This is a genomic window from Vibrio sp. 05-20-BW147 (genome assembly GCF_013369385.1).
In the GTDB taxonomy this organism is placed as follows: domain Bacteria; phylum Pseudomonadota; class Gammaproteobacteria; order Enterobacterales; family Vibrionaceae; genus Vibrio; species Vibrio floridensis.
In genome coordinates this window covers 57,672-234,086 of record NZ_SZTO01000005.1, presented here as the reverse complement: position 1 = coordinate 234,086, position 176,415 = coordinate 57,672, and the positions used below count along the sequence as shown (strand labels likewise).

At 48.5% G+C, this 176,415-nt stretch carries 134 protein-coding genes and 1 pseudogene (1 of these 135 cut by a window edge); 64 read left to right on the top strand and 71 right to left on the bottom strand.

Annotation, left to right across the window (positions count from 1 at the left end; genetic code table 11):
- Positions 1–202: 202 nt before the first annotated feature.
- Entirely contained in the window at positions 203–820 is a 618-nt protein-coding gene (locus tag FC652_RS06275; protein WP_255199138.1) for an outer membrane beta-barrel protein, read from the top strand.
- Positions 821–928: 108 nt separating this feature from the next.
- On the opposite strand, the gene FC652_RS06270 is transcribed toward FC652_RS06275, so the two are convergent.
- Complete coding sequence (locus FC652_RS06270) at positions 929–2,110, bottom strand: lytic polysaccharide monooxygenase (protein ID WP_015727385.1); 1,182 nt, start codon at positions 2,108–2,110, stop codon at positions 929–931.
- A 407-nt stretch (positions 2,111–2,517) separates the two neighbouring features.
- Between FC652_RS06270 and pcp the strand changes: the two genes are divergently transcribed.
- Positions 2,518–3,156 carry a pyroglutamyl-peptidase I gene (pcp, locus tag FC652_RS06265; RefSeq protein ID WP_130193164.1) on the top strand — a complete coding sequence of 213 codons (639 nt, stop codon included), beginning with the start codon at positions 2,518–2,520 and terminating at the stop codon, positions 3,154–3,156.
- On the opposite strand, the gene FC652_RS06260 is transcribed toward pcp, so the two are convergent.
- Positions 3,153–3,593 (bottom strand): Lrp/AsnC family transcriptional regulator, encoded by a 441-nt coding sequence (locus FC652_RS06260; RefSeq protein ID WP_176297919.1) that lies wholly within the window; start codon positions 3,591–3,593, stop codon positions 3,153–3,155. The genes pcp and FC652_RS06260 overlap by 4 nt on opposite strands.
- A 122-nt stretch (positions 3,594–3,715) precedes the next feature.
- Between FC652_RS06260 and FC652_RS06255 the strand changes: the two genes are divergently transcribed.
- Positions 3,716–4,303, top strand: a complete 588-nt coding sequence (locus FC652_RS06255; RefSeq protein WP_045623403.1) for a LysE family translocator — start codon at positions 3,716–3,718, stop codon at positions 4,301–4,303.
- A 76-nt stretch (positions 4,304–4,379) separates the two neighbouring features.
- Here FC652_RS06255 and rimO read toward each other — a convergent pair whose 3' ends face one another.
- From rimO to FC652_RS06235, 4 genes are all read right to left on the bottom strand, one after another.
- Positions 4,380–5,789 carry a 30S ribosomal protein S12 methylthiotransferase RimO gene (gene rimO / locus FC652_RS06250; protein WP_045623400.1) on the bottom strand — a complete coding sequence of 470 codons (1,410 nt, stop codon included), beginning with the start codon at positions 5,787–5,789 and terminating at the stop codon, positions 4,380–4,382.
- Between the two features lie 241 nt (positions 5,790–6,030).
- Positions 6,031–8,178 carry a 1,4-alpha-glucan branching protein GlgB gene (gene glgB, locus FC652_RS06245; RefSeq protein ID WP_255199141.1) on the bottom strand — a complete coding sequence of 716 codons (2,148 nt, stop codon included), beginning with the start codon at positions 8,176–8,178 and terminating at the stop codon, positions 6,031–6,033.
- A gap of 267 nt (positions 8,179–8,445) precedes the next feature.
- Complete coding sequence (gene malQ, locus FC652_RS06240) at positions 8,446–10,626, bottom strand: 4-alpha-glucanotransferase (RefSeq protein ID WP_176297917.1); 2,181 nt, start codon at positions 10,624–10,626, stop codon at positions 8,446–8,448.
- Positions 10,627–10,738: 112 nt separating this feature from the next.
- A complete protein-coding gene (locus tag FC652_RS06235; RefSeq protein WP_176297916.1) occupies positions 10,739–13,192 on the bottom strand; it encodes a glycogen/starch/alpha-glucan phosphorylase in 2,454 nt (817 codons plus the stop codon).
- Between the two features lie 555 nt (positions 13,193–13,747).
- Here FC652_RS06235 and malT point away from each other — a divergent pair.
- The 7 genes from malT (at position 13,748) to sstT (ending at position 22,343) form a co-directional block, all read left to right on the top strand.
- Positions 13,748–16,456, top strand: a complete 2,709-nt coding sequence (malT, locus tag FC652_RS06230) for an HTH-type transcriptional regulator MalT (RefSeq protein ID WP_176297915.1) — start codon at positions 13,748–13,750, stop codon at positions 16,454–16,456.
- A gap of 470 nt (positions 16,457–16,926) precedes the next feature.
- Complete coding sequence (locus FC652_RS06225; RefSeq protein ID WP_086016894.1) at positions 16,927–17,847, top strand: DUF368 domain-containing protein; 921 nt, start codon at positions 16,927–16,929, stop codon at positions 17,845–17,847.
- Positions 17,848–17,982: 135 nt separating this feature from the next.
- A complete protein-coding gene (locus tag FC652_RS06220; RefSeq protein ID WP_044024003.1) occupies positions 17,983–18,426 on the top strand; it encodes a hypothetical protein in 444 nt (147 codons plus the stop codon).
- On the top strand, positions 18,423–19,022 hold the full coding sequence (locus FC652_RS06215; protein ID WP_011082133.1) for an SCO family protein: 600 nt from the start codon (positions 18,423–18,425) through the stop codon (positions 19,020–19,022). Before FC652_RS06220 ends, FC652_RS06215 begins: the two co-directional genes overlap by 4 nt.
- Position 19,023: 1 nt before the next feature.
- Complete coding sequence (locus FC652_RS06210; RefSeq protein ID WP_176297914.1) at positions 19,024–19,473, top strand: copper chaperone PCu(A)C; 450 nt, start codon at positions 19,024–19,026, stop codon at positions 19,471–19,473.
- 305 nt (positions 19,474–19,778) lie between these two features.
- The gene (gene rsgA, locus FC652_RS06205) at positions 19,779–20,840 is read left to right on the top strand and encodes a ribosome small subunit-dependent GTPase A (protein ID WP_176297913.1); all 1,062 of its coding nucleotides are present in this window, start codon (positions 19,779–19,781) and stop codon (positions 20,838–20,840) included.
- A 282-nt stretch (positions 20,841–21,122) separates the two neighbouring features.
- On the top strand, positions 21,123–22,343 hold the full coding sequence (gene sstT, locus FC652_RS06200) for a serine/threonine transporter SstT (protein ID WP_133295537.1): 1,221 nt from the start codon (positions 21,123–21,125) through the stop codon (positions 22,341–22,343).
- 63 nt (positions 22,344–22,406) lie between these two features.
- On the opposite strand, the gene FC652_RS06195 is transcribed toward sstT, so the two are convergent.
- Positions 22,407–23,189 (bottom strand): Crp/Fnr family transcriptional regulator, encoded by a 783-nt coding sequence (locus FC652_RS06195; RefSeq protein ID WP_050988929.1) that lies wholly within the window; start codon positions 23,187–23,189, stop codon positions 22,407–22,409.
- An 87-nt stretch (positions 23,190–23,276) separates the two neighbouring features.
- Here FC652_RS06195 and FC652_RS06190 point away from each other — a divergent pair, with 87 nt between their 5' ends.
- The 6 genes from FC652_RS06190 (at position 23,277) to pulA (ending at position 33,201) form a co-directional block, all read left to right on the top strand.
- Positions 23,277–23,717: a CopD family copper resistance protein gene (locus tag FC652_RS06190; protein ID WP_038963193.1), complete on the top strand. Its 441-nt coding sequence runs from the start codon at positions 23,277–23,279 to the stop codon at positions 23,715–23,717.
- Between the two features lie 72 nt (positions 23,718–23,789).
- Positions 23,790–24,281, top strand: a complete 492-nt coding sequence (locus tag FC652_RS06185; RefSeq protein WP_038968303.1) for a hypothetical protein — start codon at positions 23,790–23,792, stop codon at positions 24,279–24,281.
- A gap of 54 nt (positions 24,282–24,335) precedes the next feature.
- Positions 24,336–25,781: a hypothetical protein gene (locus FC652_RS06180; protein ID WP_176297912.1), complete on the top strand. Its 1,446-nt coding sequence runs from the start codon at positions 24,336–24,338 to the stop codon at positions 25,779–25,781.
- A complete protein-coding gene (locus FC652_RS06175) occupies positions 25,718–27,862 on the top strand; it encodes a TonB-dependent receptor (protein ID WP_176297911.1) in 2,145 nt (714 codons plus the stop codon). Before FC652_RS06180 ends, FC652_RS06175 begins: the two co-directional genes overlap by 64 nt.
- Positions 27,856–29,139 carry a hypothetical protein gene (locus FC652_RS06170; RefSeq protein WP_176297910.1) on the top strand — a complete coding sequence of 428 codons (1,284 nt, stop codon included), beginning with the start codon at positions 27,856–27,858 and terminating at the stop codon, positions 29,137–29,139. The genes FC652_RS06175 and FC652_RS06170 overlap by 7 nt, the downstream gene beginning before the upstream one ends.
- 447 nt (positions 29,140–29,586) lie before the next feature.
- Complete coding sequence (gene pulA, locus FC652_RS06165) at positions 29,587–33,201, top strand: pullulanase-type alpha-1,6-glucosidase (RefSeq protein WP_176297909.1); 3,615 nt, start codon at positions 29,587–29,589, stop codon at positions 33,199–33,201.
- Positions 33,202–33,281: 80 nt separating this feature from the next.
- Here the strand turns inward: pulA and FC652_RS06160 are convergent, their stop codons facing one another.
- A complete protein-coding gene (locus tag FC652_RS06160) occupies positions 33,282–34,481 on the bottom strand; it encodes a type III PLP-dependent enzyme (protein ID WP_176297908.1) in 1,200 nt (399 codons plus the stop codon).
- 447 nt (positions 34,482–34,928) lie between these two features.
- Between FC652_RS06160 and FC652_RS06155 the strand changes: the two genes are divergently transcribed.
- The 5 genes from FC652_RS06155 (at position 34,929) to FC652_RS06135 (ending at position 42,741) form a co-directional block, all read left to right on the top strand.
- Positions 34,929–35,600 (top strand): tRNA (adenine(22)-N(1))-methyltransferase TrmK, encoded by a 672-nt coding sequence (locus tag FC652_RS06155; protein ID WP_176297907.1) that lies wholly within the window; start codon positions 34,929–34,931, stop codon positions 35,598–35,600.
- A gap of 343 nt (positions 35,601–35,943) precedes the next feature.
- Complete coding sequence (locus FC652_RS06150) at positions 35,944–39,597, top strand: transporter substrate-binding domain-containing protein (RefSeq protein ID WP_176297906.1); 3,654 nt, start codon at positions 35,944–35,946, stop codon at positions 39,595–39,597.
- Positions 39,590–40,750, top strand: a complete 1,161-nt coding sequence (locus FC652_RS06145; protein ID WP_176297905.1) for an EAL domain-containing protein — start codon at positions 39,590–39,592, stop codon at positions 40,748–40,750. Before FC652_RS06150 ends, FC652_RS06145 begins: the two co-directional genes overlap by 8 nt.
- A 1-nt stretch (position 40,751) precedes the next feature.
- Positions 40,752–41,351 (top strand): response regulator transcription factor, encoded by a 600-nt coding sequence (locus FC652_RS06140; RefSeq protein WP_176297904.1) that lies wholly within the window; start codon positions 40,752–40,754, stop codon positions 41,349–41,351.
- A 34-nt stretch (positions 41,352–41,385) separates the two neighbouring features.
- A complete protein-coding gene (locus FC652_RS06135) occupies positions 41,386–42,741 on the top strand; it encodes a GGDEF domain-containing protein (RefSeq protein ID WP_176297903.1) in 1,356 nt (451 codons plus the stop codon).
- 97 nt (positions 42,742–42,838) lie between these two features.
- Here the strand turns inward: FC652_RS06135 and FC652_RS06130 are convergent, their stop codons facing one another.
- Positions 42,839–43,426, bottom strand: coding sequence for a response regulator transcription factor (locus FC652_RS06130; protein ID WP_176297902.1), 588 nt, complete (start codon positions 43,424–43,426; stop codon positions 42,839–42,841).
- 449 nt (positions 43,427–43,875) lie between these two features.
- Here FC652_RS06130 and FC652_RS06125 point away from each other — a divergent pair, with 449 nt between their 5' ends.
- From FC652_RS06125 to FC652_RS06100, 6 genes are all read left to right on the top strand, one after another.
- A complete protein-coding gene (locus tag FC652_RS06125; RefSeq protein ID WP_176297901.1) occupies positions 43,876–44,604 on the top strand; it encodes a MipA/OmpV family protein in 729 nt (242 codons plus the stop codon).
- A 129-nt stretch (positions 44,605–44,733) separates the two neighbouring features.
- Positions 44,734–45,249 carry a lipocalin family protein gene (locus FC652_RS06120; protein ID WP_176297900.1) on the top strand — a complete coding sequence of 172 codons (516 nt, stop codon included), beginning with the start codon at positions 44,734–44,736 and terminating at the stop codon, positions 45,247–45,249.
- 378 nt (positions 45,250–45,627) lie between these two features.
- Positions 45,628–46,227 (top strand): pentapeptide repeat-containing protein, encoded by a 600-nt coding sequence (locus tag FC652_RS06115; protein WP_176297899.1) that lies wholly within the window; start codon positions 45,628–45,630, stop codon positions 46,225–46,227.
- A 497-nt stretch (positions 46,228–46,724) separates the two neighbouring features.
- Positions 46,725–47,951, top strand: a complete 1,227-nt coding sequence (locus tag FC652_RS06110; protein ID WP_176297898.1) for a Shedu anti-phage system protein SduA domain-containing protein — start codon at positions 46,725–46,727, stop codon at positions 47,949–47,951.
- A 188-nt stretch (positions 47,952–48,139) separates the two neighbouring features.
- Positions 48,140–48,403: a hypothetical protein gene (locus FC652_RS06105; protein WP_011082346.1), complete on the top strand. Its 264-nt coding sequence runs from the start codon at positions 48,140–48,142 to the stop codon at positions 48,401–48,403.
- A gap of 76 nt (positions 48,404–48,479) precedes the next feature.
- Positions 48,480–48,980 (top strand): opioid growth factor receptor-related protein, encoded by a 501-nt coding sequence (locus tag FC652_RS06100; protein WP_038939944.1) that lies wholly within the window; start codon positions 48,480–48,482, stop codon positions 48,978–48,980.
- 79 nt (positions 48,981–49,059) lie between these two features.
- On the opposite strand, the gene tdh is transcribed toward FC652_RS06100, so the two are convergent.
- The 4 genes from tdh to FC652_RS06080 all read right to left on the bottom strand — a co-directional run bounded on the left by tdh (position 49,060) and on the right by FC652_RS06080 (position 54,730).
- Positions 49,060–50,091 carry an L-threonine 3-dehydrogenase gene (gene tdh / locus FC652_RS06095; RefSeq protein ID WP_011082342.1) on the bottom strand — a complete coding sequence of 344 codons (1,032 nt, stop codon included), beginning with the start codon at positions 50,089–50,091 and terminating at the stop codon, positions 49,060–49,062.
- A 114-nt stretch (positions 50,092–50,205) separates the two neighbouring features.
- On the bottom strand, positions 50,206–51,399 hold the full coding sequence (locus FC652_RS06090; protein WP_176297897.1) for a glycine C-acetyltransferase: 1,194 nt from the start codon (positions 51,397–51,399) through the stop codon (positions 50,206–50,208).
- 275 nt (positions 51,400–51,674) lie between these two features.
- Positions 51,675–52,928, bottom strand: a complete 1,254-nt coding sequence (locus tag FC652_RS06085) for an SGNH/GDSL hydrolase family protein (RefSeq protein WP_015727532.1) — start codon at positions 52,926–52,928, stop codon at positions 51,675–51,677.
- 560 nt (positions 52,929–53,488) lie between these two features.
- Entirely contained in the window at positions 53,489–54,730 is a 1,242-nt protein-coding gene (locus FC652_RS06080) for an MFS transporter (protein WP_011082337.1), read from the bottom strand.
- Positions 54,731–55,046: 316 nt separating this feature from the next.
- On the opposite strand from FC652_RS06080, the gene FC652_RS06075 reads away from it, so the two are divergent.
- Both FC652_RS06075 and FC652_RS06070 read left to right on the top strand, forming a co-directional pair.
- Positions 55,047–55,958 carry a LysR family transcriptional regulator gene (locus FC652_RS06075; protein WP_011082336.1) on the top strand — a complete coding sequence of 304 codons (912 nt, stop codon included), beginning with the start codon at positions 55,047–55,049 and terminating at the stop codon, positions 55,956–55,958.
- The gene (locus FC652_RS06070) at positions 55,958–56,341 is read left to right on the top strand and encodes a VOC family protein (protein ID WP_130190929.1); all 384 of its coding nucleotides are present in this window, start codon (positions 55,958–55,960) and stop codon (positions 56,339–56,341) included. The genes FC652_RS06075 and FC652_RS06070 overlap by 1 nt, the downstream gene beginning before the upstream one ends.
- Positions 56,342–56,505: 164 nt before the next feature.
- Here the strand turns inward: FC652_RS06070 and FC652_RS06065 are convergent, their stop codons facing one another.
- The 5 genes from FC652_RS06065 to FC652_RS06045 all read right to left on the bottom strand — a co-directional run bounded on the left by FC652_RS06065 (position 56,506) and on the right by FC652_RS06045 (position 60,356).
- Positions 56,506–57,921, bottom strand: coding sequence for a PepSY domain-containing protein (locus tag FC652_RS06065; RefSeq protein WP_176297896.1), 1,416 nt, complete (start codon positions 57,919–57,921; stop codon positions 56,506–56,508).
- A gap of 107 nt (positions 57,922–58,028) precedes the next feature.
- Positions 58,029–58,385: a hypothetical protein gene (locus tag FC652_RS06060; RefSeq protein ID WP_176297925.1), complete on the bottom strand. Its 357-nt coding sequence runs from the start codon at positions 58,383–58,385 to the stop codon at positions 58,029–58,031.
- 212 nt (positions 58,386–58,597) lie between these two features.
- The gene (locus tag FC652_RS06055; protein WP_176297895.1) at positions 58,598–58,999 is read right to left on the bottom strand and encodes a cytochrome b562; all 402 of its coding nucleotides are present in this window, start codon (positions 58,997–58,999) and stop codon (positions 58,598–58,600) included.
- 84 nt (positions 59,000–59,083) lie between these two features.
- Positions 59,084–59,833 (bottom strand): phosphatase, encoded by a 750-nt coding sequence (locus FC652_RS06050; protein WP_176297894.1) that lies wholly within the window; start codon positions 59,831–59,833, stop codon positions 59,084–59,086.
- A gap of 82 nt (positions 59,834–59,915) precedes the next feature.
- Positions 59,916–60,356 (bottom strand): SRPBCC domain-containing protein, encoded by a 441-nt coding sequence (locus FC652_RS06045; protein ID WP_176297893.1) that lies wholly within the window; start codon positions 60,354–60,356, stop codon positions 59,916–59,918.
- Between the two features lie 195 nt (positions 60,357–60,551).
- Here FC652_RS06045 and FC652_RS06040 point away from each other — a divergent pair, with 195 nt between their 5' ends.
- Both FC652_RS06040 and FC652_RS06035 read left to right on the top strand, forming a co-directional pair.
- On the top strand, positions 60,552–63,431 hold the full coding sequence (locus FC652_RS06040) for an HD domain-containing phosphohydrolase (RefSeq protein WP_176297892.1): 2,880 nt from the start codon (positions 60,552–60,554) through the stop codon (positions 63,429–63,431).
- 168 nt (positions 63,432–63,599) lie between these two features.
- Entirely contained in the window at positions 63,600–63,920 is a 321-nt protein-coding gene (locus FC652_RS06035) for a heavy metal-binding domain-containing protein (RefSeq protein WP_176297891.1), read from the top strand.
- 201 nt (positions 63,921–64,121) lie between these two features.
- Here FC652_RS06035 and def read toward each other — a convergent pair whose 3' ends face one another.
- Entirely contained in the window at positions 64,122–64,628 is a 507-nt protein-coding gene (gene def / locus FC652_RS06030; protein ID WP_011081780.1) for a peptide deformylase, read from the bottom strand.
- Positions 64,629–64,844: 216 nt separating this feature from the next.
- On the bottom strand, positions 64,845–68,582 hold the full coding sequence (locus FC652_RS06025) for a M66 family metalloprotease (protein WP_176297890.1): 3,738 nt from the start codon (positions 68,580–68,582) through the stop codon (positions 64,845–64,847).
- Between the two features lie 498 nt (positions 68,583–69,080).
- On the opposite strand from FC652_RS06025, the gene FC652_RS06020 reads away from it, so the two are divergent.
- Complete coding sequence (locus FC652_RS06020) at positions 69,081–70,394, top strand: hemolysin family protein (RefSeq protein ID WP_176297889.1); 1,314 nt, start codon at positions 69,081–69,083, stop codon at positions 70,392–70,394.
- Between the two features lie 134 nt (positions 70,395–70,528).
- On the opposite strand, the gene FC652_RS06015 is transcribed toward FC652_RS06020, so the two are convergent.
- Positions 70,529–72,049 carry an aldehyde dehydrogenase family protein gene (locus FC652_RS06015; RefSeq protein WP_176297888.1) on the bottom strand — a complete coding sequence of 507 codons (1,521 nt, stop codon included), beginning with the start codon at positions 72,047–72,049 and terminating at the stop codon, positions 70,529–70,531.
- Between the two features lie 238 nt (positions 72,050–72,287).
- On the opposite strand from FC652_RS06015, the gene FC652_RS06010 reads away from it, so the two are divergent.
- Positions 72,288–74,051 carry a sigma-54-dependent Fis family transcriptional regulator gene (locus FC652_RS06010; RefSeq protein ID WP_176297887.1) on the top strand — a complete coding sequence of 588 codons (1,764 nt, stop codon included), beginning with the start codon at positions 72,288–72,290 and terminating at the stop codon, positions 74,049–74,051.
- Between the two features lie 50 nt (positions 74,052–74,101).
- Here the strand turns inward: FC652_RS06010 and FC652_RS06005 are convergent, their stop codons facing one another.
- From FC652_RS06005 to FC652_RS05995, 3 genes are all read right to left on the bottom strand, one after another.
- Complete coding sequence (locus FC652_RS06005; protein WP_176297886.1) at positions 74,102–76,168, bottom strand: diguanylate cyclase; 2,067 nt, start codon at positions 76,166–76,168, stop codon at positions 74,102–74,104.
- Entirely contained in the window at positions 76,168–77,118 is a 951-nt protein-coding gene (locus FC652_RS06000) for a substrate-binding domain-containing protein (protein WP_217904535.1), read from the bottom strand. The genes FC652_RS06005 and FC652_RS06000 overlap by 1 nt, the downstream gene beginning before the upstream one ends.
- A 384-nt stretch (positions 77,119–77,502) precedes the next feature.
- Positions 77,503–78,150 (bottom strand): glutathione S-transferase family protein, encoded by a 648-nt coding sequence (locus tag FC652_RS05995; RefSeq protein WP_176297885.1) that lies wholly within the window; start codon positions 78,148–78,150, stop codon positions 77,503–77,505.
- Between the two features lie 115 nt (positions 78,151–78,265).
- On the opposite strand from FC652_RS05995, the gene FC652_RS05990 reads away from it, so the two are divergent.
- From FC652_RS05990 to FC652_RS05980, 3 genes are all read left to right on the top strand, one after another.
- Positions 78,266–79,117: a LysR family transcriptional regulator gene (locus FC652_RS05990; protein ID WP_176297884.1), complete on the top strand. Its 852-nt coding sequence runs from the start codon at positions 78,266–78,268 to the stop codon at positions 79,115–79,117.
- 144 nt (positions 79,118–79,261) lie between these two features.
- Positions 79,262–80,161, top strand: a complete 900-nt coding sequence (locus FC652_RS05985) for a LysR family transcriptional regulator (protein ID WP_176297883.1) — start codon at positions 79,262–79,264, stop codon at positions 80,159–80,161.
- 143 nt (positions 80,162–80,304) lie between these two features.
- A complete protein-coding gene (locus tag FC652_RS05980) occupies positions 80,305–82,272 on the top strand; it encodes an alkyl/aryl-sulfatase (RefSeq protein ID WP_176297882.1) in 1,968 nt (655 codons plus the stop codon).
- A 107-nt stretch (positions 82,273–82,379) separates the two neighbouring features.
- On the opposite strand, the gene FC652_RS05975 is transcribed toward FC652_RS05980, so the two are convergent.
- Together FC652_RS05975 and FC652_RS05970 are read right to left on the bottom strand one after the other, a co-directional pair.
- Entirely contained in the window at positions 82,380–83,054 is a 675-nt protein-coding gene (locus FC652_RS05975) for a hypothetical protein (protein ID WP_038940518.1), read from the bottom strand.
- 27 nt (positions 83,055–83,081) lie between these two features.
- Positions 83,082–83,549: a cytochrome c gene (locus FC652_RS05970; protein ID WP_017421407.1), complete on the bottom strand. Its 468-nt coding sequence runs from the start codon at positions 83,547–83,549 to the stop codon at positions 83,082–83,084.
- A 121-nt stretch (positions 83,550–83,670) separates the two neighbouring features.
- On the opposite strand from FC652_RS05970, the gene FC652_RS05965 reads away from it, so the two are divergent.
- A complete protein-coding gene (locus FC652_RS05965; protein WP_176297881.1) occupies positions 83,671–84,312 on the top strand; it encodes a cytochrome b/b6 domain-containing protein in 642 nt (213 codons plus the stop codon).
- On the top strand, positions 84,309–84,737 hold the full coding sequence (locus tag FC652_RS05960; protein ID WP_176297880.1) for a MarR family winged helix-turn-helix transcriptional regulator: 429 nt from the start codon (positions 84,309–84,311) through the stop codon (positions 84,735–84,737). The genes FC652_RS05965 and FC652_RS05960 overlap by 4 nt, the downstream gene beginning before the upstream one ends.
- 84 nt (positions 84,738–84,821) lie before the next feature.
- Here FC652_RS05960 and FC652_RS05955 read toward each other — a convergent pair whose 3' ends face one another.
- On the bottom strand, positions 84,822–85,448 hold the full coding sequence (locus FC652_RS05955; RefSeq protein WP_176297879.1) for a hypothetical protein: 627 nt from the start codon (positions 85,446–85,448) through the stop codon (positions 84,822–84,824).
- A gap of 39 nt (positions 85,449–85,487) precedes the next feature.
- Positions 85,488–86,024: a GNAT family N-acetyltransferase gene (locus FC652_RS05950; RefSeq protein WP_176297923.1), complete on the bottom strand. Its 537-nt coding sequence runs from the start codon at positions 86,022–86,024 to the stop codon at positions 85,488–85,490.
- 141 nt (positions 86,025–86,165) lie between these two features.
- Here FC652_RS05950 and FC652_RS05945 point away from each other — a divergent pair, with 141 nt between their 5' ends.
- Positions 86,166–86,699, top strand: a complete 534-nt coding sequence (locus FC652_RS05945) for a dihydrofolate reductase family protein (RefSeq protein WP_176297878.1) — start codon at positions 86,166–86,168, stop codon at positions 86,697–86,699.
- Positions 86,700–86,792: 93 nt separating this feature from the next.
- Positions 86,793–87,401: an exopolysaccharide biosynthesis protein gene (locus FC652_RS05940; RefSeq protein ID WP_176297877.1), complete on the top strand. Its 609-nt coding sequence runs from the start codon at positions 86,793–86,795 to the stop codon at positions 87,399–87,401.
- A gap of 63 nt (positions 87,402–87,464) precedes the next feature.
- Here the strand turns inward: FC652_RS05940 and FC652_RS05935 are convergent, their stop codons facing one another.
- Positions 87,465–88,469, bottom strand: coding sequence for a tetratricopeptide repeat protein (locus FC652_RS05935; protein ID WP_176297876.1), 1,005 nt, complete (start codon positions 88,467–88,469; stop codon positions 87,465–87,467).
- A gap of 289 nt (positions 88,470–88,758) precedes the next feature.
- On the opposite strand from FC652_RS05935, the gene FC652_RS05930 reads away from it, so the two are divergent.
- Together FC652_RS05930 and FC652_RS05925 are read left to right on the top strand one after the other, a co-directional pair.
- Positions 88,759–89,007, top strand: a complete 249-nt coding sequence (locus tag FC652_RS05930) for a DUF3297 family protein (protein WP_011081943.1) — start codon at positions 88,759–88,761, stop codon at positions 89,005–89,007.
- A 185-nt stretch (positions 89,008–89,192) separates the two neighbouring features.
- Positions 89,193–89,450, top strand: coding sequence for a DUF2999 family protein (locus FC652_RS05925; protein WP_176297875.1), 258 nt, complete (start codon positions 89,193–89,195; stop codon positions 89,448–89,450).
- Positions 89,451–89,616: 166 nt separating this feature from the next.
- On the opposite strand, the pseudogene FC652_RS05920 reads toward FC652_RS05925, so the two are convergent.
- Positions 89,617–90,879, bottom strand: a pseudogene (locus FC652_RS05920) (ABC transporter substrate-binding protein); the annotation flags it as partial.
- An 8-nt stretch (positions 90,880–90,887) separates the two neighbouring features.
- Complete coding sequence (locus FC652_RS05915) at positions 90,888–92,867, bottom strand: methyl-accepting chemotaxis protein (protein ID WP_176297873.1); 1,980 nt, start codon at positions 92,865–92,867, stop codon at positions 90,888–90,890.
- A gap of 396 nt (positions 92,868–93,263) precedes the next feature.
- Between FC652_RS05915 and FC652_RS05910 the strand changes: the two genes are divergently transcribed.
- Positions 93,264–95,138 (top strand): hypothetical protein, encoded by a 1,875-nt coding sequence (locus FC652_RS05910; RefSeq protein ID WP_255199136.1) that lies wholly within the window; start codon positions 93,264–93,266, stop codon positions 95,136–95,138.
- Between the two features lie 144 nt (positions 95,139–95,282).
- Here FC652_RS05910 and FC652_RS05905 read toward each other — a convergent pair whose 3' ends face one another.
- On the bottom strand, positions 95,283–96,524 hold the full coding sequence (locus FC652_RS05905) for a DEAD/DEAH box helicase (RefSeq protein WP_176297872.1): 1,242 nt from the start codon (positions 96,522–96,524) through the stop codon (positions 95,283–95,285).
- Positions 96,525–96,723: 199 nt separating this feature from the next.
- Positions 96,724–97,701 (bottom strand): arginine deiminase-related protein, encoded by a 978-nt coding sequence (locus tag FC652_RS05900; RefSeq protein ID WP_015728428.1) that lies wholly within the window; start codon positions 97,699–97,701, stop codon positions 96,724–96,726.
- 335 nt (positions 97,702–98,036) lie between these two features.
- On the opposite strand from FC652_RS05900, the gene FC652_RS05895 reads away from it, so the two are divergent.
- Complete coding sequence (locus FC652_RS05895) at positions 98,037–99,896, top strand: ABC transporter ATP-binding protein (RefSeq protein ID WP_011081988.1); 1,860 nt, start codon at positions 98,037–98,039, stop codon at positions 99,894–99,896.
- Between the two features lie 67 nt (positions 99,897–99,963).
- Here FC652_RS05895 and FC652_RS05890 read toward each other — a convergent pair whose 3' ends face one another.
- The 7 genes from FC652_RS05890 to FC652_RS05860 form a co-directional block, all read right to left on the bottom strand.
- Positions 99,964–102,003 carry a polysaccharide lyase 8 family protein gene (locus tag FC652_RS05890; RefSeq protein WP_255199135.1) on the bottom strand — a complete coding sequence of 680 codons (2,040 nt, stop codon included), beginning with the start codon at positions 102,001–102,003 and terminating at the stop codon, positions 99,964–99,966.
- A gap of 80 nt (positions 102,004–102,083) precedes the next feature.
- On the bottom strand, positions 102,084–104,270 hold the full coding sequence (gnpA, locus tag FC652_RS05885; protein WP_176297870.1) for a 1,3-beta-galactosyl-N-acetylhexosamine phosphorylase: 2,187 nt from the start codon (positions 104,268–104,270) through the stop codon (positions 102,084–102,086).
- Positions 104,271–104,336: 66 nt separating this feature from the next.
- Positions 104,337–105,506, bottom strand: a complete 1,170-nt coding sequence (locus FC652_RS05880; RefSeq protein WP_015728432.1) for a glycoside hydrolase family 88 protein — start codon at positions 105,504–105,506, stop codon at positions 104,337–104,339.
- 178 nt (positions 105,507–105,684) lie between these two features.
- Positions 105,685–106,446 carry a 2-dehydro-3-deoxy-D-gluconate 5-dehydrogenase KduD gene (gene kduD, locus FC652_RS05875; protein WP_015728433.1) on the bottom strand — a complete coding sequence of 254 codons (762 nt, stop codon included), beginning with the start codon at positions 106,444–106,446 and terminating at the stop codon, positions 105,685–105,687.
- 133 nt (positions 106,447–106,579) lie between these two features.
- Positions 106,580–107,641 carry a UDP-glucose--hexose-1-phosphate uridylyltransferase gene (locus FC652_RS05870; protein ID WP_108678595.1) on the bottom strand — a complete coding sequence of 354 codons (1,062 nt, stop codon included), beginning with the start codon at positions 107,639–107,641 and terminating at the stop codon, positions 106,580–106,582.
- A 16-nt stretch (positions 107,642–107,657) separates the two neighbouring features.
- Complete coding sequence (galE, locus tag FC652_RS05865; protein WP_108678594.1) at positions 107,658–108,674, bottom strand: UDP-glucose 4-epimerase GalE; 1,017 nt, start codon at positions 108,672–108,674, stop codon at positions 107,658–107,660.
- Complete coding sequence (locus FC652_RS05860) at positions 108,671–110,302, bottom strand: SulP family inorganic anion transporter (RefSeq protein ID WP_176297869.1); 1,632 nt, start codon at positions 110,300–110,302, stop codon at positions 108,671–108,673. Before FC652_RS05860 ends, galE begins: the two co-directional genes overlap by 4 nt.
- A 1,105-nt stretch (positions 110,303–111,407) precedes the next feature.
- Here FC652_RS05860 and FC652_RS05855 point away from each other — a divergent pair.
- Both FC652_RS05855 and FC652_RS05850 read left to right on the top strand, forming a co-directional pair.
- A complete protein-coding gene (locus tag FC652_RS05855; protein WP_176297868.1) occupies positions 111,408–112,847 on the top strand; it encodes an OprD family outer membrane porin in 1,440 nt (479 codons plus the stop codon).
- A 168-nt stretch (positions 112,848–113,015) separates the two neighbouring features.
- Positions 113,016–113,213, top strand: coding sequence for an HPP family protein (locus FC652_RS05850; protein ID WP_176297867.1), 198 nt, complete (start codon positions 113,016–113,018; stop codon positions 113,211–113,213).
- Positions 113,214–113,321: 108 nt separating this feature from the next.
- Here the strand turns inward: FC652_RS05850 and FC652_RS05845 are convergent, their stop codons facing one another.
- From FC652_RS05845 to FC652_RS05820, 6 genes are all read right to left on the bottom strand, one after another.
- A complete protein-coding gene (locus FC652_RS05845) occupies positions 113,322–115,271 on the bottom strand; it encodes a methyl-accepting chemotaxis protein (protein ID WP_176297866.1) in 1,950 nt (649 codons plus the stop codon).
- Positions 115,272–115,362: 91 nt separating this feature from the next.
- Positions 115,363–117,066, bottom strand: a complete 1,704-nt coding sequence (locus FC652_RS05840) for an ABC transporter ATP-binding protein (protein WP_176297865.1) — start codon at positions 117,064–117,066, stop codon at positions 115,363–115,365.
- 2 nt (positions 117,067–117,068) lie between these two features.
- On the bottom strand, positions 117,069–118,229 hold the full coding sequence (locus tag FC652_RS05835) for an ABC transporter permease (protein WP_176297864.1): 1,161 nt from the start codon (positions 118,227–118,229) through the stop codon (positions 117,069–117,071).
- Positions 118,230–118,231: 2 nt separating this feature from the next.
- The gene (locus FC652_RS05830; RefSeq protein ID WP_176297863.1) at positions 118,232–119,239 is read right to left on the bottom strand and encodes an ABC transporter permease; all 1,008 of its coding nucleotides are present in this window, start codon (positions 119,237–119,239) and stop codon (positions 118,232–118,234) included.
- 940 nt (positions 119,240–120,179) lie between these two features.
- Positions 120,180–122,099, bottom strand: a complete 1,920-nt coding sequence (locus tag FC652_RS05825; protein ID WP_176297862.1) for an ABC transporter substrate-binding protein — start codon at positions 122,097–122,099, stop codon at positions 120,180–120,182.
- Between the two features lie 67 nt (positions 122,100–122,166).
- A complete protein-coding gene (locus FC652_RS05820) occupies positions 122,167–123,888 on the bottom strand; it encodes a DUF2264 domain-containing protein (RefSeq protein ID WP_176297861.1) in 1,722 nt (573 codons plus the stop codon).
- Positions 123,889–124,088: 200 nt separating this feature from the next.
- Here FC652_RS05820 and FC652_RS05815 point away from each other — a divergent pair, with 200 nt between their 5' ends.
- Positions 124,089–125,549 carry a sulfatase-like hydrolase/transferase gene (locus tag FC652_RS05815; protein WP_176297860.1) on the top strand — a complete coding sequence of 487 codons (1,461 nt, stop codon included), beginning with the start codon at positions 124,089–124,091 and terminating at the stop codon, positions 125,547–125,549.
- A gap of 22 nt (positions 125,550–125,571) precedes the next feature.
- Here FC652_RS05815 and FC652_RS05810 read toward each other — a convergent pair whose 3' ends face one another.
- A complete protein-coding gene (locus FC652_RS05810) occupies positions 125,572–126,783 on the bottom strand; it encodes an anaerobic sulfatase maturase (RefSeq protein WP_072610372.1) in 1,212 nt (403 codons plus the stop codon).
- Between the two features lie 161 nt (positions 126,784–126,944).
- On the opposite strand from FC652_RS05810, the gene FC652_RS05805 reads away from it, so the two are divergent.
- From FC652_RS05805 to FC652_RS05795, 3 genes are all read left to right on the top strand, one after another.
- The gene (locus FC652_RS05805) at positions 126,945–128,438 is read left to right on the top strand and encodes a sulfatase (protein WP_176297859.1); all 1,494 of its coding nucleotides are present in this window, start codon (positions 126,945–126,947) and stop codon (positions 128,436–128,438) included.
- Positions 128,435–129,901 carry an arylsulfatase gene (locus FC652_RS05800; protein WP_176297858.1) on the top strand — a complete coding sequence of 489 codons (1,467 nt, stop codon included), beginning with the start codon at positions 128,435–128,437 and terminating at the stop codon, positions 129,899–129,901. The genes FC652_RS05805 and FC652_RS05800 overlap by 4 nt, the downstream gene beginning before the upstream one ends.
- Before the next feature lie 165 nt (positions 129,902–130,066).
- Complete coding sequence (locus tag FC652_RS05795) at positions 130,067–130,771, top strand: DUF445 family protein (protein ID WP_040111173.1); 705 nt, start codon at positions 130,067–130,069, stop codon at positions 130,769–130,771.
- A 109-nt stretch (positions 130,772–130,880) separates the two neighbouring features.
- Here FC652_RS05795 and FC652_RS05790 read toward each other — a convergent pair whose 3' ends face one another.
- Positions 130,881–131,375: an Lrp/AsnC family transcriptional regulator gene (locus FC652_RS05790; protein ID WP_176297857.1), complete on the bottom strand. Its 495-nt coding sequence runs from the start codon at positions 131,373–131,375 to the stop codon at positions 130,881–130,883.
- Between the two features lie 365 nt (positions 131,376–131,740).
- Between FC652_RS05790 and FC652_RS05785 the strand changes: the two genes are divergently transcribed.
- Positions 131,741–131,905 (top strand): hypothetical protein, encoded by a 165-nt coding sequence (locus tag FC652_RS05785; protein WP_176297856.1) that lies wholly within the window; start codon positions 131,741–131,743, stop codon positions 131,903–131,905.
- Positions 131,906–131,914: 9 nt separating this feature from the next.
- Here FC652_RS05785 and FC652_RS05780 read toward each other — a convergent pair whose 3' ends face one another.
- The 5 genes from FC652_RS05780 to FC652_RS05760 all read right to left on the bottom strand — a co-directional run bounded on the left by FC652_RS05780 (position 131,915) and on the right by FC652_RS05760 (position 138,906).
- Positions 131,915–132,163, bottom strand: a complete 249-nt coding sequence (locus tag FC652_RS05780) for a hypothetical protein (RefSeq protein ID WP_176297855.1) — start codon at positions 132,161–132,163, stop codon at positions 131,915–131,917.
- Between the two features lie 327 nt (positions 132,164–132,490).
- Entirely contained in the window at positions 132,491–133,984 is a 1,494-nt protein-coding gene (gene putP / locus FC652_RS05775; protein WP_176297854.1) for a sodium/proline symporter PutP, read from the bottom strand.
- A 69-nt stretch (positions 133,985–134,053) separates the two neighbouring features.
- Positions 134,054–134,761: a 1-pyrroline-5-carboxylate dehydrogenase gene (locus FC652_RS05770; RefSeq protein ID WP_176297853.1), complete on the bottom strand. Its 708-nt coding sequence runs from the start codon at positions 134,759–134,761 to the stop codon at positions 134,054–134,056.
- Positions 134,762–134,772: 11 nt separating this feature from the next.
- Positions 134,773–137,904, bottom strand: a complete 3,132-nt coding sequence (gene putA, locus FC652_RS05765) for a bifunctional proline dehydrogenase/L-glutamate gamma-semialdehyde dehydrogenase PutA (RefSeq protein WP_176297852.1) — start codon at positions 137,902–137,904, stop codon at positions 134,773–134,775.
- Positions 137,905–138,087: 183 nt separating this feature from the next.
- Positions 138,088–138,906, bottom strand: a complete 819-nt coding sequence (locus FC652_RS05760; RefSeq protein ID WP_176297922.1) for an AraC family transcriptional regulator — start codon at positions 138,904–138,906, stop codon at positions 138,088–138,090.
- A 540-nt stretch (positions 138,907–139,446) separates the two neighbouring features.
- Here FC652_RS05760 and FC652_RS05755 point away from each other — a divergent pair.
- Positions 139,447–140,187: a helix-turn-helix transcriptional regulator gene (locus FC652_RS05755; RefSeq protein ID WP_176297851.1), complete on the top strand. Its 741-nt coding sequence runs from the start codon at positions 139,447–139,449 to the stop codon at positions 140,185–140,187.
- Positions 140,188–140,236: 49 nt separating this feature from the next.
- Here FC652_RS05755 and pdxH read toward each other — a convergent pair whose 3' ends face one another.
- Positions 140,237–140,872, bottom strand: coding sequence for a pyridoxamine 5'-phosphate oxidase (pdxH, locus tag FC652_RS05750; RefSeq protein WP_176297850.1), 636 nt, complete (start codon positions 140,870–140,872; stop codon positions 140,237–140,239).
- 211 nt (positions 140,873–141,083) lie between these two features.
- Between pdxH and FC652_RS05745 the strand changes: the two genes are divergently transcribed.
- The 7 genes from FC652_RS05745 to FC652_RS05715 all read left to right on the top strand — a co-directional run bounded on the left by FC652_RS05745 (position 141,084) and on the right by FC652_RS05715 (position 151,104).
- Positions 141,084–142,898 (top strand): ATP-binding protein, encoded by a 1,815-nt coding sequence (locus FC652_RS05745; RefSeq protein ID WP_176297849.1) that lies wholly within the window; start codon positions 141,084–141,086, stop codon positions 142,896–142,898.
- Positions 142,895–144,124 carry a sigma-54 dependent transcriptional regulator gene (locus tag FC652_RS05740; RefSeq protein ID WP_176297848.1) on the top strand — a complete coding sequence of 410 codons (1,230 nt, stop codon included), beginning with the start codon at positions 142,895–142,897 and terminating at the stop codon, positions 144,122–144,124. The genes FC652_RS05745 and FC652_RS05740 overlap by 4 nt, the downstream gene beginning before the upstream one ends.
- Before the next feature lie 101 nt (positions 144,125–144,225).
- Positions 144,226–145,617 (top strand): HlyD family type I secretion periplasmic adaptor subunit, encoded by a 1,392-nt coding sequence (locus FC652_RS05735; RefSeq protein WP_176297847.1) that lies wholly within the window; start codon positions 144,226–144,228, stop codon positions 145,615–145,617.
- An 85-nt stretch (positions 145,618–145,702) separates the two neighbouring features.
- A complete protein-coding gene (locus tag FC652_RS05730; protein ID WP_237286093.1) occupies positions 145,703–146,338 on the top strand; it encodes a transglutaminase-like cysteine peptidase in 636 nt (211 codons plus the stop codon).
- A gap of 5 nt (positions 146,339–146,343) precedes the next feature.
- Complete coding sequence (locus tag FC652_RS05725; RefSeq protein WP_176297845.1) at positions 146,344–148,257, top strand: EAL domain-containing protein; 1,914 nt, start codon at positions 146,344–146,346, stop codon at positions 148,255–148,257.
- A 12-nt stretch (positions 148,258–148,269) separates the two neighbouring features.
- Positions 148,270–150,384: a type I secretion system permease/ATPase gene (locus FC652_RS05720; RefSeq protein ID WP_176297844.1), complete on the top strand. Its 2,115-nt coding sequence runs from the start codon at positions 148,270–148,272 to the stop codon at positions 150,382–150,384.
- Between the two features lie 165 nt (positions 150,385–150,549).
- Positions 150,550–151,104: a flavodoxin family protein gene (locus tag FC652_RS05715; protein ID WP_176297843.1), complete on the top strand. Its 555-nt coding sequence runs from the start codon at positions 150,550–150,552 to the stop codon at positions 151,102–151,104.
- A gap of 67 nt (positions 151,105–151,171) precedes the next feature.
- On the opposite strand, the gene FC652_RS05710 is transcribed toward FC652_RS05715, so the two are convergent.
- From FC652_RS05710 to FC652_RS05690, 5 genes are all read right to left on the bottom strand, one after another.
- Positions 151,172–151,384 carry a hypothetical protein gene (locus tag FC652_RS05710; RefSeq protein ID WP_176297842.1) on the bottom strand — a complete coding sequence of 71 codons (213 nt, stop codon included), beginning with the start codon at positions 151,382–151,384 and terminating at the stop codon, positions 151,172–151,174.
- Positions 151,385–151,432: 48 nt separating this feature from the next.
- The gene (gene groL, locus FC652_RS05705; RefSeq protein WP_176297841.1) at positions 151,433–153,031 is read right to left on the bottom strand and encodes a chaperonin GroEL; all 1,599 of its coding nucleotides are present in this window, start codon (positions 153,029–153,031) and stop codon (positions 151,433–151,435) included.
- Between the two features lie 34 nt (positions 153,032–153,065).
- Entirely contained in the window at positions 153,066–153,356 is a 291-nt protein-coding gene (locus FC652_RS05700; RefSeq protein WP_011082031.1) for a co-chaperone GroES, read from the bottom strand.
- Positions 153,357–153,522: 166 nt separating this feature from the next.
- The gene (locus FC652_RS05695) at positions 153,523–154,089 is read right to left on the bottom strand and encodes a sugar O-acetyltransferase (RefSeq protein WP_176297840.1); all 567 of its coding nucleotides are present in this window, start codon (positions 154,087–154,089) and stop codon (positions 153,523–153,525) included.
- A gap of 250 nt (positions 154,090–154,339) precedes the next feature.
- Positions 154,340–155,554, bottom strand: a complete 1,215-nt coding sequence (locus FC652_RS05690; RefSeq protein ID WP_176297839.1) for an RsmB/NOP family class I SAM-dependent RNA methyltransferase — start codon at positions 155,552–155,554, stop codon at positions 154,340–154,342.
- Positions 155,555–155,830: 276 nt separating this feature from the next.
- Here FC652_RS05690 and FC652_RS05685 point away from each other — a divergent pair, with 276 nt between their 5' ends.
- Entirely contained in the window at positions 155,831–157,507 is a 1,677-nt protein-coding gene (locus FC652_RS05685) for an amidohydrolase (RefSeq protein WP_176297838.1), read from the top strand.
- A 38-nt stretch (positions 157,508–157,545) separates the two neighbouring features.
- Here the strand turns inward: FC652_RS05685 and FC652_RS05680 are convergent, their stop codons facing one another.
- Entirely contained in the window at positions 157,546–158,394 is an 849-nt protein-coding gene (locus FC652_RS05680) for an SIS domain-containing protein (RefSeq protein WP_172572632.1), read from the bottom strand.
- A gap of 246 nt (positions 158,395–158,640) precedes the next feature.
- On the opposite strand from FC652_RS05680, the gene murQ reads away from it, so the two are divergent.
- The 3 genes from murQ (at position 158,641) to FC652_RS05665 (ending at position 162,253) form a co-directional block, all read left to right on the top strand.
- Positions 158,641–159,543 (top strand): N-acetylmuramic acid 6-phosphate etherase, encoded by a 903-nt coding sequence (murQ, locus tag FC652_RS05675; RefSeq protein WP_026130983.1) that lies wholly within the window; start codon positions 158,641–158,643, stop codon positions 159,541–159,543.
- 25 nt (positions 159,544–159,568) lie between these two features.
- Positions 159,569–161,029 (top strand): PTS N-acetylmuramic acid transporter subunit IIBC, encoded by a 1,461-nt coding sequence (murP, locus tag FC652_RS05670; protein WP_176297837.1) that lies wholly within the window; start codon positions 159,569–159,571, stop codon positions 161,027–161,029.
- Positions 161,030–161,194: 165 nt separating this feature from the next.
- The gene (locus FC652_RS05665; protein WP_176297836.1) at positions 161,195–162,253 is read left to right on the top strand and encodes a porin; all 1,059 of its coding nucleotides are present in this window, start codon (positions 161,195–161,197) and stop codon (positions 162,251–162,253) included.
- A 100-nt stretch (positions 162,254–162,353) separates the two neighbouring features.
- Here the strand turns inward: FC652_RS05665 and FC652_RS05660 are convergent, their stop codons facing one another.
- Positions 162,354–162,968, bottom strand: a complete 615-nt coding sequence (locus FC652_RS05660) for a histidine phosphatase family protein (protein ID WP_176297835.1) — start codon at positions 162,966–162,968, stop codon at positions 162,354–162,356.
- A 240-nt stretch (positions 162,969–163,208) separates the two neighbouring features.
- On the opposite strand from FC652_RS05660, the gene nagE reads away from it, so the two are divergent.
- Positions 163,209–164,690, top strand: coding sequence for an N-acetylglucosamine-specific PTS transporter subunit IIBC (gene nagE, locus FC652_RS05655; protein ID WP_176297834.1), 1,482 nt, complete (start codon positions 163,209–163,211; stop codon positions 164,688–164,690).
- A gap of 44 nt (positions 164,691–164,734) precedes the next feature.
- Here the strand turns inward: nagE and FC652_RS05650 are convergent, their stop codons facing one another.
- From FC652_RS05650 to aer2, 10 genes are all read right to left on the bottom strand, one after another.
- Complete coding sequence (locus tag FC652_RS05650) at positions 164,735–166,024, bottom strand: HAMP domain-containing sensor histidine kinase (RefSeq protein ID WP_176297833.1); 1,290 nt, start codon at positions 166,022–166,024, stop codon at positions 164,735–164,737.
- Positions 166,008–166,682, bottom strand: a complete 675-nt coding sequence (locus tag FC652_RS05645) for a response regulator transcription factor (RefSeq protein ID WP_176297832.1) — start codon at positions 166,680–166,682, stop codon at positions 166,008–166,010. The genes FC652_RS05650 and FC652_RS05645 overlap by 17 nt, the downstream gene beginning before the upstream one ends.
- A 368-nt stretch (positions 166,683–167,050) precedes the next feature.
- The gene (locus FC652_RS05640; protein ID WP_176297831.1) at positions 167,051–168,724 is read right to left on the bottom strand and encodes a DUF342 domain-containing protein; all 1,674 of its coding nucleotides are present in this window, start codon (positions 168,722–168,724) and stop codon (positions 167,051–167,053) included.
- A gap of 220 nt (positions 168,725–168,944) precedes the next feature.
- Complete coding sequence (locus tag FC652_RS05635; RefSeq protein ID WP_176297830.1) at positions 168,945–170,621, bottom strand: fused response regulator/phosphatase; 1,677 nt, start codon at positions 170,619–170,621, stop codon at positions 168,945–168,947.
- A 14-nt stretch (positions 170,622–170,635) separates the two neighbouring features.
- Complete coding sequence (locus FC652_RS05630) at positions 170,636–170,935, bottom strand: STAS domain-containing protein (RefSeq protein WP_176297829.1); 300 nt, start codon at positions 170,933–170,935, stop codon at positions 170,636–170,638.
- A gap of 38 nt (positions 170,936–170,973) precedes the next feature.
- Positions 170,974–172,143: a methyl-accepting chemotaxis protein gene (locus FC652_RS20775; protein ID WP_176297828.1), complete on the bottom strand. Its 1,170-nt coding sequence runs from the start codon at positions 172,141–172,143 to the stop codon at positions 170,974–170,976.
- A 51-nt stretch (positions 172,144–172,194) separates the two neighbouring features.
- Positions 172,195–173,232 (bottom strand): chemotaxis response regulator protein-glutamate methylesterase, encoded by a 1,038-nt coding sequence (locus FC652_RS05620; RefSeq protein ID WP_176297827.1) that lies wholly within the window; start codon positions 173,230–173,232, stop codon positions 172,195–172,197.
- Positions 173,232–173,873 (bottom strand): chemoreceptor glutamine deamidase CheD, encoded by a 642-nt coding sequence (cheD, locus tag FC652_RS05615; protein WP_176297826.1) that lies wholly within the window; start codon positions 173,871–173,873, stop codon positions 173,232–173,234. Before cheD ends, FC652_RS05620 begins: the two co-directional genes overlap by 1 nt.
- An 18-nt stretch (positions 173,874–173,891) precedes the next feature.
- Positions 173,892–174,746 (bottom strand): protein-glutamate O-methyltransferase CheR, encoded by an 855-nt coding sequence (locus FC652_RS05610; protein WP_176297825.1) that lies wholly within the window; start codon positions 174,744–174,746, stop codon positions 173,892–173,894.
- Positions 174,731–176,415: the 3' portion of an aerotaxis transducer Aer2 gene (aer2, locus tag FC652_RS05605; protein ID WP_176297824.1), read on the bottom strand. 745 nt of this gene lie beyond the right edge of the window; the window shows 1,685 of its 2,430 coding nt (coding positions 746–2,430); its start codon lies off the right edge, out of view — the gene reads right to left on this strand; it ends in the stop codon at positions 174,731–174,733. Before aer2 ends, FC652_RS05610 begins: the two co-directional genes overlap by 16 nt.

The window sequence follows — 176,415 nt, the reverse complement described above, 5'->3', positions numbered from 1 at the left end:
CTTCATCAATCCAGAAAGTGAGTGAACCACGGTTGATTAAGGCTTTGTTGTACTGATTCCAGTTCGTTGTTTTGTAGCGAGGTTTCGGCATGAGACTAGGGGAATGAACTTACTTAACCGATCAGATCGTAACCTTCTGATTTAGTTCCCTCGAATTACGCAACAAAGCCCCGCTTGCCTAATACTGGTGTCGCCTATCACTTTGGCTAAGCAAGGTTTTTACCTCGGTACCGACCAAAGCGTTTCGTTTTATTCCTATCAGAGCGACGATCTCGAACAAGATCACCTCTACGATGTGAGTCCTAAAAAAGTAGGCGTTGGTATTGGCGCGACATTGGGTTATCAATTTATCGATTGGTTCGCATTGGAAGCGGGCGTATCGTATTGGTTGGCTAACCCTATCAGCCAAACAGTGAGCTATTCCTACGCTGAAGGTCATCTGGATAAAGCGATCATTTCTTTAGAAACCCAAAGCCTTAATCTCAACATTGGTCCTAAATTTTCTTGGCGCGTGGCCAATAAGCTCAGCCTCTACGGAAAGCCAACACTGCACTACACCACCACAAGCACCGATTGGGATCAATACACAGCGTCTTATATTGACGACTCACTGATCATGACGACGAATGAGCGTAAAAAAACGCGCAATAGCTCGGTACACAGTGGCATTGAAGTAGGCAGTGAATGGCATTTCACACCACGCTTCTCGATGACGCTCTCCTACCAATATTTGACCGATGCACTCTACGTCGATAGTCCTGAAATTAAAAAAGAGTTTGATCAGCAAGCCATCAAAATTGGCGTGTTGTTCGACATCTAACGATGTGGCCACAAGGAGGTGGCGTATTTGATACTTGATACTAAGCAATAAAAAATAAGAAGCAAAAAGGAGGCCGCAGCCTCCTCAGTGTTGAAGCAGAACAATCGCTTAACGCCAAACGCCCCACTCACCCGTGGTTCCCGGCTCTTCACCCGTTGTCCACCATTGCGCAGTCCACTCACGACCATTGTGGCTCACCACATCGCCCGCGACATACACTTTCTCTTTGCTCCAACCGTTGGTAGGTAACGTTGGAGGCGTGGTATCCGCCTTGATCAACGAAAGCGCGTAGCTAAAGTTAGCACTTGGTGCATGCACTTGGTTAGCAAACACATTGCTGCTGTCGTACATGTAGTGATTCATCTCTTGATGCCAAATGCCGATGTACCAATCTTTATGCTGTTGACCATTAAATTGCCCCGCCAGCTCCGCAGCCCAAGTGCCAGTGTTGTTGGCAGAAATAGCCAATGAGATGTCCACCAGCTCAGCGCCCGTCGCGTCAAAGGTACGCAAGCGAACCGTATCACCAGATTCAACAGGGCCAAAACCTTGTGGAACAAAATAGCCAAGTACGCTGAGGTTGTTGCCTGGTTCCGTTGGTGGCTCGGTTGGGTCTGTTGGTGGTGTTGTGCCTCCGCTTCTCAAGGTAATGTCACTGCAGTTATAGAAACCTTCGCCAACCACATCAATGCGCTGCCAGCGCGTGTAGAGAATGGCATCACCACTGCGATCCGCCGGGAAGGTCACTTTCATACGGTAGCGTTTTTGCTCATCGACAAAAATGTCACCTGCGGTGTCAATTAGATCCAGATCATCCCAAGTCAACGGCAATGACGCATCGTAGCTCGGCTTGGTTAAGTAAAATTCCCAGTAAGAAGGGTTGTGCGGCGCTTTACCAAAGAACACCAGTTCAATTTGATTGTTCGCATCTGGCGTGATTGACGTGCGCTGCCAATAAGGTGAAGGGATGTTTAATCCCGCTTTGGCAGAATCGCCCGCAGAACAAAGCTCGCCATTCGGTACGATCGCTTTGACATGCGCCATATCGCGGTAATTCGGTACGTTTGCGGCAATTTCGCTGCGTTGCACAAATGGGTAAGCGCCAGAGGCATCAAACGCCGCCTGACATGCTTGGTTTGGGATCTCATTGGTCCAAAAACCGCCATCTTCATAACAGGTATTTTGTCTGGCACTTGGGTATTCAACCCAACCATGGGCCTGAACCTGAAAGGTGCTTAACGCGGCAAGAACACTGGCACCAGCCAGCGATAAAGAAAGTGCTTTTTTCATCCTATTTCCTTTTGTGATTGTCACTCCCTCTACGGCATACGGGAGAGTATACCCGTACTACTTGATGTCGCAGTGGCGTTGGCTACGCTCATTCACTGGCCGCCTACCTGCAACTCCCCGTAGTTTGGGTAACAGAACCTCTAACCCCGATCTTATTCGGGTGTAATAAAGCTAGCAGGATGTCTGTTTCATAGTGTGGATAGGGCAAATTGTCGGGTGTTTTTGTCGCGAGTTTGCTACCTGCTTTCCAGACGTTTTGTAGCACGGAGATTGGTGTAACAAACATTTTCGAGTCACTTCAAATTGACTCGGCAAGGTTTATGGCGGATTCGTTGGCAAGCCGACGGATTTGATGCATAGTGCAGAGCGGTTTTCTATGCGAAGCAGTTGTCTAAAGGATATTTTCTATGCGCAAGGTACTACTCACCGGATTTGAGCCATTTGGTGGCGAATCAATCAACCCCTCACTGGAGTTGGTCAAGCAAATGGCTTCGCGCGCTTTGCCGCAGGTGGAGATCATTGGCTGTGAAGTGCCTGTGGTTCGCTACCAAGCGATCGAGACAGTGCTGCAAGCCGTTGAAACACATCAACCAGATTTAGTACTCATGATTGGCCAAGCGTCAGGGCGTTGCGCCATCACTCCTGAGCGTGTTGCGATTAATCTGGATGACTATCGCATCGAAGACAATGCCGGCCATCAACCGGTGGACGAGCCGATCATAGCAACGGGCCCTGCTGCCTATTTTTCGACCTTACCCGTGAAGGCGATCACCCACGCGCTGCAACAAGCAGGCATCCCGTGCCAACTCTCTCACAGCGCAGGCACGTTTGTGTGCAATCACCTTTTCTACGGTGTTCAGCATCATTTGCACACACGCGCAATTCGCAGTGGATTTATCCACATCCCTCTGCTGCCAGAGCAAGCCAGTGCTTCCAACCAACCGAGTATGAGCTTAGAGACATTGGTACATGGCTTGGAAATTATGATGATGACCTGTCTTGAAACAGAACAAGACACCAAACACACGGGCGGAACGATTTGTTAACGCTCATCTTTCGGCGAATCCATCACGACCATGGTGGTGATGGATTTTACCTGCTCGCATTCACCCAGCACATCGGCGTGAAACTTCTTATACGTGACGAGATCTTTGGTTTCTACCCGTAACAAATACTCGTTGGCACCAGTAATGTTGTGGCATTCCACCACTTCATCAACGAAGCGGACGTGATCTTCAAACTCTTGCTGCGCTTTTTTGCTGTGCGATGCCAAACCAATCGACACGTAAGCGACAAAACCGATCCCCAATTGGTTGCTATCCAATACCGCACGATACCCCTTGATAACCCCTTTTCGCTCCAGCTCCTGCACGCGGCGCAGAGAAGCGGAAGGCGACAATCCCACTCTTTCTGAGAGCTCTACATTTGAAATTCGGCCATCACGCTTGAGGGCGTGCAATATTTTTTCGTCAAATCTATCCATAGTGAAATTTTCTTGCGCAGTGTCGGTTTGGTGATCAAATAAAAGCACAAAATTGCGACGATAACTACCTATGATTGTGTTGACCGGTCAGAAAACAATTATCAACGTGTAGGAGAGAAAAAATGGAGCTGTCTCAGCTCAGCGCCTTGGCGCTGTTTGCCTTTGTATCGACGTTTACCCCCGGTCCCAACAACATTATGTTGATGACCTCCGGCGCCAATGTCGGGTTTGTTCGTACCATTCCGCACATGCTCGGCATTACGCTTGGCTTTGCGGTGATGGTGATGCTCATTGGTGTAGGTTTGATGGGGCTTTTTCACAGCTACCCACTCTCGCACCAAATCCTTAAGTACCTCAGTTTGAGCTATTTGGTTTATCTGGCGGCGAAGATTGCTTTAAGCGGCAAAGCCAGTGAGCGAAAAGATTTTAAACCGATGAGTTTTTTGCAAGCGGCAAGTTTTCAGTGGGTGAACCCAAAAGGCTGGACCATGGCCCTGACGGCAGTCAGCGTTTACAGCACCGGGAGTCAATGGTGGGAGCTGGTTTTGATCGCTGGGGTATTCATTTTGGCCAATCTACCTTCGGTCAGCTTTTGGACTGCTGCTGGAACTCAGTTACAGCGCTGGCTCACCACGCATACGCGAGTAAAGAGCTTTAATATCAGCATGGCATTGCTGCTGTTGCTGTCGACTGTGCCGATGCTCAACTAACCGCAGAGAGAGAGTGACAGAAAAAACAAAGAGCCGAATCATCGGCTCTTTGTCGGTGTGACTTTACACGGTGAGATTAGGCGCGAACCAACGAGCCCCACAGGTCGTATTCGTCAGCGTGCTCGATAAGCACGTCCACCAACTCACCCGCTTTAAGGCTGGTTTCACCGTTGAGGTAAACCAAACCATCGATTTCTGGTGCATCTGCGTAGGTGCGGCCAATCGCGCCTTCTTCGTCCACTTCATCGATGATCACTTTCATGGTGCTGCCAATGCGTTTTTGCAGCTTCGCCGCGCTGATTTCTTGTTGAACCAGCATGAAACGCTCAAAACGCTCTTGCTTCACTTCTTCCGAGATCTGATCATCAATGTCGTTTGCAGCCGCCCCTTCTACTGGTGAGTATTTGAAACAGCCCACGCGATCCAATTGCGCTTCTTTTAACCACTCTAGCAGCATCTCGAAATCTTCGTCCGTTTCGCCTGGGAAACCAACGATAAAGGTTGAGCGAATCACCAATTCTGGACAGATCTCGCGCCATTTTTTGATTTGATCGAGCGTGCGTTCCGCACGGCCAGGGCGCTTCATCGCTTTAAGTACATTCGGGCTGGCGTGCTGGAATGGAATATCCAAGTAAGGCAGGATTTTTCCTTCCGCCATCAGCGGGATCAAATCATCCACATGTGGGTACGGGTAAACGTAGTGCAGGCGCACCCAAATGCCCATTTTGCCCAACTCTTCACTCAGCGCTTTGATGTTTTGACGCACAGGTGAACCGTTAGCAAAACCCAGGCTGTGTTTGCTGTCTACACCGTAGGCACTAGTGTCTTGGCTGATCACCAATAGCTCTTTCACCCCTGCGTTTTTCAGGCGTTCTGCTTCACTGAGGATTTCTCCCACTGGGCGGCTGACCAAGTCACCACGCATGGACGGGATGATGCAGAAGGTACAACGGTGGTTACAGCCTTCCGATATTTTTAGGTAAGCGTAGTGTTTAGGCGTCAGCTTCACGCCGTGGTCAGGCACTAGGCTGGTAAACGGGTTGTGCTCTGGCTTTGGCGCAAACTGATGCACGTGCTCTAACACGTTTTCATACGCATGTGGGCCCGTAATGCCTAAAACGCCTGGGTGCACTTCACGAATTTCATCTTCACGGGCGCCCAAGCAACCGGTCACGATCACTTTGCCGTTCTCTTTTAGCGCTTCACCGATGGTGTCGAGCGATTCTTGAACCGCGCTATCAATAAAGCCACAAGTATTGACGATCACCACGTCCGAATCGTGGTAGCTGTTGACGATTTCATAGCCTTCGGTGCGAAGTTGCGTCAGGATTCGTTCAGAATCAACGAGGTTTTTAGGACAACCCAAGGAGACAAAGCCCACTTTATTGCCGCCGCTTGGCGTCAATTCTTGGCTCTGTTGCTCGATGGTTTTTTTGGCCGTATCCAACGTTGTGGTTTGGTTTGGCGTAAACGTTTGAACTGTCATTACTTGCTTTGCTTCCAGTGTTGATTGGTGCCAGTCATCAGTGATCGAATCGCCACTGTTTACTGGTAAAAAATCGATAGCGAAAAGGCTTCTGTTGTTTGTTAAAAGCCGCTTAGGTATCGCGAGCGCGAATTATAACTGAGGATAAAAAATTGCATAGATCTAGAGATAGAATTTTGTGCAAAAAACAAACAAAAAGGGAGGCATTTTGCCTCCCTCTTGACGCTGCGATAAGGAACGATTAGCAAAGCTTATAGAACAGGGTCGACAGTGGCGGTAGGCGTAACACAATCGACTGAGGCAAATCTTCACTGACCACCGCTTCGCTCTTGACGTCTACTACAACCTCGTAGCCGCTGCCTGCGTATTTGCTGTCGTCGGTGTTGAGCAGCAATTGGTAGTGGCCTTTGTTTGGCACGCCTAAGCGGAATTCATCACGTGGCACTGGAGTAAAGTTACTCACCACCAAGATACGCTCGCCTGCTTCACTGATACGCTCATGAGCAATAATGCTCTGCTCGGCAGCATCTTGTAAACGCCACTCAAAACCGGCTGGGATGCAATCTTGATCGTGCAGCGCCGCTTGGTTGCGATACAAGTGGTTGAGATCACGCGTCAAGGCTTGCACGCCTTGGTGACGTGGGAAATCGAGCAAGAACCATTGCAGTTGGTCATCGTGATTCCACTCTGCTGTTTGGCCAATTTCCGCGCCCATAAAGTTGAGTTTTTTGCCCGGTTGACCATACATGTAACCCAAATACGCACGTAAATTGGCGGTTTGCTGCCATTCATCACCTGGCATTTTGTTGTGAATAGAACCTTTGCCGTACACCACTTCATCGTGAGAAAGCGACAAGACGTAGTTCTCACTGTGAGCGTAAACGAGTGGGAACGTGAGGGTATTGTGGTGGTATTTGCGATGAACAGGCTCTTCTTTGATGTAAGAAAGACTATCGTGCATCCAACCCATATTCCACTTAAAGCCAAAGCCCAAACCGCCCATAAAGGTCGGTGCGGACACGCCCGGGAAAGCGGTCGACTCTTCCGCAATCGTCATCGCATTCGGGAAGTATTTGTACACTTCCTCATTCATCCATTTTAGGGTGGCAATCGCATCGTAGTTTTCGTTGCCGCCATCCATGTTCGGGATCCACTGGCCATGGCTGCGTGAATAATCGAGATACAGCATCGATGCCACCGCATCCACCCGAATACCATCGATGTGGAACTGCTCAAACCAATACAGTGCGTTAGAAACCAAGAAACGGCGTACTTGCTCGCGGCCAAGATCGTAGATAAACGAGTTCCAGTCTTGGTGCCAGCCGCGGCGTGGATCTGGGTCGTGGAACAATGGCGTACCATCAAAATTGGCCAAGCCGTGATCGTCCGATGGGAAGTGCGCAGGCACCCAATCCAGTACCACACCAATGCCAGCTTGGTGACAGGCATCGACGAAGAATTTGAAATCATCGGGTGAACCATAGCGGCTGGTTGGCGCAAAGAGACCCACAGGCTGGTAACCCCAAGAGCCGTAGAACGGGTGCTCAGAGACAGGCATCAGTTCAACATGGGTGTAGCCCATATCCACCAAATAGGGCACCAACTCGGCGGCCAGTTCGCGATAATTCAGGAACTCACCTTGCTCGTTGCGCTTCCAAGAACCAGCATGCAACTCGTAGAAAGAGAGCGCTTCTTTGCGTTTCTCGGTCACTGGGCGAGTTTGCCACTGGGCATCTTGCCACTGGTAGCGGGCGTGATCGTACGTGACGGAAGCAAAAGACGGGTATTGCTCGGCGTAGAAACCCCAAGGGTCAGCTTTGTGTGGTAAGCCTTCCCCCTTCGGCCCTTTCATTTCAAATTTGTAGCTCACCCCTTCGGTTAACCCCGGAATGAATAAACCCCAAATGCCGTAATCAAGGCGCTGCATTGGATGACGTCGGCCATCCCAATCATTGAAACAGCCCACGAGACTCACTGCGGTCGCATGCGGCGCATACACCAAGAAACGGATACCTGAGATTGATTTGCCGTCGCGCTCAAGCGTTACAAACTGTGAGCCCATGTGTTGATACATGGTTTTCGGCGTGTGGAGATCGTCATACTCCGCGTAGATACCGTGGTATTGGTACGGGTCATCGACAAGTTGCTCGACGCCATTCCAATCGATCGCCAATTGATAATGGGTAAGATGCAGATTGAGATCGGCTTTGAGAATGAAGGCGCTCTCTTTTTCTCGCTCTAGCGCAATACGTGGTTGGCCTTCTAATACCAACGCCACCCCCGTTGCACCCGGCATCCAGACGCGCAATGCCCCTTGTGTTGGGTCAATAAATGGACCTAAAAATGCAAACGGCTCTGAACAAGCGGCTTGAGATAATTTCTCAAACATCTGATTCACTTTACTTTTTACTAATTTTTTCAAACCTTTTTTCCCTCGCCAAACAGCCAACGTTGTGAACAAAATCCTCGTTCACGACCGCGTACTTATTCTTGTTCATCCACAAGGTACGCAAATAATAAAAATGCCCGCTATTGGTGCGGGCATAATAACGGTACCTCATTCTACCATTTTACTGGTAAACAGAGAGTGACCCAGGCTGTAGTTTCTATCTGCAAATCAAGTCATTACATATGGGTCATCTCATTGAGTTCACTCTTATTTGCTCGCTTGCGCGCGCACTTCCGTTAAACGACGAGCGATTCGATTCACATCCTCACGGCTGAAAATCTCTTCAAGGTTCATCGACAATTTACGACGCCAGTTCGGGTACTCATCGACTGTGCCTGGGATGTTGACTGGGTTGTCCATTTGCAACCAGTCTTCAAGCTGAACACTGAGCAGCGCGGACGCGCCTGCTGCAACATGCAACTGTAATGCTTCACTTAAGTGCGCATCCATTGGCACATATTGCGCATCGTGACCAATGCCTTCTGGCAAGTAACCATGCCAACGCACGCTGTCCAGAATGCCTTGCTTGCATTTTAGGCGATCGTCGAATAAGCCATTGAGCTGCTCTTCGTTTGGATAAAGGCCAATTTCGCGACCCATTTTGAGGTCATCACAATGCCAGAAGCCGCGAAGCGTTGGCATATCGTGGGTACACAAGGCCGCCATCGACTGATCGGCATAGTGTTTTGGCGAAATGAAACCACCATCTTCTTTTGACGTTTCGAAGAAGAACACTTTGTATGAGTGCACGCCCGCATCACGTAGGATATCAACGATTTCATCTGGCACCGTACCCAAGTCTTCACCGATCACGCTGCACTGATGACGGTGAGATTCCAACGCCAAAATCGCTAGCATGTCTTCGACTGGGTAGTAGAGGTACGCCCCTTCTGTCGCTTTTTCGCCTTTTGGAATCCACCATAGGCGAAGAAGGCCAAGTACGTGGTCAATACGCAGTGCGCCACAATGTTTCATGTTGGCACGTAGCAGTTTGATGTACGCGTCATAACCGGTGGCTTGCAGCACTTCAGGGTTGAGTGGTGGCAGACCCCAGTTTTGGCCCAGTGGACCAAGGATATCCGGTGGCGCACCGATGCTGGCATCCAGTACTAGGTTGCCGTTATCAGCCCATGTTTCGCTGCCAGAATCGGCCACACCGACCGCAAGGTCACGGTAGAGACCAACAGACATGCCTTTCTCTTCAGCCAGCGCTTGCGCTTCTTTGATCTGGCCGTCGGCAATCCACTGCAAGTACATGTAAAGGTGCACTTTTTCTTGGTTGTCTTTGATGAATTTCTGCGTTGCAGCCGAATCAAAGCGGCGGTATTGCTCAGGGAAAACCGGCCAGCCCCACACGTTTGAATCTTGCGCGTGCAGATCTGCGTGCAATGCATCGAACGCCGCTTGGTGCACCAGGCTGTCACCGCCTTCTTCCACAAACTCTAGGAACGCGCGAGCACGATCGCTGTTTTTGTCGAGATGGCGAGTTTTAAACTCCGCAAACAGCAGTGGCAATACGCTCATTTTCAGCTCTGCCACTTCGGTGTAGTTCACCCAATGTGATTCGCGCGCTTTTTGCAGGCGCTGCTGGAACTCGGCGCTGCCAACTTTCTGTTGTGCTTCCGCACTGAGCGCAAACTCAGGAACAGAGCTCACATCGATATAAAGAATGTTCAACCAACGGCGAGACGATGGGCTGTATGGGCTAGCGCCTTCTGGGTTGGCAGGGAATAGCGAGTGGATCGGGTTCAGACCGATGAAATCACCACCGCGAGATGCGATGTCACTCACCAGCAATTTAAGATCGCCGAAATCACCGATGCCCCAGTTGTGTTGGGTGCGTAGGGTGTAAAGCTGAATACTTGGGCCCCAGAGCTTTTTGTTCAACTCTAGAGAATCTTGTTTGAAACAAGCGCGTGGCGTGATGATCAACGCCATTTCATACGGTGCTTTACGACGCTTACGGCTCACGTATAGTTTGTGATAACCCCAAGCCAAATCTTTTGGCAGGGCAAACACTAGAGGGCCACCCTCGGCACGTTCATCGCGAACAATCTGTGACTGAAGATAGCCTTCCAGTACCTCTCCTTGTTCTGTTTCTAAACGCCAGTTGAACTCGCTTTCACGCGCACTGGTGCCAAGATTCAGCTCCACTTCCACCGGATCGCCATCACGCAATACCAATACTGGCGCCAATACGTCTTTTTTGAGTTTTTTCTCAGCTGAAGCCAGTAGTTTTTCATCGCTGCTAGTGTCATAGCCAAGAGAGTTGAGCAGGCGGCGTAGCGTTTCTTCGGAGACCAATGCTTCGTCTCCCCAAGCGCTGACATAGCTGTCAGCTAATCGTGCCATTTCTGCGACTTTCTTTAATGCTGTTTGTTCTTTCATCGCTCTCTCCGAAGGTACTTCTGAAAACCTTCAATGTAGGGTTTATTTGCTGCTAGTCATTATCTGTAGATAAAGGACCAAGGCAGCCATTGGGCTACCTTGGTTTTGTTGATTAACGGTGAACAGCTTCGAGTTTCCAAATGTTGTTCACGTAATCGCGAATGGAGCGGTCTGAACTGAACTTGCCAACCAAAGCGGTGTTCAGAATCGCTTTTTTCGCCCAACCGGCTTGATCGCGGTACTGTTTGTCCATCGCTTCGTGCGCTTTCACATAAGAAGCGAAGTCTGCAAGACATAGGTACGGGTCACCGCCATCTAGTAGGCTATCGAAGGTCGCTCGTAGTAGGCCAGGTTGACCCGGAGTGAACTCTTCACCAAGAAGAAGATCCATCGACGCTTTCAGTAGTGGGTCTGCGTTGTAGTAGTCGAATGGGTTGTACCCTTTCGCTTTCAGCGCTTCTACGCCATCCACTTCTAGACCGAAGATGTAGATGTTGTCATCGCCCACTTCTTCACGAATCTCAACGTTCGCGCCGTCCATAGTACCGATAGTCAACGCACCGTTCAGTGCCATCTTCATGTTACCAGTACCGGATGCTTCTTTACCTGCGGTTGAGATTTGCTCAGACACATCCGCCGCTGGAATGATGATTTCAGCCATGCTCACGCGGTAATCAGGAATGAAGACCACTTTTAGCTTGTTACCGATACGTGGATCGTTGTTGATCTTCTCTGCAATCTTGTTCAGCGCAAAAATGATCTCTTTTGCTAGGTGGTAACCCGGTGCCGCTTTCGCTGCGAAGAACACCACGCGTGGCGCCATGTCGAAGTTCGCATCGTTCAATAGGCGGTGGTACAGAGACAAAATGTGCAGCATGTTTAGGTGCTGACGCTTGTACTCGTGTAGACGCTTGATTTGCACATCGAAGATCGCATTAGTATCGAGATCGATGTTCATGTTCTCTTTCACCCAGTTCGCTAAGCGCTCTTTGTTCGCCTTCTTAACCGCCATGTATTCCTTCTGGAATTTCGCGTCATCAGCAAACTTGGCAACACCTTCTAGCTGCTCTAGGTGCGCAGGCCAATCCGTACCAATCTTCTCAGAGATCAGAGCAGACAAACCTGGGTTACAGAATTTCAACCAACGACGTGGAGTTACACCGTTTGTCACGTTTTGTAGACGTGTTGGGTAAAGCTCATCAAACTCTGGGAATAGGTCACGTTTAACCAACTCAGAGTGGAGTGCCGCTACCCCGTTTACTGCGTAAGAGCCAATCACACACAGGTTTGCCATGCGAACCATGCGGTGGAAACCTTCTTGGATGATAGAAAGCTTCTGCTGCTTCGCAACATCACCAGGCCACTTCGCACGCACTTCTTGTAGGAAGCGGTGGTTGATTTCGTAAATGATTTCCATGTGACGAGGAAGTAGGTGCTGAATCAGAGATTCGCTCCACGTTTCTAATGCTTCTGGCAATAGCGTGTGGTTGGTGTAAGCAAATGTCTTCGAGCTGATCGCCCACGCTTCATCCCAATTTAGGCCTTTTTCATCAATCAGAATACGCATCAACTCAGGAATCGCGATGGTTGGGTGCGTGTCGTTCAACTGAATGGTTTCAAAGTTTGGTAGCGAAGCCAATGTGTGGCCAGCCGCTTCATGACGACGAAGGATATCGCGTACTGATGCTGCACTGTGGAAGTACTGCTGCATCAAACGTAGCGTTTTGCCTTTTTCGTGGTTGTCGTTCGGGTAAAGTACTTTGGTGATGTTGCCCGCGTCGATCAGTGCGTGCTGCGCTTCAAAGTAGTTACCGTTATTGAAGCTCTCTAGTGAGAATGGCGCAATCGCCTGACATTCCCACAAACGTAGCGGATAAACAGTATCGCTTTCGTAACCTACGATCGGTAGATCCCATGGCATGGCTTTAACGTGCATGCCCGGTACCCACTGACGACGCTCTTTGCTACCTTCGTTGATGACTTCCACGCGACCGTAGAAACCAATCTCTTGAGCCAATTCAGGACGAGCCACTTCCCACGGGTAGCCTTCTACACCGCGCCATGCGTCTGGCGCTTCTTTTTGACGGCCTGCTTCAAAGGATTGTTTGAATAGACCGTATTCGTAGTGCAAGCCGTAACCCACGGTTGGGAACTCTTGCGCCGCCAAAGAATCCATAAAACACGCTGCTAGACGGCCTAGACCACCATTACCCAATGATGGGTCGCGTTCTTCTTCAAGAAGATCCGTTAGGTTTTGGCCAAGCTCTGCCATCGCTTCGGTGATCTGCTCGTACAGACCCATGCTGATCAAGTTGTTACCGGTTAAACGGCCAATCAAGAATTCAAGCGATAGGTAGTTGACGCTTTTCGCTTCAACGATTTTTTTGTCTGTCTCTGTTGCCAGCAAATCAAAAGTCGTCAGCTCTGCTAACGCACGGCCCATCGCTAGATACCAAGCGCGGCTATCTGCGTTTTCAAGCGTGTGTGCATAAGTTGCTGACAGGTGTTTTTTAACACTTTCTTGGAACGACACTTTGTCGAACTGTTTCTGTTGAGTAGGTTTCATTACCGAAATCTCACTTTTGGTTCTAATCCATCTGCGATACATCGTGCATGGATGGCAATGAATAAACATCCTCCTAGTTTTCAGCCTCTACAGGAGGAGGGGCAAGGGCGTAGAGGGGGGATTGGGGGACGGTTAGTGATCCGCCTCTCACCTTTCCCACTCGGGCACCAGATTGCAGTGATTGAGATCACAGCCATCAACTAATAACTCTAGATGGCAAATATGACGCTCAGGTTGAAGTTAGATTTTAGAAAATTCATTTCTGCAAATTCGGTCACAATAAAACTTTCATTTATGAAAAATGTTGCAAGATATTGCGCAATGCCATTCTTGCTTAACGATTAAGATGGATAATTTATAGATCTAATTCACAAAATTGGGGCGTAGTTGACGTCAAAACAATCAACTCTTGAGAATTAGGAAGTTGATCAAAGTCTGAGGTGATTTCTTTAACGTAACATGCCCAGCAATTCGAGCACTTTGCCTAATTTTTGTTCGCTGGCTACATCCGGTTTTTCTGCCATGAGAAACCCAATATAAAAAGGAAGTATTAGAATGTGGATTCCTTCAAAACTCACACGCCCAGGCCGACTGCATAATGCGATTGTCCGCCCGAGAGTGTTAGAGCTGCTGCAACAAGCCCCTTACTATAAGTTGGTGCTGTTCCGCTCTCCTGCAGGCTATGGAAAAACCACCATGGCTGCGCAATGGTTGGCCGACAAAACCAATCTGGGTTGGTACAGCATTGATGACAGTGATAACGACGGTTTCCGCTTCATTAACTACCTGCTGCAAGCCCTCAATAAAGCGACCAATGGTAACTGCAACAATGCACAAAAATTGGCAGAAAAGCGCCAATTTTCCTCGCTGCGCTCGCTGTTTAGCGATGTGTTCGCCGAAATGGTCGACTTTCATCAAGAGTGCTATGTGGTACTGGATGACTACCACCTGATCAACAATGAAGAAGTGCACGAAGCGATGCGTTTCTTCCTAAAACACATGCCAGACAACCTCACCCTTGTGGTGACCAGCCGTGCCAACCCACCTTTGGGCACGGCCAACTTGCGTGTGCGCGATCTGATGATTGAGATTGGCAATGAGATGTTAGCCTTCGATACCGAAGAGACCACACGATTTTTCAACCAGCGTGTCGCCGATGGTATCGATGAAGACACGGCCAACAGCCTCTGTAATTATGTCGAAGGTTGGCCATCGGCATTGCAGCTGATCGCGCTACAAGCACAGCATCAAAAACGCACCTTAGCGCAATCGGCCGAATCGGTTTCCCAGTTTAACCATGCGCATCTCTGGGATTATTTGGTGGAAGAGGTGTTTGACCTGCTCGATGCCGATACACGCAAATTCTTGATGCAGGTGTCGGTGCTCGATCACTTTAACGATGAGTTAGTCTACGCTCTCACCCAGCGTGAAGATGCCTTGGGGATGATTGAATCTCTCAACCGCTACGGCTTATTCATCTACCCGCTTGAAGGGGAGCAGAATTGGTACCGCTTCCACAACTTGTTTGGCGAGTTTTTGTCGCATGAGCGTCAAGCACGAATTCCACAACAGGAGCAGGAGCTGAACCGCAATGCCGCCATTGCGTGGTTGAAACAAAAATCCCCGCATCAAGCGATTCGTCACGCCCAAAAAGCGTATGACGGAGAACTGGTGGCGGAGATCCTCAACGAGTTTGGTTGGAAAATGTTCAACCAAGGCGAGCTGTCTACTCTAGAATCCGCCATCAACCTGCTGGAAAAAGATCTGCTGTTCAGTAACCCAAAACTGACGATGCTCCGCGCTTGGCTTGCACAAAGTCAGCACCGCTACAACCAAGTGGGCACCTTACTGGCCGAAGCAGAAAATGAGCACAAAAAGCGCAATATTGACCTTGATATCCAATACCAAGGCCAAGCGAATGCATTACTGGCTCAGGTAGCGATCAACAGCAACGATCCAGAAAAAGCTCTCGAGCTGGCTGAACTGGCACTAAGCCAGCTGGATAGCACGGTTTATCGCAGCCGCATCGTCGCGACTTCAGTCGTAGGGGAAGTGAACCACGTGATTGGCCGCCTTGATCGCGCTCTACCCATGATGCAGCAAACCGAAAAGCTGGCGCGCCAATACCAGGTTTACCACCAAGCACTGTGGGCGATTTTGCAGCAAAGTGAAATTCTTATCGCGCAGGGCTATGTGCAAGCCGCGTTCGAGCTGCAAGATTCCGCCTTCCGTCTGATTGAAGAGCAGCAGCTGCAACATGTGCCTTTGCATGAGTTCTTGCTGCGCGTGCGAGCGCAAGTGTTGTGGTGTTGGAACCGTTTGGACGAAGCCGAAGAATACGCTTACAAAGGGCTGCAAATTCTGGAAAATCATGCGCCAAGTAAACACTTGCACAGTTACTCGATGCTGGCTCGCATTGCGATTGGCCGTGGCGAGCTCGATCGCGCAGGCAAGTTCATCGAACACATTCAACATTTGATGAAGCAGTCCACCTACCACGTGGATTGGACCGCCAATGCGTCACTTTCACTGATCCTATACTGGCAAGCAAAAGGCAAACTCAACGCAATTCAAGAGTGGCTAGACACGGCTGTGCGTCCTGAAAATGCCTGCAACCACTTCTGTCAGTTGCAGTGGCGTAATATCGCTCGTGCTCACATCAACCTTGGTCAATACGACCAAGCGCGCCAAGCCTTGGATTTCTTGCAAAGTGAGGCTGAGAAAGCGAACTTAGTCACCGATCGCAACCGTAACCTGATCATTGAAGCAATTTTTGCTGTTCATCAGAAAGATGAAAATCAAGCCAAAGTGCTGCTTAAGGAAGCACTGCAGCTCACCAACCAAACCGGTATGGTCGGTAATTTCTTAATTGATGGCGCGACCATTGGCACCTTGTTGGAAAAACTCACCAACCGGCATGAGCTGGGCGACTTAGAACGCCACCGCGCGCTGCAATTGATGAAAGATATCTCTTCCAATCAGCGCAGCCGCTCGGTTCACTTTGACGAAGAATTTGTCGAGAAACTGGTCACCCACCCGAATGTGCCTGAGTTAGTGCGCACCAGCCCACTGACACAAAGAGAGTGGCAAGTGCTGGGCTTGATCTATTCTGGCTTTAGTAACGAGCAGATCGCCCAAGAGCTCGATGTTGCGGGCACCACCATCAAAACCCACATCCGCAACTTGTACCAAAAACTCAATATCGCCAACCGTAAAGAAGCGGTCACCACCGCAGAGAATCTCTTGCAGTTGATGGGGTATTAAACGTTTCTTAAGGCAGTCTCAGACTGCCTTTTTTATCCACACTTCAAAATGCTTCCTAAATCACAAGCAAAAAAAAACCAACCGCAAAATAAGTGCGATTGGCTTATGTATGATGTGAACAATGTGTATTCACTAACAACGTCAGTTGGCTAGGTGACCCTCGGCTTAATAAGGGTCGAGAAGTATTATGCATTAATCATGCCAACTTTAAAAGCCCTATTTTTGGGCTGAATATCTCATATATTAACTATTGCTAAAATAATTTTTGCATTATGCAAAAGCATTTTGCAAATGGTTATGCAAATAGCCATTGTGAATACAGTTGCGCTTACTTTTTATACGATGAATCTAAAAGATAAGAATCGTGACCATTGTTCGAAGGCAAGGAGCGCTATGTCCACGTAATTTCATACTTTTTTGACATGAATCTGGGTATACTCGCTGCACTGCTTTTTTACGATTTCAACGACATGAATTATTTGTTTACTTTCTTAAAAGGTTTAGCGATGGGCGCCGCCGACGTGGTGCCAGGTGTCTCTGGTGGCACAATCGCGTTTATTACGGGTATCTATGACACCTTGCTCGAAAGCATTCGTCGCATTAACCCTAGCGTGATAAAAATCTGGCGTGCAGAAGGCTTTAAGGCGGCGTTTAACCACATTAACGGCTTTTTCTTAATCGCTTTGTTTGGTGGCGTACTGACTAGTATCGCAACGCTTGCCAAACTGATCACTTGGCTTTTGGCCAATCACCCTATTCCAATTTGGTCGTTTTTCTTTGGTCTCATCTTGGTATCGGTTTATCACATCCTCAAACAGGTTGAGAAAAAAGACCTCACTCGTTTCGCTCTGTTGTTTCTCGGCATCGCGTTTGCCTACAGCATTACTGTGCTTAAACCACTTCATTTAGAACCCACGTCCATCAATGTCTTGATTGCGGGGGCAATTGCGATTTGCGCGATGATTCTACCGGGTATTTCAGGCAGCTTTATTCTGCTGCTCATTGGCATGTACGCGCCGGTTCTTGGCGCTGTTAAAAGCTTCCAAGTTGACATTCTGGCGCTGTTCTTAGTGGGCTGTGTAACAGGCCTGCTGACTTTCTCTCACGTGTTGTCCTGGTTGCTGCGCAAGTTCCGCGATTTCACTCTAATGTTCTTAACGGGATTGATGATCGGCACACTGCCGAAAATCTGGCCGTGGAAAGAGACCATTAGCTGGCGTTTGAATTCTAAAGGTGAGCAAGTGCCATTAGTGCAACACAACCTGTCACCTTTTGAGTTCGAAGCGCTGACCTCGCAACCTTCGCAATGGGTGATGGCGATTATCATGGCGCTGGTCGCCATTGCTTTGGTGCTGGGCTTAGAGAAGTTTGCCGAAGCCAACGCCAAATAACCCCGACCTAAATCAGTTCAAAGCGGAGAATCCTCTCCGCTTTTTTATTGCTAACGCACAATTTTCAACGGCTGTCGCAGTGTTTCAAATGGAATGTGGTAGGATCGCCTCACGCTTCTTCCAGCTTCAAAAATAATGAACAACATACTGAAAATTATCGCGTTTATCGTCGCTCTCTCAGGCGGATTCTTTGCCAAAGACATCGTACAGCTGTTTTCATCCGACACAACCGCTGTGGCTCAATCTGCGCCTCGGTTAGAGGATTATTGCATGCTCTCAACCCAAGCTTGCACGCAGCAAGCGGTAAGCATGACGTTAAGCAACGATACCGCGCAACCGCTGATTGCCAGTGAAATCACGGTGGAATGGCCTTCGACAAGCGGTGAGCAACTTATGCTGAGTCTGCGCGGGCTAGAAATGGAAATGGGCACGCCAAAGTTTATCTTAAAGCAAACCTCACCCGGTCTTTTTCGCGGTGAAGTGATTCTGCCCGTTTGCACCACCGATGCGATGACGTGGTTAGGCGAGCTTACCGACGGTACTACCACGGTTTACCCTGCAATAAGGATGCAACGATGAGTAAAAATTGGTCTCTCTTTCTGGTGGTCGCTTTTGTGCTTGGATTTGCACTCAAAAGCTATTTGGATCTGCAAGGTAAAGTGGAAAACGAAGCCACACCACCAACGCACTCAGCAGCCATGCTCTATGGGCAAGATGAGCAAGCGGTGAACATTTTTGACACGGAAGATACGCGCATCCGTGTGGTCTATTTTGGTTTTACGCGCTGCCCAGATGTGTGCCCGACGTCTTTGGCGATGCTCTCTGGCGCTTTGAACGAGTTGGACGATGCCACCAAGGCGAAGCTGCGCCCTCTGTTTATTTCGCTCGATCCAGAGCGTGATGACGCGAAGCTTTCTGCGCAGTACGCCCACTATTTCCACCCAATGATTGAAGGGCTCTCTTCTTCACTGGACGTCACCACGGAACTGGCCAAACGCTACGGGGTCATTTTCCGCAAAACAGAATTAAAAGACTCAGAGTTGAAGTACACGCTCGATCACAGCTCTTACTTCTACTTTTTGCAGCCCGATGGCACCTTGATCACCAAAGTGCCACACACCTTAACTCCCGCTCCGATTGTGGAAGCAATAAAAACGATAACCCAAGGAAATTAGGATGAAACTTAAAGCTCTCGCGCTTGCCGCACTATTTGTCAGCCCGTTGGTTAGCGCGCAAATGGATCTCATGGCTCACCACCCTTATGCCCGAGCGATGGCCCCAGGTGCCGTGAACAGTGCGGTCTTTGTTGAACTGATGAACCGCAGTGACAACGTGCGCACGATTGTTGCCGCAGAAACACCAGCAGCAGGCAAAGTGGAACTGCATGACGTCATCAAAGAAGGCGATGTGATGAAGATGCGTCAAGTTGATTCGATTGAGATCCCAGCGAAAGGCAAGACTGTGCTCAAACCGGGCAGCCTTCACATCATGCTGTTTGCTCTCAAAGCACCACTGAATGAAGGTGAGCAGATCGATGTCACGGTGACTTTCGCCAACGGTGAAAAGATGACCTTCCAAGCGCCGGTAAAAAAAGTAATGAAAGGCATGCAGCACTCAGGCCACTAAGTCCTTGGCAGCTGACAGCAAAATGCAAAAAAGGAGCAACTCAGTTTGCTCCTTTTCTTTATGCAACGTATACTCATGCGGTTTCTATGACTGACTGGAGGAATTCTGATGATTGTAACAAACCAAACTCAAAGGGCATGGTTGGGTTAACGGAAAGTCCGTTTTCAATTCTATTATCGCATTACGCGACTTCTCCCTTCCCTTCTCAATTTGCCCGGTCAAACCGGGGTGATTCTATTTGATTTACGAATGAAACCCTGAAGCTATTACTTAGTGGGTGCTTTTGCGCACCGGGAAAATTCGCAATGAACAACACAATGACGTCTTCTCAGCCTTACACTTTGACTCAACTAGGCTGGAAACCATTTTTTCAACAACAACTGACGCTTGAAGATTACGAAAATACGCAGATCTGCCGTATCGTTGCTCATCATCGCAGTGGTTATCAGCTTTGCAGTGAACAAGGGCGCTTTCACCTTGCCATTCACCATGCTCAACCGAAAATGACGGTTGGCGATTGGGTTTTGCTCGATGAGCAGCAACAGTTTAAACGTCTACTTGAACGCCAAAGCGAACTGAGTCGCAAAGCGGCTGGCAGCAAAATTGCGGAGCAGTTGATCGCCACCAATGTCGATACACTGTTTATCGTCTGCTCGCTCAATGATGACTTTAACCTCAGCCGTATTGAGCGCTATCTGAGCATTGCAAAAGAAGCGCACATCGAGCCTGTGGTGGTGCTCACCAAAGCCGATTTATCTCCACAGGCTGAGCAAAACATTACGCAGGTTCAGCAGCTCAGTGCAACATTATGGGTAGAGGCGGTAAATGCGCTCGATCCTGCCAGCGTCGCGGCATTACAACCTTGGTGTGTCAAAGGTAGAACGGTGGCATTTATTGGTTCATCTGGTGTGGGTAAATCGACACTCACCAATACCTTACTAGGGGAGGAGACCCAACAAACGGGTGGAATTCGTGAAGATGACAGCAAAGGCCGCCACACCACCACGGCACGCTCTGTTCATATGATCCCTGATGGTGCATTGATCATCGATACACCGGGAATGCGTGAACTGCAACTTGCCGATTGTAGTGAAGGCGTCAGCGAGACTTTTGCTGAGATCGAAACGCTCGCGCAACACTGTCGCTTTAAAGATTGTCAGCATCAGCAAGAGCCAGGATGCGCCGTTCAACAAGCGATTAACAATGGCACCTTGGAAGCCAGACGTTTACAAAACTACTTTAAGCTGCAACGAGAACAAGCCTACAACGCTTCAACGTTTGCAGAGCAAAGGAACAGAATGAAACAAATTGGCAAAATGTACCGTCACGTGCAAAGTGACAAGCAAAAACTCAAAACCACCTATTAACCTCAACAGAGCGTAACTTTTTCATAACCAAAGTGGGCATTCATTCACTTTGGTTATGCTTTCTCCTTACCAATCACCATGTCAAATTCACCATTATTCAACACTTTTAACCATGCATCACAACATTGAACAAACAATAACCCCAAAAACAAACTAAAACTAGACACAAAATATTACCAAGCTACTATAGGTTCCATTCAGCATAAAAATGGCTGAATTTTTATTAGTTCTATAAAACGATTATTCAAATAACCATAATTCTGATAAATGCAGGAATGATGTATGCAACATAACAGTCTTATCGCCCGATTTGCCCAAGGCAATCTGGTGCTCCAAATCTTAGTCGGTATCATCCTCGGTATCTCGCTCGCGTTGGTTTCACCAAGCTCAGCGGAAAGTGTCGGTATGCTAGGCAGCTTGTTTGTCGGCGCACTGAAAGCGATCGCCCCTATTCTTGTGTTCATTTTGGTCGCCGCTTCGATTGCTAATCAAAAGAAAAACCAACACACCCATATGCGCCCTATCATTGTAATGTACTTAGCCGGGACTTTCTTTGCCGCTCTAACAGCCGTTGTTTTGAGCTTCATGTTCCCGACGACATTAACTCTAGTCACTGGCGCAGAAGGGGCAAACCCTCCTCAAGGCATTCTGGAAGTGATCAAAACCTTGCTGTTCAAGTTGGTTGATAACCCAGTTAATGCACTTATGAGCGCAAACTACATTGGTATTTTGGCATGGGGTGTCGGCCTTGGTTTGGCACTTCACCACGCATCAGACACCACCAAAGCGGTATTTGAAGACCTGAGCCACAGTGTTTCTCACATCGTGCGCTTCATCATTCGTCTTGCGCCATTTGGTATCTTTGGCTTAGTGGCTTCTACATTCGCGACGACGGGTTTCGATGCCTTAGCTGGCTATGCGCACCTATTGGTGGTGTTGCTGAGCGCCATGGCGATCATTGCGTTGATAGTGAACCCTGCCATGGTTTACGTGAAAACCAAGCAAAACCCATATCCATTGGTATTCCAATGCCTACGTGAAAGTGGTGTAACGGCCTTCTTCACTCGTTCAAGTGCCGCCAACATTCCGGTAAACATGGCGTTGTGTGAAAAACTAAAATTAGACGAAGATACGTACTCTGTCTCTATCCCACTGGGTGCAACCATCAACATGGCGGGTGCGGCCATCACCATCACCACACTGACGCTGGCTGCCGTTCATACCATGGGTATCGAAGTAGACTTGATGACAGCGATTCTACTGAGCGTGGTTGCTGCCGTTTCTGCTTGTGGTGCATCAGGTGTTGCTGGCGGTTCTTTGCTCCTGATCCCACTTGCGTGTGGCCTGTTTGGTATTTCAAACGACATCGCGATGCAAGTGGTCGCGGTTGGCTTCATCATCGGTGTGATTCAAGATTCTGCTGAAACGGCGCTAAACAGCTCAACGGACGTGGTATTTACTGCCGCTGTCTGTGAGTCAGAAGCGCAGAAAGCAAAAGGTTAATCTTGCCTCACTGCTCAATACTGCAACGCCCTGCTTTATGCAGGGCGTTTTCATTTTTGGGGGTTAAATCCACTGACCTGAAAGATTACAGCAACCGCCCCAAGCTTGGCTTGAACAAGCCAAAGACGCCTCCATGGGATTGGGCAAGTTAACCAACTGGCACATGGCTTCAATGTCTAAAAGCACCACCACGTTACCTTTACCACTGATCACCTCTTGCTGTTTTAGCTTCTTAAACAACCGAGACAAAGTTTCTGGCGCAATATTAAGTTGCCCCGCCAAGACACTGTGTGCCACAGGTAACTTCAACCAATCACTGCCTTGCTGCTGATACAGCTCCAACAGATAAGAAACCAAACGTTGATTGGCATTTTTCAATGTCAGTTGATCAACGCGATTGACCGCTTGATTGAGCTTGGTCGCCATCGCCCCCAGCAAGTGAAACGCAAACTCAGAGTTTTTCTCACAAAACGCCAGTAGCACTTCTCTGGAGAAAGAGAGCACCACAGAATCCACTTTGGCTTTGGCACTGACTGGATAATGGCTTGGCCGCATGAACATCACCGCTTCCGCGATGCTGTCGCCACTACTGAGTAACTGAAAAACTTTTTCTTCTCCCTCTGGAGAAAAGCGATAAAGGCAAATTTCACCCGATTGAATCAAATAAAACCGTTGGGCATTTTCACCCGTTTCAAACAGGTGCCGACCCTGCTTGACATGCACCACTTGCATTCCTTTGCAAATGGAGACTTTCGCTTCCAGTGGAATACCTGAAAAGATGAAGGAATCTTGAATCAATTGGCGAGTAAAGTCGTCCATCTTTTTTGCCGAATTGACAAATGTCATTTGAGTACCGATTACAAATGTTAATCTAATTGATAAGTATTATCACACACATCAATAACAAGATTAACTGGAATTGGGACTAACAACATGCATTACGGCGTATTAGTGGGTTTACACCTTTTATGTGCGGCCATCTTTATCGGCATCGTCGCGTTTGAAGTATTGATACTCGAAGGGATTCGCCCGCACCTCCCTGCTAAAACCATGTCGCTGGTAGAGCAAGGCATCCATCTTCGTGGCCGGAAAATCATGCCCTTTGTGGTGGCAACACTCTTCATTACGGGTGGCTTAATGGGCTATCAGCATCTTAGCCCGCTGCCTTCATTGTTCGCATCGTCCTTTTCGACCCTGTTGACCATCAAGATCTTACTGGCGCTGAGTGTTTTGACTCATTTCTTGATCGCCATGAAGTACTCGATCTGCGGCAACATGACCTCTAAACGCTTTAAGTACACCCATCTCAGCGTATTCATTCACATGCTGGCGATCATCTTCCTCGCCAAAGGCATGTATTACATCCACTGGTAGCCAATTGCCGCTAGAGCAATGCACACACCATTGATTCAACCAAAGCATATTTTAATTTTGGAGAAAGACACCATGCTCAAACTATCCACAATGGCCCTTGCCTTTGTCTCCCTTTCTGCATTTTCTGCGGGCACGCCACACTTAAGCGGCAGCTACAGCGGTAACTACCAGTTGGAAGTGAGGACCACCAGCAACCAATTGATGGCGAAAAGCGCCCAACGTTACGACTGGAAGTGGGACTTCGACGCCAAAACGGTGACCATCAATGCCGGTTTTATTCGCAGTGCTTTTGCCTCGATTCCTATTGGCTATAACGCGCACCAGCCAATTACGCTGGCTGACAATGGGGACGGTACGTACACCATTGACTACGTCTTCCAAGCGTATAACCCGCTTTATGGTTTCCCGAAAGCCAACACTAGTACCACGTTTGAAATCACGGATACCGGTTTTGGTCTTGAAATCAAAACCTTGGATTCAGACCAAGATGGCGTGATTGGCGAAGCCATTTACGGCTTGTTCCCTTGGGATATCGAACTGAACTGGACTGGCACCGCCCAATAAACCTCACACGGATGCTCGGTGGCCGTTTGGCCACCGATATTAAAAGGATACCCCATGAAAAAGTGCGCACTTGCATCGACTCTCGCAGCCAGCCTAGTCATTTCGACTTCGGCATTTTCCGCTGCTCTTTCTGGCACCTATGCTGGCCATTATTCTCTGACCATGAATGCCCACCGAGACAATGGCATCAACAATATGCCATGGCCTGAACGCTCGCTCGATGGCGAGTATCAAGGCAATAAATACAAAATTTTAGGCAACAGCATTACAGATGGCATCTGGGTGTGGGATTTCGACCAACAGACGGTCACCATCTCCGGCAGCACTCTCTTGGCCATGGGCATGCTGTATGTGCCTTTCCAAGCCTTCAATGCCGCAGAAATTGAAAACCGCAGAGCGGATCAAACCGTTGTGATTGATGATCTCACTGAAATTACATTCCCCTTTGAGTACGACAGTGTCACTGGCTTATATAAAATAGAGTACGCACAGAAGAAATACGTGCAGCCTCCGTTTCCCGTTGAAGGCGTCGCCAACTACCCTATTGGCCTTACGCAATCTTACCTGCGCATCCAACAACAAGAGAATGGCACTTTGACCATCAGCACCGCCGATGTTGAAGAGGGTATCGAACCTGATCAGGTTCCGGGAACGCGCATTGAAGGGGTCTTCCCTGCGATTGTTCAGGTTGAATATAACGCCAAAGGCATGCGTTTCGACCCTAAAACCGACAGCAACAATGACGGTATCACTGATACGGTGGCCAAATTACTCGGTTTAGATCCTATTTCTGGAGACACCGATGGTGACCACTTAGATGACATTGTGGAAATCCCCGTGTTCCTACGAGCCAAAGACTCTGATTTTGACGGATTGTCCGATGCCCATGAAGCGGGCGATGCGGCAAATAACTCGATGTTAGTCAGTGGAGTGAAATTGGAAAATGGTTTACGCCTTGACTTATCCAATCCCACACCAATCCCGATCACCCACACTCGTGTAGGCAAGCTTGATACTTCGCTGCCACCTATGCACACCTTAGTTGGCGAGTTGCCACCGAGTAAAAATGCCGAACTACAAACCCTCGATTATGGTTATGGCATGTTAGCCTTTAACATCGGCACCCCAGAAAAAATGCTCGAATCGGATCACGTTGAGCTCAACCTTACATTGACTCAACTCCCCGCAGGGTTAGAAATCTATCAAGTGGTGAGAAAAACCGATTTTGACATCGGTGGATGGACTCAAGAGTTTGTCAAACTGAGCTGGGCGAGCCCGGACAATGGTCAGATTTCACTGAAATTGCAAAATCCCGACTTTAATCCGATTTTTCAGGCAAACCTCATTTTCACCGCACCACAAGTGAAGAGTGAAGGCGACAAACCAGACACCGCTGCAAGCAGCAGCTCAGGTGGCAGCATGGGCATGTGGTCACTATGGCTATTGGGCTTGGCATCATTACGTCGTCCACTCACAAGCTGGAAGCGACAGTCACGATGAAACAATCGGGTATGATTTATGGGCTCGCTTTAGTGAGCCCCTTTTGCTTTGCGGTGAATGACACGGTCATCATTCAAGGTCACGGTGATGAATCCATCGACAAGGTCGTGTTGCAAGAGCAACTGAGCCAAATTCCAGGTGGCACCAATTTGATTGACACCAACGCGCTCGCGGGCAGTCAATCGTCCTTAGCCAAGGTGCTCAATCAGCAGGCAGGCATCATCGTTCAAGAGTTTTTTGGTGGTAATGATCAGCCACGCATTAATATCCGTGGCTCTGGCTTACAAGACAATCCGGTCAACCGTGGCATTCAGTTGCTCTATGATGGATTGGCACTCAACCAAGCGGATGGATCCTTTGTCATCGGCCTGATCGACCCTGAACAAGCCAGTTTGATCTCCGTTTATCGCGGCGCCAATGCCTTACGCTATGGCGCAACCACTCTCGGTGGCGCGATCAACTTCCACAGCAAAAATGGCCAAAACCAACCGAATCAATTGCAACTGGAAGGCGGCTCTTTCGGCGCGTTCAAAGCAGGGGCCACATTGGCCAATCAAAGCCAACAGTGGGACAGCCTATTGAGCATTGCTCACAGCCAACGTGAAGGCTATCGTCCCAACAGCGCGGCCAAACGTGATTCTGTCAACGTCAATGTGGGTTACCAAGGGGAAACATGGCACAACCGCACCTATTTTACTTGGGTAGAGAACCATTTTGAGATCCCTTTTCTGCTGCCGAAAGATCGCGCCCTTGCGGATCCTCAGCAAGTGATGGGGCAAGGCAATCAGCCAATGGACACCCTGCTGAACATTCCGCGCCGCAAGCCATTTCGGACCACAGAGCAGCAACGCCTCGCCAACCAAACCGTGTGGCAAGGAGAACAACATGAAACGCAGCTCGGCTTATACTATGAACATCTCGATGATCAATTTCGCAACCCGTTAACCCAAGCCAACAGCGAGCATAAAAATGTCGGGATCGATCTATCCAGTGGATGGGATTGGTCGTCCAATGATTACCTCAATCGTCAGTTGCTCGTCTTTGCTCAGTTCAACCACGGTGAAATGCCGCGAGAGTTTGCCTCGGTGCATCCTGTCAGCGGCGATTTGCTCAGCCCTTTTGCTCGCCTAGATCTGCAAGCACAAAACCTCACCATTGGTGGGCAACTGCGCTACGAGCTGTGGTCCGGATTCTCGACCATCGCTGCGGTTCAGTGGGTGCACAATCAACGCACCATCACCGACTTGATGAGTGAAGGCATTTTAGACAGCGACTTTGACTATCAAGTGTTCAACCCCAAGCTGGGTGTGGTGTATCAATGGGACAGCAATAAACGCGTATTTGCCAATCTCAGTGGCAGCTCCGAAGCGCCCAACTTTTGGCAATTGGCCACCGTTTCCGCCAACCCAACCGATCCCCTCAACAACCACGTTTATATCAATGATCTGCAATTACAAACCGCCACCACCCTAGAAATCGGCGGTTCTTGGCAACAGCAAACCCTGCAGTGGGATCTCGCTTGGTATTACTCTTGGGTGCAAGATGAACTGATCTCAGTGGTAGGCGATTTTGCGGTGAATGGCAAAACCATCAATTACCAAGGCGAAACCATTCATCACGGTATCGAAGCGGCGTTGGTCCACCACAGCGATTCGCTGCTATTTGAAGGCGATGCGTTGGCAAGCCGGCTCATTTACAACTGGAGCCATTTCTATTTTGCAGACGGGCTCTATCAGGGCAATCAAATTGCTGGCATTCCTGTCCATTTGATTCAAGGAGAATGGGATTATCGCCCATCCCAGCAATGGCGCGTCACCCCCAATTTCACTTGGCAGCCAAGCAAAACCTACACCGACCACGCCAATAGCCAAGCCAACCGCCAAGACCCTTATTTCCTGCTGGGCTTCAAACTGGGTTACGAGCCAAACCACGACTTGTCACTGTTTTTGGAGATCAATAACTTGACCAACACCGACTATCAAACCGCTTATGCCATTCGTGGATTGGGGGCGTCAGATTTGCCCACATTCATTCCGGGCCCAGGAATCAACGCCATGATAGGAGCGAGCTACACATGGTAAAACGTTGCGCATTACTCATTGGTTTGGGCATATTCACCGCTCTTTCAGTGCAAGCAGAGATCCCACACACCGGCCTTTACCAAGGCCAATATCAAATCACCATGCGTGCCGCGCCACTGGGGAACATTCTCGGCTATGGCGTCACTCACGCCAATTGGCAATGGGATTTTGACAACGATACCGCCGTGGTGTCTGGCACCACTTTATCGGTTGGCTTTAACTACGCACTGCACGATCTCAATAACCAAGATGCAAAGAGTGATGTTCTCCACTTCACTCGGAATACCGATGGCACCTTAACGCTGCATTACGCACTGCAGATCTACCACCCAGGTTTGGGTAACCCCATGGCCAACACCTCGACGCGTTTTGCGGTGACCCAAGAGGGCGCAAAGCTCATGGTAAAAGCGATCGATTGGGAAGAAAATGGGCCCGACGGCATTGTGGGCACGCAAATTCCCAATGTATTTCCTTTGGTGATTGAACCGGATTTGGCCGGTTTTATTGTGGCTTCAGGACAAGACAGCAACCACGATGGCATTGAGGATCATATCGCGCTCCAACTTGGGCTCGACCCCAACGCCCTCGACAGCGATAACGATGGCATCAGCGATTGGCAAGAACTCGCGGGCAACCTTTCCACACCGCTCGATAGCGATGGTGACTCCGTTATCGATGCCTTAGAACCCGGCAGCGATGCTCACAATCCACACCTAGCCTCCGGGCTGACAACGCTCAACCAACAACGCTTATCCGTTGATGGTTATCCGCACTTTACCCTCCACAACGCTCAAATTGGCTCGATGCTAAAACCCGTGTCGAACCCAGACAACAGTGATGATTTTATTGAGCTCGACTCCACCTTGGGCCAACCCGGTTTGGACTACCCATGGGGAAATCTCGCGCTGACGTTCTCGCCTGCCACCAGCGAATTTCAGCAGCAATCCCTTCGTTTGCGTTTTTCTGCCCATTTGCCACAAAAGCTATTGCTGTACGCCTATCAGCCAAATGCCAACCATCAGTATCAACGTATTCCCGCAAGTCGAATTCGTCGCGATGATGACCGCACCATCACGCTGTTACTCAACAGTGACGATGCTTGGCTGCAACCAAATGCCAGTGGCCAACCGCAACTCACGCTTGCCCTTGCGGAAAATACCTTGGGTGATGTCGCTCGCGAACAACACGCGGGCTCATCGGCGGGTAGCCTAGCAATGCACTGGTTATGGTTCTTAGGCATCATAGCGGTTTGGCGACGCCGCCCATCACGTGGATAACCAGCACCCTCGTTGACACCAAAAACTGCCAGTCGTTCATCGGCTGGCATGCAGCCTCCTTTTGCACTCGTAAAGCCAATGTATTTCCACTGTTTTTATACGTTTGCTGCTAGCTCGCTTATCCATCATCCACTGTTCGTTAATTTCCGATAAAAATTAACTATCGTTGAAAACGTGAACGTCAGCACATTGAGTGACAACGGCTTTTTCTCTTGCGACGGTTTTTCCAGCGTGGCTCGATCACAAAACAGACTTTTCATCCCCCCTCCTACGCCCTAAATGTGTGCGTCATTTCACACGGCTTCCTTCTACCATTCGTGATCGCCATACCTACATTGCTTTATTTATCAATAACAAAAATCTTTGCTGCGCTCTCTCACATTTTGCAGGCAAACGAAATTCATAGCATATCCGAGCTTATTATCATTACGCATATGGATATAAAACGTGAACAAACAACCTTTCAATTTATCTCTGCTGGCGAAAGCCATCATGCCCATCATGGCAACCTCGTTACTCATTGGTTGCAATGCCTCGAACGACGGTGAAAACACCCCACCCCGCTCAGAGCCTAAAAAAATGGCACGTGTCTATTTCAAAGCCAGCGAAACGGTCACTCCTGCTGCGGAGAGCAGCGGTTATGACAACGCAACGTTATACGTTTGGAACAATGAAACCTGTGGTGGCTACGCCGAAACCGACGAAGGCCATGATGATTGGAACACGGGTATTAAACCCACTGGTGTGGACGATAAGTTTGGTGCCTACTGGGATCTGCAAGTGCGCAGCGAAGCGACCCAGTGCATCAACTTTATTCCTCGCGTTGGCAACGATAAACCCCTTGGTAACTTCGATGCCAAACTCGATCTGACCCAAACAGGCAAAAATAACGCCGTCTACACCCAGCAAGGTGTCGCTGCGGTTTACCCAGAGCTGATCTCCACCTCTGACATCCCGGCCAACACGGCACGCGTTTACATGAACACGCCAGATGGCGATGAAGGGCACTTCACCTTACACGTTTGGAACAACGACACCTGTGGCGCGTTTAATGGTAACAACAGAGATTGGCCTGGTATGGAGCCCACCGGCTTTAGTGATGTGTACGGACCGTATTGGGATCTGCCAGTGAAAGGCGCAGAGGGTTGCATCAACATCATTCCAAACAACAAACCCGATGGCTACCAAACTTCAGACCTTAAGTTCGAGTTTGATAAAACCACCGCGATTGGCAATGTCGCATTTGTATTTAAAGGCACCAACAAGGTGTACTACACCGCCTTAGCACAAAAGCCTGTGGCACAAGTTGAACTGTCAGGCGCGAGCGCGATTTTTGCCGATGACAGCGTAATTCTGGTCAACGCCAAAGACGCTACCAGCGTTACACTCTACTACTCAGAAAGCGGTGAACTGGCCTTCGATAGCGCTAGCAAAAAAGTCACTGGCGCAACCAAACAAATCAGTTCCAGCAAAGCGGCGAGCAGCGATTGGAACAAAACCAAGCCACATCTGAGCAACGATTTTATCGGTTTTGAAATGGACTTTAGTGGCGAAGGTAACGCGCTGAAAGATCTGCTGAAAGGTCAATTGATCTTGGTGGCAAGCGATGCGACAGGCGTTATTAAAGCGACCGAAGTACAACCCGCCAGCGCATTAGATGCACTCTACGCCGCGGCTGCGACCAAGCTCAGTTATGGCGCGGTGATCAACCCAGACAACACCACCACATTCCGCCTTTGGGCACCAACAGCGCAGAGCGTCAAGCTGGTCCCGTACAATGCTGAAAAGCAAGCGCAAACCGCCCTCGCAATGACATTTGATGCCACCAGCGGTGCCTGGATAGCAGAAAACACCACACTCAAACACGGTGATTTCTACCGCTACGAAGTGACGGTTTACCACCCGGCCACAGACAAGGTCGAAACGTACCAAGTGACCGACCCATACTCCTTGAGCCTCTCGATGAACTCGGAATACAGCCAAGTGGTGAATTTGGCCAACGCGGAGCTCAAGCCGTCTGGATGGGACGCACTTGCCGCACCGCACAACCAAGCGAACCCTGCCGAGTTTGTCTTGTATGAAGCGCACATTCGTGACTTCTCGGCACTGGATGGCTCAACGGCCGAAGCCAATCGTGGTAAGTACAAAGCGTTTACTCAATCAGGCACATATCCTGTCGAGCATCTGAAAAAACTGGCTCAATCGGGCGTCACGCACTTACACCTGCTGCCAACCTTTGATATTGCAACCATCAATGAAGACCCAACCAAAGTGGCGAACATCAATCAGCCCTTTGCGAAGTTGTGTGAACTGGATGCGAGCGTGAAAGACGATGCCGATTTCGGCAGCTACTGCGACAGCAATGAAACGCTCAGTACAGTGTTTGAAACACTGGCTAAAATCGATGATAAAGATAACCCATTGGTGCAACGTCTAAACAGCCATGTGCGCAATCTAGACTCGTTTAACTGGGGTTACGATCCGTTCCACTACACGGTGCCTGAAGGTTCTTACGCATCGGATGCTGAAGGTATGGTGAGAATCAAAGAGTTCCGTGAGATGGTGATGTCGGTGAAAAATGAGATCGGCATGAACGTGGTGATGGATGTGGTCTACAACCACACTAACGAATCAGGGGTATCGTCCAAATCGGTGTTGGATCGCATTGTACCTTGGTACTACCAACGCCTGAACGAGTTTTCAGGTGCAGTGGAGCAATCGACCTGTTGTTCTAACACGGCTCCGGAAAACCAAATGTTTGCCAAGCTGATTGATGACTCCATTACCACTTGGGTGAAAGAGTACAAGATCGATGCGTTCCGCTGGGATTTGATGGGCCACCACCCACTGGCGCAAATACAGCAAACCTTGACTGCCGCCCAAGCCGTGGATCCAAATGTCTACTTCTACGGTGAAGGTTGGAACTTCGGTGAAGTGGGTAACGATCGCATGTTCCAACAAGCGACCCAGCTGAACCTTGCGGGCACGGGCATTGGTTCGTTCTCGGATCGTCTTCGTGACGCGGTGCGCGGCGGTGGCCCATTCGACAGCCAAGATTCGCTTCGCTCAAACCAAGGTTTTGGTAACGGCATCTACGTTCAAGTGAATGATAAGAACCAGCAAAACGCCGAGCTGATGGCAACCGCGCTGCACCTTGCTGATCTCACTCGCTTGGGCATGGCGGGCAACTTAAAAGCCTTCCCATTCATCGATAGCAAAGGCAATGCGATCACCGGTGCCGAGTTGGATTACAACGGCCAACCCGCGGGTTACGCAGACCATGCCTGGGAAATCCAGAACTACGTCTCCAAACATGACAACCAAACCCTGTGGGACAACAACCAGTACAAGATTGCTTACACCGCGACATCCGCAGAGCGCACACGTATGCAAGCGGTCGGTTTGTCTACCGCAATGCTAGGTCAAGGCGTGCCATTTATCCATATGGGTAGTGAGCTACTGCGTTCTAAATCGATGCAGCGCGACTCGTATGACTCTGGTGATTGGTACAACCGCGTTGACTTCACTAAGCAAGACAACAACTGGAATGTTGGCCTGCCACGCGAAGACAAAGACGGCAGCAACTGGGCAATCATCGATAGCGTCTTAGAAATGGCAGACGATCATGCAAGGCCAAATACGACTGATATCGATAACATGGACACGTTCTTCAACGAGTTGGCAGCCCTACGCGCTTCTTCTGGCCTGTTTACCCTAGGTAAAGGGGAGCAGATCGTCAAACGCGTGAAGTTCCACAACACAGGCGCAGAGCAAAGACCTGGCCTCATCGTGATGAGCATCGATAACAGTGGTGATAACCACGATGCCACCATTGATGCAACGCGTGATGGCGTGGTGATTGTGGTGAACGCAGCGCCAACCATGGTTAGTGACTTTGCCAAGTTTGATGCAGCGGGTTACACGCTCCATGCCCTGCAAACCAGTGCGATCAATGCAGGCAATGCATCTCTAGCGGAGAACCAAACCAGTGTGGCAACCGTGACAAACGGAGCCCTCTCCGTCCCTGCGTGGTCTGTTGCCGTGTTTGAAAAACTGCGTTAATCCTTGTTCATCAATAACAGGATATAAACAAAGGGGGAAGCCAAATGGCTTCCCCCTTTTTTGTTCAAGTTAGCGAGTGCTTAACCAATCAAACGTTCGCTCACCGCGACATGTTCGTTCAATGCGATGGTTTGAGCGCGTTTAAAGAAGTTAAAATCGGTCGCGGTTGCACTGGTGTACGCGCCCATAGTGCGGCCAATCACCAAGTCACCGTTGTTCAACTTCGGCAGCAAAATGTTCTCTGCAATCACATCCACACTGTCGCACGTTGGGCCAGAAAGCACGCTTGGGATCAGCTCGCCACCTTGTTTGATGGTGGTGAGCGGATAACGCGCATCGTCAAACATCAAACCACTGAACGAGCCATAAATACCGTCATCCAAGTAGTACCAGATTTGCCCTTCACGCTCGGCTTGCCCCATCACTGAAGCCACACTGGTCACCGCTGGGGCACAAATAAAGCGACCCGGTTCTGCCAAAACGTGAACGGTTTCAGGTAGTAAGCTTAGCGCTTCATTAATTGGCGCGCAGAACTGATCAATCGGCATCACTTGTTGGGTGTAGTTCACCGGGAAGCCACCACCAATATCAAGCGTGCTCAACGCTGGCAAACCGCGTTCAACCACTTGTTCCATCACATGTCGGCAAGTGTGGATCGCTTCAACATACTTGTTTGGGTTAGTGGTTTGTGAGCCCACATGGAACGACAAACCTTTGATGCGAATATTCCACTCTTTCGCGGTTTCGATGATCACCAATGCCTGCTCTGCTGAACAACCAAACTTCTTCGACAAATCGGCAAACGCTTCAGAGTTACGGAAGCTCAAACGCACCAATAACTCGACGTCATCACGATACGCTTTGAATTTCTCTAGCTCATTCAAGTTATCCACCACAAACACGTTGCAGCCGTATGCCAGTGCATCACGAATGTCGGCATCGCGCTTGATTGGGTGAGTATGAATCGTGAGTTCTGCTGGCACGCCTTCAGAGGCAACCAACTCCACTTCACCAGTGGTAGCAAGGTCGAAACTCGCTCCTTCTGCTAACAAAGTACGCACCACCACTGGGTGTGGCAGCGGTTTTAATGCGTAGTGCAGCGTCACGTTTGGCAACGCGTTTTTCAAAGCGCGGTACTGCTGACGAATCACATCGCAGTCCAATAGCAAGAGTGGTGCACCAAATTGCTCAACCGATGCTTCGATCAAATGGATTTCTTCTGCGTTTAACACAGGTGACGCTAATGAATGAATATCAAAAATAGAATGTGAATGTGCCATCGCAAACCTCCAAAGTAATGGGCACTTTTCATACATAAGAGATGAGTGGGTATGAAAAGTGGAGCGTCAATAAAAGCGCAGGTGCGCCGTCAAAGTCACTCTTGGATAGTTGCTCTATCGCCTTGCCACATAAACAGCTGTGATGTACTCGGATTGGCTATCATCAAGAAGCGATGCGATAGTAAGGTCATCTTTTTCTCAGTGCAATAAAAAATGTCCCGAGAACGGCAACGATTTTTTGTTGTAATGACCATGATTTGTTATGCAAGCCAATATGAATAAAAAAGCAATATTTTGCAGGAAAACACCGTTATCCGAATAGTCATTCAAAATTCATCACTCTCTATTGAGTCTTCGTCGATAGACATAACTCAGAGAACCTCGCCACCCGTTAAAAATCATTCTACAATCCGCCCCCGCATTCCTCTCATTGGTTCGGAGACTTCCGTGAAACTCAGCCGACGCATCCAAGCATTGTTAGACATGGTAAAAGACGATTACCACCATATTTGGGATTGTTGCTGTGACCACGGCTATCTTGGCTTAGCCTTGATGGAAAAATACCCGCAGCGAACCGTTCATTTCGTCGACATCGTGCCGGAGTTGATCGATAACGTCTCGCTGTCTGTCCAACAAATGGCTCGTACCAATCACTCAAATGGGGTGACTCACTGTATCGATGTTGCCTCGCTGCCCCTTGAGCAATACCCTGGTAAGCATTTGATCATTATTGCCGGTGTGGGGGGCGATCTCACCCTTGAACTGGTTACGCAATTGCGAGCCAAACATCCAGACCAGCCACTGGATTTCTTACTCTGCCCGGTTCATCACCTCTATATGTTGCGCCAAGCACTAAGAGAGATGGATTTTCGCTTATTGTCTGAGACCCTTATCGAAGAGAACCGCAGGTTCTATGAGCTACTACACATCAGCAATTCTGAACATCTCCCGCAGCGCGTGAGCCCCGTCGGTCAGCAACTTTGGCAAAATGCCGACAAAGCGACCGCAATACGCTATCAAAAGAAAACCGTGGCGCACTATCAACGTATAAAAATTGGGCAGGGTGAAGCCATTGAAAAGATCATTGAGCACTACCAACAAATCCAGTTCGCCGACTAAGCGGTTTGGCATACCAAACGACGTTGAAACGCCATTACTCAACTCGTTTGGTATTCTTCAAATTCGCAAACGTGTATTTTGAACAACATTGACATATACACGCACTTTCATTATTTTCTTTCGCCGACTTTCCCATGTTCATTAAACGTAAATAAAATTCAAATTAATATAATCCTCACCTATCTCCATTTGTAATCCTATACCGATTCCTCTGTAGGAACATTCTTACAAAATCAAAATTTATTTTTAAAATTCAACAATTTATGTAGATTTATTAAAATCCCAAAATTTGACAAATTCTCACATAATTTTAATCTTATATTCCATATTTGAGGAATATAAGATGTTGAACGCCCACATTAGATTCGTTTCATTTCTAATTTTACTATCCGGACTGTTATTTTCGGGTAATGCACTGCCACAAGAAGAAAACTCTGAACAAGAAACGAATCCTCCATCAACAATAGTGATCGGCATCACCTCAAAATCGATCAACCCATCACTGGATAGTGAATCGTTGGGCGTTTATTGGGGCGTCAATGTTGAATACCTAAGAAATATCGCCAAAATTCTCAACATCAATATTCAACTGAAACATTATTCAAACGTCGTTGAGCTGCTGCATGACGTTGAAACCGGTGTAATTGATGGCACAGTAGGTTTTGCAAAAACACCAGAAAGGATGAACCGTTTTCTCTTTTCTAAGCCTCTATTTAAAAGCAGTGTTTCCATTTGGTTCAAAGAAAGTTTTTATCAAACAAGGCCATTTAGCACGCTCAATTGGACATGTGTGAAAGGCACTTCTTACTGCGAATATTTAAGAATCAAAGGCATCAAAAACATTCATTATGCTCTGAATTTTACTGACGCCATTGCGATCATGAATAAAGGGCAAGCGAATGCGTTTATCTCGTCATTTGTCACGATTAACGAATATCTCGACAAGCATGATGTTGTACGTGGCGCAGTTGAAATACCCGATTGGATAGAACCAGAAGAGATCAGTTTTATTACCGCGAAAAACAACGTCGCATTAATGGAGAGTATTGATAAAGTTTTAGAATGGGAAGTGAAAGGCAAGAATATTCGCTCGGTTGCATCGAATAATCTTTACCATCTTAATGACAGGCTTCTCTCTGAATATCGCAGGGAGCATCATGACGATGATGTCATCACATTCAGCACCAGCAATAACGCCTACCCATTTTTTGAAATATCAGACAATGGTGAACAAAGAGGGTTATTAGCCGATTTTCTCGATTTGATCCAGTCACGTTCTGGTTTAGATTTTGAATATAAGAGCCCTATATTTGAATACAATCAAGAACTAGCTACGTTCAATGCCAATATTATTCCTGTTGCCTACATTGATCGTGTGGAGTCACCTAATTGGCTCCTCACTAAGCCCTTTATGCAGATAAAGTTTCACAAAGTGGAGTTGGCTTCAGCTAAAGCCAGCGATAATAGCAAACCGATCTCTGGCATTTTGCTCAGTTTACAAAAGCAAGGGCTGATCCATATCAACGCTTGGAGCAATGAAAACGTCAAAGAATATTCTGACATTAAAAAACTGATGAAGGACTTGGAAGACGGAAAAATTCAATCGGCATATATGTCTGATGATGTGCTTTACAGCCTTCTATCTCAGTTTAATAAAGGGCATCTGAAGGTCGATAAATCTCAAGAAAAACATTTTTCTATCGCATTTTCGGTGTCTAACCATGACGTTAAGTTAAAGAAACTGCTCGATAGCATAATCGACACCATCGATAGTAAAGAAATCGAGAAAATAAACAAAAGCTATCGAGACTTTAATCTCACGTATGGCTACGACTCAGAAAAAGTTATTTTTTCCGCCATTATCATATCGGTTTTATTAATCATTGTTGCGATCATTATTTATTTCGTGATTAGCAATATGAAGCTCAAAGTGAGCTTAGCGGAAATTAACGCCGACAATGAAGAGAAAGAGAAACAGTGGTTAACCCAAATCATTCAAGAACTGAATAACAAAGTTTTTATTCATGATGATAAGGGACAACTGGTTCTTAGCAACTGCTCTGAGTATCTCAAAGGCAACTGCACGAATTGCCAAATTAAGAACGCCGCAACGCAAATCTCACTCGTTGGTGATTTCGAGGAAGTGCAGCAAGTCCTGAGCGGTAAACGAATCAAAGAGTACAGCCAGACCGTTAACTGTGATTTGCAAATCGAGCACATTTATCGTGAGCGCAAAGCCATTCGCTCTTTAGATCATAGCAAGCAGTTCGTTTTAACCGTATTGCAAGATGTGACGGCGCAAAAAGAGCGCGAGGCCGCACTGATCGCCGCTCAGCATGAAGCACAAAGTGCCGTTAAAGCACGCGAGCGATTCTTGGCAACCATGAGCCATGAATTGAGAACGCCACTCGCCGCGACTTATGGCTTGCTCGATTTAGTGGCAATCCACTCCACCAGTGAGCGAGACAAAGAGCTGGTGTTACGAGCCAAGCAGTCGCTAAACCACCTCAATCTGTTGGTGGATGAGGTACTTGATTACTCAAAACTGGAAGCGGGCGAGTTGCAAATTCATCCAGCTAAAAATGAACTGTTGCGTCTGTTGAGCCAAACCTTGCGCGGGTTTGAAGCCAAAGCCAACAGCAAAGGGCTGGACTACACGGTGAACATCATTCCGTTCTCATTGAGGTGGGCGATGATTGATGATCTCAGATTTAACCAGATCGTCAGTAATTTGATTTCCAATGCCATCAAGTTTACTGAACAAGGAGACATTACGCTGACAGCGCAAGTGGTCAAAGAGCGATTACTTCTGACCATCAAAGACACTGGTATTGGTATGACGCAAGAGCAACTGGCCAATATCTTCAAGCCCTTTGTTCAAGCTGATGACTCCATCACCAGACAATTTGGCGGGACAGGATTGGGATTGGCCATTGTTGAACAACTGTTGAAGCAAATGGGTGGTCACATCGCGTTGCATAGTGCGTTGAATGTCGGGACTCAAGTTGACATTGAACTGCCATTGACCCCGTGTGAAGGCGCTTATCCTGAGCTGAACGCCTTAAGCTATTCGTCACAATTACCTACGGTCATTCAGGATTGGTGTCAATGCTGGGGGCTGGTCAAAAACGACGCTAACCCAAGCGTAAACAAGGGGCTAAGCGGTGAATGCAACACGCTCAGTTGCCAGCCAAGTGGCTGTCAGAGAAACAGCGCACTGGAATGCACGCAATACCCAGATGCGTTATTGGATTGCTTATTAAAGATGACCAGTACAGAGCAAGAGCGCCACATCGAGGAAATCCCGATGGACGCACTGGCAGGCAAGGTGCTCGTGGCGGAGGACAACAAGATCAACCAGCACATTGTCAAAATGCAATTTGCCGAGTTGGGGCTCACACCCATTGTGGTCAACAACGGTGTCGAAGCGCTGGACTACATCAAGCAGCACAACGATGTTGCCCTGTTACTGACCGACTTCCATATGCCAGAAATGGATGGCTATGAGTTAGTGAAAACATTACGTGCGAACGAGCGCTTTGCCACGCTGCCGGTTGTCGGCGTGACCGCTGAAGACTCGAGAATCGCCAATGAGAAATCGATGCAAAGTGGCATCAATGAAATTTTGTATAAACCCTATGACCTGAAACAACTCGGCGCATTATTGGCGCGCTACCTCGCCAAACCAAAGGCTCGAGAAAACTGGCTCGATAAGTTCTCCGAAAACGACGCCCAAGAAGTGGCGAAAGTCTTCATTGTCGAAATGGCCAAAGACTTAACGCAACTGAAACAAGCGGAGAGTGGCCACCAAATGAGAGCGGCAGTGCACAAGGTAAAAGGCGCGTGTGGCGCGCTGGGCATTCAGCACATTGTCGCCCTCTGTGAAGACGCTGAATCGGTGGACATGGCGCACAAACCCGCGTTGGTAGAGAAAGTGATCTCTGAGCTGGATGCGGAAATTAACCGAACAATCATGTGGATGGAAAGCTATGCGTAATGATTTGAAAATATTGGTTGTTGATGATCATCCGATCCATCTGACTTTGATGAAACAACAACTGGCGAAAATACCCAATACCCGTGTTGCCACCGAGCAAACCGTGGCGAGTGCCTTGAGCACCTTGTCTGATGATCACTACGATTTCGTCTTCTGTGATTTAGACATGCCACACAGCGATGGCATTGACTTGTTGATCTCACTGAATGAACAGAAATACACAGGCAATGTCGCGTTGATCAGTGCGCTGGACCGCCCGATTATTTCTGCCGTTTCTGCCATGTGTGAAAACTTTTCGTTTCAAGTGTTAGGCAAGATTAGCAAGCCTTACTCCAATAGCGACATTCAGCAATTACTGGACAACGCCGCCAAGGCCCTAAAGCCTGCGCGAAAATTGCGTCGAAGAATCGATGTGAGCGATCAAGAGTTCTTGTTCGATTTGGCCAATGGCCGCGTAAAAAACTACTACCAACCGTTAGTGGATTGCCGCACTGGTGACGTGGTTGGTTATGAAGCCCTGGCAAGATGGTTGCACCCTATCTACGGCATGCTCTCTCCGGCGCACTTTTTGCCCATCGTTGAGCGATGCAATCTCTCACATGAGCTGTTTGATATTGTCACGGATAACGCCATTCGCGACGCAAGGCACATCAACCAAGGCCAGCGTATCTCAATCAATGCGGATCAAATCAACATCGAAGATGGCAACTTCAGCGAGCGTTTTATCGCTAAGTGCCTAGAAAATCGGGTAGAACCAAGCGTTTTTACCATTGAAATTACGGAAAACACGTCGTTTAGCAACAGCGTGGCACTGTATAAAAACTTAGCAAAACTGCGCCTCAACGGCGTCAATGTCTCTATTGACGATTTTGGAACAGGGCACTCGTCTCTCGAGAAACTTTCCCTGCTGCCTTTTAACGAACTGAAAATCGATCGCTCGTTTGTCTCCGAAATGGAAATAGACAGCAAAAAGCAGAAAATTGTCAATTCCATTTGCGGACTGGCGAAAAGTTTAAATTTAAAAATCGTCGCCGAAGGCGTTGAAAAACAATCCACTTGGAACATGTTGAAAAAATACAATATCGACGTTTGCCAAGGTTATCTCTTTAACAAACCGATGCCGATTGAGGCAATCAATATATTGAGCGCATAGCATGATAAATAAAGTCAACTGCCTGATCTTTGATGATCACCCAATGGTCTGTTTCGCTATCAAGACGTTAATTGAGCGGTTTTGCCATGTGGAGAGTGTCAGCACTGCGGGCTCGATGAAGTCTGCGATGGCCTTAATCAAACAAGAGCAAATAAACCTCATCTTATTGGACGTTAATCTCTCTGACTGTGATGGATTTGACTTCTTAAGACGCATCAAATCCCACGGTTATAAAGGCAAAGTGATCTTCTTTTCCGCAGAAACCAGCCAGCTGTTTAGCGAGATAGCCTTTCGCTTAGGCGCGGATGGTTATGTGTGCAAATCCGAAGATCAAAGCATTTTGAAAGACGCTATCGACGCGGTGATCAACGGCTACACCTTTTTCAAATTCAAGCCAAGTTCTACGGTCAATCAAGCTCAACCAGAACTTTCAGACCGAGAAGCGGCCGTAATGAATTACCTTTTAAAAGGCAAAACCAACCGTGAAATAGCCAATATTTTGTCGATCAGCGATAAAACCATTAGCACCTACAAACGACGACTGCTGAATAAATTCAACGTCGAAAACATCGTTGATTTAGCAAAACTCGTTTCACTATAAAAATAACAATGACCACCTTCAGCTGAGAAAGAAAATGAAAAAAAGTTTAAGCCTGGCCTTTTTGTTTGCCACACTTTCTTTTTTATCGTGTTTAATTGCACTGGCTATCTATGCCGTTTCCATTGAAGTGGAGCGATTTGATAGGCACGCAGACCGCTTAGAAAGTATTAAAAACTACGTGGTAACCATGGGCTTATTAACCCAATCTAACATCGATACCTCTGAGAAAAAGGATAGAAAGAACATCATTCAATCCACTCAACGTTCGTTTGAAGAGTATATTTACGCCATTGACAGTTCAGAGTTGGATTATTATGAGTCGGTTGCCTATAAAACCATGCATGAAACAAGAAACTACTTTTTGAGTTTATTTAGTTATCAAAATTCCATTTTTTATTACCGCTCTTATTCCGGTAAGAAATACCTGCTTGATCGCAAAGTCAACGGCTTCAAAGTCGATGCGCGCAAGTTCAGCGAAAACTGGTGTAAAACACAATTTGTCTGTACTCAGTACGCATGGCCAGATCAACTGTTGGATCGCGCGGTGGTGTCTACCATCTACCACGACAGCGATCTAGGAGAAAACTTAATTTCTGTCGCTAGCCCTGTCTATTCAAGCGAAGAAGAAGATGAAATTGTCGGCGAATATGTCTTTAGTATCTTCTATGATCTGAACGGGAGAAGTGTCGAAACCATCTACAACCAAGGGTTTAAAACCACGCTGTTAACCTACAATGGCTATCCTTTGGCTAAGTTTGCCTACACTAAAACCTACATTGCGGATAACAAAACCATTTTCTTATTTTCCTACCCTCTTTCAAAACTGGTGATGGATTATTCGTATCTGTTTTTCGTTTTTCTGCTGTTGTTTTTTGTCTACTTGAGTCTGTACGATCAATCCAAAACCAGAAAACAGCAGTTAGAAGAAGTTTCTTCCGAGGTGATCAAAGACGAACTCACCGGGCTGCACAATCGAAAGGTCTTCAATGACACTCTGTTTAAAGACACGCTGGAAGATTCTCAATACACGGTGATCGCCATTGATGGCGACGGTTTTAAAAACATCAACGACACCTTTGGCCATCACGTCGGTGATGAAGTGATTTGCCAAGTCGGCAAATCCATGAAGGCCACATTTCGCCGTGGTGATTTCCTCATTCGAACCGGAGGAGATGAATTTTTGGCAATATTGCCAGATTGTGATCACAGGAAAGCCAGTGAACTGGTTGGAAAGCTCAAGCAGCATTTAAAAAACAGCACTCTACCTTATAAAGATCTTACGATTGCAGTAAGCGCAGGGGTTGCCACGCGAGCACAAGGCGAAACGTTGCAAGAAATGATGATGCAAGCGGATGAAGCGCTCTATAAAGCCAAGGAGAGCCGCCGATAGTGGTTTGCTTCACCATCCCCATTGCATTTCGACCTTGCATAGCATGGGCTATCTGCACAAATGGGGATTGGCAATTCGCAAACCTCTAAACCAGAACTTAGGAGCGATGGACTTCCGCAATTTCGACAATCGACTTCGCGTTGTACTTCTTCAAAATTCGAGCTTTGTAGGTGCTGATGGTTTTGTTGCTCAGCATCAAAAGCTCGGAGATCTTCTGATTACTGTAGCCTTGCATTAGGTAACTCAGCACCGTGACCTCTCGCTCAGACAACGCTTGTTGGTCAGACTGGGCAGGCTGCCCTTTAAACATCGTATACCCTTTCAACACATTAACAATGGCATTGCTAAGTGTTGATTGACTCGCGTACTTGGTCAAATACCCATGTGCGCCGATGGTATACGCTACGTTGGACAGGCTGTCATAATCATTGGAAGAGACAAAAAGCAGTTTTCCAACATAACCGTTGGCAAAAATTGACTTCGCTAAACTGATGCCATCTCGGCCTTCAATTAAAACGTCCATGATGATCAGTTCGACATTTTCCTCGCGCACGCCGTCGAGGATCTGCTTAGTGTTTGTCGTAATGGTCACTTCAAGGGGATTAATCACCTCTTTGACCAATGAGGAGAGCGCTCTTGCGTAAAGGGGTTGTGAGTCGATAATCAATACTTTTTCTACTGTCATGTTTACTTTCTCTTTTTATCAACAACACTCCTTGTCTGTTTTGTAAGACACACAGCTTAATTGCTTGTAGGAAAATTCTGTTATTGCCACGTCATAAATTATTTTCTGCTCTGACACTTCCATAACACACCACTAAATTAGCCAACTCTAATTTAAACTAAACTTAGCATAACATACTGTTTTAAAAACATTTCTCTGTTTTCTTTCGGTCTGTTTTTCAAAAATGGAAAATGATATTTTGCAAAATAGAGCACCCACTAACATTACTCTCCTGTAGAGGCATGCTGCAACAACTGTGGAACCATCGAAAAATGCGCCAGCAACGATGCCAATCCACACTGTGATTCAATCTTTTTAACGCGTGGTTAAATACGGAGTTTCCCCGCTGATGTAAGAAAACCGCCACTTAGCCGTTCTTTTATAAAACGAAAAGAAAAAGGAAGTTAGCGATGAAAAATCTTATGCGCGGCATGCGTATGTACATTCCCCTGCTGGTACTGTCTGCTCCTGTGTTGGCACAAGAGCAATACCAAGATTACGCGTTTGTTGGCGCGGGTGTCACCTACGGCGAATCGGCATTTTCAACGGATGGAGCCAAAGCTGGCATTGAGCCCTCTTTGTTTTACAACGGAAAATACGGCTTTATTGATGGCAGCTTAGCCAATTATTCACTCACCCCTTGGTTGGGTTTGTCGGGCAACTTACGTTTTGCTGAAGTGTCGGACGATTTCGATGACATCCCCCGCGGCATCAAAAACCGCGATGGTAATGCCGATCTTGGTATCACCGTGGGAACAGTTGGTGCACGCCTCACCTACCTTAAAGATGTCACCAATGTTCACGACGGTTATGAGATTCAACTTCATCTTGGTCGCGCTTTTGATACCCCGTTTGATCAGTGGGTGCTCTCCCCTTATGTTGAAGTGGATTACCGTTCCAAAAAACTTTCTCAGCATCTTTACAACGTCTCAGCGCAAGAATCTGCCGCTTCCGGTTTAGCGCAATTTGATGCTGATGAGACTTGGGTTTACAAGGCAGGTTTGATTTCACTCTACGACGTCACCGAGCAGTGGCTAGCCATTGCCAAAGTGGCGTTTGAACACCACGATTCAAATAGCTCGCTGATTCAAAACGACCTTGCTTGGCAAATCAGTTTAGGCGGGGCGTATAAGTTTTAATAACTCGAATTCCCACAAAACTCCCCCTCTAGGGAATAAGCAAAGCACTCGATAAACGAGCGCTTCTGTTTTTTAGTTCAAACGCTTAGACTTGGAAGCTATGTGAAACTCATTTTTCAGGAGCGAATTGTGAGAAAAATTCTACTATTGGCACTTTCCATCACACTGAGTGGCTGCCTTGGTATGCCAGAAACCGTCAAACCCGTTGACGAGTTCAACCTACAAAATTACTTGGGGAAATGGTACGAAATTGCGCGCCTCGACCACTCTTTTGAAGAAGGATTAACTCAAGTTACCGCCGAATACACCTTAAAAGACGATGGCGGTGTCGCGGTACTCAACAAAGGCTTTTTGGCCGATGAAAACCAATGGAAAGAAGCCGAAGGAAAAGCCTACTTCGTCAATGGCGACTCTGAAGGTTACTTGAAAGTCTCGTTCTTTGGCCCGTTTTACGGATCTTACGTGGTGTTTGCGCTCGACAAAACCGACTACCAATACGCCTTTGTCTCTGGTCCTAATACCGACTATTTATGGCTTTTAGCACGCACCCCGACCGTCGACCAATCGCTCATCGATACTTTCGTATCCATGGCCAAAGAGCGTGGATTTGATACAGATCGCCTTATTTTTGTTGAGCAAAAATAACGCCGGACATAAGAACGCTTAACGCAAGCGCTTCCTCTAGGAGGCGCTCTTTAAGCTCCTCATTCGGGGCAGCAAGAAACGAGCGAGACTTAACATCCATTCCACAAAATGTGCTTGAAGCTCGGTGAGAAAGCCACAGTATCAACGCGCATTACAAGGCTCTCAAAACCTTCCACTTTTGATCAACTTTCCATTCATATCAACTAATTAGATGAAAACCAAAGAGTGGCATATCCCTTTTATAGTAATGACTTTATTGATGAGTATGCTAGTATTTGCGCATTGATTTAACGTTCGTTGTGACATCTAAAAACACGACCCATAGGGTTAAATAGGCACAGCGATTACTCGTAGTAGTTAAGCTATTCAGAGGACGCGATGAAAGATTTAATAAACAATGAGCAGTATTTCGATGTTTCTTTTGAGAAGCTTTCCGTACCGGATGAGCATTACCGTGAGATCGAGTTTGAAGAGTGCCAATTTTCCGATTGCGATTTTTCAGCAGTCCGGTTTCAAAAATGTAAGTTCACAAACTGCACATTTGAGCGTTGTAACTTAAGCTTGGTCGATTTTTCTGGTTCTAAGCTCTTTGAGCTCGAGTTCAACGATTGCAAGTTAGTTGGCGTGGATTGGACTAAAGCGACATGGCCAGTTTATCACTCAGACTTTGAGCTCAGTTTTAAACGTTGCATTTTAAATGACTCGTCTTTCTTTGGTCTTACCCTTAATGAATTGGTTTTAGATGAATGTAAGTTGCATGATGTCGACTTTCGCGACGGTAACTTTGCAGATTCAACCATGACTTATAGCGATTTTCATCATAGTTTGTTCATGCGGACAAATTTGCAAGGTGTCGATTTCAGCGAATCCACAGCCTACTCGATTGATGTGTTAGGAAACAACGTTAAAAAGGCAAAGTTCTCACGCTATGAAGCATTAAGCCTGCTCGAGAGCTTAGGTATTGAGTTGGTTGACTAATAACAGAACAAACTTTTTAAAGCAGCCCTATGGGTTGGGCTTAGAGCGCAAGTTGCTCAGTCATCACATCACTACGTCCCCGCCCTGCGGCCTGTTTTCTGTCGTTTTTAGCTCTCTTCACAGACAACTTGCCGCTTAAAGCCCTTTCCCAAACACCGCTCTCTGCGCTCGTCATTCTGGACAGCGAGGTACGAGCGTGATGCAGAATCCATTGCGCAAAGTGTGCTGGAAGTTCGGTTAGGAAACCATAGTTTCAGCGCTCATTACAAGATGCTCCAAACACACGCCATTTTATAAACTTTTCCTATATATATCAGATCATTAGTTAGTAGCCAAAGTGTGAATGTAACCACTTAAAGAGCAATGACTTTATTGATAAATATGCTAGCATTTGCGCATTACGTTAGCATTCGGTGCGACACCTAAATCACAATTACAAAGGTTAGATAAGCACAGTGATTACTAGCAGTGGTTAAGCCTATAAGAGGAAAAGAATAATGACATCAAAAGACTGCGTAGATATAAAGCAGTTAGTAATGACATTTTTAGAGATGCATATGAAAGTGTACATTAGTCCTATGTATCATTATGTAAAAGAAAATCCAGAATTAATTAAGACGGTACCTGGGTTCCTTATTAATCCAAGATCGATATCCGTATATCTTGGGCGCACTCATATAGGTGTTGAGTTTGATGGTCCAGAGTTTATTACGAAATTAGAGTCAGGTTCGAACATTGAGGTTAAATACTTCGATTACTCTGTAGACGAATGTAATTTAGTAGAGAAAATCATTGGCTTTGAGTTTGATTCGACAAGACCAATTTCACTACCGTTACCTCCTTACTCTGAAGATATTATATTCCCGACAAATCGTGGTTTTGATAAGTTGAGAGAGTTGAAATGGAACTTTTCAGCGCAAAACTCAATCATGGGGCTAAATGTACCGACCCCGTCGGTAATGAACGATCGCTTCACTCGAGTAATAAATGCGTTCTTTTTTGATGCTGATGAATCTGGTTTGATAACTAGGCAAATTAAGTGGCTAGACTTAATCCCTATCGAGTTTGACAGTAGCGATCCTGAAGTGGATCGTTTTGGCTTTAATCTAAGTATCTATAAGGATCTAGTGAAGCCTGACGCTCATTATGTCTATCCTGCTCCAGATGAATTTAAGTATATACAACTGCCTAAGATCAATAGATTTATTGAACTTTGGGGTAACAAGGATTCAAGTGAAGTAGATATAACAAACTTTATCAGTGAAGAAGAAAATCAGTTTATTCTATCTATGAAATTTGGCGCTACAGCAATTCATTCTGAATTGACATGTGATTGGCAAAGTGAAGATCGTAAATCGATCAGACCTGACTTTTTCGTGGTTCAACCTAATGGGTATGCGGATATTGTCGAGTTCAAGTTACCTCATATACCTAAATCATTTGTGGTCGGTTCAGAAAATCGAGAAACATTTTCCGCATGGCTTAACTCGTACATATCTCAAACTAGGGCTTATGTCTCATTTTTTGACGACCCTAATAATCGCAGGTGGTTTGAAAACAAGTATGGTTTCAAGGTTCATAAGCCAAAGCGTTATCTAGTAGTCGGTCGTCGTCATGATTTCAAATCGGATGTGTGGCGTGAGATTCAATCAGACTTTAGGGACCTAGAAATAATTACCTTTGATGATCTTATCGACGGTGTAAAAGCACAATTTTACCAATAGGCATAACAAACTGTTTAAGAATAATTCGCGACGCGTGGCATTTTTGCTAGACGTTGCTCCCCCCCTTAGCAGGGGATTAGATTCTGAGGGCATGCTTCAGCATCATTTGTCATTCCTTTGAAACAGCAATCACTATGCGCAACTGAGAACTTATAAAATGGCTAAAATTCCAAATAATAGAGTGCGTTATGGTTTTTACTAGCAAAGTTAAAGTCGTGATTTCTGCCATTGCTATCGTCTTGTCTTCCATTTTGATTTCGATTGATATGTTTGGTGTGATCCCGTTTTTGGTGCTCGTTGTGTCGCTTTTTACCCTGATCATTCAAGGCGGTTTATGCTTATTGGGCTACAAAAATGGCGATGCTTTTGACGCATACCAAGATCTTGAACGGACAGAAGCAACGGCACTTACAAACTTATTCAAAGATAAAAAAGAGTGTGAAAAACGTTAACCACCGCTTCACTGTGGCGTTGTGAAGGCTTCACTCAAAACACATTCCCCACTACAGAGTTTTTACAGGATTTTCTATGAGTGAGATTGCTCGTTTCATCTCTGGCGAAGCGCCAGACAAGTTTGGTCGCAACATAGAACAGTTGCTGGCTTACAATCACTTTTGGTTGGAGCACGACCACAAATACATACAAGTGCTGTTTCCGATTGACGAGGGAACCAAGTTCAATCAACACGCTCCTCTTGTAACAGTGCAAGACAGAGAGCAATTTGCCAACTCTTTAGCCCTTCGCACCGCGCATTTGAAAGCTCTCGACCTTATGCTCGAATTTTGGGGCATGGTGAGAAATGGCGATGAAATCTCATCGTTACTGCCGCTCAGCCCTACTAATCATGTTTGGCTTAAACACCACGACCACAACCAACTGCGATTAACGCGGGTAATTCGCAGCTTGTATCTATTGGGTAATGAGCGCATTGCACGCAACCTGTGTGATTTCCTCCTCTCTGCCGCCAAGCAAGTGGGCAGTGTCTCAGAGAAAACGCAGCAGTATTGGTGCCATGCTCTAGAAGAGTGAGAAAGGCGAAGCATACCGATGGATGACAACGAAAAAGCGCCCCTTTCGGAGCGCTTTCGTTATTTTTGGCTAGGGCCGATTATTCCCAATCAAGGATCACTTTGCCTGACATGCCGCTGCGCATGATGTCGAAGCCTTGCTGGAAATCATCCACTTTGAAGTGGTGAGTGATGATTGGTGTTAGATCAAGGCCAGATTGAATCAAGCTTGCCATCTTATACCAAGTTTCAAACATTTCACGGCCATAGATGCCTTTGATCACCAAGCCTTTGAAGATCACTTGGTTCCAATCGATACCCATGTCTGATGGTGGAATGCCAAGCAGTGCAATGCGGCCACCGTGGTTCATGGTTTTCAGCATTGAGTTGAATGCTGATGGGTTGCCCGACATTTCCAGGCCCACGTCGAAGCCTTCTGTCATGCCTAGCTCTGCCATCACATCGTCAAGCTTCTGCTCGGCAACGTTCACCGCGCGAGTCACACCCATTTTGCGTGCGAGGTCTAGACGGTATTCGTTCACATCGGTGATCACGACGTGGCGCGCACCAACGTGCTTCGCTACCGCAGCCGCCATGATGCCGATTGGGCCAGCGCCGGTGATCAGTACGTCTTCACCAACCAGATCGAACGACAGTGCTGTGTGTACTGCGTTGCCAAACGGGTCGAAGATAGACGCAAGATCATCAGAGATGTTTGCAGGGATTTTAAAGGCGTTGAACGCTGGGATCACAAGGTATTCAGAGAAACAACCTGTGCGGTTTACGCCCACACCAATGGTGTTGCGGCACAAGTGCGTGCGGCCACCACGGCAGTTACGACAGTGGCCACAAGTGATGTGACCTTCGCCAGAGACGCGGTCGCCGATTTCAAAACCACGGACTTCTTGGCCAATGCCAACCACTTCACCCACGTATTCATGACCAACCACCATAGGTACTGGGATGGTTTTTTGTGACCATTCGTCCCAGTTGTAGATGTGTACGTCGGTACCACAAATCGCGGTTTTCTTAATTTTGATCAGCAGATCGTTGTGGCCAAGAACAGGCTTGTCCACTTCGGTCATCCAAATGCCTTCTTCTGGCTTTAGCTTTGATAGTGCTTTGATTTTCATAATTTAGCCTTAAATAAAGGTACTAGGTACTAGGTACTAGGTACTAGGTACTAGGTACTAGGTACTAGGTACTAGGTACTAGGTACTAGGTACTAGGTACTAGGTACTAGAATCCTAGATGATACCCATGTCTTTGCCCACTTCGATGAAGGCATCGATCGCGCGGTCTAGTTGCTCGCGTGAGTGCGCCGCAGACATTTGCGTACGAATACGTGCTTGGCCTTTTGGTACCACAGGGAAAGAGAAACCAATAACGTAGATGCCTTTTGCAAGGGCACGCTCAGCAAACTCTGCGGCCACTTTGGCATCGCCTAGCATGATTGGAATGATGGCGTGATCGGCACCACCCATGGTGAAGCCAGCCGCTTCCATACGCATGCGGAAGTGCGCTGCGTTTTCCCATAGGCGCTCACGTAGATCGCCGCTTTCTTGTAGCAAATCCAATACGCGAATAGAGGCGGCAACAATGGCTGGTGCCACTGAGTTTGAGAATAGGTATGGACGAGAACGCTGACGTAGCCAGTCGATCACTTCTGCTTTTGCGGATGTGTAACCGCCTGATGCGCCACCCATCGCTTTGCCAAGCGTACCAGTGATGATGTCGATGCGATCCATCACGTTGTGGTACTCGTGCGTGCCTGCGCCGTTTTTGCCCATAAAGCCGACGGCGTGAGAGTCATCCACCATCACAAGCGCGTTGTATTTGTCCGCAAGGTCACAAATTGCTGGTAGGTTCGCAACCACGCCATCCATTGAGAACACGCCGTCGGTAACGATCAATTTGTGGCGAGCGCCAGCGGCATCCGCTGCAATCAATTGCTCTTCTAGCTCAGCCATGTTGTTGTTTGAATAGCGGAAACGCATTGCTTTACATAGGCGCACACCGTCAATGATAGAAGCGTGGTTCAGTGCGTCAGAGATGATTGCGTCTTCTTTATCCAGCAAGGTTTCAAATAGGCCCGCGTTGGCATCGAAACAAGAGGTGTAAAGGATGGTGTCTTCTTTACCTAGGAATTGAGAAAGCTTTTGCTCTAGCTCTTTGTGGATGTCTTGTGTACCACAGATAAAGCGCACAGACGCCATACCAAAACCGTGGCCGTCCATGCCCTCTTTTGCCGCTTCAATCAGCGCAGGGTGGTTCGCCAAACCTAGGTAGTTGTTGGCACAGAAGTTCAACACTTCTTCGCCACTGGCAATCTTAACGGCTGCTTGCTGGTGAGAAGTAATAATACGTTCAGATTTGTAGAGACCTTCCGCTTTCACATCTTCAAGTTGATCGCGAATTTGCTGGTAAAATGCAGACGACATGGAGAATTTCCTTCCAGTTTGATTGGCCAACCTTGAGGTCGGCTGATTGTAGGGCAGCCTTTATGTGACAAGGGTCACAGGCGAATGCGCGTTATTACTTTCAAGTGTAATCCATGGCAGAGAAAACGATTATCCCAGTATTTGGAAAAGCATTAGTGAATTTCAGGCACAAATGAAATTTATTCCCCTCCCCCCCTTCCCTACCGAAAAAGAAAACGGAAGCACTTGGCTTCCGTTTTCATTGTTAACGCTAAGAGGTATTAGGTTCTGTTGACCTAAAAATTAAAGCGTTGCATGCCTGCCCCTGGTGCGAGCATTTTCTCGGCGATGTATTTGTGCACTGCCGTGGTGGGATGCGTCACGCCCCAGAATACGTATTTGTCTGAGCTGTGAGTGGCACAATCGTTGGTCAAGCTGTGGCTGTATAGGTAGTCCGCAGAAGAGGCACGATTGATGTTCAAACAGGCGTCGCTGGCGTTAACAAAACCATGTTGCTGTGGGTTTTGCGTCAGTTGTTCAAACAGGCCATGTGTATCGTAGAGGGTAATGTTGTAACCCTGAATGATGTAGAAGGCCGCTTGTGCTTTGATGAACTCGTTGAACTCGACGATCTTCGCGCGCACTTTCTCTATTTCCGCTTGAGTGGAGTATTTGAACTGTGGCGCTTTGGTTGCATCAGGCAAGGTCATCAGCATGATGTTCTTCGCCCCTGCGTCAGTGAGTTTGATCAGCGCGGTGCTGAAATCGGTTTTCACATCCACCACTTCGCGGTTGTAGTTCATGAAGTCGTTCAAGCCAAACTCCAGTGTGAACAAGGTGTTTTCTGGCTTGTAGTTTTTCGCCATTTTGGCGTACGTGAGGTAAGAAAGTACCTGATCTTTCACGCCAGTTAGCGCCACGTATTGGTTGGAACCGGCCGCGCCACCCACTGCCCAGTTATAAAGAGGCAGTTTCTTCGCCTGCGCGATGTATTCCGTCCAAACAAAACCGTTAGAGAAATGGCCAAGGAACCAGGTATCCGGGTTCGGGAAACGCCACTGCGCCGCGTTGAAGATGTTGCCGGTATCAGAGAGGCTGTCACCGAATGCGACAATCTTGTTGATTTGATCGGCTTGCATCACCGGATCATTGGTCCAAATGGTGTGGTTGTATGACCAACGGTTGTCCGCAGCAAAATAAGTAATGTCTGCGGCGTCGTGCGTGACGCCTAGCGTCTCTTCACAACGTTGCTTAATCACGTTTTGTGATGTGTTGGTGTAGAACATGTTTTTCAGGCGAACCGAGCTCCACCAGTAACCGTCGATGGTAAAGTAGCTGCCGTCCGGATTTTCCGCCCATTCCCAATCGGTCGCCGATTCGTCATGAGAGTTGCCCGTTCGATACCAACAACGTACATAAGTATACGTTTCTTTACTTTGCGTACTGAACACCTGTGCTGAAGTGATCGCTTCAGGAGAGAGAGCTGGCTCATCCGCCACTGCAGATGTGAAGGGCAACAGAGCACCCAACAGAATAGTTATCTTCTTCATAGAACTATCTTCTTATTATTTCATTACAATGATTTGTTAGACGTTGCCTCGTAAGAGTGCAATTGAGTTTTGAGCAATTACTCTACCGTGTCAAACAACTAAATATTCACATTCAGAAAATGGCAGCAACATCAAATAACATTCATAAGATTTATTTGTTCTTCATACTATTTGACTCAAAACAACCCATCCTCACCATCATTTATCATGAACAAAATCTAATTAAGCACATGCTTTATAAGTATTTTTAAATTCAACTCCATGCATTTCTCCAATTATCTTGGTTCGGCAGAGTCCTACTCGTACCGGTTCGACACAACGAAAAATGAGTGCTTTTTACTTGTGCCCCCTCTAATTCAGCGACGGTATTACAGAAATAAAAAGTGAATTAAATAATGGAAAAATGAATAGAAATGCAATCAAGACAAGAGAGGGAACAAAAACGCCCCAGCATGTTGGGGCGTTTCGTCTATTGTTGGCCACTGTTTACGGTTCTTGGCCGCTGCTTATAGTTCGCGGCCATTTATTGCGCCTGTCATATTTGTGCCCACCATGGAGGGTCACTGCGCGATGGCTTGTTCTCTTTCCACATTATCTTGGCTGTTTTCGGCAAGCCAGTAGAGCCAAATCATCATGAGGCATAGAGCGAAACAAAGCCCAAATAACCAGTTTGAGTTCAGCGAATCGATCACCATACCGCCAACCAATGGGGACACCGCAAAGCCCAACGAATAAAGCGCTGATGCGCCAAAATAGGAGCCGCGCAAATGCGCCGGTGCCAAGCGGTCAATCTGCACATTCAAGGTTGGGAAGGCAATCACTTCGCCTAAGCTCATCACAAAACAAGCCAGAGCCCAGCCCCAAGGTAAATCCGCGGGTGTGAGCATAAATCCGATTTGTGCCAGCGCCATCAACATCATGCCAATACGCGTACGCAAAAAGAGCGGCACGTGCTCTAGCCATTTCAACATCGGGAACTGGAAAATGATGATGGTCAAGGTGTTCACCAGCACCAATCCGGCCACCAGCGTTGCCGCATCGGTAATGTCCGAACGCACGATGACCTGCGGGATAGACGATTCCAACTGGGCATAGACAAACATCATCAAGAAGTTGGCAATCATCAACTTCACAAAGATAGCATCGCGGCTGATGACCTTCATCGTGGCACGGAAGTTAGGCAACAAAGAGGGATCGGGCTTGGTAAAGGTCTGTTTGCGTTCAATGCCAAAAAACAGCCACACGGTGTAAACCAAATACGTCACACCTGTGATGTAGAAAAGATGTTGTGGTGAGCTCAAACCAATCGTCACCCCCAACAGCGGGCCAATCGCACCACCTAGGTTGAGTAAAAAGTAACGAATGTTCAGCGCCAGTTCGCGGTCTTTCACGTTGGCAAGATTATCGCCAATCACCGCTTTGGCGGGTGCTTCGATCATCGGCCGCATTAGGCCCGTCACCAGCATCAGAAAGTAGAAGTGCCACAATTGATCCGCTAAGGCAATGCCAGTGTACGCCGCAGACGCCACCAAACTGCCGATCACCATTACCCACTTGCGGCCAAACTTATCGGACAAATAGCCCGAATAGAGCCCTGTCACCGCACCAACAATCGCCGAGCCAGCCAGCATGCCGCCGATTTGCGCCGCACTGGCGTTGTAATCTTGGTATAGGAAAACAATTAAAAATGGCCACGCCATAAAGTAACTGGTGCGCGCCAACAAAGTCCCACTGAGCACCGTCCAGATGGAAAAATTAAAACGCCTTATTCTCTCTCTTTGAAATAAACTTTCTCTCTCCATACGCCTAGCCTCTCTCGTCCGTTTTCTGTTTTTTTCTTTTTTAAGTTTGTGCCAACCTGCCCGTCACAGTACCCACCGCAAGCGTTGAAAGCGCACCCTTTCGCAATCGGTTGCTGATCACAATTTGGCCAGTATAGAGAGCTAAGTCACAATATGTAACCCCATTGTTAAAATTATTTTTCCCTCTTATATCGCAAGCTAACGCACTGCCCGAAATGGGTTTTTACCAAAGCAAACGTGAACTGTAGTGCGCGAAAACAGGCGGATTTCTGTTACACTGCCAAGCTAAATGGTGTTGTAAAAGAAGCGCATTCTCATGGTTAACCCGAAACTCATCGCCCTCCTGCCCGATCTTGCCAGTTTTATCTTGGTGGTGAATGAGGGCAGTTTTACCGCCGCAGCAAAAAAGCTCGATGTGACCCCTTCCGCGTTAAGCAAGTTGATCACCCGCTTAGAACAGGCATTGCAGGTGAAATTGTTTGAACGCACCACGCGCAAATTGCTCATCACTCAGGCGGGACAAAAGGTGTATGACCAAAGCATTGCGATGGTGAATGCCGCTCAGCAAGCGATTGAGATTTCAGCCTCTGACCACAGTGAGCCGGCTGGCGCCTTAACCGTGGCGGCACCAGAAGCGTTTTTGAATTCCGTGTTGCAACCCTTTGTGGTGCCCTTTTTGCAGCAGTACCCGAATATCCAACTCAAACTGCGCGCCGCAGACGGCGAGATTGATCTGTTTCGCGACAATATTGACGTGGCGTTTAAACTGACCGACAAACCGGATGAAAATTTGGTGCTCAAAGAGCTCAGTAAAACCCATCTGGTTTTGTGCGCCTCTCCGGATTACCTAGCGCAGCGCGGCATGCCCACCCACCCGACCGAACTCACTGAGCATGACTGCTTGTATTTGGCGGAAAACGACAAAGACAACCTGTGGTCATTCTTTAAAGATGAAGCGTTTTATTCGGTGGCCGTTTCTGGTCGCTATGCCGTTAACCATTCGCAAATGCGCCTCAACGGCGTCAAACAAGGACTCGGCATCGGCATCTTCCATGATTTTGTGATTCGCGATGCGCTTGAACGCGGTGAAGTGGTTAAGGTGTTGGACGATTGGATGATCAAAAGTAATTATCACGGCGCGATTGCCATGCAATATCCGCAAACCAAATACATGCCCGCTCGTTTGCGCGTGTTTATCGATTTTATTAACCAGAAATTGGTGTTGTGATGCTGAAAACCGTTCATCATGTCGCGATTATTTGTTCCGACTACCCTCGCTCAAAGCAGTTCTACAGTGAACTGTTGGGGCTGACGATCATTGCAGAAAATTACCGCGAAGCACGAGACTCTTATAAGCTTGATCTGGCGCTGCCTTGTGGTACGCAGATCGAACTGTTTAGTTTTCCTAATGCGCCAGAGCGGCCCAGTTTCCCCGAAGCGCAAGGGTTAAGGCATTTGGCGTTTGTGGTGGATGACATTGTGCAAATGAAAGACTATTTAGAAAGCCACAATGTGTTCGTCGAGCCTATCCGAATCGATGAATTTACCGGTAAGCAGTACACCTTTTTCGCCGACCCTGATGGCCTGCCGTTGGAGTTGTACCAACAGTAGCTTTACCAACGATAGCGTTATCACGCTAACCAAGGTGATTTGGGCGCGAGTACCCAAATCACCTAAGAACGCGTTCTGCGATCTATTTAAAACGCGCTATTCAAACCTCTCTATTTCAAATAGATCGATTCAAATCGCTCGATTCAAATCACTGAGCTTAACGGCTAGCTAAACACCGTTTTCAGACGTTCAACACGATTAAACAGCAGCCAATCAAGCAGCAGTGCCACCGCAATGCTTGCGCCCGCCAGCGGGAAGAGCACGCCGATCACCACGAGCGTCACCAACGCCGTTTTCCACACGCCATCGCTGGCAAATTTTGCGGGCACGCCCAGCTTACCCTGACCAACAGGGCGACGAAGCCACCACATGATTCCCCCTGTCACGGCAATCACCACAAAGCCCAAACACAATAGCGCGTTGGCCACTTTATTGAACACACTGATGTCTCCTTGGTGCAGCGCAATCCCTGCCGCCATGGCCTTGGCGATGAGGTTGTAATCTTCCCATGTTACATCGGCCAATAACGCGCCACTGTATTGATCAAAATGGCTGGTGCGATCCTGCGTTGGGTCGATAATGTCGCCGCTCATGGTGTTGGCAGAAAGGGTAAAGACGCCTGTCTCTGAGCGAGGAAAATTGAGTTTGTAGTGGGTAAATCCTAACTCACGCGCCTTGCTCACCATGGCATCAATGCCAATGTTTTCCATCATGGTGTGATGCTCTGAATCCATCATTTTGCTGTGATCGTGAGAGGCTGGCAGTGGCGTTTGTTCCAGATTCCACGGCATTTCTTCTTCGCTGCCGTGGTTCAGATCTTGGTGTGTGAGGGTAGAAAGCGGCACATCGTCCCATTTCTGCGCAGGAAAGCTACTCCAAGGTTGCACAAACTTGCCTCCCCAAATGCCTGCCCACGCCAAGCCGGAAAGCAAGAAAAAGAGCAGAACAATGCTGGTTAGCCCACCGAGATTGGCGTGCAGATCTCGCATCATCACGCGCTTGCCTGAGTTCAAACGCAGGCGCAAAAAGCCCGCACGGCTGGCATTATCTCGTGGCCACCACAAGTAAATCCCCGTCACCAGTAACAAAATAGACAAACTGGCTGCCACTTCGATGAGGTAATCGCCATACTCCCCCATCAGCAGCTCTCCGTGGATATCATTCGCCAATTGGTACCAACTGTCACTGCGATCAATCGTGCCAAGTACCGCACCAGTGTAGGGATCCACCGTAACAAAGCGGGAGGTGCCGTCGGCAAACTTGACGTTAAAACGGTTGGCCAAATCGACCTGTTTCGCAGGCACAAATTGGGTAACGGTACCCTCTGGATAACGCGCTTGCAAGTTGGCCAGCTGAACAGATGGCAATACCTCATGATGTTGAGGCGTGACTTGAAGAATGGATTGATAGCGAGCAAATTCGATTTCATCATCAAACAGCATCACAAGCCCGGTGACACTGAGCATCAGCATAAAGGGGATAACAAACAGCCCGGCATAAAAATGCCAACGCCAGGTGAGAAAGTAGCGAGATTTTGCACGCGAGCTGGGTTTGGCGGTCTTAGAGTGATCGCTCAACATTTTATAAATTCCTTTTGCGAACGCTAAAAAACACCGTGACCGAAAAGGAAACAGTGCGCTTTGAGCGTGTTGACTTTACTTAAATGAGTGTTGTTTTAGGTTTTGTATTAAGTCAGCGTCATGAAAGGAGGCGCGCGCGGAACTTGTCTTTCAAATCGTACACTTAGAGCCAAAAAAGTGTAGCTGTCTGAAATAACCAAGCTCTGTCGTGTAAGAACAAGTGCAGTTGGAAGCGAATCTTGGTGGAAGGTAGAAAAATGGCTAAATGGACAAGGCTTACCACTGTGGGTAGGCACCTCTTCGCCTTCTTCTATTTGAACCAGTTCAAAGCCATTAACGGTACACAGCGTCGCCCATACGCCTGCGCTGCTACCATGAGCATTGATAACAGGCATTAGCGTGACTAGTACCCAGCTTAACGCGGTCGCCACGAGCATTGAACGATGGAAAGAAGAGAAACGCATCATAACCGTTGTTTAACAATTTGCTCGAAATGTTATAGCAAAGCGTCAATACTTGCAAAATGGAGGTGAATAAGTGATTCGTTTATCACAACAAATAGAGGCCAAAAACGAGATTGTCTGCTGCAAAAGGTGAACCCTTTTCTGAGTCCCACAAAAAAGAGCTCATCCGTTATGAGCTCTTTCGGGTTAATCAGGACATTCAAGAGTGGAGGTTAGCTAAACAACTTACCCCAGATGCTGGTTTTCTTCTTCTCGTGGTACTCTTTACGCAGCTCATCCACTTCAACCAGTGCTTGCTTGGCGGCCTCAAGATTTCCCTGAGCCAGCTCACCGTTGACTTTGTCCAGCGCAATGGTCAGCTTGTTGAAGCCTTCTTGGTACAAGTCATTTTTTTCTGGTGCGTATTCACCGGTTTTTGAGTTTTCCACCAAAGTGATCAGCTGCTTAACCGCCGCTTGCATTGACTCAATATCCTGCGCTTCTGCTGCTTGACGAAACTCCAGCTTCATCTCTTTCATGTTGGCTTTCAAATCGACTTTGGTTTCTTCGCTTGCCAATCCTGAAAAAGAGGCCAATACCAAAACTGAACCTAGCAGCACTTTACTTAACTTCATTACTTCTCCGAGTTTTGTTGTGGTTATTTTGCGCTGCAAGTGTACTCTATGAGCCTCGATAATAGGGTAAAGAAATTGTAAATATCACTTACGGAGAGAGGCAAATTCTTCAATCACTCCACGTCCCCTCAACTCAAGAAAGTTCAGGAACTGCTCTGGGCTGTGCGTGATCACTTGACGGGAATCGATATCGAGTGAAGTCAGTAGCTCTCTAGCGAGATCCAACTTGCCAACATCGTGACAAAAATGTGCATCACTGCCCGTTGTAAAATAGACGCCAAGCGCTTTACCCACTCGCGCAATCTCATAACAGCGCTCAACACTGCCGACTCGGCTATGCCCTTTCAAAGTGGAATTATTGATCTCGATGGCCACGTTATGTTCTTTAGCGCAGAGCAATACCGCATGGAAATCAAAATCAAAGTGTGGATTACCCAAATGCCCCAACGCATCAACACGACCAGATTGAATCACATTGAGCAATGCTTGGGTGTGCGCTTCTTTATTGGAAGGAGCAAAAACAGGCTCATGGAAACTGGCTATCGCCCAATCCAAATTGGGGTCCACGCTGAGAGGGAGGTCAATCTCTCCTTCGGTATTGAGAATATTGGCTTCCACACCGCGTAAAATCGCCACGCCTTCGAGGAAACGAGGCAAGACACGTTGGTTGGCGAAAAACCAATAGTGAGGCGCTCCGGGCATGGATTCTGCATGGTCGGTGGTACAAAACATCGCCAAGCCGTTTTCTTTCGCGCTACGCGCATTTTCAATCAGCGTGCTATAGGCGTGGCCACTCGCATAAGTATGGCTATGTGTGTCGATCTTCAGTTCCATTTCACTTCTCTAGTTCACTTAATCGGATTGACATCGACATTGTACGACACTTCGTAGCGCAACGATCTGATGTGAAATAAGTTTACTCTTCACTCAGCGCTTTTATCAGGGGAAGCGCCTTTTCCCAACCATGATTGAACATGGAAACAAAATCGCTGTGTGTCGTGATGGTCACCATCAACAGTAACCTGCCGTCTTTCGGGCGAAGTTGGTAACGTTCCGTAGAACCAATCCATTTCATCGCCACATCGCTGTCGATATCTTGAATATGGTCAGGATTAAAGATGGCAACATGATGAAATTCGATGCGTTGTTGAGGCTCTATTGCGTCAATGACCGCTCGCGTGCCGCCCATGTCTGGGTCAAAAAATTTGATATCTTCCCCCTCGCGCCAAACACCGTCGAACTGCGATTGTGGAGAAAACGCTTTAGCCCATTGCTTATAAAGCTCAAAATCGGTGAGCACTTGCCACACTTTTTCTGCGTTGGCCTCGATTTCGATATGATAATTCAGTGTCAACATCCTTTTGCCTCCTTGCTTGCCTAGTAAACACGCTAGCGTATATAGGCTAAAAATCAACCAGTTATTTTTTGGCAAGCCGGATAATTTCGACAATACTTATTCAAAGTAACTACCATGTCTCGATTTGACTGAACACCCCCTAATGGTTTGAACGGGTGACAGTAACGAGTTTGTTGATGCGAACCCGGAGCGCTCATGAAGAAACAACGTTACCCTCTGAGTATTCATATCACTAGCCTGTTCCTCTTTCTTACCACTATAGTGGGCGTGGCTCTTATTGCGATCAGCTACACCCATTCCCAAACTCTGTTAACCAAAACGGCTGAAAGTTTAAGTAACGAACACGCCCATAAATTGGAATCGGCTTTTCAGACCTCGGTGGGGCCCATTTTGACCACACTCGATTTTATGTCGGTCAGCTCCTTTCTCGAGGACTATAAGCAGCCAGAGAAATTCAAGCCTTGGTTAGAGACGCTTGCACACATTTTTGAGGAAAACCCAAATCTTGTCGCGCTTTACCACGCCTCCGAAACGGGGATGTTTACGCAATATCGAATACTGAGCTCATCGGAAATACGCAGCAGTTTTGACGCGCCAACCAATACCTTTTTTTTGATCAATAATACGGATGTCGATGGCACCAATGAGTTCATTTACCTTGATGATCAGTTCAAGAAAATCGCGCAAAAGAAAACCAGCGACAACACGCTTGACCCACGAGTGAGGCCTTGGTTTATCAACGCTGAACGCGACGGAGAAATACGACTCACGGAGCCCTACTTCTTCTTTTTTCTCAAAACCAACGGCGTAACCCTATCGAGACGATCAGCAAATGGTCAATACGTCGTTGGTGCAGATTTCACATTAGCCAGCCTCTCGAATCAAATTAAACAGTTGGCCTATTCTCCACAAACCCGCTTAGCATTGTTGGATAAAGAAGGCCGACTACTGGCGCAACATCAACTGGACATTGACCCATCGACAGCGTTTGAACAGCAGCAAACAGCACTCAAACAGAGTATTTTTTCCCCTTTGCTCGCCAACCTCGGCATGCAGGACCCTCAATTCAAAACAACGGAATTCGACGGAGAGGATTGGTCGGTAACTTTAACGCCCGTGCATTTGACCAACAAAGTGCAGCTTTTCCTAGCCGAAGCTTCTCCAACAGAGGAAATCTTGGCGGATCTTCTCTCGATGCGCGACAAGCAAGTCATTACCGCCGTTTTGCTCCTTGCCGTCTGTTTTTGTATCGTCTGGTTGGTGGCAAACCGCTTAGCAAAACCCTTGCAGAATTTGGTTTATCTGACCGATAACATTGCTCGTTTCAACTTCAAACGAACTCGTTACCCGCAAAGTCTAATCAAAGAGGTATCCAACCTAACCAGCTCCATAGAGCTGATGGAACACACACTGCACGACTTACTGCGCTTGCTGCGGGATACCGCTGGTAATCAAGAGTTTGCCGTACTAGCGAAGACCATTGCACATCAGGCCTATTTAGTCACCAAAGCCGAAACCATCCTTTTGTACATCAAGTCCGAAGAGGAAAATAAGCTGGTACTTGCGGCCAATCATGCCATCATTCCGTTCAAGGTCGATATTAACGAGTTTGTCAGCGAGACCCCTTGGCTGATGGCGCAGCTTAAGGAAGGCGATACGATTCATTTAGATAGAGACACCAACGCCCTGAAACGCCATCAAGATACCATTTTCAACTCCGATGTTTTCCTCTTTCCGTTGCTCAACCGCGAGAAGCAGCTCGTTGGGATTGTCACTGTGGGTTACGAGCGTCCACCGAGTGAAACCCAACTTGCCAAGCATGCTTTTTTAAGAGAGCTACTCAGCTTTGCGGAAATCGCCAAAGACAACATCGACCAAATGCAGCAACAAAAAGAGATGCTCAATGCCTTTATTGAGCTGATCGCATCCGCCATCGATACCAAGTCGCCCTACACTGGTGGCCATTGTCAACGTGTGCCGCAGTTAGTCACTTGGTTAACCGAAGTCACCGAAGGTGACAACAAGTACTTTCCAAACTTCCATGTCAACAATAAACAGTGGGAAGAGATCAAACTCGCTGCTTGGATGCACGACTGCGGTAAAGTCACCACGCCGGAATATGTGGTGGACAAAGCGACCAAACTTGAAACCATTTACGATCGCATCCACGAGGTGAGAATGCGCTTTGAAGTGCTGAAACTGCAGGGTGAAGTCGACTATTGGAAGGCGAGATACAAAGGCGAAGACCCCGATGCCGCGAAAGCGCACCTCACCACCTTACACCGCCAGCTGGATGAAGAGTTCGCATTTGTCGCCCGCTGTAATGTGGGCGGAGAATCGATGGACGAAGCGGATATCCAACGCCTAAAAACCATCGCGGGAAAAGAGTGGAAACGAACTCTTGATGACCAACTCGGTATCTCTTGGATAGAACAGCAGCGCCACACCCACAAACCTGAACTGCCTGTCATGGAACCACTTTTAGCCGACAAAGAAGTGCACAAAGTACCATGGGAAAACAACATCAACCCAACACAAAGTTGGCAACGAGATTACGTACTCACTCCGGGTGAACATAAGTATGATCGTGGCGAATTACACAACTTAACCGTGCGTTACGGCACGCTCACAGATGAAGAGCGTTTCATCATCAATGACCATATTATCCAGACGCAAATTATGCTTAATCGACTGCCTTATCCTGAACATTTGAAAAACATTCCGGAAATTGCTGGCGGTCACCACGAACGCATGGATGGCAAAGGCTACCCGCTTGGCCTAAATGAAGAGCAGCTTTCTGTGCCAGCACGCATCATGGCCATTGCCGATGTGTTTGAAGCGTTGACCTCCAGCGATCGCCCATACAAAAAAGGCAAATCATTGGCGGAGTCACTCGACATCATGACCAACATGGCCACATCGGGTCATATTGATCCTAAACTCTACGTGCTTTTCCTCATCCACAAGCTCGACCAAAAATACGCCAATGCGTTTGTTGACCGGAAACAGTGGTCTGAAATTGACCGTGAGACACACATTCAGAAAGTAAAAACGTACATGAGGCATCAGTTTTGACGACATTTAGCGTCAAATCTTTTTCTTGAATGGATAACATGAGCAAAAGCCACTTTTGGGCAGAGATCATCGCTGAGTTGAATTCGTACAATACCATCGCTAGATTGGCTTTTATTTCCTCTGGAAATACTTTAAGTTCACTTTTTAACCAATATAGAGGGAAACACGATGATCGTAACCACAACGCAGCACATCGAAGGCAAACGCATTATTGCTTACAAAGGGGTTATTGCGGGCGAAGCGATTCTCGGCGCCAATTTGTTTAAAGATCTGTTTGCAGGTATTAGAGACATGGTCGGTGGACGCTCTGGCACTTATGAAAGAGAACTCGAACGAGCAAGAAACATCGCCTTTCAAGAACTAGAACAGAAAGCGCGAGAGCTGGGTGCTAATGCGATAGTGGGTGTTGATATCGACTACGAAGTCTTAGGCCAAAGTAATGGAATGTTGATGGTGTCTGCCAGTGGCACCGCGGTTGTTATCGAATAAAAATTCAGAATTTCCCTAACAAACCGAGATTCTACTCCAAATAATATGAATTTTTTTTGAACTTTAATCTTAGGGCGTTTACATCGAGAAAGAAAACCGATAAAACGTCTTTATACCCAATGCGATGCACATTTACGGCGCTTTCGCTTGCGCGTCTGGAATAGGCCGAGTTCAATTGAACTCGGCCTTTTTACTGTTCAATTAGCGAGCACGAAGCTTGTTGTGTTTTTTCACTTTTTTCATCGCCATTTGCTGCTTCAGTGGCGACAAATAATCGATGAAGAGATTACCAGAAAGATGGTCAATCTCGTGTTGCATCACAATCGCCAAAAACTCGCTGGTTTCGATTCGCAATGGTTTACCATCACGATCGAGCGCTTCCACGACCACCGAAGTGTAACGCTCAACATCGGCGTAGTAGTCTGGTACCGATAGGCAACCTTCTTGACCCATCTCTTTATTGCTGCCGCTGACCACTTTTGGGTTCACCAGCACTAGTGGCTCATCGCGATTTTCTGACAAGTCAATCACCACAATGGCTTCTTCTCGGCCAACTTGCGGCGCCGCTAAGCCCACACCATTATCCGTTTCGTAAAGCGTCTCAAGCAGATCGTCGATCAGAGTTTGCACTGCAGCAACATCCGTTACTTCTTTAGATTGAACGCGTAGTCGTGGATCGGGTGCGGTTAAAATTTCTAAAACAGCCATGGGGTCCTTGAATTATCCGTTGAATAAAAATAACGCGGCGTAAGATAGTGGTTTCTCCCGCCGTTGTAAACCTCAGGTTAACGCCAAATGCTTTCACCAACGGCATTGAACACACATCATCGAAGCGAAAAATGGCTCAAAAACTTGAAAACGAGAAAAACGAGAAAAAGAAAGCCAGTCATCGAGACTGGCTTGATTGGCACCACTAACTCATCATTAGAACTGGCCTAAATAGGCCCACTGATGGTTGCTTGAGTTGTTGTCCGTCGGCCAAGGGAAGTAACCGTAACTGGTGGTTTTTAGACGGTAGTAATGGTAGCCGCCACGGAAAGCGTATTGATAAATATCATTCACTTTGCCTCGCTGACCATCACTACCCCAAACGCCCATCGCATCTTGTTGGTACCATTCCAACAGAGCGCGTTCAAAACTCGCCAAATCACGATTGAGTTCATCCAGATAAGCCTGAATGGTGCTGTCACTGCCCAAGAAATACCAATCTTGGTTTGATGCAGCGTTGGTTGGGAATGCCTCTCCTTCGCCAGGGCGTTTCTGGATGAAGTAGTGATTTTCACCCTCGATTTGCCCAACAAAAACGGCGTTTTCCGTACTCCCCCACGCGGTGCTGTGGCGCTCTTCCCAACTCAATAGACGGGAGGCAGCAAAATAACCTTTCACGCGCTCTTCGATGCGGAGACCTTCTGCACGATCGAAGGCAATCGGGTTGAAGGTGAAGTTCACGTAGTCATCTGCAGAGCCTAGGTATTTCCAATCGCCATTGCTGGTTTGATTGGTCGGGAAAGCCTGAGCCTCCACGGTGCGCATGACAAAATAGTCGCGACTGCCCGTTTCTGGATTCGCGAACACATACAGCGCGCCTGCTCGACGTTCAGCGTGAGTTACGCCATTGTTGAGCAATCCACGGCCATAATGCTCAGCAACAAACGCATCAAACTGAGTAATGGTCGCGAAGTCTTCGTTTAGGAGCGTGTCGTTTTGCGCAAACGTTGGGGTCATGTCGACCACTTGGCTGTAGCCATATTCCTGACCAATAATGATCGGCCCTTTGAGATCCGCAATTGGTGGATTTTGCTCAGGGGTGAAGCGCGTTAGCTCGGTCTCGCCATTTCTGTCTGAACAACTTAAGCGGACCTGCGTTGGCACACCATTATCCATCGCTAAGTTAACGTGGAATTTGTTGCTGTCATTAACGCTATGACGAGAGGCATTCAGTACCACTCGCTCACTGGCACCATTAGCAAACTCGACATCTAACTGGCACTGACCTTGAGTTTTGTAGCTAGGGCGCAGTACTTCATCACCACGTAGCGCGTAGCGCCAGGTCTTGCCATGCTTATGCATCACGCCTGAGATTTGCTCACAGTTGTTACCCACCACAAAACCCGCACCATCGTGATCGGTGCCTGACTTATTGAGTATACAGAGCGTCACTTCCCCCACCTCTGGTGTAGGCGTGTACGTGACCGCACCACGACCGTACTTGGAGAGCAACTCATAGTCACCTTGCGCCGATGTCATGTTGGAATTAATGTGCCATTGGAGATCACGGCCAGATGAACAACGATCGATGCTCTGATCCACACCGCCAACAAAGACAGCACTGTCGCCGTTTGCCGCTTGGAAGGTGAACTTACACACACGTTGCTGCTCACCATCCATGCGCAAGGTTTGCCAACTATCACTCTCAAGCTCCGCTGGGGTTAAATCTGCCACAGGCTGCCAACCCTCTGGCTGGAACTCTCCTTGAACGCCTTGCGGCAGTTCAAACACATTGCCGTAATTGGAGTAAACCAGCGGATAAATTTGGCTTGGCTTTTCGTTATATGGGTCATAAATACCCAATAGCGTCATTACTGCTACACCCGTTTGTTGTGGTTTAGGTGTGTCGGTCTCGACCGTTTGATAGCGCTGCGCGGCTTGATCCCACTGCACATAACCGCTCGGGCTGCTGCTATCAAGATTAAAACCGTTGTTCATCCAACGCTGCGCTTTGCGTGACTGTGCAGGGTGCTCAAGGGTAAAGCGGCTAATCGTACCCACTCTTTCATTTTCACCACCATTTTGCGCATCACGCATAAATCGGAACGCATCTTTGAATGGCGGTACGATGTCGTCCCCTTGTTGTTGGGTGTACACATCGCCTGTCCAATGTAGGTTGCCGATAAAGCGTTGATGGAAAGCATCCCAGCCCCAGCCCGATTCCATATCGTGAATCGACGCCATATACGGCCAATGCCCCAATCCATAGTTGTGGCCAAGTTCATGTGACCATTCATTACCCGTGGTGGCTTCTAGCGTGACAATACCACCACCGCCACTGCCCCCATGCACAATCACTTGCGGTAAATCAGTGTCTTTTTTGGTGTAAACCCCAACGTTGGTATGGGCAGTAATGTGATTGAAGCGTCGGTTGTACTGCTGTGAGTAACCTGCGCTGGTTAAAATGCCGACGTTGGCATTGTTGATGCCCGTTGAGACCATGGCTTTACCAATCGCTTCGCGCATATCGCCACTGTGCCAACCACCAGTGCTGGCACTTTTATCGGTGTACACCACGCCGTTTGGCATCGTCACAATCGGAAAATGCGCTGGCGTGTAATCGGCCATCACCAACTTGGAGGCAGGGATCTTCTGGAAGTAATCCGCTGCAAGCGTCGGTAAGTTTTGGATCATGGTATTGCGATTGCGCGGCTCGATAAGCATGCCCATGTCGATGTTTTGGATCACCAACTCTGGCGCGCCACCAAATTGGATCTCCCCTTGGCTCAATACCCCTTCACGGCCTAAGTTGTCGGTCAAGCGCAGCGATAGACCCGGCTTCATCCAGTTCCATTGCAGTGGCAGCGACCAAGCATGATGAGAAAACACCACTTTCATGCGTCCATTGTCAGGCTGATCCGACGCAGCCAGAGCGCTTGGCGGCAACATCAAGCTGCTGTGAATCACCTCGCCATCAAGGAGCACTTCTGCACGCACTTGGTTGATCTCTTCGCCTTGCGATGGCGTGAAAAGCAGCATCGCTTCGCGGTTCATGATCACATCCAAATGGCCTTGCCCTGTCAGCTCATTGCCATTTGGCGCGACCGAAGTGTGCGTTTGCGTGATGCCCAAACCGCCTTCTAAACTGCCTTGCAAATGGTTAGGCGTTGGGATCTCATCGGCAAAGCCAACGCGAGAGGCTTGAGTGGTGAAACGCACCACCTGTGGCTCGGCGCAATCCACTGGATTGCAAGAACGCAGCGCCATCTCATATTGTGTTTCAGGCTGGAGCCCACCGATGAAAAAACCCGCCGAGACGGCGTCATAATGGCGAACATCCTTGCCGTCACTCACATTGGTCAAGGTCAGCTGCGTCGTGTCCGACTCGTTTTGACCTAACCAATCAAACGATACGCCCACATCCGAGACACTCGATACCGTGACAGAATGGATGGCAGGCTTCACCAAAGCACCACAATCGTTGGTTTCTGTTCGGTAAATAACATCACGCTCCCAAACGTAACTGCCATCTGCACGCTTCGATCCGTGTGCCGCAGGTATGTATTCAACAAAACAGCCTTGCTCATCCGATTCGTAAACACCGAATTCAAGGCTCATCAGGTAAAAACCACCGTCGTACATCATGAATTCCCAGCTTTGATCGACAAAATCGATCACATTACGATACGGTGTGTCATCGCCGCCTTGGTAGGGCAAAAATGGGAACTTAAGATCATTTTTGTAGCTAAGACGGTACTCAAAACCCCGGTAATTGATCCAACGTTCGCCATTGCGTTCAAACACGCCTTCGCCGCGTTCAGCCATCGCTTTGATCGATTCCAGACGCTCGACGGTTTTCTCTCCGATCTGTACCAGCGTCAACTCTGGTTGCGCCCACACAGCAGTGCTTCCCAATAGCCCCGCTATGAGAAGTGTCAGTGGTTTTTTCTTCATGATTGGCTTATCTCATTATTATTTGAATAGATTGAGCCCAAATTTAGGCAACACTAACCCACAACATTTCTCTGAAAATCTAAGAAATATCGTTATTAATAAGTAGGTTAGGATTTAATTATCATTTATGAGACAAGCAATTTAAAAATGAAGATTGAGCGGAATGAGAGTGCAGTTCCAAAATGCCATACTGAAAAGATTCAATATGAGAGGCTCAGTCAATAATTCAGTGGATTTATAAATGTCATGAAATTCAATAATTTATGTTATTTTAGCGCACAAAAATCACCATGAGAAATGTGTGAGCAGCTTCATCTCTTCTCGGCTTAGGTATAGAATACCAAGGCCGAGGCGAACTCGAACCAATAAGCAGAAACAGCCAGTATCTCGCTTGCTGAGTATCCCGTCCGAACCTCTCATTTGTTTAGCAGACAGACCACGCCCTTTCTCTCCCATTCATTCGGTGTGGTAACCCTGAAGAAAACTTGGAAACTCGCCATGAGCCTATTTGAGAATCTCTCCATCATCTTTGCCTTGATCTTAACCAGCTGCTTTTTTTCTATGTCGGAAATTGCACTTGCCGCCGCCAGAAAAATTCGCTTAAAGCAGCTTTCTGACGAAGGCGATGTGCGCGCCACCAATGTGCTTGAACTGCAAGCCAATCCGGGTAACTTCTTTACTGTGGTGCAAATTGGCCTCAACGCTGTTGCCATCATGGGCGGTATCGTCGGTGAATCTGCGTTTACCCCTCACATCCGAGCCGCTCTTGACGGTATCGTCCCTGCGGCTTGGTTGGCACAGGTGAGTTTCTTCCTCTCCTTCTTTTTGGTCACCAGCATGTTTATTTTGTTTGCCGACTTAATGCCCAAACGCATCGCCATGGCGGTACCAGAAAAAATCGCCATGAGCTTGGTCGGCCCGATGTTGGTCTGTATCACGATTCTCAAGCCATTTATTTTTGTCTTTAACGGCTTAGCCAACCTGATTTTCCAACTGCTGAGCATTCCTGCTGAGCGTAACGACGACATTACCTCTGACGATATTTATGCAGTGATGGATGCGGGCGCTGAAGCGGGCGTGCTCGATCGTGGCGAACAAAAAATGATGGAAAGCGTGTTTGAAATGCAATCAGTCCCCGTCACTTCTGCCATGACGCCACGCGAAAGCCTGACCTTCCTGTCGCTTGAAGACGATGAAGATACGCTGAGAAAGAAAATCGCCGAAGATCCTCACCACAAGTTTCTGGTGTGTGATGGTCAACTCGATGCCATCAAAGGGTACATCGATTCCAAAGAACTGCTTACTCGTTTGATTAACGGGCACACATTAAACGTCAAAGACAGCAGCATGGTGCAGAGTTGTCCGATTATTCCTGACACTTTGAGCCTCTCTGAGGCGTTGGATTACTTTAAAAATACCCGCGCTGACTTTGCCGTGATAATGAACGAATACGCACTGGTGTTGGGCATTGTCACTTTTAACGATTTGCAAAGTGCCGTCATGGGCACTTGGGTATTGGCGGAAGGGGAAGAGCAAATTGTTGCGCGAGATGCTCACTCTTGGTTAGTGGATGGCGTGACGCCAATCACCGATGTGATGCGTGCGTTGAACATTGATGAGTTCCCACACCCGCAGAACTACGAAACCATTGCTGGTTTTATGATGTACATGCTAAGAAAGATCCCACGCCGAACGGATGCCATCATCTACTCTGGTTACAAGTTCGAGGTGGTGGACATTGATAACTACAAAGTTGACCAACTGCTGGTTACTCGTGTGGAAGTGGAGAACCATCCAAGCCACGAGGAATAACGTCAACACTCACAACCCATTTCATCAGCCATTGCCCTTCGCTTTGGCTGATTTTTTATCTGGTGTAAACGACCACAATAAGAAAGAAGCCCCATTCGTCAGGGGCTTCTTGGTCGTATATAATGCCAGTTCGCTTAGAAGAAACCTAACGGATTCACATCGTAGCTAATCAGCAAGTTTTTGGTATTTTGGTAGTGATTTAGCATCATCTTGTGAGTTTCACGACCAATGCCCGATTTTTTGTAACCACCAAATGCGGCGTGTGCAGGATATGCGTGGTAGCAGTTGATCCAAATTCGGCCCGCTTCAATGTTACGTCCCATGCGATAGGCTAGGTTTTGATCGCGAGTCCACACACCAGCGCCTAAGCCATATTCAGTGTCGTTGGCAATGGCCAGCGCTTCGGCTTCGTCTTTAAAGGTTGTCACCGCGATCACCGGGCCAAAAATCTCTTCTTGGAACACACGCATTTTGTTGTGACCTTGCAGCAAAGTCGGCTGGATGTAGTAACCGGTCGCTAGATCGTTTTCTTGCTTGGCAATCTCACCACCAAACACCACTTTTGCCCCTTCTTGGCGACCGATTTCCAAGTAGCTCAATATCTTATCAAACTGCTCTTGCGACGCTTGGGCACCCACTTGAGTGTCGGTATCAAGCGGGTTGCCCTGTTTGATGCTCTTGGCACGCTCTGCCACTTTGGCAATGAACTGATCGTAAATCGACTCATGGACCAGCACGCGTGAAGGGCAAGTACACACTTCGCCTTGGTTAAAGAAGGCAAGTAGAGTGCCCTCAATGCATTTGTCCAGATAAGCATCTTCATAATCAAACACATCAGGGAAGTAGATGTTGGGCGACTTACCGCCGAGTTCCACCGTTGATGGAATCAAGCTTTCCGCGGCACATTTAAGTATGTGATTACCCACTTCGGTTGAGCCGGTAAACGCCAGTTTGGCAATGCGATTGCTGGTGGCTAGTGCTTGGCCTGCTTCTGCGCCAAAGCCGTTGACCACGTTGACCACGCCAGCGGGAATGAGATCACCAATCTTTTCCATCAGCACCAGAATTGAGGTCGGTGTTTGTTCTGCTGGTTTAAGAACCACGCAGCAGCCTGCCGCTAACGCGGGTGCCAGTTTCCATGCCGCCATCAGCATAGGGAAGTTCCAAGGGATGATCTGCCCAACCACGCCAATCGGCTCTGGGAAGTGGTAGCTCGCGGTATTGGCATCCAGCTCCGCAGCGCTGCCTTCTTGCGCACGAATACACCCGGCGAAATAGCGGAAGTGATCGACCACCAGCGGTAAATCTGCCGCCAGCGTTTCACGTACAGGTTTGCCGTTTTCCCACGTTTCCGCCACCGCCAACTCTTCGAGATGCGCTTCAATGCGATCGGCGATTTTCAGCAAGATATTGGCACGCTCCGTCACGCTGGTTTTCGCCCATTGATAACGAACGCTGTGCGCCGCATCCAAGGCCAAGTTAATGTCCGCCGCGCTTGAGCGAGCCACTTTACAATAAGCCTGGCCGTTAACCGGCGAAATATTATCGAAATATTCACCGCTCACCGGTTTCACCCATTCCCCGCCAATGTAGTTGTCATAGTGGCTTTTGAAATTCACGACAGCGTTGTCACTACCTGGTTGTGCATAAATCATAACTCGTCCTTTTGTTTCTCGTTTGGTTTAAAACACAGTGTCGATTCGCACTGCTTTACCTAAGCCATAACGCAAGTCACAGGCCAGAAACACAACGCTTGTTGTTAATTAAATGTAAAACTATGATTACCAAACGATAACAACTTGGGTTTGTCGAGAATGGAATAACGAGTGGCGTGATACGCGCTGTTCAACTGTTCCAAATTGGTACACCCAAACTGTGGCAGAATGGAACAGTATGCAACTTCAACATGTTAGCAAGCCCAACTGGCTGAACAGCTCGTGGGACAGAAGTGAACAAGCCGGTTTAAAACAGCGTCGTCGCCCTGAGGATGTTCGGCTGACCCCTGCAATGCTAAAAGATCGCCAGCAACAGCACCATGGCCTCATTGAGGCGGTAACACAGCTTGCTCTGCCTCTGTTTAACCAACTGTTTGCTCACACTGATAGCCGTTTGATTCTAACCGACAACCAAGGCGTGATCATCGGCAGTTGGGGACAACCCAAGTTTCGTGAAAAACTCACCGAGATCGCTCTGAGCTCCGGCGCTTGTTGGCAAGAGCGATTGAAAGGCACCAACGCCATTGGCACCGCTTTGGTTGAGGCAAAACCGGTAAGCGTGATTGGAGATGAACACTTTATCCAACATCACCGTTTTATTAGTTGCTCAGCCAGCCCACTGTTTGATCATACGGGTACGCTCATTGGCATCTTGGATATTACCAGCGAACAGCAACAGCACGATTTCTCTACCCAAGTATTGGTACAAAACATGGTACAACTGGTTGAAAATCAGTTACTCAATCAGATCCCAGATGGTCATTTTCGAGTGGATCTTGCTTGTGAGAAATCTCTGCTCAACAGTGGCTGGCAGGGCATCTTGATTGCCGACGAATCGGGACAAATTTTGGCTCACAACCAAGTGGCAGGACAGTTGCTGGCACAGGAGATTGTCATCGGACGCTCGCTGGAGGCCATTTTAAACCAAAACAAAACCACACCCACTTTGGTCTTTGAAACAAAAACCCTCATACGCCAACAGCGCCGCAGCCGCACCATTAGCCCATCAAACGATCTGCACTTCGGAGATAGCCAAGTAGAACACTGTTGGCAACAAGCCAATCGGGTCATCGATAAAGACATTCGCTTACTGATCCTTGGCGAAACGGGGGTGGGTAAAAACGAATTTGTCAAAGCACTGCACAAAAATAGCCAAAGAAAGCAAGGACCGTTAGTTGCCGTTAATTGCGGGGCGTTACCCAAAGACCTAATTGAATCCGAACTGTTTGGCTACGCCGCAGGGGCGTTTACGGGGGCAAATAGCAAAGGCTACCAAGGTAAAATTCGCCAAGCAGACAAAGGCATTCTTTTTCTCGATGAAATTGCTGATTTGCCATTAGAAGCACAGAGCCGATTACTGCATGTGCTGCAAGACAACACCGTACTGCCGATCGGTTCGAATCAAAGCGTACAAGTAGACACTCAGATCATTGCCGCCACACACAAAGATTTGGATCAGTTAGTGCAGACTGGTCAGTTCCGCCAAGATCTTTACTACCGTTTAAATGGATTGGTCATCGAACTGCCTCGCCTTGCCAAGCGCTGCGACAAACAAGCTTTAATTGAGCATATCCATCGTCGCTACAGCGAACCAGAGCAGCAACTTTGCCCTCACTTAATGACTCTTTTACTCGCCTATGATTGGCCGGGCAACCTACGTGAGCTCGACAGCATGTTGAAAGTCGCTGCTCTCATGGCACAAGGGGAGCACTTACTGACGTTTGGCCATATTCCACCTCATTTGGCCAATAAGCTTGGACAAATCCCAGCACTGACGGCCACTGAGGAACAACACGTCAAAAACATTCGATCAACCGTCGAAGAGTCACTGGTTAACACCTATCAGGCCACACAAGGTAACATCAGTAAAACATCACGACTGCTTGGCATCAGCCGGAATACGATCTATCGCAAACTCAAAGCACTTGGGATGCTGAGCTAAACAGCGCTCTTATGTTGGTGCGCTCGTTCGGGCTCTGGCCACAAGGATGGTTATTTGTCTGTACGGGAAAACTGCTGGATTGGGTTTTCCCCCGAGTAAAACATGTAACAGTTTTTTCCAGCGAGTTTCGCTTGATACATGGCTTGATCGGCTCGGCGAATGAGCGCATCAGAATCGAGGTTTTCTTCACCAAAGTACATCGAAACACCGATACTGGCGGAGAGAGAAATCTGGTCACGGCCAATCGAGATTGGGCGACACACTGATTGTAAAAAACGCTGCGCAATGGGTTCAACGTCATAACTGTCACGCACATCGGGCATCAAAATGATAAACTCATCGCCACCCAATCTCGCCAACGTGTCGCCTTCTCGCACCATATCTTTCATTCGTGCGGCCACGTGATAGAGCACATCGTCACCCGCATCATGGCCATAAGTGTCGTTCACTTGCTTAAAGCCATCAAGATCGAGAAACAATACCGCTAAATGGTGTTTATAACGGCGTGATCGCTCCATCGCATTGAGCAATCGCTCTTTAAGCAATAAGCGATTGGGGAGCTCTGTCAGAGGATCATAGTGAGCGATTTTCTCCAACTGAGATTCATGCTCTTTCAACGCGGAAATATCCGAGAAAAGCGCCACAAAACGAACTTCATCTTCACGCCTGTCTTCTACCTTGCTGATGGTCAACAGATCGGGGCGCACCTCGCCATTTTTACGTCTGTTCCAAATTTCGCCACGCCAGTAACCACGTGAAAGCAGCAACTCCCACAGGTCATGATAAAAATCTTCATCATGCATACCCGATTTCAGTAGCTTAAGCGTTTGGCCTTGCAGCTCCGATTTTTCGTAGCCCGATATATAGGTGAACGCCTGATTCACATCAACAATGCTGCCTTTGCTATCGGTAATCACAATGCCTTCATGCACATACTTAAATACATTGGCAGCCAACTCGAGCTGCCGTTCACGTGCCTTACTTTCGCTGATATCCACATGGGTGCCAAACATCTCGAGCGGTTTGCCATCTTCATTCCATTGCGCCACTCGACCACGATCCATCACCCAAACCCAATGGCCATCTTTGTGCTTCATTCGCACTTCGCATTCGTACATATCGGTTTTACCTGCGAAGTAGTCCGTCAAACGGCGTTGGGACATTCTGAGATCGCTCGGATGCACATACTTGAGCCAAGTTTCGATCGAAACCGGTGAAATCTCTTCTAGCGTATAACCAATGATTTCTGCCCATCGACCGTTAAAACGCGTCTCTCCCGTTTCAACGTTCCAATACCAAGTACCCGCGTTGGTGCCACGAATCACGTTCTCTAGCCGTTCATGCTCCACATGCAGTTTGTCTCTTGTCGCGGAGATGACTTCCAACATGCCGTTGACGGTTTGCGTCAACACTTTCAGTTCAGAGTAGGGTGACACTTTAAGCTTATTGAGGGGCAATCCATCGCAATCACGTTGCGTCAACGAATGCGAAAGTTGATTCAGCGGTCGAATCAAAATCCACTTGATACCGAATAAAGAGAGGCAAGTTTGCAACACCACCAGTAAGAAGATGGTGGCGACAATGTTGAGCAAAAGATGGCGTTTTTCCAACAACAAAAGCTCGCCCGTCACATAGACATCAACACGCCCAATCGACTCTCTATTCTGGTTATAAATCGTCACGCTCTTTTTGTACAAAGCGTTGTCTAAGATGGGCTGTTGTTGAAGTAGATTTGGTTGATACTCGACAATTTCGGAATACGGTAATTTCACGTAGCCAGTCACGTAACTCTGCTGACCAGTGAGTTCCGTCATTTGGTAGTTATCGACCAAGATGGCGAGTAACGCATAGTGATTGGACGTGGTCAGTTCGGTATAAAGCAGTTTGTCATATTCGTGGATCTGATAACTTTCGATGTAACCAGCGATGGTTGAGCTTAAACGTGTGGCACTCTCCTCCGCTTGGCCACGAATTTCATTTTCCATATGCTCGCTTCTTAAGGAGTAGCTGTACACACCATAAAGAACGAACACCACAGATGAAGTAAAAATCAGGCTGACACTGAGAAACAGGGTTAGTGAACGTTTACTATGAAGAGAAGCCAGCCAATCTCTCATCAGTCACCCTCATCTTGGCCAAGCACATTGCGCGTTATGGTGGCAAGTAACTGTTCCACATTGGTGCTCGACACCGCGAGTACGTCGATTAACTGCTTTTTGTTGACGGACATTCCTTCTAGATGCATGTGCATAGCCATAACGGCCTTCTCTCCCATCAGAAATGGCTGCTGCATGCCAGCACCCACCAACTGGTGCTTGCGAATCATCTCGACAAATTCAGGTTCCGCATCAAAACAAATCAGCATCACTTGATCCTTTCTCGCCAATGAATCAATGGCATCGATGGCAGCTTGGTAGCGATCCGAGCCTTGCAACCAGATTGCTCGTATCTCTGGGAAGTCATGCAGTAGCTTCTGGGTGTAAATGTAGGTCTCTTGATAACTGAAATCGCGTTGCTGAACGATAGCAGCCACGCGTAAACCTTCCTCTTTCGTCGCCTCTAAGAATCCTTCGGTACGCTCCATGCCGTTGCGCCTTTTTTGCGGAATGGCGATGACCCCGACTTGACCATTCGACCAGCCTTTGTTTTCCATCGCACTGGCGAGGATCTTGCCCAGTTGATACGCACCAGAATAGTTATCGGATTCGATGTAACTGACATACTGGCCGCTCTCTGTGCCAATATCGCTAATAACCACTGGAATGTTCGCTTGTTCGGCCATTTTAAGAATGGTGACCGCCGCAGAAGAATTGGTGGGTGAAACAATGATTCCAGCAGGTTTCAGATTGATCGCTTCAATCGCGTTTTCAAGCTCTGTCTTGGCGTCGTTTTCGGCACTAAACACCACCGAGTGATAACCCAGTTGCTGAGACTTATCCTCAATCCCTCCCCACATGATTTGCCAAAATGGAATGCGCATGTCGGAAACCAAATAGACGAGGGTTGGATTGCTTGCACTAACCCAAGATGAAAAGAACAACGGGATCATTAGCATGAGATGGCGCATTCCGATGCTTCCTCCGAGCAACTTAGTTATAGGCACGACGTACTGCTGACCTTTTAACTATATACCCTGCCCCAAATCAGCTCGGATTTTTTAACCACAATTTGACATACATCATAAAGCAATCGGTTTCATATCGTTTTTAGGTGCATTTTTAAGAAAAAGCACCCTCTTTAGCGGTGTTTACCAGACAAATAACCGCACAAAATAAATGGACTTAAAGATAAAGGGGAGGGACTAGAGACGAGGGGCTAGAGACTAGGGGCTAGGAGCTAGGAGCTAGGGGCTAGGGGCTAGGGGCTAGGGAAGAAGATAGAAGACTAAGACAAAAAGAAAAGCAGACAAACCGTGTTGTCTGCTTCCATACTAGCGATACGAGAATGGCGACTAAATCGGCTCTCCCGCTTCATCTTCCTCCACAATATCGGTTTCCAACGCTGCCTCCGCTAACCAACGTTGGATTGGCGCACTGGCCAGCACCTTGTTCTGATAAAGCTGAGCGGTTTCCGAGAGCGGGATTTGATACGTTTCAAAACGCAGCGCCACAGGCGCGAACATCGCATCGGCAATGGACCACTCACCAAACAGCCAAGCATGAGGGTGAGCCGCCATCTGCTGCGACCAAATTTGATCAATGCGCGCAACGTCTTTCTCAGCTTGCGCTGAAAGCATCACTTTGCGTTTTGCCCGACAGTTCATCGGCAGCTCATTGCGCAGAGCTTGAAAACCCGAATGCATTTCACACGCAAGCGCACGTGCTTTGGCTTTTGAGGCGCGATCGTCAGGCCACGCTTTACCCGCCAGTTGTGTTTCATTGACGTACTCCAAAATGGCCAAAGAGTCCCAAACCGTGCACGGCCCATCCACCAGCGTCGGTACTTTCGCCGTTGGCGTAATGCCTTCCAGAGCTTGATAAAACTCAGGAGTGAACAGCGCCAGTTTTTCCACTTCCACCTCAAGGTTGTAAGTGGCAAACATCACCCATGCTCTGAGCGACCAACTCGAGTAGTTTTGATTTCCTATGTACAACTTCATCGTCATTCCCTGCTATTTCTGTTAAGTTCAATCGCAGATTAGGTCAACTTCCTTGCCACGACCAACGGATAGTTTTGATACAACCTATTTAAAAATACGATGGATTAGACTCAATATGGATATTGAAGCACTACGCAGTTTTCTTGCTTTTGTTGAGACGGGCAGTTTTACCCGCGCAGCCAAACAGATCAGCCGTACTCAGTCGGCGTTCAGCGCCCAAATGCGAAAGCTCGAAGAAGAAATCGGTGCAGAGCTGTTCATCAAAGAAGGGCGTTATTTAGTACTGAGTGATGCGGGTATTCGCCTCACTTCTCACGCTCGTCAACTCGTATCGCAACATGATCAAACCCTCTCGGAGCTCAAACATTTTCAAGATAAACGCCCGCTGCGCTTGGGCTGCCCTGAAGATTACAACGAGAAAGTGCTCCCCCGCTTGATTGCCCTGCTCCATGAAGCGCAACCCACATGCTCTATCCAAGTCTTCAGTGAGCCGAGCATTGAGCTGAGAAGAAAGCTCGATGCGGGCGAGCTGGACTGCGCCATTTTAACTCGCGCGCCAAACAGTGAAGAGGGCTATTGGCTCACCTCCGATCAAGGGGTGTGGATTGCCAGCCAAACCTTTTGTGTCGAAGCCCACTCCGCCCTGCCCCTCGCTCTTTTTCAAGCAGATTGCAAATACCACGCGGCGGCGATTGATGGCCTCACCAAACGCGGCCAAGCTTTCCAACTACTGGCTTGTTGCAATACCGCATCGGCGCTGCGCGCTTTGGTTGAGCAAGGGCTTGCGATTGGTGCGATGGGAAAACTCAGTATGGGTGACAAAGTAAGGTTGTTAAAGGATTTTCCACCACTGCCTAAGGTCGACATCGTGTTGGCCGTGTCTGCAAAATCGCACCCATTGTTGAGTCAAACATGGCTGAAACAGCTTGAAAAACAGTTCTCTGACAAATTGCTTGCTCGTCATTAGGGGAGGCGTTTTCGCGTCACAAAAACTCGGCTAATTCATTCCTGGAAGCAAAAACAAAAATATAAAGAGACTTGAGCCACGGTGGTGAATCGGTAAAAATCAGTGTTTAGTCGATGCGCAAAATGGGCACAAAGCGAGATGACGATGGATCTAAACTTACTGAAAACCTTTGATGTGGTGATGAAAACGCGCAGCGTAAACGAAGCGGCAGAAACGCTCGGCATTACCGCACCGGCTGTTAGCCACGCCCTGAATCGCTTGCGTGATCAGTACCAAGATCCGCTCTTTATTCGCCAAGGTCGTGGCATTACACCAACGAATTTTGCCATCGAGCTGCATGCCGAGATCCAAGAGCCACTTAGCCTGCTGCTTAATGGCGCTAAATCCCGTCAGCAGTTTAATCCTGACACCAGCCATCGCACTTTTCGTCTCTCCAGTCATAAAGACATCGATTTAATGCTGCTGCCTCCCTTGATGGATCACCTCGCGCAGCACGCTCCAAACGTCAAGCTCTGTGCCGATGTAGAACATTTAGATGAGCGCGATCGCCAAGCGGATTTGCGTACCCGCAAAGTGGACATGATACTCGCCACTGTGCCGTTTGATGAACACGGTTATCACAACGAATTGTTGTTCGAACTGCCTTTGGTGATGGTGTGCCGCCAAGATCATCCACGCATTCAAAACGCCATCACTCATCAACAGTTTTTTGCCGAGCAGCACTTGTTGTGGGAAACCAAAAGGCAAAACCAAGACATCGTTGACTCACTGGCGCTGAAGCCACAACCACAAAGAAACATCGCCTATAAAACTGGTTCCAGCTGCAACGCCATCATGCTGGCAGCACAAACCGATTGGATCTGCGTCACTGGCCAATGGCATGCCGATTTGATGGCCAAAGCGCACCAACTGCAAGTGATGCCGCTGCCCTTTAAGCTTAATAAGTTACCTATCTACATGACATGGCACCATAGCCAGCAACAAGATTCCGGACATCAATGGCTTAAGAGTGCTCTGATGCAAGCCACTGCGACATTTCGTTAACGATGTTGAAGGCTAACGCCAAAGTGGATTAAATAAAACTAAATTTACTTTTAAGGTTTAGCCTATCGATTGTTTAATCCACACTCATTAATCTCTCCTTAACGACGGATGCTCAACGCGCCGCTTTCAGAGAGAGATAAACCATGAAACGACAAAAATCGATTGTATCGCTAGCGATTATCGCCACTCTATTCCCTGCTCTAACGTTCGCAGCCCCAACCAGCAGCGAGCCTAAACAAGCTTCTTCGTTCACCATCGAGAAAAACAACCAACTCAAAAGCTACCTCGACTTCGCCAATCAAAGTGATTTTGAAGATGCCTCACGCGGTTACATTGCCACTTGGCCAGAAAAAACCATCAAAGACGCCAAGGGCAATGTGATTTGGGACTTCAGCAAATACGACTTTGTTGAACAAGATAAGAACATTCAAACCGTCAACCCTTCACTGCTGCGCCAAGCAAAACTGAACAACATCGACGGCTTGTTCAAAGTGAAAGAGGGCATTTACCAAGTACGCGGTTTTGATCTCTCGGTGATGACCTTTATCCGCGGTGACAAAGGTTGGGTAGTGATCGACCCACTCATTTCACCAGAAACCGCCGCGGCAGGGCTGAAATTGCTGCGTGACAAAGTGGAAGATGCGCCGGTAACCGGCGTGATTTTCACCCACTCACACGTTGACCACTTTGGTGGCATCCTTGGCATCACCAGCCAAGAAGCGATTGATGCTGGTAAAGTTGATATTCTTGCGCCAGAGGGCTTTTTCTCTCACTCGATTGCCGAGAACTTGATGGCGGGCAACACCATGTCGCGTCGCGCTTCTTACATGTATGGCAACCTGCTTGAAGCGAGCAGCCAAGGTCAAGTGGACGGTGGTTTGGGTAAAACCACCTCATCCGGTGCGCCCGGCATCGTTAAGCCAACGCACATCGCCAATATCACCGGGCAGAAAATGGCGGTCGATGGTGTGGAACTGGAAGTGATCATGGCGCAGGAATCCGAAGCTCCGTCGGAATTTATGTTCTACTTCCCACAATACAAAACCATGATGGCGGCGGAAGTGATGACGCACACCATCCACAACATCTCGACACTGCGCGGCGCGAAAACGCGTGATGCTTCTTCTTGGGCTGAATACATTGACCAAGCGCTGAAAACTTACGGTGACAAAGCCGATACTATGATCGCCTCTCACCACTGGCCAACCTTTGGCAAAGAGAAGATCCAAACTCAGCTTGAGAAAACGCGCGACATGTACAAGTTTGTCCATGACCAAACCCTGCGTCTCGCCAACAAAGGCTATACGCCAAACGAGATTTCAGCAGAAATTACCCTGCCAGATTCGCTAGGCAAAGAATGGTACAACCGCGGTTACTACGGTACGGTATCGCACAATGCTCGTGCGACGTACGACTTCTACTTTGGTGCATGGTGGGATGGCAACCCAGCCAACCTGAACCCGCTGACACCAACTGAACAAGGCGCAAAATACGTTGAAGCGATGGGCGGTGAAGAGAAAGTGATTGAGCTGGCTGAACAAGCGGTGAAAAACGGTGAATATCGCTGGGCAGTGACACTGCTTAACAACGTGACTTTCTCCAACCCAGACAATATGGACGCTCGCTACTTAGAAGCGGATGCGATGGAGCAATTGGGTTATCAGGCGGAATCAGGCCCTTGGCGTAACTACTATCTTGGCGGTGCGAAAGAGCTGCGCCAAGGCATCAAACCCGTCGCAACGCCAGACACGGCCGCAATTGCTAAGAATATGCCGTTTGATCAGTTCATGAAGTACCTCGGCGTGACGGTAAAACCTGACGCGGCGAATGACCTCGATATCAAAGTGAACATCAATGTCAAAGGCGACGGCAATTACTCGATGGAGCTAAGCAACTCGGTATTGAAATCGTACTCTGGTAGCCAGTTTGATAACGCGGATTTGACCATTAACTTAACCCGCCAAGCGTTTGAGAAAATGCTGACCAAGCAAGCGACACTGCAAGATCAGGTCAAAGCCGGTGAGTTTAGTGTTTCAAACCAAGCGCAGTTCCAAACGCTGATGTCGGTCTTTGATAAATTCGACATGTGGTTCGGTGTGGTAACACCATAAGAGTAGCCCTATAAAGGTAGCCCCACTCTAACGACAAAGCCCGCGAGTCACATCGCGGGCTTTTTGTTGTTCTTAGCCATTCTTCGGCAAGGAGTCTCACCACGGATTTACAGCTTGCTCATGTTGATCTTTTTTCCAAGATACACAACGTCTACATCGGCATAGCCCAGTCGAACTGCTTCAAACTGTTGGCTCATCTTCAGGGCATGCTCTGCATCTTGTGCTAAGACGGCCACCAAGTAGGTCGGACGAATCACGTCAGTGTTTATCGCTTGCGTATTAATATAAGACGACGTCACCGTACCCACTTGATTGAATGTTATTACACGCTGGAGATCGATACCCAAAACTCTGTCTATTTCCAACGGCTCAATCCCTTCCTTCCAAGTGAAAGTCAAACCATAATTATTGTGCTCTGGCGTATTGTCTAACCACTTCGCCCCTAACAGTTGGATAGCATTAATTTTCACTAGCTCTTGTTCAAAGAAAGGTAACGTCGCCAATTCATCACGCACAGCCTGTTCGCTCTCACCTTGCATAACAAATTGCAGTATCTGAAATTTTTGTTCGCCAATTGCTGAATCACGTACAAACATATCTTTTATTTTTCCCTCTTCAATGAAACGGCTAAACGCAGCTCGTTGTTCCGGAAATTGGGATAGAACTTGTGAGAAATCTTGCGTATTCCATTTGAGTTCAACGCCATAATCATACGCGTAAGCGCTGTTTAATCCTGCCAATAGCATGGTGGTTAGCAAAACAAATTTAGTGATAATTTTCATAACTTTACTCTCTATTTTATATTGTTATTACCAACGCGAACGATACGTTCGGTGGCAGCTTTGACATGTTGCTTGCGCCGTTTTTAGTCCTTTTTCGGCCAAGTCAACATCGTGGCTCTGGCTGGCTTTCAGCACGATGGCATAACCTTCGCGCATCTCAGAGAGCAGCTGTTCAAACTTCCCTGGATTACGCCAAATGCTCTCTTTTGCCTTACTGCCTTGATGGCTATTCGCCACAAAAGTGGCTGGCAACAACTCGCTGTTAGCCACCAAACGCTCGCTCACAGCCAATAATCCTTGCCAATCGACATCTCGCTCATTGAGTTGTCTTTTGGCCGCTTTGGTGTCGTTTTCGATCGTTTTGAAAGCCTGTTGTCTCATTTCGATAGATGATTCCACATCTCCAACACTGCTTTGCTCGGCACTGACGGTGACAGCGGTCAGTGTCAGAGTGAGTGCAATACCAACGGTTTTTTTCACATTTTTAAAACTCACGTTCTTCTCCTTGATGATCTTCAATACATTCGATGAAACTTAATTTACACAACAACTGTTGCGTACACAACAGTTGTTGTGTAAATTAACGTCAATGTCAATCACAGCGGAAATCAACACGATGAAAAAAGTTACAGTTTGGGATCTTGGAACACGCCTATACCATTGGCTTCAAGCGGCCATTTTCATTGGACTTATGGCCACAGGAACTCGCGGAGAAGGACCTCATCTTCAACTTGGGCTAATTCTCTTTACGCTGTTGCTGTGGCGAATCTGCTGGGGATTTGTGGGCAGTGATACCAGCCGATTCAGTCATTTTGTTACCCGTCCACGCAAGGTAATTCTCTATTTGCTTGGCAAACACGAAAGTACCATTGGCCATAACCCACTGGGCGCGTTGATGGTGATCTCTTTGCTTTCAATACTGATGGTTCAATGCCTGACAGGAATGATCATGAGCGGCCTATTCGATGGGTTTACGGTAATTGGACTTACTCTGCCAGAAAACATTTACGACATAGCAGCGCTGATTCATCACCAATTGGCAAACCTTTTGCCTCTGCTCATTGCTGTGCATGTGGCAGCCATCATGGTGTACAAGCTAATGGGGAAACCGATGTTACTGGCGATGCTGACTGGGAAGCAGCACTCTGACACGACCTCTCAACCCGTTTTGTCGAGCAACTTCAAAGCCATACTAGTGCTTATCAGCGCAATATTAGTTACCATGGCAATAGTTGCTACTTCAATGGTGTCATCATGAATCAAGAATTTAATCGCCAGTCCAGTTTTGGTTGGCTTATCAATGTCATCGCCAATCACGCGACAAAAGAGTTCGATAAACGTCTAAAAGAGCATGGGCTCACCGTGGCTCTATGGCCAACATTGATGTGTTTGTGGGAAAAAGAAGGCGTGACTCAGCGCGAAATTGCACAAATGTCCAAAGTGGAAAGCTCCACAACCACCCGCACTCTCGACAAACTGGAAACGCTTGGATTAGTCGAACGCCAACCCGATCCAGAGAGTCGCCGCTCATTTCGCATTTTTCTCACTGACAAAGGAAAAGCATTAAAGAGTGAAGTGATCCATCTGCCCGTTGAGGTGAATGAGTCCTTATTATCAACGTTAGCTGATAGCGAACAGGAAGCTCTACTGAGTGCGCTACAGAAATTGGTTGATGGCATTTAACGTCTGGCCAACACCACGCAAACAGCCCGCTATAATGCGGGCTGAAGTGAATAGGTACAGTGGCTAATACACATTTATCATGCATTACACCATTCCCTTGACCGTCATCATCAAGAAACCACAAAAAGCGGCATTGTTGATCGCCAAGCTTGGGTCGACACAATCCCTCATCGCTAATATTTGCTCACGATAGCGGCAATAGAACGCATAGCTTGGATCCGGTTTGTAGATCAAATCTGGCAGCTCAAAGAAGCCGATCACGCCTTTCGCTGTAGTCGGTTTGACAAACACTTCATCCATCGGGGCATAGTAGTTGGGCAAGATCGTCATCAGTGACCACTTTGCTAGCTGCGCGGGTTTGAGCAAAGAGTGCATCATATTAAAGCCATACTCCTTATCACCATGCAGCATATCTTTCAGCGCATAGGCATAGCTTTCTCGCTCGTCATGGCTCATTCCCTTAACCCAATCACGGAGTTTAGGTTTTTCAAAAACCGACACCATGGAGGAGCGAGTGATGGTTTTCACCATATTCTCGGCCACTAACTGAGGCTGACTGAACGCTTCTGGCGCAAAGAACGCTTGCGCCTGCTGGACACGCTGTGGCATTTGGTGCTTCTTGCCGATTTTCACCATTTGGGGATGCTCAAACCCGCCCGGATAGTGAAGAAGAAACGCCTCCTCGGCGGCTTTCAAACGCTGCATATTCATCATTGTTCCTTTTTATCGCGTTAGTAACTGGATTACCGATCACCAAAATTGCGGATCACAAAACGCCGCCACACACGTCACAGGCCCTTTTAAAACGGGCAGTGCTTCACCTGTTAGCGACTGTGCTTGCCAGCCGTGGGGAAATTGCAACGAGTACGGCGCAGCGATGGTTTGGGTATCAACAGGGACAAAACCTGTCTTGTGATAAAAGTTCGGATCCCCATACGTGACGGCAACTTCAACGCCTTGTGCTTTGATCTCCTGCAAGCCGAAAGCAATTAACGCTTGTCCAATTCCTTGACCATGATAGGAAGTGGCCACCGCAACTGGAGCCATCACAAACACGGGCGTACCACAGGGGTAATGCAAGCGAGTAAACAAAATCGCGCCCACCACCGCTTCACCCTCCGCTGCGATATAGATAAAAAGATCGTCATTGTGCGTTCGCTCGATCAAATTCGACGCCAGTTGGCCAATCAACTGCCCTTCAGCTTCACCTTCCGAATCGGTAAAGGTTTGACAAAAAAGTGTTTTTATCGCTTCAATCGCGCTCTTATCTGCTAAGGTATAGTGCATCGGGGGATCCTGTATCACAACAAACGTGCCGTCATTATAGCGGATTTCCCATCCCAAATTGGGACGCTGCACACCATACTGACAGTGATTGTCAGTGGGTTGTGACACACTCTGCCCTCAATCACCTACAGGAGAAAATCGATGTCCAACATTGTCTACATTGCCACCAGCTTAGATGGCTATATCGCAGGACCAAACAACGAAATGGACTGGCTGCATCAAGTGCCAAATCCTGATGGATCGGATTTTGGCTTTGCCGATTTTATGGCCAGTGTTGATGCGTTGGTGATGGGCAGAAACACCTTTGAAATGGTGCTCAGTTTTGGCGTGGAATGGCCTTACAACAAGCCGGTTTTTGTGTTGAGTAATACCTTGAAAAGTGTGCCAGAAGGCTATCAAGACAAGGTATTTTTGGTGCAAGGGGCGTTGCCAACGGTTATTGAACAGCTACACCAACAGGGCTATCAACGCCTTTATATCGATGGTGGAAAAACCGTACAGAGCTTTTTGGCCAAGGATTTGATTGATGAGATGATCATCACCACCATTCCTGTGCTGTTAGGTGCTGGTATTCCCCTGTTTGGCCGCTTACCAAAGGCGTTGAACTTTAAGCATATTCATGCTGAACGCTTAGCGGACCACATGGTGAAAAATCACTATGTCAGAGTGCGTTAAATAACATACAAAAAAATCAACAAGAAGAATTGATGCGAAAGGCAATCTCCCCTACGATGGGCGCGTTAAAAACACCAATAAGGACATTCAATTTTGGAACCACAAGGAGATGACAACAAGACGCTATTTGCTGTACCAGAAAACCAGCGTAGCAGAACATCCGATGTCATCGTTGAGCTGATTAAACAAGCTCAATCTCCCGGAATTACCTTGAGAAACTTAACCGATCGATTGGGTGACCGAACCTTCGGTATGTTACTCATGCTCATCGCATTATTTAATGTCCTTCCGCTCGTTTCGATTATTGGCGGAATCTTGATAGCAACACTCGGGTTGCAGATGATTTTGGGGCGGAGAAAAGCGTGGCTACCAAGGGTCATTTTGGATAGAGAGCTGCCCAACGAAAAAGTACAAGCGATTCTTCGAGCGTTCGAGCCCAAGGTACGTAAACTTGAGCAGTATATCTACCCTCGAATTCAGTACATGGAAGCGCCCGTCGTCGATCAAGTGAACGGTTGTATTATTCTGCTACTCGGTTTACTGATATCGCTGCCTTTCCCATTTACCAACATCGCGCCGGCCTTTGTAGTGATGATCATGGGGCTTGGTTTGATGGAACGTGACGGTTTATTGCAAATTGGCTCATTCTTACTGGGGATGCTGTCCATCGGTGGAATTGGCTATTTTTTGATTCTTTCTTAATAAAAAAGAGGACTGTACTCAGTCCTCTCTTACTGCCGATAAGGTCAAAACCAAGCGCAACTCTTATAGCGTTTCTTCAATCGCTTGTTGATATTCGCTAGATTGAACAAGCTGCTTTGCACTCATCTTGCCTTTTAGATCTTCTATCGCTTGCTCTGCTTCTTCATAACCATAATCGTAGGCAATGTTGTACCACGCCAACGCTTTGACGTAACTGCGATCCACTCCGAAGCCATTGAAATAAAAAGAGCCAATCATAAACTGACTGTATTCATCTCCCCACTGAGCGGCCTGTTGGAAGTACTCCATCGCACGCTTGTAATCCGCCGCTTTGATGCCGCATCGCGACATATAGCGAGAGTCCGAATAGACTTTACCCATCATAGCGTAGGCATTGACTTCCCCATCTTGCTCAATCGCATGCTCGAATAAGGTGATGGCCTTTTTACAATCAGGAAGCACACCTTCGCCATCCAAATAGCTCACCCCTAAGTTATACGTCGCTAACGAATGACCCAGTTCAGCCGCACTCGCGAACCAGTGATTGGCAGCCTTAAAATCTTGGGTAACCCCTAAACCATCGTTGTACGAAAATGCCAGCTGGAACATGGCCTCTGCATTCCCTTTCTCTGCAGCGGCCAAATAGTATTGGTTCGCCTTTTTTTGGTCCTGTTCAACACCTTCACCATCAAAATAGATAACGCCCAGTGAATAGAGCGCGTTTGCATCCCCTTGCTCTGCCAACTGCAAATAGAGAGGAAGTGCTGCTTGATAGTTTTCTTCACCATAATAATGTTCTGCCAACGCACTGATGGCGTCTGCGAACCCCATTTCGGCAGATTGTTTTAAATACTTCAAACCTTGATCCGCATTTTCTTGCATGATCGAGTCGTACATTAGAATCTCTGATGCTTCGAACAACAAAACGGGTTCTTTCGATCCTTCTGCTTTTTTAAGCAAAACAAGGATCTCTTCATCAAATTCTTCTATTGAAAGATCATAAGCATAAGTGACAGGAACAAGCAGAAGAGGGAGAGCGGCAATCCACGCGGTACAACGACGTGTCATAGTTAAAATCGTCCATAATGATTTTAGAGAGGAAGCTCATTATAGCCTTAATGAAATATTAAACTGAACTCTTATTGTAACAATTGCTTTTCATTTGGTGCTCTGCACAGCTCGCCTCTAACCTGCGTACTAGAGAGCGTGAAAGAAATCGGGGCGATGTTTTCTCAGCGCAAGGCGGCTTTTTCCTTCGTGCAAACTTGCCCAGCCACGTTCCGCAAGCAGAGAGCTTGAACAGAGCGCTGGCTCTGTCTACAATGGCGCACTTTTTAGCGATTTCAGGTTAAAGAACATGAACGATACAACTGCAAAACCAGCACTTCCAGACCGTCTATCGGGCAACGCACGTAGCCCATTCTTCGTAAAAGAGTGCTTTGATCACCAAATCGGTATCCGTTTTAACGGCAAAGAGCGTAACGACGTTGAAGAATACTGTGTTAGCGAAGGTTGGATCAAAATCGCTTCTCCAAAAGCGAAAGACCGCTACGGCAACCCAATGCTGATCCAACTGAAAGGTACGGTTGAAGCGTACTACGTGTAATTCGCACGTTTCACGCGAACGCCTCAGTTCCAATGCAAAAGCCCAAGTGGAGAGACTTCTCAACTTGGGCTTTTCTATTTGTGTATCCAAATAACTCATGTTGTCGTGAGTGAATCAAGGTTCACGCCAGCCATTGCCAATGTTAGAATTCACGACTATTTCATTTGGTAATAAAAGGAACTGTGATGAACCCGATTCTAGGAATGTTGAAAGAGAACAATATCAGCGACGAGCAAATCAACGAGCTATTTCAAACCCTAACGCAGAACCCACTGGCCGCTATGGCGACCATCGCGCAACTCGGCTTACCTCAAGAGCAACTGCAAATGCTGATGGCGCAAGTGATGCAAAATCCTGCGCTGATTAAAGAAGCCGTGGAAGAGCTTGGGCTTGATTTCTCTAAAGTGGAAGAAGCGAAAGCAAAACTGCAACAGCCTCAATAAACCACCCGTGTTCAGGCTGCTGAGTAATAGAAAGCGGCCTGAAACAGCCGCTTTTTGCCCAACCCCAGAGTCGATGTTATTCGGAAAGGCTCTCTTCTCCTTCAACCGAAACGACAGCCGATTCTGCAACACTGACGCTTGATGTTGCCAATGGCGTCGCCGCTGAACATTGGCATTCCTGACCTTTGGCTTTGCTGTTTTTATGGGGTGCATACCAATTTTTTAGCCCGTTTTCTAAGCGCGTCGCCGCCGCTTTCGGTGCCATTTTACCGAGCAGCACCGCTTGGCTTACTTCCGCCAGTTCATCCCCTAGCTTAGGCTGACCACGGGAGAGAATTTGCGTGGCCACACGTATGGTGGAATCACATTGGTCGCGCCACTCCATCATTTCGCGCGCCGCAGGATTGCTCACCTCAAAGAAGTGGTTTGAAAGCGAGAAAAAGCCCGGCAAAGAGTTGGTATAAAGCTCTGCAAACTGTGGCGTGGTCAGCCATTGCAAAAAGGCCATCGCCGCTTGTGGATTCTTACTGGCCGGATTCATCCCCATGCCGATGTCGGTATGGTCAGTGAAAAAACAGCCATCGCCCTGATTGGTCACCGGTGGCGGCATCACGCCAAAGTCGAGTTTGTCGGTAAAAGGGGCGATCTCCCACGAGCCTGCGACATAAAACGCCGCCTTGCCGGAAGTAAACAGGTCATTGGTGGCGCCATAATCTCGGTTTTCCCCACCCGTTCCTAAGTAGCGACGCCAACGCGCCAGCTCTTCAAACACCTGCACGTATTGCCCATCATCTAAACGCTCTTGACCATTAATCAGCGCTAAGCGGCCATCTTCACCTTTCCAGTAATTCGGCCCAATGTTTTGAAAGCCCAATTCGGACGAAACCCAACTCTCGCTGCCACTCATCGCCAAAGGCACATAACGCCCATCGGCTTTCACTTTGTCGAGGACAGAGAAAAATTGGTCACGCGTTTTTGGCACACTCAAACCAAGCTGATTGAAAATCTGCTTGTTATAAAAGAAACCGTGAATCACCGATGCCATTGGTACACAAAACGTTTGCGCGCCGGAATCGGTTTGCCAAGGTGCTTGTGCAAAGCTCGGGAAATTCTCCATCCCAGCCATTTCGGTAATCTCGGCCAGATGCCCCGCTTTAAAGAGCGCTAAGGAATCATCAAAAGGACGGCAAGTAATCAAATCACCCGCTTTCCCCGCTTTAAGGTTTTCCCACAACGTCGGCATGTAGTTGACGTTTTTCACCGGACGGAAGGTCACTTTGATGCCCGGATGTGAAGCTTCAAACGCTGGAATGATTTTCTGCTCCCACAACGCCTTGTCATCCGCTCGCCAACTTTCAATCACCAACTCACTTGCTATGACTTGGCTACACACTAGGAGACCCAGCGCTCCAATCCACTTGTTGATCATACGCCCTCCTAAACCTTGAAATGTGCGATCAGTTGTTGCTGTTTGGCCGCTAAATCCGCCAACACTTCGCTGCTGCTGGCCGATTCTCTCGCTTCACGCTCTGTCTCGTGCGCCACTTCTGAAATGCCCGTGACGTGGTGTGCAACGCTCTGGCTCACTAAAATCTGCTCTTGTGCGGCATGCGCTACTTGATCGGCCATCTCTTTGATCGCGCTCATGCGCTCGGCGATCGATTGCAGCGCCGTGTCCATCTCTCGCGTCTGCTCCACACACGTTCGCGTTTGATCTTGGCTGCGTCCCATCACCTCAACCACTTCCTTACTGGAGTGTTGAAGGTTCTCAATCATTTTCTGGATCTCTTCGGTTGAGGTTTGCGTGCGTGTTGCGAGGGCACGAACTTCATCGGCCACCACCGCAAAACCGCGCCCTGCATCCCCCGCACGCGCCGCTTCGATCGCCGCGTTGAGTGCCAGTAAGTTGGTTTGCTCCGCGATGCCACGAATCACGTCCAAAATGCTGCCAATGTTGTTACTGAACTCACCCAGCTTGTGCGTGATACCCACAGCAGCTTCCATGTCATGAGCCAGCTGCTCGGTGATTTTGCGCGTGTTGGCCACTTTCTGGCGGCCACTTTTCGCTTCGGCATCGGCACGATCCACTTCATCTTTCGCCCCATCGGTGGAGCGAGCCACCTCCGTTGCGCTCACCTCTAGCTCGGTAATTGCCGCAGCCACTTGGTCTGTCTGGCTTTTCTGCTCTTGCACCCGCGCCATGGCCCGCTCGCTGATTTCCGCCGAACGGCTCGCTTCATCCACTAAGTGACGAGAACCGGCGGTAATTTGCGACAATAATTCCCCCGTTTTGTCCGCCAACATGTCAATGGATCGTGAAAGCTCACCAAACTCACAGCCCGTTTGATAATTGATGCGCCGCGTCATATCCCCTTTGGCCATGTAGGCGAGCTCTTTGTTGATCTTCTGTAGTGGGTTTTTGATGCTCATTGCGGTGGTATAACCGATGATCAAAGCCACGGCGGCAGAAATCGCCGAGACCGCCATGATCCAGAAGTTGGCACTGCTCACCGCTTCATCCGCCAACGTTCGGCTGCGCTCTGCAATGGTGCCCGCCGCTCTGGCCATGTCATCCAATTTTGCCAAGCTGTTGGAAAGGCTGGTATCCACCTGCTGGTTTTGAATCACAAGATCGTTTTCCAGTTGCTGAGCTCGGCGCATGGTTTCAAGTAAGCCTTGCTTACCCAGCGCCAGCTCTTGCAAGCGATTGAGGTTCGCCACATAGCGTGCTTTGACATCTTCTGGCACTAATACGCGCTCAAGGCGTTTGCGCGCCATCTCAATATCTTTACTCAGTACCTTTTCGAGTGCATTGAGATCGGTTTTAGCATCGGCACGGCGAATATTTTTCAGATCTCGCGCAATCCCAGAGGTGATCAATTCCGCTTTATTGCGCATGGAGCGTTGGCTAGAGCTCTGTTGCAAAAGCAAATCCGCTGCCCATTGATAGGTATCTTCAAGACGAATAAACGCAATTTCGAGTTCACGACGTTTGACTAAGGCATCCACCCACTCGCCATGTTTCGCCAGCACCTTATCCGAATCGACGTAAAACTGATTGGTTGCCTGCAGCACTTGCTGGAACTGTGCTTGGCTCTCTGATGCTGATGTGAACTGATTCATCTCTTGGCTTAACTCACGAAAGCGTGCTTGCTGCGCTTTAAAACGGCTAGAAAACTGTGGTAACTCGCTCGCCTCCTCACTGGCTCGATACTCCAAAACCCAACGGTTACTCTCTTGCAGTGCTTCCTTCAGCCCCGCGACCGCCACCACCAAAGGGGTCGCACGATCAGAAACTTCAGACAAACCGTCATTAATCCCTTGAATTTTAAGGGTACTGATAACCCCCAACAGGATGAGCAAAAGGAGCATTAACACGAATCCAGCGGAGATCCGCTGCACGATAGATAAGCTCATGAACATATCCTCACTGATGCATGAAAAGATAAATTAAACATAGTTGTGATTTGCCAAACCGGTGGGAAGAAGATCAAGATTTGTGATGTTTGAGCCTCCAACGACAAAACAATCAAAAACAATGGCAGGCATCTCTTTAGCCCCCAAGTAAAACGCACTCCCTCACTAGCACTGGTTAAACTTTCGCCTATACATCAGTAGGTTAACTTCCTGAACATTGCGACGTGACTCGCAAAATACATACGAAAAACTTCGCGTTGCGAAATCTGGGCAATGAAATTTGATCGCTGATAGGTTTGTTAATAAAAGTTTTGTTATCGTCCAGTTCCATTGAAGGAAACAATGAATAGCGTTCGCCCATCAAAGCGAGCGTGATAGAAAAAGAGATTTATATTGATGAAATTAACGATGAGCCCTCAACGTTCGATATTGGCTATAGCGGTTGCTTTGACATTGGCAGCGTGCAGCAGCGAAGACAAAGACGCTACGATTATTGATAAAACTCATACTCAATCATCACTGACCGCCCGAGCTGCCGATGGCTACCTTATTGGCGCAAATGCGTGTTTGGACCTCAATGCCAATAAAACCTGTGATAGTGATGAACCTTCCACCATCACAGGGGATAATGGCGAGTTCACCTTAAACAATTTGACCCCTGAGCAAATTGCCACTGGCAGTGTGTTGATTGAAGTCATTGCAGGTCAAACTAAAGATGCTGACTACGGTGACGCGCCTCTCACCAAGAGCTACCGCCTCACTGCACCTCCTGGTTCTCACTTTGTCAGCCCATTAACCACGCTGGTGCAAAACGAAATTGAAAATGGCCTGACGCTTGAAAAAGCAAAAGCCGCTGTGCAAGCCAAGCTAGGAACGAAGCTGGATTTGGCCGCCGACTATGTGGAAGGTAAAAGCCCACAAGCAGCAAATACTGCGAATCAGCAAGAGTTCGCAAGACTGCATCGCATCGCCCAAGTGACTGCCACCATCATGGCTGAAAACACCGATAAGTTAGAAGAAGCCGCCTCTGGGGCCGGCATTAGTGTCGAGAAACTGACGTCATTGATTGCAGAGGAAGTGCTCAAAACGATCTCGAATGTTGTCACGAGCGTAGACAATGCTGGTGAAAATTTTGACCCAATCAAAATAGGACAAGACATTGATACCCAGCACATCGGCATCAATGGTGCAAACCTAAAAGACAAGGTGAGCATCAACGAAGCAGCAAAAAGTGCGGCTGAAACGAACCTCGCAGAGTTGATGTTGACAGAAAGCTTGCATTGGTTTGCTGGAGAGAAAAGCGATGACACAACCAGCCTTAGCTTTGGTTTAGTTAAGCTGGACAAAAATAATCAAGTGGTTGATCAAGAATATGAACTTGATAACACGACCCATACCTTCATCCCAGTCACCGACATGACAAACACCGAGCAATTGATTCTCGACAAAGACGGATGGGAAGCGGAGAGCGACGCGATTGTTAAGATTGTCCTTAATGAGGATGGCTCAATTATTCTTCAAACCAATAACACAGTGAAGGATGCAAAAGTCTCGGCCAAAAAAATGGACCTCAGCGGCTTGAACGTGAGCACAGTGCTTAAGAAAAGTGCCGATGATGACGTTTGGGCAAGTGTGACACCACAAGATTTGAACTTCCCTGCTAACACTTATGCTTACATAGTGTCATCTGAGAACTTAGAAGGCGGATTCTATAGCTTCAACAGAGGCAGTTGGTGTAAAGACGATGGCAGCGATCGTTATTCCACATTGAAACAGATGTGTAATGGCATCAGTGCGATCAAGAACCAACAAGATACGTGGATTACTTCTTTGGCGGATACGGTCGCAACCAATGCAAACAGTCGTCAAGGTACACAAGACTCTGTCGATCTGATCCCCATGGCGGGTCTGAATGACGGTCTGGTATTTGCACAACTATTGGCCAATGGAACCGTGATCTATTACTCACGAAGCGATGACTGGCATGACAGCTTTACTCAATACGCTGATAAGGGGGCATGGCGTGACATCACTCAGCATGGCGAGACACTGCGTGAAGTCAGTGTGCCCGATTCGATTGCCGAAGAAACCACTTGGAGCAACTTCAACCAAGATGATAACAAGCTGTACTTGGCAGAGGTCGAAGGTTTTGTTCGAGTGACCCACTTTGTTGAGCAAGACGACGACGCTGAAACCGACTATCTGTTCGATGCCACAGCCGCTCAGCTGATTATCGACAACGCCGAGAAGCCAACGCCGCCATCGCTTTAAGTCCCTCAGCAAGTCTGACGCAGTCTTGATGGCGCAGTGAGACGGGTTCGTTTTAGTGGCCATCTTTTTTGCGATACCCAAAAAGTAAAACCACCATGCCGGTGGTTTTACTTATTTTGCCATTGTGTTAAGTCACGGCATCCGTTACTTCGGGGTGTGAGCAGTTGGCCGCTTCACCTTACTTTGAAACTGCTTAACGCTCTTTTTATTTTGCGTGCGGCGATTGGCTTTTTTGTCGCGTGGCGCGCGTTTGCTCTCGCCTGTCGACGGTTTGTCTGTGACTGGGAACCCTTCCAGATCTTGCACTGGTAACTCACGTTGAGTGAGGTGACGAATCGCGCTGAGTGCGTCCATTTCGCCGTGGCAAACCAATGACAACGCCACGCCTTGCTCACCTGCTCGGGCGGTACGCCCTACTCGGTGAACATAAGTTTCCGCATGCATCGGCAGTTCAAAGTTGATCACCACGGGCAGTTGTTCAATGTGAATGCCGCGCGCCAGTAGATCGGTGGCAATCAGCACCTGTGTTTGCCCGGACTTAAACTGCGCCAATGCTTCTTCTCGCTCTGCTTGGCTCTTGTCACCGTGCAGCGCATTGGTTGAGATGCCCGCTTTATTCAGCTTCTTCGCCAAACCATCGGCGTTCTCTTTCGCGCCAATAAAGACTAACGCCTGAGTCCACGCGTTTTTTTGAATCAGTTCAATCAATGCCTTGGTTTTACTGCCTTTGTTGACGAGGTACAGCGTTTCAGCAATATCTTGGTTGGTGCTGTTTTCTTGATGCGCTGCCACCTGCTTTGGTGCCTGCATAAGCAGCTTCGCTTTACCCTTCAACTCATCAGAAAAGGTTGCCGAGAACATTGCGGTTTGACGCTGGTTTGAAATCAGCCCTGCAATATTTTGCACGTCAGGCCAAAAGCCCATATCCAACAGACGATCCGCCTCATCCAACACCAGATAATGGACATTGCTTAAGTCTAAACCGTTGTTTGCCAGATCAACCAAACGGCCGGTTGTCGCCACAAGAATGTGAGGGTTTGTCGCTAGTGCTTGCAGTTGCTGCTCTTTATCAACCCCACCGCACAAACACACCGCATTGAGACCAAGAGCTTGACCAACTTGGTTGATCGCCTCGCTCACTTGCGTTGCCAGCTCGCGCGTTGGTACCAGAATCAGCGCTTTTTGCTCTGGATTGACACCTAGCTTTTCCAACAAAGGCAAACCATAAGCAAGAGTTTTGCCGCTGCCCGTATTTGCCAAAGCCAATAGATCTTGACCAGCCAACAGTTCAGGAATGGCCAACACTTGAATATCGGTCGGCTTCTTGAAGTCTTTTGGCAGGGCGTGAATCAGCTCAGAACTCAAAGAGAGAGTAGAAAATGGCATTAGCTTAACCTTGTGCTTTTGGTTGAAGAGGCAGTAAAAACAGTCACACTGCGCTAAAAAACGCAGGCGCGGACTTTACCACAATCTAGAGGACGAACCATCCCATTTCACAGTGTAGGGAAGAGAATAAGAATCTCAAATACACCAATAAAAAGCGCAGAGCAAAGGCTCTGCGCGATGAAACGATGTCGTTTGGTGTTTACAACACCGCTTTGCGTTTGGGTAAAAAGACTTCCCCAAGCATGCAGCGTACTGAACCGCCGCCTATGTCTTCAATGGTCGTCACGTCAAACGGCAGCAGCTTACCGTGCGTTGCCAGTTGATTGCGCTGCGCTTCTGAAAACGCATCATAAGCCGATTGCGACATCGCGATCACTTTGCTGCCATTGACCGTTTCCAGTTGCAGGATGTTGCCGCAAAAACGGTTCATCTGCTCAATAGAAATGGAGATCACCTGCTTGTCTTTGGCCAGTGATTTCAATACGAAACGGCGCTCAAATTCCGGGATCACTTCATCGCAAATCACACAAAATTGCTCACCAATCGCCATCATTACGTTGGTGTGGTAAATCGGTTTTCCCGATGGCAACAGGGTTTGGAAGGAGATCACACGCTCGTAACCGATGCGTTTGGCGTACTCTTCCAATACGAGGCGATCACAACGCTGCGACAATGCGGCATAAATGGTGCGATTCAGATGGTCAATCACCATCACGCCAGTGCTTTCCAAGAAAGCCTCTTCCGTCACGTAATCAGTCAAAGAATCTTGGCGATGCACTTCGCGGCCAGCAGCCGTCAGTGCTTCAATCAGAGCTTGTGGGCGCACTTCTTCGCGGCGGTTTTCACACGCCATCGGGAAGGTATAAAAGCCCCCTTCCGCCGTGGTGCTAAACCAGTTGTTGGGGAATACCGCATCGGGGGTCGCAATGTCCGATTCAGGGTAGTCAAACTCCACCACTTGCACCCCTTCCTGACGAAGTTTGCTCACCATTGCGCGGAATTCGGCCAGTGTTTTGCTTCTCACCTCTTCCTGAGAGAGAGCGATCTGATTCTGAAATTCGTTGTCACGCGCGGTTTCTTCATTAAAGCGAAACTCTTTTGGCGGCACCATTACCACACAGTCTGCATTTTGGGTCGCATCAAGCTGAGGTCGTATTGTCTCATTCGGTAACAGCATCTGTTCATTCCTTATCACTAGATAAGGCAGATTGTAAATTTATTGTTAACTCTGTTTTTACTGAATTTCAGCTTTCCCGACACGGGGAAAAGTAATAATTACCGCATAAAAGGCATTTGTCAGTAATTTTTATGGTCACCATTGCTATATATTGCAACTTCACTGCACACTTCATCGCGATAAGGTTGAGAAATCCCTTAGGATATGCCGCAAAGTGATAACCAACTGGTTACATTTAGCCCATCAATCCGTTAGACTACTTTTCGCCCTTCCACCACTTCTTTTTTTACCCGCACCTTCTGGCAGTGTGGGCGTCGTTATTTTTAGGAAGCGTTATGTTTAAACGATTTGAAAGTTTTACCAATCCGTTTCCGGCCGGAACGCCGGAACAACCACCCGAAGGGTTACTGGCTTTTTGCCGCCACTACACTCGTGGGTTTGAAAAACCGCTGATTTTGATGTCATTGCTGTCTACCATCGTCGCGATTGTCGAGGTGTCGTTGTTTGGTGCCATGGGACAACTTGTCGACTGGCTGAGCAACAGCGATCCACAAACGTTCCTTGAGCAAAACCAAAGTGAGCTGATTTATTACGGCGTGATACTTTTAGTGGTGATGCCAACCCTGATCGTTGGATACTCACTGCTGGTGCATCAAAGTCTGCTGGGCAACTACCCGATGTCGATCCGCTGGTTGGCGCACCGCTATTTGCTTAATCAAAGCTTGAACTTCTATCAAGATGATTTTGCTGGACGTGTCGCCACCAAAGTGATGCAAACCTCGTTGGCGGTGCGTGAATCGGTGATGAAAACCATGGACGTGTTTGTTTACGTGTCCGTCTATTTCACCAGCATCATTGTGATGCTCGCGGCGGCCGACTGGCGTTTGATGGTGCCGATGGTGATTTGGCTGCTGATCTACATCGGCATTCAAGTTTACTTTGTCCCTAAGCTCAAAGATGTCGCTTCAGCGCAAGCAGACGCCCGCTCTACCATGACTGGTCGCATTGTCGACAGCTACACCAATATCCAAACGGTGAAACTGTTTTCGCACAGCAAACGCGAGACCGAGTATGCCGAAAGCGGCATGCGCGAGTTCTTAGACACGGTTCATCGTCAAATGCGCTTGGTGACGGGCTTCAATATCGCGGTGCAGGTGACCAACTATGTGCTGGTGTTTTCGATTGGTGCGCTCTCCATCCACCTTTGGTTAGGCGGTGCGATCAGCATTGGCGCGATTGCCATTGCCGTGAGTTTAGCGTTGCGTATCAACGGGATGTCGATGTGGATCATGTGGGAAGTGGGTTCACTATTTGAAAACATGGGCACGGTGGTTGATGGCATGAAAACGCTGTCCAAACCGATTGATATTCAAGACAAACCACAGGCCACTGAGCTCGTAGTGAAACAAGGCGGCATTGAGTTTGACGACGTGAGTTTCCACTACGGTGAAAACAAAGGCGTGATTAACCATCTCAATTTGCACATCAAACCGGGTGAGAAAATTGGCCTAGTGGGGCGCTCTGGCGCGGGCAAATCAACGCTGGTTAACCTGCTGCTGCGTTTCCACGATGTGGAGAGCGGCAAGATCAAGATCGACGGCCAAACCATCTCTGAGGTGACGCAAGATTCGCTGCGTGCGCAAATTGGTATGGTGACGCAAGACACCTCACTGCTGCACCGCTCGATTCGCGAGAACATTCTTTATGGTAATCCGGATGCCAGTGAAGAAGAGCTGTTGCGCGCCACCAAGCAAGCGCACGCGCATGAGTTTATCGAGACCCTCACCGACCCGTTTGGCAACGTCGGCTACGATGCGCAAGTGGGTGAGCGCGGGGTGAAACTCTCGGGAGGTCAACGTCAGCGCATCGCGATTTCTCGCGTGCTACTCAAAGACGCGCCACTCTTGGTGCTGGATGAAGCGACCTCAGCCCTCGACTCGGAAGTGGAAGCGGCCATCCAAGAAAGCTTGAACGAGCTGATGCAAGGCAAAACCGTGATTGCCATTGCTCACCGCTTGTCGACCATTGCACAGATGGATCGCCTGATCGTGCTGGATAAAGGCAATATTGTTGAGCAAGGCACGCACCAAGAGCTGCTGCAAAACAACGGTATTTATGCGCAGTTGTGGGCACACCAAACCGGCGGTTTTCTTGCCGACGACTGCCCAGAAATGGAAGAGAGCCAAATCGCTTAATCGCCGTTAAATACCATCAAATCAACGCCCTGTTTATCACAGGGCGTTTTTTTGTCTGGTTTTCGGTTCAGCTATCGCGTGCCATACTCGGTTCCGCTTCGATATCCACCAGCACGCTTTCGCCCAACTTATCAGGCAGCGCCGAGGTTTCGATGGTCACTGCGAACGTTTGACCGCCTTGATGCAAGGTGATCTGCACCTTGTCGGCTCTGCCCGGCGTCGACAGAGCCAAACGAAAGCCAACCGATGTGCGCTCACAAAGTAGCAAACAGGGTTTGTCCACTTCCAACGCAAAAGCGGGTTGATGAGCGAAGCTCGCCAGCTCTAGGCGGCCGGCTTGGCGAAACACACAGCCGACTTCATGACGAAACTGAACCACTTGCAACTGAGGCAAATTATGCAGCACTTGCGCTTCGGGTTGAGCGGCATACTGTTGGGTTTTCGCCAGTGTCGCTCCCGGTAACAGTGTGTAGTGATAGCCGGCGTCATGCGGCCGTACGCCATGTTCAATCCACAGGCTAAACACCTTGCCAGCAACTTTTTCATCACTCAAATGCGCATTAATTTTTTGCCAACTGCCCTGTTGTTCATCGCAACGCAAATACGCCTTACCCTCGCCCAGCAGATAACCGACATTGGCATGATGAAGCCAACCTTGAACGGCAACACCATCACACCGCTCCACCCCATTCTCATTCTGGTGAAAAACAGGCGTTTGCGCATGGCATTGATTGATAGCGGTAACGATGGGGCTTTGATGTTCAGAACGAATGCCTGCCCCCAGCGCCACAATGGCATCACCACAGAAAAACCACGATTTCAAACCCTGAGTTTGCTGGACATCCAACTCAAAGCTGGCTATCCCCCATCGACCATTGCTGACGCCGCCAGTCCACTCGGTGTTTTGCTCGATGCGCCCCCATTCGTGCGCGGGCATGGCCACGCTGGGTGAGGTAACCCCAGGGATTTTTGCCCAATCCCAGTAAGGATAAATATCGTGGTATTCGTCGCCCGTCACGCTGATGTTCATGCTGCCAAAACCGAGCCAGAAACCGAGTAAGTTCTCTTGATTGCCCGTTTCAATCGGCTTGGTGCGGCGCGAATTGGTTTTCACCGTCACCGAAAAGCGATGGTTCACCATGGCAGAATAGTCTGAGCGCCAAAAGTGTTTAAACCCCGCAAAGGGATACGCACGGCCATCAAGGTGCGCGAGGTAACTTTCGAGTGGCAAGCGATGTTGAGGAAACAGCGCCATCAGCATGGTCACTTGCACTTTCAAAGACGCGCGACTGTGCGGTTTCTCCAAATCGGGCTTGGCGATGGCTCGGCCACACACGTTGTAATCCCAGCGACCGGTACGCGTCATCCACATCGAACCTTGTAAGAAATAGCTGAGCAGTAAACGTTGCTGATCACTTGAAAAGCGAAAGCAGGTGTCAGCCGCCGCATACACCCACGGCAAAGCGACATTTAGGAAAGATTCACCATAACCGCCGTTTTGTAATTGCGGCCCATGCTGTTGGTAAGAAAAATCGGCTTGAATGCCCTCCTCTTGCGTCAACACGATAGTGTCAGCGATATCGGCCATGGCTTGGGCAAAGCGAGTTTGATTGTTTTCAAGCAATGCACGATACGCCACCCCATTCGCCAGATCGGCTTTGTTCGCCCCCGTCATGCTCGCTTGGGCGGGCAGATCATCCATCAATTTTTGCTGCAATGCTGGCGAGAGCGCATCGCTGAGCAGCAAAGCGATGGGCCCCAGTAGTCGCTGTTTGCCAATTTGATTCCACCACCAGTTCCAGTGGGTTGGATTGTGTCGATACCAGTGCGCCAACGCTTGTTCAATCGTTTCCAAAATCGAGGCACAAGGTCGTTGGTAGTGTTGGCAAGCGAGCAGCAATACGCGCTGCAAATAGGCAAAAATACGCTCTCCGTCTTGCTCAGCGTCTGCAAGCGGCGCATCGAGCCAGCCTGTTTGGCGAGAAAATGCGTTTTGGTATTGAGCGATGGTTTGATGCCAATCGTGCTCGTGCAGCATGCCCCTTTGTAGCTCGACGATGGATTGTGACAGTTTGCTGCGGATCTGCATCAAATGTTGCGAGTGCATGATGCGAATCATCTCCTTGGTGAGTCTATCGGAATGAAAAGAAGGTGCTTTGACAGCACCTTCTACCTTCTTTGTTTGGTTTAGTTATCGAACCAACGCCATTCATAGGGTTTCAGCGTTATCGATTGTGGCTCACCATCGGTGTTCAATACCGTCACCTTCTGAGTCTCATCGGTAAAGTTCACCGCTGTCGCTTTGTTGGTTTGCGGGTAGAACGCTACGTCAACATAAGGGTTATTGGACAGCCAGGCATGTGCCGTTTCTTCCTGCTGCGTTAGCCACAACAAAATGTGTTGCAACAGGCGGGCATTTTCCATGCTAAATGGCAGATTCCCTAAGTACACCGCGCGGCCGGAGCCATAGCCACGCGCCGTCAACGCCAAATGTTGCCCTTGCGCAGCCAGAACGGTGAGGTCTTGCGCTTGCGGGTACACATAACTTGGGTTACCAAAGTCTTCATCACCCTGAATAAATTGGCTGAGGTAGTGATGTTTTTCGATCTGCAACGGCATCGCCACGCGCCCCATGGTCAAAGAGGTCTCTTTCTCTAACCCGAACACATCCCCCAACTGGAAATAGCGGCCATTTTTTTGCCACGCCGAAGGGTCGGACACGCCAAGTAGACCGCCGCCTTCTGCGACAAACCGACGCAGTTTCACGATGACATTATGATCATCCCAACACTCGCCACCACTCCAAGCCGAGTTGGCATCGCCGGTGTTAATGATCACTTTGATGTCCGGATCGATGCCCTTCTCAGCGATGTCATCGAAGCTGATGAACTCCACCTCAAATGGCAGACCAGACAAACACTCCAGCAAGTTATTGCCGACCAGCTCCATCACATCAGGGCGTGGTGGCACGTAAAAACGCTGGTCTCGTGCTTGGTTTTGCAGCCAACTGCGCGCCGTTCCCCAAGCACTCAACACCGCCACTTTGCCCGGCAATTTTTGCGATTCACTGCGCTGCGTATTGTCGAGATACTCACCGAACTGACGAGAAATATCCGTCACATGGTCGATAAAGTGCGGGAACTGGTTTGCAAGTGACAAATAGCCGCCATAGCCAATGCGATCCAACGGTTTTTGCAACATCGCGCGACGAATCTTGGTCCAGTTCGACATCGATTCCACCACAGGATCGTTGCCCTCGCGGAACACATCAGGGAAGAAATAGGGATAAAAACGTGCTTCACGAATTTGATCACCACCGGAATCGGTTAAACGGCGCAGCGCCACACCATCTTCCACCGCACCAACATTAATATCGATGCCAATCTTCTGATAACTCTCAAGAAATGGCTCAGTGCCAATCCAGTGATCGCCTTGGAACATCGCGGTTTTCTTGCCCGCTTGGTGCGCCATGCTGACCAACTCGGCGGCAAATTCGACCACGAAGTCTTGCACGAAAGTCATCCAATCGCGGTACTGCTGAGAAGGCACTTTATAGGTACCGTTGTAGTAACCCGCATCAACAAAGTCTTCCGGAGAAAGCTTGTAGCCAAAGCGTTGTTCAAAATCTTCTAAAGCGCGTGGGCTAACCGTTTCGCCATAGCCGGTCCAATCGCGATAGATGTCTTGATTCTTCTCACCGGTATCGATCACGAATAGGAAAGCGAAGGTGGTAAAACGCACCACGGTGGTGTTTGGGTGCGTCTCCAACCAATGGGCAAAGTGCTGCAATAGATGCGCGCGACATTCTGGGTGGTACGGGTCAAGGCTCTTGATGCGCGGCCCTTTCCAATCGTTGGTCAGCGCGTTGTACATCGACACGCTGTCCCACACTTGGCGCGCCATGAAAGTGATGGTGTATTCGTGATACGGGATCGCATCTTCAATATCAACACGCTGATATTGTGCGTCAAAGGTCCACTTATCCGTCGAGATCACTTTGTTCAAAGTGCGATTTCGCACTTCCCACCACTGTTTTGGATCGCTGTCATCGTCCAGTTCATACTTGTCTTTGCTGTAACCATCGAGTGGAAAAATCGCCACGCGATCACTCATCGCGGTGACAGGGAATGACATCAAGTATTTACGGTGTAGGTATTCTGGATGTTGATTGGCATACGCTTGATCCGCACGCACCAAACACATCACAGAATAGATATCGCTGTCTTGCTCGGCCAATGAATCTGGCATGGTTGTACCATCGCTATCGCGCAGTGCATCGGCTTGCCAGCGCTGATATAAATCCAGCACGACGTCTTCCTGTCCTTCTTCAACAGGCAGGGTCATATGACCTTTACGAGAGGCAAATTGGGTCATGATAGGCTCCAAAAAGTTGGGATAGACGGGGGAAAGGGCTCCCCCGAATGAGTTATTGAGTTCGGTTTACCAGAAGAAGCTCTGGTAGCCGTTAGCGCGCATTAGGGCTTCTAGATAGTAGTAATCGCCGTAGGGCAACATGTTGTCGCACAAACCCACTTTGACAAACGACGCGCCGTGCGCCAAAAGCCCAAGGGCTTGCTCATCGGCGGTTAAATCGCAGCTCTGCATTAAGCCTTGCAGTAGATACAAGCCCCAATCGCGGTATTGTTTGGCCTCTTCGGCATCGTCAATGCACTGCGCAATCAGCAGCAAGCCCGCCGCGGTAATCGCACCGGCTGAGCTGTCTTTGTACTGGATCTCATCCGCGGGCAACGAGTAATCCCATACGGGAACACCATCATCGGTGATCTGCTCTACCGCATAGCGCGCGAGCTTTTTCGCCAGAGTCAAAAACTGTTCATCTTTGGTGTAAAGATAGGTTTGTGCAAAGCCGTGAATCGCCCAAGATTGGCCGCGCGCCCAGCACGAATCATCCGCAAAACCTTGGAAGGTCTCGCCTTTGATTGGCTGCTGAGTCACAGGGTGGAAGTTAAACGAGTGATAGGTGGAGAAATCCTCACGCACAATGTGTTTCGCCAAGGTTTCGCTGTGGCGCGTGGCCGCTTGTGCATAAACCGGAGAACCGGTCACTTGCGATGCCCAGAACAACAAAGCGGTATTTTGCAGCGAGTCGATGATCGATTTGCCTTGCGTAATTTCAGGACCGAGCGGATGGGTATCATTCCACGCCACAATGTAACCACCAATTTTTCTAAAGCGATGAATCAGATGATCGGCCGCGCGAATCGCCATCATTTTCGACTCTTCATCACCAGTCAGCTTGTAGTCCGCCACGCAGCTCAAACTGTATTGGAAACCCAGATCGTGATCCAACCAAAACGGGTCTAGCAGCATGTCTGCAAAGTAACGTTTACGCAGCTTGGCGCTGTTTTTGAACGATTGCTCAGCCGTCATTTGATAGCACAGCCACAACTCGCCTGTCCAAAATGAAGAAACCCAATCGAACTGGCCACAGTACTCCCACTGATTGTCCGCCGTACCGATCTTGGGGTTGCGTTCCCCGATCTTAGGAATGTTTCGTTTAATCGCTGCCACCACCGTGGATAAATGGTTGACTACTTTTTCTTCGTCTAGCGCCCTTGGCAATGGACGCAGCGTGATCGCTTCACTCATACCGAAATCTCTCAAAACCTTTGTCGTGCAAAGTGGGTGTTATGCTCAATGATATATCTATAGTTTACAGTGATAGTTTTATATAAACGCATAGATTGCTCACATTTTTCAAAACACCTTTTCAATTTAAATTTTAATTTCAAAAAAAAGCTGACTGGCAGCTTTCTCTTGCAACCCATTAACGAGCTAACCAACCACCATCAACAGCGATGGTGTAACCATTTACGTAGTCAGAAGCGGACGATGCCAAGAACACGACAGGGCCAGCAAGATCACTGGGTAATCCCCAACGCTGCGCCGGAATGCGTTCTAAAATCGCTTGATTGCGTTCAGCATCAGCCCTGAGAGCCGCCGTGTTATTGGTGGCCATATAGCCTGGAGCAATGGCGTTGACATTAATCCCCTGTGATGCCCACTCGTTAGCCAGCAAACGAGTGATGCCCATCACGGCACTTTTCGACGCGGTATACGAGGGAACACGAATGCCGCCTTGAAACGAGAGCATCGAAGCGATGTTGATGATCTTGCCGCCAGACTGCTGCGCTTGAAACTGGCGAGCCGCCGCTTGAGCTAAGAAGAACACGCTCTTGGCATTGAGGTTCATTACGTCATCCCAATCTTGCTCACTGAAGTTGATCGCATCTTCACGACGGATAATGCCCGCGTTGTTGACCAGAATATCGATGCGTCCTGCTTGGGTAACCGCACGATCAACAACGGATGCAATCACAGAGGCATCACTGAGATCCGCCACAATCGAGTAAAAACGGCGGCCTGTGGCTTCTATCAATGCGGGGGTTTCATCCGGCCCAGCGTAGTTCACACCAACAATGTCACAACCCGCTTGCGCCAGCGCGACTGCCATGCCTTGACCAAGACCTGTATTGCACCCTGTGACAAGCGCCACCTTACCGTCTAAATTGAACGCCTCTAAAATCATTATTCCTTTCCTTTTTATTCCGCTCCCTTCAAAAAGAAGAAAACCTCTTCAAATAAATCAAAACCACTTTTCAACCCATTCTCAGGCGAAAATTTTTTGCGCGTTGCGCGGCAAATAATCTGCCCGCGAAAAATTAACTTTGCTTGTCGTGACCTTGCTTGTAGTGAATGTCGGCTGCATTGCGCAGGCGCTCCGCCGCTTGCTCTGGAGTGAGATCGCGTTGGCTTTCCGCCAACATCTCGTATCCCACCATGAATTTGCGCACCGTTGCGCTACGCAGTAGAGGGGGGAGAAAACTCGCGTGCACTTGCCAATAGGCTTCCGGCTCCCCGGCCACAAAGGGTGCGCCGTGCCAGCCCATGGAATAAGGGAAAGAGCACTGGAAAAGGTTGTCATATTTAATGGTGAGCCGTTTGATGACTTTCGCAAGATCCGCTTTTAACTCATCGCTCAGCTCGGTCAACCGGCTCAGTTTCACTTTCGGTAACAGCAGCGTTTCAAATGGCCATGCCGCCCAATACGGTACTAATGCTACCCAAAACTCACTCTCTACTACGATGCGCTCACCGCTTGCTAACTCACGCTCAACGTAGTCGAGTAATAACGGAGAGCGATGCTGTTCAAAATAACGCTGCTGATGATGATCTTTTTTCTCCACAATGGTGGGAATAAAGCTGTTTGCCCAGATCTGCCCATGCGGATGGGGCTGAGAGCAGCCCATGCTTTCGCCTTTGTTCTCAAACACCTGAACCCAAGGGTAACGCTGGCCAAGCTCTTCCGTTTGCGTCATCCATGTGGTGATGACTTGCTCAATTTCTTCCAGGGCCAGTTCTGGCAAGGTGCGGCTGTGATCCGGTGAGAAACAGATCACTCGGCTCTCCCCTTTGGCGCTGTGCAGTTGGAACAGCGGATCGTCACTCACCGGAGAATCCGGCGTGTGCTCGGTCAGCGCCGCAAAATCGTTTTTAAAGACAAAGGTGCCTCTATAATCCGGGTTGACATCACCGCTAATGCGCGTGTTGGTCGGGCACAAAAAACAGGTTTTCTCATAGCTGGGCAATGACTCAACATTGAGGGTTTCTTGTTGACCTTGCCAAGGTCTTTTCGCTCGGTGTGGTGACACCAGCACCCATTCCCCCATTAGTGGGTTATAACGACGATGTGGATGCTCGGCGACATCAAATGCGTGAGACATATTGTTTCCTTTCAAACTAAGATTGGTAACCGTTTGGATTGCGCTGCTGCCAGTGCCAACTGTGCTCAACCATATCCGTTAAATCGTGCTGTGCTTTCCAGCCCAGTTCCTGCGCGGCCTTGTCGGCTTGGGCAAAACATTGGGCAATATCACCGGCTCTGCGTGGCTCAATGCGCACTGGCAGTTCGCGCCCCAACACTCGGTTCATCGCGGCCACCATCTGCAACACACTCACCCCATTTCCAGTGCCTAAATTGTAAGTGTGCAGACCGCGGACATTCCCCCGCTTTTCCAGTGCCGCCACGTGCCCTTCCACCAGATCTTGCACATGAATGTAGTCGCGCACGCCGGTGCCATCCGCTGTTGGGTAATCGTCGCCAAAAATCGACAATCTCTCACGGCGACCAATCGCCACTTGAGTAATGAAGGGCATCAGATTGTTCGGTATGCCGCTCGGGTCTTCGCCAATCAAGCCGCTGGGGTGCGCACCGATAGGGTTAAAATAGCGCAGTAAGGTAATGCTCCAGTCGGGGTTGGCGGCGGAAAAATCGCTTAAGCAGCGTTCCACCATATGTTTGCTGGTGCCGTAAGGATTGGTGGTGGCACCCGTTGGGGCCGCCTCCGTAATGGGCACGGTTTTGGGGTCGCCATAAACGGTGGCCGATGAGCTGAAAATCAACCGATGAACATGCGCCACACGCATCGCGGCAAGCAAGTTCAACGTCCCGGTCAGGTTGTTGTCGTAATACTCCAGCGGTTTTTCGACCGACTCCCCGACCGCTTTTAAGCCAGCAAAATGCATCACGGCGCCAATCTCGTGTTGATCAAAAATAGCATCCAGCACCAGTCGGTCACGAATGTCGCCCTGATACACCACCAACGGTTGACCAATCAACGTTTCGATTCGTGCCACCACATTGGGGTGGCTGTTGCTGAAGTTATCCAGCACGATCGGCTGATGCCCCGCGCGGACCAAAGCGACACAAGCGTGACTGCCAATGTAGCCACAGCCCCCCGTCACAAGTACTTTCATAATGACCTCTTACAAATTTGATTTAACAGCGGCGTCAATCGTTCGGAAAAATGTTCTTCTCGAACCGATGATGCCCCCTTTAGCAGGGACGCTTTGGCGTTGGCTTTAAAGCGACAAAAATAGACAGTTCGACCGCTGGTAGAAACATAGTCTTCAAGCATTTGCACCCCAAGGTGATCAATAAAGTTGATGCCTCGGCCGAGAATAATCAGATGCTTAGCACTGACGTTCTGCATCTCTTGATGAAGATATTGCACGCAGCCAAAAAATATCGAGCCATTAATACGGATTACCGCAATGTCGTCCTGCTGTTCAAGGTTCAGCTCATCATGACTCAGCCGTTCAATCGCTGGGCGCGAGGTTTTACGTAGATAAAAAAACAGCGAAGCGCCAACGCCGACATAGATGGAGAGTTCAAGATGAAGAAACAGCGCCGCCAAACAGGTGGCAATCAATACCACCGCTTCCTTTTTGTCGTGTTTGACGATGGTGGTAATGTGGTGAACATCGACTAAATACCAGGCAACCACCAAGAGTAAGCCGCCCATCCCCGCGATGGGAATGTAGGCTGCATAAGGGGCAAACAGCAGCATGATCACCAACAATAAAAGCGCAGCAAATACCGCCGCTAATGGTGTTTTCGCGCCACTGCTGTAGTTAACGCCACTACGCGTAAACGAACCGGAAGAGACGTAACAAGAGAAAAACGATCCCACAATATTGGAGAGACCTTGACCAACAAACTCTTGGTTGCTGTCCAGTGGTTGACGTGATTTGAGCGCGACTGAGCGGCTGATTGAAATCGCTTCGACTAAACCGAGCATCGCCACCGCGACAATCCCTCCTAGCATGGGTTCAACATGGCTCAATCCAGCAAATGGCGAGGAGAGGCTGAGAGAACGGCTGCTCACCTCGCTCACCATCAAAACTGGGTATCCTGCGTGATTCATCCACAAGGCAAAAGCCATTGAGGCTAGTGTCGCTAGTAGCATATGGGGGAGCTTCGGCCAGATTCGTTTGCACATTACGCACACCACGATGGTGACCATACCGACTGACAGCTCTTTGGCATCAAAGTGAACAACATTACTCCCCAGCAGCAGCAAGTTTTCAATCGCGGTTTCGCCAGAACTGTACTGCAAACCCAGTACGTGTTTTAACTGGCTCACGCCAATCACAATCGCCGCCCCAGCGGTAAAACCCAGCACCACCGAATGGGACACAAAATTCACCACTGCGCCAAAACGCAGCAAACCAAACAGCAATTGAATAACGCCTGCGCATAGGGTCAAGGTGAAACAGAGCTGGATATAAAGCGGTGTGCTCGGCTCTGCGAACTGGCTAACCGTGGTAAAAACAATCACCGAAAGTGCCGCCGTTGGGCCAGAAATAAGATGATGGGAAGAACCAAACAATGAGGCCAAAATCGCCGGAATGATGGCGGTGTACAAGCCAAACTCAGCAGGCAATCCTGCAATCATCGCATAAGCAATGCCTTGCGGCAGAACAATAATCGCCCCAGTCAGGCCAGCCCAAAAATCGGCTTGCAACGATTGAGCGTTGACCTTTGGTAACCACTTTAAAAAGGGAAAAAGCAGCGATAGTTGGCGGTGTTTCACAGCGCGCATCACTATTCCTCTAACAACTGTCGATTTCAAAAAGGAAGATGAAAGCGCGCACTGGTGGGGTAACGCGCTTGCCAACGGTTAAGCAGCGGCCTCTGCTACCATTGGTTGGTCCTCACAAAACACCGTCATTGCGTTGCTTAGCAGGTAGCAGAGGCATGCTTAAAAGTGGTTAATTTTCACGTCAAAACCGCTGTCATGGCGCTTTCCACCACGACGTTGGCTTACTTTGTTCACATACCCCAACACGTTGAAGTAGCCGCTATTCAATCGAAAAGGCACACATAAACAGCGTGAATGCCAGAACTATAAACAACCAAGCCAAACCAATCAATAGAAACGAAACATCTTTTCATTTTTAATGATTAATTGATTTGAATTATGTGATTTTGATTATAAAACATCATTTCAAAATGGATTAAATGGGTAAGTGAATGCTAGCATCGGTCAAAATTTGAGAGATTACTGCACAGATTAATTGAAGCCAGAGCAGAAGCATTCATCAATAAAATAAAAGATACAATCACACTATTCATTAAAAGGTATTGCATATCGATTATTTAGACGTGACAGTAGAAACATAAAAGAGCAATCACTCTATTCAAAATTTGCAAATAAAATCGTCGACAACTCCACGCGAATTTTCATTGATATTGGCCCTATGAAAGTAGTTATTAGTGAAAATTGGATATAGCTGACAGTTTTCCTAGATATTGTTTGCAATCTTTAAGAGCCCCTTATGGGGCTCTTATTCTTTCTCTTTTCCACACCCTCAACAAAACCAACAAACAAAATAAAAATCAAAAACTTAACAAAAATCCAAATTCATCAAAAAATCACTTCCAACAGATAACCCTACCTACAGATGAATCACTGTATTTAAACGAACCGCACAACAAAGTCGTCTTATCTCCCTATTTATCCTTGCTCAATTTTTTAATTTAAGACAGAAAAAACCATAAGAAACAGAGAGCATAAACGGAAATCACAATAATCTTTTATTTTTGATGAACATCCGGTTTTTAAAACACAAAACGATGTTTCAGTTTAAATAATCACAAATATCAATAATATTCACATCGCAAATAGAATTCTCCTATACACAAAAATGGAATATATGGATATGCAACATAGAATCAATCTATCTCTGATCTCTACCGCTGTACTGGCCGCCCTAACTTCCGGTACTGTTTTCGCCAATGATGTCGACCCAAACGATGTTCGTAACCAGAGTGTCGCGGCGGTTGACCTAGCCGCTGAAGCCAAACAGGCGTTTTACGACGGTTCGACCTCTCGTCTACACTCATTTCTATACATTCGTGACCGCGAACAGAAAAACATGACCACGGGTGAATGGTCGCCACAAATTGAAAACCAAACTCTACAACTGGCGTGGGACTACAAATCAGGCTACTTCAAAGACACCATCGGTCTGGATATCTGGGCGAACACCAACTTGCAAATTGGCAACACCACGGGCATGTCGGAAATCCTTTACCGCGATCACGAATGTGCTAATAACCCAGCTTACAATGGCCAAGCATGTGACAAATCTTATGCCGCTGTTTCTGTTGCCGCACTGAAAGCGAAGTTTGGTAACGACGATGTTGGCCTTGCTCTGCGTGGTGGTTACACCCAAATCAACATTGGTACCATCCGCTCTAGCTGGGGCCTAAACCCACACGCTTATCGCGGCCTAGAAGCCAAAGCACATTTTGGTAACTTGGTTGTCGGCTACGCAATTGCAGATCAGTTTAAAAACGATTGGCGCAAAGAGTTTTTGCCGTTGACCACCAAAGGGCATCAAAACCAAGTGAAAGGTGCTGACACCACCAACACAGCGATAGACCACATCCAAACGCTGGGTGCGATCTATAAGTTCGATCAAGGCCAAATTGACGTCGGTTACGGTGTGGGTAAAGACTTCCGCCAAAACTGGCAAGCTTTAGGGAAATACGATTTCGATCTTGGTTTGGCCAAAGTGGGCTTAAGCGCATTTTACCACGGTTCAATTCTCGAAAAGAATGAGCTAACGACGAGCTATAAACTAAACAGAGAAGAAGCGCAAAGCTACCTAGGCCTTGGCGCCAACATCAAGCACGGCGGCTTTACTTGGATTGCGGGCGTCAGCAGCACCGACACCGGTGGTCAAGAAGTAGGTTACAACTTCCGCCTCACCCCGTGGGCTAACTCGGATAACCGTAACTTCCAGCAAACCACCTCAGGCCTAGAAGACTACAGCGTAGATGGCACCAAAGCGGTTAAATTGGCACTGAACTACAACTTTGCCAGCTGGGATCTGCCAGAGCTGACCGCGGGTATCGGTGGTAACTACGGTACCAATGTTCGCTCAAGCTTAACCGAGAAAGAGTACGATGGCTCTATGCATTCTTTCGATTGGAACATCGGCTACAAGTTCATGGATGGCGCATTGGAAGGCCTAAATATTCGCACCTTCCGCAGCAAATTCCGTGGCGACGACATCGTACACAAAGCGGATCGTAACGATACAAAAGTGCTGATTTCATACAGCGTAAAACTCAAATAATTTAACCTCTCATTCCACTGTATTTTGCCCGGCTCAACGCCGGGCTTTTTTTCATCGTATCCGTTTGTGCTTCATCGTTGCAGTCGATTGAAGATGTTTATGCATTGCGCCATCACCGCGTTTGTTGGGCTATTTTTTGCTTACTAGACAGGGGGGAACCCCGTAAGCTTGGCGCTCGCGAGCGGCCTCGCCGTCTCAGCAATGCTGCTGACGAAAACTACGCACCCACGTGCGGGTGCGAATCCGTTGCTGATTATGATGACAGGGCAAAATTGGGACTTTTTACTGACTCCGGTTCTACTTGGAGCAGTGATCAGAGTCGTGATCGGCAAGGGAATGCAAAAATCCCCCAAAACCTACGCTTAGTCGACGAGAAAGTAACAACAAAGGGGCAAGATTGCGCCCCTTTGATATTTTGCTATTGTGCTATTTGAAGTAACAAGGAGATGAAGCTTAGCTTGCCGTTAAGCCTTTTCACACAACGTATTGAGCGACCAATTTTTGCTGCTGAGCAGCCATGGTTTGCAACTCGTTTCCTGCGGTGACCAAATGGCTAATTTGGTCTAAGTTGGTCTGTGAATCGCTTTGAATTTCGGCAATTTTCGCCGCGATTTGCCGCGTGAGGCTGCGCTGCTGCTTCGTTGCTGCTGAGATGGATTGCGCAGTTTGACTGCTCAGATCTAGGCACGTTTTCACACGGTTGACCGATTCAACGGCCTGTTTGGCACTGTTCATCGAATCCTGCATCTCTCGATTACAATGTTCTATCTGCACCACCGCGGTGTCTACGTCATGATGAAGCACATCGATAATATCTCGCACTTCCACCACCGAGCCAGAGGTGCGCTCGGCTAAGGTTCTCACTTCATCGGACACCACCGCAAACCCACGCCCATGCGCGCCTGCCCTCGCGGATTCAATTGCCGCGTTTAACGCCAACAAGTTGGTTTGCTGGGCGACTTCATCAATAAATTTCATCGCTAAATTTATCTGTGCGGCACTCTGCTTTAGACGATGCATGGTCTCTACCGCCAATTGCAGTTTGTGTTCTAACGCCAAATGACGCTCAATATTTTCATTGACGTTCAAAGAACCGTTATACGCTTCTTGGCTTGCTAGTGTCGCCTGACGTGCTCCGGATTCACTTTCATCATCAATATCGCCAATAAACTGCGTGAGTTGATGTGTGTGATGAACGACGCTCGCTGTTCGCTCGGCTTGCTGTTGCAACGCCTGAGTTAGGCCTGAAGTTCGCTGGCCATTCTGTTGGATGACTTGGTTTAATTTCGTCGAACTGTGGGTCAGGGTGTCAATCATCGCCAGCTGAGACTGACGCAACTGCTCTAAATGGCGGGCTAATCGGCCAAACTCAGCAGGCAATGAGTTGGGCACCGATTGGGTCAGATCACTCTCCGCCATCCGCTGAATCGTACCAATCAGTAACCGCAGGCTACGTTTGAGTGTGTTTGATACATTCACTGCCATCACGGCGCTGACGCCACCAACAATCAGCACAAAGCCGACAAGCTGCATGTGATAGCGGGATTGATCCGCTTGTGTGGCTTCAACCATGAACGCCACTTCTTCCAGTAACTGTCGATTCACGATTTCCAGTGTCTCCCCCAAATGGGCTAAGCGCATCGCTAGCTGCTGTGCTTGTTGCTGAACGAGTTGCTGATTTTTAATAACAGTGAGGTGTTCGTGTACCACACCGGATGGCTCAAATGCATCCACTAACACTTTCTCAACTCGCTCCAGGTCACTTTGGCCGTATTGACGACTGCGGGCTTTCAGTTGTTCGCTTTTGGCTCGAATCGATACCGCCAAAGCGCGATTCTTTTCTTGCAGTTTTTCAATCTCTGTCGGTTGATGACTGGTGAGTGCTCGATTGGTATTAAAGTCCAACCCATCTATTTCGCTACTCAAACTGTCCGCCAACATCGTGGTGTTCATATCATCAGAGCTGACGGCCAATGCGTAAATTTTTCGCTTCACCTTGGTCACAGTGAGTTGATTCACCTGACGTTTTTTCTCCAACTGCACTCGCAAACTGGTGCCCAATTGCGCCAGCTCAAGTAAGCCTGCTGTTTGGCTGTTCAGCTCGTCTGTATTGGCATTGAGCGATTGGACAAAACCGCTTTGCCGCAACCAGGACATCTCTTGCTCGATCTCCGCGGCAAGCCTATCCAGCTGATCACTCTGAGCCGTTGGCACTGAGAGAATACGGTTCTCCACATTACTCACGACACTGAGTGCCTCCGCTTGCGTTTGCATCTGTCGCATGGTGTTGTCAGAAATGTGATCTAATTGATGGATGAGCTGTTGGCCCTGCCAAATCGACAAGCCAGAAAGTGAAATCAAAACCAGAGTCAACAACACAACCAGCCACTGAATGCGCTGAATGATCGAGGTATTCTTCCCCATGATTTAGGTCCTTTTCGTTTTGCTTAGACAAAAAAAGCCTCCTGGGTGACAGGAGGCTGTTTGTAGGTGTCACCCCATGATTAACAAGGAGCTATGCAATCTTTTTTGCCGCTGCTTCCTCCGGTGGGAGCTCTGCAACTGGCACCGCGGCAATGAGCTGCTTGGTGTAGGCTTGCTGCGGGTTGAAAATGACCTGCTCAACGCTTCCCTGCTCAACAATATGACCATGTTGCAGCACCAACACGCGGTCACAGAAATATTTCACGGTTGCGATGTCGTGAGTGATGAGGATAAACGCCGTGCCATAGGTATTTTGGAATTCAATCAGCAGATCCAACACCTGAGAACGCAGCGACACATCGAGTGCTGCGGTCGCTTCATCGGCAATCACCACTTTAGGAATGGTGACCAAAGCGCGTGCAATCACGATACGCTGACGCTGACCGCCTGAGAAAGCATGCGGGTAGCGACTGGAGAATTCTGGCGGAAGCCCTACCCATTTCATGATGTTGCGCACTCTTTCTTCACGCTGTGTTTTGTTCATTTCCGTGCGTAGCTTAAGTAGTGGCTCTTCAATGATGTCAAACACTGTCATGCGCGGGTTCAACGACGACCATGGGTCTTGGAAAATTAAACGCAGATCGGCAAACAAAGGATCGCGTTTCTGACGCTTGTAGTTAGACAGTTCAATTTCGCGTCCAGACACTTCGTCTACGTATTGAATCGAGCCCTTACTCGCAGGTGACATGCCCAAAATCGCACGACCCAAGGTACTTTTGCCGGAACCCGATTCGCCCACGATGCCTAAAGATTCCCCAGGGTAAAGGGTTAAGCAGGCGTTATCGACCGCCGTCATAAACCGCTTTTTCTGGAACATTTTTGCCGGTTTTTCAAAAATCTTACTCACGCCATTCAAATCTAGAATCGGACGAGGCGGATTGTTGACATCCAGCGCAAACGGCACTTTCACTTTGGACGGTTTTTCCAAAGCGCGCGTTGCTTCCATTAACTTACACGTGTAGGGGTGTTGAGGGTTCTCAAAAATCTGCCGTACCTCGCCACATTCGACCAATATCCCTTTTTCCATCACCGCGACGCGATCGGAAATCTGTGCCACGACACCCAAGTCGTGGGTAATGAACAAAATCGCCATGCCAAATTGCTGTTGTAGCGCGGCAAACAGGTCGAGAATCTCCGCCTGCGTGGTCACATCCAGCGCCGTGGTTGGCTCATCGGCAATCAAGATATCTGGATTAGAGGCAATCGCCATGGCAATCACCACACGTTGACGCTGCCCCCCAGAGAGTTCAAACGAGTATTTGTTGATCAAACTTTCCGGCTCTGGCATTTGCACTTGAGTCAGCAGCTCCAACGTGCGTGAATGTGCTTGCGCTTTGGTGATGTTCGGCTCAACCAAGCAGAGCACTTCTTTAATTTGGTCGCCCACAGTATGCACTGGGCTGAGCGCCGCCATCGGTTCTTGCGATACCAAGGAGATGTTGAAGCAGCGCATGTAGCGCATCTCTTTACTGCGCGGATCCATTTGCGCGATGTCGATGATCTGCCCTTGCTCGTTATGGTAAAGGATTTCACCCGAATCAATACGCCCCGGTTTGTCCAACAGCTGCATGATGGCGGACGACGTCACCGATTTGCCAGAACCTGACTCACCAATGACCGACAATGTTTCGCCGCGATAGAGGTCAAAACTGACCCCTTTAACCGCGTGAAAATGTTCCGTACTGGTCGGGAAGCTTACGTTGAGATCTTTTACTTGAAGAATGCGTTGTTTCATTATTATTTCGCTCCCTGATCGTGGTATGGGTCACAAGCATCACGTAAACCATCGCCCACAAAGTTCATTGCCAAAATCACCACAATCACCGCCGCGGCGGGAATCAACAGCCAAGCCGCTTCTGCCAATGCGCGAATGTTTTGCGCTTCTTGCAGCAGTACGCCCCAACTCACCATCGGCGCTTGTAAACCAAGACCGAGGAAGCTCAGTGCGGTTTCACCCAGAATCATCGCTGGAATCGCCAGCGTCACCACCGCAATAATGTGGCTCAGGAAGTTCGGCACCATGTAACGGCGGATGATTTCAAACGGCGTGTTGCCATCGAGCCACGCAGCCGCGACGTACTCTTCGCTGCGCAATGACATAAAGCGGCTGCGCACCACTCGCGCCATGTCCGGCCAAGAAACCAAACCTAAAATAATGGTGATCAAGAAATACTTGGTGAGAGAACTCCATTCCGCTGGCAATGAGGCAGAAAGGGCCATCCACAAAGGCAAGGTTGGAATGGACTTCATAAACTCGATACTGCGCTGAATGAAGTTATCGATCGCCCCTCCGAAATAACCAGAGACACCGCCAATGACAATGCCGAGCACAAAGGTGGTGAATACCCCCATCAAACCGACCGAGAGAGAAATGCGCGCCCCATAAATCAGGCGAGACAACATATCGCGCCCCATTCGGTCAGAGCCGAGCACAAAAAATGGCTGCTTCGGATCATGTGGCACCACAAACTTGCGATTCATTGGGATAAAGCCCAGCAAGTAGTAACGCTCAGTCTCACCGAAAAAGGAGAAATACACTTTTTTGTTCTCATTTAGGGTGTAGTGACGTTTTAACGTGCGTGGATCGGTTTTGCTGTTATAAAACTCAAGGTGTGGCGCCCAACGCCATCCATCCTCCGTGGATTCAATCAAGCTCACCGCTTGTGGTGGCGCATAGGTGTAACGGCGCCAGTTATCACTGGGATCAAACGGAGCAAAAAACTCAGCAAAAATGGCAATAAAGTAAACCCACACGAGGAACCACATGCTGTACCACGCCAGTTTATGCTGACGCATTTTGAGTCCGATGAGCTGCCATTGGGTCGCGGTGGCTAAATCAAGCGTGGCTTTTTTGCGACCAAACAGTCGATTAAATAGATGAATTGCTTGTGTCGTCATGACTAAAACTCCTTCGCTACACCAACACGCACACGGGGATCAACCCAGTAGAGCAATAGGTCTGAAATCAAGGTACCAATAATGGTGAGAATGGACATGATGAGCAGGACATCCCCCGCGACATACATATCTTGAGCCCGCAATGCGGAAAGCATCAGTGGACCTAAAGTGGGAATGTTCATGACTTGGCTGACGATGATGTCCGCACCTAGCAGGGCTGGCAGCATCCAACCAATGGTGGAAACAATCGGCAAAATGGCGATGCGCACTGGGTACTTCATGATCAATTTGGCTTCGGTTTGCCCTTTCGCTCGCGCGGTTTTCACATAAGGCTTTTTCAGCTCATCGAGCAAGTTGGCGCGCATGATACGGATGATGCCTGCAAGGCCCGCCGTGCCCACTACCAAGATATAAATCCAGCTGCGAGATGCCGCATCGAGGAATTTGGCCCACGACATCGGCTGATCTAGAAACTCTTCGGAGTAGAGTCCTGAAACCACCGTATCAAAGCTGTAGTAACCGATCAGCAGCGCCAGAATCGCAATCACAAAGTTGGGCGTCGCCATGCCGATAAAACCAAAAATCGTCGCCACATAGTCACCCCAAGAGTATTGGCGTAGCGCGGAATACATACCGATAGGAATGGCAATCAAGAACTGGAAGAGGAACACCGCTGCGGCAAGAGCGACCGTTGGCCAAATGCGTGGTTCAATGGTTTCCCACACAGGTTGATTGTTGGTGAGAGAGATGCCTAAATCCCCCGTCAGTAAGCCGCCAACCCAGTCGAAATAACGTTCAAGCAGTGGTTTATCCAAACCATACATTTCACGCAGGGTATAAATCATTTGTGGGTCGACGGTTTGGCCCATTGACTGTAACTCCGCGATTTTGGACGAAGCAAAATCCCCCGGCGGCAAATCGATCACCGCAAAAATAACGATAGATACGGCAAATAATGTCACCAGTATCGACATCAAACGCTTACCTATAAACAGAAAAAAACTGCTCATTGTTGTTCCTTAATCCCAATCCTATTCGGAATATTTACAATGGTTGATGAAGGTCGAAACCTTCATTGTTAAGTGAAGAAAATTGGTTACCAAAACTGCTTAAGTGCAACCAATTTAATAACTCAACCCTATATTCATTTTTATTAGAACGCATCGTTAGTTATTTTTAAAACGCTTTTTCAGTTTTATGATAACAAGATCATCACCAAAGCGTTGAAGCGTGATCGAAGCCAAATTATTCGCATTGCAAATTTACTTTTAATTAACCATTCACCTTACAGATAATTAAAGTTGCCACGCCATTTGCCCGCAAATTGCTTAGCGTATCGCTGGAAAAAACTGAAGAAGACCGCCACCAATGGGTGAAAAAAATCAAATGGGGGTAAACGATGCAGTAACGTGTTAGTCAAATGACTCTAATTCGTCACAAATCGAACATACGCTCAGACCTTTTCGAAAAAGGCCTTAGTGCCAAAGTCGATGAAAAGAGCGAGCCTCGGCAACGCTCTCCAGCAGGAGGAAGTGAGTCAATCGAGCGTGGATCAATTTGACCAGTAAAGAGGCCTAGAAGGCGTTGCGCGGCCCTGAAGGTGTCGTAAATATCTGCTTGTTTTATCGTCCTATTTCGCATCGTGATGTGCGCAATCATTCGACAAATATTCAGCTCCATCTCGGCCCAGTGACGAAATGACTTAAAAACGATCACAACGAAGGGAAATAACGAATCCGATGACGAGTTCGCCCTCACCAAGTTACCTAGAAGCCGTTGTTACTCTTGGCTAGAAACAATTAAAATTCAGGTGGTTAAATAAAATTAACGCGAACTATCTTGCAAGTTTAGCCTTATATTTCCCATTGATGCCTTATTTAGAGAAATAAAATAAGGCCCAGCATTGAGCGCTGGGCCTGACAATATTGCGTTATAGAAACTCGCCGTGGATTACTGCTGTTTCCAAAGCTGACTCATGCGCATTGGCCCAGGGGTTGGGAAAGTCCAAGACTGAGGCATGTTTTCTGGCACGTTCTGCAGCTTGTTGTTCACCACCACGCCTACCGGCAGCGCTTCTACTGTACCAATCACGTAGAAGTGCTCTTTCGCGATGTCGAGGATCTCGTCCATATACTTAAACTGCGCTTCTTGCGAAGAAGTATTTTGAATCTTGTTCCACAGCTCCAACTGCTTCTTCACATGCGCAGGTGGCTCTACAGCAAATTCATTGCCCGGCTCTGAAGCCCACAAGTAGTAGCCTAAACCCCAGGTCGATTCTGGGCTAAACGGCATGTAGTGACGCGCTTCATCAATGATGCCCACACCACCATCACCGACAATTGGGATCATGTCGAAGTCGTTGGTTAAACGAATGTTGGTGACATGGTTGATTTCCAGAACGCGAATGTCCAAGAACACACCTACCGCTTTCCACTGCTTCTTCACCAGTTCCAGTGAATCGGCCAACACGCCTTTATCGTTGGTCTTCGATACCGCTTCAACGCGCAGACGTTCACCATTTTTCATTAAACGGTAGCCTTCTTTGTCGCGTTGCGTCAGGCCCAGCGAGTCCAACAACTTATTGGCTTTTGCGAGATCAAACTCCGTGTACTGCGTGGCCATCTCTTCATCGAAAAATGGCGAGATTTCAATCGGTGCCGCTTGATGTGGCCCAACCGCACCCGAGAAGACGGTTTCACTGATCTCTTCACGATCAATCGCATGAGAAAGCGCAACACGGAAATCTTTGCTTTGGAACAGTTCACGTTTCACCGGATCTTTGACCGTTTGGTTTAGCGCAATCGCCAGTTCCGTGCTTCGTGTGTTTGGGCGGAACTCATAGGTGTAACCACTCTTCTTCTCGTTGTCGATCAGCATTGGGCGGTAACTTGGCTGACCAATGTGACGATGTTGGAAGTCCGCTTCACCGGCAGCGGCACGCAGCACCATCTCTTCTTGGTCTTCACTGTAACGCCAGCGAACGCTGTCTAGGTAAGGCAATTGGTTACCTTCGGTATCGACTTGCCAGTAATACGGGTTACGCTCAAACTCGGCAAAACTCGCGTTTGGACCCGGTGCCACTTTCACTTTCCATGCTGTCAAGACAGGGCGATCAACGTTGTTGTAATGCTCGATGAAGTAGTGGGCATTACATTTGGTCGACGCGTACTGACGCCAAGAATCAAAGCCTTCGGCTTTGGCCATTTCTGCCGCTTTCGGATTGAACTTTGGAATGAACTGTTCACAGTAGTGCTTTGGATAGGCGGTAAAGCTTTCGCTATCCACGGTCGCCAAGCTGCGAATAAACAAACCATTTGGTTTGGCCAAGGTGATTTTCACGGTGTGCTTGTCTAGCACTTCCGCTTTCGCGGCATCATGAGTCGGTAGAGCCAGTGGACGGTTACCTGCGTGCTCTGGGTCACCCACAATGTCATTGATGTAAAACGCAATGTCCTCTGCGGTAAATGGCGTGCCGTCAGACCATTTCACCCCTTTGCGCAAAGTAATGGTGTATTCGGTATTTGCCTCATTGGAAGTAAATCCAGTGGCTAGGTTTGGCACCACTTTTGAATAGTAAACATCGAAATTAAATAGGTTGTCGTAAGCGATGGTGCGCGCGCGGTGACCGTTGTCGACCACTTTACCGACCAAGTTCAGCGTGCCGCCGTATTGCCCCACCGATTCAAACGGTTCAACCACTAGCGGATTTTCCGGTAAACGTTCGATCACTGGCGGTAATTTTCCAGCCGCAACGAGCTCTTTTAACTGTGGGGCTTCATTGTAGGTATCAGCCCAAGTTGAGAAAGAAATAGACGCAGCCACAGCGATTGCGACTTTGCCAAGTAGAGGTAAGCTATTCTTATAGTTCATCAGTCACTCCCTGATGTGATTTACAAATTATGGGTAAAATTTTTCTGCTTCGCATAAACCTTCCAGCTTAGCGAGGCCATTTGCCTGCATTCACCGCAATCACATACTGGTGCGTACCGGGTTCGATACGCCCTGTGATGGCAGGAACGCTGGCGTGGGGATAAAGCAAATTGGTGTTCGGCGCACATGGGTAAACGCGCGTTTGTCCTTCACCTTGTAATAAAATCAGTTCACTGAACAATCGCTCTGAGCTCACCTTCGCCGGTTGAATCACCTGATGGCTAAACCACGCCGACCAGCAATCCACCGCGTGCCCCGTCATGACAAAATTCAGTTCAATGTCGGTGGTGATCTCGTGGCTACGCAACTCACCTTGATCCGAAAACCGTTGACGTGTTTTCACCACGCAACCTTCAAATGGTTGCCACAGCGAGACCAAGGCATCGCCATCTCGATAACTGTCAGTGTTGCGGTTACGGCTAAACCATTGCCCCGTCTGCGGATGGGCAAATGCGACGATGTTGTCACCCGCCCAACCTTGATCGAGCCAACGGGTTGATTCGACACACAAGCCATGCAACGAGCTATAAGCGAACTTGCTGTATTTGTCTTCACAGTGGCGCAGCTCATTGGCTGGAGCTGCGTTGGTCAGCAGATAACAGCCTTGGCGTCGCACCATTTGATGGTGTTCACCAATCCAAGTCGCTGGCAGCTCACTAGCCAAAGGCTGTTCAGTTGCACGCCAAAACGGGTGCTCTTCCGCAAGATTGAGGGCATTAAAGGCTTTGAGCGCCAGCATCGGTGATGCATAACTGGTGTAAAACTCACTGCTTAAGAGATTCGGGTAAGCAAAACCGGGCAACAATTGCGCTTGTTGATCGCAAATCGGTTGCTTTGCCCACCAGCGCATGGTTTGCATCCAGTAGTTTTTGGCGGTCACAATATCCATGTCAGGGTGATCGTGTCGGGCAAGCTCTGCCCAAAACGCGGCGCCTGCAAAACGGTAGTTGAGCGAGCGGCCATAGCATAGCGGCTGTCCGTCATCACCAAACCAATACTGGTAGCCATGGGAAAACGCCACCGCACGCGCCAACAAACGTTGGCACAAATCACCTTCGCCTTGCTGCCAACGCACATACACCAATGCATAAAGTTGAAAAGCAAACGGATTGTAATAATCGAGCGCACCGCCTTCGCCATCTTGATACCAACCATCATCGAGATAGAGCGCATCGACAAAGGCGAGATCATCGGCCAGCACTTGCTCGTTAATCTGCTCGCCCAATTGCTGCAAGGCACTGAGGATAAGAATACGAAACCAACGCCAGTTGTTCGGAGGGAGTTGTAAATCCGTCACCGCACGCAGCCAATTCACCAAGTGCTGCTTTTCTTGTGAAGAAAGAGGCAGCCAATAGCATTCCTTTGCATCCACCAGCGCAACGGCAATGGAGGCCATTTCCACCACACGTTGATCGTAGTTTTTCGGCTGCTGCCAATAGTGTTCTGAATCTGGATCGCAACCCGCCACCACCATCTGACGTAAGGTGTGATGCGCTTGGTTGAGCTCATGCGTTGCAGGAGCCGCGCCCCATAGTAACCGACAAAGGTGCTCTAGCTTCGCCACTTCGGTCGGGTAATGCGCGGCACTGTTGTGCGTAGGAAGATCACCACTCTGCTCGGTTAATACCGGAAGTTGACGCTGCACAATTTCATTCAACAGTTGCAGCGTTTCTGCTCGACAGCTAAATCTCACATCCTGCTTCACCAATTGATTGAGGCTGATGGCCACGGGCTACTCACTTATCAATAATTTCATCAATGTGGCAATTAGAACTCATCACCACTAATTATTGAAACGCTTTTTTATATTTATGATATGAAGATCAAAACTCTGTTTCATTTTTTATATTCAATGCATACATAGTTCACAAAAATCGATAAGATTCGACAATATAATTGAACCATCATTTCATTTAATGGAAGTTATGTATGAATTTTGCTCTATTGCTTATGGACCAGACCCGAGCGGATATGCTTGGCTGTTATGGTCATCCTGTGGTCAAAACCCCCAATATGGATAGCATTGCCGCGGCGGGGGCGCGCTTTGAACAAGCGTTTTGCGCCTCTTCTGTCTGCACGCCGTCAAGAACCTCTTTATTCACAGGCAAGATGCCTTCTCACCACGGCGTGATGTGTAACTCGGATAAAGAGGGCGACAAATGTGACGTGCCGCTTGAGGACGCTAACCTGATCAGCGAGTTGCCCAACCACCAGCACATTTACATAGGTAAATGGCACATCGGCCATCAAAAACTGCCGCAAGAATACGGTTTCGTTGGTCACAATTTTGATGGCTATGCCTACCCTGGTAGCGGTGTTTACCAAAATCTGGCCTTTGATAGCGTGCCACTCAACGGCAACCGTTACCAAGAATGGCTACAAGAGAAAGGGTTTGCCCTTCCCAAAGTCAGCGACTGCACCTTCGGCAACAACCCCAATCTGAAAATCCAAGAGTTCTATGGTTTGCTCCACGCCCCCGTTGAAGCGTCGATTCCGTATTTTTTGGTGGATGAAGCCATCAGCCACATTGAGAAGTGTCTGCAGCAAAATCAGTCCTTCACCTTATGGATGAATTTCTGGGGCCCGCACACGCCTTGCATCATCCCAGAGCCCTACTTTTCAATGTACCAACCTGAGCAAGTGATATTTGATGAAAGCTTCTACCATCCTTTGATTGGCAAACCGGAGCACTACCAAAACATTGCCAAAATGTGGGGAGTATGGAGCCTAGACGAAGAAATCTGGCGACACATTGTCTGCAAATATTGGGGGTACATTACGCTGATTGACGACGCCATTGGCCAATTGCTCGACTTCCTTAAACAACACGATCTCTACGATGGGCTGTTTTTGTCCATCTCCGCCGATCATGGTGACGCGATGGGTGCACATCGGATGATCGAAAAAGGCGAGTTTATGTTTGATCAAACCTATCGCGTGCCGCTGATCATCAAAGACCCCAATGCAAGCCAGATGGGCGCTCACTATGATGATTTGGTTTACCTGCACGATCTCACCGCCACTTATGCCGACATCGCCAGCGCTAAGGTGCCGGAGAGTTTCGATGGCCAATCACTGCTGCCGATCTTACGCCAGCAAGCAGGGCAAAGCGTGCCCGCTCGTGAGGGCATTCTTGCTCAGCAAAATGGCCACTTCACTCCCTACCCACAGCGCATGTGGCGCACCAAAGAGTACAAACTGGTGTTTAATGCCAGCGGCCGCAGTGAGTTGTATCATCTGCGCCACGATCCGCAGGAGATGCACAATCTGATTGATGATCCAAACTATGGCGAAATCAAACAATCGATGATTGAGGCCATGTATGCGGAAATGCAACGCTACCACGATCCGTTGTGCACGTGGTTTTATCGCATGAAGGCGGTGATTTAGTCACCGCTAAGCCAGAGTGGCATCATTGTTCACTCTGGCGCAAAAACTGACGGTAAGCGGAAGCGGGCAATTGACGACGCAGGCACTCTCCCATTGCGCGAAGGTAAGGCTGGATATGCGAAAAAAAGGCAAAATACCCGGCACAGAGGTAGTGTTTCGCCGTTAACGACAGCTCGCCATTGTCATCGATGCGTTGAGCTGGGCAAGCCCCATGACACAAATGACGCTGGCTGCACCCTTGGCAATGCAGTTGGCTTCCCATGGGTTTGCGCAGAGAAAACTGCTGCTGAATGGGGGTTTCAATCAAGTCGGGATAGTCTCGCTCACGCACATTGCCCAGCTTAAATTCAGGGTAGACGAAGTGATCGCAACTATACGCATCGCCGTTGTGTTCAATCACCAGGTTGTCGCCACATTGCGGTGCATGCACACAAATGGATGAAGGCATACCCAGTTGCATGCCCAAAGCGTTGTCAAAATGACTGACAAACACTTCCCCCATGTCGTGCTGACGCCAAGTTTCAAACACATCAATCATGAATTGACCAAATTGCTCGGGGGAAACGCTGCGTGAGGAGACCCCCTCACCTTTGACCGGCTCGACAATAGGAATGAACTGAATAAAACGTGCGCCCAATGCTTTTAAGTGCTGGTAGACCCTTTTGCCATCCGCACCATTGTGGTTTTGCACCACCGTCAGCACATTGAATTCGACTTGATGCTTTTGCAACACCCGCAAGCCGCGCACCACCTGATCATAAGAGCCTTTGCCACTGCGTGTTTTGCGATAGTGGTCATGCAGCTCTTTATCCCCATCAAGGCTAATGCCCACCAAAAAGTGGTGGCGACGAAGAAACTCTCCCCACTGATCATCCAGCAGTATCCCATTGGTTTGTAAGGTATTGACGATCTGCATGCCTGCCCGCGCGTGTTTGCGCTGCAACGCCACCGCGCGTTGATAGAATTCGACGCCTCTGAGCGTCGGCTCACCGCCTTGCCAACCAAAAGTCACTTCAACACACCCCGCAGGCTGACTTTCAATGTAACTTTTGATGTGCGCTTCCAAAGCGTCATCACTCATGTCAAAGCGCTTGGTTTGCGGGTAATACTCGGTTTTGTCTAGGTAAAAGCAGTAATCGCAATCGAGATTGCAAACCGGACCAATCGGTTTGGCAAGAACATGGAACGGGCGTTTTGCTCGTGGCTTGGTAACGGGGATGTGTGCTGGTTGCATTCGCCTATCTCAACAAGTAAGTAACTTTGTTAATTTTACTTATTTTTTTTAAAACATCTTTTTATTTTATTATCACTGTGATCGATGACAGGTTTTTGAAACATCATTTCAATATAATAAATGCCCATATAGAAAGTGCATAATATGGCCCCTAAACCACCATGAAAAAACCGAACTTACTCTATGTTTTTCCTGATCAGTTTCGGCTGATGTCCCTTGGCATATGGCAAGACCCACACTATCAATCGCTGCTGCCAGGCAAGGGCGACCCCGTGTTGACACCCAACCTAGACCACTTTGCCGAGCAAGCCACCTTGCTCAGCAATGCCGTCAGTAACTGCCCAGTTTGCAGCCCTCATCGCGGCAGTTTATTCACCGGCCAGTTTCCGTCAAAAAGCGGAGTGCCGCTCAACTGCCATTCCGATCGTGTTGCCTCCCAACTACCGGAAAAGGCACGCTGCTTTACCGATGTGCTCAGCGATGCCGGATACTATCTAGGCTACATTGGAAAGTGGCACCTTGATTGGCCAACGGAAAACGACCCTGCCAATCCTGGGCAGTATGTCGATAGCAAACGCCCCGCGTGGGACTCCTACACCGAGCCAAACCGTCGCCACGGCATTGATGAGTGGTATGGCTATGGCACGTTCGATCAACATTGCAATCCGCACTACTACGACACCAATGGGCAGCGCCATGAACCGCGCAAGTGGTCGGCAGAACATGAAACCGACAAAGCGATTGAGTTTCTCACGCGTCATCAACAGCAACGCCCAGATCAGCCCTTTGCTTTGTTTGTGTCGATGAACCCGCCACACAGCCCATACTCGAGTTTGCATGATTGCCGTGAAGCGGATTGGCAGCGTTACTGCGATCAGCCTTTAACGTCGTTGCTCACGCGAGACAACGCCGACCATCACATGGAAAAAGCGCAAAGTGCCCCGTTCTATTTCGCCAACGTGACGGGCGTCGACCAAGAGTTTGGTCGCTTGGTCGACACATTACAAACGCTGGGCGAATGGGAGAACACCATTGTGGTCTTTACCAGTGATCACGGTGAAACCTTGTGTAGTCATGGCGTGACCGATGCCAAAAACAGCATTTATAACGAATCCCTCTGTGTCCCCTTTTTACTGAAAGACGCAATGCAAAACCAAGCGCAGCAACACCCTGCGTTTTTGAGCAGCGCAGACATCATGCCCACCGTATTGGGATTGATGGGTCTAAGCGATTTGTGCCCCGATGACATTCACGGTCGCAACCTAGCAGAGGTGTTTCGCTCCCCCTCTATCGCGGTAGGCCCAACTTGCGCCCTCTATTTAAAAAACATCGATAGCCCACCCTGCGCGGATGGCAAGATCCGCGATTACTTTGCCGTCTCGCGAGGGATAAAAACCGAGCGTTACTCGTTGGCGCTGCACATTGACGCCTTTGGTCAACTCAGCGAGAGCCAATTTTTCGACAATCAAACAGACCCCTATCAAACCAACAACCGCCACTTTGACCCGAATGATCCTGTCGTGCGTCGCTTACTGCACGCCCTGGCTCAAGAACTGGTTCGAGTGGATGATCCGTGGGCAGAGGAGCAAGTGCTTGCTCACCTTCTTCCCTATGATTTGTTTACTCAGGTTGGCATCAATAAGGAATTTTCATGACAGACCACACGCCCCCAAACGTTATCATTCTCTACGCCGATGACCTTGGCTTTGGCGACTTGAGTTGCTACGGCGCCAACGACATCCCAACCCCCAACCTCGATAAGTTGGCCCAAGAAGGGCTGATGTTTCATCAAGGCTACGCCACTGCTGCGACTTGTACTCCTTCTCGTTATAGCTTGCTCACGGGCTCTTACCCATGGCGCAATCCGAAGGCAGCCGTGCTGCCCGGTGATGCACCGCAGATCATCACCATTTCTGATGCCACTATGCCTAAGATGTTCCAAAAAGCTGGCTATCGCACGGGGATCGTCGGCAAATGGCACTTAGGACTCGGCAATGGCGATCTCGATTTCAATCAAGAAATTCAAGGCACGCCAAATGATGTCGGTTTTGATGATTCATTCATCATGGCCGCCACCAATGACCGCGTACCTTGCGTTTACATCCACAATCGTCAGGTGGAAAACTTAGACCCTACCGATCCGATTGAAGTGACATACGATTGGGAGCACGCCTTTGCCGATGTCCCCAATGGCCGCCATAACCCTGAACTGTTGGATGTGATGTACGATCACGGCCACGATGGCACCATCATCAATGGGGTCAGCCGTATCGGTCATATGCGTGGTGGGCAGTCCGCCATTTGGAACGATGAAACCATGGGGGAAGAGTTCGCGCAAAAAGCCATGGCGTTTATCGAACAACACCAACATCAGCCCTTTTTCCTTTACTACGCACTGCATCAGCCGCATGTGCCTCGCATACCTAACCCACGCTTTCGTGGCGTTACCCCTCACGGTGTGCGTGGCGATGTGATTGTCGAAATGGATTGGTGCATTGGCCAAGTGCTCGACAAACTAGAGCAGCTCGGACTCAAAGAGAACACGTTGGTGATTTTCTCCAGTGACAACGGACCCGTGCTCAACGACGGTTACAAAGACCAAGCGGTAGAACTCAATGGCGAGCACCGCATGGCAGGGCCGTTGCGTGGTGGCAAATACAGCCTGTTTGAAGGCGGGACTCGGGTGCCGTTTATCGTGCGTTGGCCCAATGGCATTGTCGATGGAGAAACGGACGCCCTGTTCAACCAAGTGGACCTCTACCACTGCTTTGCGCAGCTTACCGGCATTGAGTTGCAAGAGCAGGAAGCACCCGATAGCCAACCGCTACTCGAGACCTTACTGGGCAAAGAACACCAAGGACGCCGCGAAATGGTGCTGGAAGGCATGCAATATAAGAAAGTCTTCCGAGACCAACGTTATGCCTATATCCCGCCACATGATGACGACTTCATCTGCCAGTACACTGGCAATGAAAAAGGCAACCTCTCTCGCCCTCAGTTGTACGATTTGCACGATGATTTGGGGCAGTTAAATAACCTTGCCGAACTCTATCCAGAGAAAGTCACCGAGTTCGCCGCGGCGCTGGAGCGTCATATCACGGCTCCGTGTACACGTTAAATAACCGCACTAAACCAAAGAGCCCGATGCAAACATCGGGCTCTTTCTCTATCACGTTTTGAACTACTCGTTTTAGCACAACTGCCACTCCCTGTAGCCCCGAGCACCAATTAGGATTAGAATTCCGCCATCCGAATAACCAACGATAAAAACGAACACGATAAAATGAACAAAAGCTTATTGACCAACGTGATTGCCTTAGCGGCTTTGGCAGCAGGTTTCGCGCTGAAAAACGACTACCTTCTTTATGCTGGCTTGTTTGCCTTCTCTGGCGCCATTACCAACTGGCTAGCGATTCATATGCTGTTTGAAAAAGTGCCGGGGTTATACGGCTCGGGTGTGATTCCTGCGCGCTTTGAAGAGTTTAAAGCGGCGATCAAAAACCTAATGATGGAGCAATTTTTTACCCGCGAGAACATCGATAAGTTTCTCAGCAAAGAGATGGCCGGTGGCAAGAGCTTCAATCTTGAGCCCATCATTGCCAAAGTCGATTTCAACCCAACGTTCGACTCGCTGGTTGATGTGATCGCCCAATCGCAATTTGGTGGCATGTTGGCGATGTTTGGCGGCACAGAAGCCTTGATTCCCCTCAAGCAACCGTTTGTCGAGAAGATGCAGCAAGCCATGGTGGATCTCAGCCACAGCGACACCATCAAGCAGGCATTGAAAGAAGAACTGGAAGCGCCCGCGATGATGGAAGAGATCCAACAAAACATTGAAAACATCATTGATCAGCGTCTCAACGAACTGACGCCTAAGTTGGTGAAAGAGATGGTACAGAAGATGATCAAACAGCATTTAGGTTGGCTTGTGGTTTGGGGTGGCGTGTTTGGCGGCCTGATTGGTGTCATCACTTCCGTCGTTGCTTAGCCACTGACCGCTGCAGAAACAACAGAGGGAAGCCCAGTGCTTCCCTCTTCTATTTTGGCGCTGACTTGCCCCCTCGCTGGGGTATGTCCCGCACCGCTGATCTGTCGCGTTACTTTTGGTACAAGGTCGACAACAACTCTGGGTTCACACCAAAGCCCGTTTTGTGCTCCTCAATCACCACTTCGCTGCGCGTTTGAATCACCCCCGGCAGAGTCCCTAGCTTGCTCGACATAAACTCTTGATACGCCTTCATGCTTTTGACACGCACTTTGATCATGGTGTCAAAATCGCCCGACAATGAGTAACACTCCTCAATCTCCGGCATATCGGCGACAGCTTTGGCAAACTTTTCAAAGATGGAAAAGCTGGTTTGATCAAGACGAATATGAATAAACACCTGGACATCCAAGCCCAACTTTTCGGCATTGAGTTCAGCGTGATACCCCTTGATGTACCCTTCTTTCTCTAAACGTTTGACTCGCTCAGAACACGGTGAGGTGGTCAAGTTGACCTGCTTAGCCAGTTCCACCACAGGTAAACGGCCTTTTAAGTGCAAGATGCGTAAGATTTGCAGATCGATACGATCCAACGGGTAAGCTGACATCTTTCATCCCTTTCTTGTTTTTTGTCAGTGTACTGGTTAACCCAGTATGCCATCAATAGCTGAGAGTTTAATGAGATGTAGTCACTCATTCAGCAAACATATTTTTCCTTATTAAATAAGATTTTTTTCTTATTTTACTGGCACTTATTGAACTTCATGATGAATTTAATGAGCCAGAAAGAAAAGAGTCTTTGTTCCAAACGGAGATAATGCAGGGGAGCGATATGAATCATAATGCACTATACAGAATGATATTCCCATATCGTTTTTGCGCAGCGATATTTATAACAACTCAAGCTGCTGTCAATCTACTTTGCTCGTCAGTTTCTGCCGACAACTCACTTCGATTGAACACAGGAGAAAGCATGCAAACCGTCATGATTAAATACCAACCTTTCGCGATTGGCGAATGGACCACACTGCACGTATCCACCGACGTAGCAAAAGCATTAGAAAAAGAGTACCAAGCGTATGGCTGGCCTGTTGAAGTCAACGACGATGCCAGTGAGGTTGATAGCGAACTGGCGTAATCGGCCTGCCTAGCTGATTGGCTGAACCATTCTCGGAGAAAGGGATTTCACCGTTGCTGTATTATGCGTATTACAGTAGCGGCAGAAATGCTGTGGTTCCATTTGATAATAGTGGTCACCAGAAACAAACTTGGTCATCAGTTGGGTAAAACTTTGTAGCCGACTTGCAAACGTATCACTCTGCTCTACCTGACAACGACGCATAACGACTTTGTGTGCGGTTGTTTTTTTACACGCTGAGCAATAGATTTGTGGCATGACCCTTCCCCTGATGTACGATGCTGCTAATGACAATTGACACATTTTGACCAAATAAATTCCCCACACAAAAAGCGCCTTTTCATTTTTGTGCTTTAGATTCAAAAAATTGCTTCTACACATCAATAAATTGCGATCGCTATCGATCAACGCCCTGCGGATTGGAGGCTAGCATAAAGGACTTTTTTGCTTTTATGTTAGAGCAAGGAAAAAATTTTACTTGTTAGTAAAAAGACAAACCCCCATCAGCCTAAGCAGATGGGGGTTCACTATTTACAATGTAAATCGAAAGGAAGTATCAACCTTTGGCTTCAATCAACCATGAGATTAATCCAACTCAACCAACTTTTTCTCAAACTCTTGGTGCTGCTCTAGAACAGCCTTATCTGCACCACCGGTTAGCTTGCTGACCGCAATAATCGCGATGGTTGAGAAGATGATTCCCGGTACGATTTCGTACACGTCGAACCAACCGCCAGTCAGCTGTTTCCAAACCACGATAGTAATGCCACCAATCAGGATACCCGCCAGTGCGCCGTTGCGGTTCATCCCTTTCCAGTAAAGGCTTAGCACAACGGCAGGACCGAAGGCAGCACCAAAACCAGCCCATGCGTAAGAAACAAGGCCCAATACCGAGCTATCTGGTGTCATGGCAAGGACAAGAGCAATGATGGAAATCACCACCACACCAATACGGCCGACTGTGACAATTTCCTGAGAGCTTGCGTCTTGCTTGATCACTTGCTTGTAAAAATCTTCCGCTAATGCTGAAGACGAAACCAACAGTTGAGAGTCCGCAGTACTCATGACCGCAGCTAGAATCGCCGCTAGTAAGATACCGGCAATAACAGGGTGGAACACACTGTTCACTAGCAACATGAAGATTTTTTCACCATCACCAAGCTCAGTCCCTGGGTGACCGTTAACCCATACAAGGCCAACCAAACCAACCAGAATCGCACCCGCCATCGATAGCGCAGTCCAACTCACTGCAATGCGACGAGCCGTACCCAACTCACGGTTAGTACGAGAGGCTTTAAAACGCGCCAAAATATGTGGCTGACCAAAATAACCAAGACCCCAAGCAACCAGTGAAATAATCGCGATCGCACTGAGTGGCTCACCTTTGGCATCGTTCCATAGCGTCAGTAGCTCTGGGTTAATGTTGTGCATGTCGGTCGTCAGTTGGCCAAAGCCCCCTTCCATTACAGCAATAGGAACAATCATCAACGCCGCCGCCATCAACAGGCCTTGCACTAAATCTGTCCACGATACCGCGAGGAAACCACCAAACAAGGTGTACGAAACCACACACAGGGTACCGATGATCACCGCGGTGCTGTAATCAAGACCAAACACAGTTTCAAACAGTTTGCCCCCTGCAACCAAGCCTGAGCTGGTATAGAAAAGGAAGAACAACAGAATGAAGAAAGCAGAAATTGTCTGAATCAGTTTTGATTTGTCATCGAAACGACGTGACAAGAATTCAGGCAAAGTAAGCGCATCTGTTTGAATACTGTAAGTACGAAGACGCTTGGCACTGACTAGCCAGTTTGCCCAAGTACCCACCAACAAACCACCAGCAAGCCAGAACGACTCGATACCCGCGGCGTAAGCGTAACCAGGTAGGCCCAGCAACAACCAACCACTCATGTCCGATGCCCCAGCAGACAGCGCCGCTGGCCATGGACCTAAGCTACGACCACCCAAGAAATAGTCACTTGAGCTGGATGTCTTTTTGTAGGCATAAAGCCCAATAGCCACCATAAGAAGTAAATAGGCAATAAAAGTGCCCGTAATAGCGAAGCTACTCTCTATCATTAGATAGTCCTCATTAGAATAATAATCCTTCCTTGGCTCCCCCAAACGGCGTGGGGGAGCATGGAAAGGTTAGTGAGTATCGTTCCCCAACTCGAGTAGAGTTGCGTTACCACCCACTGCGGTAATATTTATGGTTCGCGTACGCTCGGTAATAAAGCGCAGCGAGAGATGCGGATCATGAGCAAGCAGAGCGCCTGTTTGATCCGTTGCAGAAACCAAACCAACGATAGCACCGTTACGTTTGGCCAATTGTAGATTGAGATCATGCTCAACCTGCGCATTACCCACGTAACCGACACTGCGTACATCACGGTCGATGAGCTGTAAAACCGCATCGTAGGCGACCATTTGTACTAGGTTGGAAGGGAAATGCGTCTGTTCAAGGGCGCTGCTGAGCAAGCCGTTGAACTCTGAGTTATCACTGCAAACGAGGACGCTGTTACCAGCGATCAGCGCGCAGGTCACTAAAGCAAAAGCGTTGTACAGAGCTTGCTCTGAATCGCTTTGCTCGTTTTCAACGATCACCAGCGCCACCCCACGGCCCGCGGTGTACAACTCGTTGGTTTCTCCGGTAGGCCCAACCAAAAGGTGGGCGTCAGCCAATAGCGAAGAGGCTTGTTGCAAGTGGTAAGACACCACCTTGGCAACCAGCGCATGCTTCCCATCCAGAGCGGCTTTAAATGCAAGCAAGTGCTCACATTTGTAATCAAAATTGGTTAGATTCCACTGTTCCCATGCTGAGAAAGCATCCGAAAAACTCGTCACTTGATGAACCATGATGTTGCTCCTTATGCGTTCTCAGTCTGGTTAAATTGCACTTGGGTAAAGCGGTACAAGTAGTGTGGACCACCTGCTTTTGGCCCGGTCCCCGATAAGCCCTGACCACCGAATGGCTGCACGCCAACCACCGCACCCACTTGGTCGCGGTTGATGTAGCAGTTCCCCACTCGTGCGTGTTTTTCGATCCAGCGGTAGGTGGTTTCGTTACGACTGTGAATACCCATGGTCAAACCAAAGCCCGTTTGGTTGATTTGTTCCACCACGCGAGTCAGTTCAGACGCTTTGAAACGCACAATGTGCAGGATCGGGCCAAACTGCTCTTCTTTAAGCACGTCGATGCCTGAGATTTCAAATGCCGTTGGTGCAACAAAATCACCATGCTGACAATCGTCCGCCAGTGTCAGTTGCGCAATCGGTTTCTGAGTTTGGTTCATCTGCTCGATATGCTGCAGCAGCTTTTCTTTCGCGCGCGCGTCAATCACTGGCCCCACATCGGTTTTGTGTAGATGCGGCACACCAACACTCAGTTCATTCATTGCTCCTTGGATCAAGCCAATCACTCGGTCGGCAATGTCTTGCTGAACAAACAGCACACGCAGTGCTGAACAGCGTTGACCTGCAGAAGCGAAGGCAGAGCGGATCACATCACGCACCACCTGCTCTGGCAGCGCAGTACTATCCACGATCATCGCATTTTGACCACCGGTTTCGGCGATAAACGGCACCGGTTTGGCTTCACGTTGTGCCAAGGTCACGTTGATGCGTTGCGCCGTGGCGGTGGAGCCAGTAAACGCCACACCCGCAATGGCAGGGTGAGAGGTGAGCGCCGAGCCAATATCCGCACCACGACCAGGGATCAGTTGAACAACGCCTGCCGGGAAACCCGCTTGTAGCATGAGTTCTACCGCACGTACCGCGATCAAACTGGTTTGTTCCGCTGGTTTCGCTACGACCGTGTTGCCCGCCACGAGCGCCGCGGTCACTTGACCAAGGAAAATCGCCAGTGGGAAGTTCCACGGGCTAATGCAGACGAACACCCCCAAACCTTCACGGCTGGCAATGCGTTTCACGCCATCAAAGCCTTCTAACTCAAAAGGTTGCAGATTTTGCGCTTGTTTGGCGTAGTAACGACAGAAATCGACCGCTTCACGCACTTCATCAATACTGTCATGCAGTGTCTTGCCCGCCTCTTGGTGACAAAGTGCCACCAGCTCAGCCAAGTTGGCTTCCATCAAGTCAGCGAGGTTGTCTAGGCAACGCGCTTTCTCCACCAACGGTGTGCGATTCCAATCGGCAAAAGCCGCTTGTGCGATGTCGATCGCTTGGGAAACATGGTCAAGGTTAGCAAACGCAATTTGCCCCACTTGGATACGACGATCATACGGCGCTGTGACACTTTCCGCTTGACCGTCCTTGATCATGCTTTCGGCCAGCGATGCGCCGTTGATGATCGGGCCAGCTAGCCACTGCTTGCTCAAGAAGGACTCGACCTGTGCTTCAAACGGCTTGGCTTCACTTTCGATATCCACGTTAACGCCATAGGAGTTTTTACGTTCAGGGAAAATCGCCGCTGGCAATGGGATCTTGGTATTGTTCAGGGTTTCAAATGAGGTCAGCGCTTCTACTGGGTGTTTGGTGAGCTCTGCCACTGGGCAGCGCGCATCGACCAAACGGTGTACAAACGAGCTGTTGGCACCGTTTTCCAGCAGACGACGCACTAGGTATGGCAGCAAATCTTTGTGGCTGCCCACTGGCGCGTAAATTCGTACTGGCTGACGATACTGCTCCATCACATGGTTATAGAGTGAATCACCCATGCCATGCAGACGTTGGAACTCGTAGTCGCTGTGAGTCGCCATGGTGGCGATCGAGGAAACGGTTTGCGCGTTATGGCTAGCAAATTGCGGGAAGATGTTGCCGCGCACGTCATCGCTTAATAGGAAGCGAGCACACGCTAAGTACGCCACATCGGTGGCTTCTTTGCGAGTGTAAACCGGGTAGTTATCGTAACCGCGCTGCTGAGACCACTTCACTTCGCTGTCCCAATACGCGCCTTTCACCAAACGCAGCGGGATCAAATCGCCTTGCTCTTTAGCAAGTGCATTGAGCCACACCAACACCGGCAGAGCACGTTTGGAATACGCTTGCACCACCAGACCAAACTTACCCCAACCTTTGACCGTTTCACTGCGGTAGAGTTTTTCAAACAGTTTGAGAGAGAGCTCTAGGCGGTCGGCTTCTTCCGCATCAATGGTAATCGCAACGTCTAGCTCGACAGCGCGTTTCAGCAGTTGTGCCAAGGTGTCAAACAGCTCGCTCATCACGCGGTGTTCATTAGCCACTTCATAACGAGGATGCAAGGCAGAGAGTTTGATCGATACCGACGGCGCGGGGCTGGTGTCATTACCATACGTTTCACGGCCCACCGCCTCAATCGCCATCAAATAATCTTTGAAGTATTTATTGGCATCCGCGGTGGTCAGCGCCGCTTCACCCAGCATGTCAAAAGAGTAAGTGAAGCCTTTATCACGCATCGGGCGGCCATTTTTCTGCGCCTCTTCGATGGTGCGACCACGAACGAACTGATGACCCATGATCTTCATTGCCTGATACATGGCTTTGCGGATCACTGGCTCAGAAAGCTTGTTCACTAAGCGATTAAGCGCTTGACTGGCGCTTTGCGTTTCATCATCACCCAAGCCCACCACTTTACCTGTCAGCATGAGGCCCCATGTCGAGGCGTTGACAAACACAGATTCAGAATTTTTAAGATGCGATTTCCAATCTGCCACGCTCATCTTATCTTTGATCAGAGCGTCAGCCGTGGCCGCATCCGGAATACGCATCAGCGCTTCTGCCAAACACATCAGCAAGATACCTTCGTGTGTGTCTAGGCTGTACTCCAACAACAGAGCATCGATCAGTTGGATCGACTTCTTGTCGGCACGAATCGCTTCAATTAGTTGAGTCGTTCGAGTCGCGATCGTTTGTTTTTCTTCCGCTGAAGGGGTAGCCAGTGGCAAGAGCTGCCCAAGCCATTGAGATTCATCCACCATATACAATGGGGAGATCAATGCCCATAGCTTGTCGAGCGGCTGCGCGACAAACTCCGGCTTCAACACATCTGTTGCTGTAAACATGCGTTTTCCTCAATCTCATCCCCGAAAACCGCTTCGGGGCTACACAATGGCAGGCAGTGTATTTTGAGGCCGAGAAGAATACTTGTCAAAAACTCCGAGCTTTTTGCTAAAAACTCGCTTTTTTAACAAAACAACTACATGATCACACGAATTTAAGCAAAATATTGTATCGCAAAAAGTAACTTATTTAACGCCAAATTGCTTTTTGTACTGAGAAGGAGAGATGCCCTGCAAACGAGCAAAGGAGTGGGTAAAGGTACTTTGGCCAGAAAAACCGGTCAGCTCGGCAATTTGCCCCAAGCTCAAGGTGCCTTTTTCAATCAGGTCTTTGGCCATGTCGATGCGCTTACCGAGCACATATTGGTGCGGTGTAATGCCCATTTGTTCTTTAAACAAGCTATGAAAATGACTTTCACCAAGAAAGACACTGCCAGCAAGCTGCGCCACGCTGATCTTATGGCTTAAGTGCTTTTCGATATAGCGATCAATCGCTTCGAGATCAAAACGCGACTCTTTTCTTGGCGTTTCAAATGCCGATATATGACGCTGAAGCAGCGCCATCACCGTATCGTTGCACGCGCGACTCAACAGCAGATCTTCCGGATTGGATTGCATCTCGTGTACCAACATCTGGATCAGCTTTTGAATTTGCGCATCCAATTGAAAATAAAGGTGAGATTTTTCAATTTGATTGATTTTTTGCAGCAGCAGCGGATCATCGTCACTCGGTATCGGCATGTTCAACACCAGAATATCCGATTGACCAATCACGCCGCCAAAAGCATGGTCTGAACACGCCGTAACGACGCACCCTTGCCCCGGTCCGACCAAGTTTCCTTGCCCTCGCACCTCAAACTCGGCTTGCCCCTTCAAACCAATCACGATTTGCGTGTAATGATGATCATGGCAATCCATATAAGAAGGCAAAGTGACCAACTCTGCCGGCTTGGGCAGCTTCAAACTAGCAATGATCTCGGGCTGAGGCTTATCGGTTTCGGTCATAGTGATGCGTTGTATACCAAGGACTAGAGAATGATACCTCACCTCAACTCGCATGCAAGTCAAACTGAGAAGCAGCATAAAGATCTTTTGCACATCGCCGTTGATCATTGTTCCGGAACGATGATCATGTAATGCCATCCTACGGCCTATGTACTACGAATGAAATCATGGGCAAACGGAGCAATATCCTTAATAAATAGAGGGTTTTCCCTCCTTTTACAGCACATGGATTTCTCATAGAGTGCTTATATGAGTCCGCAGCAAGTATACGTTGCCTACTCTAGGTGTCCTATGATGCCTCTAAATTGACGTAGCAGACCCTCGCTATGTGATTTAGAACCTCTTCTACACGTCGACAAGATGAATATCTTGTATTGCCAGCCCTCTTCAGGCTGGCCTTTTTTCTATCGCTCCGTTTTACCTACTATCAAAACAAATAAACTTGGTAGAAAAAACCAATTTCGAGTAATAATTTAGCCAAAAACAAAGAATTGCATACAAATTACATGCATATTTTCAGGTTACCACTGAGCGATATAGGTGAGTTACACGGTGTCTAATGATTTGAGCAATGTCGAGTTTTCCCTTTTTAACCAACTTCCGGGCTGTTGGGGCTGTAAAGATCGCCACTCAGTCTTTCGTTACGCTAACCAAGATTATGCTTGGCTGGTTGGACATCGTCGCCCTGAAGATTGTATTGGTCTCACCGATTTCGATATGCCGAGCCCAACGGTAGAATGCGCAGCCGAGTTTCAGCGACAAGATCAATATGTGATGGAAAGTGAACGAACGCTGAAAATTCTCGATATTCATCCTTACCCAGATGGCCGCTGGCGCGCACATATTTTTACCAAGTCTCCTTGGTACAACGACAGCGGTGAAGTGCAAGGGACGATTTTTTATGGTCAAGAGCTCACCGACACCGCGGTATTAGAGGTAGGCTACTGGATATGCCGCGCAACGGGGATCACCGATGGGAATCAGCCTTCCTTCCGTTTTGATGACGCCACTCTCTCGATGCAAGATCTCACCGCCCGCGAGCAAGAAACGCTGTTTCTGCTGCTTTATGGACGCAAACCGCAATACATCGCCAACATCATGGGGATTTCGATTAAAACCGTCGAAGGTCACGTGGCAAGGCTGCGCACCAAGTTCGCGGCAAACAGCAAAAATGAGTTGATTGATAAGGCGTTAGAAGCAGGATTTGGATCTTTGATCCCAGAAAGCTTACTGAAAACTCAGCTTTCTGTGGTGCTCAATGGCGATCATTTAAGTGAATGATCGCCATCAGAATGGCGCTAACCGTGCAAGCTTAACGTGCAAATAGCGCTTAAGGCGCAAGGCGATCAATGTGCCACTCGCCTTGTTCTTGACTGTAAAGGAAACGGTCGTGCAGGCGATGCTCGCCACCTTGCCAAAATTCAATGCTTTGTGGTTTGACGCGGAATCCACCCCAGAAGCTCGGCACGGGAATTTCACCATTGGCAAACTTCTGTTTTAGCTCAAGAAACTTACCTTCAAGTACGCCACGAGCGGAAATTCGGCTGCTCTGACGGCTAGCCATTGCCGCAAGTTGGCTCTCTTTCGGACGGGAAGTAAAATACTTCATGTTTTCCATTGCGGTCAGTTTTTCTGCCACGCCAGTGATGTGTACTTGGCGCTCAAGCGGGTGCCAAGGAAAATGAAGGCTGATCTTGCTGTTGTGCTCTAAGTGCTGCGCTTTACGGCTGCCCAGATTGGTGTAAAACACAAAGCCATCTTTATCGACGTTTTTCAGCAAAACGATACGTTGGAAAGGCATGCCATCTTTATCTACTGTGGCAACCGTCATCGCGGTTGGATCACTCAAATTCGCCTTGATCGCTTGCTCTAGCCAAAAGTTAAATTGATCAATTGGATCGCTTTTTAAGTCTTTACGACGCAAACCACCTTTGGTGTATTCACGACGAATATCAGCAAGTTCCATCTTCACTCCTTCACAGAATTTTTGCCGATTGTGCGCCCGAATGTCCGCAAACTCAAGCCTAGAAACCATAAAGCCATACCGTGTGCACACTCAAAATCACCTTTAGCCAGCAAAACTCAGATCAATTTCGCGTTGTAGTCGCGGTTAGGTTTATCTTTTTTATACCACTGGTAAAGTAACGTCTCATTCCAAATTTATATAAAGGCATTGTGTGTCGTTGAATACCCGTTGGTCTGGCTACCGTTTTTTTCTTTTTTTGCTTGTCTTCGGCAGTATTGGCCTCACCATGACACATTTATCAGCCTCCCACTATCAAGAGAAAAAGTGGCGCGCCATTTTACAAAACTATGCCGAGCGAGCTAACCAACAACTGGGGTTAGAACTGGCCAAATTTGAACAAATTCCCAACCTACTCAGCCATGACCCACGTCTGCTCACATACTTAAGCCACCCAGAAGAGCGCCAACGTTTAAACGTACTGCTTGAGGAATGGTCAAAACAAACCTTAGCAGACACTATCTATTTACATGATCAAAATGGGGTTGTGTTGGGCTCAAGTAACTATCAGCAAGACGATACCTTTGTTGGGGAAAATTTCTCTTTCCGTCCCTATTTTATCGACGCAATGAACGGTCAAATCGCTCGTTACGTCGCACTCGGCATTCGCTCCAATAAACGCGGCTATTTTTACTCCGCTCCGATTTGGATTGGCGAGCACATCGCCGGTGTCATTACGGTCAAAGTGAGTTTAGAAGAACTGGAAAACAGCATCGCGCCTGAAAGAGCCGACATTATGGTGCTCGATCAAAACAATGTGGTCTTCTTAAGCAACAATGCTGCGTGGCGTTATACGGCGTTAGCGCCCATCGAATCAGAGCAAGTTGAGGCGATGGTACGAAACCAACAATATGGCGTAAGCGCCCCTAAATCTCACCCTTCCATCCAATTACCCACGCTGAGCGAGAGTTCAGTCAACGAACTGATGATGCCGCTTCACCAAGTCTATCTTGCGGCAAGTAATGCCCGAGGTTTCCGTGTGGTCACGCTCGCACCACATCAACAACGTTTAATCGCGGTACTTCAGGCCGATGTGATTTTTGTGCTGATATTTAGCTTACTCAGTTTGATCGCCTTTGCTTGGCAGCAAACACTCAACAACAAACGTCAGTTGGCACTGCTTAACAAGCAGTTAGAATCCAAAGTCAAACAGCGTACTGAAGTGCTCAGCGAGAGCAACCAACGCCTGCAACAAACCATTATTCAATATGAAAAGACGCAGCAAGAGCTCAAACAAACCCAACAAGAACTGACCCAAGCGGTGAAGTTGGCACTGCTTGGCGAGCTTTCTGCCAGCATTAATCATGAAATCAATCAACCGCTGGCGGCGCTGCGCACCTACACCGAAAACAGCTTGAAGCTGATGTCGATGGAAAAACATCAGCTGGTTGAGCACAACTTGCAACAAATGCTGCAACTCAATGAAACCATCAGCGAAGTGATTGCGCGCCTGAAAATATTCACCCGTAAATCGACCCCGGATGAACGTCACTATTACGCGAATTTGCATGACGCCGTGCACAACGCAACGCGTATCCTCAGTAATAAACTGATCAAATCGGGCGTGACGTTAAAAATCGCGACCATTTCACCTTCGCTCGCCGCCAATATTCACCATATCGAGCTTGAGCAAGTGCTGATCAACCTCATCCACAACGCGATACAAGCCTTGGAAGGACAAGCCGATGGCCAAATCATGATTGAATGTGCCATTGAGCATGATGCTTGCCAGTTGATTGTCAGCGACAACGGCCCAGGGATTGAGGCAACCAAGCTGGCACATCTTTTCGACCCGTTTTTTACCACCAAGCCAGAAGGTCTTGGGCTTGGTTTAACCATTTCCAAACGCATCATAGAAAGTTACCAAGGGCAGCTTACGGCAGAAAACCTATCACCATCAGGAATGCGTTTTACGCTCTCCTTGCCCACACTCTCACCAAGTGCTCTCGCTACACAAGATAGATTATGAAAAACCGTATTTACTTTATCGATGACGAACCCCATATCCGAGACTCCGTCAGCCAAGCGCTGATGATCGAAGGGATCGACGTTATTTGCTATCCCAACGCAGTCGAAGCGCTCAAGCAAATTGATACACAACATGCCGCCATTGTGGTTACTGACATCCATATGCCGGTGATGAATGGCTTAGTTTTTCTTAAAGAGCTGCGTTCTCGCAATCCTCATTTTCAGGTCATCGTGCTGACCGGCTATGGTGATGTCAAAACAGCGGTAACAGCGATGAAAGAAGGTGCGTACGATTTCCTCGAAAAACCATTTACCACCGATAGCTTGATGAAAGCCATTCGCAATGCCGAAGACAAACTCGCCTTGCTACAAGAAAACATCTGGCTGAAAAAAGAGCTCGATATGCAGACCCATGCCGGCTCAAAACTGATTGGCCACTCTCAAGCGATGGTGCAGATTCGTCGTGCCTTGATTAGCGCTCAAACCGATCGACCGTTAATTTTGCTTGGTGACAAAGGCACAGGCAAACGGCTATGTGCTCAGTTTTTCTATGATATTCATAACCGCAACGAAGGCGAACTGGTTCCTATTTCCGGTTTCTACTTTAGCGATCTTTCACCAGAAGAGATGGTGAATAGATTGGCTGAGTTGCTCGCACAGCATGCCAACGACACTCTGTTTATCCATGATGCCGAAGTGCTCAAACCGAAGCAGTGGCAAACATTATTGGAAACGCCACTCGGTAGCGGCAAACTGGTATGTGCAACAGTTGCTTTGCCGCATGCGCTACAGGGTGAAGTGCAGAAAGTCGTATTGCCCACACTCGATCAACGCAAAAACGACATCCCAGCCCTGTACAAACACTTCGTGCGCAATGCCTGTAGCCGCTACCAAGTTCAGCCACCGCGCATTACCGCCGAAGAGCTGGAAACCGTGCAGCAACAAACCTGGCCAGAGAACATTCGCCAGCTGCGCCAGTTTGCCGAGTTGCGCGCACTCAAATCACCACAATTCCTGTCGGCAGATGTCAATGAACTGCAGCAAGCTCAGGCGCAAACCATGACACAACGACTGGATTACTTTGAATATACCTTGCTGTTTGATGCGCTAAAACGGCATGGCGGACGCTTAAAAGAGGTACAACAAGAGTTACAGGTATCACGTAAAACCCTGTATGATAAACTCAAAAAGCATCAGTTAGATAAATCTCAGTTTAAAGATCAGTAACATGTTCGACGCCAACAACTATTACATCGTTTTAACATTTACCTAAACTGAGCTTAGAATCAAAATGATAACAACGAACCATATTCAAACAAGGACAGTGCATGAGCAGTGAAAACTACAATAAGCTCAGTCGTGAAGAGCTCGATTTTGTAGATGACAAAACCGCCGCTTTGCTTCTCAATACCCCGACCAATGCCCGCTTGATGTTGTGGGTGATTGTTCTGTTTTTTGCCGTTGCCATCGGTTGGGCCGCTTGGGCTGAAATCGACAAAGTGACCGTAGGCCAGGGAAAAGTGATTCCTTCTTCTCAAATCCAAATCGTGCAAAACCTCGAAGGCGGATTGGTGAAAGAAATTTTGGTCAAAGAGGGCCAGTTGGTGCAAAAAGGCCAACAGTTATTGCTGATTGATGATACGCGTTTTCGCTCAGATTATCGTGAACGTGAACAACAGGTCGCCAACTTAATGGCGGCAGTGCTCCAGCTCACCACTTCCATCGATAGCGTGGAAATCGACGAAGAGTTCAGCAATGAGGAATGGGAAAAAAGCGTAGTGATCCGCTACAGCCAATTAAACTTCCCGACCGAACTTGAACAAAGCCAACCGGAACTGCTGGCACGCCAACGTGCGCAGTATCGTCAAGATCTCAACAATCTCCGTAACCAGATTTCGGTACTTACTCAACAAGTAAAGCAAAAACAGCAAGACTATGTCGAAATCCAAGCTCGCGTACAAAACTTAAGACAGGGCCATCAATTTGCCAAAAAAGAGCTGGAAATCACGCAACCACTGGCTGATGAAGGCATCGTACCAAAAATCGAACTGCTCAAATTGCAGCGCCAAGTGAACGACACACGACGTGAGCTCACTTCGACTGAACTGAAAATTCCTGTGCTTCAGTCATCAATTCGAGAAGCGATGCTTAGCCGCATTGATGCGGCACTCAAATTCCGTTCGGAACAGCAAGATCAGCTCAACAAAGCGCAAGATCAACTCTCTGCGTTAGTGGAATCCACCGTGGGTTTACGTGATCGCGTTAAGAGAACGGTTGTCGTCTCTCCGGTCACAGGCAAAATCAAAACCCTCAACATTAACACCGTCGGTGGGGTTATCCAGCCGGGTATGGATATCGTTGAGATCGTACCCACCGAAGATTCCTTGTTGGTGGAAGCGAAAATCGCCCCGCAAGACATTGCTTTTTTACGTCCAAATCTGCCTGCTGTGGTCAAGTTCACCGCGTATGACTTTACCAAATACGGTGGGCTAGACGGTGAGCTGGAGCACATCAGTGCCGACACCACCCAAGACGAAGAAGGCAACAGTTTTTATATCGTGAGAGTTCGAACCGAAAAAACCAATTTTGGTCAAGATGCGGAACTACCGATTATTCCCGGCATGACCGCATCGGTAGACATCATTACCGGTAAACGAACCGTTCTTGATTATTTGCTCAAGCCAATACTTAGCGCGCAAAGCAATGCACTTAAAGAGTAAACGCCATAGCGCGTATCCCTCGTGTCTCCGGATGATACGTCGCTTCAAGTCTATAGTTCACTGGGTACTGCTGGTGGGGCTAAGCATGACTGGATTTTACTCGCAAGCACTCAATACCACCGAGCAAAAATGGATTGATGCCGTCACCAAGACCTATGGTGAACGCGCTGGCCAGCGTGTCAACACTTGGCGCGAATACATTGATTTATTTAAATTATTAGATGAACAAGAAAAACTGGAAGGAATTAATGATTTTTTTAACCAACTCTATTTTGTCAACGATATCGATTTATGGGGGCAGAAAGATTATTGGGCCACGCCGTTAGAATTTTTAGGCAGTAATGCGGGCGACTGTGAGGACTTCACAATTGCCAAGTATTTTTCTTTGATCGAACTGGGTGTCTCAGATAATAAACTCCGTTTGGTATACGTTAAAGCAATAGAACTCAATCAGTTCCATATGGTTTTGGCATACTATAAAACACCCAGTTCTGAGCCTCTGATTTTGGATAACATCAATCCAAAGATTATGCAGGCATCAAAACGTCTAGACTTACTGCCGATTTACAGCTTTAACGGTAAAAATCTTTGGTTGATGAAATCTGCCAATACCAGCGGTCAATTAGCAGGCGATTCATCCCGACTTAGCCTTTGGAACGATCTCCGTTCTAGAGAAAAAACACTCAAATTGAATAAACCCCTTATCAATTATGATGAGTAATGAGCATGACACTATATAAACAACTCGTTGTTGGTATGATAACTGTCTTCGTAATACTGATGGCATCGGTTTTCGTCATCGAGTTCAATACGACTCGGAACAGTTTAGAACAGCAGCAACGCTCAGAAATGAATAACACCATCAATACGGTGGGGTTGGCTCTTGCGCCTTATCTGAAGGATAAAGACCGTGTTGCGGTTGAGTCCGTGATCAACGCTTTGTTCGATGGAAGTTCATATTCTGTTGTTCGATTGATTTTCCTCGAATCTGGTGAAGAAATCATCCGTACTTATCCGATTAAACCGTCTTCTGTACCCACCTGGTTTAGTCAACTTGACCTATTCCAGCGCATTCATGATCAGCGCATCGTGACCAGTGGTTGGTTACAACTGGCCGAGGTCGAAATTGTCAGTCACCCAGGCGCGGCCTATGAACAGCTTTGGAAGGCCTTAATTCGTCTACTCACAGCGTTTGCTGGTGTCTTTCTAATTGGTTTGATTTCTATCGCGTATATCTTAAAACGTTCGTTGAAGCCGCTGACCGCAATTATTCAGAAGATGAACGACATCGCCAACAACAAGTTTGGCAACCCGCTTGACCGCCCTCATACCAAAGATCTGATTGCTGTGGTTGACGGCATCAACCGCATGTCCGCACAGATTGAAGTCTCTTTTAAAGAACAAGCGAAAGAAGCCCAACGCCTACGTGAACAAGCCTACATTGACCCAGTATCCAAACTGGGCAACCGTTCATACTACATTAGCCAATTGGATCAGTGGCTTGCTGAAAGCTCACCGGGTGGTGTGGCGGTGCTCAATGCAGAGTACATCGGTGAAGTGTACGACAGCAAAGATTACCAATCGGCTGACCGTATGGTGGCAGAACTGGCGAAGCAACTCGAGAGTACGATATCCATTCCCGGCGTGACGCTTGCGCGTATTTCCAGTGATGAGTTTGGTTTGATCTTCCCACATATGGATGAAAGTGAACTCAAAATTGTCGCCGACAGCATTGTCAACTGCGTACATATGCTCAATACCGATCCAACCGGTACTGCCGATGCCAAAGTCTCACTCGGTCTTGCTTACATTAAAGAAGGTAAAACGCGCTCAGAAATGCTTTCTATGGTGGACAACGCCCTTTCCAAAGCAAAAACCTCTCCAGAGAAAAAATACGGCTTTGTCGGCAGTGATAGCCAAGGCAGCATGATGGGTAAACAGCAATGGAAAGCGTTGGTGGAAGAAGCGATTCACCATCAATGGATTCAGTTCCGTTTCCAATCCGCCAACACAGGCAGTGGACACACCTTCCATCGCGAGGTCTTCTCTAGCATTGAGAAAGATGGCCACATTTACCGAGCAAATCAGTACCTTTATGCGCTAGAGCAGCTAGAAGCAACGCACATTTTCGACCAATACGTTATCTCTGCAATGATTGATAAACTGCAAGGCGGCATCATCGCCGAGCCACTTGCGATCAACATTGCTCAGAGCAGCCTCTCTCAGCCTAGCTTTATTCGTTGGCTCACCAACACCTTAGAGAAAAATCGTGAGGTGGCTAATTTGCTCCATTTTGAAATTGCAGAAGAGAGCTTTATTCAGCAGCCTCACCATACAGCGTTGTTGTGTCATGCTATCCGCAATGCAGGAGCCGAATTTGGTGTCGACAACTATGGCCGTAACTTCCATTCATTGGATTACATCAACGAGTATCGTCCAAATTACGTAAAACTGGATTACTTGTTTACCCATAATTTGGACGACGAAAAACAGAAGTTCACACTGACGTCGATTTCGCGTGCGGCACACAATTTAGGCATTACCACCATTGCCTCACGCGTGGAAACGCAAACTCAGTTGGATTTCCTAGCAGAGCATTTTGTTGAAGTATTCCAGGGCTTCATCGTAGATAAAGAGTAGTAAGGTTATCTCATGAAAGATCCATTGTTAAACTCGCTGATTTACGTCAGTCGTTATTATGGCTTAGCGAACTCACCGGAAGCGCTGATTAATGGGCTTCCGCTGGCGGATGGCAAACTGACACCGTTTCTCCTGCCTCGTTCCGCAGAGCGTGCCGGACTGGTAGCTAAAGAGAATCGTGCCGAGTTAGACGATATCTCCACGTTAGTGCTCCCAGCGATTTTACTATTGAAAGGAGGTGATTCCTGCGTTCTTAACAGCGTCAATAAAGAGGCTGGTGAAGCAGAAATCACTACGCTCGAAAGTGGTATGGTGCCCGTTCTCATCCCTCTTGAAGAACTGAAACAGCAATACACTGGGCGTTATTTCTTGGTGAAAAAGCAGTTTCGTTACGATGAACGCTCACCAGAGATTCTCAAAACACGCGAAGGGCACTGGTTTTGGTCAACGTTATGGCAGTCCAAACACATCTATCGTGATGTGCTGATCGCCTCTATCCTGATCAACTTATTTGCCATCGCCGCGCCGATGTTTACCCGTATTGTCTATGACAAAGTGGTGCCGAACCTCGCGTTTGAAACGCTATGGGTGTTGGCGAGCGGGATCTTTGTCGTCTTCCTATTCGACTTCATCCTCAAAATGCTGCGCAATTACTTCATCGATGTGGCGGGGAAAAAATCCGACATTCTCATCTCATCGAAGTTGTTTAGCAAAGTGATGGGCATTCGAATGGAATCCAAACCAACGTCCGTCGGAGCATTTGCGCGTCACTTGCAAGAGTTTGAATCCATTCGCGAGTTCTTTACCTCGGCCACCGTCAGCGCGCTGATTGATTTGCCGTTTGCCTTACTCTTCCTCCTGCTTATCTGGCTGATGGCTGGCGATTTAGTGTATGTGCCGATCGCAGGCGTGGTGATTTTGATGATTCACTCTGCGCTGATCCAAGGTCCGCTGCGCCGCTCAATTGAAGAAGGTTCACGCTTGGCATCGCAGAAATACGCCAACCTGATTGAGAGCTTAGCAGGTTTGGAAACCGTGAAACTGTTTAGCGCGCAAGGCCAGTTCCAATACCGCTGGGAAGAAGCGGTCGCACACATGGCTAACTGGAACATCAAGACTCGCCGACTCACCGACAGCATCCAAAATGCCGCAGGTTTTGTGCAGCAAAGTGCCAACGTGGCGATGATTATTTTAGGCGTTTATTTGATTTCGAACGGTGACCTTACCATGGGTGGCTTGATTGCGGCCACGATGCTCAGTGGCAAAGCGATTGGTCCACTGGTTCAGCTTTCACTGCTTTCGACTCGTTATAATCAAGCCAAATCCTCCATGACCATCATTAACCAAGTGATGGAAATGCCCGACGAGCAGGAAGAAGGCAAACGCTACATTCACCGCCCTATGGTGCAAGGCAAAGTGGAACTGGATCGCGTCACCTTCCACTACCCAGATGCCCCCGTCGCCTCCATTCGTGATTTGAGCATCACCATCAACCCAGGTGAAAAAGTGGCGATCATTGGCAGAATTGGCTCAGGCAAAACCACGTTAGAGCGACTGATCATGGGTCTTTATCAACCCACCGCCGGGCACGTACGCATTGACGATACCGACATTCAACAGCTCCATCATGTCGATATCCGCCGCAACATCGGCTGTGTACCGCAAGACAGCAATCTGTTTTTTGGCACCATTCGCGAAAACATCACCTTAGGCCGACCTCTTGTGGATGACCGTGATGTGCTTGATGCTGCAAACCGCGCTGGGGTCACCACGTTCACCCAAGCCGATCCTGCTGGCCTAGAGCGCCAAGTTGGTGAAGGCGGCGCCATGCTCTCAGGTGGCCAGCGTCAAGCGGTGTCCATCGCTCGTGCCTTCCTTGGCAGACCACCTGTGTTGCTGATGGATGAGCCCACTAGCGCAATGGATAACCGCTCTGAAATGCAGATCAAATATCAGCTTTCTCAGCTCAAACCGAGTGAAACGCTGATTTTGATCACCCATAAAACCTCGATGCTGGACGTGGTCGACCGCGTAATCGTGATGGAAAAAGGCAGCGTGATTGCCGATGGTCCAAAAGCGCAAGTGCTGAGTGATCTCAAACAAGGCAAAGTTCGCGCAGTCAGCTAACCATCACTCCCTCTCACTACCAACGCCCTGACCAGAACCTGTTCAGGGCGTTTTTTTATCTGCAAAAATTCGCTCCCGCCTCTTGACCTCAAGTTAACTTGAGGAATTAACCTTGCGCCACTTGAACATAGCAAGCCATGAATATCCGCGACTAAGGAGCATATTTTGAAGAAAATCGCCGTTGTTTATTTCAGCAAAACCGACATCACCCACCAACTCGCTCAAGCCATCATCGCAGGCATTCACGCGCAAGATGTGCAGGTCGTCGAACACCGCATTGAGGGGGCCGCTATTATTGAAGGTCGTTTTGAACACCCAGAACTGTTTGAAGCGCTCCTTAGCTGCGACGCGATTATCTTTGGCTCGCCAACCTACATGGGTGGCGTTTCCGCCCAATTTAAAGCCTTTGCCGATGCCAGTAGCGAATTCTGGGCCGATCAACGCTGGGCCAATAAACTGGCAGCAGGGTTTACCAGCGGTGGGGGTTACAACGGTGACCAATCCAGCACCCTTCAATACTTAACCACCCTCGCAGGCCAACACGGTATGTTGTGGGTCAACTTAGATGTGGCAGGCGGCTTTAGTCCGCAAGGGTTAAACCGACTTGGACAACAAAGTGGTGTCGTGGCACAAGGTATGAAAGGCCAAGCGCACCCGAGCGATTTAGCTACCGCTCAATACCTTGGCGAACGCGTTGCACACTGGGTAACGCGTTTGTGAGAATAAAAAAGGCCGCGTGGTTTGCGGCCAAAAAAGAGAGGGGAAACACAGAGAACCAAGAGAGGCGTTAATGGATAACGCGTTCACCAGCTCGCATCAGTTGAGAGACATCAATGGTGAACACCACCACTCTGACTGGTTTTGCTAGCCCCTTCTTAATAGAAAACTCCGGATAACCTTTAGTGACGCTGGGAAAACAGATCACACTTGGCCAATCGGTATTTGAGCAAGCTTTTCCCGTCTCACGCACTGAAAACGACAATGATGGCAAACGTGTCATAACATCAACCTCATCCAATTTGGCGGGCGTTTGCCCGCCAAAGTCTCACTAGATTTCAGACGATGTGTCTGCGACGTGATCGGTGATCATCGCTTCGGTGGTGATCATCAAGCCGGCGACAGACGCAGCGTATTGCAACGCAGAACGCGTGACTTTCGCTGGATCCAAAATACCCATTTCGATCATGTTGCCATACTCGCCAGTCGCGGCGTTGTAGCCATAGTGAGCGTCACCCGCTTTAACGGCGTTGGCAACCACCGAACCTTCATCACCTGCGTTGATGGCAATCTGACGCAGTGGTTCTTCCATGGCACGTAGCGCCACACGAATCCCCACATTTTGGTCGTCATTCTCACCTTTCAGATCCGCAAGCTCGCTGGCAATCTTAGTCAATGCCACGCCACCACCTGCGACAATACCTTCTTCAACCGCTGCACGAGTCGCATGCAAAGCGTCATCCACACGGTCTTTCTTCTCTTTCATTTCCACTTCGGTTGCCGCGCCGATCTTAATCACGGCCACACCACCAGAAAGCTTGGCAATGCGCTGCTGAAGTTTCTCTTTGTCGTAGCTTGACGTGGTATTTTCGATCTGCTTTTCAATGGTCGCCACACGATCGCGGATAGCACTTTCTTGCGCCGCACCACCAACAATCGTTGTGGTGTCCTTGGTAATGGTAACTTTCTTCGCACTGCCCAACTGTTCAATTGTCGCTTTTTCAAGCTCTAGGCCAATCTCTTCCGAAATCACAGTACCAGCAGTGAGCACGGCAATGTCTTCCAACATCGCTTTGCGGTTATCACCAAAGCCAGGGGCTTTCACCGCCGCAGCACGCACAATGCCGCGTAGGTTGTTTACCACCAGCGTTGCCAACGCTTCACCATCAATATCTTCTGCGATGATCAGCAGTGAACGGGAGGCTTTCGCTACCGACTCCAACACAGGAAGCAACTCGCGAATGCTGCTGACTTTCTTATCCACCAACAAGATATAAGGGTTATCGAGCTCGACCGCACCAGAATCTTGGTTGGTGATGAAGTAGGGCGACAAATAGCCACGGTCAAATTGCATCCCCTCGACGACAGAGAGTTCGTTGCTAAGACCTTGGCCCTCTTCCACGGTAATCACACCGTTGCGACCCACTTTTTCCATCGCTTCGGCAATGATGTCACCGATCGCACGATCGCTGTTGGCAGAGATAGAACCCACTTGTGTGATCGATTCTTTGTCGCTGCATGGTTGAGCCATCGCACGTAATTTCTCGACCGCTGAATCAACCGCTTTGTCGATCCCGCGTTTGAGATCCATTGGGTTCATACCAGCCGCAACGGCTTTCAACCCTTCGTTGATCAAGGCTTGAGCCAACACGGTTGCGGTGGTGGTGCCATCCCCGGCTTCGTCATTGGCTTTGGACGCCACTTGTTTCACCATTTGTGCGCCCATGTTTTCGAACTTGTCTTTTAATTCAATGGCTTTGGCGACAGAAACACCATCTTTAGTGATGCTTGGCGCGCCATATGACTTATCCAGCACGACATTGCGACCTTTGGGACCCAGTGTCACTTTCACTGCATCAGCCAGTAGGTTGACCCCTTTCAGCATCTTTTGACGTGCGTCATTTGCAAATAAAACATCTTTTGCAGCCATGATATTCTCCTCTTTTCACCACAACTAAAATGCATTACTCAACGATGGCTAACACATCAGATTCAGACAGGATCAAGTACTCTTTCCCATCCATTTTTTCTGTTTTCACGCCATAGCCGTCATTAAAAATCACCACATCACCGACTTTGACTTCCATCGATGCGCGTTCACCATTTTCAAGACGTTTACCTAGGCCAGCGGCGATCACTTTGCCGCGATTGGATTTTTTAACCGATTGAGAGGTTAAAACGATTCCCCCTTCAGATTTGTTTTCCACTTCTTGTCGTTCAACAATCAGCTTGTCATTTAAAGGACGAATGTTCATTGAGATTGCCTCCTACTTAATTCTCAAAAAGATAAAAGACAGGTTGATAGATCAAATTCTGGCGAGAGGCTATCCAGCGCTCTCGCAGAAAAAAATAGGGTCAGTTAGAGAGAGTTCAAGGGAGAATTTTGATAAAAATTTTTTATCAACCAACAAAAGTTGTTTATTAAATCGTGGCGTCCAACGTCCGAATCACACGACACGGATTGCCCGCCGCAACCACATTGGCAGGCACATCTTTGGTGACCACCGAGCCTGCGCCGATGACGCTGTTATCGCCAATCGTCACGCCTGGGCAAACAATCACGCCGCCACCGAGCCACACATTGTTGCCAATGGTAATCGGCGTGCCAAACTCAATGCCCTCTTCCACGCGGCTTTTTACGTCCAGCGGATGACCCGCCGTGTATATTTGCACGTTGGGGGCAAACAGCACATTATCGCCAATCACCACAGGAGCAACGTCCAACACCACGCAGTTAAAGTTGGCGTAGAAGTTTTTGCCCAAAGTGATGTTTTCGCCGTAGTCACAACGAAACGGCGGTTCAAGATAGGCACCTTGCGATTGGGGGATCAACTGGTCGATGGCTTCTCGCCATTCGGTGCTATCAGGGATCGCATTGTTCAATCGCTGCAAGGTTTTACGACACTCAATTCGCAGCCCATACAGCTCTTCATCCCACGCATTGTAAGGTTCTCCAGCCAACATTTTTTGCTTTTCAGTTCTATTCATTTCGTATCTTCCAACGTTCACAACGAGCATTTTCTGCTGCGCACTATCGCACATTTCCCCTCCTGAAATGAGGAGAATCTCGCCCTAAAGAGAAGAGTCGGGTGCCCAGTCACGCTTTGCGCAATGGCGACGTAAGCAGGCTGTTACCATTCATTCAGCTGATCAAGCTTCGCCACAGGCGCTTCGCTCGTTCCAATAAAAAAAGCCAGAATATCGATTCTGGCTTTTTTAAGGTGGGAAAATCGCTAGATTATTCTGCGATGCGCTCTAAACGCGCTAAGTAGAAGCCATCAAAACCTGAGTTGGCTGGGGTGATGTTTTCATCATCGATCAAACGGAAATGCGGGTTCGCCGCTAAGAACGCATCCACCTGACCACGGTTTTCACACGGCATGATGGAGCACGTCGCGTAAACCAACATGCCACCCACTTTCACCATACGGCTGTAGCTAGCCAAAATGTGGGCTTGCAGCTCCATCAATACTGGCAAACGCTCTTCGGTGTCACGCCATTTGGCATCTGGGTTACGTTTGAGAACGCCAAGGCCTGAACACGGCACATCGAGCAACACGCGATCCGCCGACAGCTTCAAACGCTTGATGGTCTTGCTGCTGGTGATCAAACGGGTTTCGACGTTATGTGCACCAGCACGACGCGCGCGCTCTTTGAGGTTGTTCAGCTTCCACTCTTCAACATCCATCGCCAGCAAACGGCCTTTACCTGCCATCATCGCGGCCAAGTGCAAGGTTTTGCCCCCTGCGCCCGCACACGCATCGATCACGCGCATGCCCGGTTTGACGTCCAATGCCGCCGCGACTTTTTGCGAGCCAGCATCTTGCTGCTCAAACCAACCGTCGGCAAAAGATTGCGTCTTAAATAGGGCCGAGTTTGACGTCACTTCCAGCGCACTTTCCACACCCTCAACAGGCACGGTGCTCACGCCTTCTTTGTTCAAACGTTTGGCGAGATCATCACGGTCACACTTGAGCAAGTTAACGCGTAAGTAACGCTTAGCCGGTTTCGCCAGTGCGCTACGCTCTGCTGCCCAAAGTTCACCAAGCTCTCGCTCACCCAACACATCAAGCCACTCAGGACAACCATCCCACAGGGCGGGTTGCGCTTTGGCTTCTTCCATTTTTGCTTGGAAAAAATCGTCTTCAATCGCTTCTGCGTAATTGGTTTTTGGCAGAGCTAAGCCGTGGAATTTATGCCAAATGTGAATCAAACGCATGCTCTCGCGGCTGATGTTCGACGCATCGATATCGGCCAAAAAGCAGTATAGGTTGAGGCGGCGCAGCACATCGCCGGTCACCATGGTAATACGTGCTTGCTCTGCGCTGATCAAATTCAACTCAGAGAAGTGGCGAGAATAGGCTCTATCCAGAGGCGAACCTTCATTCAAAACCAAATCAAGAATGCTAAGAACCAGATTGGAAGAGGAAGGCGAAAGAGACGATTTGAGCATAAAAGCATCCAAAGAAGAGAAAAACCGCGTCATGATAGGAGTTATTGTCGGGTCTCGCAAGGAGAAAGCGAGCCAAAAAGCGCGCAGGCTCCTTTTTCTCAACACCCCGACTTCGCATGCCAAACGAATGCTTTTAGACTCTTCCGCAAATCTTTTCCATACTATACCCACGACTTAAGAAGGCCGTCAGATTGCGCGAAGTTGAACGAACCTAGCCAACCGCGCGACCACGTCAAGTAAGACAGGGATAGCAACAACACCGTTTGGAGAATTTCCATGCCCTCTTTCTCACGCCATGCAGCCGCGATTAGTGTGATTCTCTCTTTCTCGACCTTGGCGTCATCGCCAGCAGAGACGCTATTGATCAACGCTGAAGTTTATGGTCATCCACAAGCTGACAGCATCGCCATCGCGCAGGGTAAAATAATTGCGATAGGCAAACAGCAACAGTTACAAAGGTTTATTGACGCTCAGACGGAAAAAATCGACCTGCATCAGGCTTATGTCATGCCCGGCTTTATCGACAATCATAATCATGTGTTTGAAGCGGCCTCTGAAGTAGGCGGTGATTGTGAACTCAATGCCAACGCTGACCTAGAAAACAGTATACGCCAATTAAAACAGTGCAAGCGGCACAATCCCGGCAGTTCGTGGCTAATTGGCTACGGCTTCTCTATTGACGCTCTACTTGCAGAAGAAAACGAACAAACACCCCTGCAAGCGCTTGATCAGATTTTTCCTAATCGCCCAGTCATTTTGATGGAGCAGACCTCTCACTCGATGTGGGTGAACTCTCAGGCTCTCAAACTGGCGGGGATCACCCAGCACAGCCCCGAGCCACAAGGCGGAAAATACCTCAAAGATCCCATCACTGGAGAACTCAATGGTATCTTGCTGGATAATGCTGGCGATCTCGTGATGGAGCGCGCTTGGAACAGCCTGAATGATAAGTTTGAGCGCAGCTATCAAGGGCTAATGTCTGGCTTAGCGGAAGCGGCAGCGCATGGCATCACCACCATAGGTGATGGACGACTGTACTGGAAACTCGGTTGGTATGAAGTGTGGAAAGAAGCCCAACAAAATGGTGACCTCACGGCGCGAGTTTCGCTGCGCCCTTGGATATACCCCACCGACAGCATGGAAACACAATTAGCCTACCTAAAAGGCATTCAATCCCAAGATAGGGAGCAACGGCTCATCGTCGATCAGGTAAAAATGTACAGTGACGGCATCTTGGTCAATGGTACCGCCAAGCTTCTTGCCCCTTACCTACAATCTTACTTGTCGGATGCGCCCTACGGCCTCAATTACATAGCGCCTCAAGCAATGCCACAGTGGCTCAGTGCGTTAAGTGCAATAGGCTATGGCGCGCACATTCATGCGATTGGTGACGGCGCGGTGCGTGAATCGTTAAATGCGATAGAACAGATACGCCAGCAAAACTCAACTCACGCCTACACATTAACCCATGTTGAACTGGTGGATCAGAAAGATATTCCGCGATTTAAGAAGCTCAATGTCACGGCAGATTTTCAAGTGGGTTCCGATTACGTCGCCTACCACGATCATCAATGGGCAGAAGCGTTTCTAGGTCTAAAACGAACCAAAGCCTTAATGAATCTCAACGCGCTGTTTACCTCAGGTGCCAACGTCACATTAAGCAGTGATTGGAATGTTCACGATATCAATCCCTTGGTTGGCATTGCCAACAGCTTAACGATGGGCAACACCGGCTTACCCAACATCAACCACGCGATTGAGGCTTACACCATCAATGCGGCTAAGAGTTTAGGGCTCGATGATATCACCGGTTCGATACGCGTAGGAAAATACGCCGATTTGGTGATTTTATCTGACAACATCACCCAGTTGCCGATTGACGAAATTAAACGAAGCGAGATCTTAATGACCTTTTTACAAGGCGAGCTTGTCTACTCACAAAAAGGGGAGTAGTTCGCCTACTCATCCCCTAAGCAAGCAGAGAGCCTTCGCTACAAAATCTGCCGAATGTCAAAGGAGATGTCACTGATCATCTGCCTGGCGCTCTCATCACGCAGTTGCACCAGAATGATAAACAGCAAATCGGTGATGACGTTTTGCGCGCTGCGTGAGGCAATCGCCGAGCTGCGATGCTCGGTTTCATCGGCGATGGTGTCGAAGGTCATATCGGCAATTTGGCGCAACCGGCTTTTTTTCGGTGAGCTGAGCGCAATCACTTTCGCCCCCTGCTCTTTGGCTGCTTCGGCCGCCACCAAGATCTCTTTGCGCTCTCCTGAGAATGAAATGGCAATTTGCACATCTTGTTCGCTCAAAGTGCGCGCCACCGCGATCTGCACATGGCTGTCTTGCTCGGCCAAGGTGGTGATGCCCAATTTAAGCAGCTTATAACTGAGGTCTTTCGCCGTTAGCGCAGAACCCCCAATACCGACGATCTGCACGCGCCTTGCCTCACTCAACCACTGCACCGCCTGATGGCACGCTTCATAAGAGAGCGCATTGGTGGTTTGAAACATCGCGTCGGTTTTGGCTTTAATCAGCTTTTGCGCAATCACCGCCAGCGGATCATCGGCCAGAATATCGCTGTGCAACGGCGTGGCCTGCATCGCTTGTTTGCGGCCAATTTCTTCCGTCAGGGCGAGCTTAAACGCGCTGTAACCTTTAAAGCCGAGTCGCTGAGTAAACTTGACGATACTCGATTGGCTCACTTGTGCCTGCTCTGCCAGCTCTTGACTGGTCAATTGCGCCGCTTTTTCAGCATTTTCTACAATCCAATCGCCAATCACTCGGCCACTTTGCGACAACTGAGTTCGCCTTGCGACGATTTTATTGATAACAGACACAGTAAAACCTCAAAAAAGTTTAAATAAATTATTCCAAACAAGAAATAAAAACCGAAAGCAGCAACCCACTAATTAAAAGCAACTTTTCTTTCAATTACGGTTATTTTAGCGCTTTGCTTAGACCCATTATTCCAGAGTTCATCTGCCTAAAGAATAACCTTAAGTGTGATTTTTATCACCAAAACTGAATATTTTATTCCATAGAATCGCCCTCAGTTCAAAACCTATTATCGAGAAATGTCCGTCATGAAAATTGATTTAAGCCGTTTGGTTACAGAAAGCCGCAACCCAGCCAGTGCAGAGATTGATACCCTGTCCACCGTCGAGATGCTCAGAGTCATCAATCAAGAAGATCAGAAAGTCGCGCTGGCGGTAGAAGCGGTTTTGCCGCACATCGCCCAAGCGGTGGATGCCATCACGCATGCGTTTGCCCACGGTGGCCGTTTAATTTACATGGGCGCAGGTACCTCGGGTCGCTTAGGCATTCTTGATGCCAGTGAGTGCCCACCCACTTACGGCACTCCAGCAGAGCTCGTGGTTGGCCTGATTGCCGGTGGCCACACCGCCATTCTAAAAGCGGTGGAAAATGCCGAAGACAACCGAGAGCTAGCACAAAACGATCTCAAATCACTCAACCTAACAGCCAACGATGTGGTGGTCGGCATTGCCGCAAGCGGACGCACACCTTATGTGTTGGGCGGTTTGGAATACGCAACCTTAATTGGCGCAACAACGGTGTCGATCGCCTGTAATCCGGTTTGCCCAATGGCCGATGCGGCACAAATCGCCATTTTGCCCGTGGTGGGCCCAGAAGTGGTAACAGGCTCTTCTCGCATGAAAGCAGGCACGGCGCAAAAACTGGTGCTCAACATGCTGACCTCTGGCGCGATGATCCGCAGTGGCAAAGTGTTTGGCAACTTGATGGTGGATGTGGAAGCGACCAACGCCAAGCTGATCCAACGCCAAACCAACATCGTGGTGGAAGCCACTGGCGTGTGCGCAGAAGAAGCAGAAGAAGCGCTCAAAGCATGCGATCGCCACTGCAAAACCGCGATTTTAATGATTCTTTCTGGCCTGGATGCCGAGCAAGCTAAAACAAAATTACAGCAGCACAACGGTTTTATCCGCGCTGCGCTGAACGACAAGTAACCATTGAGGTTTCAAGGAGACCGTTATGGCAAAGATAACCCAAACAATGATCTCGCAGCTGCTGGCTGCGGTGGGTGGCAGCAGAAATGTCAGCAAATGTGGCAACTGCATGACCCGACTTCGCTTGACGCTGGCCAACAATGGCGTAGCGGATCAAGCCGTGATTAAGCAGATCCCCGGCGTCATGGGCGTGGTGGAAAGCGATGAGCAATTTCAAATCATCCTTGGCCCCGGCAAAGCGCAGCAAGCGGCGGAACTGATGAACAAGCTGATTGAAAGTGTCATCAATGGCGATGTGCAAGAACAGGCCATGGCCAGCGATACGAACGATCTCTCCAGCGTTGCCGCTGAGCAGAAAAAGCAGATGAAGAGCAAACAGACCAGCGCGGTGCAACGCTTTTTGAGCAAGTTTGCCACCATTTTCACCCCGCTGATCCCCGGTTTTATTGCCGCTGGTTTGCTGCTTGGTTTTGCTACGCTGCTTGAACAAATGTTCGTGCTGGAACAAACCCCAAGCCAATTTATGCTCGATCTGATCGCCTACATGAAAGTGTTTGGCAAAGGGCTGTTTGCCTTCCTGAGCATCTTGATTGGTTACAACGCGCAGCAAGCCTTTGGTGGCTCTGGCGTGAACGGCGCCATTCTCGCGTCACTCTTTGTACTGGGCTACAACCCTGATGCGACCTCTGGCATTTACTCGGGCATGAGTGAGTTCTTTGGCTACACCATTGACCCGCGAGGCAACATTATCGGCGTGCTGCTGGCGGCGATCATTGGTGCGCAAGTAGAGCGCAAAGTGCGTGAATACATGCCCGATGATCTCGACATGATTCTTACCTCAGTGGTCACGCTGCTGATCATGGGTGTGGTCACGTTTGTGGTGATCATGCCTATCGGCGGTGAGCTGTTCAAAGGCATGTCTTGGCTGTTCTTGAACCTCAACGACAACCCGCTGGGCGCGGCGATTCTTGCTGGTCTGTTTTTGATTTCGGTGGTGTTTGGTATCCACCAAGGCTTTGTGCCTGTCTATTTTGCGCTGATGGAAGCACAAGGTTTTAACTCACTGTTCCCTATTTTGGCGATGGCGGGCGGCGGCCAAGTGGGGGCTTCACTGGCACTGTATTTCAAAGCGAAGAAAGACGCGGTGCTGCGCACGCAAGTGAAAGGGGCGATCATTCCGGGCATTCTCGGCATCGGTGAGCCACTGATTTACGGCGTCACCCTACCACGCGTCAAACCGTTTGTGACGGCCTGTATCGGTGGCGCGGCGGGTGGCTTCTTCATCGGCTTGGTTTCCTATCTTGGCTTACCTGTCGGTTTGAATACCGTGTTTGGCCCTTCTGGTATCGTGGCGATCCCACTGATGACATCGCACAGCGGCATCTTCGCAGGCATGGCGGTCTTCGTGGTTGGCCTGCTCATCTCCTACGTGGTCGGCTTCCTCGCCACTTACTTCTTTGGCAGCAAAGACGTCGATTTAAGCTAATTCATTCTTCCCCCTATAGGAATGAACTGGCCGCGCCTTTGAGCACTCAAGGGCGCACTCCTTAACCCAACCCTACAGACACCGCTTTTAAGATTTCGAACCATCGGAAGGGGCGCTGCTGTGTCTGAAAAACGGAAAACTTCCCATCTCATTGAGGTTATGAAAATGAAAAAAACGCTTCTCTCTGTGCTACTTCCTGCGGCATTTATCTCCAACACCGTTTTAGCGGCAGAAATTTATCAAGCAGAGGATGGCTCAACGGTCGATCTCTATTCTCGTTTGGGCTTCAACATCACCAATAAAAACAATACGCATGGCGATGGCAAGGGCGAGTTTGATGGCCGTATTGGCTTGAGTGGTTCGCAAACCATCAACGAGCATGCGTCGGTGATCGGCATGGCGCAGTATCAAGTTGGCGCGGCAGAATACGCCAACCAAGTGAACGACAAACCGGCTCTGACTGCGCGTTATGTGTGGGCGGGGATTGATGCCAAAGAGTATGGCCGTATCACGGGTGGCCGAGTCTCGTCGGGCTTGATCATGTTCACTGACATTGGCGATGTGTTTGCTTCTTCCGATGTCTCGATGGCGCGCCAAGCCAACAAAGTGGACAAAACCGCCACTCAGGTTTTCCGTCAAGACGGTACATTGCAATACCAAAATCAGTTCGGCAATCTTGATGTTTCTGCCGCTTACATTCTGGGCAACAACACTTCCGAGCTCGATTACGGCTACAACGCCGCGCTGCGTTACACCATCGACATGGGGGACTTTGGCCGCCTAGCGCCAGTGGTGGCGATGCAGAAAAACAAAGGTAACGCACGTGAAGGCAACGACACCGATTACACTTTTTGGGGTGTCGGCACACGTTATTACTTGGGTGATGTGATGCTCGGGGCGCTCTATTCTGAAGATGAACTGCAAGGCTTCTACGCACAAACCAGTACCGATAAAGTGACGGAGCTGACGGCGGTGTATAACCTGAGCGACAAATGGGCGCTGCGTGCGGGTTATCGCTCATTGCAAAACAGTGGCGGCGACGAGCTAGAACTGAGCGATACCACCTTAGAAGTGCAATACAAGCTGACCGCTCGCTCTTCCATTTACACCAGCTATGTGGATCGCAACGGCGAACGCGGCAACAACAGCGGCCTAGAAACTTCCTTTGGGGGAGCGCATGCCGATGAAAGCTACTACCACTTCGGCTTACGTTACGAGCTGTAAGCAACTGACATAGCTTAAGTTTGATGTAATATCACCACATAAAAAACACCAACCAGAGCCATGGGCTTTGGTTGGTGATTGCTGAAGCCTGTGTCACGCACTAAGCAGACATCGCTAACGTCTCAAGAGCGACAAGTGGGCAATCAACACGTTCAACCTGACCCTTCTCGATCTTGAAAAACGCATCTTGAGGCAGATCTTGTTGCCATACTTGCTGGTAGTCCAATCCCAGTAACATACCTCGCAGCACAATGCCTGTTAAACCATGGCTCACGACCACAAAGCGTCCTGTTTCTGGCAACGTGTCCAACCATTGTGATAAACGTTGTTGTACTTGCTCATAACGCTCACCGCTGGGCGCTTGCAGATACCAATCTGCCTCATCAAGAAGATCCGGTAGCATCGCTTGCAACTCGGGCAAGGTTTTTTGCTCCCAATCTCCTAACGAAAACTCTTTTAATCGCTCATCGACGATGATCTCGTCGGCTGCATAACCTAGCTGCTGACAAACAATCTCTGCCGTTTGCAACGCTCGACCCAACGAACTGGAATAGACGCGATATGAGCCTGACTCAAGATGGGCTTGCAACACTCGGCCCACACTCAAGGCTTGGCGCTGACCTTTTTCCGTTAAAGGTGAATTACAGTGCCCTTGTAATTTTTGCTCGGCATTAAACTGGGTTTGCCCATGTCGTAAAATAAAAAACTGTCTCAAACGTTGACTCCTTATTCACTGGTCAAACACGTTACCGCAAACTTTTTTCCGCTGCAAAAGCGTGTTTTTGAGTCAAAGTTGACACTGTGAAATGGAGATACCACTCAAAACGCTCCAGCGAGTCCGCTTCCAACTCATCTCCCCACCACTTCATTAACAATTCTTAATCTGCACTCCACTTCGCCTTAATCTCACTGTGGTTACTCTTAGGCCATAACGGAAAACCAAAGGGGAAACACAGTGAATATATTAGGGTATCTACAAAAAGTGGGTAAGGCGCTGATGGTGCCAATAGCGGTATTACCAGCCGGGGGGTTAATGCTTGGCCTTGGTTACGCCATCGATCCTGCGGGCTGGGGCGCGAACAGTGCGCTGGCTACCATTCTGGTGTACGGCGGCAAGGGCATTATGGACAACCAAGCATGGTTGTTTGCTGCTGGGGTTGCCTATGGCCTTGCCAAAGATAACAACGGTGCGGCAGCGCTCTCTGGGTTACTTGGGCTGCTAATTGTTGAAATGATCGTCGGTAACGTGGCGGTGATTTCGCAAATCACAGGCGTACCCGTGGAGCAAATGCCAGCCTCTCAAGTTGTCGCCTCAAAAGCGGCGGTGAGTGCCTTTACTGGCATTATGATGGGTATCGTGGCGGCAACACTGTACAACCGCTTCCACACCATTAAATTGCCGACGGCGCTGGGCTTTTTCGGTGGGCGACGTTTTGTGCCAATCGTTACGTCACTTTCCGCCATCTCCATCAGCTTGGTGATGGTGTACGTTTGGCCTGTGGTGTATGGCGCATTGGTCGATTTTGGGGTAGCGGTTTCCGACCTTGGTGCCGTGGGTGCCGGCATCTATGGTTTCTTCAACCGCCTTTTGATTCCAATCGGTTTGCATCACGCTCTCAATCAAGTCTTTATTTTTGACCTTGTTGGCATCAATGATATCTCAAAGTTCTGGTCTGGCACCGGAGAGCTTGGCGTTACGGGTATTTATCAAGGTGGTTTCTTCCCATTCATGGGTTATGGCTTACCAGCGGCATGCTTGGCCATGTACCACTGCGCGAAACCCGAAAACAAGAAAAAAGTCGGCGGTATTTTAGGCGCATCGGCACTGACTGCCATCTTGACTGGCGTGACCGAGCCAATCGAGTTTGCCTTTATGTTTGTTGCTCCAGTGCTTTATGTGATTCACGCCTTGTTGGCGGCACTTTCGCTCTACATCGCCGCAAGCATGCAGTGGATCGCCGGTTTTACCTTCAGTGGCGGTTTGATTGACTTTATTTTGTCGTCCAACCTGCCCCTCGCCATGAAGCCATACATGTTGATTGTTCAAGGGCTGGTTTTTGCGGTGATTTACTACAGCGTGTTCCGCTTTGCCATCCTCAAGTTTGATCTGAAAACACCCGGTCGCGAGGAGGCCGATCCCACAGAAACAGTGGTGGTGAACACCAGTGAAAAAGCGGCTCAATACCTTAAAGCGTTAGGCGGTCACGGCAATCTCACGTCGATTGATTCATGCATCACACGACTGCGTTTAAGCATTAAAGATTTGAGCAAAACCGATGAAGCGACGCTAAAAGCGATTGGCGCAATGGGCGTGGTTAGAATGGGCGAGCACAATCTGCAAGTAATAGTGGGGACAGAGGCGGAAGAGATTGCTCATGCGATGAAGCAAATTCCGACCAATCAGGACCTGTCACAAGTCGTCGTGCCTAGCCACTAAAACCAGTGAGCAACCAGGTCAAGACCTAGCCTCGCTAGGTCTTTTTAATGGGCGAAATAGAGCCGAGCTCTTAAACCGGGATGATTATCGCGCAGAATTAGCCGCGCTTGATGCTTGCTAAGCACCGCCTCAACCAATGCGAGTCCTAAGCCATTACCTTGCTCTGTACGGCTTTTGTCTGCGCGATACATGGGTCGGCAAACGTAAGGCTTCTCTTGTTCTGCAATGCCAATCCCCGAATCCGCCACCACGACGCCAAAATGATCGACCACCACCTCGATGCTCCCATGCTCAGGGGTGTATTTCACCGCATTTTCGACCACATTAAACACCGCACGAAACAGCAGCGAGCGATCGCCAGCGATGGTACAGGGCTGATCTTGCCTAAAGGTGAGGGACTGATGCTTTAGCTCTGACAGTGGCGCGATAAACTCGATGGCATCTTTCACTATGCTGCCTAGCTCGAGTGGCTCGCTGTTCATACTTATTTGGCCACTATTGATCTTGGCTATCTCTAACATACTGTTAAATAAGGACAAGATAAGTTCCAACTCATCGTGACAAGCGGAGAACTGCAGCTGCTGGGCATCGGTTAAATCATTTTGCGCCAGCACTTCTTCTAGGCGCAGTTTGAGCCGTGCCATTGGTGTTCGCATATCGTGCGCCAAACCAACGGTGAGTGATTTAAGCGTGGTTTCATTGGTCGCCATCTGTTCAATCATGTAGTTGAGGTGAATGGCCAAGATGTCAAACTCATCATCTTTAGTAGAAACCGCAAGCTTCACTGACCGCTCACCACACAAGACTCGGTTCATGGCGTGATTGACTTTTTCTAGCCGCTTTAAGATTAACGTGGAAAAGAACAGTGCAGTACTAAGCATCACCGCCACCGGAAGGATAATGCCAGAAAAGACGATCGGCGCGAGCGAATTACGATGCGCTTCAAGCACCCCTGAATTCACGCCAATTTCGAGCCGAAAACCATCGCCGAGTAGGATATTGGTTTTTTCACTTGGCAGTGCAGCAATCGGATAATAGTGAGTTTTGAGTATCGGGTCCTGCGACCCCACTAAACGATAATAGAAAAGTGTCTCGGAAGTTTGCTTCGCTTGCAGTAATGCCTCTACGTTTTCTTTGCCCAGCTTTGCCGCAAAATCGAACTCGAGTATTTCATCGTTGAGCTGCTTGATCAGTTGCTGTCGATGAAAGGCATCGGAATCGACGTAGAGCTGGCGAATCACAATGGTGTTTGCCACCGCCACCAGAAGAAAAATCCCAATCAAGGTTTTGAAGACAGAAGAGCGCGTCAGTGTGTAGTTATCGGCGAAGGACATACCCTGACCCTCTCACCGTATGAAGCAATTCAGGGCAACCCGCCTCTTCCAGCTTCCGCCTTAAGTTTGCGATATGCACATCGATCACATTTGTTTTGGGGTCGAAGTGATAACTCCAAATGTTCTCAAATAAGCGCATGCGAGAGACAACTTGCTCATTGTGCTCAATAAAGTATTGAATCAGTTGAAATTCTTTGGGCTGAAGCAGCAATTCTTTCTCGTTACAAATGAACTTGTGCGCTTTTAGGTCGACCGTCAAACAGTCATAACTCAGGGTATGCGAAGGGGGCGAAGAGCGGTAAATTCGATTGATCAGAATATCCACACGTGCAATCAACTCGGCCAAAGCAAAAGGTTTGATCAGATAGTCATCACTGCCCGCTTGCAAACCATCCACGCGATCTTCAATGCTGTCCATCGCACTGAGAATCAGCACGGGGATGTGGCTGTCTGTCGCTCGAATGGCCGACAACACTTTCATGCCATCAAGATAAGGGAGCATGCGATCGAGGACGATCAGTTGATAATCGCTGCTGATCGCCATCATCAAACCTTTCTTACCATCTTCTGCCGTATCAACACGGTATCCGTGCTCTTGCAAACCCTTTGCGACAAACTCTCGCGTGGTTTTATCGTCTTCAATGATGAGTATTTTCACATCAACCCCCATAGTCATGTATGACAAGTATCATATCGAATAGGGCTCTGATTTTAAGATAAAAAAATAAGGCTCGCGTGACTAATGCGAGCCATGTCGGTTTAGGGGGTAAACCGAAAAACGTTTTAGATTAATAGGTTATAGTTTAATCCAACACATATTTAGTCAGTCTTAACGATACATTAAGATTTGTTAATGTTGCGATTTGAGCACAAACGTTTGATGGTCCGTTGGCAAATCAGAAGGTCGGAAGTGGTGTATAGTCATCACGAATGGCTAGCGTCAGTGCGATCATAAGAGATGCTGGATAGAAATAAGACGAACAGGAACAGAGCGAGTTGAGAAGTCGTCAACTCGCTCGCACATCGCTACACTGCGACGTCCTCTTCTTCTAGGGTTGAGGAGACTTTGATTTCGTATTGGTTGAAGCTAAAGATGCTGCCGCCGTGGGTGCGCTTGGTCAGCACTTGTTCATCGCCAAACTGGACGGTGACGCGGGTAAAGACTTTTTCTGTTGCTTCAACCGTGTTGAGTGCCAGCAAGGCGTTGAACTCAGCATCCACCGTTTCCAGTTGACCTTTCACCGATTCAAGCTGAGCGTTGTTTTCTGCTTTCATCTGCGCGATACGCTCTTCCATGCCCTCTTCACGCTGCGATTTGGGGGTTTTCTTAAATTCAAGCTCACGGCGGATCACATCCATCGTCTCTTCTTGGGCAATTTTGTACTGCTCTTTGAGCGAAGCGAGCTTGTCTTTGTAGGCGCCAAAACGGGCAAAGGCCTCCACTTTGGTCGCGGTATCCCCTTCCACACCCAGCTGAACACAACGCACTTTGCCGCCGACTTTGGCCACACCACCACTGAGGGTGCCGTTTCTTTCATTGGCGTCGATCACCAACAAATCGTGGCCACAACGGATCTCGTTGTTGAATGAGTGCACCGCCAGTTCAATGTTACCGCCCGCTTGCAATTCACTAAACTGCGCATAGTTGGCGACAATCTTACCTTTGGTTTTGACCGAGCAACTGCGTGGCTCTCCATCGCTGACCGTGTGGCCGATAATGCCTTTACCCACTTCAATGTCACCTTGCGCTTGGACATCAGCCGATTCGATAAAGCCACCCACGGTGATGGAACCAGTGGCACGCACCATCATGCCAGCTTCGATATCCCCCGAGATCACCACATTACCTTTGAATTTAATGTGTCCAGTGCCAACGCCCACGTTGTTTAAACAGAGTGCGCTGTCCACTTCGATGGTTTTATCTTTAATCAGCGGCATACCTGATTGGCTAGCAATCAATAGGTTGGGGTCGTAAGCCGCAATTTCAGTGCCTTTGCCCGGTTTAAGCACCGCGTCTTTGCCTGCTTGAGGTGGAATAATTTTGCCTTGAACGGTAAAGCCAGGAGTACCCTTTGTTGCAGGTTCACGGCGCATCACTTCATCGCCTTTATCCACCGTGATGGTAGCCCCGAGGTTACGCATATCGATTTTGGCGTTCGCGGATTTGCCTTTTTCTGGTTTCAGCACGCGTTTGCTGATGTCTTCAACCAGCGGAATGAACTGTGCGTCTTTACCTTTTATGGGCTGTTTGCCTTGTGCCACGGGCTGAATAAATTCTTCGCCTGCTTTAAGTTGGTTACTCACCACCAACACTTTTTTCAACGCCAGCTTATTGATGCCTTTGGTGACTCTTGCTTGCGCCAGTGCGTGAATAATTTCGTTGCCGCGTAAACCTCGTCCACCATATGCCCCAGTGACTTTCATGCTGGCTAACATGTCGTTGTCCGTCAGTTCCACTTCAAGCTGCGCGTTGAGGCGCTTAGCGATCACGATGCCGTCATACGCTTCCGACTTACGTTCACGAGCACAGTTAAGGAAACGAACCACTTCAGAGTCATCAAGAAACAGTGCTTTCGCTTCCATTTCGACAAGTTCAGCATCCAGTTCTTTTCTGACGAGCTCACTACCCAAATCTGCGGCTGGCAGTTTGGCGGTGATCTCGGTCTTCTTTTCATTCCATGAAAGGCAAAGTTTCCACATATAGACGGTCGCTTACTACAACTAAAATATCAATTCTTGAACCAGTCTAACTAATTAACGATTGAGTGAACATCAGCAAAAGAGAATAATCAGGCTCACATCACTAAAGCGCAACACGTTGTAATTTACGCCAAATTTGTGACGATTAGACTCTTTTTTGGCATTACTTTTACACTGTAAATTGGTGCGAAAAGCTTAGCCGAACTACCTCTTTCGTCGTTTACAGTTGGTAGGTTGCCATGACGCACTTACCACCATTACTGTAAGAAACTGATTTACAGAGTTCATTGAGCAGAATTCGTCCTCGACCGTGCAGTTGACTCTCTTGAACGTTTTGCACCGGATTACTGTAATCAAACCCTACTCCGTTATGCTCTATTATTATAGCTAGTAAAGCGCTTTCTGGCTGGTAGCCAAACTCGATCATCAGGTTAGCGTCTTCGGCGAGTTCTTCGAGTTTCTGTTCTCGCGCTTGGTAGTAGACAAAGAATCCATCAGCGTCTTCTTTGAGCTTCGAATCTAGCTCAAGTAACCCATGGTCTATGGCATTCGCCAAAAGCTCAGACAACACTGAGCAGATGAGGTCGAGATGCGGGCCACCACTGACCATGCCTTTCAATACTTCACGCAAGTCGGGTAACAGATGGTGAGAAGCGATTTGAGGTTTATTGAGGGATAAGCGACTTGTGATGGGTAGTTGCGACAACAGTTCGCTTTCACATGGGCCATGAGCGCACTCGGGTGAACTTGACAATACTGGACACCTTAGGGTCAATATCGATAAGTCATCATGGCGCTGACGACAAGAGAACGCCGCCACGGCTTTTTGCAGTGCCTTAATCGCATCGAAGGGATCGTTTTCGATGACGCGCAGTAAGCGCATTTCACCAAATTGCTCTCCCTCTTCGTTGGGCGACTCGGTCACCCCATCGGTGTAAGTGATGATCGATTGCCCATCTAACAACTCAAAGCTGATTACACTCGCATCAAACTCTCGCTCTTCTAACACGCCAAGAGGCATGTGAGTAGACGTCAACCGCTCGGCAACACTACCATCGTGATTAATCAAAAACGCATCGGGTAGGCCGCCACCCCACCAGCGAATGTTACGGCCGTTACCACTGATTTCAAACAAGCTCGCCGCCAACATCATCCCCATCGGCAAAAATTTCACCAAAGCACTGTTGATCTCGCTAACAATCTCACCAAGCGCCATGCCTTTCGCGGCCATAGAGTTAAATGCGCGTGTAGCAGGTATGGCAGATATAGCGGCTGGCAAACCATGTCCTGTGGCATCAGCAATCATGGCATAAATGCCACCATGAGGCCGCCTTGCGACAATGATTAAATCACCGTTAAACACGGTCGAAGGAGAGGAAAAATAGTCCACGCCGGAGACACTTTCCAAGCAGCTATCCATTTCCTGTTTAAGATTGGCGAAGATGCTTTCGGCAATGGTGTAGTCGTAACGAACTTGTTCATGAAAATGACTCAACTCTAAACGCTGCTGCGCCATTTCGTTGTACATTTTGGCAATACGTACGTGTGCCCGTACTTTGGCTAACAGTACATTTCTCTGAACGGGCTTAGGGATAAAATCATCACCGAACGCCAAGCATTTACCAAACGACTCTTGGTCATCCAAAGCGGTGAGAAAAATGATGGCAATATGCCGATTTGGAAAGGCTTCACGTATGATTTGCGCGGTTTGAAAACCATCCAACTCCGGCATCATCACATCCAGCACAATCACATCTGGCAGCTCATTGACTTCTTGCAGTGCTGAGATGACATTCAGGCCACTGTTAAAGGTGCTGATTCGGGCATCGAGATCGCCAAGCATCATCTTACACACTTCGATATTGCTGGGAGAATCATCTACGATATAAATCTTCATACCCGACCCGCTCTCTATTCAATCTGAAATTTTTTATCGAAACGGCTGATCAACAAAATTTTGCGCACTTGTGGCAAGGTATTGATGATCTTAATTCGGCCATCGGCGCTGTTGAGATGTTTTTGCATGTTGAGCAACATACCTAAGCCAGCGCTGTCAATGTAGTCTACTTTACGTAGGTCGATAATAAACTGACTATTGAGATGTGGGCTGTAGGCGTTTCTAAACTCTTGCACCAAGTTAAATCCAAAGGCCCCTTCGATTGCTAAGGTGACCGTGTTTTTTGCGTTATCGACTTCTTTCATCACTGACATATTTGCCTTCCCCTAGCCCATATCTGCATGTTTTCTTTTTAAAACAGCTCTACTTCACCTTCATCAATACTGACTTGGTTGGCAGCGCCTTCGCCGCGGCCACGCTCTTGCTGCTCTAACAACTCAATCTGTGCAATCAGTTCTTCGCTGCTGATCTGATTGGCAGCGTACTGTTTGATCAACTGCTGGAGTGACGACAAATTAAGTATCGTTTGCGTGGCAAAATCGCCCTGCTGAACCACAATGTCGGCAAATTGCAACGCACGAACCCCAGAAGCCACTTTCTGCGCCAGTTGCGCGCCCAACTCATGAATTTGCTGCACTTGCAATTCAACCATATTGTTGACTTTTTGCACCCCACGCAGCATTTCATCCACTTCTTCTTTGGATTCAATCGCCACGGTCATATCAATCGAAGCCATTTCCCCTACCGTATGGTTTGCCTGTTTGACGGTCGCCAAGGCAATATTGATTTCGCGTTCGATCTGATTGTTCAGCGATTCCGCTTTGACAGATAAATCTCTCACTTCTTGTGCCACCACGGCAAAGCCTCGTCCTTGTTCGCCCGCACGCGCCGCTTCTATTGCTGCGTTCAGTGCTAACAAGTTGGTTTGATCAGAGAGTCCGCGCACTTGATTGAGCAGCTTAAACACCGCGTCCAGTTTGTCTGACATGTCGTGGATGCTGTGGACCGCAGAAATACTCTTCTCCGACACATTAATCAAAATATCGATATAACGGTTGATGATCTTTTCGGTTCTCGGCATCACTTGTGCAATGCTATTTTCACTGTTTTGGTTAGCGAGCAGATCGTCCACCAATTTTTCCGAGATCTGGCTCTGTTCTTCACAACTGCGCTGTAAACCAAAAAAACTGTCGTTCAACGTTTCGACTGAGGCTTCAATCACGCTTTTCTGTTTCGCTAGTGGTTGTTCTACTCGCGGAAGTGCGGTTTGTAAAAAATGCCCCACTTGCGTCCAGCCCTGCTGAGCATTTTTTTCAACCACATTGGTTTTGCTGGAACTATCCTCGGTATGAGAAGAAAAATAGGACGGAAGCACCAACCAAGGAATGGCCGCCGCCAAAATCATCAGAACAATGTTGCCCATTGAATGAGCCAGCACGGCGCCAAATGTCAACACCACAACCTGAAAGGCCACAGCGATAAGATAACGAGATCGATAATTTGCTTGCGCCAACTTTTCCATAATTGCCTACCTGACCAAATCCAATATGTGACATTTTGCTTATGTTTTCTTTTAGCTTAGTAGATCGCACAAAAACTGAGGAAGTTTATTGAGTGGTTTGACATGCATTGCCGCGCCACATTCCACCGCAGCCCGCGGCATGCCATACACAACGCAACTCTGCTCATCCTGTGCGATGGTCATCGCACCTTGCTCTTTCATCCGTAACATCCCCTGGGCACCATCTTTGCCCATACCCGTTAAGATCACGCCAATAGCTTGGTTTTTTAAACTCTCTGCCACCGAGCCAAACATCACATCCACTGACGGCTTGTGGCGATTCACCGCTGGGCTGTCGTCTAAATGAGCATAGAGCTGTCCACCGCGACGAAACACCATCATGTGTTTATCGCCCGGAGCAACGTAAGCGTGATTGGCTTTTAACGCCACTTCCCCTTCACTCAGCTCAGAAACGGTCAACGCGCACGATGCGTTCAGACGATTGGCAAATGGGCCAGAGAACAGGGCGCTGATGTGCTGCGTAATCACTATAGGTGGCATGCTGGCAGGTAAGGCGGAAAGCAAGTGTTTCACCGCTTCGGTTCCACCCGTCGATGCGCCAATGGCAATCAATTGATAGCGATTGGTTTCTGTACCTTGTTTGCTGGTTGCCACCGCCTGCGCCATGGGCGGATTTCCTCCGACCTGCGCCTGTGCAGCCATACGAATTTTTTCATTCACCAGAGTGCGATACCCCAACATGTCAGCGGTGTTGGCCACCGAAGGTTTGGGAAAATAGTCCACCGCACCCAGTTCAAGCGCCATCAAGGTGGCATCCGCACCGTGCTGCGTTAAGGTTGATATCATCACCACAGGTAAAGGATGCAAACGCATCAGATTTTTGAGAAATTGCACCCCATTCATTTTGGGCATTTCGATATCTAGCGTGATCACTTCAGGCTTTAAGGCTTTGATCATCTCGCGCGCTTGATAGGGATCTTCCGCCGCACCGATCACTTCTAACTGAGGATCCGAGTTAATGATCTCCGTGAGCAATGCACGGAAAACGGGAGAATCATCGACAACCAAAACTTTTGTTTTCTTACTCATCAAAATAGCTCCACATCTGATCCTTTATGCGTTTGCTTCTCCAAATCGTGCGCATAACGCTCTTCTTCACGCCGTAAATGGCTAATCTCGGCAAAGGGAATGCGCTTCAACCACGCTTTGCCAGTGAGCGGATCGAACATGATTTTTCTCGGCTCTAACCCACCCAAATCATAAGCCACCACCTCTAAGCCCTCTTGCTCAGCGTAATGCAGGATGAATTCGACGTTTTTCTCACCAATCATCGAGTGAAAACCCATCATTTGCGCGCCACCAAACAACTTCATGCGCAAGCGTTCACGGCGGGCCCCGAACGAGAGCAGTTGGTTAAGCAGCATCTCCATCGCGTAGCTCCCGTAACGAGAAGCGCCAGAAAGCAGCTCATCGGCATGCCAATGTTTCTCTTCAAAATGGTTATGAAACGGCAGTAAAAAATGGTTCATGCCTCCAACGCGTTTGACGGGATCCCAAATACAAGCAGAAACACACGATCCTAATCCGGTACAGATCATTTCTTCTTGATTACTGACATACACCCCACCGGGCAACACTTTGATCATGTGTAACCCTTTTTGTTCGTTGAAAAAGCGACTGTAATACGCTTGTGGTTGTGCTTGAAAATGGTGATTCGTTGAGTCGAGCATGTGGCAGCCTTAGCGCAATCACGCTTTGATATAGATTGTTTTTCCTAAATGCTTAAACAGCTGACCATTGGTGCCGACACTTTCGGAATGACCGATAAACAACACACCATCATCATGGAGCTGATGGTAAAAGCGTTCGAGTAAACGCTGCTGAGTTGGTTTATCGAAATAAATCATTACATTACGGCAAGAAATCAGATCAAATTTCTGTTTCATCGGCCAATCGTCTAACAGGTTTAGCTGGCGAAATGTCACGTGCGTCTTCAGGATTTCTTTTACTTTGATTTTGCCCGCTTGAGCGCCTTTTCCGCGTAAAAAATTCCCTTTTAAGTAAGGTTGAGGGATGCTTTCCAGCGCGGTGTCATCATAAACGCCCAGCTGTGCACGGCTCAGCACATTGGTGTCGAGATCCGTGGCCAGCAACTTACAATCGATGACACCATCGAAAAAGCCACTGCGATGTAAGCTGGCCAAATAACTGTAGGGCTCTTCGCCAGTAGAACACCCTGCCGACCATATCTTCACCGCTCGTTTACCTTGCTCTTGCCAATAGGGAACTAGGTGGCTTTCAAGAAACTCAACGTGATGAATTTCCCGAAAGAAGTGGGTTTTATTGGTCGTCAATGCGTTGATGAACGCCATGCGATCTTCTGGATTGTTCTCAATACACTCACGATAGTCGCAAAATCGCTTGAGCCCTTTTTCTCGAAGCTTTCGCGATAAGCGGCCATAGACCATGGCACGCTTATGATCTGACAGATAGATACCAACATGTTTGTGGATGAACCACTGAACATATTTGAAATCTTTGTCAGTGAGCTCGAACTCTTGTGAGGGTTCGAGGTTCACTTCACTGGTTAAAATTCTTCCCATTCGTCGCTCTCCTCCGCCCTCAATCCGGAATTGGCTACTCTTGGCTTTTTCATGTCGCTGATATTGGTTCGTTTGGGCATGGCGGTCACTTTCGCTGCCGCTGCACTTGGTGAGGCTGGGCTCGATGTCTCCAAGGTGGTAATGCCGCTATCGGTGCTAAAGAAACTCATTAAGTTGAGCAGCTCTTTGCCTTCCGCTTTAAGCGATTGGCTTGCGGCCGAGGTTTCTTCAACCAAAGACGCATTTTGCTGCGTCATTTCATCCATCGTCGACACGGCGCGGTTAATTTCATCAATCCCTGTCGATTGTTCAATGCTCGATTGGGCTATCTGGCTGATCAGTCCGGTCACTTTTTCCACCGCAGCGACAATGTCATTTAAGGTTGCACCGGATTCATCCACTAACCGCGAGCCCTCATCGACTTTCTCCACGCTGTCTTTAATTAATCCTTTAATCTCTTTGGCAGCAGCAGCACTGCGTTGCGCTAAGTTGCGTACTTCACCAGCCACCACCGCAAAGCCTCGGCCTTGTTCGCCTGCGCGCGCGGCTTCAACAGCGGCATTGAGGGCCAACAAATTGGTTTGGAAAGCAATTTCATCTATCACGCCAATGATGTCGGAAATCTTCTTACTGGCACTGTTGATTTCTGCCATCGCCGCCACCGCTTGACCAACCACATCGCCTCCTTTGCGCGCTTTTTTCGCTGCGTCTTCAGAGAGCTCGTTGGCACCTTTGGCGTTATCGGCATTTTGTCTCACCGTTGCCGTCATCTGTTCCATGCTGGCTGCGGTTTCTTCCAAGTTGGAGGCTTGTGCTTCAACACGTTGGCTCAAATCGTTATTGCCGTCGGCAATCTCGGTAGAAGCGGTCGCTACGCGAGCAGAAGAGACGGTAATTTTGTCCACCATATTGCGAATGTTCAGAATCGATGTGTTCACCGCATCGGCCAAACGCCCAAACTCACCTTGGTGTGTGTCGCTCATTTGCGTTTTGAGATCGCCATTGGCCACTTTGCTCATTACCTGAATGCACTGATCCAAAGGCTCAACTAAGGTGTCCAACAAGCTATTAATGCCGTCACCCAACTCTTTCATAAAACCACTGTAGACAGAGGTGTTGATGCGCTCTCCCAGCTGCCCCGCTATCGCTTTTTGGATCAAACTTTCTACCTGACGTTGTCCATCTTGCTGTTCCGTAATGTCGATCCATTGCAATGCTGGCCCCATGTAGTTACCACTGCCATCTCGCATTGCGATACAGGTAAGGTTGAACTCCAACGAGCCTACCTTGATGTTGGAACTAAAGGGCAAGCGATCAGGATTAGCGATAATCGCCTGTTGGTGTGCTGGATTTTTGTGGAAAACATCAATGCTTTTACCCACCAAATTGCGCGAATCAAAACCAGGCAACACCTTCTGCAGTTCACTTTCTCGGCTACGGAGCAAATTGGCAAGAGAAGGATTTAGATAGCGAATGATGCCGTTTTTATCGGCCATCATCAGATTGGTGGTCATCCCCGCCACCGCAGAGGCCAAACGCCCCACTTCTTCTTCATTGGCACGCTGCTCAGTCACATCACGCCACTCGAGGCTGTTGCCGATGTATTCGCCTTGTGCGTTTTTCACCGCGGCAACATTGAGTTCAATACGAACATCCCCAACCGCAATGT

Coding starts and splice junctions, on each gene's coding strand:
- FC652_RS06270 (WP_015727385.1), bottom strand. CDS start 2,110: ATGAAAAAAGCACTTTCTTTATCGCTGGCTGGTGCCAGTGTTCTTGCC.
- pcp (WP_130193164.1), top strand. CDS start 2,518: ATGCGCAAGGTACTACTCACCGGATTTGAGCCATTTGGTGGCGAATCA.
- FC652_RS06260 (WP_176297919.1), bottom strand. CDS start 3,593: ATGGATAGATTTGACGAAAAAATATTGCACGCCCTCAAGCGTGATGGC.
- FC652_RS06255 (WP_045623403.1), top strand. CDS start 3,716: ATGGAGCTGTCTCAGCTCAGCGCCTTGGCGCTGTTTGCCTTTGTATCG.
- rimO (WP_045623400.1), bottom strand. CDS start 5,789: ATGACAGTTCAAACGTTTACGCCAAACCAAACCACAACGTTGGATACG.
- glgB (WP_255199141.1), bottom strand. CDS start 8,178: ATGTTTGAGAAATTATCTCAAGCCGCTTGTTCAGAGCCGTTTGCATTT.
- malQ (WP_176297917.1), bottom strand. CDS start 10,626: ATGAAAGAACAAACAGCATTAAAGAAAGTCGCAGAAATGGCACGATTA.
- FC652_RS06235 (WP_176297916.1), bottom strand. CDS start 13,192: ATGAAACCTACTCAACAGAAACAGTTCGACAAAGTGTCGTTCCAAGAA.
- malT (WP_176297915.1), top strand. CDS start 13,748: ATGTGGATTCCTTCAAAACTCACACGCCCAGGCCGACTGCATAATGCG.
- FC652_RS06225 (WP_086016894.1), top strand. CDS start 16,927: ATGAATTATTTGTTTACTTTCTTAAAAGGTTTAGCGATGGGCGCCGCC.
- FC652_RS06220 (WP_044024003.1), top strand. CDS start 17,983: ATGAACAACATACTGAAAATTATCGCGTTTATCGTCGCTCTCTCAGGC.
- FC652_RS06215 (WP_011082133.1), top strand. CDS start 18,423: ATGAGTAAAAATTGGTCTCTCTTTCTGGTGGTCGCTTTTGTGCTTGGA.
- FC652_RS06210 (WP_176297914.1), top strand. CDS start 19,024: ATGAAACTTAAAGCTCTCGCGCTTGCCGCACTATTTGTCAGCCCGTTG.
- rsgA (WP_176297913.1), top strand. CDS start 19,779: ATGAACAACACAATGACGTCTTCTCAGCCTTACACTTTGACTCAACTA.
- sstT (WP_133295537.1), top strand. CDS start 21,123: ATGCAACATAACAGTCTTATCGCCCGATTTGCCCAAGGCAATCTGGTG.
- FC652_RS06195 (WP_050988929.1), bottom strand. CDS start 23,189: ATGACATTTGTCAATTCGGCAAAAAAGATGGACGACTTTACTCGCCAA.
- FC652_RS06190 (WP_038963193.1), top strand. CDS start 23,277: ATGCATTACGGCGTATTAGTGGGTTTACACCTTTTATGTGCGGCCATC.
- FC652_RS06185 (WP_038968303.1), top strand. CDS start 23,790: ATGCTCAAACTATCCACAATGGCCCTTGCCTTTGTCTCCCTTTCTGCA.
- FC652_RS06180 (WP_176297912.1), top strand. CDS start 24,336: ATGAAAAAGTGCGCACTTGCATCGACTCTCGCAGCCAGCCTAGTCATT.
- FC652_RS06175 (WP_176297911.1), top strand. CDS start 25,718: ATGGCTATTGGGCTTGGCATCATTACGTCGTCCACTCACAAGCTGGAA.
- FC652_RS06170 (WP_176297910.1), top strand. CDS start 27,856: ATGGTAAAACGTTGCGCATTACTCATTGGTTTGGGCATATTCACCGCT.
- FC652_RS06160 (WP_176297908.1), bottom strand. CDS start 34,481: ATGGCACATTCACATTCTATTTTTGATATTCATTCATTAGCGTCACCT.
- FC652_RS06150 (WP_176297906.1), top strand. CDS start 35,944: ATGTTGAACGCCCACATTAGATTCGTTTCATTTCTAATTTTACTATCC.
- FC652_RS06145 (WP_176297905.1), top strand. CDS start 39,590: ATGCGTAATGATTTGAAAATATTGGTTGTTGATGATCATCCGATCCAT.
- FC652_RS06140 (WP_176297904.1), top strand. CDS start 40,752: ATGATAAATAAAGTCAACTGCCTGATCTTTGATGATCACCCAATGGTC.
- FC652_RS06135 (WP_176297903.1), top strand. CDS start 41,386: ATGAAAAAAAGTTTAAGCCTGGCCTTTTTGTTTGCCACACTTTCTTTT.
- FC652_RS06130 (WP_176297902.1), bottom strand. CDS start 43,426: ATGACAGTAGAAAAAGTATTGATTATCGACTCACAACCCCTTTACGCA.
- FC652_RS06125 (WP_176297901.1), top strand. CDS start 43,876: ATGAAAAATCTTATGCGCGGCATGCGTATGTACATTCCCCTGCTGGTA.
- FC652_RS06115 (WP_176297899.1), top strand. CDS start 45,628: ATGAAAGATTTAATAAACAATGAGCAGTATTTCGATGTTTCTTTTGAG.
- FC652_RS06110 (WP_176297898.1), top strand. CDS start 46,725: ATGACATCAAAAGACTGCGTAGATATAAAGCAGTTAGTAATGACATTT.
- FC652_RS06105 (WP_011082346.1), top strand. CDS start 48,140: ATGGTTTTTACTAGCAAAGTTAAAGTCGTGATTTCTGCCATTGCTATC.
- FC652_RS06100 (WP_038939944.1), top strand. CDS start 48,480: ATGAGTGAGATTGCTCGTTTCATCTCTGGCGAAGCGCCAGACAAGTTT.
- tdh (WP_011082342.1), bottom strand. CDS start 50,091: ATGAAAATCAAAGCACTATCAAAGCTAAAGCCAGAAGAAGGCATTTGG.
- FC652_RS06090 (WP_176297897.1), bottom strand. CDS start 51,399: ATGTCGTCTGCATTTTACCAGCAAATTCGCGATCAACTTGAAGATGTG.
- FC652_RS06085 (WP_015727532.1), bottom strand. CDS start 52,928: ATGAAGAAGATAACTATTCTGTTGGGTGCTCTGTTGCCCTTCACATCT.
- FC652_RS06080 (WP_011082337.1), bottom strand. CDS start 54,730: ATGGAGAGAGAAAGTTTATTTCAAAGAGAGAGAATAAGGCGTTTTAAT.
- FC652_RS06075 (WP_011082336.1), top strand. CDS start 55,047: ATGGTTAACCCGAAACTCATCGCCCTCCTGCCCGATCTTGCCAGTTTT.
- FC652_RS06070 (WP_130190929.1), top strand. CDS start 55,958: ATGCTGAAAACCGTTCATCATGTCGCGATTATTTGTTCCGACTACCCT.
- FC652_RS06065 (WP_176297896.1), bottom strand. CDS start 57,921: ATGTTGAGCGATCACTCTAAGACCGCCAAACCCAGCTCGCGTGCAAAA.
- FC652_RS06060 (WP_176297925.1), bottom strand. CDS start 58,385: ATGCGTTTCTCTTCTTTCCATCGTTCAATGCTCGTGGCGACCGCGTTA.
- FC652_RS06055 (WP_176297895.1), bottom strand. CDS start 58,999: ATGAAGTTAAGTAAAGTGCTGCTAGGTTCAGTTTTGGTATTGGCCTCT.
- FC652_RS06050 (WP_176297894.1), bottom strand. CDS start 59,833: ATGGAACTGAAGATCGACACACATAGCCATACTTATGCGAGTGGCCAC.
- FC652_RS06045 (WP_176297893.1), bottom strand. CDS start 60,356: ATGTTGACACTGAATTATCATATCGAAATCGAGGCCAACGCAGAAAAA.
- FC652_RS06040 (WP_176297892.1), top strand. CDS start 60,552: ATGAAGAAACAACGTTACCCTCTGAGTATTCATATCACTAGCCTGTTC.
- FC652_RS06035 (WP_176297891.1), top strand. CDS start 63,600: ATGATCGTAACCACAACGCAGCACATCGAAGGCAAACGCATTATTGCT.
- def (WP_011081780.1), bottom strand. CDS start 64,628: ATGGCTGTTTTAGAAATTTTAACCGCACCCGATCCACGACTACGCGTT.
- FC652_RS06025 (WP_176297890.1), bottom strand. CDS start 68,582: ATGAAGAAAAAACCACTGACACTTCTCATAGCGGGGCTATTGGGAAGC.
- FC652_RS06020 (WP_176297889.1), top strand. CDS start 69,081: ATGAGCCTATTTGAGAATCTCTCCATCATCTTTGCCTTGATCTTAACC.
- FC652_RS06015 (WP_176297888.1), bottom strand. CDS start 72,049: ATGATTTATGCACAACCAGGTAGTGACAACGCTGTCGTGAATTTCAAA.
- FC652_RS06010 (WP_176297887.1), top strand. CDS start 72,288: ATGCAACTTCAACATGTTAGCAAGCCCAACTGGCTGAACAGCTCGTGG.
- FC652_RS06005 (WP_176297886.1), bottom strand. CDS start 76,168: ATGAGAGATTGGCTGGCTTCTCTTCATAGTAAACGTTCACTAACCCTG.
- FC652_RS06000 (WP_217904535.1), bottom strand. CDS start 77,118: ATGCGCCATCTCATGCTAATGATCCCGTTGTTCTTTTCATCTTGGGTT.
- FC652_RS05995 (WP_176297885.1), bottom strand. CDS start 78,150: ATGAAGTTGTACATAGGAAATCAAAACTACTCGAGTTGGTCGCTCAGA.
- FC652_RS05990 (WP_176297884.1), top strand. CDS start 78,266: ATGGATATTGAAGCACTACGCAGTTTTCTTGCTTTTGTTGAGACGGGC.
- FC652_RS05985 (WP_176297883.1), top strand. CDS start 79,262: ATGGATCTAAACTTACTGAAAACCTTTGATGTGGTGATGAAAACGCGC.
- FC652_RS05980 (WP_176297882.1), top strand. CDS start 80,305: ATGAAACGACAAAAATCGATTGTATCGCTAGCGATTATCGCCACTCTA.
- FC652_RS05975 (WP_038940518.1), bottom strand. CDS start 83,054: ATGAAAATTATCACTAAATTTGTTTTGCTAACCACCATGCTATTGGCA.
- FC652_RS05965 (WP_176297881.1), top strand. CDS start 83,671: ATGAAAAAAGTTACAGTTTGGGATCTTGGAACACGCCTATACCATTGG.
- FC652_RS05960 (WP_176297880.1), top strand. CDS start 84,309: ATGAATCAAGAATTTAATCGCCAGTCCAGTTTTGGTTGGCTTATCAAT.
- FC652_RS05955 (WP_176297879.1), bottom strand. CDS start 85,448: ATGAATATGCAGCGTTTGAAAGCCGCCGAGGAGGCGTTTCTTCTTCAC.
- FC652_RS05950 (WP_176297923.1), bottom strand. CDS start 86,024: ATGCACTATACCTTAGCAGATAAGAGCGCGATTGAAGCGATAAAAACA.
- FC652_RS05945 (WP_176297878.1), top strand. CDS start 86,166: ATGTCCAACATTGTCTACATTGCCACCAGCTTAGATGGCTATATCGCA.
- FC652_RS05935 (WP_176297876.1), bottom strand. CDS start 88,469: ATGACACGTCGTTGTACCGCGTGGATTGCCGCTCTCCCTCTTCTGCTT.
- FC652_RS05930 (WP_011081943.1), top strand. CDS start 88,759: ATGAACGATACAACTGCAAAACCAGCACTTCCAGACCGTCTATCGGGC.
- FC652_RS05925 (WP_176297875.1), top strand. CDS start 89,193: ATGAACCCGATTCTAGGAATGTTGAAAGAGAACAATATCAGCGACGAG.
- FC652_RS05915 (WP_176297873.1), bottom strand. CDS start 92,867: ATGAGCTTATCTATCGTGCAGCGGATCTCCGCTGGATTCGTGTTAATG.
- FC652_RS05910 (WP_255199136.1), top strand. CDS start 93,264: ATGAAATTAACGATGAGCCCTCAACGTTCGATATTGGCTATAGCGGTT.
- FC652_RS05905 (WP_176297872.1), bottom strand. CDS start 96,524: ATGCCATTTTCTACTCTCTCTTTGAGTTCTGAGCTGATTCACGCCCTG.
- FC652_RS05900 (WP_015728428.1), bottom strand. CDS start 97,701: ATGCTGTTACCGAATGAGACAATACGACCTCAGCTTGATGCGACCCAA.
- FC652_RS05895 (WP_011081988.1), top strand. CDS start 98,037: ATGTTTAAACGATTTGAAAGTTTTACCAATCCGTTTCCGGCCGGAACG.
- FC652_RS05890 (WP_255199135.1), bottom strand. CDS start 102,003: ATGCACTCGCAACATTTGATGCAGATCCGCAGCAAACTGTCACAATCC.
- gnpA (WP_176297870.1), bottom strand. CDS start 104,270: ATGACCCAATTTGCCTCTCGTAAAGGTCATATGACCCTGCCTGTTGAA.
- FC652_RS05880 (WP_015728432.1), bottom strand. CDS start 105,506: ATGAGTGAAGCGATCACGCTGCGTCCATTGCCAAGGGCGCTAGACGAA.
- kduD (WP_015728433.1), bottom strand. CDS start 106,446: ATGATTTTAGAGGCGTTCAATTTAGACGGTAAGGTGGCGCTTGTCACA.
- FC652_RS05870 (WP_108678595.1), bottom strand. CDS start 107,641: ATGTCTCACGCATTTGATGTCGCCGAGCATCCACATCGTCGTTATAAC.
- galE (WP_108678594.1), bottom strand. CDS start 108,674: ATGAAAGTACTTGTGACGGGGGGCTGTGGCTACATTGGCAGTCACGCT.
- FC652_RS05860 (WP_176297869.1), bottom strand. CDS start 110,302: ATGCGCGCTGTGAAACACCGCCAACTATCGCTGCTTTTTCCCTTTTTA.
- FC652_RS05855 (WP_176297868.1), top strand. CDS start 111,408: ATGGAATATATGGATATGCAACATAGAATCAATCTATCTCTGATCTCT.
- FC652_RS05845 (WP_176297866.1), bottom strand. CDS start 115,271: ATGGGGAAGAATACCTCGATCATTCAGCGCATTCAGTGGCTGGTTGTG.
- FC652_RS05840 (WP_176297865.1), bottom strand. CDS start 117,066: ATGAAACAACGCATTCTTCAAGTAAAAGATCTCAACGTAAGCTTCCCG.
- FC652_RS05835 (WP_176297864.1), bottom strand. CDS start 118,229: ATGACGACACAAGCAATTCATCTATTTAATCGACTGTTTGGTCGCAAA.
- FC652_RS05830 (WP_176297863.1), bottom strand. CDS start 119,239: ATGAGCAGTTTTTTTCTGTTTATAGGTAAGCGTTTGATGTCGATACTG.
- FC652_RS05825 (WP_176297862.1), bottom strand. CDS start 122,099: ATGAACTATAAGAATAGCTTACCTCTACTTGGCAAAGTCGCAATCGCT.
- FC652_RS05815 (WP_176297860.1), top strand. CDS start 124,089: ATGAATTTTGCTCTATTGCTTATGGACCAGACCCGAGCGGATATGCTT.
- FC652_RS05810 (WP_072610372.1), bottom strand. CDS start 126,783: ATGCAACCAGCACACATCCCCGTTACCAAGCCACGAGCAAAACGCCCG.
- FC652_RS05805 (WP_176297859.1), top strand. CDS start 126,945: ATGAAAAAACCGAACTTACTCTATGTTTTTCCTGATCAGTTTCGGCTG.
- FC652_RS05800 (WP_176297858.1), top strand. CDS start 128,435: ATGACAGACCACACGCCCCCAAACGTTATCATTCTCTACGCCGATGAC.
- FC652_RS05795 (WP_040111173.1), top strand. CDS start 130,067: ATGAACAAAAGCTTATTGACCAACGTGATTGCCTTAGCGGCTTTGGCA.
- FC652_RS05790 (WP_176297857.1), bottom strand. CDS start 131,375: ATGTCAGCTTACCCGTTGGATCGTATCGATCTGCAAATCTTACGCATC.
- FC652_RS05785 (WP_176297856.1), top strand. CDS start 131,741: ATGCAAACCGTCATGATTAAATACCAACCTTTCGCGATTGGCGAATGG.
- FC652_RS05780 (WP_176297855.1), bottom strand. CDS start 132,163: ATGCCACAAATCTATTGCTCAGCGTGTAAAAAAACAACCGCACACAAA.
- putP (WP_176297854.1), bottom strand. CDS start 133,984: ATGATAGAGAGTAGCTTCGCTATTACGGGCACTTTTATTGCCTATTTA.
- FC652_RS05770 (WP_176297853.1), bottom strand. CDS start 134,761: ATGGTTCATCAAGTGACGAGTTTTTCGGATGCTTTCTCAGCATGGGAA.
- putA (WP_176297852.1), bottom strand. CDS start 137,904: ATGTTTACAGCAACAGATGTGTTGAAGCCGGAGTTTGTCGCGCAGCCG.
- FC652_RS05760 (WP_176297922.1), bottom strand. CDS start 138,906: ATGACCGAAACCGATAAGCCTCAGCCCGAGATCATTGCTAGTTTGAAG.
- pdxH (WP_176297850.1), bottom strand. CDS start 140,872: ATGGAACTTGCTGATATTCGTCGTGAATACACCAAAGGTGGTTTGCGT.
- FC652_RS05740 (WP_176297848.1), top strand. CDS start 142,895: ATGAAAAACCGTATTTACTTTATCGATGACGAACCCCATATCCGAGAC.
- FC652_RS05735 (WP_176297847.1), top strand. CDS start 144,226: ATGAGCAGTGAAAACTACAATAAGCTCAGTCGTGAAGAGCTCGATTTT.
- FC652_RS05730 (WP_237286093.1), top strand. CDS start 145,703: ATGACTGGATTTTACTCGCAAGCACTCAATACCACCGAGCAAAAATGG.
- FC652_RS05725 (WP_176297845.1), top strand. CDS start 146,344: ATGACACTATATAAACAACTCGTTGTTGGTATGATAACTGTCTTCGTA.
- FC652_RS05720 (WP_176297844.1), top strand. CDS start 148,270: ATGAAAGATCCATTGTTAAACTCGCTGATTTACGTCAGTCGTTATTAT.
- FC652_RS05710 (WP_176297842.1), bottom strand. CDS start 151,384: ATGACACGTTTGCCATCATTGTCGTTTTCAGTGCGTGAGACGGGAAAA.
- groL (WP_176297841.1), bottom strand. CDS start 153,031: ATGGCTGCAAAAGATGTTTTATTTGCAAATGACGCACGTCAAAAGATG.
- FC652_RS05700 (WP_011082031.1), bottom strand. CDS start 153,356: ATGAACATTCGTCCTTTAAATGACAAGCTGATTGTTGAACGACAAGAA.
- FC652_RS05695 (WP_176297840.1), bottom strand. CDS start 154,089: ATGAATAGAACTGAAAAGCAAAAAATGTTGGCTGGAGAACCTTACAAT.
- FC652_RS05690 (WP_176297839.1), bottom strand. CDS start 155,554: ATGCTCAAATCGTCTCTTTCGCCTTCCTCTTCCAATCTGGTTCTTAGC.
- FC652_RS05685 (WP_176297838.1), top strand. CDS start 155,831: ATGCCCTCTTTCTCACGCCATGCAGCCGCGATTAGTGTGATTCTCTCT.
- murQ (WP_026130983.1), top strand. CDS start 158,641: ATGAAAATTGATTTAAGCCGTTTGGTTACAGAAAGCCGCAACCCAGCC.
- murP (WP_176297837.1), top strand. CDS start 159,569: ATGGCAAAGATAACCCAAACAATGATCTCGCAGCTGCTGGCTGCGGTG.
- FC652_RS05665 (WP_176297836.1), top strand. CDS start 161,195: ATGAAAAAAACGCTTCTCTCTGTGCTACTTCCTGCGGCATTTATCTCC.
- FC652_RS05650 (WP_176297833.1), bottom strand. CDS start 166,024: ATGTCCTTCGCCGATAACTACACACTGACGCGCTCTTCTGTCTTCAAA.
- FC652_RS05640 (WP_176297831.1), bottom strand. CDS start 168,724: ATGTGGAAACTTTGCCTTTCATGGAATGAAAAGAAGACCGAGATCACC.
- FC652_RS05635 (WP_176297830.1), bottom strand. CDS start 170,621: ATGAAGATTTATATCGTAGATGATTCTCCCAGCAATATCGAAGTGTGT.
- FC652_RS05630 (WP_176297829.1), bottom strand. CDS start 170,935: ATGTCAGTGATGAAAGAAGTCGATAACGCAAAAAACACGGTCACCTTA.
- FC652_RS20775 (WP_176297828.1), bottom strand. CDS start 172,143: ATGGAAAAGTTGGCGCAAGCAAATTATCGATCTCGTTATCTTATCGCT.
- FC652_RS05620 (WP_176297827.1), bottom strand. CDS start 173,232: ATGAGTAAGAAAACAAAAGTTTTGGTTGTCGATGATTCTCCCGTTTTC.
- cheD (WP_176297826.1), bottom strand. CDS start 173,873: ATGCTCGACTCAACGAATCACCATTTTCAAGCACAACCACAAGCGTAT.
- FC652_RS05610 (WP_176297825.1), bottom strand. CDS start 174,746: ATGGGAAGAATTTTAACCAGTGAAGTGAACCTCGAACCCTCACAAGAG.